The sequence below is a fragment of the Amycolatopsis sp. NPDC114504 genome, from assembly GCF_055633595.1.
Genome location: NZ_JBVKDU010000002.1, coordinates 224,356 through 446,480, shown reverse-complemented (window position 1 = coordinate 446,480; position 222,125 = coordinate 224,356). Strand labels below are relative to the sequence as shown.

Sequence of the window (222,125 nt, the reverse complement as noted above, 5' to 3'; positions counted from 1 at the left end):
TCAAGATCGTCGGTCTCTTCTGGTGGCGCCTGACGACCGGCGTGCTCGGCCTCGCCACCGCGGCCGCCGCCCTGATCGGTGCCTTCGCGCCGCAAGTCGCCGTCACCGCGCTCGACCCCGGTGCCGACGCCGTGGTCCGGGCCGCCGCCGAAAGTCCCGCGCGGTGGTTCCTGCTCGTCGCCGCGCTCGTCGTCGCCGTTGCCGCGCTCGGCGTCCTCGTTCCCGCCACGGCCCGGGCCGCACGTCCCGTGCTCGGGCTCGCCTGGGCGGGGATCGTCCTGGCCGGCACCGCCGTCCTGAACACCGCGCTGACCGCCACCCAGGCCGGCAACCTCGCCGGGTTCGGGGGCGCGGACCTCGGCGGTGCCACCCCCGTCTTCAGCTACGACCTCGGCGCCGGCGCGGCGTGGACGTTCGCCGCGCTCGTGCTCGCCGCCCTGGTCGCGCTCGCCGCCGTCGGGACCGGGGTCGTCGAACGCGAGGACGCCGACAGCCGCGCCGAGGCGGGCACGAACCTGCTGACCCCCGTCGTCGCCGGTGGGGTGCTGGCGATCGCCGCCTTCGGGCTGCCCGTCTTCAGCGTGCCCGGCTACCTCGCGCCCGGGCTCTGGTCGAACTTCGACACGCCCTCGTGGGGACTGCTGACCGCCGTCGTGACGGTCGTCGGCGCGGCCGCGCTGGCGCTGCGATCGCGGCCCAAGCCCGCGGCGGCGCTGCTGACCGGTGCTGCTCTGCTCGTCGCGCTGCACGCCGCGGAGCTGCCGCTCGTCGGCGGCACCCTCGGCGACGCGAGCCCGTCGACCGGCTTCTGGGTCGCCCTCGCCGCCGTGGCCGCGTTGCTCGTCGCGGCCGGCCTGGCGGTCGCGGGCGGCCGACGTGAGCCGTGAGCGGCCGCGGGTGCTCGTCGTCGAGTTCGCCCGCCCCGATCCGGCCGCCGTCGCGCTGGGCCGCGCGCTGCGCGACGACGGCATGGAGGTCGTCCACGCCGGCCGGCTGGACACCGTCGAGCAGATCGTCCGGACCGCCGAACAGGAGGACCCGGACGCCGTCGCCGTGTTCGGTGAGCCGCCCGGCCTCGAACGGGCGCTCGACCCCGTCCGCGTGGTCACGGTCGACGGGAAATCCCCGGAAGAAGCCGTGGAACGGTTGCGCGGTGGGCGGTCTCACACCGCGGGAACACCGTCTGACCGCGCACGGTGACCGACTTCACCAGGTGCGGAGTCTCCTTCGTCTGCGCAGGTCGCTAACCTCGACTGGTCCGACAGCGCGGTCCGGTCGCGGACCACCTGCAGTGGCGTGTCGTCAGGAGACTGGAGTAGTGGACCTCTACGAGTACCAGGCGAGGGATCTCTTCGCCGCCCACGGAGTACCGGTTCTGCCGGGCTCGGTGGCTAGCACCCCCGAAGAAGCCAAGGCCGCCGCGGAGCAGATCGGTAACCAGGTCGTCGTCAAGGCGCAGGTGAAGGTCGGCGGCCGCGGTAAGGCGGGCGGCGTCAAGCTGGCCCAGACCCCGGACGAGGCGAAGGAGAAGGCGGAAGCCATCCTCGGCCTCGACATCAAGGGCCACATCACGCGTCGCGTGCTGGTGGCCGAAGCCTCGGACATCTCGTCCGAGTACTACTTCTCCTTCCTGCTGGACCGGTCCAACCGGACCTTCCTGGCGATGGCGTCCTCCGAGGGCGGCATGGAGATCGAGCAGCTCGCCGTCGAGCGCCCCGAGGCGCTCGCCAAGATCCCGGTCGACTCGATCACCGGGGTCGACAAGGCGAAGGCGCTCGAGATCCTGAAGGCCGGCAACTTCCCGGCCGACATCATCGACGAGGCCGCCGACGTCGTCGTGAAGCTCTGGGAGACCTTCGTCTCCGAGGACGCCACGCTGGTCGAGGTCAACCCGCTGGTCCGTGACCCGCAGGACAAGATCATCGCCCTCGACGGCAAGGTCACCCTCGACGAGAACGCGGACTTCCGCCAGCCGGGCCACGAGGCCCTGGTGGACAAGGACGCGGAGAACCCGCTCGAGGCGAAGGCCAAGGCCAAGAACCTCAACTACGTCAAGCTCGACGGCCAGGTCGGCATCATCGGCAACGGCGCGGGCCTCGTCATGTCCACTTTGGACGTCGTGGCGTACGCGGGCGAGAAGCACGGCGGCGTGAAGCCGGCGAACTTCCTCGACATCGGCGGCGGCGCGTCGGCCGAGGTCATGGCGGCCGGGCTGGACGTCATCCTCAACGACACCGACGTGAAGAGCGTCTTCGTCAACGTCTTCGGCGGCATCACCGCGTGCGACGCGGTGGCCACCGGCATCGTCGAGGCCCTGAAGATCCTGGGTGACGAGGCCACCAAGCCGCTGGTCGTCCGCCTGGACGGCAACAACGTCGTCGAGGGTCGCCAGATCCTGGCCGACGCGAACCACCCGCTGGTCACCGTGGTGGACACAATGGACAACGCGGCCGACAAGGCTGCCGAGCTCGCCGCGGCAGGTGCGTGAAGATGTCGATCTTCCTGAACGAGAACAGCAAGGTCATCGTGCAGGGGCTCACCGGCTCCGAGGGCATGAAGCACGCGACCAAGATGCTGAAGTCCGGCACGAACATCGTGGGTGGCGTCAACGCCCGCAAGGCCGGCCAGACCGTCACCATCGAGGGCAAGGACCTCAAGGTCTTCGGCACCGTCGAAGAGGCGATCAAGGAGACCGGCGCCGACGTGTCGGTCATCTTCGTGCCGCCGAAGTTCGCGAAGGACGCCGTCGTCGAGGCGATCGACGCCGAGATCCCGCTGGCCGTCGTCATCACCGAGGGCATCCCGGTGCACGACTCGGCCTACTTCTGGGCGCACGCGGTCGCCAAGGGCAACACGACCCGGATCATCGGGCCGAACTGCCCCGGCGTCATCAGCCCGGGCAAGTCGAACGCCGGCATCATCCCGGCCGACATCTCCGGCCCGGGCCAGATCGGCCTCGTGTCGAAGTCCGGCACGCTGACCTACCAGATGATGTACGAGCTGCGGGACATCGGCTTCTCCACCGCGGTCGGCATCGGCGGTGACCCCATCATCGGCACCACGCACATCGACGCCCTCGAGGCGTTCGAGGCGGACCCCGAGACCAAGGTCATCGTGATGATCGGCGAGATCGGTGGCGACGCGGAAGAGCGCGCCGCGGCCTACATCAAGGACAACGTGACGAAGCCGGTCGTCGGCTACGTCGCGGGCTTCACCGCGCCCGAGGGCAAGACGATGGGCCACGCGGGCGCCATCGTCTCCGGCTCCTCAGGCACGGCCGCCGCGAAGAAGGAGGCCCTCGAGGCCGCCGGCGTCAAGGTCGGGAAGACCCCGAGCGAGACCGCCGTCCTGGCGCGTGAGCTGTACAACAACCTCGGCTGAATTCGCTGAGTAACCGCTGGTCGAGCCGGGCGCCCCACAGGTGCCCGGCTCTTCCGCGTTTCACGACGAAACCTCCCGAGGTATTCACGCGTCTGATGGGCTGGTGGCCTTGGAGTGCGCTAGCGTTCTGCGCACGCAAGCCGCCTCGTCTTCCCCGGGTGCCCGCGTGCCCCGGAGTGCCGGTCGAACCGACAGGAGTGCTTCCCGATGACCTTCCCCAGCGGTGGGCCTGGCTACCCCCAGCAGGGTGGCGGCCAGCAGCCCCCCGGACCGCCGTCCAGTGGCTTCCCCGCGCAGCAGCCGCCGCACTCGCACCAGGCGCCCTCGGGCGCCGCGGGCCTCACGCAGAACCTGCCGCTGCTGCTCGCGCTGGGCGTCGCGGTGTTCGGCCTCGTCCAGTACTTCCTCGGGTTCTCCGACAACGGCAACGTCGGCCTCGGCACGACGTTGCTGCTGGCCGGCGGCCTGCTCGCCGCGATGCACGCCCTGCCGAAGGGCCCGAAGACGCTGCCGTTCGCCGCGCTGCTCAGCGTGCTCGGCGCGCTCGACGTCCTGGACACGCTGATCGGGATGCAGACTTCGCCCGGCATCGTCACCGTCATCCTGATCCTGGGGATCCTGCAGATGGCCGCCGCGGTCGGCGCGGTGCTGATCGAGTACGACGTCGTCAAGCCGCCGGCGCCGAAGCCCGCCGCGCCGTCCTACGGCGGCCAGTACGGCCAGCCCGGACCGTCAGGACAGGCAGGCCAGGCCGGCCAGCCCGGCCAGCAGCAGTACGGCCAGCCCGGTCAGCAGTACGGCCAGCAGCCGGGGCACGGGCCCGTTTCTCAGGCCGGGGAGCCGTCGCCGCCGTTCACACCGGGCCAGTACGGCTCGCCGAACCCGCCCTCGACCACGCCGCCGCCGGGGCCGCAGGCCACGACGTACGCCCCGCAGCAGGGCTCGTTCTTCCAGCAGCCGCCGGGGGACAACCCGCACACGCCGCCCGGCGGTTTCGGCAAGAGCTGACGTAGTTCCCGGCACCCGCTGTGACGCTCTGTGTCACAGCGGGTGTCTTGCACTCCGGGGGTTACTCGACCGGGTGGGTTAGCTTCCCCACGCTGCCCGGCGGCGGCGTGGCTCACCCGGTCGGACCAGCCCGGATGTCAGGGTGCGGATCATGGACCTGCTCACCGACTCCCGCGAGGAGCCGGTGGGCGACCTCGAACCCGACGTCGAACTCTCCGGGGCGGCGCGGGTGCGGGTGTTGCTCGCCGCCGCCCTCGGCCCGCTGGTCACCGGCTACGCCGCCGTGGCGACCGTGCTGACGCTGGTGGCGCTCACCGCCCCGCGCACCGTCTTCTCCGGCACCGGCGTGCTGCTGGCCGCCGGGCCCGGCTGGCTCGCCGCGCACCAGGTGCGGCTCGACCTCGGCGTGCACCCGCTCGGCGTGCTGCCGCTGCTGCCGACGCTGGGCGCGCTCGCGCTGGCCGCGCGGACGGCGTCCGGTGCCGTCGTGCGGCTGGGCTACCGGACACCCCGTGAGGCCTTGCCGGTGTTCGCGACGATCACCGGCGCGCACGCGCTGTTCGGGCTCGTCATCGCGCTCTGCGCGCAGGGCTCGTCGGTGTCGGCGAACCCGCTGGTCGCCTTCGCCGTCCCCGGGCTGCTCGCCGCGGCGGCTTCGGCGGTGGGCATCGTCCGGTGCTGCGGGCTGCCGGACGTCGTCGCCGAGCGCCTCGACCCCCTCGCCCTGCGCGGGGTCCGGGCCGGTGCGCTGGGGCTCGCGGTGCTGGTGGCCTGCGGGGCCGCCGTGTTCACCGTCGCGACCGCGCTGTCCTGGCGGACGGTGGCGGACATGTACGAGCCCGCGCTCGGCAGCAGCTTCGGGATGTTCCTGCTGTCGGTGCTGTACCTGCCGAACGCCGTGACGGCCGTGCTGTCGTTCGTCACCGGCCCCGGCTTCTCGATCGGCGACCTGAACGTCGGGATGTTCGGCTACCGCGGCGGTGCCGTCCCCGGCGTGCCGCTGCTGGGCGGCCTGCCCGAGCACCACGCGGCGTGGTGGCCGGCGCTGCTGGTCCTGCCCGCGGCGACCGGCGTGCTCGTCGGCTGGTCGCTGCGCAAGGTCGACGCGGACCCGGCGCAGCGCATCCGGACGGTCGCGGTGGCCGGCGCGGTGGTCGCGCTCGGCTGCGTCCTGCTGGGCACGCTGTCCGGCGGTCGGCTCGGCGACGGCGCGTTCGACCCGGTGAGCGTCCCGGTCGGCGTCGCGTCGGTCGTCGCGTTCTGCTGGATCGTCATCCCGGGCGCGTTCACGGCGTTCTTCGCGGGTGAGCACGAGCCGCCCGCGCCGCCCGAAGCGCTCGAAGACAACGAAGCCTTCTCGGACGCCGAAGACGTCGACGTCGACGAAGCCGCCGAGGCCGTCGAGGAACTCGAAGAGTCCGAAGAGGACGAAGAGACCGAAGAAGAAACCGAAGAAGAACCCGACGAGGACGCGGAGTTCGACGCCGAAGCCGACGCCGAGCTCGGTCTCGAAGAACCGGCCGACGAGGTCCCCGAAGCCGACGAGGTTGTGACCGGAGGCACCGAGACCTGCGGCGACGTCGAGGCGGCCGAGACCGACCGTTAGGGTTGACGTGACCTGGTGAAGCGCCGTGCGCCCGGCTGCGCACCGCCCGCGGCAAGGAGCCCGCTCTGTCTCAACGGTTGGACCTGCCCACTCCGGTGAAGCTCGTCGTGCTCGCGTCGGGTTCCGGCACCCTCCTGCAGGCGGTGCTGGACGCCACCGGGCGGTCCGGCTTCCCGGCGAAGGTCATCGCCGTCGGCGCCGACCGCACCGGCATCGAAGCGCTGACCCGCGCCGAGCGCATGAGCATCCCGGCGTTCACCGTCCGCGTCGCGGACCACCCCGACCGCGCGGCCTGGGACAAGGCGCTGACCGAGGCCGTCGGGGCCTACCAGCCCGACCTCGTCGTCTCCGCCGGGTTCATGAAGATCCTCGGCGAGCAGTTCCTCGGCCGGTTCACGGTGGTCAACACGCACCCGGCGCTGCTCCCGTCGTTCCCCGGGATGCACGCGGTGCGCGACGCGCTGGAGGCCGGCGTCAAGGTCACCGGCTCGACCGTGCACTTCGCGGACGCCGGGGTCGACACCGGGCCGATCATCGCCCAGGAAGCCGTCGTCGTGGAAAACGACGACACCGAAGACGTCCTGCACGAACGGATCAAGGCCGTCGAGCGCAGGCTGCTGGTGGAAACGATCGAGCGACTCGGCCGCGGCGGCTGCGCCGTGGACGGACGAAAGGTGACATTTCGTGAGCACTGACCTGGGACGGCGCCCGGTCCGCCGGGCGCTGATCGGCGTCTCGGACAAGGCGGGCCTGCTGGACCTCGCGACCGGCCTGCACGCGGCCGGCGTCGAGATCGTCTCCACCGGCGGCACGGCGAAGGCCATCGCCGACGCGGGTGTCCCGGTCACGCCGGTCGAAGACGTCACCGGTTTCCCCGAATCGCTCGACGGCCGCGTCAAGACGCTGCACCCGAACGTGCACGCCGGGCTGCTCGCCGACCAGGGCAACCCCGACCACGTCGAGCAGCTGCGCAAGCTGGACATCGCGGCGTTCGACCTGCTGGTCGTGAACCTGTACCCGTTCACGCAGACCGTCGCCTCCGGCGCGAGCCCCGAGGACTGCGTCGAGAACATCGACATCGGCGGCCCGGCCATGGTCCGCGGGGCCGCGAAGAACCACGGCAGCGTCGCGGTCGTCGTCGACCCGGCCCGCTACGGCTGGGTCCTGGAGCGTGTCGCCGAGGGCGGCTTCGACCTCGCCGACCGCAAGCGCCTCGCCGCGCAGGCGTACGCGCACACGGCGTCCTACGACATCGCCGTCGCTTCGTGGTTCTCGAACGTCTACGCGCCCGCGGACGACTCCGGCTTCCCCGAGTTCTCGGGCATCAGCTGGGAACGCGGCGAGGTGCTGCGCTACGGCGAGAACCCGCACCAGAAGGCCGCACTGTACAAGGGACACCGGGCCGGGCTGGCGCACGCCGAGCAGCTGCACGGCAAGGCCATGTCCTACAACAACTACGTCGACACCGACGCCGCCCGCCGGGCCGCGTACGACTTCGACGGGCCCGCCGTCGCGATCATCAAGCACGCCAACCCGTGCGGCATCGCGGTCGGCACCGACATCGCCGAGGCGCACCGCAAGGCGCACGCGTGTGACCCGGTTTCGGCCTACGGCGGCGTCATCGCGACGAACCGGCCGGTCAGCCGCGAGGCGGCCGAGCAGATCGCCGAGGTGTTCACCGAGGTCGTGCTGGCGCCGGACTTCGACGCCGAGGCGCTGGAAATCCTGCAGCGCAAGAAGAACATCCGGCTGCTGAAGCTTCCCGAGGTCCCGGCGTCACCGATCGAGTTCCGCCAGATCTCCGGCGGCGTGCTGGTGCAGACCGTCGACGCGATCAACGCACCGGGCGACGACCCGGCTTCGTGGACGCTGGCGACCGGCACCCCGGCCGATGAGCAGACCCTGCGCGACCTCCAGTTCGCGTGGCGCTCGCTGCGCGCGGTGAAGTCGAACGCGATCCTGCTGGCCGCCGACGGCGCGACCGTCGGCGTCGGCATGGGCCAGGTCAACCGCGTCGACTCGTCGCGGCTCGCGGTCTCGCGGGCGGGCGACCGGGCCAAGGGTTCGGTGGGCGCGTCTGACGCGTTCTTCCCGTTCCCGGACGGCCTGGAGGTGCTGGTCGAGGCCGGTGTGCGGGCGGTCGTGCAGCCCGGTGGCTCGGTCCGCGACCCCGAGGTGATCGCGGCCGCGGAGAAGGCGGGCGTCACGATGTACCTGACGGGGACGCGCCACTTCGCGCACTGACCCCGGCTTCGCTTCGAGAGGGAGGGCTCGATGCAGCAACCACCACCGCCGTACGGACAGGGACAGCCGGGGCCGCAGGGGCCGTATCCCCAGCAGCCCGGCTACCCGCCGCCTGGCTATCCGCAGCAGCAGGGATATCCGCCGCCGGGCTACGGCCCGCCGATGCGGCCGCCGAAGAAGAAGCGGACCGGGCTGATCCTCGGGATCGTCGGCGCGGTGGTGGTGCTGCTCGGCGTGGGCATCCCGGGTGCGATCTTCGCGAGCGACTACTTCGCGAGCACCGGCGCGGCACCGTCGTCGTCGCCGGTGCCCGCCGAGTGCCAGGTCCCGGCCCAGACGCTGGAGAAGGCGGGTTTCCCGAGCTTCGCGCTGGGCGGCCCGGGCACCGCGAACGTGCCCGGCCTGAAGCAGGTCAACTGCAGCTGGAAGCCCGGGCCCGACGAGAACGTCCGCGACGCCACGCTGAGCGTCCGCATCACCGGGTACTCCGGGGAGGGCGCCCGCGAATCGGCGAACCAGCTGTACCAGCCGAAGGCGCCGGAGGTCCCGCCGACCGACGTGAAGGGCATCGGCGACAAGGCGGCGCTGGTCCGGCTGGTCACGAAGAGCGCGTTCAGCGGTTCCGAACTGCACGTCCTGAAGGGCACGACGGTGGTCATCGTCGAGGTGTCCGGCTGGGACAAGGGGTTCTTCTCGAACTCGCCGATGCCGCAGCAGGAGACCGACGACGCCGTGAAGGCGGTCGGCGCGGAGATCGTCAAGAAGCTGCGCTAGGGCGGAACAGCGCGTAGATCACTTCGTCGCGCCAACCACCGTCGCGCCAGGTGACCTCGCGCATCACGCCTTCGCGGTGGAAGCCCGCCCGCTCCAGCGTTTTCTGCTCGGCGGCGTTCCCGCCGTCGGTGAACGCCTCGAGCCGGTGGGCGCGCGTGACCGAGAAGATGTGCGCGACGAGCAGCCGGTGCGCGGCCAGGCCGACGCCGTGGCCACGGTGCTCCGGCAGCAGCGTCAGGCCGATCTCGAAGCAGCCTCCCGCGGGCCCGCCGCGGTCGGCGGCTTCCCAGCTCGCCATGCCGGCGACGACGTCGTCCGCGGTCACGGCCAGCGCCGTGTCGCGCGGGCCGATGTAACCGTCGTCGGCCCAGCGACGCCGGCGGATCCGCGGGTCCGCGAACCCGGTCCACTGGTGGGCACCCAGTACCGCGGGGTCGGTCGCGAACCGGTCCAGGATCGGCAGGTCCTCTTCGCGGAAGGGGCGCAGCGCGATGCCGGTCACGCGGGCGCGGGCAGTGCCTTGCAGAGCGCGACCGGGAACTTCGGCTCGGCCGCCCGGATCTCCTGGCAGCCGGCCGACTTGACCTGCGCGAACGACGTCCAGCCGGAGTCGTTCCAGCGGAAGACCGTGCGAGCGGGCGGCTCGGTCTGGCGCGCCGGCAGGTCGAGGACCAGCCAGTTCGGGTCGCAGCCGCGGGTCGTGCCCGCGCTCTGGGCGCCCGTCGCGGACACCGCGGCGCCGATCCAGGCCGGGTCGCAGTGGTCGGCGGGCGGGGCGCAGGTGCCCTGGGGAGCGCAGTGGCCCCAGCCGGCGCCGAGCTTGTGCCAGGCGTTGCCGTTGTCGCCGTTGAGGATCACCGTGCGGTTCGCGACCGGGGTGGTCGTGGCCAGCCGCAGCTCCGCGGGCACCTTGTCCTGACAGCCGCCCGCGGCGGGCCGGGTCGAGTAGACGACGTCGGCGCGGACGTCGGTCTTGGTCTCCACGACCTGCTCGATGCGCGGGTCCTGGACACAGCCGGGGTCCTTGCCGGGCAGGGCGACCTGCACGAACAGGCTGGTGTCGTCCGGTCCGGGGCGGATCCCGGTGACGTCGGCGCGGAACGAGCGCCACTCCACGCCCATCGTCGTCGGCCCGGGGGCCGCGGCCTTGGCGCCGGGCACGCCGCCGCCCGCGGTGAGCACGACGGTCAGCGCCGCACCCGCCGCGACCAGCGCGCCGGCGATCCACAGAGCCGGCCGTACGGTCATCGCCCACCCCCAGAAGTCCACCGGCGAATCTAGCCGACGCCACAGCGTCAGGCGGGCGGACCGGGTTTTTAGCGCTGTGTGACCTCTTTCTCGAGATACACGGCGCCGCTGATGTGGCCGCCGGCGTCGGGCGCGTCGGTGAGCTGATAGCCGGCCCGCTGGTAGAGCGTGATGTTGCGGGCGCTGCGGGCGCCGGTGAACAGGGCGAACCGGCGTGCCTCGGCGGGTGCGTGCGCCTCCGCGTGCTCGAGCAGCCTGCGGCCGAGCCCGCGGCCGGCGAGGTCCGGCGCGACCATCAGCCGGCCCAGCTCCCAGCAGTCGCCTTCGAGGCGGGCCCGCACCGCGCCGACGAGCCGGTGGTCCTGCCGCAGGACCCACGTCGACCAGGTCTTCGTCCAGTCGCGGATGTCCTCGAGGGTTTCGTGCAGCGCGGGGATGTCGAGGGTGTCGTTGAGGACGGCCTCCTGGACCCAGCAGCAGCGTTGCAGGACGAGCAGTTCCGGGCAGTCTTCGAGCCGGGCTTCGGTGAGCTCCACGCGGCACTGTCTAGCGATCGGGGTTCGGCGTGGGCAACTTCATTTCCCTGGCGGGTGAGCCTTTCCCGGCGTTTCCTGTCCCACCAGTGGGTGACTTGACACGTCGGGTGGTTCGCGGTTGACTTGTCCACGTCGAACAAGTGTTCGACGTGGAACCGCCGCCTTCCCCGCGGCGAACCAGTGCCGTCGGTCGAGTTTTGGGAGAGGCCCGACCGCCGGCCTAGTCCGTGGTGGGGAGGTGCGTGCGGTGACCGCTGTGGTGGAGCCGCCGGTGGCCCGGCTGGCGGCCCTGCCCGGGGTCAGCACGGCGAGCCGGGTCGCGGCGCAGGCCGAGCGGGCGCGGGCGACGGGGAAGGTGCTCCCGGTCGTCCCGGCGCTCGCCGGGTTGCTGCCCGCGGGCGGGCTCCGGCGCGGGAGCACGGTGGCGGTACACGGGGGGACGTCGCTGCTCTTGGCGCTGCTCGCCGAGGCCACCGCCGCCGGGTCGTGGGCGGCCGTGGCCGGTCTGCCGTCGCTGGGGCTGGCGGCGGCGGCCGAGTACGGCGTGGACCTCGCCCGGGTGGCGCTGGTCCCGCGTCCGGGCCCGGAGCTCCCGGCGGTGGTCGCGGCGCTGCTCGACGGCGTGGACCTGGTGGTGGTCAACGCGGACAAGGTGCAGGCAGCCGTGGCGCGGCGGCTGTCGGCCCGCGCCCGGCACCGCGGGGCGGTGCTGCTGGCATCCGGCGCGTGGCCGGCGGCGGACGTCGAGCTGTCGTGCCGGTTTTCGGCGTGGTCCGGCCTCGCGGACGGTTACGGCCACTTGCGTTCGCGGCAGGTTTCGGTCCGGGTCCACGGCCGCGGCGCGGCGGCCCGCCCGGCCTCGGCTTCGCTCACGCTCCCCGGCCCCGCGGGCTCGATCGCCCCCGCGGCACGTCCCGTCCCCGTCCAGGACGAGGCCACGGCATGACGCCCAGTCCAAAGTGGACCCCCGCCCCGGCCGGCCCCGAGATGCTCAAGTCCGCGTGTCGTCCACCCAGGCACGCGTGTCGTCCCGCTGAGTACGTGTGTCGTCCGCCTGGGTACGCGTGTCGGCCAGCCAGATGCGCGTGTCGTCCGCTCAATCACGCGTGTCGTCCGTCTGGGTACGCGAGTCGTCCCGCTGGGTACGCGGGTCGGCCCTCTGAGCGCACGTTTCGACCCTTCAATCACGCGTGTCGACCGTCCAATCACGCGTGTCGGCCTCTCGGTCACGCCTGCCCGTCCGGCTTTCGCCACTCGCGCGGGGAGGCCTCATGACCGTCCCCGCGCAACGTCGCTCCTCGGACCTCGCCACCCGGATGCTCGTCCTCTGGTGCCCGGACTGGCCCGTGGTCGCCGCCTCGGCCGTCGATGGGGTTCCCGTCACCGCGCCGGCCGCTGTTTTCAGTGCGAACCGCGTCGTCGCCAGCAATGCCGTTGCCCGGCGCAATGGTGTCCGGCGGGGGATGCGGCGGCGGGAGGCGCAGTCGAACTGTCCGGACCTGGCCGTCTTCGCCGCCGATGACGGCCGGGACGCGCGGCTCTTCGAAGCCGTCGCTCGGGCTGTCGAGACACTCGTCGTCGGGGTCGAGGTTGTGCGGCCGGGGCTCGTCGCGGTTCCCGTCGACGGCGCCGCCGGGTACTTCGGTGGCGAGCACGCCCTCGTCGAACGGCTCGTCGACGACGTCTCCGCCGCGGCGGGCGTCGAGTGCCAGGTCGGTGTCGCCGAAGGGCTCTTCGCCGCGACGCTCGCCGCCCGGTGCGGGGCGTTCGTCGAACCCGGGCGCGTCGCCGAGTTCCTCGCTCCGCTGCCCATCACCGAGCTCGACCAGCCGGGCGCCGAACGCGCGGAGCTCGTCGACCTGTTGCGACGGCTCGGGTTGCGGACGCTCGGCGCGTTCGCGGAGCTTCCGGAGCGTGACGTTGTCAACCGGTTCGGCGCGGGCGGCGTCCTCGCTCATCGGCTGGCGCGGGGCCGCTCCGAACGTCCGCCGCTGCGGCGGAGCCCGCCGCCCGAACTGACGCTCACCGAGGAGTTCGACCCGGTCGTCGAGCGGGTCGACGTCGCGGCGTTCCTCGCCAAGGGCCTCGCGACGCGGTTCTGCGCCGGCTTGGCCGGGCACGGCCTGGCCTGCACCCGGCTCGGCATCTACGCGGTCACCGAAGAGGGCGAACACCTCGGCCGCGCGTGGCGGTGCGCGGAACCGCTGACGCCCACCGGGGTCGCCGACCGCGTGCGCTGGCAGTTCGAAGGCTGGTTGCGCGACGCGCCGGGCCACCGTCCGACGTCGGGTGTGGTGCGGCTGCGGCTGGAACCCGAGGAGGTCGTCGAAGGACGGTCGCTGCAGCTCGACCTGTGGCAGAACGGTCGTTCCGCCGAGGACGACGAACGCGCGGCGCGGGCGTTCGTGCGGGTCCAGGGCCTGCTCGGGCCGGAAGGTGTGGTGACGCCGGTGCTCGACGGCGGCCGCGACCCGGCGGGCCGCGTCCGGCTGGTGCCCTGGGGCGACCCGCGCGAGCGGACGACGCCGGCGGACGCGACCTGGCCGGGACGGCTGCCGGCACCGTCCCCGGCGACGGTCCTCGACCGCCCGGTGCCGGCCCAGGTCTTCGACGCCGAGAGCAGGCCGGTCGGCATCACGCCGCGCGACCAGCTCACGGCGGTCCCGCGCGGTCTGAGCATCACCGGCGGCCCGCACCGGGAGGTCGTGGGGTGGGCAGGGCCGTGGCCCCTGGCGGGCGACCGCCGAAGACCGGGTCCGCCACGGGCACGCCTCCAGCTGCTGCTCGCGGGCGAGCCGGACGACCCGCCCGACGCGGTGCTGCTGCACTGCGCGGGCACGGAAAATCCACTGTGGACGGTCGAGGGAGTGTACGACTGAGCATGGACGAGGACTACGCACGAAAGCTCCGAGCCTGGCTGCGCGCAGAGCCGGGGACAACGCCCCGAAGGGCGGAAGAGGAGCGAGAGTGGCTGCGCGAGGTACCCGCCCCGGCGCCCGCCACCGAGGGCAGCTGGGCGGCCGACGAGCAGTTGCCGGCGCCCGGGGGTTCGACTGGTGAGCGCCCTCTGGCCCCGGCGGCTGACGGCGGTTGGGTGGTTGGCGAGCAGCTTCCCGCGCCGGCGGCCCACGAGGGTTTGGCTGGTGAGCGGCCGCCGCTCGGGTCCGCGAGCGGTGACCCGCGGGTTGCGGCTGACCGGACGCCTGCACCCGAGCCCGACTCGGGCGAAAGGTGGTCGGTTCGCGGGCAGCTGCCTGCCGGCCAACCCGACGCCGAGGAAGAGTGGGTGTGCCCGGTGATCGTGCTGCCGGTGCCGCGCTCGTCGCGGGAGAACGGCTGCCGGATGAGCGACGCCGAAGTCCGCAGCCGCCGGAACCACCCGTCGGGGCGGTTGCGTGGGGAAGCTGCGGAGCCCCGGCCGCTCCGCGAGAGCGAAGCCGAGGCCCGCAGCCGCCGGAATCATCCGTCGGGAAGGTTGCGTGAGGACGCCGCGGAGCCTCGACATGTGAGCGAAGCCGAGGCCCGCAGCCGTCGGAACCACCCGTCGGGACGGTTGCGTGAGGAAGCCGCGGAGCCCAGGCCACACCGCGAGAGCGAAGCCGAAGTCCGCAGCCGCCGGAACCACCCCTCGGGACGGTCGCGCGAGGAACCCGCGGAGCCCCGGCCCCACCTCGAAACCGAAGCCGAAGCACGCAGCCGCTGGAATCACCCCAGCAGCTGGCACCGCCGCCGCCGGGAGGGGCACCTGCCCGAAGAGCACGAGCCCGGGAGTCGCTAGATGGGCTGGAACAACCCACCCGTCCGCTGGAAGGACCTCGCCCGCAGCCTTGCCGGCGAGGTGCCTCCCGGGGACCACGGGGACAGCCCCGCCTGGGGCCGGCGGCGCGAGACCTACCAGCGGCCCGAGGACCTCCCCACCCGGCGCAACGACGATGGCGGCGAGACCGTCCGCGTCCCCTACGCCGAGCTGCACTGCCACTCCAACTTCAGCTTTCTCGACGGTGCCAGCCACCCCGAGGAGCTCGTCGAGGAAGCCGCTCGTCTGCAGCTCGATGCCATCGCCCTCACCGACCACGACGGCATGTACGGCGTCGTGCGCTTTGCCGAAGCCGCGCGGGAACTGGGTGTCAACACCGTCTTCGGCACCGAGCTCAGCTTCGGCCTCCGGAACCCGCAGAACGGCGTTGCCGACCCCGAAGGCGAGCACCTCCTCCTGCTCGCCCGCGGTGACCAGGGCTACCGGGCCCTCTGCCGCGCCATCACCGCCGGCCAGATCCACGAGGACGCCGAAAAGGGCAAACCGCGCTACGACCTCGGTGCGGTCGCCGAGGAGGTCGCCGGGCAGTGCGTTGTCCTCACGGGCTGCCGCAAGGGCGCCGTGCGCTCCGCCCTCGTCACGAACGGCCCCGGAGCCGCCGCGGAAAAACTGCGAGAACTCGTCGAGCGGTTCGGTCAGGACAACGTCTACGTCGAGCTCACCGACCACCGCCAACCCCTCGACAGCACGCACAACGACGTCCTGACGCAGCTCGCCGGCGAGCTGCACCTCCCGACCGTCGCCACCACCGCCGCGCACTACGCCCGGCCGGAACGCGCTCCGCTCGCCGACGCGCTCGCCGCCATCCGCGCCCGCCGGGGCATCGACGAGCTGGAAGGCTGGCTGCCCGCGGCCGGGACCGCCTTCCTCCGCGGCGGCGCCGAAATGGACGTCCTGTTCCGGCGCTACCCCGGTGCCGTCCGACGCTCGGCCCTCCTCGGCATGGAATGCGCTTTCCCGCTCAAGCTGATCGCCCCGGAGCTGCCGCCCTTCGACGTCCCCGAGGGCCACACCGAGACGACCTTCCTCCGCGAGCTCACCCGGAAGGGCGTGGACGAGCGCTTCAAAGGCAAACCGCACGAGGACAAGGCACGCGAACAGATCGAGCACGAACTCGAGATCATCGAGCAGCTCGGTTTCCCCGGGTACTTCCTGATCGTCTGGGACATCGTCCGCTTCTGCAACGAACACAGAATCCTCTGCCAGGGCCGGGGCTCGGCCGCGAACTCGGCCGTCTGCTACGCCCTCGGCATCACGAAGGTCGACTCGGTGGCCAACAAGCTGCTCTTCGAGCGCTTCCTCGCCCCGGACCGCGACGGCTACCCGGACATCGACCTCGACATCGAGTCCGACCGCCGCGAGGAGGCCATCCAGTACGTCTTCAAAAAACACGGCCGCCTGCGGACCGCCCAGGTCGCGAACGTCATCACCTACCGTGCCCGGTCCGCCGTCCGGGACGCCGCACGCGCCCTCGGCTACTCGCCGGGCCAGCAAGACGCCTGGAGCAAGCAGATCGATCGCTGGGGATCGTTGCGCACCACCGAAAAGGACCACGACCACGACATCCCGGACGACGTCGTGCAGCTCGCGTTCGCCCTCGAGGACTTCCCGCGCCACCTCGGCATCCACTCCGGCGGGATGGTCATGTGCCACGAGCCGGTGAGCCAGGTCGTGCCGGTGGAGTGGGCGCGGATGGCCGACCGCAGCGTCATCCAGTGGGAGAAAGAGGACTGCGCCGCCGCCGGGCTCGTCAAGTTCGACCTCCTCGGCCTCGGCATGCTCTCGGCGCTGCACTACATGCTCGACCTCGTCGAGGAGCACAAGGGCGAGAAGATCGACCTCGCCGAGCTGGACCTCACCGACCAGAAGGTCTACGACATGCTGTGCCGCGCCGACGCGATCGGCGTGTTCCAGGTCGAAAGCCGGGCCCAGCTCGCGACCCTGCCCCGCCTCGAGCCGCGGGAGTTCTACGACCTCGCCGTCGAGGTCGCGCTGATCCGCCCCGGCCCGATCCAGGGCGGTTCGGTGCACCCCTACATCCGCCGCAAGCAGGGCCGCGAAAGCTGGGAGTACGACCACCCGCTGCTGGAAAACGCGCTGCACAAGACCAAGGGCGTGCCGCTGTTCCAGGAGCAGATGATGCAGATCGCCCTGGACGTCGCGAACTTCACCGCGGCGGAGGCCGACCAGCTGCGCCACGCGATGGGGTCGAAGCGCTCGGAACGGAAGATGGAGCGGCTGCGGCAGCGCTTCCTCGAAGGCGCCGCCGCGAACGGCGTGGAAACGGAGCTCGCCGGGAAGATCTTCCTGAAGCTCAAGGCGTTCGCGAACTTCGGCTTCCCGGAAAGTCACGCGCTGAGCTTCGCGCACCTCGTGTTTTCGAGCGCCTATTTCAAGCTCTACCACCCGGACGCGTTCCTCGCGGGCCTGCTGCGCGCGCAGCCGATGGGCTTCTACTCGCCGCAGTCGCTGGTCGCCGACGCGCGGCGCCACGGCGTCACCGTGCACGGCCCGGACATCAACCGCAGCCTGCCGCACGCGACGCTGGAACCGTTGCCGGACAAGGGACACGCTGTGCGCACCGGGCTGAGCACCGTGCGGATGATCGGCGAGGACGTCGCGAAGCGGATCGCCGCCGAACGACAGGAAAACGGCGACTACACCGACATGGCCGACGTCGCCCGCCGCGTGCGGCTGAAGACCCCGCAGATCGAGGCGCTCGCCACGGCCGGCGCGTTCGCCGGGTTCGGCGGCGACCGCCGGCAGGCGCTGTGGACCGCGGGTGCCGTCGCCGGGGAACGCCCGGAGAAGCTGCCGGGCCTGGTCGGCGGGCAGGCCCCGGTGCTGCCGGGGATGGACGGCCTCGACCTCGCCGCGGCGGACGTCTGGGCCACCGGCGTCTCACCGGACAGCTACCCGACCGAGTTCATCCGCGACCGCCTCGACGCGCTCGGCGTCGTCCCGGCGAACGGCCTGGCCGGCCTCGAAGACGGCGCGCGCGTGCTGATCGGCGGCGCCGTCACGCACCGGCAGCGCCCGGCGACCGCGGGCGGCGTCACCTTCCTCAACATCGAGGACGAGACGGGGATGGTCAACGTGATCTGCACGCTCGGCCTGTGGCAGCGCTACCACCGCGTCGCGCGCGCGAGCCCGGCGCTGCTGATCCGCGGGGTGGTGGAGAAGGCCGACGGCGTGGTCAGCGTCCTCGCCGACCGCGTCGAGGCGCTGCCGATGCGGATCAAGGCGAAGTCGCGGGACTTCAGGTGAGCGGGCGCCGCACGATCGTGACGATCTCCGGGCTGTCATCGGTCACCGGCGTCCTGTCCCAGTAGCCGTACTGCTCGTCGACGACCAGCCCGGCGTCCTCGATGAACTCGCCCAGGGAAGGAACGTCGAGGAAGCGCAGCGTGCTTTCGCTGTACTGCGGCGCGTCCCAGCTCGGGCTTTCGTACGTCGCTTTGAAGGTGACGTACCCGTTCTCGAACGGGCCCGCGTCGTTCCACGACCGCACTCCACCGGCTTCCGACACATTCCGCGGAGTCCAGCGCTCCCAGGCCCGAGCGGCCGGGTTGCGCGTGTCGAACCCGAACCGGCCACCGGGCCGAAGTGCGCGGCGGACGGCCGAGAACGCCGTCCGGAGCTCGTCGTCGGTCAGCAGCACCTGGAACGCGTGCCCGGTCATCACGGCGAAGTCGAACTCGCCGTCCCAGGCGGCGGTCGACAAATCGCCGTGCACCCACTCGACGTCGTCCCGGCGGCGGGCCTGGATCAGCATGCCTTCAGCGGGATCGAGGCCGACGAGCCGTCCTTCGTGGCCCGACTCGCGCGCCCAGTGCAGCAGGGAACCGGTGCCGCAGCCGACGTCGAGGACCGACTCCGCGGCCATGATCATCGGCAGGTAGAACGCGAAGTCGCCGCTGCTCTCGCGCGGGTTCATCGTGTCGTAGAGCGAGGCGAGGTAGGGATCGACGTAGTCGTGGTCGGGCACGGTGTCACCGTAGTGAGCGGGCCGGGAAAGATCACCCGGTTTTCGGCGCCAGGCCCAGCAGTTCCGGGTGGGCGGCCAGCTCCAGCCAGTACGCGCCGGGGTCGGGGAGCAGCCGCCGCCGATCGAGGTCCAGCAGGCCCGACACCGACGTAACCGAAGCGACGTGCGTGCCGTCCGGCGCGTGGAACTCCTGCACCACCAGGGAAGTCTTCCCCTCGCCCCACTGGAACGCGCAGCTGACGGACACTTCGCCGCCGGGGACGAGTTCGCGGTGGAACCGCACGGTCGTCTCCAGGTTCACCGGGCCGATCCGCCGCGCGGTCAGCTCGGCCGGGTCGATGCCGGCCGCCCGCACGCACACCCAGCGCGCGTGGTCGGCGTAGGCGAGGTAGGCCGGGCCGCGGACGTGGCCGTTGACGTCGAGGTCGTCAGCGCGCACCGCGATGGTGACTCGGAACATGCGCCCGATCTTGGCGTGCGGGCGCGGTGGCCGTCTGGAACTTTTCGGCCACCCGCACGAGTGCCGCGGGGGAGGAACCGGACAGGCGACGGCATTCGCGGCCGAGGTGGGACTGGTCGGCGTACCCGAGTTCGGCGGCGACGCCGGCCAGCGACGTCCGCCCGGCGGCCAGGGGTTCGAGCAGGCGCAGGAACCGCTGGAACCGCCGGACGCGCTGCAGCTGCTTCGGCCCGGCGCCGACGGCGTGGACGAAGTGCCGCCGCAACGCGCGTTCGCTGATCCCCACGGCGACCTCGGACGTCCGCGTGGTCGCGCCGAGGGCCCGCACGGCGGCCAGCACCCGCCGGTCCGGCGTCGCACTCCGGCGGGCGACGAGCGTCTCGAGGATTCCGCGCTGGGCATCGGGATCGGCGGTCGTGGCCAGTGCTTCTTCGGCGCGGCGGGCGTCCGCGCCCCAGAGGTCGCTCAGCCGGGTGGCACCGGCGGGCAGCTCCGGCATCGCCGTGCCCAGCACGGCGGCCGCGGCCCCGCACCGCAGCCGCACGCCGACGCGGGAGGCCGACGCCGGCACCCACAGCCGCAGGGGAGCGCCGACGGTGACGACCACCGCGAGCGCGTCGCCGTCCCACACGAGGTCCGCGCAGCCGTCCGGGAGCACGCGCAGCGGCCGCGCCCAGCCGGTGTGCCCGTGCCAGCCGCAGGCCAGGACTCCGGCGAGCGCGACGGGCGGCGCGACTTCGCGGTACACCGACCGCGCCGCCACCGGCCGCAGCGGGATTCCCATGGGCCCAGTATGCAGCGGTCAGGATCTGTCCTATTTCGATCTTAGGGTCGGGATCACCAACCGAGGAGGAAACATGGTTCCCGACGGCTACACGACGGTCACCCCGTGGATCATCGGCCACGACACCGACGGCCTGCTCGACTTCCTGAAGCGCGCGTTCGACGCCGAGGAGCTCGGCCGCGTCGTCGGCGACGACGGGAAGATCGGCCACGCGGAGGTCCGCATCGGCGACGCGGTCGTGATGGCGTTCGACTCGCCGGACGGGTGGGCCGCGACCCCGGCGTTCCTGCGGCTTTACGTGCCGGACAGCGAAGAAACCCAGCGGCGCGCGATCGAAGCGGGTGCGCTCGAGGTGACCCGCCAGACGGTCTTGTTCTTCGGCGACCGCGTCGGACGCGTGCGCGATCCCTTCGGCAACCTGTGGTGGATCCAGACCCGCCTGGAGAACCTGGACGAAGCCGAAATGGCGCGGCGCGCGCAGCTGCCCGAGTACGTCGAGGCGATGAACTACGTCCAGGGCGTGAAGCTCTGATCGCGGGTGTGGCACCCTGGGGCCCGTGCTGGAGACGGGGGAGGACTACCGCGAAGCGGTGTTGTCCGGGCAGTGGTGGGAAAAGCGCCGGTTCACCGGGTGCGACTTCACCGGAGCGGACCTGAGCGGGCTGCGCACGCGCGGCTGCACCTTCGACGACTGCGTGTTCGGCCGGGCCGACCTGTCCCGCTCGCGGCACGACGCGTCCGCGTTCCGGTCGTGCACCTTCGACCGCACGGTGCTCATCGAAAGCCGCTGGACGTCGTGCTCGCTGCTCGGCTCGTCGTTCGCCGACTGCGGGTTCGCCGGCATCGCCCTCACCGAGTGCGACCTCTCGCTGGCGTCGCTTTCGAAGGCGCGGCTGCGCAAGCTGGGCCTGTCCGGGCTGCGGCTGCGCGAAGCCAACCTGACCGAGGCCGACCTCGCCGGCGCCGACCTGCGCGGGAGCGACCTGACCGGCGCCCGCCTCCAGGCCGCGAAGCTCGACGGCGCGGACCTGCGCGGTGCGCGTCTCGACGCGAACGCCCTGGTCCAGGCCGACCTGCGAGGCGCCGAGGTCGACGTCGAGACGGCCATCTCCTTCGCCGCCGCCCACGGGCTGATCATCCGCTGAAACGGCGAAGGCCCCGGCAGCGCCGGGGCCTTCGACGGGACTCAGTCGATCGGGGGTTCACCCGGGTCGAGCTCGATCAGGTCGCCCTCGGCGACGAGCTCTTCGATCGACGCCGGGAGCAGGTACGCCGACCCGCCGCCCGGCTGGTTGAACCACGGGATCGCGACGCCGGCCAGCGCCTCGAGCGGCCGCTGCACCCGGTAGACGTGGTACGGCCGGTTCACCCACTCGGGCACCAGGGACCGCTCGGCGAACGGTGTGCCCGCCGCGTACGTCAGGTTGCCGGTCGGGCCGCCGAAGCGGTCCAGCTCGCTGCCCGCGGGCAGCTCGCGCAGCTCCTTGCCGCGGAACAGCGTCAGCGGCGGCTCCCCGGCCATCGGCCCGATCGGCCACTGCTGCTGGCCACCGCCCCCACTGCCGCCGTTGACGGCCGGGCGAGCCGGCTCTTCACGACGCGGCGGCGTGGGCGAAGTGCCCGGCGGGATCATCGGGGCACCCTGCGGCGGCACCGGAGCGGCCAGGACGGTCGGCGCCGACGGCGGTTCGCGCCGGGGCGGTGCGGGAGCCACGGGCGGCGGGCCGGCCTGCTGCTGCGCGCCCAGGGGCGGCCCGGCCGGGACCGGCGCGGGCGGAGCGGGGCGACGCGGCGGGGCCGGCGGCTCGTCGTCCTCCAGGTCGCCGAACAGCTCCTCGGCGCTCGTGAACGCCGTCTGCTCCTGTGCGGGCACCGGCTCCGGCTTGCGGACCGGGTACGAGCCGGTCGCGACCTCCGGCGACAGCGTCGCGACGACCCGCTGCGGCGCGGGTTCCGGCTCGGGTTCGGGCTCCGGTTCCGGCTCGGGCTCCGGTTCGGGCACGTGGCCCTCCGGGTTGAGCAGCAGCTTGCCGAGCATGAACGCGGCCGCGTCCTCGGCGTCGCCGAACACCGCGGGGTTGCTGAGCTTGCCGTCGTACCAGCCGACGCGCCAGCCGTCTTCGACCTCCTCGACGCTCCACCCGTGCTCGGCGGGCTCGCCCAGCTTGTAGCCGCTTTCGGGCACGTCGAGCTCGTCCAGCTTGGTCTGCAGGCCGGCGAGCACGGGGTGGTCCGGGGTCTCGCGGCGCAGCGCGCGACGGCCCGGCCGAGGGGCCGGCTCGAGCTCGGGCGCCGTCGGTTCCGGCACCGGCAGGACGCCGGGCACCTCGGACTGGGTGATCATGGTCGGCGGGCCGGGGTCGAACGCGGGCCGCTCCGGCGGCTGGAACGGCTCCTCGTCGTCCCGCCGGGGCTGACCCGGCGGGAACGCCGCGTGGGCCGGCTCGTCATCGACCTGCTGGTCCGGCTGGAAGGCCGCGTGCGCGGGCTCGTCGTCCCGGTGGGAACCGGCGTCGAACGCGGGGTGCGCGTCGTCCTCGCGGTGGGACGCGGGCTCCGGCGTCTGCTTGCCGTCGTACTCGTCTTCGGCCTCGTGCGAAGGCCGGATCACCCCGTCGTGGGGCTCCTCCTCGAGTCCGATCGGCTGGTCGGGGACGTACTCCGCGGTCTCCTCGAGGTCGGGCACGCGGCCCGGCTCCGGTGAGGTGCCGTTCGAGCCGGCGGCGTGCTCGGGGTGCTCGTACTCCTCCTCGCCGTAGGAGTCCTCCTCGGCGAAGCGGTCGTCGAACTCCTGGTCGTCGTAGGCCTCTTCGGCGAACTCGGACTCTTCGGCGTAGGCGTGCTCCTCGGCCGGCGCCTCCGGCTCGGGCGCGTGCGCCGGCGCTTCCACCGGCGGGGGCGGCGCCTGGTGCTGCTGCTGGGGCGGCACGACCGGGACCGCCGGCGCGACCATGGTCGGCGGCGGGCCCGCGGGTGCCTGCTGGGGCGGCGGGCCCTGCGGCACGCCGGGCGGCGGGCCCTGCGGCGGCGGCCCGGCCGGGCGCTGCTGCTGCGGGGGCGGCTGGTTGCCGCGGGTCAGGTACGCGCCGGCGGCCTGCAGCGTCGGCTCGTCGACCGGCGGCAGCTTGAAGCCGACCGCGCGGACGTGCTCGACCAGGTCCGACTCGGGCGAAACGCCGTACTTGCGCAGGTAGAAGTTGACCGCGGCGGGCCAGATCCACTGGCCGTCGCTGTGGAACGCGACCGGCACGGTGGCCTCGGGCGTCGCGGCCAGCCGGTCGATGTCGTAGCCGCGCTCGGTGACGACCAGCGGCGCGTGGTCGAGGTACTCCAGCAGCCGGTCCTGCTCCTCGACCTCGAGGTCGGGACGGTTGATCACCGGACGGCCGGCGGGGCCGATCGTGTCGAAGATCCGCGCGATCCGGAAGTGCGGCCCGGGCTGCTCCGGGCCGAGCCCGGACATCCGCCGGATCAGCCACTCGGGCACGTTCTCCTCGGTGCGCGGGAACATCCGCAGCTCGTCCGAGTAGGCCTGCGGCGGCGGCGCGAGGTTCCACACCGGCTCGTCGCGGTTGTACTCGAGGTTGTAGCTGGACGGGTGGTCGAGCTGGTAGCGCGCGTTGAACCACGTTCCGCGGCCGTCGCGGTACATGCCCCCGCGCAGCCGTCCGAAGAGGGTCGCGATGTCGTGGGTGGCGAGCCACTCGTGCACCGTGCCGTCTTCGGTGACGATCTCGCCGGTCAGCTCGTGGTACCTCCCGACGGCTCGGTACTCCGCGGAGACCTTGCGCCAGTCGCGGGGGGCGGCACGCAGCAAGGCAAGTCCGATCTGCTTGACCAGGGTGTCCTGCTCGGTCGCGTTCAGCTGCGTCGTCGGTTGTGCCACGGGGACATTTTGACTGTTCGCGCGCGCGTGTGCACCCCGCATGTGGGTTTTGCCGCTCGGCGACCCGTCGGCACCCGGTCTGACCTCGGGTGATGCGAGGTGCGGTAGATCACAGCTTGATCGCGGCAGCGTCGCGAGTGGACCGTGTGGGGGTGACGATCACTCTACGGGCTGCGACCACCCGCGCCTGGAAGCGACGCGCGGGGGTCTCTTTGCCAGAATGGGCGTCGTGACGGCGAAGATTCTCGACGGCAAGGCCACCAAGAACGCCATTTTCGCGGAGCTCGAACCGCGCGTCGCGGCGCTGGCCGCGCAGGGGGTGACGCCGGGCCTGGGCACCGTCCTCGTCGGCGACGACCCGGGGTCGCACTCCTACGTGCGGATGAAGCACGCCGACAGCGCGAAGATCGGGATCAACTCGATCCGCCGCGACCTGCCGGCCGACATCACCCAGGAGAAGCTCGAGGCCGTCGTCGACGACCTGAACGCCGACCCGGCCTGCCACGGCTACATCGTCCAGCTGCCGCTGCCGAAGCACCTGGACGCGAACCGCGTGCTCGAGCGGATCGACCCGGAGAAGGACGCTGACGGCCTCGCGCCGGTCAGTCTCGGCCGGCTCGTGCTCGGCCAGCGGGGTGCGTTGCCGTGCACGCCGTACGGGATCATCGAACTGCTCAAGCGCCACGGCGTCGAGCTGAACGGCGCGCAGGTCACCGTGGTCGGCCGCGGCATCACCGTCGGCCGCACGCTCGGCCTGCTGCTGACCCGCCGCAGCGAGAACGCCACCGTGACCCTGTGCCACACCGGCACCCGCGACCTCGCCGCCGAGGTCCGCCGCGCCGACGTCGTGATCGCCGCGGCCGGGGTGCCGGGGATCATCACGCCGGACATGGTCGCCCCGGGCGCCGCGGTCCTCGACGTCGGTGTGTCCCACGTGGACGGAAAACTCACCGGCGATGTTCACCCGGACGTGGCCGAGGTGGCCGGCTGGATCTCACCGAACCCCGGCGGGGTCGGGCCGATGACGCGGGCGATGCTCGTGAGCAACGTGGTCGAAGCGGCGGAGCGCTCGATCCAGGGTCTCCAGGGCCGATGACCATGACCGAGGACCGGCGGGACGTCCACGACCGCCGGCGGCAGTCCCGCTTCACCCAGCTGCCGTTCGCAGCCGTGCTGCTGGTGGCGGCCGTCGCGGCGCTGCGGATCGTCCAGTACCACTGGCGGGAGGGCGCGGCGCTGATCGGCGCCGCGCTCCTCCTCGCCGCGGTGCTGCGGGCGGTGCTGCCGACCGAGCGAGCGGGGCTGCTGGCGATTCGCGGCAAGGTCGTCGACATCGTGACCTACACCGGGCTCGCGGCCGCGGTGCTCTACGTGGCCTTGACGATCATCGGCGGCCCGTTCGCGTCTTCTTAGGACGCCATCGCGAGCTCACGCCGTTCGGCTTTCGCTTCGCGGCGGTCCAAGGTGCCGGAGACAATGGCCAGGGAGAGGCCGAAGACCGCGAGCAGGGCGCCCACCCAGTTCGGGGCGACCAGGCCGAGCCCGCCCGCGATGACCAACCCGCCGAGGTACGCCCCGATCGAGTTGGCGATGTTGAACGCGGACTGGACGGCGGCCGACACCAGGGACGGTGTGCCGCCCGCCTTCTCCATGATCCGCGCCTGCATCATCGGGCCGATCATGAACCCGGCGACGCCGACGAAGAAGATCGTGATCGCCGCGCCGACCTTGCCCTGCGCGGTGATCGTGAAGATCCCGAGCACGCACGCCAGCGACAGCAGCGCGGCGTACAGGCCCGGCATCAGCGCGCGGTCGGCCAGGCGGCCGCCGAGCAGGTTGCCGATCGTCATGCCGACCCCGGCCAGCGAAAGCAGCAGGGTGACGTTCGACGGCGAGTAGCCGGCGACGTCGGTCAGCATCGGCGTGATGTAGGACAGGCAGGCGAAGACGCCGCCGAGTCCGAAGGTGACGATCGCCAGCGCGAGGTGCACCTGCGGCCGCTTGAACGCGCCGAGCTCACCCCGCAGCGACGCGTCGGCGGGCCGGCCCTGGTGGGGCACCAGCTTCGCGATGGCCGCGGCGGCGACCAGGCCGATCACGGCGACGACGCCGAAGGTGGCGCGCCAGCCGACCTGCTGGCCGAGCAGCGTGCCCAGCGGCACGCCGATGACGTTCGCCAGGGTCAGCCCCAGGAACATCATCGACACGGCCTTCGCGCGCTGGCCGGGGCCGACCAAACTGGACGCGACGACGGCGCCGGCGCCGAAGAACGCGCCGTGGGGCAGGCCGGCGAGGAACCGGAACGCGACGCCGAACTCCTGGTTCGGGGAGAGCGCGAAGAGGGCGTTGCCCAGCGTGAACAGGCCCATCATGGCCAGCAGCATGGTTTTGCGCGGCAGCCGGACGGCGACCGCGGTGAGCAGCGGGGCGCCGACGACGACGCCGAGGGCGTAGGCGGAGATCAGGTAGCCGGCGGTCGGGATGTCGACGCCGAAGTCGGCGGCCGCCTGGGGCAGCACGCCCATCATGACGAACTCGGTGGTTCCGATGCCGAAGGCTCCGATGGCGAGCGCGAGCAGCGCGACGGGCACGGCACTCCTTCCAAGGGTGAGAAATCGATTACTTGGCCGTCTCAGTCTCAGGTACTGGATCGGTTCAGTTCGTGGACAAAAAGAAGACAGCCATGCGGCCCCAGCGCCGTGGGCTGTCCTACGCACAGTCCAACAAGCGAAGGGGGTCGTTGTCATCCCGATAGCGGGTGACGATCCACACCGTAACGCCGTGATCAGCGAGGAGCGGCCAGGACGCCGGCCAGCAGGCCCGGGAACAGGGTGTCGAGATCGTTGCGCCGCAACGAGTTGAACCGGGTCGTCCCCTCCTGGCGGCCGGCCACGACGCCGGCCTGTCGCAGGATGCTCAGGTGGTGGGTGATTGTGGACTTGGTCACCGGCACGGTCAGCGCGCCGCACGCGAGCTCGTGGTCCGCCGCGGCGAGCTGGCGCACGATGCCCAGCCGTACGGGGTCGGCCAGGGCGCGGAGCACGCCTTCGACGGTGATCTCGTCCAGCTCCGGGTGAACGATCGGCGGCAGCGCGGCGGTCTTGGCCATGAGCCCATTGTACGACGCCGATCGAAATTGTCGGACCCGCGTAGTACGGTAGTTGTCGAACTACGACGTTCATCGAACCAATCGCCCGCTCGCCTGGGGGGACCCACCCATGTCCACACCCTCGTCCTCGAGGATCTCGGTGCTGGCTTTCGGCGCGTTCGGCGTCGGGACCAGCGGCTACATCGTCGCCGGGCTGCTGCCGGCGCTGACCGGTGAGCTGCACGTCTCGGCCACCGCCGCCGCGCAGCTCGTCACCGCCTTCGCCATCGCGTACGCGGTCGGCTCGCCGCTCTTCGCCGCCGTCACGGGCACCTGGGAGCGCCGGACGCTGCTCGTCGCCGCGCTCGCCGTCACCGCGGCCGGCAACCTGTTCGCCGCGCTCGCGCCCGGCTACGGCTCGCTCCTGCTGGCCCGGGTGGTGACCGCGATCGGCGCCGCGGTGTTCACCCCGGCGGCCAGCGCCGTCGCGGCCGAGCTGACCAGCCCGGAACGCCGGGGCCGCGCGGTCGCGCTGGTGTTCGGCGGCCTGACCGTCGCGCTCATCTTCGGCGTGCCGCTGGGCAGCCTCATTTCGCAGCACCTCGGCTACCGGACGGCGTTCGCGCTGGTCGCCGCGTTCTCGCTGGCGAGCGCGCTGGCCGTGCGAGTGGCGCTGCCGTCGGTCGCCGCGCCACCGCGGGTCAGCCTGGCCGAGCGTTTCGCCGCCGGCCGCGACCCGCGGGTGCTCGTCATGCTGGCCGTGACGGTCCTCGGGTGCCTCGCCGCGTTCATGGTCTACACGTTCGTGTCACCGCTGCTGGCCGCGACCGCGGGTGTCCACGGCACGACGGTCACGGTGCTGCTCTTCTGCTACGGCGTCGGCGGCGCGGTCGGCAACTTCGGCGCGGGCCGGGCGACCGACCGCTGGGGTTCGCGCACGCCGCTGCTGGTCGTGACGGCCGCGATCACCGTCGTGCTGGCGCTGCTGCCGATCGCGACGACGACGCCCATCGCGGCCGGGGTCGCGCTGTTCGTGTGGGGCGTGGCGACGTGGTCGTTCAGCCCGCCGGTGCAGCACCGGCTGATCGAGCTCGCCCCGGGCCACGCGGGTCTGGTGCTCTCGCTCAACGCGTCGGCGATCTACCTCGGCGTCGGGCTGTCCGGGGTGGTCGGGGGCGCGGTGCTCGACTCCGGCGGGCCGCTGGTGCTGCCCGAGGTCGCCGCGGCGCTGACCCTGGTGGCGCTGGTGCTCGTCGGGACGGCGTGGCGCCGGGTCCGCGCGCCGCGGGAAGAGGTCGCGGTGGGCTGAAGAGCCCCTTCGGCTAGTCCGCGCGAGCCTGGACTTCGCAGTCGGGCCCGGGGTAGACGAGCGCTTCGTGCCCGTCGGCGAACCGCACCAGGTAGGGCGGGGCGCCGTCGGGCCCGCGGACTTCGAGGATTTCGCCGCGCTGCTCGGCCGACCCGACGGTACGGCCGTGTACCTGGATTGCGTCTCCCACTCCGGCGTGCATGGCCTTCACCTCCGTGTTCAGAGTAGGAGCGCGGATCGTTCCGCGGTCCCGGCGAACGGGTTAGAATCCGGGCATGACCAACGAAATCGGAGGCGCCGCGCCTCGGCGCCGGTGAGCCCCGCGGTCCGGGTCCGCACGCCCAGCGAACTGCGGAAGTCCCGGCGGACCAAGGCACATCCCTGTTGGGGCCACCTGGTGGCCGCCCCGCTCTGGCCGTTGCACGGCGTGAACCTCGGCACCCTCCTGCGCACCTGTGACGCGGTGGGCGCGTGCCTCGCGGTACCGCGGTTCCCCTGGGTGCCCGAGGCGCTGCGACGCGGGAACACGTTGCGGCGCCCGGCATGCGTGCACTGGGTGCACGACCCACCGGGCTGGCTGGCTCGCGAACGAGCGGCCGGCACGCGGGTGGTCGGCGTCGAACTGGCGGAGGAAGCGGTGCGGCTGGGCGACCTCCCGGCCGCCCGCGGCCGCACGATCGCCGTGCTCGGCCACGAGCAGACCGGCATCCCGCCGGAGGCGCTCGATCTGCTGGACACCGTCGTCGAAATCCCGATGGTCGGCACGGGGGCGAGTCTCAACGTCGCGGTGGCGGGAAGCCTGGTCCTGTACAAACTCGCCGGCCTGCTGTGAAAGGGTCCACTGTGGACGAAGCCGGTGGCGGTGCGGTCGCACTGGCCCACGGCACGAAGCCGCTGGGGCCGTTACGCGTCTGGATGCGCTAGCCCGCTTTCGCGGCGGCCTTGGCGGCCTTCTTGAACGAGCGGACCTCGGCGAGCGTCTCGGCGCTCGTGACGTCGGCGATCGACCGGCGGGAGCCGCGGTCGCCGTACGCCCCGGCCGTCTCGCGCCAGCCCTTCGGCTGGATGCCACGCTGCTTGCCCAGCAGGGCCAGGAAGATCTTCGCCTTCTGCTCACCGAACCCGGGCAACGCGCGCAGCCGCTTCAGGACTTCCGGGCCGTCGGGCTTCGGGCGGCCGTCGAGCCAGAGCCCCTCGGTCCGGCCGTCGTAGTTCTCGATGATGTGCTCCGCGAGCGCGTGCACGCGACGGGCCATCGAGCCGCCGTAGCGGTGGATGGCCGGCGGCACGACGCACATCTCGACGAACGTCTCGACGTCGGTCGCGGCGATCTTCGCGAGGGAGAAGCCGTCCATGCGGTCGGCGATCTTCCGCGGGCCGGCGAACGCGTGCTCCATCGGGTACTGCTGGTCGAGGAGCATGCCGACGAGCAGGGCGAACGGGTCGTCGTTGAGCAGCTTGTCGGCGGCCGGATCGCCGGTCAGGTGCAGTTCGCGCAGCATGCGGCCATCTTGACACAACCCGGGTCAGCGAGTCTTGGAGTACCGCGCCGGGGTCGTGCCCAGGTACCGCTTGAAGTGCCGGGTCAGGTGGGCCTGGTCGGTGAACCCGGTCACGGCGGCCACCTCGGCGGCCGGGGAGCCGTCGAGCAGCAGGCGGCGCGCGCTGTCGACGCGGCGGCCCGTCAGGTAGCGGTGCGGTGGCAGGCCGAACCTCGCCCCGAAGCAGCGGACGAGGTGTGCCGGGTGCGCGCCGAGCGTCTCGGCCGCTTCGGCCAGCGTCAGCGCTTCGGGCAGCTTCGCGTCGAGGAGGTCTCGCAGGTCGTCCGCGAGCCCGCGTTTCGGCGGGTGCGTGTCCGGGTGACCCAGGTGCGTGCGCAGCCGCTCGGCGACGAGCGCGAGCCGGCTTTCGGCCTCCAGCGCGTCGCCCGGCTCGGCCAGCGACGCGTGCAGCTGGTGGATCCGGGTGCGCAGCAGCCCGTCGGCGACGCTCGGCTGGTCGACCGCCGCGCCGACGAGGTGCTCGCCCAGCACCGACGTCTCCAGGTAGAGCACGCGCTTGCGGAAGCCGTGGCTGGTCGCGGCCCGCCCGTCGTGCGCGACGTTCGGCGGCAGCAGCGTCACGGCCGGCCCGAGGGCACCGTGGTGGTGGCGGTCGAGGTCGTAGCGGATGACGCCGTCGTCGACGATCAGCAGCGTCCAGGTGTCGTGCGTGTGCAGCGGGTAGGCGTGCGTGATGAAGTGGGCGTGGAAGACCTCGGCGATCCCCGGGACCGCCGGCCGCCAAGCTTCCACGTGGGCCATGTCAAGAACGTACAAGACGCGCGCGTGCCCGGCGGGCGAGTCTTCGGGGCATGACTTCCTTCGACACGAAGATCGCCGTCCTGCTGCGCGAGGATCTGGCGTCCTGGCAGCGGCTCAACGTCACCGCGTTCCTCGTGAGCGGGATCGCCCACGTGACGCCGGAGCTGATGGGTGAGCCGTACTTCGACGCCGACGACACCGAGTACCTGCCGATGTTCGGCCAGCCGGTGATGGTGTTTTCGGGCACGGGCGACGTCCTGACGGCGGCCCACACCCGCGCGCTGGGCCGCGGCCTGCGGATCTCGATCTTCACCGACGAGCTGTTCCACACGGGCAACGACGTCGACAACCGGGCGGCGGTCCGCGCGGTGCCGGGGGAGAAGCTGGCACTGGCCGGCCTGGCGGTGCACGGCCCGAAGAACGCGGTGGACAAGATCCTCAAGGGCGCCTCATTGCACCGTTGAGACCTATCCCCGGGCCCGGTCGCGCTGCCAGCATGATCGTGATGCCGCACCAGGCGGCCTCGGGATGGGGAGGTTCCGTGAATTCACTTCGTCGTGCCTGCGTGATCTTTGCGGCGGCGTCCGGGCTGGGCTTGACGCTCGTGCCGATCGCGTCGGCGGACCCGGTGCGGACGGTGGACTACACCTCGGACGAGGGCGCCTGGCCGATGCAGGGCAGCGCCCACTACGCGGCACCGGATGCCGAGATCGCGACGTGGAACCACGACGGCAGGCTGACGATCGACGTCGACGCGGGCTTCGAGTACCTGCGCATCGAGCTGAGCGCCCCGGCGGGCGAGTCCCTGCACCCGGGGACGTACACGGGCGCGCGCTACCGAAGCCCGAGCGACCCGGCGTCGACGACCCCGGGCATCTCCGTGGTCACGGGCGGCTTCGGCTGCGGCGACGACTACGCGGACTTCACGATCGACCGCATCGACGCGACCGGCGTGGACCTGACGTTCGTCCAGCGTTGCGGCAGCCCGGACGGCCCGGCCACCCGTGGCGAGGTCCACTTCACGGCCTGAGCCGCTCGACGGGCGGCAGCGTCCCGGCGGTCACCCAGGCGGCCCAGTCGGCGGGCCGGAACACGCAGTTGCCCGACCACACGCGCTCCGCGTGCGCGCCGAGCAGCTGTACGGCCCGCCAGAGGTCTTCGTCGGCGTCGTGGCGATCGAAGGTGACCCAGTCTCCCGCTATCCGGCAGAAGACCCCGGTCAGTGAGCTCGCCAGCCGGTCCCGGCGCTGGAGGAACCAGCCGTCGGGGTCGGCGGGCGTGCCCGCGTCGCCGCCGTACGTGCGCCACACCACGTCCGGTCCGAGCCGGGCCGGGAGGTCGAGCGCCACCGCGGACTCGAAGCCGCAGCGGTTCGCGTCCGGCGAGGGCGGTACCGGTCGCGGCTCGAGCCCCAGCGGCTTCAGCTCGAAGTCGGCCGCCGTCACCCGGATCCGGAGCGGCGCGAAGAACTCGACCGTCACCAGCCCGTCGTGTTCCCAGCTCCACGGTTCTTCCAGCGAGTGGTCCGGCGCCGGCGGCCCGGCCGCCGCCAGCTCACCCGGGTCGGCGGTCAGCTCGAACACCTCGACCACGGAGACCTCGCCCGGCACGAGCCGGTACTCCGTGTACGCCTCCAGCCGCAGCGAAACACGGCTGCCGTCCGCGGTGACCTCCGTCAGGTGGCCGTCCGCGAACCGCTCCAGGTTCACGGGGCCGTCGCGTGCACGAGGAACACGCTCCGCACCCGGTCGCCGCCATCAACGGTGAACGTCCGAGCCGAAACGTCCACGAACCCCGCCGAAGACGCCAAAGCCGCCGCCCCGGCCTCTTCGAGCGGAAACGACAAATCCCCCGGCACGAACGCCGCGAACGGCCCCGAAGGTTTGAACCGCGCCCCCGACACCACCGAGAACGCCAACCGCCCGCCCGGCCGGAGCACCCGCAGCCAGTCGGCGAACGCGACCGCCCCCAGGAAGTGCAGCGAGGACGCGCACAGCACGACGTCGGCCGACCCGTCCGGCGACGGCATCGGCACCGCCGGCCCGACCTGCCAGGTGATCACCCCGGACGGATCCAGCGATGCGGCTTTTGCCGAAGCGCGGGCCACCATCGCCGGCGAGAGATCGACAGCCAGCACGCGAGACGGCTTCAGCTGCAACGCCGCGTACGCCGCGAAGCCCGTCCCGGTGGCGACGTCCAGCACGAGCCCCGGCCCGGCCGGCAGCGGCGCGACCAGCGCGTCGGCCACCTGGGCGTGGAAGGTGTCTTCGTCGTAGCGCTCGGCCGTGCCGTCGAAAAGGGCAGCTCTCGATGCGTGGTCCACGCACCCAACCTAGTCGGGCCGACCAGCGATTTTCAGGGGCCGGCGACCGGCGAAACCCAGGTCGGTGCGGTGGTACCAGCCCAGCTCGCGGTCACCTTCGAGCCAGCACAGCAGCACGTCGACGCCGTCGACCTCGGCCGGGAAGTCGACCAGCAGCGGCGCGAACCCCTTGAGCTCGGCGCCGGTGCGCTGGACGGTCGTCATCAGGTCGTCGAGCCGGGCCTGCGCGGCCTTCCACTCGGGCAGCCCGCCCAGCTCGGTGGCCTTCCCACCGGGCCGCAGCGACGCCGCGAGCTCGGCCGCGTCGGCCCGGACGCGCACCAGTTCGTCGAGGACCGGCCGCAGCTTCGCCAGTTCGTCGCAGGCTTCGGCGACGGTGAACAAACCCATCGCCCGATGATCCCATCGACGCGGTTCAGGCCTCTCGGCGCCGCCGCACCAGCGCGTTGGCCAGCCCGCTGCCGACCAGCAGGAACCCCACGCCCAGCAGGCCGCCGATGAAGAGGAAGTCCATGACGCCGTACGCGATGTCGCTCTTCGGCATCAGGTTCACCAGCCGGAAGCCCCAATCGGGCACGGCCATCGCCGCGACGCCGGGCAGGACGCCATAGATCAGCCCGCCCAGGATCGGGCCCACCGCCGAGAGCGCGCCGAGCGACGCGACGACCAGCAGCAGGATCGCCCCGCCGGCCAGCAGCGCGATGCCCAGCGAGTCGCGGTTGGTGCTCAGCGTCGCCTGGATCAGCTGCTGCTGGCGCAGCCCGCCCCAGCTCAGCAGGCCCAGCGCGACCGGCGTGAGCAGGAGCCCGCCCAGCGCGCTGACCAGGTGGGCGACGCCGCGGCGCGGCCGCTCGTCGAGCGCTTCCGTCGTGTCGTCGTAGTCTTCGTAATCGTCTTCGTACTCGCCGTACCGATGGGTCGACATGGCCGTCACCTCCCGCATGATGAGTTCACGGATCGCATCGTGCCTTGGTTCACCCGTCGGCGCGACGATCGCTCGGCGAGCGGTCGGATCGGGTCACCGGCGGGTTCCGCCCGGTGAGCCGTACCACATTCTCCGGGTGGAGACTTGATACCGGCCACTGCTTGACCCGGTCGGCCCCATCAAGCAGTACGCTTGTACCGCTACCGGCGAGACTCATCTGGAAAAGAACGCGAAGATCCGCGGAAGGAGCACCGCTGCTCATGGCCAAGATCAAGGTCCAGGGCACCGTCGTCGAACTCGACGGCGATGAGATGACCCGCATCATCTGGCAGTTCATCAAGGACAAGCTGATCCACCCGTACCTGGACGTGAACCTGGACTACTACGACCTGGGCATCGAGGAGCGGGACCGCACCGACGACCAGGTCACGGTCGACTCCGCGTACGCGATCAAGAAGCACGGCGTCGGCGTCAAGTGCGCCACGATCACCCCGGACGAGGCGCGCGTCGAAGAGTTCGGCCTCAAGAAGATGTGGCTGTCCCCGAACGGGACGATCCGCAACATCCTCGGCGGCGTCATCTTCCGCGAGCCGATCGTCATCCAGAACATCCCGCGCCTGGTGCCGACGTGGACGAAGCCGATCATCATCGGCCGCCACGCCCACGGTGACCAGTACAAGGCGACCAACTTCAAGGTCCCCGGCCCGGGCACGCTGACCGTCAGCTACACCCCGGACGACGGCTCCGAGCCGATGGAGTTCGAGGTCGCGAAGTTCCCCGAGGGCGGCGGCGTCGCCATGGGGATGTACAACTTCAAGAAGTCCATCGAGGACTTCGCGCGCGCCTCGCTGCAGTACGGCCTCGACCGCGGCCTGCCGGTCTACCTCTCCACCAAGAACACCATCCTCAAGGCCTACGACGGCCAGTTCAAGGACGTGTTCGAGGAGATCTTCCAGGCCGAGTTCAAGGCCGACTTCGACGCCAAGGGCATCTCCTACGAGCACCGCCTGATCGACGACATGGTCGCGGCGGCGATGAAGTGGGAGGGCGGCTACGTCTGGGCGTGCAAGAACTACGACGGTGACGTCCAGTCCGACACGGTCGCGCAGGGCTTCGGCTCGCTCGGCCTGATGACGTCGGTCCTGCGCACCCCGGACGGCCGGACCGTCGAGGCCGAGGCCGCGCACGGCACGGTCACCCGGCACTACCGCCAGCACCAGCAGGGCAAGCCGACCTCGACGAACCCGATCGCGTCGATCTACGCGTGGACCCGGGGCCTCGAGCACCGCGGCAAGCTGGACGGCAACCAGGAGCTGATCGGTTTCGCGAACAAGCTCGAAGAGGTCGTCGTCGAGACCGTCGAGAGCGGTCAGATGACGAAGGACCTGGCGCTGCTGATCAGCAAGGACCAGCCGTTCCAGACGACCGAGGAGTTCCTCGCGACGCTGGACGACAACCTGGCCAAGAAGATCGCCCAGGGCTGAGTTCGTTTGTGAAGAGCCCCCGTCCCGGTTTCGCCGGGGCGGGGGCTTCTTTTCGCGCACGGTGCGTCACCGGTGGTCGTCCCGGTTGGCGCCTCCGGGTGGTTGCTGCGTCCGGCGCTGTCGGTGCGGGTAAAGGATTGCCTACCCTTGGCGGGGGATGGGGCACGCGGTTGGAGGAAGGCATGTCGAAGAAGACTCTGATCATCTTGGGCGCCATCGTCCTGGTCGTCATCGTCTACGTGATGAACACGGACAAGCAGGCCTCGGGAGCGTCGGCCACCGGGTGCAAGGTGACCGTCACCGCGGACGTCCTCAACGCCCGCGAGACGGCCGACGGCAACGCGAAGATCGTCGGCAAGTACCTGCGCGACGCCTCGTTCGACGCACTGCCGGGCGTGCAGAACGGCTTCCGGAAGGTGGCCGACGACAAGTGGGTCGCCGCCGCGTTCACCGCACCGGTCGCCGGGTCCGCCTGCTGATCCTTCACACGCCGAGCAGGTCCGCCGCGAGTGTGACGACGCCGAACGCCGCGGCGGACAGGCCCAGCGTGCGAGCGCGCTTCGGGTCGCGTTTGGCCGCGGCGCGCCAGTAGAGGCCGATGCCGACCGCCAGCATCAGCAGTTCGACGACGGCCGAGACGGCGGGCAGCCGCCAGAGCCCGAAGCCGAACGTGGGCAGGTCGCCGGCGTTGCCGGGCAGGATCGGCAGGTCGGCGCGGTGCACGACGAGGTCGAGCAGCCAGTGTGAGAAGACGACGCCGGCGAGGATGAGCCCGGTTTCTTTTCGGGGGTTCCGGGTGGCGGAGCCCCCGGCCTCGGGCGAAGCCCGAGATGTCACAGCTTCGCGGCCGAGCCAGTGTGCGGCGACCGCCCCGAAGAGCGCGGCGAGGACGAGCGCGCCGACGAGCGAGTGCGTGTAGTCGGCGTGGATGACGCCGCCGCCGTAGCCCGCGCCGTCGACCGTCTCGATGCCGCTGAGGTAGAGCGGCACGAAGACGACGTCGAGCCAGGCGGTGGCGAGCATGAGCGTCCAGATCGGGATCGCCGGCCGCCCCGCCTTGACGGCGGCGGCCAGCCCGAAGTGCCCGGCGATCATCTGCGGGCCTCCGTCCAGGGGAAGCGGGCGTCGAGCACGCCGAGCCCGACGGTGAAGAGGAGCAGGGCGAGGATGAAGCTCATGGTTTCTCCGCGTAGTTCGTGAGGCCTTGGACGAGCATGGATTTGAGGACTTCGAAGCTCTGGTCGACGTCTTCGGGCCGCCCGAAGCCCCCGGACGCTTCGAGCCCGCCGAACCCGTGCACGGCGGCGCGCAGGCACCGGGTGGCGTGCACGGCTTGGACGTGTTCGAAGCCGAACGGCCTGAGCACGGCGAAGACGACCTCGGCGACGGCGTGGGTGGCGCGGCTGAGCTCGGTGTCCGCCTCGTCGGGAGCGGTCGTCAGCGCGTTGGTGCGGTGCGGGTGCCGCCGCAGGTAGGCGCGGTAGGCATCGGCGATCGCTTCGACGGCGTCGGCGCCTTCACGTCCGGTGGCGGCGGTCCTGAGCGCGTCGGCCATCTGCTGGACGACTTTGAGGTCGATCAGCCGCCGCAGGTCGGCGAGGTTTTTGACGTGCTTGTAGAGCGACGGCGCGGCGACGTTCGCACGGTCGGCGACCTTCGCGAGGGTCAGGGCGTCGGCGCCGGAGTCGTCGACGATCTTGAGGGCGAGGTCGACCACCGCGTCGGTGGTCAGTCCCGCTCTAGGTGACATGGGGTTGGCTACTTGGCATAGCTTTAAAGCTAATGATCGTAGCTCCGGGCGTCAAGGACCGGTTTTTGTCGGTGGTGGGTGTTAGAACTTTCGTGAGCCGAATGAGGAGGTGGGGTGACGTCCGGGGAGCGGGCGACAACTGAATGCGGCACGGGCTGAGGTGCGGTGTCCGCGGAGTCTCCAGGGGGAGTTCCGCGGGCTCGAGGGCCGAGGGTGTGCGGCTTGGTGGTGCGGGAGTGGAGCCTGGGGACCGCGCTCGGACGGGGGTCGGAGCGCGGAGGTGAGGTTCCGCCGTGGCGCCGGGTCGTGCGTGCCGGGACGGGCGGAGTCGGGGCGGGCCGCGCTGAGGCGGGTCGGCCCAGGCTGGCGAGCCTGGCCGAGCGGGCAGGGCTGGCGGAGCTTGAGCGGGCCGAGCCAAGGCGAGTAGGCGAGCTGAGGCAGGCCGGCGAGCCGGGCGACGCGGGCTGAGGCAAGCCGGCGGGCTGGGCCTGTGCGGGCTGAGGCAAGCAGGCGAGCGGGGCCAGGCCGGAGAGCTGAGCCTGTGCGGGTCGAGCCGATGCCGGCCGAGGTTGGCTGCGCCAGCCGGGCAGCCGAGCCAGCCAAGTGGGGCAGGGCGGGCGGAGCTCGAGCAGGCTGGGCCGAGGCAAGCAGGCGCGCTGGCCCAAGCCGGCTAGCCGAGCCTGCGCGGGCCGAACCGGCGCCGGCGGAGCCTGGCTGCACAGCCAAGCCGCGCCGGCGCGAGGGTCAGAGCCCGACGGCCAAGCCCTCCTCCGCGACCAGCACCTCCCCGCCGAACTCCGCGCGTGCCTCGGCTGCCGCAGCCCCACGGTCCGTGCCAGGCCAGAAGTGCGTCAGCATCAGCCGGCGCGCTCCTGCCTCGGCCGCCCACTGGCCTGCCTCCGTCGCGGTCATCAAGTAGCGAGGCTCCCCCTCCGCCGGTGGGGTGCGGAGGGTGGCGTCGCAGATGAGCAGGTCCGCGTCGCGGCCGAGGTCGGCCAGGGCCGGCGATGGTCCCGTGTCGCCGGTGTACGCCACCGTGAGCCCGGGTGCCGTCAGGCGCACGCCGAAGTTCGGCAGGTAGTGCGGCAGCGGGTACGCGGTCAGGTGGAACGGTCCGACGTCGGCCGGTGCGCCGAGGTCGTGCACCTCGAACAGCTCCGTCGGGTGCGGTCGCGGCTCCATCGCCTCCAAGCGCCGGAGCGTGCCGGGCGTGCAGTGCAACGGCAACCGGCCACCTGGACCCGTGTAGTACCAGGCCCGCCCGAGCGCGCTCACGTCCGCGCAGTGGTCGGGGTGCTCGTGCGTCACCACCACGGCGTCGGGCAGCCCGTGCGCGAACAGGCGCGACGCCGCGCCGTACCCGAGGTCGAGGACGACGCGGAACCCGTTGTGCGACAACAGGAATCCCGCGCACGCCCGCCCGGCCTCCGGGAACCCGCCGCAGCTGCCGAGCACCGTCAGCTCACCCATGCCCGGCAGTCTGGCAGAGCGGCCCGGCCGGTAGCGTGCAGTTCGTGCTGACCGTCTCCACCGTGAACGTCAACGGCCTCCGCGCCGCCGCCAAAAAGGGCTTCGTCGAGTGGCTCGCCGCCACGAAGGCCGACGTCGTCTGCTGCCAGGAGGTGCGCGCCACGGCGGAGCAGCTGCCCGCCGAGGTCGTCGCGCCCGAAGGCTGGTTCGCGGTGCACGCCCCCTCCGCCGCCAAGGGCCGCAACGGCGTCGCCGTCTACAGCCGCGTCGAGCCCGAAGAGGTCCGGATCGGCTTCGGGGAACCCGAGTTCGAAGACAGCGGCCGCTACCTCGAGGTCCACCTGCCGAACGTCGTGGTCGCGAGCCTCTACCTCCCCAGCGGGGACGTCGGCACCGAGCGCCAGGACGAAAAGAAACGCTTCATGGCCGCGTTCCTGCCCTACCTCGTCGAACTCCGCGCCAAGGCCGCCGCGGCCGGGCGCGAGGTCGTCGTCGTGGGGGACTGGAACATCGCCTACGACACCGTCGACCTCAAGAACTGGCGCGGCAACCGCAAGAACTCCGGCTTCCTCCCCGAGGAACGCGCCTGGCTCGGCCGCGTCTACACCGAGGCCGGCTACACCGACGTCCAGCGCAGCCTCGACCCCGAAGGCCCCGGCCCCTACACCTGGTGGTCCTACCGCGGCCAGGCCTTCGACAACGACTCCGGCTGGCGCATCGACTGCCAGCTCGCGACCCCCGGACTCGCCGGGAAGGTCGTCGACGTCGTCGTCGAGCGCGCCGCCGCCTACGACCAGCGCTGGTCCGACCACGCGCCGGTCACCGCCACCTACGACATCTAGGCCGCGCGGGCCGCGCGCCAGGTCGCGCTATCCACGAAGTGGTTGTCGAACCGGTCCTGCGACGCCAGGATCTCCGCCGGCGACGCCTCGCCGCGCCGGATCCGGTCGATCATCCGGAAGTACTCGAAGCGCTCGACGCCGGGCGTGAACACGATCAGCACGTCCGCGCCCGACCGCATCGTCGCCCCGAACGCGTGATTCGTGTGCGGCGGCACGAACAGCATGTCGCCGGTCCGCACCGTCACGACGTCTTCGCCGTTCAGGACCTCCAGCTCCCCGTCGAGCATGAAGAACATCTCGGCCGACGAGGTGTGGAAGTGCGGCGTCGCGCCGTCGCGCCCGCGGCCCAGCGAGGCGCGGTTCGTGCTCAGGTGCCCGCCGGTCTGCGAGACGTCCGCGAGCAGGGTCATCGTGTCGGGGGTCGAGCCGAGCTGCTCGGCTTCGTCGTGGCGTACCAGCAATGTCGTCATGCCGGTGATGGTTCCACGCCTGATAGTTCGCTGTCAAACTATCAGGCGGCGAATAGTGCTGGCGTCGAATAGAGTGGGCGGGGTGAGTGACGAAGACGCCGTCGACGCCGTCGTGTCGGCCTGGCACCGCGAACGCCCCGACCTCGACCTGACCGCTATCGGCGTGGCCGGCCGGATGGGCAGGCTCGCGCTCGTCCTGGGCCCGGCCCAGGAGCGCGTGTTCGGCAAGTTCGGCCTGCAACGCGGGGAGTTCGACGTCCTGGCGGCGCTGCGCCGGTCCGGGACGCCATACACGCTGATCCCGTCCGAGCTGTCCGCGACGCTGATGATGTCCCGCGCCGGCATGACGAGCCGTCTCGACCGGCTGGAGAAGGCGGGGTTCGTCGAGCGCGCGCTGGACCCGAACGACCGCCGCAGCTTTCGCATCCGCTTGACGGACAAGGGTTTCGACGCCGTCGACGCCGCGATGACCGAGCACACCGCGAACGTCTCGGCACTCCTGTCCGGACTGTCCGAAAAGGACCTCGGCCTGCTCGACGACGTCCTGCGCAAGCTCCTCGGCCACCTCGATCCCCAGACCTGACAACCGAAAAGGGCCTCCCCGGCAGCACGCCGGGAAGGCCCTTCTCGCCGCGCCCGGCTCAGCAGGACAGGTTGCCGCCCGTCGGAACCCCGAGGATCCCGGTGATCTGCGTGTACTTGTCGACCCGGCTCTGCACCTGCGCCGGGTTGCCGCCGTTGCACTCGATGGAACCGTTGATGCTGCGGATGGTCTCGCCGAAGCCGCGCTGGTTGACCATCGCGTCGTGCGGCGTCATCGTGCCCGGCCCGGTCTGGGTGTTCCAGTACCAGAGCCCGGTCTTCCAGGCGACGGCCGCGTTCTGCTCGACCTGGTACGGGTTGCCGAGCAGGTCGATGCCGAGGGCGTCACCGGCGGCCTTGTAGTTGAAGTTCCAGCTCAGCTGGATCGGGCCGCGGCCGTAGTACGCGGCCTGGCCGGCCGGGCAGCCGTAGGGCTGGCTCGCGTCGCAGTAGTGCGGGTAGTTCGCGGTGTTCTGCTCGACGACGTAGACGAGGCCGCCGGTCTCGTGGTTGACGTTCGCCAGGAAGGCGGCCGCTTCCTGCTTCTTCACGGTGTCGTCGCCGGTGTTGGCGAAGCCGGGGTAGGCCGACAGCGCGTCGGTCAGGCCGCTGTAGGTGTAGAAACTGTTGCGGCTGGGGAAGATCTGGTTGAACTGGGCCTCGCTGACGACGAACGAGGCGTCCGCAGCGGCGGACGCGGTGGTGGCCGGGAGCACGACGGCGGCGGCCGCCGCGGCGAGCGCGCTCACCGCCACTCCCGTGCGCTTCAGGAACCGGGTGATCGACATTCGGGTCTCCTCTTGTCTTGGTCACGCCGGTCGTGCGCGGTCCGACCGAGCCGAATGGGTTACACCAAGAGGTATAGACCAATCTCTTTCGTGTTAATCGTTTTCCGATTAAGAGTGCGCGATCGGAGCAGTGGTCACTGCGGCGAATGGCAGAGGGTGAGTCCGGATTGCGATGTGTGAGTGATGGCTGACAAGACAGTCGCCGGTCATTCTCTACTGTGCGTATGAGCGTTTCGTCTTCCGCAACACCCACTCGGGTGGCGGCGTGAACCCTGGGGGTGCTCGGATCGTGTTCTCGGTTGGGCGCTAGTCTCGGCCGCCTAGTCGATCGGTACCTCCGGGTCTTGACACACTCGGTAGTTTTTTGACCAGCAGCATGCAGCGACTCACTCGTATGGGTGAGCGTCTCGCTCATCACTCGCGGGAGGCACTCCGGTGCGCAACCCAGGTCAAAGCCTGATGCGATCCACGCTGCGCGGATTCCGCGCGGTGGCGGTGGTCGCGCTCGTCCCGGCCGCGCTGCTCGTGGCCGGCGGCGGGAGCGCGTTCGCCGACGTCGTGACCGCGCAGACGGACTCAGGTGCGGAGAGCTTCGGCGTCCTCGGCCCGGTCGGGCTGGTGGCGGTCGCGCTCGGCATCGTCGGCATGACGCTGGGTGTGCTGCGCCAGCGCCGGAAGACCCGCATCGCGGAGGCGGCCCCGGCGGTCCCCGAAGCGCCCGGCCCGGTCACGGCGATGGCGGAAGCGGTCCTGGGCGAGCCCGACGCCACGCCGACCCGCCCATTCCTCACCCAGCACCCGCACGCCTGACGCACTCACCGCGCCCGGCCCACCCGCCGCGCGTGACCAACCCCGGCGCGTTTGCTCCACCCGGCGCCCGCCTGGCCAACCCGGCGCGCCTGCCCCAACGAGCCGCCCGCTTGGCCAAACCGGCGCGCCTGCCTCAACCTGGCGCCCACCTCGCCAAACCGGCGCGCACCTGCCCCGACCGGCTGCGGGTCCACGCCGTGTCGTCCGCCCAGGTACGCGTGTCGTCCGTTCAAGTACGCGTGTCGTCCGTTTCGGCACGCGAGTCGACCCCCGGGTACGCGTGTCGACTCCCCAATCACGCGAGTTGACCCTCCAATCACGCGTGTCGCCCCTCCGATCACGCGACTTGCCGCCGATACCTCGCGCCCGTCGCAGGTTGGAAGAATCCCCAGCTTGGGCCCCCTCGGCACCCGCCACGTCGTCCGGCCTGGAAGAATCCTCACGTGTCCGAAGAGCAGACCGTCGCAGCTGACCGCCGCCCGCGGGTCCTGTCCGGGATCCAGCCGACCGCCGACTCGTTCCACCTCGGCAACTACCTCGGCGCGCTGCGCCAGTGGGTGCGGCTGCAGGACACCCATGAGCCGTTCTACTGCGTGGTCGATCTGCACGCCGTCACCGTCGAGCAGGACCCGAAGGTGCTGCGGCAGCGCACCCGCGTCTCGGCCGCTCAGCTGCTCGCCATCGGCATCGACCCGCAGCGGAGCGCTCTGTTCGTGCAGAGCCACGTCCCCGAGCACGCTCAGCTGAGCTGGGTCATGGAGTGCCAGACCGGGTTCGGCGAGGCCGGCCGGATGACGCAGTTCAAGGACAAGTCCGCGAAGCAGGGCTCCGACCGTTCCAGCGTCGGCCTCTTCACCTACCCGATCCTGCAGGCCGCGGACATCCTGCTCTACCAGGCCGACGCGGTCCCGGTCGGCGAGGACCAGCGCCAGCACCTGGAGCTGACGCGCGACCTCGCGCAGCGCTTCAACAACCGGCTGGGCAAGACGTTCGTCGTGCCCGAGCCGTACATCATCAAGGACACGGCGAAGATCTACGACCTGCAGGACCCGACGGCCAAGATGAGCAAGTCGGCCTCGAGCGCCAACGGGATCGTCGAACTGCTCGAAGACCCGAAGCGCTCGGCGAAGAAGATCCGCTCGGCCGTCACCGACACGGGCCGCGAGGTCAAGTTCGACACCGAGAACAAGGCCGGCGTCTCGAACCTGCTGTCCATCTACTCGGCCCTGACCGACCGGACGATCGCGGACCTCGAGGCGGCGTACGAGGGCAAGGGCTACGGCGACCTGAAGAAGGACCTCGGCGAGGTGTTCGTCGAGTGGGTGACGCCGATCCAGGAGCGCGCGAAGTCCTATTTGGACGATGTGACGGAATTGGACAAGGTCCTCGCGGCGGGTGCGGAGCGCGCCCGTGACGTGGCCTCGAAGACGCTGGCCAAGACGTACCAGCGGATCGGGTTCCTGCCGCCCGTCCGTTGACGCGTGAAGCTGATCCTGCTCAACGGCCCGCCGGGCAGCGGCAAGTCGACGCTCGCCCGGCGCTACGCCGACACCCACCCGCCGGCGCTCGCGCTGGACGTGGATCGCGTCCGCGCGATGGTCGGCGGAACGCCGGCGAGGCGGGCCTGCTGGCGCGGGACCTCGCGGTGGCGGCGGCACGGACGCACCTGTCCGCGGGCCACGACGTCGTGGTGCCGAAGCTGACGGTTTGCCTTGTGTTCTGCGGACTCGGAGCCGCCGACCCGAAAGCAGCCCCCGCCCTTCCCTTGGGGGGCGTCCCCAAGTCCAGTCTATCGGCGCCCCCCGACGAATCGGACTTTCGTGGCGCCGGGCGAGTAGCTTGTCCACAACTGGCGAGGACTGTGGACAACCGGTGGGCCGAGCTGCGGGGAGTCGCACGTCCGCTATGGTCACACCGCCTCCGGCCGCGGAGGACGCGAAGGCAGGCCGCCGTCCCTCCCTCACGTGAGCCGCTCGCGTTGCGGGAGTCACCGGGCGTGGTTAGCGTTTCACGGTGGCGACCGATGAAGTACAGAAGGAAAAGCTCCTGCCGCGGCTGCGGCGGAAGTACCCGTGGCTCGATCACCTGATCCGCGCCAACGATGCCTTCACCGAGCGCTACGGCAACCACTACGCCGCCGCCATCACCTACTTCAGCGTGCTGTCGGTCTTTCCGCTCTTCATGGTCGCCTTCGCCGTCGTCGGTTTGGTCGTCAACCATGACCAGACGATCATCACCAAGATCACCGACGGCATCAACAGCTCTGTGCCCGAAGGCCTGAAAGACCTCGTCAACGGCATCGTCAAGGGCGCGCTGGACTCCGGTGGCGGCATCGGGATCTTCGGTCTTCTGATCGCCCTCTACTCCGGCGTCGGCTGGATGTCGAACCTGCGCGACGCGCTCACCGCGCAGTGGGGCCAGGAGAAACAGCCTCAGCCCGTCGTCAAGCAGACGCTCAAGGACCTCGTCGCCCTCGTCGGGCTCGGGGTCGCGCTGATCGTCTCCTTCGCGCTGACCGCGGTCGGCGGTGGCGTCGGGCAGTTCCTGCTCGAACTCGTCGGGCTCGCCGACCAGACCTGGGCGATCTACCTGCTCCGCGCGGCGACGATCGTGCTCGGCCTGGCCGCCAACACCCTCGTCTTCCTCTGGGTGATCGCCCGGCTGCCCCGCGAGCAGGTCGCGCTGCGCAGTGCCGTCAAGGGGGCCGTCGTCGCCGCCATCGGGTTCGTCATCCTGCAGCAGGTCGGCTCGATCTACCTGGCCAGCGTCACGAAGTCGCCGTCGGCCGCGCTGTTCGGGCCGGTCATCGGTTTGCTCGTGTTCGCGAACCTCGTCTCGCGCTTCCTCCTGCTCATCACGGCGTGGACCGCCACCGCGAAGGAGAACCAGCACGAGGTCGTCCAGCCCCCGCCGCCGGTGCGGCTCGAGCAGGCCGTCACCGTGCAGCGCGGGCCGGGGCTCGGTGCCGTCGCCGGCGCGTTCAGCGCCGGGGCGCTGCTCGCGTGGCTGGGTGGCCGTCGCAAGTCTTGACAGCGAGTGGGTCGGTAAAGAAACTGAACCGGTAAGAAATGTGAACCGGAGGTTTCATGCTGGACGCCGCCCGCGAGTGTGCCGCCCTCGCCCAGACGCTCGCGCCCGTCACCGAGCAGCGGCGCGCGTTGCCCGCCGAGCTCGTCGCCAAGCTGACCGACGCCCAGCTCCTGCGCAGCGGCGTCCCCGGCCACCTGGGCGGTCCTGAAGCGCCGCCAGCCCTCAGCCTCGAGACCGCGGAGACGGTCGCGCGCGGCGACGCGTCGGCCGGCTGGTGCGTCTCGATCGCCGTGACGAGCAGCCTGCTCTCCGCCTACGCCCCGCCGAAGTGCGCCGAGGAGGTCTTCGGCGACCCGAAGACTGTCGCCGCGGGCGTCTGGGCGCCGCGCGGGGCCGGTGCGAAAACCGACGGCGGGTACGTCGTCTCCGGCCGGTGGCCGTTCTGCAGCGGCATCCCGCACTGCGACTGGCTGTTCGCGGGGTTCGTGCACGAGAAGGAGCTGTACGTCGCCGCGTTGCCCAAGGCCGAGATCGAAGTGCTCGACACCTGGCACACCAACGGCCTGCGCGGCACCGGCAGCCACGACTGCGTGGCCGACAACCTCTTCGTCCCCGAGCACCGCGTCTTCTCGGTGATGGGCGGGCCGCCCGCGGACGCCGTCGCGCTGCACCGCTTCCCGCTCTTCGGCTACTTCGCGCTTTCGGTCGCGGCGGCCGCGCTGGGCAACGCGCGCGGGGCGATCGACGACCTCGTCGAGCTCGCCTCGACGCGCAAGCCCCTCGGCTCGAGCCGGTCGCTGGCCGAACGGTCGCAGACCCAGGCCGCCGTCGCGGAGGCCGAGGCCGCCCTGCGCGCCGCGCGGCTGCTCTACTACACGAGCATCGACGACGCCTGGCAGGCCGCGCAGGGCACCGAACCGGTGCCGGACCGGCTGAAACTCGGCCTGCGCCTGGCCGCCACGCACGTCACGCGCACCGCCGCGAAGGTCGCCGAAAGCATGTACGACCTGGGCGGCGGCGCGGCGATCTACGAGACTTCGCCGTTGCAGCGCCGCTTCCGCGACGCCCACACCGCGACCGCCCACTTCCAGGTCAACCCGGCCAGTTTCGAGCTGTCCGGCAAGCTGCTGCTGGGCGTCCCCGCCCGCACCGAACAGCTCTGAGGAGTCCCGTGCCCGTCAACGCCCAGTACCGCCTCGCCGCCCGGCCGGCCGCCGGGCTGCCGAAGGACACCGACTGGCAGTACACCGAAGAGGCCGTCCGGTCGCCCGGCGAAGGGGAGTTCCTGGTCGAGGTCCGGTACCTCTCGCTGGACCCCGCGATGCGCACGTGGATGAACGCCGGCCGGTCGTACGTGCCGCCGGTCGGGATCGGCGAAGTCATGCGCGCGGCCGGGATCGCCGAGGTCGTCGAGTCGCGCCACCCGGGCTTCCGCGCCGGGCAGAGCGTGTTCGGCACCTTCGGCGTCCAGAACTTCGCCGTCTCGGACGGCAAGGGCGTCACGATCGTCGACACGTCGCTCGCCCCGGCGCCGACGTTCCTCGGCACGCTCGGGATCAGCGGGATCACCGCCTACTTCGGGCTGTTCGACGTCGGCCGGCCGGAACCGGGCCAGACCGTCGTGGTGTCCGCCGCGGCCGGGTCCGTCGGCATCGTGGTGGGCCAGCTCGCCAAGATCCACGGCTGTCGCGCCGTCGGCATCGCCGGTGGTGCCGAGAAGTGCCGGACGCTGGTCGAGGAGTACGGCTTCGACGCCGCCGTCGACCACCGCGCCGGGAACGTCCGCGCCGACCTCAAGGAGCACGCGCCCGACGGCATCGACGTCTTCTTCGACAACGTCGGCGGGGACGTCCTCGAAGCGGCACTGGCCCGGCTCGCGCGCGGGGCCCGGATCGTGCTCAGCGGCGCGGTTTCGCAGTACAACAGCACCGAAGGCCCGCGCGGTCCGGCCAACTACATGCAGCTGCTGGTTCGGCGCGCGTCGATGACCGGGTTCGTCTTCTCCGACTACGCCGAGCGCTACCCGGAGGCGATCGCGGCGCTGGCCGGCTGGCTGGGCGAGGGCAGGCTGAAGGCGCGCGAAGACGTCGTCGAAGGCGGGATCGCGAAGTTCCCGGAGACGCTGCTCAAGCTGTTCCGCGGCGAGAACACCGGCAAGCTGGTGCTGGCGCTGTGAGCGACCTGACGCACCGGTTCACGGCGGACTCGGTCGGGCGCGCGCTCGACCTGGTCGGGGAGCGGTGGAGCCTGCTCATCCTGCGCGAGACGTTCTTCGGCGTGCGGCGCTACGGCGAGTTCGCGCGCAACCTGTCGATCCCGCGCCCGACGTTGTCCGCCCGCCTCAAGACGCTCGTCGAGGCCGGCGTGCTGGCGCGCGTCGAAGAAGTGCCGGACCGTCCCGAATACCACCTCACGCAGGCCGGACGGGACCTCTTCGGCGCCGTCGTCACGCTGATGCAGTGGGGCGACAAGCACCTCGCCGGCCCGGAGGGGCCGCCGATCCTGTTGCGGCACAACGACTGCGGCGAGATCACCGAAACGTACGTCGCGTGTGGACACTGCGGCGGCGCGATCGCCACCGGCAAGGTGACGCCGGAACCCGGCCCCGGGTACCGCTAGTTCGCGGCGTTCCCGCGCCGGCGCCCGACCACGAACCCGGCGACGATGATCAGGAACACCACCAGCGTGATGATCCAGCCGGTGACGCCGAACGGGTCTTCCTTGGCGGCGGTCGACGCGGCCGAGGACGTCCCGCTGTTGCCGGTGCCGCCGTCGGCGGCCACGGACGGGTCGCTGCCGCCGTCGGGCGTCGCCACCGGGGCCTGGTAGCTGATCTGGCCGACCGGCACCGCGCGGTCGGCTTCCAGCGCGAAGCCGTAGTCGAGCAGCTTCGCCGCCTGGTCGACGACCCTCGTCGGCTTCTGCTCGGCGCGCAGCATGACGACCGCGAGCCGCTTGCCCTTCTGCTGCGCCGCGCCGACGTAGGTGTGGCGGGCGTCGTCGGTGAAGCCGGTCTTGCCGCCGAGGAAGCCGGGGTAGACGCCGAGGAGCTTGTTGTCGTTGTAGACCGGGATGGCCGGTTTGCCGCCGGTCGCCGGGATCTCGAAGTTCTTCGTCGAGACGACCTTCGCGAACTCGGGCTGCTTCATCGCGTAGTGGAAGATCAGGCTCAGGTCGTAGGCCGAGGTCGACATGCCCGGCCCGTCGAGCCCCGACGGCGTCGCCGCGCGCGTGTCGTGCGCGCCGATGCGGGCCGCCAGCGCGTTCATCTTGGTCACCGCGGCGTCGACCCCGCCGAGCGCCGTGGCGAACGCGTGCGCGACGTCGTTGCCCGAGTGCATCAGCAGGCCGTGCAGCAGCTGGTCGACGGTGTACTGGCCGCCGGCGACGAGGCCGACGCAGGTGCACTCCTGCTCGGCGTCCTCCTTCGTCGCGACGAGCACCTGCTGCGGGTTCAGCTGCGTGACGACGGCGAGCGCGAGCAGCGTCTTGATCAGCGACGCGGGCCGCTCCCTGGCGTGCGGGTCCTTCGCCGCGATGACCGCGCCGGTGTCGAGGTCCTGCACCACCCACGACGCCGCGGTGGTGCCGTCCGGCGGGTTGAGCGCGCCGTCCGGGGTGACCAGGCCGCACTCGGCCATCCGCGGGCCGCCGACCGGGACGGCGGGCACGGCCAGCGCCGCCGGGGCCTGCTGGCCGGGGGCGGGCTTCTCCGACGTGTCGACGGGAGCCGGCGGTGCCTGGCGGTTCGCGCACTGACCCGGCTGCGGCGCCGCGGCCGCGAGGACCGGGGTGCTCAGGGCCAGGAGAGCGGCGGCGAGCGTCGTCGTGAAGACCTTGAGCGACCGGGAGACAGCGGAGTGCACCCACGCAATCTAGCGCCGAGGCGCGCGTCGCATACTCAGGGGCATGCGCATTTCCCGACGGACCTCGCTGTTCCTGCTGGCCTTCGGCGTGTGGTCGTGGATCATCTGGATCACGTTCGCCAAGAACCTGTGGGCGAGTGACCAGTCCTGGACCCCCGACGGCTCGCCGACCGCGTACTTCATCGTGCACGCGGTGCTGACGGTCGTGTCGTTCGTGCTCGGGACGATCATCGGCGTGCTGGGATGGCGCGCGTTCCGCGCGTCCCGGGTCGCCTCCTGACTTTGGTCGGTGGCGCGGTCCCCGGGGCCGGTTTAGGTTGACGCCACTGACTCTGGAGGTGGAATGTCCCGTTTACGCCGAATGGCGGCCCCGCTCGTGCTGGCCGTCGGGGGCGGCCTGTTCGCCGCGGCACCGGCCGCCGAGGCCGCACCGGTCGCCTGTGACACGACGAGCCCGTCGTACACGTACGTGGTGACCTACCAGCCGGGCACGCGCGCTTCGGCCGTCGACAAGGAGCTGGCGGCCAAGTGCGGCACGAAGGTGGCGTACTACGGCGAGATCGGCGTCGCGATCGCCAGCTCGCGCAACGCGGACTTCCAGCAGAAGATCGGCGTCTACCGGGCCTATTCAGGCGGCAAGGACGTGGCTTCTGCGGCTGGGGCGGCCCGCTCTTCGCTGGGCGCGGTCCGGACGCTGGAGGACACGCGTTCTGTTGCCGCTGCCGGTGACCTGTCGGCCCAGCAGTGGGACATGAAGGCGATCCACGCGCCGGAGGCGAACAAGAAGTACCAGGGCAGCCGTTCGGTGACGGTCGGCGTGCTGGACTCGGGCATCGACGCGACGCACCCGGCGTTGAAGGCCGCGGTCTCGCCGTCGGAGTCGGCGGGCTGCATCACGGGGGCGGCGGACACTTCGCCGGCCTCGTGGGCCCCGACGACGTCGGACCACGGGACGCACGTGGCGGGCACGATCGCGGGCAAGGACCCGGCGGCGGGCTTCACGGGCATCGCACCGGGGGTCAAGCTGGCCTCGGTGAAGGTGGTCAACGACGACGGCTACATCTTCCCGGAGTCGGCGGTGTGCGGCTTCGTGTGGGCGGCCAAGCACGGCTTCCCGGTGACGAACAACAGCTACTACATCGACCCGGGCATGTTCTTCTGCTCGAAGGAGCCAGGCGACGCGGCGGCGTACGAGGCGGTGCGCCGAGCGATCGAGTTCTCGACGCGCCACGGGGTCTTGAACGTATCGGCGGCGGGCAACTCGGGCTTCGACACGACCGCGCAGACAACGGACCCGAACCGGCCGCACCCGGTGGACAAGTCGTGCGGCATCCTCCCGAAGGCGATCGACGGCGTGGTGACGGTGTCTTCGGTGGGGTATGCGGGGACGAAGTCGTCGTTCAGCAACTACGGGTCGATCGATGTCACGGCGCCGGGCGGGGACTTCTCGCAGCTGCCGCCCACCGGTGAAGGACCGTCGTGCCCGCTGTCGACGACGGTGTTCGGCGGTCCGTACGGCTCGAAGTGCGGAACGTCGATGGCCTCACCGCACGCGGCCGGGGTGGCGGCGCTGATCGCGTCTCGCTTCCGTGGGCTGCCGCCGCAGTTGCTGGCCCGAGTCCTGACGGGCGAGGCAGACCCGGTGAAGTGCGCATCGACGGAGACGGAGTGCACAGGCCCGGCGAAGAACAACTCGTACTACGGCCACGGCCTGGTCAACGCCCTGGACGCGGTCCGCTAGCGACACCCGATAAAGGAGCTGCGTGGTCATCCCGTCGCCTGAGGCCGTGAAATCACTTTGAGCCGGGCCCGCAACCCACAGCGCAACGCGAGACAGCGACGCAAGCTTGCGGGCCCGGCTCAAAGTGATAGGCCTCAATCAGGCGACGGGATGACCACCCAGCGGCCCACCTCTCAGAAGTGAGATGGCAGCGGGACGGGGGTCATCCCGGAGCCTGCCTGTCCGGCGAGGACGCTTCTTATTCTGCCGCGGTAAAAAGCAAAAGCCGGTTCTGCCGCGGCAAAGCGGGTCCGACCTCCCCCGCCCCTCCGTTTGGATTCTCAGCCGCCGCTCGGGTTTGTCAAGGCGGGAAAGCGTGCCTTGACAAACCCGACCGCCGGCTGAAGGGCCGGCTGGGATGAGGGGCGGGGGAGGTCTGGTGACGTCGTGGGCGGCCTGCGCTGCCGGCCGTCGGTTACGACAAAGGCCCCCGCTCAGCCGAGCGGGGGCCCTTCGTCTTGAAAAGTCAGACGCGCTTGAAGAGCAGCGCGCGCTTCACTTCCTGGATCGCCTTCGTCACCTGGATTCCTCGCGGGCACGCGTCCGTGCAGTTGAACGTCGTGCGGCAGCGCCACACACCCTCGCCGTCGTTGAGGATGTCCAAGCGCTCCTCCGCTCCCTCATCGCGGGAGTCGAAGATGAACCTGTGGGCGTTCACGATCGCCGCCGGGCCGAAGTACGAGCCGTCGTTCCAGTACACCGGGCACGATGACGTGCAGCAGGCGCACAGGATGCACTTCGTCGTGTCGTCGAAGCGCTCGCGGTCGGCCTGGGACTGGATTCGCTCGCGGGTCGGCTCGTTGCCGTACGTGATCAAGTACGGCTTGATCGCGCGGAACGCCTCGAAGAACGGGTCCATGTCGACGTAGAGGTCCTTCAACGTCGTCAGGCCCTTGATCGGGGCGATCGTGATCGTGGTCGGCTTGCCCGATGCCGACAGGAGGTCCTTCATCAGGACCTTGCAGGCCAGGCGGTTGATGCCGTTGATCTGCATCGCGTCGGACCCGCACACGCCGTGCGCGCACGAGCGGCGGAACGAGAACGTTCCGTCGATGTAGTCCTTGACGTAGAACAGCAGGTTCAGCAGCCGGTCGGTGCGCTGCGCCGGGACGTCGTAGGACTCCCAGTGCGGCTCCGAATCCACCTCCGGGTTGAACCGGAGGATCTTCAGCGTGACCGTGATCGGGGTGTGCTCGTCCGAAACCGACGACGAAGGAGCTTCAGCAATAGCAGTCATCAGTACTTCCGCTCCATCGGCTCGTAGCGGGTGAAGGTGACCGGCTTGTAGTCGAGCCGGATGTCGGACGCCAGTTCGGTGCCCTGCTTGTACGCCATGGTGTGCCGCATGAAGTTCGTGTCGTCGCGGGTCGGGTAGTCCTCGCGGGCGTGGCCGCCGCGGGACTCCTTGCGCGCGATCGCGCCCACGACCAGGACCTCGGCCAGCTCCAGCAGGAAGCCCAGCTCGACGGCCTCGAGCAGGTCGGTGTTGTACCGCTTGCCCTTGTCCGACACGGTGATCCGCTCGTACCGCGCCTTCAGCGCCTGGATGTCGGTCAGCGCCTGCTTCAGCGTGTCCTCGGTCCGGTACACCGACGCGTGCGAGTCCATCGTCTGCTGCATTTCCTTGCGGATGTCGGCGACGCGCTCGTCGCCGTGCTCCGACAGCAGGCCCGCCAGCTGGCCCTCGACCATCGTGGTCGGGTTCTCCGGCAGCTCGACGTGCTCGTGCGCCAGCGCGTACTCCGCGGCCGCGATGCCGGCGCGGCGGCCGAACACGTTGATGTCCAGCAGCGAGTTCGTGCCCAGGCGGTTCGACCCGTGCACGGACACGCACGCGACCTCGCCCGCCGCGTAGAGACCCGGGATGACGTTCTCGTTGTCCCGCAGCGCTTCGCCGTGGATGTTGGTCGGGATGCCGCCCATGACGTAGTGACACGTCGGGAACACCGGCACCGGCTCCTTCACCGGGTCGACGCCCAGGTAGGTCCGGGAGAACTCCATGATGTCCGGGAGCTTCGCGTTCAGCGTCTCCTCGGGGATGTGCGTGACGTCCAGGACGACGTAGTCCTTGTTCGGCCCGCACCCGCGGCCCTGCAGCACTTCCTGCACCATCGAGCGCGCCACGATGTCGCGCGGCGCGAGGTCCTTGATGGTGGGGGCGTAGCGCTCCATGAACCGCTCGCCGGACGCGTTGCGCAGGATCCCGCCCTCGCCGCGGACGGCTTCGGAAATGAGGATCCCCAGGCCCGCGAGGCCGGTCGGGTGGAACTGGAAGAACTCCATGTCCTCCAGCGGCAGGCCCTTGCGGAAGATGATGCCGAGGCCGTCACCGGTGAGGGTGTGCGCGTTCGACGTCGTCTTGAAGATCTTGCCCGCGCCGCCGGTGGCCATCACGATCGACTTCGCCTGGAAGACGTGCAGCTCGCCGGTGGCCAGCTCGTAGGCGACGACGCCGGAGGCGACCGGGTTGCCGTTCTCGTCCGGGGTGGTGATGAGGTCGAGCACGTAGAACTCGTTGAAGAACTCCGTGCCGTACTTGACGCAGTTTTGGTACAGCGTCTGCAGGATCATGTGGCCGGTGCGGTCGGCGGCGTAGCAGGCGCGGCGGACCGCGGCCTTGCCGTGGTCACGCGTGTGGCCGCCGAAGCGGCGCTGGTCGATCTTGCCCTCGGGCGTGCGGTTGAACGGCAGGCCCATCTTCTCGAGGTCGAGGACCGCGTCGATGGCCTCCTTCGCCATGATCTCGGCGGCGTCCTGGTCGACCAGGTAGTCGCCGCCCTTGATCGTGTCGAAGGTGTGCCACTCCCAGTTGTCCTCTTCGACGTTCGCCAGCGCGGCGCACATGCCGCCCTGGGCCGCGCCGGTGTGGGACCGGGTCGGGTAGAGCTTGGTGAGGACCGCGGTGCGGGCGCGCTGGCCGGACTCGATGGCCGCGCGCATCCCGGCGCCGCCGGCGCCGACGATCACCACGTCGTACTTGTGGAACTGCATGGCAGGAAGTCTCCGGGTCAGTTCGCGGGCATGTTCGGGTCGAAGGTGAAGATCACCATCGTGCCGACGGCCAGGATCAGCGCCATGGACACGTAGAGCACGATCTTCAGCCAGAACCGGGTGCTGTCCTTGCGCGCGTAGTCGTCGATGATGGTGCGCAGCCCGTTGCCGCCGTGGATCTCGGCCAGCCAGAGCATGGCCAGGTCCCAGAACTGCCAGAACGGCGAGGCCCAGCGGCCGGCGACGAAGCCCCAGTTGATCCGGTGCACACCGCCGTCGAGGATGTTCATGATCAGCAGGTGGCCGAGCACCAGGATGATCAGGGCGAGGCCGGAGATCCGCATGAACAGCCAGCTGTAGAGCTCGAAGTTGCTCCGGCGGGCGGCGGGACGCTTCGGCGCGCGGGGGTTCGCGAGGGCGAGGTCGGCCATGTCAGTTACCCCCGAAGAGCGTTTCGACGGTGCGCTTCAGCATGAAGAAGGCACCGGGGACCATCACGACGACCCAGACCACGCCGATCACCCAGAGCATGGCCTTCTGCAGCTTCGGGCCCTTCGACCAGAAGTCGACCAGCATGACGCGGATGCCGTTCAGCGCGTGGAAGAGGACCGCGCCGACCAGGCCCACCTCGAGGAGGTTGACGATCGGGGTCTTGTAGGTCTCGATGACCTGGTCGTAGGTGTTCGGCGACACGCGCACCAGCGCGGTGTCGAGCACGTGCACGAACAGGAAGAAGAATGTGAGCACGCCGGTGATGCGGTGCAGCACCCAGGACCACATGCCGGGGTCGCCCCGGTAGAAGGTCCCCTGCCGGCGTGAGGCACCCGCCCGATCGCTAGCCCCTGCCTGCGTGGCAGTGCTCGCCGTGGTGGACATCGGTGAACGGCCTCCAACGTCTGACTGTGCGCCCGGTGGCCGTGAGGTCCGCAGTCGCCGCGGGAACGGCGGCAATGCCGAGATCTGGGGTCATCGAGCCTGGATGAATCGGATGCTAGACCCGCACCCGGCACGCGGCTCACCTCCGGGTTCCTGTCTGTGATGGACCAGACACCGGTACTTCCGTGCCGCCACCCGGAACTGTGGTGCAGGGCACTCGGTCGTGCGGTGGTGCGGCTGACTGTGAACACAAGTGGTCAGATCTCTATGACGTCTGATATCTGATGCACTAGGCCGAAAGGCTGATGTGACCGGTTTGTTGTTGACCAACCATCGAGCTATTCATACTGTCGCCCCAGATACATCCGATCTCTCACGATGGGGTGACGTTCTGGTGAGACGACTCGGCATGGTGATCACCGTCGCGGTGCTGCTTCCTGTGGCGGTGGTCACGCCCGCACAGGCGCTGCCCGACGGGCTCGCGCTCACGCCGCCGATGGGCTTCAACAACTGGAACACCACCGGCTGCGCGGTCGACGAGCAGATCATCCGCGACACCGCGGACATCTTCGTCGAGAAGGGCCTGAAGGCCGCCGGCTACCAGTACGTCAACGTCGACGACTGCTGGGCCGAGCCGCAGCGCGACGCCGACGGCCGGATGCAGGCGAACAAGGCGCGGTTCCCGCACGGGATCAAGGCGCTCGCCGACTACGTCCACGAAAAGGGCCTCAAGTTCGGCATCTACACCAGCGCGGGCACGCTGACCTGCGCGAAGACCCAGCCCGGCGCGCTCGACCACGAAGACGTCGACGCGCAGACGTTCGCGGACTGGGGTGTCGACTACCTCAAGTACGACAACTGCAACAACGCCGGCAGGCCCGCGCTGGAGCGCTACACGAAGATGCGCGACGCGCTGAAGAAGACCGGTCGCCCGATCGTGTACTCGCTGTGCGAGTGGGGTGAGAACAAGCCGTGGGAGTGGGGCGCCGACGTCGGGCACCTCTGGCGGACCACCGGCGACATCAAGGACAACTGGGCGAAGACGGTCCAGATCCTCAAGGCCAACGCGCCGCTCGCGCCGTACGCCGGTCCGGGGCACTGGAACGATCCCGACATGCTCGAGGTCGGCAACGGCGGCATGACGACCGAGGAGTACCGGTCGCACTTCTCGCTGTGGGCCATGATGGCCGCGCCGCTGCTCATCGGCGCCGACCTGCGGAAGGTGTCGCCGGAGAACTTCGACGTCCTGCGCAACGCCGAGGTCATCGCGCTCGACCAGGACCGGCGCGGGGTCCAGGCGCGCGTGCTGTCCAACCAGGACGGTCACTGGGTCTTCGCGAAGCCGCTGCAGAACGGCGACGTGGCGGTGGCGCTCTTCAACGAGACCTCCGCCAACGCCACGATCGGTACCACCGCGGCCGACGCCGGCCTGCCGAGGGCGGCCGGGTACACCGCGCGCGACCTCTGGGCGCACCGCGACCTCCAGACCGCGGGCCGGCTCTCGGCGGTCGTCCCACCACACGCGACAGTCGTCTACCGGGTGCACGCGGGCGGCTCGTGGCTGTGGAACGCGCCCATGGTGCGCACCGGCGTCGAACTGGCCGCGCCCGTGCCCGGCGTGCCGGGCGAGATCACGCCGGCCGGGAAGCCCTTCGAGGTCACGGTGTCCGCGACCGACGAGGCCCGCGTACCGGTGTTCGACCCCCGCGTCACGCTCACCGCGCCCGAGGGCTGGCGGGTGCAGGAAGTGGGCAGGCCACACGTGTTCGTCCTCGGCACCGGCGAGTCCGCCACCGGTCGCTGGCGCGTGACCCCGCCGGCCGGCACCGAGGGCACGACGGCGGTGCTCCGCGGCGGCGTCACCTACCGCGCGCTCGGGTTCGGCCAGGTGAGCTGGACCGGATCGCAGCAGCTGACGGTGCCCGCGGCGCCTCCCGGCGCTCCGGCGTGGGCGAGCGACTTGCGCTGGGCGGCGGAGAAGAACGGCTACGGCCCGGTCGAGCGCGACATGTCCAACGGCAGCATCCCGGCGGGCGACGGCAAGCCGCTCACGCTCAACGGCGTCGTCTACCCGAAGGGCCTGGGAGCGCACGCGCCCAGCGAAGTCGTCTTCTACCTGGGCGGCCGGTGCGCGACGTTCACCGCGGACGTCGGCGTCGACGACGAACGCGAGGCGACGAACAAGCAGGGCTCGGTGACGTTCGAGATCTACGCGGACGGCGTCCGAGCGGCCGCGACGGGCGTCCGGACCTGGCAGGACCCGGCGCTGCCCGTGGCCGCCGACCTGCGCGGCGCCCAGTACCTGCGGCTGGTGATCACCGACGGCGGCGACGGGAACTCCTACGACCGCAGCGATTGGGCCGCCGCCCGGCTCACCTGCGCCTGAACCCCGTCATCTCACAGAGTGACCAACCTGGCCCACTCCTCGGCCGGACCGGCACACTCAGTGACACAAACCGGTATTTCGGCCGTCCCGCAGCCTCGGACTCCGCCGAAAGCTGCGCACCGTGAGTCATTTGATCACTGTGGGTGCACGTCCGGTCGCACGCGCGACTCGTGAGTAAACGTTTGTGTTACGTAGCGTGCCGTTCCTATGGCGCATTCCTGTCCGTTGGGTACGGTCTGGCGGTCGACTTGGCAGTGGGCCAGGTCGTGCCCTTGACCATCCGCTGGATCAGCGGGGAGGGAGACTCACGTTGCGTCGCATGCGTGGAACCGCGCTGGCCGCCGTGGCCATGGCCGGGGTGCTCACCCTGGCCGGGTGCGCCAAGGACTCGAGCGGTGGTAGCAGCAACAACAGCGCCGCGCCTTCGTCGGGTGGTTCGGACTGCGTCACCGCGCAGAAGCCGCCCGCCGCGCCCGCGGCCGCGTCGAGCAGTGCCGCCGCCGGGGGCAAGGTCGACGGCAGCAAGCTGAAGATCGGCCTGGCCTTCGACGTCGGCGGCCGGGGTGACGCGTCGTTCAACGACGCCGCCGCCGCGGGTACCGACAAGGCGAAGTCCGAGCTGGGCGTGACGACGGTCAACGAGAGCACCGCCTCCGCCAGCGAGGCCGAGTCGGCCAAGCAGCAGCGCCTCGACCAGATGGCCTCGTCGGGTCTGAACCCGATCGTCGCGGTCGGCTTCGCCTACGCGCCGTCGGTCAAGATCATCGCCGCGAAGTACCCGAACACCAAGTTCGCGATCGTCGACGACGACTCGATCACGCTGGCGAACGTCACGCCGCTGGTCTTCGCCGAGGAGCAGGGCTCGTTCCTGGCCGGCGTCGCCGCCGCGTACAAGAGCAAGAGCTGCCACATCGGCTTCGTCGGCGGTGTCAACACCCCGCTGATCCAGAAGTTCGAGGCCGGCTTCCTGCAGGGCGCGAAGACGGTTTCGTCCAAGATCAAGATCGAAGACGAGTACCTCACGCCGGCCGGTGACTTCTCCGGGTTCCAGGACCCGCCGAAGGGCAACGCGAAGGCCGCGGCCGAGATCGCCAAGGGTGCGGACGTGATCTACCACGCCGCCGGCGCTTCCGGTAAGGGTGTCTTCGACGCCGCCAAGGCCGGCAACGCGCTGGCCATCGGGGTCGACTCCGACCAGTACAACCAGAAGACCGTCGAGGCCGACAAGGACGTCATCATCACGTCCATGCTCAAGCGGGTCGACGTCGCGGTGTTCGACTACATCTCGGCCGTCGCCAAGGGCGACCTGACCGGCCTGCCGAAGCGGTTCGACCTCAAGGTCGACGGCGTCGGCTACTCCACCTCCGGTGGCAAGGTCGACGACATCAAGGACGTCCTGGACGGCTACAAGGCCCAGATCATCTCGGGCGCGATCACCGTTTCGGACAAGCCGCAGAAGTAACTCACAACGCGCCGGGGCTCGGAGGAATTCTCCTCCGGGCCCCTCACGCGTTTAAGAGATATGGAATTCTCCCGCCCATGAGCACTGCCGAGGCCCCGGCCGAGGCCGTCCCCGACCGGGGCGCCCCCGCCGTCCAGCTGACCGGGATCACCAAACGGTTCCCGGGTGTGGTGGCCAACTCCGACGTCAACCTCACCGTCGCCGCGGGCGAGGTGCACGCCATCTGTGGCGAGAACGGCGCCGGCAAGTCCACCCTGATGAAGATCCTCTACGGCATGCAGCCGCCGGACGAGGGCACGATCGCGATCAACGGCGACGAGGTGAGACTGCGCAACCCGCAGGACGCCATCCGCGCCGGCATCGGCATGGTGCACCAGCACTTCATGCTGGCCGACAACCTCACGGTCGGCGAGAACGTCTTCCTCGGCGCCGAGGCGCTGCACGGCATCGGCCGCGCCGCCCGCGCCCGGCTGGCCGAGCTCGCCCAGCGGACCGGCCTGCACGCCAAGCCGGACACGCTGCTCGAAGAGCTCGGCGTCGCCGACCGCCAGCGCGTCGAGATCGTCAAGGTGCTCTACCGCGGGGCGAAGATCATCATCCTGGACGAGCCCACCGCGGTGCTCGTGCCGCAGGAGGTCGACGCGCTGTTCGCGACCGTCCGGGAGATGAAGGCCGACGGCTACACGTTCCTCTTCATCTCGCACAAGCTCGACGAGGTCCGCGCGATCGCCGACACCGTCACGGTCATCCGGCGTGGCACCACCGTCGGCACCGCCGACCCGAAGACCATCACCTCCCGCCAGCTCGCGGAGATGATGGTCGGCTCGGAGCTGCCCAGCCCGGAGACCCGCGAGTCCACCGTCACCGACCGCGCGGTGCTGCGGCTGACCGGACTCACGCTGGGCGCCGAGGGCTCGGACCGCAACGCGCTCGACGACGTCACCTTCACCGTGCGCGCGGGTGAGGTGCTCGGCGTCGCCGGCGTCGAGGGCAACGGCCAGACCGAGCTCGTCGAGACCATCATGGGCATGCGGAAGCCGTCCGGCGGGAAGATCGAGCTCGTCGACGCCGAAGACAAGGCCCGCGACCTCACCAAGGCGGGCACGCTGGCGCGGCGCGAAGCCGGCATCGGCTACATCGCCGAGGACCGCACCCGGCACAGCCTGCTGCTCACGCAACCGTTGTGGGTCAACCGGATCCTCGGTTACCAGACCCGCGAGCCGGTCTCCAAGGGCCAGCTGCTCGACATCGCGGGCGCCCGCGCGGACACCGAACGGATCGTGCGCGACTACGACGTCCGGACGCCGGGAATCGACGTCCCGGCCGCGGCGCTCTCGGGCGGCAACCAGCAGAAGCTGATCGTCGGGCGCGAGCTGTCCGGCAACCCGGTGCTGCTCATCGCCTCGCACCCGACTCGCGGTGTCGACGTCGGCGCGCAGGCGCTGATCTGGGAAAACATCCGCCAGGCCCGGTCCGCCGGCCTCGCGGTGCTGCTGATTTCCGCCGACCTCGACGAGCTGATCGGCCTGTCCGACACGATCCGGGTCATGCTGCGCGGGCGCCTCGTCAGCGAGGCCGATCCCGCCACCGTGACGCCGCAGGAACTGGGTTCGGCGATGACCGGCGCCGGAGAGGGTGACGAAGAATGACCTCCTGGCGCACGAAACTGCTGCCGCCGCTGCTGGCGATCGTGTTCGCCGTGCTCCTGTCGGCGATCGCGCTGATCATCTCGGGGGCCGATCCGCTGCAGGCGTACGGCACCATGATCGGCCAGATGTTCAAGGGATCGACCGCCGTCGACACCGTGAACCTCGCGACCGTGTACTACCTGTCCGGCCTCGCGGTCGCCATCGGCTTCCAGATGAACCTCTTCAACATCGGGGTCGAGGGCCAGTACCGGTTCGCCGCCGTCATCGCCGCCATCGCGGGCGGCGCGCTGAAGCTGCCGCCGGTCATCCACGTGCTCGCGATCCTGGTGATCGCGGTCGTGGCCGGCATGGCCTACGCGGCGGTCCCGGCGATCCTCAAGGTGACCCGCGGGGTCAGCGAGGTCATCTCGACGATCATGCTCAACGCGATCGTCGCCGGCATCATCGCCTTCCTCATCAACGCCGACCAGTTCGGCGTGCAGACCGGCAACAACATCGGCACCCGCGTCATCGAGCCCTCGGGCCGGATCCCGGGCATCCCGCTCGGCTCGGGCACGCTCTTCGGGTTCGTCTTCATCGCCGCGATCGTCGGCGGCGCCTACTGGTTCATGCTCAACCGCACGCGGTTCGGCTTCGAGCTCAAGGCGTCCGGCGAATCGACCACGGCGGCCGCGGCCGGCGGGGTCAACGCCAAGAAGATGACGCTGATCGCGATGCTGCTCTCCGGCGGCGTCGCCGGCCTGGTCGCGATGCCGGAGCTGCTCGGCCGCGACTACACCTACGGCATCACCGCGACCCAGATGTACGGCTTCACCGGGATCGCCGTCGCGCTGCTCGGCCGCAACCACCCCGGCGGCATCGCGCTCGGCGCGCTGCTGTGGGCGTTCCTCGACAGCTCCGCGGTGTCGCTGGAGCAGATCAACGTGTCCAAGGAGATCGCGACGATCATGCAGGGCATCATCGTGCTGTCGGTCGTCGTGGCGTACGAGGTCGTGCGCCGGGCCGACCTGGCCGCCGAACAACGCAGAGTCGGGCGCGCGCTCGCCGGCAAGGCTTCCTCGGTCGCCGGGGGAGGTGCCGTCTGATGGCCGTCACCGACGTTTCCCGGCCCGACGCCGGCAGCCCCGGCACGATGCCCGTGCACCGCAAGCGGTCCCGGATCCCCGGCTGGCTCCGCGGGGTCATCTGGGCCGTGATCGCCATCGCCGTCGTCTCGACGGCGTCGTACTCCACCGGCGTGGCCGCACTGACGTCGTCGAACACCGCGTCGACGGCGTTGCGCCTGGCCCTGCCGATCCTGCTCTGCGCGTTGGGTGGCCTCTGGGCCGAACGCGCGGGCGTCGTCAACATCGGTCTCGAGGGCATGATGATCCTCGGGACCTGGGGCGCCGCTTGGGGTTCGTACAACGGCGGCGTGTGGGCCGGCCTGGTCGCCGCGATCGTCTTCGGCGCGCTCGGCGGGCTGCTGCACGCGGTGGCGACGGTGACGTTCAACGTCAACCACATCGTCTCCGGCGTCGCGATCAACCTGCTCGGCCTGGGCGTCACGAAGTACCTGGCGAACCTGATCTTCGCGCCGATCTCCGGCAACCCGCGGCAGTCGCCGGTGGTGCCGAAGTTCGACACCTACTCGGCGAGCGGCCTCTCGGACTGGCTCGGTGACCTGGAGAAGGAGCAGCGCGTCGGCATCTCCGACGTCGCGGGCATCCTGCGTGGCCTGGTCACCGAGGTGGCCCCGCTGACGATGATCGCGATCCTGCTGGTGCCGCTGAGCTTCTGGGTGCTCTGGCGCACGCGGTTCGGCCTGCGGCTGCGGTCGTGCGGCGAGAACCCGGTGGCCGCGGAGTCCCTCGGCGTCAACGTCTACCGGCACAAGTACATCGCGATGCTGATCTCCGGTGCGCTGGCCGGCATGGGTGGCGCGTCGCTGGTGCTGCTGCGCGGTGGCGCGGACTACCTGGAGAACCAGACCAACGGCCGCGGGTACATCGGCCTCGCGGCGATGATCTTCGGCAACTGGCGGCCGGGCGGCCTGCTCGGCGGTGCGGCGCTGTTCGGCTACGCGGACGGCCTGCAGCTCGCCGGCGGTGGCGAAGCGGTGCTCGCGCTGCTGTACGGCGCGGTGATCCTGGTCGCCGTGATCGTCGTGGTGCAGCTGTTCCGCCGCCAGTGGATCGCGGCCGGGCTCGGTGTCCTCGGTGCCGGCGTGCTGTACCTGATCTACTGGTCGAACGACACGCTGCCGTCCGACCTGATCCCGTACACCGCGCACTTCGTGACGTTGATCGTGCTGGCGGTGGCTTCGCAGCGGCTGCGGCCGCCGAAGGCCGACGGGCAGCCGTACCGGCGGGGTGAGGACTGATGTCTGCTGTGTCCTCTGTGGATTGGGATGCTCTGCGCTCCCAGGCGATCGAAGCGGCTTCCCATGCGTACGCGCCTTATTCGGGTCTGCACGTCGGCGTCGCCGGGATCGTCGACGACGGGCGTGTGGTCACCGGGTGCAACGTCGAGAACGCGTCCTACGGACTCGGGCTCTGCGCCGAGTGCACGATGGCCGGGCAGCTGCGGCTGTCCGGCGGCGGGCGTCTCGTGGCCGTCGCGTGCCGCAGCGGCGCCGGTGACCTGCTGATGCCGTGCGGGCGCTGCCGGCAGATCCTGTTCGAGCTGGGCGGTTCCGCGTGCCTGGTGGACACGCCCAGCGGCATCCTGCCGATGTCGGACGTGCTGCCGGACGCCTTCGGCCCGGACGATCTGCCGTGACGGGCTTCGCGGCGGTCGACGTCATCCGCATCAAGCGGGACGGCGGCCGGCTCTCGGACGAACAGATCGACTGGGTTGTCGACGCGTACACGCGCGGGGACGTCGCCGAAGAGCAGATGTCGGCGCTGGCCATGGCGATCTTCTTGCGGGGCATGGATTCCGACGAGATCTCGCGCTGGACCGGCGCGATGATCAACTCGGGGGAGCGGCTCTCGCTGGACGTGTCGCGGCCGACGGTCGACAAGCATTCGACGGGCGGGGTCGGCGACAAGATCACGCTGCCGCTGGCGCCGTTGGTGGCCGCGTGCGGCGCGGCCGTACCACAGCTGTCCGGGCGCGGGCTCGGGCACACCGGCGGGACGCTCGACAAGCTGGAGTCCATCCCGGGCTGGCGCGCGGCACTGTCCACTTCGGAAATCCAGGCGCAGCTGGAGGACGTCGGCGCGGTGGTCTGCGCGGCGACGTCCGGGCTCGCCCCGGCGGACAAGAAGCTGTACGCGCTGCGGGACGTGACGTCCACTGTGGAATCCATCCCGCTGATCGCCAGCTCGATCATGAGCAAGAAGATCGCCGAAGGCGCGTCCGGGCTGGTCCTGGACGTCAAGTTCGGGTCGGGCGCGTTCATGAAGTCCCTTGAGCAGGCCCGAACCCTGGCCGCGACGTTGACGTCGATCGGCGTCGACCACGGCGTCCCGACGACGGCGCTGCTGACCGACATGAACGTCCCGCTGGGACGCGCGGTCGGGAACGCCGTCGAGGTCGCGGAGTCGGTTTCCGTGCTCCAGGGCGGTGGCCCCGCGGACGTCGTGGAGCTGACGCTCGCCTTGGCGCGGGAGATGCTGGCGCTGGCCGGTCTCGACGTCGACCCGGCCGCGGTGCTGGCTTCCGGTGAGGCGTACGAGACGTGGTGCCGGATGATCTCCGCCCAGGGCGGCGACCCTTCTGCGCCGCTGCCGACGCCTTCGCACGTCCACGTGGTCACCGCGCCCGCGTCGGGCGTGCTGGCTTCGCTGGACGCGTACGCGGTGGGCGTCGCGGCATGGCGGCTGGGCGCGGGCCGGGCCCGCAAGGAGGATCCGGTCCAGGCCGCGGCGGGCATCCTGTGTCTGGCCAAGCCCGGCTCCCGTGTCACTGAGGGTGAGCCGCTGCTGGAGTTGCACACGGACACCCCGGAAGCGGTCCCGGCGGCCTTGGCCGCGCTCGAAGGCGGCTTCACGGTCGCGTCGGAAGCGCCCGAGCCGGGCCCGATCGTCCGGGAGACGATCCGCGGCACGGTGTGATGATCATCGCGAAGATGATCACCCGACTGAGTGACGTCTGAAGCATGAAGAGGCCCCCGCCGGATCCCGGCGGGGGCCTCTTCGCGTAGCTGAGTTACTCCGTGGCTTCTTCCGCGCCTTCGCCCGGCTTGGCCTTCGCGTCGGCCGGCTTCGGTGCGCGGCCGTTGCGCGAGCTGCGCCGCGGCTGGCGCGGGGCCGGCGGGGGCGGGGCGATCTGCTGGACCGTCGGGCCGCCGCCGAGCATCAGCTCCGCGAACGTCGCCATCGCCTCGTCGAGCTGGCCGCCGATGCGGCGGACGCTCTCGTCGTTGCTCTTGCGGACCAGCGTGTCGACCGAGTCGGTGTCCGGCTGCTTGGACAGCGTGCCTTCGACCTTCGACAGCCCGGCCTTGAGCGCGCCGTCGAGGTCGCCGATGCCGGAGAGGAAGCCGTCCTCCACCTTGTCGAGGCGGCCGGCCAGCTCGTCGAGCCGGGTGGTGACCTTCTCGAGCCGGCCACCCAGCTTCTCCAGGCGGTCCGAGGCGTCGATCATCTCGCCGGTCTCGGTCAGCGCGACCTTGAGCGCCTCGGTGTTCGCGCCGATCCGCTCGCCGGTGACGCGGTCCAGCTCGCCGATGCGCTCCTGCGTGGTGCGGCTCAGCTCGTCGACCTTGCCCCGCAGCTCGTGGTCGGCGTGGTCGACGCGCTCGCGCAGCGAGGCCTCGGCCTGCTCGATCCGCTCGCGGACCGGGCCGTGCACCGACTGCGGGATCGAGTCGAGCTTCGCGTCCTGCTTGTCGAGGTGGCTGCCGACCTCGTCGATCCGGCGGTGGATGTTCTGGAGCTTGTCCTCGAGTCCGTCCATCCGGCCCGCGACGCCCTCGAAGCGGGCGGCCATGCCGTCGAGCCTGCCGTCGAGCTGCGCGAACGGCTTGGCCAGCTTGTCGACGATGCTCTCGACGGCGCGGGTCAGCGCGGCGATCGCGTTGTCCTGGGCCTCGAGCCGGGACATCGTCTCGTCGAGGCGCTCGGCCAGGACGCTGACCTCAGTGCGGTCGGGCATCTCGGAGAGCCGCTTGCGGACCGCGCCCAGCGAGTCCACCGGCGCGAGGCGGGCGTAGATGTCGTCGAGCGCGTCGAAGATCTGCTGCTGCTCGCTCTCACGCACTTCGGCCGCGCGCACCAGCATGTTGCGCATCCGGTCGAAGGACGGGGCGGCAATGTGGTTGTCAGTGGTCACTGCTGTGTGTCCTTCGTCGGCGGGGAAATGGAGGGACGTGCCACGAAGCTTAACGATTGCGAAATTGCTGTGCGTATGGCCCCCGTGAAGCGTGTATTACGGAGGCTGCCCCCGGATGGCCGATTCGTCGCATGATCGTCAACGCTGAGCGTTGACCAGAGCCTGAGAGTTACGGCCATGTAGGGGAATGACAACGAGGTTACCGTTGGGGGATGCCTGACGAAAGCCCTGTTCTGACCAGCGAGACACTCCGCCGCGCGCCGAAGGTCCTCCTGCACGACCACCTCGACGGCGGGCTCCGGCCGGCGACCGTCGCCGAGCTCGCCGAGGCCACCGGTTATGCCGGTCTGCCCACCAGCGATCCGGCCGAGCTGGGCAGCTGGTTCCGCCGTGCGGCCGATTCCGGCTCACTCGTGTCCTACCTCGAGACCTTCGCGCACACGTGCGGAGTGATGCAAACGGAGGAATCCCTGGTCAGGGTTGCCGCGGAGGCGGTGGAGGACCTGGCCGCCGACGGCGTCGTCTACGCCGAGGTGCGCTACGCACCGGAGTTGTTCGTCGAACGCGGTCTGTCACTCGATGCGGTGGTCGAGGCTGTCCAGGCGGGGTTCACGGAGGGCACACGGCGCGTGGCCGCGAACGGCGGTTCGATCCGCGTCGGGACGTTGCTCTGCGCGATGCGCCAGCACGCTCGGGCCCTCGAGATCGCGAACCTGGCGGTCCGCTACCGCGACGCCGGCGTCGTCGGCTTCGACATCGCCGGACCCGAGGACGGATTCCCGCCGACCCGCAATCTCGACGCTTTCGAGTATTTGCGGCAGAACAATGCGCATTTCACCATTCACGCCGGCGAGGCATTCGGACTTCCGTCCATTTGGGAGGCGATTCAGCACTGCGGGGCCGAGCGGCTCGGGCACGGCGTGCGGATCGTCGAGGACGTCAAGACCGACGCGGACGGGACGGTCCACCTTGGACGGTTGGCCGCGTATGTCCGCGACCGAAGGATCCCCCTGGAGATCTGCCCGACGTCGAACGTCCAAACAGGCACCGTCCGCTCGATCGCCGAGCACCCGCTCGCCCTGCTCAAGCGGCTGCGCTTCCGGGTGACCGTGAACACGGACAACCGGCTGATGAGCGGATGCACGATGACCAGCGAATTCGCCGCGCTGCACGAGACCTTCGGGTATGACCTCGACGACTTCCGGTGGTTCACGATCAACGCGATGAAATCCGCGTTCATCGATTTCGACGCCCGGCTCGCGCTGATCGACGACGTCATCAAGCCCGGGTACGCCGCGCTGAGCTGACGTCCCCGCTGCCGTCCGTCGGGTGCTTGCGGTCCTTAGCCATGCCAACTATCGTTCACCATATAGGAAGTTGTTCTCATATCTTGAGACGGTGACGACGATGGCGCAGGTCGCGGACGGTTCGGTCGAGCAGGTGCAGGCGAGTTCACGACGGTGGCTCATCCTCGCGCTCGGCCTCGCCGCGCAGACCGCGAGCTGTTCGTTCCTCTACGGCATCCCGTTCCTGGTCCCGGTTATGCGGGACCAGGAGGGGCTCTCCTTGGCGCAGGCCGGCACGGTCGTCGCGGCACCGAGCATCGGCCTGTTGTTCACCCTGATCGTGTGGGGCGCGGCTGCGGACCGTTACGGAGAGCGTCTGATCATGGCGCTCGGACTGGGGGCGTCGGGGTTACTCCTGGTGTACGCCGGGGTGGGAACTCACCCGGTCGGGCTTCTCTTTGGTGTGTTCCTGGCGGCCGGAGCGTGTACGGCTTCGGTGAACGCGGCGAGCGGTCGCGTCGTGATGGGCTGGTTCGCGAAGTCCGAGCGCGGGGTCGCCATGGGCATCCGCCAGACGGCCCAGCCGCTCGGCGTCGGCGTCGCGGCGCTCGGGCTGCCGCCGCTGGCCGCGCACTACGGCTTCCGGGCGGCCATCCTGCTGCCGGCCGGGCTGGCGATCGCCGTCGCGCTGCTGGTGGCGTGGCTGGTCAAGGACCCGCCGCGGCCGCCTGCTGCTTCCGGCGGTTCGAAACCGTCCTCGCCGTACCGGCACGCGACGCTGTGGCGGGTCCACGGCGCGAGCGCGCTGCTGGTGGTGCCGCAGTTCGCGGTGTCGGCGTTCGCGCCGGCGTACCTGGTGGGGGTGCACCACTGGAGTCCGCTGGCCGCGGGCTGGTTCCTGGCGGTGGTCCAGGTGCTGGGCGCCGCGGGCCGGCTGGGCTCGGGCTGGTGGTCCGACCGGGTCGGCAGCCGCCTGCGCCCGATGCGTCAGCTGGCTTTCGCCAGCTGTCTCGTCATGCTCCTGGTGGTGCTGGGCGATGCCTCGTGGCTGTGGCTGGTCCTGCTGGCGCTGGCCTTGGCGGGGATCATCACGGTGGCCGACAACGGGCTGGGCTTCACAGCGTCGGCGGAGCTGGCGGGCCTGGCGTGGTCGGGCCGCGCGATGGGGACGCAGAACACGGGCCAGAACATCGCGGCCTCGCTGACCCCGCCCCTGCTGGGCCTGGTGATCGGCGACAGCAGGTACGCACTGGCGTTCTGCGTGGCAGCGGTCTTCCCGGCACTGGCGGTGCTGGTGGTCCCGACCCGAGCGGAACGCGCTTCGGAGGACTGACACCGGCCGGCCCGCGGGGGCGCCCCCCGTCTCCAGCGTATCGGCCGCCTACGACGGAAACCGGCGGCGGAAGCGGCCGCGCGCCCGGTTGTCCACAACCGCCGGAGGCTGTGGATCGGTTGCCGGCCCCGGACACGACGAAGGCCGCCTCCCCAACCTCGGGAGGCGGCCTTCGTCAGACCAAAACTCAAGCCACCGTCAGGCGGTTCTCGAACCCCTCGACTAGCTTCCGCCACGCGCTCTGCTCCGCGTCGAACGGCGCGGACGGCTCGAGGCGCGTCGGGTCGGGACGGAGCACGAACGACACCAGCCAGCCCAGGCTTTCGTTGCCCGCCAGTGCCGTCTCGGCCGAGTCGTCGCCGGCCCAGTCCGCCGCGTCCGTGATCAGCTCGACCGCCAGCTCCAGCTGCGTCGGGTCGATCGCCTCCGGGCCCTCCGCGATGTCCGCGTCCAGGCCCGTCAGCACGTACGTGTTCTCGGTGTCGACCTCGACCTCGAGCTCGCCCGCCGTCGCCTTCGCCAGTACTTCGTCCCACGTGGACACGTCCGCGAGGTCCGTGTCGGCCAGGTCCTTGCCGTCGGCCAGCGCGCGGGCCAGCGCCTTCTCCGACGTGAACACGTCGATCTCGCCCTCGCTGCCGAGGAACACCGGCGAGTCGTCGAGGTAGCAGCGCAGCGTGTAGTACTCCGCGCCCGACGTGATGATCTTGATCGGGTCGATGCCGACCTCGGCCCAGAAGCCGACCGGGCCCTCTTCCTCGTCTTCGTCGTCCTCGTCCTCGTCGTCCGAGTCGGCGGAGTCGATCGCCTCGAGGTCCTCTTCACCCTCGGCGCCGGCTTCGGCCTCCGCGGACTCCTCGTGGAACGCCGCCAGCTCCTCGGCGGTCTGCTCCAGGATCTTCTCGTCGACGTCCGGCGCGGTCACCAGGCCGTCGATCGCGTCGAGGACGGTGTCCCACTTCTGCGACACGGTCTCGGAGAGGTCGTTCCAGACCTGGACGCCGACGCTCCCGGTGAACGGGAGGGTGCCCTGGTCGAGCAGCGAGAAGCCCTCGGTCGAGTCGAGGATCTCGTGCACCTCTTCGAGGTCGCAGACGTCGGCCAGCGAACGCACGATGCCGACGATCTCGGCCAGCTCCGCGATGTGCCAGACGTCCGGCTCTTCGGCGACGAGCTCCGGCACGCCGACGAGGTCGTAGGTGTGGTCCTCGTCCGGGATCAGCTCCGGCACGTTCAGCGACGGCACGGCGTCCCACGCCGGGTGGTCGAGCAGGTCGTGCCGCTCGGACGTGCGGACGAAGGCGGCCAGGTGCGCGGCGTCCGGGAAGGCGTACAGGTCGTCCTCGTCGCCGAGGAACGCTTCCCACTCCTCGCCGTCCTCCCGCCAGCGCGGGGCCCACAGGGTGACGACGTCGCCCTGCGGCAGCCCGAGTTCGATCGGGATGATGTCCTGTGCCATTCCAAAGCCCTCCGGAGTACCGCCCGTGTGCGCGCGAGACCGAATGTATCCCCCGGTCGGTGCGCGGTAACGCGAAGCCTACGGGTTTACCACGCGCGATGCGATCGCCCCTGCCGACTTTGCGACGAGCGGATGGCACGATGGACGTCTGATGACTCTCACAGACCTCCTGCCTGCGGATCCCGACCCCGACGCCCTCTTCGAAGCGTTCACGACCTGGACGGCCGAACGGGGCATCGAGCTGTACCCGGCGCAGGAGGAGGCGGTGATGGAGGTCGTCTCCGGATCGAACGTCATCCTCTCGACGCCGACCGGCTCCGGGAAGAGCCTCGTCGCCGTCGGGGCGCACTTCACCGCGCTCGCCCAGGGCCGCCGCAGCTACTACACCGCGCCCATCAAAGCCCTCGTGTCGGAGAAGTTCTTCCAGCTCATCGAGATCTTCGGCGCGGACAGCGTCGGGATGATGACCGGCGACTCCAGCGTCAACCCGGACGCGCCGATCATCTGCTGCACGGCCGAAATCCTGGCGAACATCGCGTTGCGGTTCGGTGCCGACGCGCCCGTCGGGCAGGTCGTCGCCGACGAGTTCCACTTCTACTCCGAGCCCGACCGCGGCTGGGCGTGGCAGGTGCCGATCCTCGAGCTGCCCAAGGCCCAGTTCGTCCTGATGTCGGCGACCCTGGGCGACGTGTCCTTCTTCGAGAAGGACCTCACGCGCCGCACCGGGAAGCCGACCGCCGTCGTCACGTCGGCGCAGCGCCCGGTGCCGCTGACCTTCCGGTACGCGCTCACGCCGTTGCACGAGACGATGTCCGAGCTGCTCAACGGCGGCCAGGCGCCGGTCTACGTCGTGCACTTCTCGCAGGCCGCGGCCATCGAGCGGGCACAGACGCTGATGAGCATCAACGTCACGTCGAAGGCCGAGAAGGAAGCCATCGCCGACCTGATCGGCGACTTCCGGTTCGCCGCCGGCTTCGGCAAGACGCTCTCGCGGCTGGTCCGCCACGGCATCGGCGTCCACCACGCCGGCATGCTGCCCAAGTACCGGCGACTGGTCGAGACCCTCGCCCAGTCCGGGCTGCTCAAGGTGATCTGCGGGACCGACACCCTCGGCGTCGGCATCAACGTACCAATCAGGACGGTGGTCTTCTCCGCGCTGACCAAGTACGACGGCGTCCGCCAGCGCCACCTCAAGGCGCGCGAGTTCCACCAGATCGCCGGCCGCGCCGGGCGCGCGGGCTACGACACCGACGGCTACGTCGTCGTGCAGGCGCCCGACCACGTCGTCGAGAACGCGAAGGCCCTCGAAAAGGCGGGTGACGACCCGAAGAAGAAAAAGAAGATCGTCCGGAAGAAGGCGCCGGAGGGCTTCGTCAACTGGACCGAGAGCACGTTCGACCGGCTGATCGCGGCCGACCCCGAGCCGCTGACGTCGAGCTTCAAGGTCACGCACTCGATGCTGCTCAACGTGATCTCGCGGCCGGGCAACGCGTTCGACTCCATGCGCCACCTGCTGGAGGACAACCACGAGGACCGCGCGTCGCAGCGCAAGCTCATCCTGCGCGCCATCGCGATCTACCGCGCGCTGCTCGCCGCCGGCGTCGTCGAGCGGCTGTCCGAACCGGACGAGCAGGGCCGGATCATCCGGCTCACCGTCGACCTGCAGTTCGACTTCGCGCTCAACCAGCCGCTTTCGCCGTTCGCGCTGGCCGCGATCGACCTGTTCGACCTGGAGTCGCCGAGCTACCCGCTCGACGTCGTGTCCACTGTGGAATCCACTGTGGACAACCCGCGGCCGGTGCTGTCGCAGCAGCAGTTCAAGGCGCGCGGCGAGGCCGTCAACGCCATGAAGGCCGAAGGCATCGAGTACGACGAGCGGATGGAGCTGCTCGAGAACGTCACGTACCCGAAGCCGCTGGAGGAGCTGCTGCAGGGCGCGTTCCACAGCTACCGGCAGGGCCACCCGTGGGTCGACGACTACGAGCTCTCGCCGAAGTCCGTGGTGCGCGACATGTACGAGCGCGCGATGAACTTCGTCGAGTACATCGGCTTCTACCAGCTCGCCCGCTCGGAAGGGCTGGTGCTGCGCTACCTCGCGGACGTCTACGACGCGCTGCGCCACACGGTGCCCGACGAGGCGAAGACCGAGCCGCTGCAGGACCTCATCGAATGGCTCGGCGAGCTCGTCCGGCAGGTCGACTCGAGTCTCTTGGACGAGTGGGAAGCCCTGCGTCACCCGGGCGAGGAGGGCGAGGTCGTGGTGCGGCAGCCGTCCGTGCCGCCGGGTGTCACCCGCAACGAGCGCGCGTTCCGCGTGCTGGTGCGCAACGAGCTGTTCCGCCGGGTCGAGCTGTTCGCGCGGCGGGCGTGGTTCCCGCTCGGCGAGCTGGACGCGGCGTCCGGCTGGGACGCCGAAGCGTGGGAAGACGCGATCGTGGGCTACTTCGAGGAGTACGACACGCTGGGCACCGGCCCGGACGCGCGTGGGCCGGCGCTGCTGATCATCGAGCAGGAGCCGGACGTCTGGAAGGTCCGCCAGATCTTCGACGACCCGGCGGGCGACCACGACTGGGGCATCAGCGCGGAGGTCGACCTGGCCGCGTCCGACGAAGCGGGGTCGGCGGTGGTCCACGTGACCGAAGTGGGCGCCCACTGACCGTTGCGATTCACTGACCGCTCAGTCATCGTGATCACATGGTGGCGACAGTGCGGGAGCACCGGATCGGCGACGTGCGCTGGACGGTCGTCAGCGGGCCGCGGGAAGCCGCTTTCCGGGAGCTGGGCGCGTACGCCGCCGCGGACATCCGGACCGTCCTCGACGGACTGCCGGACTGGCCGGTCACCGCGCGGTCGCGGCGGTCGCCGGTGCTGTTCCGGGCCGTCGAGTCGGCGTCCCAGGTCGAGCATCCGGACGCCTACGCCGAGTTGACGGCGCTGGCCGAGGGCGCCGGGGTGCCGTTCGACGACCTGCTGCTGGCCAACCTGCGCGGCGACCTCGGCGCGGGCGACGGCACGGGCTGCACGGACCTGGCGTGGGCGCCGTTCCTGCTCGGCCACAACGAGGACGGTGCCCCGACGTTCGACGGGATCGGGCGCCTGCTGACCCTGCTGATCGACGGCGAGCCCGGGGTGTGCGTCTGGTGGTACCCGGGTTTCCTGCCGGCCAACACGTTCACGCTGACCACGCACGGCCTGGTGTGGGGGATCGACAGCGTGAGCGTGGTGGCGCCCTCGCCGTGCGCCGGCCGGCACTTCGTCGCGCGGTCCTTGCAGCGGTCCACCACGGTGGCGGAGGCGGTGTCGTTGCTGCGTTCCCGCACCACGGCGGGCGGGTTCGCGTACACGATGGGTCAGGTCGGCTCGCCGGCCGTGACGGTGGTCGAGAAGGCCGGGGACGAAACCTCGGTGACCACCGTGGACAGTGGGCTTTCCTGGCACACCAACCACTTCCGCCGGCTGTCGCCCACCTTGGACGCGGCTTCTGAGGAGAGCCTGCGACGCGCCGAGGTGTGCGCGCACCTGGCGCCGCCGGTACCGGACGCGCGGTGGCTGGTCTCGGAGCTGACCGGCCGCGTGTACCGGAACGCCACCGGGGACGACGACCTGATGACGTTGAGCACGCTGGTCACGGACCTGGCCGGCGGGACGGTGACGCTGGTGCCGCGGGGTGGCGCGCCGGCCCGCGCCCGGGTGGCGGATCTGGCGTCCGGCAACGTGGCCGCAGTCGGTGCGCTCAACGGCGCAATCGTCGCCGGGTAGGGCGGTTCCGGGGTTAGCGTGGAGGCTCGTCGAATCTGGGAGGGACCATGGTGAAGCGGTTGCTGGCCGGGATCTTCGTCGCCGGCGCGGTGGTCTTGGGCGTCGCACCGGCGGCGTCGGCCGCCTCGATGGTGGAGTACGCGCTGGTACCCACGCCGGTCGAGTACGGGACCGACGCCACGGCCATCGAGTACGGCCTCTGACGGCGGGGCTCGCCGGGCCGTTGTCACCCGGCCGGGGCGATGACGAACGCCGCCGGGTCGTCACCGCACAGCGGGACCGCGAGGCCCGGCGGCGGGGTGCGCCAGACGTCGCCGCTGAAGACCGAGCACGATCAGCATGACCAGCGACAACGCGGGCAGCGGGTAGCCGGCGAGGATCCCGGCGACGACGTCGAACACCGGCGCCGTCACTCCGGCCACGAAGACCCAGGTCGGTGCGGTCGGTGGCTTCGCGGCCGGGGACCACGGCGTCTTCTTCCACGGCTTCGCGATCGAGAGCCAGGCCTGGAACGAAAGTGCGCTCGCCATCAGTGACGCCCCGGCGATCTGCGGCCAGGCGACGGTCTGGGTGTCCGCGGAGTCGCGGAGCGCGGGGGAGAGCAGGAAGATCCCGGCGTAGAGCTGGATCAGCGTCAGAGCGAACTTCGTGAGCACCCACCAATGCCGGGTGTAGCCCCACGCGGTCGCGCCGGCGAGCAGCAGGCCGGTGAAGGCGGAGACGTTCGCCATCGGCGCGAGCAGGACGGAGTCGAGCCGGTCGGCCATCGACGGCGCGCCCGACGTCATCAGCACGACGAGGGCGAGGGCCTGGCTCATCCAGGCGACGGACGAAACGACGTGCAGCCAGACGACAGTTTGGCGCCGGCGTGGGGAAGTCTTCACGCCGTCCAGGCTCGCCGAGCGCGAAGGACGGCACATCGGGCGCGACCCGGGTTTCGCCCCGGAGCCCGCGACTCGCCTTCTGCGCCCACCGGAGTACGCCGCCACGGGGCCGGTACTCCCGCGGGAGTAGGGCCGGAACCCGGAACTCGCGTGATCGGGCGGGCATCACGCGTGATTGGAGAGGCATCTCGCGTGATCAGAGGGGCATCACGCGTGATTGGAGGGGCGACACGGCTCAGCGGGGTGGGTTCTTCGCTGCCAGGGCCAGGAGGGGGACCGCGGCCGCGGCGTCGGTGATCAGGGTCGAGACCATTCCCGACCGCAGGACCGCGTCCACCGCTGCCGCCTTCGGGCGGCTGTAGCCCAGCGCGATCACCTCCGGGACCGCCGTCAGCTCCTCGTGGCTGATCGCCAGCACGTGGTGGGCCAGGCCCGTCGACAACGCGTTGCCGGACGCGTCGAACAGCCGGGCCGCGACCTCCGCCGTCGCGCCGCGGGCCGCGATCGCCGCGCGCTCGGCCTCGTCCAGCGCGTCGTACACCGTCGACTCACCCGGCTGCCACGCGCCGATGCTGACCACGGCCTTCGTCAGGTTCCGGAACTGCCCGAACGTCTCCGCGATGCCCGGCTGGCGCCGCAGCGTCTCGGTGGTCCGGCGGTCCGGCAGCACGAGCGGGCCGAAGATCGGGTACGCGTCGCCGCCGGACACCGCCGTCACGCGGCTGACCGTCTCGACCGAGCGGCCGCGCATGTCCATCCCCGCCTGCACCCCGCACAGCTGGACGATCGGGCACCGCGGCAGCGCCCGGATCGCCTCGGTCATCGCGTTCACCGAGCGCGCCCAGGAGAGCCCGACGACGTCGCTCGGCCGGACGATCTCCTCCAGCAGCCGCGCCGCCAAGGTCCCGATCTTGGCCCGGACGACCTCCCGCGGTTCGCGCTCGGGTGAGCGTTCGAGCACCAGGGCCCGCTCCAGGCCGTACGCCGAACGCACCTCGTCCGACAGCGCCAGATCCACCGGGGCCGGCAGCGAGAACTCGACTCTGACCAGGCCGGACTCCCTGGCCGTGTCGAGCATCCGGGCGACCTTGAAGCGGCTGACGCCGAACTCGTCGGCGATCTCCAGCTTCGAGCGTCCCTGCACGTAGAAGCGCCGGGCGATGGTGGCCAGCAGGATCGCTTCAGTCAGCGACGGCAGCTTCTTCGACGCGCTCATATGAGCACTATAGCCCGAAATCTGCCGGAAAGGTTGACGTAACACCGAGGTCAGTCCTGTAATGCCTTCACATGTTCTCGACGCCATAGGTCACCGCCGCTCATATGAGCGCGAGAAAGGGGCTAGGCATGCGTGCCGCCATCGTCGACCGGCCCGGTGAGATCAGGGTCGGCGAGGTGCCCGATCCAAAACCCGGAGAACGCCAGGTCGTCGTCAAGGTCGGAGCGTGCGGGATCTGCGGGACCGACCTGCACATCGCCGACGGGCACTTCCCGCCCACGCCGTATCCCATCGTCCCCGGGCACGAGTTCGCCGGGGAGATCGTCGAGCTCGGCGCGGACGTGCCGGGCGAGTGGAAGGTCGGCGACCGCGTCGCCGTCGACCCGTCGCTGTTCTGCGGCTACTGCGGCCCGTGCCGCGCCGGCCACGGCAACCTCTGCGCGAACTGGGGCGCCACCGGCGACACCGTCAACGGCGCCTTCGCCGAATACGTCGCCGTCCCGTCGTCCACCTGCTACCGCATGCCCGACTCGATGACGTGGGAGCAGGGCGCGCTGGTCGAGCCCGTCTCCTGCGCGGTGCACGGCGTGCGCCGCGTCGGCGTCGAAGCCGGAGAGCGCTTCCTCGTGGTCGGCGCCGGCACCATGGGCCTGATCATGCAGCAGCTGCTGCAGCGGTCCGGCGCGCAGGTCACGGTGGTCGACCGCAACGAGGCCCGGTTGCCGCGGGCCACCAGCCTCGGCGCCGTCGCCACCGCGAAAGACGTCAGCGAGCTGAACGGCGAGAAGTTCGACGTCGCCGTCGACGCCACCGGTGCCGCCCCCGCCATCGAAGCCGCGTTCGACTCGATCCGCCGCGGCGGCCGGCTGCTCGTCTTCGGCGTCGCACCGGCGGAAGCCCGCGTCGCGCTCTCGCCGTTCCGCATCTACAACGACGAGATCACCATCGTCGGCTCGATGGCCGTGCTGCACAGCTTCGGCACCGCGCTCGACCTCGTCGGCAGCGGCGCGATCGACACCGATTCACTGCTCACGGACACGTTGCCGCTGGAGCAGTACCCCGAGGCGCTCGCCAAGATGCGCAGCGGCTCGGGCCTCAAGGTGCAGGTACTCCCGGGAGGCGGCCGTGCGTAAGCTCCTCACCCTCTTCGCGGCGACGTCGCTGCTGGCGACAGGCTGTGCCGGCGCCGGTTCCCTCGGCACCGGTAACTCGACGCTCGTCATCGCGATCGTGTCCAACCCGCAGATGAAGGACGCGATCTCCCTCGCCCCGGAGTTCGAGAAGGCGACGGGGATCAACCTCAAGTTCGTTTCCCTGCCCGAAAACCAGGCGCGCGCCAAGATCACCGCGTCGACCGCCACCGAGGGCGGCGAGTTCGACGTCGTGATGATCAGCAACTACGAGGCCCCGCAGTGGGCGGCCAACGGCTGGCTCGAGAACCTCGAACCGCACATGGCGGCCACCCCGGGCTACGACGAAGGCGACTTCATCCCCAGCATCAAGCAGTCGCTGTCGTACCAGAACCAGATGTACGCGGTGCCGTTCTACGGCGAGTCGTCGTTCCTGGCCTACCGCAAGGACCTCTTCGAGAAGGCCGGGATCACCATGCCGGCCAAGCCGACGTGGCAGCAGATCTCCGAGTTCGCCGCGAAGCTCGACGACAAGGCCAACGGCGTCGCCGGCATCTGCCTGCGCGGCAAGCCGGGCTGGGGCGAGAGCCTCGCGCCGTTCACCACGGTGGCCAACACCTTCGGCGCCCAGTGGTTCGACAAGGACTGGAACGCCAAGCTGACGTCGCCGGAGTTCAAGGAAGCCGCGAACTTCTACGTCAACCTGATCCGCGACCACGGTGAGGTCGGCGCCTCCAGCGCCGGGTTCTCCGAGTGCGGCACGCGCTACACGCAGGGCAACGCGGCGATGTGGTACGACGCGACGGTCATGGCGGGCACCAACGAGGACCCGTCTAGCAGCAAGATCGTCGGCAAGTCCGGCTACGCGCCGGCGCCGGTCGTCAAGACGCAGGCCAGCGGCTGGCTCTACACCTGGGCGCTGGGCATCCCGAAGGTCGCCAAGGACAAGGACGCGGCCTGGAAGTTCATGGCCTGGATGACCGACAAGGCGTACGTGCAGAAGGTCGGCCAGACCTACGGCTGGAACCGCGTCCCGCCGGGCGTGCGGCAGTCCACGTACGACATCCCGGACTACGCCAAGGCCGCCGCGGCCTACGCGAAGCCCACGCTGGACGGGATCGCGGACGCGAACCAGCAGAAGGCCATGGCGAACCCGGTGCCCTACCCCGGCATCCAGTTCGTCGGCATCCCCGAGTTCCAGGACCTGGGCACCCGGGTGAGCCAGCAGCTGTCGGCGGCCATCGCCGGCCGCGAGTCGGTAGACGACGCCCTGAAGCAGTCCCAGGACTACGCCCAGACGGTGGGCGACTCCTACAAGGCGGTGCAGTGATGTCCACGCTCTCCGTAGATGCCCCCACCTCCCCGTCCCACGCGAAGGCCGCGGAAAGGAAAGGCCTGAGCACCGCGGCCAAGCGGCGGCTGCCGCTGCTGCCCGCGCTGATCTTCGTCATCGCGGTGACGCAGCTGCCGTTCCTGCTCACCGTGTTCTACTCGTTCCAGTCGTGGAACCTGGTCCGGCCGGGCTCGCGGCACTTCGTCGGCCTCGACAACTACATCGACGTCTTCAGTGACACGACGTTCCTGGTGGCGTTGCTCAACACGGTGCTGCTGACCGTGGTGTGCGTGCTGGTCGCGCTGCTGCTCGGCCTCGGCCTGGCGATCCTGCTCGACCGGAAGTTCTTCGGCCGCGGCGTCGTCCGGACGCTGCTGATCACGCCGTTCCTCATCCTGCCGGCGGCCGGTGCGCTGCTGTGGAAGACGACGGTGTTCGACCCGACCTACGGGCTGCTGCACTTCGTCTTCGGCACCGACACCGACTGGCTTTCGGAGTTCCCGCTGGCGTCGGTGATGGCGCAGATCGTGTGGCAGTGGACGCCGTTCATGATGCTGCTCATCCTGGCCGGCCTGCAGAGCCAGTCCAAGGAGGTGCTGGAAGCGGCCTCCGTGGACGGCGCGAGCCGGTGGCGCACGTTCGCGTCGATCACGCTGCCGCACCTGTCCCGGTTCCTGCAGCTGGCGACGCTGCTGGGCGCGATCTACATCGTGAACAGCTTCGACGCGATCTTCCTGATGACGCAGGGCGGGCCGGGCGTGTCCAGCACCAACCTGCCGTACTACATCTACCAGCGTGCGTTCGAAGGCTTCGACGTCGGCCAGTCGTCGGCGATGGGCGTGATCGTCGTGATCCTGACGATGATCGTCGCGACCTTCGCGCTGCGCCTGATGTTCCGGACCTTCTCGGTGGACGGAGGCATCAAATGACCACAGTGGACACTCGACCGGAGACGGCCACCGCCGCCCCGCCGGCACGCAAGCCGAAGCGCAAGACCGGCCCCGGCGTGCTCACCGCCGTCACCTGGATCATCGCGATCCTGTTCGTCTTCCCGCTGCTGTGGATGATCCTCACGGCGTTCAAGCAGGAGGCCGACGCCTACACCGACCCGCCGAAGCTGTTCTTCAGCCCGACGTTCGACCAGATCGCGAACGTGCTGAAGGGCGGGTTCCTGCCCTACCTGTCGAACTCCGCGTTCGTCACGGTGCTCTCGACGGTGCTGGTGCTGCTGCTCGGCATCCCGGCGGCGTACGCGCTGTCGCTGGCGCCGGTGAAGAAGACGTCGAACGCGCTCGGCTTCTTCCTCTCGACGAAGATGCTGCCGATCGTCGCGGCGATCATCCCGCTGTACATCATCTCCCAGAACACCGAGCTGCTCGACACGGTGTGGGCGCTGGTCATCCTCTACACGTCGATGAACCTGCCGCTGGCCATCTGGATGATGCGGTCGTTCTTCCTGGAAGTGCCGCACGAGATGATCGAGGCCGGGCGGATCGACGGCGCGAACCTGCCGACGCTGCTGCGCAAGATCATCATGCCGGTGGTCGCGCCCGGGATCGCCGCGACCGCGCTGATCTGCGTCATCTTCTCCTGGACCGAGTTCTTCTACGCGGTCAACCTGACGGCGGCTCGCGCCGGCACCGTGCCGGTGTTCCTCGTCGGGTTCATCACCAGTGAGGGCCTGTACTGGGCCCAGCTTTCCGCCGCCGCGCTGCTGGCCTCGCTGCCGGTGATGATCGTCGGCTGGATCGCGCAGAACCACCTCGTCCGGGGTCTGTCGATGGGAGCGGTGAAGTAGCCATGGCCGGAGTCAGTTACGAATCGGCGTCGCGGATCTACCCGGGCGCGCACGAGGTACGGGCCGTCGACCAGCTCGACCTCGCGGTGCCGGACGGCGAGTTCCTCGTCCTGGTCGGGCCGTCGGGCTCGGGCAAGTCGACGGCGCTGCGGATGCTCGCCGGGCTCGAGGACATCGACGAGGGCGCCATCCACATCGGCGACCGCGACGTCACGCACCTGCCGCCGAAGGACCGGGACATCGCGATGGTGTTCCAGTCCTACGCGCTGTACCCGCACATGACGGTGGCCGACAACATGGGCTTCGCGCTGAAGCTGCGTGGACTGTCCAAAGCGGACATCGACGCCAAGGTCGGCGAAGCGGCGAAGATGCTGGACCTGACGAAGTTCCTGGACCGCAAGCCGAAGGCGCTGTCCGGCGGGCAGCGGCAGCGCGTCGCGATGGGCCGGGCGATCGTCCGCGAGCCGAGCGTGTTCCTGATGGACGAGCCACTGTCCAACTTGGACGCGAAGCTGCGGGTGGAGACCCGCGCGAACATCGCCCAGCTGCAACAGCGTCTCGGGACGACGACCATCTACGTCACCCACGACCAGGTCGAGGCGATGACGATGGGCGACCGGGTGGCGGTGCTCCGCGACGGCGTGCTGCAGCAGTGCGCGTCGCCGCGGGAGCTGTACGAGAACCCGACGAACTCGTTCGTGGCGGGCTTCATCGGCTCCCCGGCGATGAACCTGGCGACGCTGCCGCTGACCGAAGGCGGCGTCAAGCTGGGCGACGTCACCCTGCCGCTGCCCCGGTCGGTGCTGGCGGCCGCGGGCGACCTGCGCGAGGTCGTCTTCGGCGTGCGCCCGGAGTCGCTGGAGCTGGTGTCCGAGGGCGGCTTCGAGCTGGTGGTGGAGCTGGTCGAGGAGCTGGGCGCGGACGCGTACCTGCACGGCAAGGTGGGCGACGACCGGTTCGTCGTCCGCGTCGACGGCCGCACCCCGCCCCGGATGGGCGACAACGTCCGGGTCGGCTTGCGCGGCGAAGGCGAGACCCACGCCTTCAACCCGGAGACGACACTGCGCCTCTCCTGAAAAGGCTCTCCTGAAGAAACAGGCCACGGCCACCTCGCGGGAAACCCCTTGCCCGCGAGGTGGCCGTTCCCTCGCTACTCCTGCAACGAGAGGGCCTGGCTGGGGCAGACGTGCACCGCTTCGCGGGCCTTCTCGACCAGCTCGCCCTCGGGCTGCTCGTTCAGGACGATGACCGTGCCGTCGTCCTCACTCTGGTCGAACAGCTCGGGCTCGGTCAGCACGCACTGCCCGGCGCCGACGCACTTGCCGGTGTCCGCGATGATCTTCATGGTTCTTCTTTCTGCCTCTGGTGGGAAACGCAGCTCTTCGATCTCTACCAGGTCACCGGCAGCCGGTACAGGCCGTAGATGTTCGCGTCGTCCTTGAACGGCAGGTCGTCCACGTCGGCGCCCAGCGCCAGCGTCGGGATGCGCCGGAAGAGCGTGTCGAAGACGATCTGCAGCTCCATCCGGGCCAGGTTCTGGCCGAGGCACTGGTGTGGGCCGAAACCGAACGCGACGTGGTGGCGCGCGCCGCGTTCGATGTCCAGCTCGTCGGCGTTCTCGAACGCCCGCGGGTCGCGGTTCGCCGCGTAGCCCAGCGCCAGCACGCCTTCTCCGGCGCGGATCAGCTGCCCGCCGACCTCGATGTCCTCGACGCACAGGCGCGCCGTGGCCGCGTCGACGATCGTCCAGTAGCGCAGCATCTCCTCGACGGCGTCGAGCGTCTTGCCCGGGTCGGCCTTGATCGCCGCGAGCTGCTCCGGGTTGCGCAGGAACGCCACCGTGGACAGCGAGATCATGTTCGCCGTCGTCTCGTGCCCGGCCACCAGCAGCAGGAAACCCGTCGCGGCCAGCGAAGCACGCCGGTAGGTGCCGTCCTCGCGGAGCTTGGCGATCTGCCGGCCGAGCAGGTCGTCCGGCGGGTTGTCCTCCTTCTGCGCGATGAGGTCTTCCATGTAGCCGCGGATGGTGTCGAACGCCGCCCGCCGCTCTTCGGGCGGGGTCGCGCGCTTGATCAGCTTCGCCGTGTGGGTCTGGAAGAAGTCGTGCTGGTCGTAGGGCACGCCGAGCATCTCGCAGATCACCAGCGACGGCACCGGCAGCGACAGCGCCTCGACCAGGTCACCGGGCTTCGGCCCGGCCAGCAGCTGGTCGATCTGACCGTCGACGATCTCCTGGATCCGCGGCCGCAGCGCCTCCATCCGGCGCACGGTGAACTCGCCGAGCACGGCCTTGCGGGCCGGCCCGTGCTCGGGCGCGTCCATGGTGATCATCGTGCGCTCGTCGCCCTGGCGCCGGAACCCGCCCTTGACCAGCTGCGGAAAGTCCGGGTGCTGCCGGTCGGCGCTGAACCGGCGGTCGTTCAGGACCGTCCGGACGTCCTCGAGCCGGGTGACCACCCAGGCCTGGCCGCCGTCGGGCAGCCGGACCCGCGAAACGGCGTCCTCTTCGCGGATCTCCTCGTACGCCGGCGGCGGCGAGAACGGGCACGTGCGGGTCATCGGGAACTGGTGGACCGGCTCCTCGACTGTCGTCATGGTTTCCCCCTCTTTCACCAGGTGACGGGCAGGCAGTACAGACCGAAGATCGACGAGTCGTGCTTGAACGGGAGCTGGTCGACGGGTGCGGCCAGCTTGAGCTCCGGGAGACGGCGGAAGAGCGTGTCGAAGACGATCTGCAGCTCCATCCGGGCCAGGTTCTGGCCGAGGCACTGGTGCGGGCCGAAGCCGAACGCGACGTGGTGGCGCGCGCCGCGCTCGAGGTCCAGCTCGTCCGGGTTGTCGAACGCCTCCGGGTCGCGGTTGCCGGAGTAGCTCAGGCCGAGCACGCCCTCGCCCTCGCGGATCAGCTGGCCGCCGATCTCGAGGTCCTCGGTGGCGACGCGCGACGTCGCGAACTCCGCGATCGTGAAGTACCGGAGCAGCTCCTCGACGGCGTCGAGCGTCTTGCCGGGGTCGTTCTTGATGAGCTCGAGCTGGTCCGGGTTCTCCAGCAGCGCGACCGTGCCGAGGGAGATCATGTTCGCCGTCGTCTCGTGCCCGGCGATGAGCAGCAGGAACGCCAGGGAGACGAGCGAGTCGTGGTCGGCTTCGCCGTGCTCCTCGCGCTGCTTGGCGACCTGGCGGCTGAGCAGGTCGTCGGCCGGGTCGGTCTCCTTGGTGGTGACCAGCTGGTCGAGGTAGGCCTGCAGCTCGTCGACGGCCTTGATCCGGTCGTCCTGGTCGACGTCCCGGTTGAGCAGCGTCGAGCTGCGGACCTGGAAGAACTCGTGGTCGGCGTACGGGACGCCGAGCAGCTCGCAGATGACCAGCGACGGTACCGGCAGGGACAGCGCGGTGACCAGGTCGGCGGGCTTCGGGCCGGCCAGAATCGCGTCGATGTGCTCGTCGACGATCTGCTGGATGCGCGGCTGGAGCGCCTTCATCCGTTTGACCGTGAACTCGCCCACGACCTCGCGCCGGGCCGCGCCGTGCTGCGGCGGGTCCATGTTGATCAGCGACGCGGTGAAGTTGGTCCGCCGGATCGGCCGGCCCTGCTTGGTCAGGAACGGGAAGCCGGGGTTGAACCGGTCGGAGCTGAACCGCGGGTCGGTGAGCATCTGCCGGACGTCCTCGAGCCGGGTGATCGCCCACGCCTCCTGGCCGGACTGCAGCTCGACGCGCTGGACCGGCCCCGATTCGCGCAGCTTCTCGTACGCCGGCGGCGGAGCGAACGGGCAGCTTCGCACCATCGGGAAGACTTCGTCCTTCGTGGTGGGATCAGCGACTTCGGTCATATCGGGCCCCCTAAAACGGACTAACAGTATGCGGAGGATTACATTCCGGTTCTGTTCCCCAAGGTACCGAAGCGGAAGGAAGTCGTCCACTAGCTAACGGGTGACTCACTTGAGTCCGAGTGCGTGGCCGCTTGACCATGCGAGAATCACCCCGCGCGATCCAGCGAGAGGCGAACGGCATGACGGCAGACCCCGAGACCACCCTGCGGGCGGACGCGCGCCGCAACCGCGACCAGATCCTGGCCGCCGCGAAAGCCATCTTCGCCGTCTCCGGTCCCGAAGTGCCGATGGAGGAGATCGCCCGCGCGGCCGGCGTCGGCGTCGGCACGCTGTACCGCCGGTTCCCGGACCGGGACGCGCTGGTCCGGGCGGTCGCGATGGACAACTTCGAGCGGGTGCTGATCGACGCGCGTGCGATCGCCGCCGAGGAGACGTCGTCGTGGCGCGCGCTGGAGCGGCTGCTGCGGCAGTCGGTCGAGCTGCAGCTGAGCATCCAGCTGGCGATGGTGTCCCACCGGGCGCTGGTGATCCTGAAGGGCGACCCGGAGGTCCGGCGCCTGCGGGACGAGATCCTGGCGGTGGTGGACGACTTCGTCCGCGGCGCCCAGGCCGAGGGTGTGCTCCGCCCGGACGTCGGCGCGGGCGACATCGCGATCCTGTTCGCGACGCTGCTGCGCCAGATGCGGGCGAAGTCCTCGGACGTGGCGGAGATGGCGGCGCGCCGCTGCGTCGGCATCATGATCGACGGCCTCAGCGCGCACCCGCGCACGGAGCTCCCGGGCCGGCCGATCACGGCGCACGATCTGGACCCCGCCGACGATCACAGCTGATTCTTTGGTTTTCGTGTTAGTGTTCCGCCTCGTTCTGCCGAATTCGGGTTGCGGGCGGGAAAATGCGACGAAGAATGCTGGCCGTGGTGTTGACGATTCCCTTCCTGGTGGTCACCGGCTGCGGTGACGGCCCGGTCGGCGGCGCCGCGGCACCCGCCCCGGCGGCCGCCACGACGACGCCGCCGGGCACGTCTGCCGCTTCGGCGTCGCCGACGCCGTCTTCGTCGTCTTCTCGTTCGGTGGCACCAACTCCGACGCCACCGGCGACGACTCCGGTGCGCGGCTGCCGCAGTCCGGAGTTCACGACGTCGGAGGCCGACGGCGGCTGGTCGGACGGCGGCTACTACGTCCACAACAACATGTGGAACCAGGACGAAGCGGGCCCGGAAACCCTCCGTGCGTGCGCGTACGACAACTGGTACGTCGATTCCACCCAGTCCGACTCGACGTCGGTGAAAACCTATCCGAATGTGCACAAGGACATCAACGAACAAAAAGGGAAACCGTTCAACGACTATTCGGTGATCCGGACGACGTTCGCCGGCCGCGGCCCGGGCGTGGGCATCTACGACGTGGCGTACGACCTGTGGCTGAACGGAGTGGGCGACGGCGCCGGCGTCAGCGAGCTGATGGTGTGGACGGAGAACCGGAAGCAGCAGCCATCGGGCGACAAGCTGGCGACGTACACGGCGGGCGGAGCGACGTACGACGTCTGGGCGGACGACGACGGGTACGTGGCGTTCGTTTCCCGGGCGACGCAGTACTCGGGGAGCCTGGACCTGAAGGCGATGATCGCGTGGGCGATCGGCAAGGGCCTGATCCCACCGAACCCGACGGTGAACCAGATCGGCTACGGGATCGAGTTCTGCTCGACCGGTGGGGGCAAGGCGAGGTTCACGCTGACGGACTTCTCGGTGACGATGAGCTAGCGGGCGTACCGCTGGATGGTGCGCTGGGAAGGACGGAACAGCGGCCACCCGACCACGAGATCGGCCAGCGTCAGGCCGACGGCGAGCACGGGCAGCAGGAGGAACAGCGCGATCGGCGGCGTCACCGGGTGCACGTTGGACGCGTGCGGGCCGCCGGCCCAGGTGATGTTCGCGGTGTAGCTCGTCAAGAAGAACAGCGCGGAGAGGATCGAGCCCACGGCACCGGCGACCAGGACGATCGCTCCGGTCGCCGCCGGGCGGGCGTCGAACAGGAAGCCCGTCCCGCCGGGGTGGCGGCCGAGCGAGACCCAGCCGCGGGCCATGGTCATGGTCACCCCCGAGACCGCCAGGAACAGCCCGAGGAATATGCCGGCGCTGGTGGTGAGCATGGTCATCGGGCCGGTCGCGGTGGGGAGCACCGGACCGATCACGGGCATGCCGACCCCGACCAGGAGCGCGGCGGCCAAGGTGACTGCCCCGAGCGCGGAGCCGAGGCGGCGGATCCGGTGGGCCAGCTTCGGCGGGATCCAGATGCTGAGCGACGGTGCGGGCTCGATCATCCGGCAGTCCGCCAATCGCCCGGGTGCGACATGGCGCCGGTGTCGGTCTGCTGCCAGCCCTCGCCGAGGTCGTCGGCTTTGTCGTGGATCGCGACCAGCTCGTTTTGGATGGTGTCCACCGTCGTGTCGATCACGTTGATGATCGCGAACACCGCGGTGATGCCGGCCACGATCTCCGCGCTGAGGATGCCGAGCGCGGCAGGCAGTCCGACGACGGTCGCCGCACTGACGATGGCGGCCGCGGTCGCCCCGACGAGGCCCCAGATGATCGAGTTGTAGGTCAGCCAGAACGTCTCGACGGCATCGGCGAGATTGGTGAGCGAGTCCCGCATCTGCCGGCCGAGGTCCTTGGCGGCATCGATCTTCTTGAGCTGTTCGGAAAGGGCGATCTTGTAGGTCTCGGCCGCGGGGCCGCTCCAGTGCACGGCGGTTTTCAAGGACGCCGGATCCAGGGTGCCGGCGGCTGTGCCGAGCCGCTGCGTGAACTTGTCACCCCACTCGGCCGCGTAGGCCCGCAGCTTGGCGGGGTCGCCTTTGTCCCGCTCGAACTTCTCGTTGGCCTTCTCGAATTCGGCGATCTTGTCGCCGATGAAGGCGAGACCCTCCCGGATTGGCTTGACCAGGTCGGCCAGCGCGTCCGGGATCCACTCCAGCGTATCCCGGACCCGCCGGAGCAGGTCTTCCACGAGCTGCCTGAACTTGTCGTACCCCGCGAGCGCTTGGTCGATCACGTCGTTGGTCATCGGTCCGGTTCCCCTCGTGTCCTCAGCGTTCGCCGGTCTGACGCAGTTTCCGCTGATGTTCTTCTTCGGAGACCCGGTACATCGCGGCCCCGCGGTGGAGACTGTCCGCTATCCGGTGGAAGTTCAGGGCACCCCGCCGAAGGGAGTCTTCGAGCTTGGCGAGAGTCAGCCCGTACTGGTGGTCGAAACCCCGGCCGGCCGCGTAGCTCATGACATCGGCGGATGTCAGGCCGAGCGGTGCGACCACTGCCCCTGCCTCGCCGAGACCGACGGCCGCTTCGTCCCAGGCGGCCGCGTCCGACTGCAGAGCTTCCAAGGCCACTTCGATGTCACTCATGGTCCTTCAGCTCTCCCTTCGACGCCGGCGAACCGTTGACCCGGACGAGGCGGATCAACCGGCCGGGATCGTGGACCAGGCTCAGGAGCTCAGCCGTGGCCTTTCCCACCTGGCGATCCGTGCCGTCCGGAACCGAATCGCGGCGGAGCGATACGAGGACCTCGGTCAGTTCGGCTTCGACCTCGGCGTTTCTCGCGATGGACGCCCATGTCGCGTCGATGTCCAGACCGACGTAGCGCCCGCCCTGGGCGGTCCCCGAGACGTGCCCGCCGGAGCTCGCCGCGGCGACCGGACGATCGGCGGCGGCCAGGCGAGCCGAGATCTCATCGACCTCGGCCAGGACGGCATCGCCGAGCCGGAGAACGTCCGGCGCGGTGAGCGGAGTCTCCTCCGTACCCGTGTGGGGCGGCGATGGAGGATTCCGCTGGGTGTCCTGGGTCTGCCTCACCAGGGCCTGGATGGTCGCCGCGTTGGCCGCGGCCAACGCGCTCGAGTGCAGGCCGCGCGGGTCGACCTTGCTCTTCCAGCCCGCGGCGAGCTCGACCTTCCGGACCTCGCCCTCGGGACTGACGGTCACCGTCACCACCGCGTCCGGGTCCTGTCCGGTGGGGTCCGTCGGCTCCGGCTCGTCGTCCCGGACCGGTGCCGGGGTCTCGCCGTCGTCCCAGAGATCGGTCTCCGCCTCGAACGCCCATTCGTCGTCCGGCATCTGCACCCTCCCCGATGCGTCACGCTCCGTACCTGGCTGGGACTGTACCGGTGAAGGAGGCGAGCGTCAGCCGAAGCGCGTGAAAGCGACGGAGGCCACCACCCGAACCCGGGCAGTGGCCTCCGCTCGTGACCTCAGACGCCCAGCGGGTGCCAGACCGTCTTGGCCTCCAGGTACCGCCGCAGCCGGGCCAGGTCGGGTGCCGACGTCCAGTCCGGCTCCGCCTCCGGGACCGTCAGTACCCGCTTCACCGTGTTCGCCGCTTCGCGCGCCAACTCGACGCGGTCTTCCGGGGCCGCTCCCGTCGGGTCCAGGGCGTTCACGTCGCCGTGCGACGCCAGCCATGAGCCCAGCTCGGATGCCCGCCCCGTCAGGATGTTCGCCACTCCGCCCGGGACGTCCGATGTCGCCAGGACCTCCGACAGCGTGATCGCCGGCAACGGCCTCTCCGCGCTCGAGACCACCACCGCCGTCGAGCCCGTTGCCAGGACCGGGGCCAGCACGCTGACCAGGCCCAGCAGGGACGACTGCTGCGGCGCCAGCACGCCGACCACTCCGGACGGCTCCGGGACCGTGAACGAGAAGTACGGGCCCGAGACCGGGTTCGCCGATCCCAGGACCGACGCGATCTTGTCCGTCCAGCCCGCGTACCAGACCCAGCGGTCGATCGCCGCGTCCACAATGGACTCGGCCTTCTTCGGTGCCAGGCCTTCCGACGCCGAAACCTCCGCGATGAACTGGTCGCGACGGCCTTCCAGCACCTCGGCCACCCGGTAGAGCACCTGGCCGCGGTTGTACGCCGTCGCCGCGGACCAGCCCGGGAACGCCTTGCGGGCCGCCACCACCGCGTCGCGGACGTCCTTGCGGGATGCGTGCGCCGCGTTCGCCAGGAACTTGCCCTTGCTGTCCGTCACCGGGTACACCCGGCCGGACTCCGAGCGCGGGAACTTGCCGCCCACGTACAGCTTGTACGTCTTCGCGACGGAGATTCGGTCAGACATTCAGGTATGCCTCCAGCCCGGTGCGGCCGCCTTCGCGCCCGAAGCCGGATTCCTGGTAGCCGCCGAACGGGGCGGCGGGGTCGAAGCGGTTGAAGGTGTTGGCCCAGACCACGCCGGCGCGCAGCTGGTTCGCCATCCACAGGATCCGGGAGCCCTTTTCGGTCCAGATGCCGGCCGAAAGCCCGTACGGCGTGTTGTTCGCCTTCGCCACGGCCTCGTCCGGCGTGCGGAACGTCAGCACCGACAGCACCGGGCCGAAGATCTCCTCGCGCGCGATCCGCATCGACTGGTGGACGTTCGCGAACACCGTCGGGGCGAAGAAGAACCCGCGGTCCGGCACCGGGCACGGGCTGGTCCAGCGCTGCGCGCCCTCGGCGTCACCCGCTTCGACGAGGCCCTGGATCTTCGCCAGCTGCTCGGCCGAGTTGATCGCGCCGACGTCGGTGTTCTTGTCCAGCGGGTCGCCGACGCGCAGCGTCGAGACGCGGCGGCGGAGCTTCTCCAGCACCTCTTCGGCGACGGACTCCTGCACCAGCAGCCGTGAGCCCGCGCAGCAGACGTGGCCCTGGTTGAAGAAGATGCCGTTGACGATGCCCTCGATGGCCTGGTCGAGCGGCGCGTCCTCGAAGAGGATGTTCGCCGCCTTGCCGCCCAGCTCCAGCGTCAGCTTCTTCGGCGTGCCCGCGACCTGGCGCTGGATCGCCTTGCCGACCTCGGTGGAGCCGGTGAAGGCGATCTTGTCGATGTCACCGTGCTCCACAATGGACGCACCGATGTCGCCCGCGCCCGGCAGGATGTTCACCACGCCCGGCGGCAGTTCGGCCTGCTGGCAGATCTCGGCGAACACCAGCGCGGTCAACGGCGTCGTCTCGGCCGGCTTCAGCACGACGGTGTTGCCGGTGGCCAGCGCCGGCGCGATCTTCCAGGCCAGCATCAGCAGCGGGAAGTTCCACGGGATGATCTGGCCCGCGACACCCAGCGGCTTCGGGTCGGGGCCGTACCCCGCGTAGTCGAGCTTGTCCGCCCAGCCCGCGTGGTAGAAGAAGTGCGCCGCCGCGGTCGGGATGTCGGAGTCGCGCGACTCCTTGATCGGCTTGCCGTTGTCGAGGCTCTCCAGCACCGCCAGCTCGCGCGAACGCTCCTGGATCAGGCGCGCGATGCGGAAGAGGTACTTCGCGCGCTCGGTGCCCGGCATCTTGGACCAGGTCGAAAAAGCCTTGCGCGCCGCCTTCACCGCAGTGTCCACATCGGACTTCGACGCGGTGCCGACCTCGGCCAGCACCTCTTCGGTCGCCGGGTTGATCGTCTTGAGCGGCTCACCCGAGCCGTCGACGAATTCGCCGTTGATGAAGGGCTTGTAGTGGTCCTTGAGGTTCGCGATGGCGCGCGACTCGGGCGCCGGTGCGTACTCGAAAACGGGCATCAGTCCACCGTCACGTAGTCGGGGCCGCTGTAGTGGCCGTCCACCTGGGTGCGGCGCTGCAGCAGCAGGTCGTTGAGCAGGCTGGACGCGCCGAAGCGGAACAGGTCCGGGGTCAGCCACTGCTCGCCGGCGACCTCGTGCACCGCGACCAGGTACTTGATCGCGTCCTTCGTCGTCCGGATGCCGCCGGCGGGCTTGACGCCGCGCAGCTCGCCGGTCTGCGCGTGCCAGTCGTGGACGGCCTGCAGCATGATGTGGGTGACCGGCAGCGTCGCGGCGGGGGAGACCTTGCCGGTGGAGGTCTTGATGAAGTCGCCGCCGGCCAGCAGCGCCAGCCACGACGCGCGCCGCACGTTGTCGTAGGTCGCCAGCTCGCCGGTCTCGAGGATGACCTTCAGGTGGGCGTCGCCGCACGCGGCCTTGATGGCCTGGATCTCCTCGAAGACGTCCAGGTAGCGGCCCTCGAGGAAGGCGCCGCGGTCGATCACCATGTCGACTTCGTGCGCGCCGGCGTCGACGGCGATCTTGGTGTCGGCCAGCTTGATCTCACGGCTGGTGCGGCCCGCGGGGAAGCCGGTCGCGACGCTCGCGACGTGCACCCCGCTGCCCTTGAGCGCTTCGACGGCGGTGGCGACCATGTCCGGGTACACGCAGACGGCGGCGACGCGCGGGGTGTCCTGGCGCTCGGGATCGGGACGGACGGCCTTCGCGGCGAGCGCCCGGACCTTGCCGTGGGTGTCGGCGCCCTCCAGCGTGGTCAGGTCGACCATGGAGATGGCGGTGTCGATGGCCCACCGCTTGGCGTCCTTCTTGATGCTGCGCGTGCCGAGGCCCGCCGCGCGCTGCTCGACGCCGACCTGGTCGACACCGGGCAGCCCGAGCAGGAAGCGGCGCAGGCTCGCGTCATCGCGAGTCGCGTCCACCAGCGGTGCCGGGGTGGCCGGCGCCGCTGACGTGCTGGTCGTGGCTGTCATGCGCCTGAGTCTAGGCGGCGGGCCCGGCGGCGCGAGCCCCCATTGGGTGTGACGCTGAGTGCGTGACGCGTCACAACGCCGAGGTCAGGCCCCTTCGATCTGCGGCGGTTCCGACCGCTTGGCCGGCTTCCGGTAGATGACGACCCCGCCCCAGAAGCCCAGCCCGTTGATCTTCACCGTCGGGGCCGTCGGTGGGGCGGGCGGCGCCCCTGACTTGTCCTCCAGCACGAACCCGCCCATGAACCCGATCCCCGTCACGTCCACGTTGATGTCGTCCGGGACCGTGATCGTGATGCCGCCCATGATCGCGACCGCCGTGATCGTGCAGTGCCGGTCCGCGAAACGGGCCTGGCGCAGGTCGATCTCCGTGCCGCCCCAGAACGCGAAGCTCGTGTGCTGCGGGGGCAGGACCCAGCTGCCCTTGCGGACCGCGCCGGACATGACTCCGATCGACACCGGGCTGCCCGGGTGGCCGCCGATGCGCTGGTCCGGGAAGCCGAGCGCCCGCGTCGGTGCCGCTTCGAGCGCGGCGGAGGAAGCCGGCAGGTCCGCCGTCACCGGTTTGAGCTCGCCGATCGTCTTCGCCGCGTAGATCGTCGAAAGCCGCTCTTCCAGCTCGTTCACGGTGATCCGCCCTTCCGAGAGGGCGTTGTGCAGCACCTGGGCGACGCGCTCGCGGTCCGCGTCGGAAGCCCTCATCTGATCGGGCGTCAGTTCGCTCACCCGGCGGAGCTTAGCGGCGAAAACCACCCTGCGTGTCCATCTTTCAGAGGACACTGAGCCGATGGTCGAGTTTCCTGACGGCGTCGAGGTCACCGGGCGAGGACTGGGCCGCCCGCGCCCCGACGGACCGGCGCCGGACTTCGGGCTTTACCTGGGGACGAGCCGGCTGCGGCGCAAGCACGGCGGGGGCATCACCTGGCCGCACGAATGGATCACCTGGCCCGACTTCCTGCTGCCGACCCAGCCCGAAGACGCCCGCGCAAAGATCAAGGCGCTCCACGAACGGGCCAAGGTCGAAACCGTCGAAGTCGCCTGTTACGGCGGCGCCGGGCGGACTGGCACGGTGATGTCCTGCCTGGCGATCCTCTCCGGCGTGCCGGCCGAAGACGCCGTCGCCTGGGTCCGGGAGCACTACCACGAACGGGCCGTCGAAACGCCCTGGCAGCGCGGCTGGGTGAAGAGCTTCGCGAAACGGCTAGATTGACCGGCATGGATGTGCACGTCGTCGATCACCCCCTCGCGAAGGCCCGGCTCTCCACGATGCGTGACGCGCGCACCGACAGCGCCGCGTTCCGGGCCGCGCTGCACGAGCTGACCGTCATGCTGGTCTACGAAGCCACCCGCGACGTGCCGGTCAAGACCGAGCGGATCCACACGCCGGTCGCGCGCACCGAGGGCTACAAGCTGGCCAAACCGCCGCTGCTCGTCCCGGTGCTGCGCGCCGGCCTGGGCATGGCCGACCAGGCGCACAAGCTGATCCCGGACGCGCAGATGGGCTTCGTCGGCCTCGCGCGCGACGAGGAGACGCTGAAGCCGACGCCGTACCTCGAATCGCTGCCGGAGTCGCTCGCCGACCGGCCGGTCATGGTGCTCGACCCGATGCTCGCCACCGGCGGCTCGATGGAGTACACGATCCGGCTGCTCACCGACCGCGGCGCCGACGACGTCACGGCCATCTGCGCGCTGGCCGCGCCGGAAGGCCTGGCGCACCTGGAAAAGACCGGCCTGCCGGTCCGCGTCGTCACCGCGAGCATCGACGAGCGCCTCAACGACTCGGGCTTCATCGTCCCGGGCCTCGGCGACGCCGGTGACCGCCAGTACGGCGCCGTCTAAGGCGTTGCCCCTCCTCAAGTGGCGGTGGGTCGCCGTGACCGCCGGCGTGGTCGCGGTCGTCACGGCCGGCCTGCTGTGGCTGCTGCTGGGCTGGTCCGGGTCGCCGGACGCGCCGGTGCGCATCGACGCCGTCAAGACGGCGTTCGGCATCGGCGCGGGCGCGGGTGGCGTCTTCGCGCTGTGGCTGGCGACGCGCCGCCAGCGCACGATGGAGCTGCAGCTCACCGAGACGACCCGCGTGGCGGCCGTGACCGAACGCGACCTCGAGGAGCGACGGGTCACCGAGCTGTACACGAAGGCCGTCGAGCAGCTCGGCAGCGACAAGGCGCCGGTGCGGCTCGGCGGGCTCTACGCGCTGGAGCGGCTCGGGCAGGACAACCCGAAGCAGCGCCAGACGATCGTGAACGTGCTGTGCGCGTACCTGCGGATGCCGTACAAGGCCCCGAAAATGGGCCTGCGCGGCCGGACCGGCGCCGAGCTCAGCCAGCGTTCGGAGCTCGACGACGACGAGCTCCTGGTCCGCCTGGCCGCGCAGGACCTGCTCAAGACGCACCTGAGCCACGACGCGCCGGGCTACTGGCCGGGGATGTCGCTCGACCTGCAGCGGGCCGTCCTGATCGACTTCCGGCTGAGCGGCTGCACCCTGGAGGCCGCGGACTTCAGCCGGGCCACGTTCGTCGGCGCGGTCCACATCCGCGGCACGACCTTCACCCGCCGGGTCGGGTTCTACGGCACGGAGTTCACCGACATCGCGAACTTCGACCGGACGGTCTTCGAGGAGGGCGCGTTCTTCTCGTGGGCGCACTTCGCCCGGGACGTCCGCTTCACCCGGATCCGCTCGGGTGGCCTGTTCCAGTGCTCCCACACGAACTTCGCAGGGGGAGTGGACTTCGAGGGCGGCGAACACCAGGAGCTCGACCTGACGGACGCGCTGTTCCCTCAGGAGGGAACCAAGTAGAGCTCCTGCCGCCCGAGCGTCGGCGCGTCGAGCGTCCAGTGCGCGAGCGCGTCCGACGGCGGGCTCGACAACCGGCGCAACACCAGGTCGGGACGCCGCGGGCGGACGTCGAAGTCGAAGAACGCGTAGTCCACCCGCAGCGCCGCGCGGACCCACCGGTCACCGGCGCCGCGGGCGTCGATGGCCGCGGGCAGCAGGCCGCGGTCGGCGAAGACGTCGACGATCGCGCACTCGCACGTGTAGGCCAGCACGCCGATCTCGCCGGCGCTGCCGATCACCCGGCCACCGGCGAGACCGCGCAGGTCGCGGCCGATTTCGGCGTACTTCGCGGTCGAGGCGTAGTTCGAAGTGAGCGGGGCGAACTCCCGGGGCAGCACCGCGCACGTGACCACACTGGCCGCGATCAGCGCGAGCACACCGCCGACCGCGATCCTTCCGGAAACCCGGGCGCACAGGAAGATCGTCGCCGCCGTGATCCCCGGGCCGTAGTACCAGTGGTACGGCGGAACGTTCAGCAAGAGGTACATCCCGTGGTAGAGCGCACCTCCCAGCGCCAGCAGCGAGAACGGCCGAAGCCGCCGGACGGCGAAGGGCAGCACCGCGAGCGGCAGGAACGACAGCACGGTCGTCCAGGGAGCGGTCCGGAGGTAGAACAACGGCCCGTTGGCGAAGTTCCAGTCGCCCCAGGCCCGTTGCGCGCCTTGCAGCGTCTTGATCACGAAGGTGTCCGGCACGGCCGCGCCGAGCACGACCCAGCTGAAGAGGAACCACGGCAGCGCGATGGCCAGCGCGCCGAGCAGGGCCCGGCCGGACCGCAGCGAGACACCCAGGACGACGGCGAAGATCAGCAGGTCCAGCCGCACGAGCGCGAGCGCGCCCGCCGTGATCCCGAACGCGAGCGGCCGCCGTTCGAAGGCGAAGACCGTGAGCCACCCGAGCACCGCCGAACCCAGCGCGACCTCGAGCCCGATCGACGAGAGCAGCAGCGGGTTCACCGTCAGCGCCGCGAACGTCAGCGCCGGGAACCAGCGCGGCAACGCCGTGCCGAGCCGGCGCAGGGCCAGCACCAGCGCGACCTGGCACAGCACGTACAGCACGCCGGCGGCGAAGACGGCGTCACGCACCACGAACGTCAAGGCGGCCAGGGCGAGGACGTTCGCCGGTGACGTCGCCGAGTTCGACGTCGCGTCGGCCAGCAGTCCCCAGTGCCCGTGGAAGGCGAGGTTGCGCGCGTAGGCGAGCGTGATGAACGTGTCGTCGATGAGGTGCGGCCGGGCCAGCAGGAACACCGCCGCCGACACGCACGCGACGGCCGCGGGCAGCCGCCAAGGCCGGGTCTGGTTGTCCGTGGTCCGGACCTGCTCCATGATCACGACCGGAAGTGGCCGCCCGGTTCGCGAAAGTTGCGCGCAACATCCGGGGCGGTGCCGGCCACTGAGGGGTGTGACCAGCCATGCGACGGGGGCGCCGGTGGACGATCGGGTCCTGTGGGACAAGGCTGCCGGGGGCGACGAAGCGGCCTTCGGCGAGCTGTTCGAACGGCACGCCGAAGCCGTCTGGAACCACGCCTACCGGCTGACGGGTTCGTGGTCCGCGGCCGAGGACCTCACCTCGAACACCTTCCTCACCGCCTGGCGCCGCCGTGCCGACGTGACGCTGGTGCGGGACAGCGCCTTGCCGTGGCTCTACACGGTGGCCGGCAACGCCGCGCGCGACGAGTACCGCGGCGCGAGACGTCGGCTGCGGCTGCTCCGCAAGATCCCGGACCCGCCGGTGGTGTCCGACCACGCCGACGCGGTGGCCGAGCAGCTCGACGGCGAGCAGCGCCTGCGCGAGATCGTCGAAGCCGTGCGGACGCTGCCGAAGTCGCAGCGCGCGGTCGTCGAGCTGTGCCTGCTCGGCGACCTGAGCGTCGCCGACGCGGCCGCGTTGCTGGCCGTCGCGGAGGTCACCGTCCGCGCCCACCTGTCCCGGGCCCGCGCCCGGTTGCGCACGCTGCTGGAGGAGAAATGAGCGACGACCTCCGAGGGCTCCCGCCGCAGCGCGAACTGCCGGACGACGTCCGGGACCGCCTGCGCGCGGAGGTCCGCGCCGGAACCGGGAAACCCCGGCGGCCCCGGCAGGTCTGGTACGCCGCCGCGGCGGCCGTCGTCGTGCTGGCCGCGGGCGCGGTCGTCGCGACGCAGGTGATCCGGCAGCCGGTCGCCACCCCCGGGCCGCCGCCGGACCCGGGAGACCACCTCACCCTCGACGCGAAGGTGGCGACGGCCGCGCTCGACCGCTGCTGGGCGGCCGTGGAGACGGCGGGCAAGACGGACCGCGTGCCCCCGCGCGAGGAGTGGGTCCCGCTGTTCACGGAGGTCTTGGGGGCGGAATCGGTGGTCGCGGCGACCGCCGCGGGCAAGCCGATGTTCTGCGACACCACGGAGACGACCGTGACGCTGTCGGACCCGGCGGCCACGCCCGCGTACGCGCCGGGCACGCGCACCGGATTGCTGCTGCAGAGCCCGACCGGCGTGGTCGCCGGGGTCGTGGACCCTCGTGCGGCGACCGCTTTCCTCGGGTCGCGGACCGAGGGCGGCGACACCGCGGGGGAGTCGATCCGCCCGTCGCCGGTCACCGGTCAGTTCATCGTGCTGACCCGGACCGCCCTGTGGACGACGACGCTCACCGTCGGAAGCCCGCCGGCACCGGGCGCGACCGTGCTGCCCCAGCCGCCACCCTGGCTGGTCATGGCGGTCGACCGGCCGGTCAACGCCGAGCGGACCTCACCCGCGGGCCGGGCGCTGGACGAGTGCCTGAACACCTCCGAAGAGGTGATTCCGGACGCGGCCGCGTACGTGCCGGGACCGCTGCTCGAAACCGGGGACTTCCGCGTAGTCATGGGGCGCCGGGGCGACCGGGTCGTGGTGTGTGAGACCCAGCCCGACTACTCGCGGCCGGCCTCGAGGTCTCGCGCGTTCCCCGACTTCGCCGGGCCGCAGACCCCGGCGGCGCGCACGTTGACCGTGGACACGCTGGGCGCGGTCGAGGCGGGCGCCCCGCGGGGGCACTCGCGGCACCCGTTCGTCGCGGCGCTGCCGCTGACGGCGACGAAGGCGACGATCGACTTCGGCATCGGGACGAGTGTCGAGGCCGACGTCGTCGACGGCATGGTCGCGGCCTGGGTCCCGGAGAACATCGACCTCTCCCCGGACGCGACGGTCCACGTGCGCGCGCGTGACTCGCTCAACCGGACCGTCTACGACGGTTCGTTGCAGCTGAGATGAGGCCGCAGCCAGCCGGAGGCGTTCGCACGCAGGGCCGTCTCGTACGAGCCCGTGACGTCGAACCCCTCCGGCAGGTTGCCGGTCAGCTCGAGGGAGACGAGCCCGTGCACGAAGGCCCAGCAGCCGACCGCGACCGTCTCCGGCGCGACGTCGAGGAAGACGCCGTCGGCGATCGCGCGGCGGATGATCGCCTCCAGCGGCTCGAGGGTCTTGCGGGCCAGCTTCTCGGCGTCTTCGTTGGGCTCGAACCCGGGCACCGACCTGGTGAACATGATCCCGTAGAGGTTCGGGTCGGCCAGCGCGCTGGCGCGGTAGGCGCTGCCGAGCGCGACGAGGTCGCCGACCGGGTCGCCGGTCAGCACGGTGCCGGCCATCCGGGCGCCGAACCGGCGGAAGCCTTCGGTGTAGAGCGCGTTCACCAGATCGGGTTTGCTGCCGAACAGGGAGTACACGGCGGTGGTCGACGTCCCGGCGTCGGCGGCCAGCTTCCGCAGGGAAAGCGCCTTCGGCCCGTCGGCGGCGATGAGCTCCCCGGCGCGGTCGAGGAGCTTCAGCCGGAGCGCTTCGTCGTGTGTCCGTGGTCGAGCCATCTACTCAGCGTATCGGAACGCTGTTATTTTTAGCCAGAACGGGGATTTGACCTGGAGTGCACTCCAGGTCGTAGTGTCGAGCTCATGAGCTACTCGATAGCGGAAGCCGCGCGACGTAGCGGACTGTCGATCGACACTCTCCGGTACTACGAGCGCATCAAACTGCTCGACCCGCCCGCGCGCGACACCGCGGGCCGCCGGGCCTACTCCGACGACGACCTCGGCTGGCTGGGGTTCCTGACCAAGCTGCGCACCACCGGGATGCCCATCAAGAGCATGCGCGAGTACGCGTCGCTGCGCCGCCACGGCGTCGCCAGCGCGGGCCGCCGCAAGGCTCTGCTGGTGGAGCAGCGGCGGTCGGTCGCCGAGCGGATCGCCGAGCTGCAGGGCTGCCTCGACATCCTCGACTACAAGATCGACAACTACGCCCAGGTCGAGCAGAAGGTGCTCGGCATCCAACCCGGTATGGAGGAGATTTCCGCGTGAAGACCAGGAAGCTCGGCGGTCTGGAGGTCGGCGCCCAGGGACTCGGCTGCATGGGGATGAGCCAGGCCTACGGCGTCCGCGACAACGACGAAGAGTCGATCGCGACGATCCACCGGGCCCTCGACCTCGGCGTCACGCTGCTCGACACCGCGAACGTCTACGCGAACGGCGTCAACGAGGAACTGGTCGGCCGCGCGATCGCCGGCCGCCGCGACGAGGTCGTGCTCGCGACGAAGTTCGGCATCGTGTGGACCGACGGCGCCATGGGGGCGCGCGGTGACGCGGAATACGTGAAGCAGTCCTGCGACGAGTCGCTGCGCCGGCTCGGCGTCGACCACATCGACCTGTACTACCAGCACCGCGTCGACCCGGACACGCCGATCGAGGAGACCTGGGGCGCGCTCGGCGAGCTGGTGGAGGCCGGGAAGATCCGGTACGCCGGGATTTCCGAGGCGAGCGCGGCGACGATCCGCGCCGCGCACGCGGTCCACCCGGTGACGGCGCTGCAGAGCGAGTGGTCGCTGTGGACCCGCGGCATCGAGGGCGAAATCCTCGACACGTGCCGGGAGCTCGGCATCGGCGTGGTGCCGTTCTCGCCGCTGGGCCGCGGTTTCCTGACCGGCGCGGTGCAGTCGATGGCGGACCTGCCGGAGGACGACATGCGCCGCGGCCTGCCGCGCTTCGCCGAGGGCAACTTCGAGCGCAACATGGCGATCGTCGACGCGCTGCGGAAGCTGGCGGAGGACAAGGGCGTCACGGCGGGGCAGCTGGCGCTCGCGTGGGTGCAGTCCCACGGCGAGGACGTCGTGCCGATCCCGGGGACCAAGCGCCGCAAGTACCTCGAGGAGAACGTGGCGGCGGCTGCGCTGGAGCTGACCGCGGACGACCTGGCGGCCATCGCGGCGGCGGCTCCCGCCGAGGCCGTCGCGGGGGAGCGCTACCCGGAGCGGCTGGCCCGCGCCGCCGGCAAGTGAGCACCTCCTTCTGAGCCTTTTCTGAGATCTCCGGAGCAGGCTCGGCGCCGATCAAGGTCGGTGCCGAGCCTGCAGGAGGTCGTCGTGGAGGAAGTGCTCGATTATCTGGTCGTCGGGGCCGGGCCCGCCGGGGTGCAGCTGGGGCAGCACCTCGGCCACGCCGGGCACCGGTACCTGGTGCTGGAGGCCGGTTCCGCGCCCGGTCACTTCTTCGAGACCTTCCCCCGGCACCGGACGCTCATCTCCATCAACAAGAAGCACACCGGGTACTCGGACCCCGAGCTGCGCATGCGGATGGACTGGAACTCGATCCTGACCGCGGGCGGCGAGGATCAGCCCCTCTTCACCGACTACAGCGAAAAGCTCTTCCCGGACGCGCCGGACCTCCTGCGCTACCTCGCCGACTACGCGGCGAAGCACGACGTCCAGGTCCGCTACGACACCCGGGTGACGCGCATCCGCCGTGATCCGGAAAGCGCTCTCTTCATCCTCACCGCCGGTGACGAAGAGTTCAAAGCAAGAAAACTGATCATGGCGACCGGCGTCACCAAGCCGTACCTCCCGCAGTTCCCCGGCGTCGAGCTGATCGACCAGTACGTGGACGTCAGCGTCGACCCGCACGAGTTCACCGACCAGCGCGTTCTCGTGCTGGGCAAGGGGAACTCCGCCTTCGAGACCGCGGACAACCTCATCGAGACCGCCGCGGTCGTGCACGTCGGCGGCCCGCGGCCGGTGAAGCTCGCCTGGCGCACCCACTTCGTCGGCCACCTGCGCGCCTACAACGCGGGCATCCTCGACATGTACCAGCTGAAGCTCCAGCACGCGATCCTCGACGGCGACGTCCGCGAGGTCCGCAAGGACGCCGACGGCTACCACGTCAAGTTCGCCTTCGCCCGCGCCGACGAGGTCATCAAGGAGATCCGCTACGACCGCGTCATCGGCTGCACGGGCTTCCGCTTCGACGCGTCGCTGTTCGACGAGGACTGCCGTCCGCAGCTCACGATCAACGACCGCTTCCCGGCGCAGACGCCGGACTGGGAGTCGGTCAACGTTCCCGGCCTGTACTTCGCCGGCACGATCACGCAGGTCCGCGACTTCAAGAAGGCCACCAGCGCGTTCATCCACGGCTTCCGTTACGGCGTCCGCGCGCTGGCCAAGGTCCTGAACGAGCGCCACCACGACGTCCCGTGGCCGAGCGTCGAGCTGTCCGCCAAACCGGACGCGCTGACCGATGCCGTGATCACCCGGATCAACCGGAGTTCCGCGCTGTACCAGCAGTTCGGCTTCCTCGGCGACGCGCTGATCGTCGACGGCGACACCGCCCGCTACCTCGAAGAGGTGCCGGTCGACCGCGTCCTGCAGGACCCGCCGGACGAGGTCTACGTCGTCACCCTCGACTACGGTCCCGACCACGACAAGATCGACCCGTTCGACTTCGTCGCGCGCGCGGCCCAGGACAAGGCCAACGACCACGGCGAGGGCCACTACCTGCACCCGATCGTCCGGCACTACCGCCGCGGCGAGCTGGTCGCCACCCACCACGTCACCGAGAACCTCGAGAACGAGTGGGACAAAGAGGTGCACGTCGAGCCGCTGACCGCGTTCTTCGCCCGGGAGCTGTGATGCGCACGATCGCGGAGTTCGAGGCGGCGGCCCGGCAGCGCCTCGACCCGGTGCACTACGACTACTTCGCGGGCGGCGCGCAGGATGAGATCACCGTGGCGGAGAACGAATCGGCGTTCAAGAAGCTGCGGTTGCTCCCGAGGGTCCTGCGCGGCAGCGACAAACGGGACCTGAGCGTCGAGCTGCTCGGGACGCCGTCGTCGATGCCGATCCTCGTCGCGCCCACGGCGTTCCACCGGCTGGCGCACGGCGACGGTGAGCTGGCCACCGCCCGCGCGGCGGCGCGCGCGGGCACGATCATGATCGTCAGCATGGCCTCGACGACCGCGATCGAGGACATCGCCGCGGCGGCCCGGGAGGTCGCGCCGGACCCGGGCCTGTGGTTCCAGCTCTACCTGCAGCCCGACCTGGAGTTCACCGAGGCGATCGTGCGCCGGGCCGAAAACGCGGGCGTCAAGGCGTTCGTCGTCACCGTCGACTCGCCGGTGCTCGGCCGGCGCGAGCGCGACGACCGCAACGACTTCCACGACCTCCCGCCGGGACTCGCCGTCGAGAACCTGCGCGACATCGGGGAGAACCGCAGCGACGGCAACGCCAGCCATGTTCGCGACATCGTCATGTCGGCCGGGCTGAACTGGGACCACATCGCGTGGCTGCGGGGCAAGACCAAGCTCCCGGTGCTGATCAAGGGCGTGCTGCACCCCGAGGACGCGCGATTGGCGGTGCACCACGGCGTCGCCGGGATCGTCGTCTCCAACCACGGCGGCCGCCAGCTCGACACCGTGCCCGCGACCATCGACGTCCTCCCCGAGATCGCGGCGGCGGTCGGCGGGGCGATCCCCGTGCTGCTCGACGGCGGGATCCGCCGCGGCACCGACGTCGTCAAGGCCCTCGCCCTCGGCGCGGACGCGGTCGGCGTCGGCCGGCCGGTCGTGTGGGGGCTCGCCGCGGGCGGACGCGAAGGCGTCACGCAGGTCCTGGAGCTGCTGCGGGACGACTTCGACCAGGCGCTGGCCATGTGCGGGGGACGGCACCCGGCCGACCTGACTCCGGACCAGGTGCGGCGATGATCGGGAAAGCGCTTGCCACAGCCGCCTTGGTGACGGCGCCGGCCTGGCTGCCCAGCCGGGTCGTCGCCCTGCGGATGCGGATCTTCTCGCTGGTCAACGGCCAGGACACGGTGACGATCCCGGGGGAGCAGGTCGGCGTCCGCGACTTCCGGCGCGTCTACGCCGACCCGGCGGCGAACGGCCGCAGCCGCGGCGCCGCGCTGTCCGACCTGTTCTGGTACTGGCTCGCGCCCGGGCCGCAGGTGCACCAGGAGCACCTCGAAGCCGGGCCGCGCTACGACGAGGTCGCCAAGTGCACCCGGCACATCCTGGTCCGGTCCAAAAAGGACTCCGAGGAGCTGGCCCGGCGGGTGGCCGCCCACGTGCTCGACGGTCTCGGCGGCGGCCTGGTCCGGCTCCGCGACGAGATGATGCCGATCTGGGCCGAGCTGTACTACGAGCTGGTGTTCGACGAGCCGTGCCCGTCCGAGGCGCGCGACCTCATCGTCGGGCACGCCGACGACGTCGCCTCGGCCCTGAAGTGCGTACGGCCGCGGAACATGCGTCGCCGGGCCCGCCTGACGAAGTACCTGCGGCGGCGCCTCGCCGACGTCCCGCACCCGCTGCCGGACTCCCTGACACCGGAGGAGCAGGCCTACTACCTGCAGGGCACGTTCTTCAACACCGCCGTCGTGCAGATGTCCGAGGCGATGGCGCACCTGCTGATGATCGTGGCCCAGCGCCCGGAGGTCCAACGGCGGCTCGTCGAGCACCCGGCCGACGACGCCTACCTGGACCGGGTCATCGACGACGGCCTGCGCGAGTTCCCCCTTTTCGGCATCGCGCACCGGATCTCCACCGCCGACATCGACCTCGCGGACCTGACCATCCCGGCGGGCACGGTGCTGTGCTTCAGCTACCCGGGCTTCGCGGCCCAGACCGCGAAGGACGACTTCATCCCCTTCGGCGTCGCGCAGAACCGCGCCTGCCCGGCCCGCGGCCTGGCCCCGCCGACCATGCGCGTCGTGACGCGTGAGGTCCTGCGCCGGTTCAGCCTCGCCTCGACGGCCGGGCACACCCGCTCCATCCCCAACCGCGGCCCGGCGCTGCTCACGCCCCGCGGTGCGCGCCGCAAGCGCGCACCCCTGGTGTGGCTCGCGGTCCGCGACCGCTGGGAAGACGTCTGGCGCAGCTTCGCCCAGCTCGTCTTCGGTACGTACATGGTGCTCGACGCCCGGAAACAAGCCCTGTGCTCGACCTACTTCGCCGGAGGAAACTCATGACCCCCACCGAAGCGGCACCGGCGTTCTTCCTCGCCGTCGCGGTCATCCTCGTGGTGTGCCGGCTCGTCTGCCTGGTCGCGGTGCGGCTGGGCCAGCCACCGGTGGTGGGCGAGATGATCTCCGGCGTGCTGCTCGGCCCGTCCCTGCTGGGTTTGCTCCTCCCGGGCGTGCAGACGGGGCTGTTCCCGGACGGCATCCGCCCGCTGCTCTACGTCGGCGGCCAGATCGGCCTGGTCATCTACATGTTCGGCGCGGGGTACGAGTTCAGCCTCCGCAGCATCCGCGGCTCGGCGAAGTCGGTCGGCGCGATCTCGGCCGCGGGCACGGTGGTGCCGCTCGCGCTCGGGGTCGGCGTCGCCGTGTTCGGCACGAGCTGGGCGGGCATCGGCAAGGACGGCGTCTCGCTCGCGACGTCGGCGGCGTTCGTCGGGGTCGCGCTGGCCATCACCGCCTTCCCGATGCTCGCCCGGATCATCACCGAACGCGGTCTCGGCGGCACCCGGTTCGGCTCGCTCGCGCTGGCCTGCGGCGCCCTCGACGACGTCCTGGCGTGGGTCCTGCTGGCCGTCGTGCTGGGCATGCACGCGGACTCCGCCGGGCCGGTCGCGCTGGCCGTGGGCGGCGGCCTGCTGTTCGCGTTGCTGCTCGTCCTCGTCGGACGCCGGGTGCTCGCGAAGGCGATGGGCAGTGACCGGATCTCCGCCGACCAGAAGATGCTGATCACGGCGTTGACGTTGTTCGCGGCTGCCTGGTTCACCGACATCATCGGGCTGTACGCGGTGTTCGGTGCCTTTTGCGTCGGCATCGTGTTCCCCCGCGTGCCCGCCGCGGACGCCGTGCTCGCGAAGATCATGCCGATCGGGCGGATCGTGTTCCTCCCGCTGTTCTTCACCTATTCCGGCCTGAACACCCGGTTCGCGTTGCTCGCGGACCCGAAGCTGCTCGCGTTCGCGGTGTTGTGCGTGGCCGTCGCGATCGTCGGCAAGCTCGGTGCCTGCTGGGGCGCGGCGCGACTGGTGGGGGAGTCGCAGCCGGTGGCGTTGCGCGTCGGCGCGCTGATCAACGCGCGCGGGCTGATGCAGCTGATCGCGCTCAACGTCGGGCTGGCCGCGGGGATCGTCTCGCCGGCGTTGTTCACGGTGCTGGTGCTCGTCGCGCTGGTCACCACCGTCATGACCGCGCCCGTGCTCAGCTGGCTCGACCGGCGCGATGCCCGCAAGGGGAGCAGCGAGGTGCTCCTGATGGCCGAGCCGGCACCGGTGACCGGGAAAAGTTGATAGTTCAATTTCGGAAAATCACTGCCAGTATGGGTTCGTGCACGAAGGGGCGACGAAACCGAGAGTGCTGCTCGTCGAGGACGACCGGGAGCTGGCGGGCATGCTCGCCGAGCTGCTCGCGGACGAAGGCTACGAGACCGACGCGGCGCACGACGGGCAGCGGGGCCTGCACCTCGGGCTCACCGGGCAGTACGACGTGATGATCATCGACCGCCGCCTCCCGGTGCTGGACGGCCTCGAGCTGATCGCCGGGCTGCGGGCGCGCGGGGTGACCACGCGCGTCCTGGTCCTCTCGGCGCTGGGCGAGCTGGCCGACCGGGTCGGCGGGCTCGACGCCGGCGCCGACGACTACCTCGTCAAGCCGTTCGAGGCCGAGGAGCTGCTGGCCCGGCTGCGGGCGCTCGGCCGCCGTGACCTGGAGGGCGCGGAGAGCCTCCCGGTCGGCGCGGCGGCCCTCGACCTGCGGCGGCACGAGGTCGTGCTGCCGCGCGGGGAGCGGATCACGCTGTCCGGGCGGGAGTTCGAGCTGCTGCGCACGCTGGCGCAGCGGCCGAAGGCGATCCACCCGCGGGCGTCGCTGCGGGGAGCCGTCTTCGCCGACTCGACGGGGGAGTCCATTGTGGACACCTATGTGTACTACCTGCGGCGCAAGCTCGGCCGCGACGTCGTCCGGACGGTGCACGGCCTCGGCTACCAGATCGGCGCGGTATGAGACCCGACCAGGAAGAGCGGGCCCTGCGGCGGGCGCGGTGGGCGATCACCGCGCAGATCGCCGTCGTGGTGTCGATGCTGGTGGCCGTCGCGGGCGCGATCGCGTACGGGATGCTGCTGACCCGCCAGCACGCCGAAGCCGACCGGACGCTGGCCCGGACGACCGAGCTGGGCCCGGCGGCGACCCCACCCGGCTGCGTCTGGCTGTTCACCCCGGTCCTGCACGCGCCCGCGGGCCCGGCCCCGGCCGGGATGCCGATCGCCGGTCTGGACGCGACGGTGCCCGTCCCCGGCGACGTCCACACGGAACGGCGCCCGATCGGCGGCATGACGTACACGATCCGCGTCGAGAACCGCGGTGGCGTCGTTTCACAGGCGTACTTCGAGGAGCTGTACCAGATCCAGGACCGCTCGTCACTGGTATCGGGGCTCGTGGTCGCCGAGGTGCTGGCGCTGCTCGCGGCCGTGCTGTGCGGCCGGGTGCTGGCGTGCCGGGCGATCCGTCCCCTGGCCGACGCGCTGCGGCGGCAGCGGACGTTCGTCGCGGACGCGTCCCACGAGCTGCGCGCCCCGCTGACCAGGCTGCACACGCGGGCGCAGCTGCTGGCCCGGCGTTCGTCCGGCCGCGACGCGGACGACCTCGAGCAGCTGGTCCGCGGCACGCGAGAGCTCGGCGAAGTCGTCGAGGACCTGCTGTTGTCGGCGCAGGCGTCCGACCGGCCGGAGTTCGAGCTGGTGGAGCTCGGGACGCTCGCGGAGGAAGCGGTCGCGGCGGAGGCGGTGCGCGCGGGGGAGGGCCAGGTCCGCCTGGCGGTGTCGCGGGAGCGCCGGCCGTACGTCGTCCAGGGCGTCCCGACGGCGTTGCGGCGCGTGCTGTCGGCGTTGCTGGACAACGCTTTGGGCCACACCCCACCGGGCGGTTCGATCGAGGTGTGGCTGGGCGTACCGGACGAAAGGCACGTGGAGCTGCGCATCCGCGACACGGGCGTCGGCTTCCCCTCGGCGGACGCGGAAAGGATTTTCGAGCGTTTCGCCCGAGGTTCCGACGGCGACGGCCGCCGCTTCGGCCTGGGCCTGGCTTTGGTCCGCGAGGTGGTGACGGGCCACGGCGGCACGATCGCCGCGGCAGGCCGCCCCGGCGACGGAGCCACGTTCACGCTGAGGCTGCTCCGCGCCGACCCGGTGTGATCGCAGGGGCATCACGCGTGATCAGAGGGGCATCACTCGTGATTGAAGAGGCATCACGTGCGATGCCTCCCCAGTCACGCGTGATGCCTGTCCAGTCACGCGTGATGCCCCTTCAATCACGCGAGTTCCGGGCTTGGGGCAAGGCGAAGCGGAGCTGCCGGGCCACTCGCGGTGGGGCCAGCGGGAGGAGCGCCTCGATTTCCGCTGCCAGTGCGGCGGACGGGGTCGTGTACGTCGCCGCCGTGTGGTGCAGCCAGGCGTGCAGGTCTTGCTCGGCGTCGGCCGCCAGGTCGGGGTCGCGCAGCAGCGTGAGGTCCGTGTGCAGGCGCAACCAGGTGTCGCGGTCGCGCAGCAGCGCCGCGCCCGCACGTCGCGTGTGGAGTCGCTCCGCCGCGAGCAGCTCCCGCAGCGCGGGGACGCCGACGAGCGCGGGCTTGCCGCGCAGGAACGTCACCACCTGACGGGTCACCGCGGGCGACGGGTCCGTCAGCAACGGGCGCACCGCGGCCGACTCCGGCGCCACCCGGCGCAGGCCGCGGACCGCCACGGCCCGGATCCGGGGACGGTCGTCGGTGAGGAGCCGCTCCAAGCCCGGAGCGTCGTCACGCGTGCCGGTCTCGCCGAGCCCGGCGACCGCGCCGAAGGACGCCGGCATCGCGCGGTAGTGCGCGGCCGGGTCGCCGCCCGCCCGGGACACCAGCGCCTGCGCCATCGACCGCACCGCCGACGACCGGTCCGCCAGGTGGGCCACGGCGGCGTCCGGCCCGAGCAGCGTCAACGCCCGCATCCGGACCTTCGGCGTCCCGGCCGCGAGGAGCTCTTCGACGTACTCGCCGCGGTCGAGCAGCGCGGTGCCGCACACCGCGCGGACCACGAAGTCGTGGTCCCGCAGCGCGACGTCCAGCAGGTGCTCTCGCGCAAGGAGCCCGAGCGCCTCGACGTGGACCCAGCGCCGGACCTCCCGGTCGTCGATCGCCAGCGCCACGTCGAGGTGATCCGGCAGGGCCCGCCGGAACAGCGCCGTCATCCAGTCGTCGAGCTGCCGGCGCCGGAGCACGCCGATCAGCGGCAGCATCGACCGCAGGGTCACGGAGTCCACTCTGGACAGTGCCGCTTCCCGGGCGCGCTCGCGGATCGGCCGGACCCAGTCGACGCACCGGACGAGCAGCAGCGGCACCGCCTCCGGATCGGAGCTGACGGCCAGCCGCTCGACGGCCGCTTCGCGCATCCGGCCGTTGCCGTGGCACGCGGCCTCGGCCAGCTTTTCCCGCGACAGCGGCAGGAGCTCGCCGCCGGGGAAGCGGTACCAGCGCTGCTCGGTCCACCACGCCCGCCGCACGGCGACGTCGAACTCCGCCCACCGCCGCACGTCACCCGCGGCGAAGGCGTCCAGGTCGGGCAGGCCGGTTTCGAACACACACCCAGCGTGTCAGGCGTGTCGAGCCGGTTTCAGCCCAGCAGGGCCTGGACCGCGGCAGGAGCGTCGGCGATCGCGACCGGGTTCTGCTCCCGCGTCGACAGGCTGCGGACCGTGACGTTCCCGGCCGCCCAGTCCTCCTGGCCGACGATCACCACCGCGACCGCGCCCGCCTTGTCCGCACGGCCGAGCTCTTTGCCCAGCTTGCGGTGCTCGATCGGGGTCGACGTCCGGAGTCCGGCCGCGCGCAGGGACGACGCCACCGAGCGGGCCGCGTCCGAGAGGTCCTCGGTCACCGGGATCACCATGACGTCGACCTCGCTGCGCGGGGCCGGCGTCAGGCCGTGCGTCTCGAGGAAGTCCATCAGCGTGACGTCGCCCATGCCGAACCCGATGCCCGGGATCTGCTGCGGGGTGAACATCGACGCGAGGTCGCTGTAGCGCCCGCCGCCGAAGAGCGCGCGGCGGTTCTCCGGCGAGGTGTCGAAGACCTCGAACACCGTCGACGTGTAGTACGCCAGCCCGCGCACGATGATCGGCTCGTACTTCACCAGCGAGCCGGCGCTGCTGTTCAGGACGCGGACGAGGTTCGACTGCTCCCGCACCTCGGCCGGCAGCTCGTCCAGCAGCGCCTCGCCCGCGTCGAGCGTCTCGGCCAGCTTCTCGAACTGCTTGTCCGACAGGCCGATCTCGCCGGCGCTTTCGGCCAGCTTCTCGCGCGGGTACTTCTCCCAGCGGTCGACCAGCGCGAACACCTGGGCCAGGTGGTCCTCGGAGACGCCGGCGACGTCGGTGAGCGCCGACGTCAGCAGGTTCCGGTCGTTGACGCGCAGCACGAACATGTCCGGCGTCGCCCCGAGCGCGGCCATCATGTCGTGCACGAGCTCGAAGATCTCGATCTCGCAGTTGGCGCTGTCCGAACCGAAGATGTCGGCGTTGATCTGCCAGTGCTCGCGCACGCGGCCGCGCTGCGGCGCCTCGTACCGGTGGCAGTTCGGGTGGCTGTACCAGCGCACCGGGAACGACAGCGACTTCGCGCTCCCGGCGATCATCCGCGCCACCGACGGCGTCATCTCCGGCCGCAGCGCCAGCCGCCGCCCGCCCTTGTCGGTGAGGGTGTAGAGCTGCTTGTCGGCGAGCTCCTGACCGGACTTCCGCTCGTAGATCTCGGCCGATTCGAGGATCGGGCCGTCGTAGCGGAGGAAGCCGCGGCGCTCGAGGACGTCGTAGAGATGACCGAACACCTGCGTCCGGACGGACATTTCGGCGGGCAGGAAGTCCCGGGTCCCCTTGTAGGGCGCGGTCGGCAGGTATTCAGGCACGTCACCAGCTTAACGACCGGCGCTCAGGCGAAGGCGACCCCGTAGGCGGTGAGCAGCGTGCCGGCGGCGAGGAGCACGGCGCCCACGGACGTGACGCGCCCGCCGAGCTTGCCCTTGTTCGGGATCAGGTGCAGGAAGAAGCCGCCGGACTGGGCGAGGATCCCGAAGAGCAGCAGGAAACAGGTGATCCACAACGTCGTGTCGGACAGCGTCGTCCGGCTGAGGATCTGCAGCGCGACGAGGGCGAGGATCAGCAGGACGCCGGCGTGGGCGTGGCCGGCGCGGAACATCGCGCGCTGGTGTTCGGTGAGCTTCCGGTCGCGCATGACGCCCATCAGCGCGTAGCCGCCGTACATGACGGTGGGGAGCGAGACCAGGGCGATCACGGTGAAGAGCTGGGTGGGCCCGTGCATCGGGGACTCCTTCGAGGTGGGGTGCAGCTACCGTAACACTGTTTTAAAACGCTGTCACCAAACTAGGCATTCCCCGATCGGGAAACTAGGCCGCGCGGCCCTGAGCCAGCACCAGCAGGGGGTTGCGCAACGCGGCGAGCGACGCCAGCGGGTCACCTTCGACGACGAGCACGTCCGCCGCCAGACCCGGCTCGAGCCGGCCGGTCACCGACGTCAGGCCGAGGCCGGCCGCGGAGTCGCAGGTGGCGATCTCCAAGATCCGCCGCCGGGAGAAGCCGAGCCATTCGTACAGCTCCAACGCGCCGACCGGGTCGTCGAACACCGACCCCGGCAGGCCCGCGTCCGTCCCCGCGAGCAGCCGGACCCCGTGCTCCTCCAGCCACGGCAGCCGGCCGTACATCGCCTGCGCGACGTCGTCGCCGAGCTTCTCGACGATCATCCGCCAGTTGCGGCTGCTCGTCGAACACGCCGAGATCCCGTCCGCCGCCATCCGCTTCGCGACGGGCTCGCGCCGGTCGAAGGACCGCGGCCCGGTCAGGAAACTGCAGTGCTCGACCGTCGACACCCCGGCCGAAACCGCGGCCTCGATCGCGTCCGCACCGTGGGCGTGCGCCGCCACCGGCAGTCCGTGCGAAGCCGCGTGCGAAACCACCAAGGACAGCTGACGCGCGTCGAACTGGGACTCCCACATGTCCGCGCCGCCCTCGGTGATCTGGCCGCCGCTGGCCATCACCTTGATCACGTCCGCGCCCGCCGCCGCGTTCTCGTCGATCAGCGCGCGGATTTCGGAGTCGGACGCGACCGCGCCACCGAAGAAGTGGCAATGCCCGTCCGGCACGGTGATCGGTGGGCCCGACACCAGCAGCCGCGGCGCGGCTTCCCCGGAGAACGACCGCCGGACCGCCGCGCCCAGGTGGTCGCGGTCGCCGAGGTCCCGCACCGTCGTGACGCCGCTGCGCAGCATCGACGACAGCCGCGAGCGCGCACCGTCCAGAAGGGAGCCGGCGTGGAAGTGCGCCAGCATCTCGCGGGAAGCGTCGAAAGCCAGGTGCACGTGGACGTTGAACAACCCGGCCAGCGCGGTGCCGGTGGGGAAGTCGTGCCGCGAAGCATCCGGCGCCGCCTGCGCGACGACGTCGGCGCGTGGGCCGGCCGCCACGATCACGCCGTCGCGCACCAGCACGGCGCCGTCCTCGGTCGGCGCCGACGGCCGCGGCAGCACCCGGCCCGCGGTGATCAGGGTGTCCACGTCAGGCCCCGTTCTCCATCGCCGCCGACAGCGCCAGCAGCGGCCGGACGTCCGATTCGATGTCGTCCGCCGGCGCGGGCAGGACCTGCTTGGCGTGGCCGTCGCTCTCCTCGCCGGCCGCGTGCCGCGCCAGCGCCGTCTTCAACGCGGCCGCGGCGGCGCCGGGATCGGTGGCGACGACCTCGCCGAAGTCCGCGGTCAGGTACGGCGACAGCTGCACCAGGCCGTCCCGGATCTCGATCACCCGGCGGTAGTGCACGCGGTGGATGCTGCGCGGGGAAAGGAGCTCGCCGCGCCGTCGCGGCGGGGTCCGCAGCACGATGCTGGGGAACGCCTGGACCAGGACCGTCCACAAGGGACCGAGTGCGTCGTGTTCGTGACGGTGCTGGCGCCGCCGCCGCACCGCGGAAACCCGCGCCCGCACGCCGGGGTAGGTGACGCCGAGCAGGAACAGCATCCCGCCGAGGATCACGAACGGCACCCCGAGCAGCAGCAGCACCTTGACGACCGGGCCGAACGCCCACGCCACCACGATGTACAGCGCACGGAAGATGCTGCCCACCGCCGCGCAGGCCATGCCGGCCGCGCCCATCCGCAGCCCGATCCGCAGGTGCCGGTCGGCCACCCGCAGGTAGCGCACGATCCACGCCGTGCAGGCGATCAGACCGTAGATCAGGTACAGCCCGGCGCCGAGGTAGAAGGACGCGATCCCGGAGTCGTGGATCGTCGACGGCCCGAGCGGGAGCCCGCGCAGCTCCGGTGCCGTCAAGGCCATCGTGACGATCATCAGCGTGATCGCCGCGGCCAGTGGCACGAGCTCCACCACCACCCGGCGGTAGCGCCGCGGGCCCAGCGTCGAGCCGAGGAAGAAGATCACCAGCGCGCACACCGCGCACGCCAGCAACGCGTTGTTGGCCACGCGGGCCGCGCCGCGGCCGAGGACCGCGTCGATCTCGTCGGAAATGACCTCCTGCTGCAACAGGAAAGCGAGGGCGAACCCGGCGATGCACGCGGTGACCGCCCAGTTCGGCACCGTCGGTGCACGTTGCACCTGGTAGATCCGCCACGCCAAAGCCGCGGCGAACAACAGCATCGCGAGAACGTTCACGGGGCTGAAAAGTGTGCTCACAACCACCCTTGGTGATCGCCGAGCGCCCCCTGGATCCGGCGAAGATCTCGGTCCGCAGCGCGCCGCGGGATCGTGTAGTTCAGGACCGACGCCCACTCGAGGATGATGGTCGCGACGGTCTCGGCTTCCCACTCGTGCGCGTCATCGTAGGACGTCCGGCGCAGTGCGCGGTGTACTGCATCCGGGTCAAGATCCGGAGCGGGCCCGCGCAGGAAGTCCGCCGGCTCGGCGTCGCCCTGCGGGTGGTGGTCGGCCAGCATGTGCCCGAGCTCGTGCAGGATGATGTGGTCCTGGTGGGATTTCGTGGTTTCGGCCTGGTAGAAGATGTAGTCCGCGGTCGACGTCGCGATCCAGCAGCCGAACGGCCCGGGTACCTCCAGCGGGTAGGCCATCAGCCGGATCGGCTTCCCCCGTTGGTCACCCAGCCGCGCGCACAGCACCTCGACGTCGAGCGGCGGGCCGATGTCGAGCTGCTTCAGCAGCTTGCGGCACCGGCGGCGCAGCTCCCGTTCCTTCATCGCGCGGCGTCCTCCGGGTTCCGGCCCTCGCGTTCGGCCCGCTCGTAGCGCTCCACGAGCTCCAGCAGGTCCATCACCTGCCGGCGGCCCTGCGGCGAAAGCTCCTGCGCCCGCATCGCCATCAGCTGTGCTTCCCCAGCCGGGGGCGCGGCTGCCTCTTCGTCGAAGAAGTACGTCACGGGCACGCCGAACAGCCTCGCCAGTGCCTCAACATAGTGGATCTTCGGGTTGACGCGCTTGCCCGTGGCCAGTTGCTGCAGGTAGGCGGGCGACATCGCCGGCCCGCCCGCCCGCTCGACGGCGGCCGAGATCTCCCGGTAGCTGTGCGGCGCGCGGCCGTCCAGCCGAGCCGCCTCGATCAGGGCGCTCAGGCGTTCCGCGAAAGTGCGTTCCCGTGCCATACCCGCCCCCTAGGTTTCCACCGTGAAAATTCTAGCCGGGAAACCACTGTACGCACATGTTGACAGCTATCGTATGCAGTGGTTTACAGTTGACGCGCCTCTCGTCTTGCTCTCCGTACCCTGGGGGTGTACGGAACCGCAAGACGAGAGGCTGTCATGTCCGCCGACTCGTCATGATCGGCGGTCTGTAGTACGCTTCAGATGCCAAGGTCGAACGCCCTCGCGGCGATCCCTTGGTCTCGGCCTGTTGCCGGAGGTCGACCCCCAGGGCTTCCGGTGACAGGCCCCTTACGTTTCAGGACATCAAGGTCGCGGCCACGGTCCCGCCCAGCTCGGTGCACGCTTCCAGCGTCTTCTTGTCCGGGTCGCCGGTGGTGATCACCGGCTCCGCCACCTTCTCCCACGCCAGGCCCGTGGTGATCGCGAGCAGCTGGCGTTCCGTCCCCGAAGTGTCGCTGTTGCCGTGGATCCAGTAGCCGAACGGGCGGCCGCGCGTCGCGTCCAGGCACGGGTAGTAAACGGTGTCGAAGAAGTGCTTCAAGGCACCGCTCATGCTGCCGAGGTTCGCCGGCGTGCCCAGCAGGTAGCCGTCCGCCGCGAGGACGTCGGGGACGGTGGCCGCCAGCGCCGCCCGGCGGACCACCTCCACGCCCTCGATGTCCGGGTGCGTCGCGCCGGCCAGCACCGCCTCGAACAACGCCTGTGTCGACGGCGACGGCGTGTGGTGCACGATCAGCAGCCGCGGCATCAGGCGAGCAGTTCCTCGACGGCCGTCCGCAAGGCGGTCAGCTTCGCGGTCGCGGCGTCGCGCGCCTCGGTCAGCGACCCCGTCACCGGCGCCACGACCTGCAGGTACGCCTTCAGCTTCGGCTCGGTGCCGGACGGGCGGACGACCACGCGCACGCCCTCGCCGGTGAGCCGCAGCACGTCCGCGTCCGGCAGCAGGTCTTCGAGGGTCACCTCGACGCCGCCCAGCTCGGCCGGCGGCGTCTCCCGCACCTTGGCCATCAGCTGACCGCGGACCGCGAGGTCGGTGACCCGCAGCGAAACCTGGTCGGTGAGGTGGACGCCGTGCCGCTCCGCGAGCTCGTCCAGCACGTCCAGCGGGGTGCGCCCCTCGGCCTTCAGCGCCGCCGTGTACCCGGCGGCCAAGGTCGCGGCGGCGATGCCGTCCTTGTCCCGCACGAAACCCGGGTTCACGCACAGGCCGAGCGCTTCTTCGTAGGCGAACACGAGCCCTTCGCCGGCGCGGACCAGCCACTTGAACCCGGTCAGCGTCTCGGCGTAGCGGGCGCCTTCGGCCTTCGCGATCTCGCCGAGCATCGACGACGAGACGATCGTCGTCGCGACCAGCGGGTCCGGCAGGACCGTGCGGTCCACTGTGGACAGGATGTACGAGCCGAGCAGCACGCCGGTCTCGTCACCGCGCAGCATCCGCCAGGCGCCGTCGCGCCCCCGCACGCCCAGCGCGCACCGGTCGGCGTCCGGGTCGAGCGCGACGGCCAGGTCGGCGTCCACATCGGACGCGAGCGCCAGCAGGAGGTCGGTCGCGCCCGGCTCTTCCGGGTTCGGGAACGACACGGTCGGGAAGTCGGGGTCCGGCGACGCCTGCGCGGCCACCAGGTGCAGGTCGGTGAACCCGGCCCGCTCGAACGCCGCGCGCAGCGTGTCGGCGCCGACGCCGTGCAGCGCGGTCGCGGCCACCCGCACCGCGCGCCCGGCTCCCATCGGCAGCGTCGCGACCTCGTCGAGGTAGCGGTCCAGCAGGTCGGCGACCTCGGCGCCGGGCGCCCGCGGCACGCTCACCGCGGTGGGTGCGGCCTGGATGGCTCGCTCGATCTCGCCGTCGGACGGCGGCACGATCTGCCCGCCGGTCGCGTCGTAGAGCTTGTAGCCGTTGTCCGCCGGGGGGTTGTGCGACGCGGTGATCTGGATCCCGGCCACCGCGCCGAGCCGCCCGACGGCGAACGCGAGCACCGGCGTCGGCAGCGGCTTCGGGAACACCTTGACGTCGAACCCGGCCGCGACGAGGACCTCGGCGGCCGCGGTCGCGAAGGCTTCCGAGCCGTGCCGCGCGTCGCGGCCGACGACGACCAGCGCGCCCGCGTGGCCGTGCGCCGTCAGCCACTCCGCCACCCCGGCGGTGGTCCGCGTGACGACCGCGACGTTCATCCCGTTCGGCCCGGCGCGCACCGGCCCGCGCAGCCCCGCGGTGCCGAACTCGAGGGGCCCGGCCATGCGGTCGGCCAGCTCGGCGGCCGCTCCGGCGTCGCCGCCCGTCGCGCGGTCGAGGACGTCCTGCAGCTCGGCGCGGGTGCTTTCGTCCGGGTCGTCGGTGATCCAGCGGAGCGCGGCGGCACGCAGGGTGGAAGTCGATGTCACCGCGCCAGCCTACGGGCTAGGGTCGGGGGAGTGCGCTTGCTCTTCACCTCACTGGGGTCCTTCGGTCACACGTTCCCGCTCGTCCCGCTGGCGGTCGCCGCGCGCGACGCGGGCCACGACGTCGTCTTCGCCACCTCGGAAGACTTCCTGCCACAGCTGACGAAAGCCGGGGTCGAGACGGCGGCCGCCGGGCTCGCCCTCAAGGACGCGTTCGGCCAGGCGTTCGCCGAAGCCGGGCCGGCCGGCCCGCGGCGCCCGCCCGGCGAAGTCCCGCCGGAAGTGCTGGGGCCGATCGTCGCGAAGGTCTTCGGCGAGCTCATGCCGAAGCGGTTCATCGACGACCTGCTGCCGCTGTTCTCGCGGTTCCGGCCCGACCTCGTCGTGAGCGAGGCCGGCAACTCGGGCGGCGCGTTCGCCGCGATGAAGGCCGGGATCCCGGTGGTGGCGCACGGGTTCGGCCGCGTGTCGGGCGACGACCCGATGGTGACGCGGATCCGCGACGCGATCCGGGCGCACGGCGCGGAGCTGGGCATCGACGTCGGGGAGGACCTGGCGTTCGCGGGTCCGTTCATCGACATCTGCCCGGAGTCGGTGCAGGACCCGGGGTTCCTGGCGCGCACGACCCGCGTCCCGCTGCGGCCGGTCGGCTGGAGCGAGCCGGGCGAGCTGCCTCCGGGCGTGCTGGAGCGTTCGCGGCCGCTGGTCTACCTGACGCTCGGCACGGCGATGGGCCACGCGGGCGTACTGGGCGCGGCGATCGCGGGACTGTCCGGTTTGGACGTCGACGTCCTGGTCGCGACGGGCCCCACGGTCGACCCGGCGGCGCTCGGCGAGGTCCCGGCCAACGTGCGGCTCGAGTCCTGGGTGCCGCAGTCGAAGCTGCTCCCGCACGTCGACCTGGTGGTCCACCACGGCGGCAGCGGCACGACGCTGGGCGCGTTCGGCGCGGGCCTCCCGCAGCTGCTGCTGCCGCAGGGCGCGGACCAGTTCAGCAACGCGGACGCGGTACTGGCGGCCGGCGTCGGCGCACGGCTGCTCGCCGCCGAGGTCACCGCCGAAGCGGTCGCCGAAACGGCCCGCACGCTGCTCACGGACACCGCGGTCGCCGACGCGACCCGGGCGCTGGCGGCCGAGGTCGCGGCCATGCCGTCCCCGGCCGAGGTGACCGCCCAGCTCCCCAGCTTCGCCTGAAACCAAGCGAGTTCCGGCTTGAACCCCGTGCGAGCGGGGTTCAAGCCGGAACCGGTCAGGCGCGGGTGACGAGGTCGCGCAGCAGGGAGCCCATCCGGGTCGCGGCCGCGCGGCCCGCTTCCAGGACTTCCTGGTGGTTCAGCGGCTCGCCGGTCATGCCGGCGGCCAGGTTCGTCACCAGCGACAGCCCGAACACCTCGACCCCGGCCGCGCGGGCCGCGATCGCCTCCAGGACCGTCGACATGCCGACCAGGTCCGCGCCCAGCGTGCGCAGCATGTGGATTTCGGCCGGCGTCTCGAAGTGCGGCCCGGTCAGGCCCGCGTAGACGCCTTCCTCGAGCGACGGGTCGATCTCCCGCGCGATCTTCCGCAGCCGCGCCGAGTACAGGTCGGTCAGGTCGACGAAGTTCGCGCCGACGATCGGCGAGCGCGCCGTCAGGTTCAGGTGGTCGGAGATCAGCACCGGCTGCCCGACCTGGAAGCCCTCGCGCAGCCCGCCCGCGGCGTTCGTCAGCAGCACCGTCCGGACGCCGGCCGCGGCCGCGGTGCGCACGTTGTGCACCACCGGGTCGATGCCCTTGCCCTCGTAGAAGTGCGTCCGCCCGAGCAGCACGAGGACGTTCTTGTCCCCGATCTTCAGCGAGCGGATGGTGCCGCCGTGCCCCACTGCGCCAGGCGTGGTGAAGCCGGGCAGGTCGGCGAACGGGATCTCCGTCTCGCACTCCCCGATGACGTCCGCCGCCGGGCGCCAGCCCGACCCCAGGACCACCGCGATGTCGTGCGCGGCCACGCCGGTGCGCTGGGCGATGGCGCTCGCGGCCTCTTGTTCAGTCATGCGAGGGAGCGTATCCGGACGGCCCTCACCACGAGGAACACCACCAGCCCGAACGGCGAGAGGAAGATCGTCAGCAGCAGGATCGGGCTCACGACCCACGGCGAGATCCCGCGTTCCCGGCCTTCGAAGTACATCCACCGCGCGATGAACAGGTCGAACGCGATGAGGTGCGCCCAGACGAGCCCGGCGCCCCACGGCGTGGCCAGGATCGTCCGCAGCACGTCCAGGTCGGGCGAGAGCATCGCCCGCCCCCACTCGCCGAAGTGCGGCAGCACGAGCGCGAAGTAGCAGGCGAGCGGCAGCAGCGGCACCCACGGCGACGCCATGACCCGCGGCGTCCACCGCCAGTTCGGCAGCAGGATCATCAGCGCCCAGAACGGGGTGGCCAGCGGGAACGCCAGGCTGAAGAGGGTCATCGGACGCGCACCGCGGCCCACGAGCCCAGCCCGACGCCCGCGACGAGCACGGCGAACGCGCCCAGCGTCAGCGCGTCCGGGTGCACGATCGACTGCGCCCGCAGCGCCTGCCACGTCACCAGCGCGGTCAGCCCCGCGTACCCGGCCGCGCCGATCAGCACGAGCCGCGTGCGGATGACGTCGTCCCGCAGCCGGGCGAAGCGCGGCGCCAGCGCCGAGAGCGCGATGGCCAGCAGCGGCAGCAGCTGCAGCGCGTGCATGCCGACGAAGTGCGGGATCCGCAGGTCGCCCGCGACCGTGCTCCAGCCGAGGATCGGCAGGCCGGGGCCGCCGTCGGCGAGCCCGACGGTGTGCGCGCCGACCATGTCCGGCTTCCCGCCGGTCTGCCACTGCGCGAGCTGCTGCGCGGTCGGGCTCGTCATCAGGATGCCGAGCGTGATCCCGGCCAGCGACAGGACGGCCCCGGCGCGCACCGCCCAGAAGCTCGCCCGGTCCGGGACCTTCGTGAGCATCACCAGCACGGTCAGCGCGAGCGTGGCGACCCAGAGCCCGATGATCATCTTGGCCATGACGCTGTAGATGCCGGCGTCGAGCGGGGTTGCGTTGTTGAAGTGGCTGGCCCGGCCGCGGACGGCCTGGAACACGAGCAGGACGTACTCGGCGCCGAAGATGAGCACCAGGAAGTTCGTCAGCAGGCCCGCCGTGCGCCGGAACCGCGGCAGCAGCGAGACGAGCCAGCTCCACGTGGCGAAGTAGAGCGCGCCCGACACGGCGAACTTGAACGGCTTCGCCCAGATCGGCGCGCCTTCGAGCATCCGCTGGTCGAGGAGCATCGCGGCGACGCAGAGGACCGCGACCACCCCCAAAGTGGCGGCCGCCAGTGCGGACGGCCGGTGCCACCCGCGCGTTCTGCTCCGGACGTCGGTGAGAATGGTCATGGTTCCCTCCCAGAATGGATAGTCAAGCTCTCCGTTATGGGAAGTTAAGCTATCCATACTGAGAAGTCTTCAGGGTTGACCCGGAACCCGACCCTGGGATCGGAGCGGACGCGGATGCGGATGGCCGAGCTGAGCGCGGGGTCGGGAGTGCCGGTCGCGACCATCAAGTACTACCTGCGCGAAGGACTGCTGCCGCCCGGCGAGCGCACGAGCCCCAACCAGGCCCGGTATTCGGCGGACCACGTCCAGCGGCTCCGCCTGGTCAAGGCGCTCACCGAGGTCGGCGGGCTCCCGCTGGCGTCCGTCGGCGCGGTCCTCGCGGCGATCGACGGCGACGCGACCCCGCACGAGACGATGGGCGTCGTCCAGCAGGAGCTGGCCGGCACGCCGCCCAAGGTGTCCGACGAGGCCGCCGAGTGGGCTTCGGAGCTGCTCCGGGACCTGGCGCTGCGCTACGGCTGGAAGTGGCACCCGAAGGAGAACCGGGCGGTCGAGAACCTGATCGCCGCGCTGGCCACGGCGAAGGAGCTCGGGCACGAGAAGCTCGCGGACCGCTTGGACGAGTACTTCGCGCTGGCGCTGCGCGTCGCCGAGCTGGACGTCGAGGTCGTGACGGGCCTGACGTCGTTCGACAAGATCATCGAGGCCGGGCTGGTCGCGACGGTGCTGGGCGACCGGATCTTCACCGGCCTGCGCCACCTCGCGCAGGAGCAGGTGTCGCGCGACGTCCTCGGCCGGGCGCCCTAGTTCGAGACCTGCAGCGTGGGCGCGACGCGCTCGAAGACGTCGGTCCGGCCCGCGGTCTCCTGCTCGACCGGCACGGTCACCGACAGGAGCCACAGGCTGGTGCCCGCCTGGACCAGCTTCATGAACGTGACGCGGGTGCCTCCGGGGCCGTCGTTCTGGGGCAGCGTGCCGCCTTCGCCCAAGCGGTAGCCCAGCGTCGCGCTCTTGCCGTCCGCCGCCGCCGACAACGTCTCGGAGAACTCGAACGCGTCCTCGGGGTAGGACTCCTGCAGCCAGGAGACGTAGTCCTCGTAGCCGTCGGACTGGTCGAAGTACTTCGCCAGCCGCTCGAGGCGCAGTGACCGGCGCCCGTCCGGCGAGACGTACTGGACGACCAGGCTCAGCCCGAACTTGGAGTTGTGGGTGGTGACGAACTTCTGCCAGCCCTCGGGCACGCTGAGGCTGTACTGCCCGCCGTCGCCGGTCACGACGCTGCCGTTGCCGGACTGCTCCACCAGCGTCGGCGGTGGCACCCGGGTGGGCCCGTTCGGCGTTCCCGCCGGTTCGGCCGCCGGGGGCAGCAGCGGCTGCCCGCCGACCGTCCTGGCCAGGGCGAACCCGCCGCCCGCGGCCAGCAGGAAGAGCAGGATCGCCACGGCGACGAGCACGGCGCTCGCCCGGGCGGTGCGCCGGCCGGCCGGGCGCGGCGGCGCGACGAACACGGTCGCCGGCTCGGGCGAAGGGGCCGCCGACGGCGCCGGCGGCCGCAGGAACGGCAGCGGGCCCGGGTCGGTGGCGAGCTCGCTGCTCGACCCCTCGGACTTCTTCGCCGCCTTGTCGGGCAGGACGGTCTTGATCACCTGGGTGTCGGTCGCGTCCGGCTGCGCGGACGTCTTCTTGCCGTCCGGCGTGCGGAACAGGTCCGGCCCGAACAGGTCGAGCGGCGTCTTCGTCTGCAGGGGATAGAGCCGGTACCGGACCTCGCGCAGCGTGATCCGGTCGCCGGGCTCCTTCTTCATCAGCGCGGAGATGACGTCGGCGAGCGGCCCGGCCTTCGGCTTGGGCACCTTGCCGTTGACGACCTTGCCGACGGTCTCCAGCGGGTCGCCGTCGGCGTCGTACGGCGGCGCGCCCTCGACCGCGGCGAACAGCGTCGCGCCGAGGCCCCAGAGGTCGGCGGCGGGGATGACCGCGCCGCCGGAGGCGACCTCCGGCGCGATGTAGGCGGGGGAGCCGAGCATGATCCCGGTGCGGGTCATGGTCGCTTCGGAGACGTTGCGCGCGATGCCGAAGTCGGTCAGCTTGATCCGGCCGTCGCTGGCGACCAGGACGTTGCCCGGCTTGACGTCGCGGTGGGTGATCCCGGCGGCGTGCGCGGCCTCCAGCGCGGACGCGACGGCGATGCCGACCGCGGCGGCCTGCTCGACGGTCAGCGGCCCGTGGTCGCGCAGGATGTGCGCCAGGCTGCGCGAGGGCAGCAGCTCCATCACCACGAACGGCTGGTCGTCCTCGCGGGCGACGTCGTGCAGGATGATCACGTTCGGGTGCGACAGGACGGCGATCGCGCGGGCCTCGCGCAGCGTGCGTTCCCGCAGCTCGTCGGCCTGCGAAGACGGGATGCCCGGCGGCACCTTCATCTCCTTGACGGCCACCTGGCGGTGCAGGAACTCGTCGTAGGCCGACCAGACGGTGCCCATCGACCCCGAGCCCAGCACCGAGCGCAGCCGGTAGCGACCGGCGACCAGTCGGGTCTCTTCGCTGGGGGGCACGGCCCAATTGTGTCGTACCCGATTCCGGCCCCTATCCACCCCCAGGGGCGACCAGACTCACAGAGCGGACGCGGCCGGTGCCTCTACCATCACTGGGTATGACTGAAGTGGCCGGTCCGGAGTCAGTGCCGATCTCCGAACTCGACCTCGCGGCCGAGTTTCCGCAGGCGACGCGCGAGCAGTGGCAGGAGCTCGTCGCCGGCGTTTTGCGCAAGAGCGGCAGGCTCCCCGAGGACTTCACGGGCGCCCCGGAGAGCAAGCTCGTCACGCGGACCTATGACGGCATCGAGATCCAGCCGCTGTACACGGCCGAGGACGTCCCCGCCGAAACCGGGTTCCCGGGGCTGCCGCCGTTCGTGCGCGGTGCCCGCCCGGACGGCCGGATCGGCACGGGCTGGGACGTCCGGGCCCGCTTCACCGGCGACGACGCCCGCGAGGTCAACCGCGCGATCCTCGCCGACCTCGAAGGCGGCGTGACGTCGATCTGGCTGTCCGTCCCGCCCGCGTCGCTGGCCGACGCGCTCAACGAGGTCTACGTCGACCTGGCGCCGGTGGTCCTGGACGCAGGCGCTTCGTACGAAGAAGCCGCTTCGGAGCTGCTGGCGCTGTTCGACGAGCGGTCGATCCCGGCCAGCGAAGCCACCGCGGTGCTGGGCGCCGACCCGATCGGGCTCGCTGCGCGCAGCGGCTCTGCCGTCGAGCTGGAACCGGCCGCCGCGCTCGCCGCGCGTGTCGCCGGGAAGTACCCGAAGGTGCGCACGATCGTCGCCGACGGCCTGCCGTTCCACGAGGCGGGCGGGTCGGACGCGCAGGAGCTGGGCGCGCTGGTCGCCGCCGGCGTCACCTACCTGCGTTCGCTGACGGAAGCGGGCCTCGACGCCGAAGCCGCGGCCGGGCAGCTCGAGTTCCGGATCGCCGCGACCGCCGACCAGTTCTCCACCATCGCGAAGCTGCGCGCGGCGCGGCGCCTCTGGGCCCGGGTCGCCGAGGTGTGCGGGTTCTCCTCGCCGATGCGCCAGCACGCCGTGACGTCGCCGTCGATGCTGACCCGGCGTGATCCCTGGGTGAACATGCTGCGCACGACGGTCGCCTGCTTCGCCGCGGGCGTCGGCGGTGCGGACGCGGTCACCGTGCTGCCGTTCGACGCGGCGATCGGCCGTCCGGACGCGTTCTCCGCGCGGATCGCCCGCAACACCCACGCCGTCCTGCTGGAGGAGTCCAGGCTGGCCGGCGTGGCCGACCCGGCGGGCGGCTCCTGGTACGTCGAGAAGCTGACCGACGACCTCGCGCACGCGGCCTGGGCCGAGTTCACCGCCATCGAGGGCGCGGGCGGCCTGGTGGCCGAGCTCGCGTCCGGCGCGCTGGCCGGACGTCTCGCGGAGACGTGGGAGAAGCGGTCCCAGCGGATCGCCACCCGGCGCGACCCGCTGACCGGCGTCAGCGAGTTCCCGAACCTGGCCGAGAAGCCGGTGGTCCGGACGCCGGTGGAGTCCACTGTGGAAGGTGGGCTGCCGCGGCACCGGTACGCCGAAGGGTTCGAAGCCCTTCGCGACGCGTCGGACGCGTACCTCGCTTCCCACGGTTCGCGGCCGAAGGTCTTCCTGGCCACGCTCGGCCCGGTCGCCGCGCACACCGCGCGTGCCGGCTTCGCCGCCAACCTGTTCCAGGCGGGCGGGATCGAGGTCGTCAACCCGGGCGCGACGGACGACCTGCCGGGCGCGTTCGCGGACTCCGGCGCGAAGATCGCCTGTCTCTGCGGCACCGACGAGGCCTACTCCGCCGAGGCCTCCGACGTCGCCGCCGCCCTCGAAGCCGAATACGTTCTCCTGGCCGGAAAGGGCGAGTTCGACGGCGTCGACGGGAACGTCTTCGCCGGGTGCGACGCCCTGGAAGTCCTGACCGGCCTGCAGGCCAAGCTGGGAGTAGCGCTGTGACCATCCCGAACTTCGCCGGCGTCGACCTCGGCACGCCCTCCCCTGGCGACCGCGACGCCTGGGTCAAGGCCCTGCACGAAGCCACCGGCAAGGGCCCGGACGCCCTGGCCTGGGAGACGCCCGAGGGCATCGGCGTCAAGCCGGTCTACACCGCGGCCGATCTGTCCGATGTGGACTTCCTGGGCACGTACCCCGGCGTCGCGCCCTTCCTGCGCGGGCCGTACCCGACGATGTACGTCAACCAGCCGTGGACCATCCGCCAGTACGCCGGGTTCTCCACCGCCGAGGAGTCCAACGCCTTCTACCGGCGCAACCTCGCGGCCGGCCAGAAAGGGCTTTCGGTCGCCTTCGACCTGGCCACCCACCGCGGCTACGACTCCGACCACCCGCGCGTGTCGGGCGACGTCGGCATGGCGGGTGTCGCGATCGACTCGATCTACGACATGCGGCAGCTCTTCGACGGCATCCCGCTCGACAAGATGTCGGTGTCGATGACGATGAACGGCGCGGTGCTGCCGGTGCTGGCGCTCTACGTCGTCGCGGCCGAGGAGCAGGGGGTGAAGCCGGAGCAGCTCGCGGGGACCATCCAGAACGACATCCTCAAGGAGTTCATGGTCCGCAACACCTACATCTACCCGCCGCAGCCGTCGATGCGGATCATCTCCGACATCTTCTCCTTCACTTCGCAGCACATGCCGAAGTACAACTCGATCTCCATCTCCGGCTACCACATGCAGGAAGCCGGGGCGACGGCCGACCTGGAGCTGGCGTACACCCTCGCCGATGGCGTCGAGTACCTCCGTTCCGGCGTCGACGCCGGGCTGGGCGTCGACAAGTTCGCGCCGCGGCTGTCGTTCTTCTGGGCGATCGGCATGAACTTCTTCATGGAGGTCGCGAAGCTGCGCGCGGCGCGTCTCCTGTGGGCGAAGCTGGTCAAGGGCTTCGACCCGAAGTCGCAGAAGTCCCTCTCGCTGCGGACGCACTCGCAGACGTCGGGCTGGTCGCTGACCGCGCAGGACGTCTACAACAACGTCGTGCGCACGTGCGTCGAGGCGATGGCCGCGACCCAGGGGCACACGCAGTCGCTGCACACCAACGCCCTCGACGAAGCCCTCGCGCTGCCGACGGACTTCTCCGCGCGGATCGCCCGCAACACGCAGCTGTTGCTGCAGCAGGAATCCGGCACGACCCGCGTGATCGACCCGTGGGGCGGCAGTGCCTTCGTGGAGAAGCTGACCTACGACCTCGCGCGCAAGGCGTGGGGCCACATCAGCGAGGTCGAGCAGGCCGGCGGCATGGCCAAGGCGATCGACGCGGGCATCCCCAAGCTGCGCATCGAGGAGGCCGCCGCCCGCACGCAGGCCCGGATCGACTCCGGGCGGCAGCCGGTGATCGGCGTGAACAAGTACCAGGTCACCGGCGACGAAGACATCGAAGTCCTGAAGGTGGACAACGCCGGTGTCCGGACGCAGCAGCTCGAGAAGCTGCGGCGGCTGCGCGACGAGCGTGACCCGCAGGCGACCGAGGACGCGCTGCGGCGCCTCACCGAGGGCGCCGGCAACGGCGGCAACCTGCTGGAGCTGGCCATCGGGGCGGCCCGGGCGAAGGCCACGGTCGGCGAGATCTCCGACGCTCTGGAGAAGCTCTGGGGCCGGCACTCCGGGCAGATCCGGACGATTTCGGGCGTCTACCGCGAAGAGGTGGGTAAGTCGCAGAACGTCGAGAAGGCCCGTTCGCTGGTCGAAGAGTTTGCCGCGGAGGAAGGCCGCCGTCCGCGCATCCTCGTCGCGAAGATGGGCCAGGACGGCCACGACCGCGGCCAGAAGGTGATCGCCACCGGCTTCGCCGACATCGGCTTCGACGTCGACGTCGGCCCGCTGTTCTCCACCCCGGCCGAGGTCGCGCGGCAGGCGATCGAGGCGGACGTGCACGTCGTCGGCGTGTCCTCATTGGCCGCCGGGCACCTTTCGCTGGTGCCCGCGCTGCGCCACGAGCTCGCCGAGCTGGGCCGCGAGGACATCATGGTCGTCGTCGGCGGTGTCATCCCGCCGGGCGACTACGCGGCGCTGCGCGAGGCCGGCGCGGCGGCGATCTTCGGGCCCGGCACGGTGCTCGCGGACGCCGCCATCGACCTGATCGGCCAGCTGACGGCGCAGGAGTCCTGACCCTTGCCGCGCAAGATCGACGTCACCGCCTACGCGAAGGGCGTGCTGGCGGGGGATCGCGGGACGCTGTCGAAGGCGATCACGCTGGTCGAGTCGCAGCGGGAGGACCACCGGGCGCAGGCGCAGGAGCTGCTGGTCGAGCTGCTGCCGTCGTCCGGTGGCGCCCGGCGGATCGGCATCACGGGCGTGCCCGGTGTCGGCAAGTCGACATTCATCGACCAGCTGGGCACCGATCTGACGTCGGCCGGGCACCGCGTCGCCGTGCTGGCCGTCGATCCGTCGTCGACGCGCACCGGCGGGTCGATCCTCGGCGACAAGACCCGGATGGCGCGCTTGGCGGTCGACGAACGGGCGTTCATCCGCCCGTCGCCGACGTCCGGCACGCTGGGCGGCGTCGCGCGGGCGACCCGCGAGACGATCGTGCTGATGGAAGCCGCCGGCTACGACACCGTGCTGGTGGAGACCGTCGGGGTCGGACAGTCCGAAGTGACCGTCGCGAACATGGTGGACTGCTTCCTGTTCCTCACTCTCGCTCGCACCGGTGACCAGCTCCAGGGCATCAAGAAGGGCGTGCTGGAGCTCGCCGACGTCATCGCCGTCAACAAGGCGGACGGCGACCACGAGCGGGACGCCCGTCGCGCCGCGCGAGAGCTGTCGGGCGCGCTTCGCATGATCTACGGGCCCGAAGCGTCGTGGACGCCACCCGTGCTGACCTGCAGCGGCCTCCACAACCTGCGGCTCGACGAGGTCTGGGGCGCGATCGAGCAGCACCGCGACACGCTCACGGCGTCCGGCGAGCTCGACGCGCGCCGTCGCCGGCAGCAGGTCGACTGGACGTGGGCGATGGTGCGCGAACAGCTGCTGAGTCGCCTGGCGGCACATCCGGACGTGCGAACGGTCGTTCCCGACGTCGAACGGGCGGTGCGGGACGGTGAGCTGACGGCTACCCTCGGTGCTCAGCGGATCCTCGACGCGTTCGGTCCACCGCGTGGGGGCTGACGCACCGGGCGTTCCGCGGGAGAATGCCTGGTCGTGGCGAAGGGATGACATGGCGAAACTGCGGGGTCTGGTCCTGGCCGGAGTGCTGGGCGCGGTGCTGTTCGGCACGTCGCCGGCGTCCGCCGAACCGGTGCGTCCGGCTGCCGTCTCGGTGACGGTCGCGCACGCGTCCGCCGCGCTGGTCCCGGTGCAGACCCAGCCGCCCGGCCCGGTCCTCGACCCGGCCCAGACGGACAAGGCGAACACCGAAAAGACCAAGAACAAGCTGATCGCGGGCGTGGTCGCGGTGGCGCTGCTCGGCATCGTGATCTGGGGCAGGCGGATTCGGTCGAAGAAGGCCAAGAGCTCTTGAGGCGTTCGGCTTAGCCGAACTACTGCACACCGTTCAACGCAGATCCGGTACCGGCCATCTAGGACGGCGGTTTTCGAGGCGCGCGTTGCCGCCTGCATGGTGCACGATCGTCTGCAAATGCGTACGACAGATCGATCGGCACGTTGCGTGACCCCAGCCGCTGCCCGGGTTACCCGTGTTGCGGGAGGAGGTGCGGCGTGACGGTGCTCGACTCACGACCGGACGTTCCAGGCGACCCCCACGGGCGCATCATCAACCCCATGGAGGGGTCCGAAGCGCTGATTTCCGAAGTCGGCGTAAGCATGGCTCCCGTGGAGGACCTTGGTGCGGGCCGTGGCCCGTTCTGGCTCGATGACTGGCTGCGCGCCAACGCGACCGACGTGCTCGCCTGGCGCCGGCACATCCACGCGCACCCGGAGCTGTCGCGGCACGAGTTCGCGACCACGGAACTGGTCGTCACCCTGCTGCGCTCCGTCGGCCTCAAGCCGTGGGTGCTGCCCGGCGGCACCGGCGTCGTCTGCGACATCGGCAGCGGCGAGCGGTGCGTGGCGCTGCGCGCGGACATGGACGCCCTGCCGCTCACCGAAGCGACCGGGCTGCCCTACGCGTCGACCGTCGAGGGCGCGGCCCACATGTGCGGCCACGACGCCCACACGGCGATCCTGCTCGGCGCTGCCCGCGCCCTGGCCGGCGCGCCGGAGCTGCCCGGCCGCGTCCGGCTGATCTTCCAGGCCGCCGAGGAGGTCATGCCCGGCGGCGCGCTGGACATGATCGCGGCGGGCGCGCTGGAGGGCGTCGAGCGGATCTACGGCCTGCACGTGGACCCGCGGCTCGAGGTGGGCCTGGTCGGGATGCGCGTCGGCGCGCTGACGTCGGCGGCGGACCTGATCGAGCTGCGGCTGACGTCGCCGGGCGGGCACACGTCCCGCCCGCACCTGACGGCCGACCTGGTCCACGCGCTGGGCACGGTGATCACGGGCCTGCCGGCGCTGCTCTCCCGCCGCGTCGACCCGCGCTCGGGAACGGTCCTGGTCTGGGGCGCGGTCCACGCGGGCCAGGCGGCCAACGCGGTCCCGCAGGACGGCGTCCTGCGCGGCACGCTCCGCACGGCCGACCACGAGGTCTGGACGACACTGGAGCCGCTGGTGGCGTCATCGGTGGAGTCCCTCCTGGCACCTTTGGGCGTCGGGTTCTCCCTGGACTACCGCCGCGGCGTCCCGCCGGTGGTGTCCGACGCGGACTCGACGGCCCTGATGCGCGCCGGCGTCGAAGCGGCCCTGGGCGAAGGCGCGGTGGCGTCGACAGAGCAGTCCTCAGGCGGCGAAGACTTCGGCTGGTACCTGGAGCACGTCCAGGGAGCATTCGCCCGCCTGGGCGTCTGGCCAGGCCCCCCGGAACCCCAGTCCGACATCCACCGCCCCACGTTCATCCTCGACGAGCGAGCCCTGCTCTGCGGAGTCCGAACCCTGGTCCACACAGCCCTAACCACCCTCGCCTAACCGTGTCGTCCATCCACGTACGCGTGTCGTCCGCCTAGGTACGCGTGTCGTCCGTCCGTGGACGAAGTTGTCCCCAGAGTTATCCACAAGCAGGCAGTTATCCACAGCTGTGGAATCAGGCCCTTCCGAAGATCGCGGAAGGGCCTGATTCTTGATCTTGTGACGGAGTGGGGAGGACGGCACGGTGCGGCTTCGCGTCGCTACGCCGTCGAGAAAATGGGGCAGCGCGCTGTGCGCGAGGCGTTGGCGAGTGGGTTGCTCGCGCAACCTTGGCGCGGGGTCGTCGTGCGTGCTCGTGATGCGCTCAACTTGAGGACGAGAGCGGAGGCGGCTCTGCTTGTCGTGGGCGAGCCTGCCGTCCTGTCCGGGCAGACATCCCTTGCTCTGCATGGGATCTCGGCCGCGGAGGAGTCGAGTATCCATCTGATGGTGCCCTACGAACGCCGGATCAAGTCGAAGCCCGGACTCGTTGTCCATCAGGGGTGCTACCGGCCGACCGATGTGATCGAACTCGATGGGCTGGCCACCCTGCCGATCGATCTCGCGATGGCCGAGTTTCTCTGTGACGGCGACCGCAGGACCGCTTTCGCCGCGCTCGACGAGAGCCTTCGAGGGCTGCCGCCGGACCACTGCCGGAAGCTCCGCGAGAACATCCGAGATCGTCTCGACGACCGTCGGGACCGACGAGGTATCCACAGGGCGCTGACGCTGCTCGACCTCGCCACCGGCAAGGCCGAGTCACCTCCGGAGAGCATCCTCAGGCTGGTCGTGGTCGAGGCCGGGTTCCCCGTGCCGGAACCGCAGTACGAGGTCACGAGCTCCGACGGCCGGCTGCTCTACCGGCTCGACATGGCGTGGCCGTCGCGACGCGTCGCGTTGGAGTACGACGGGTACGCGGCACACGAAGACCGGAGCGACTACGACGCCGAGCGAGATCGTCGAATGGCCGCACGTGGGTGGGTCACGATCCGGGCCGTCGCGGAGGACCTCCGTGATCCGAGCCGGCTGGTGAAGGACCTCGGCGAGGCATTCCGCCTTCGTTGCGCGTAGGTCACCGTGCCCGACTGGACGACATGCGTACCTAGACGGACGACACGCGTACTCAGTTGGACGACACGCCTGCCTGGATGGACGACACGGGTTAGCCGGTGATGCCGGAGCAGGGGCGGGTTCGGAGGTCGCCGACGTAGTCGGCCGGAGCACCGGCGGCCTCGGCCGCATCGGCCAGCACCCCCAGGTAACGCGCGGACGGTAACCCGCCTTCGTACGCGTCCAGGACGTAGAGCCAGGCCAGCACCGAGCCGTCCATCGTTTGGACGCGGAGCCGGATCTTCGAGTGGATCCCCAGCTCGCCGCCTTCCCAGCGGTCCAGGCCCGTCTCGTCCAGCGGCGTCACGTCGTACAACACGACGAAGACCCGGGAAGCCGGGTCCTCGACGATCGTGGCCAGGGCACCTTCCCAGCCGAGGTCCTCGCCGCCGAAGGTCAGGCGCCACCCCTCCAGCCAGCCGGAGCCGGCCATCGGAGAGTGCGGCGCGCGCTCCAGCATCTGGGCGGGCTCCATGTTCGATCCGTACGCGGCATACAACGGCACGCCGACAGCGTAGCGACCCCGCGCTGACCCGAGTGGACGCACTCGCCGTGTTCGCCCACTTCAGTGTCCGGTCACCTTCGCCGCGTACGGTGAGTGCACCGCAAGCTCAGCCCAGAGGAGGACCCAGGTGACCAGGATCGTGATCATGGGCGGGGGCCCGGCCGGCTACGAAGCCGCGCTGGTCGCAGCCCAGCACGGGGCCGACGTCACGATCGTCGAGAAGGACGGCCTGGGCGGCGCCTGCGTGCTCTACGACTGCGTCCCGTCGAAGACCTTCATCGCGAGCTCCGGTGCGCTGGCGAAGATGCACGACCTCAGCGAGCTCGGCATCAACACCGACATGGCAGATACGAGCATCGACCTCCCGACCGTCCACGGCCGGGTGAAGGGCCTCGCGCTCGCCCAGTCCGCCGACATCCGCGCCCGCGTCCAGCGCGAAGGCGTCCGCGTCATCGTCGGCGAAGCCCGCTTCTGCGACGAAGAGCCCGGCCTCGCGACCCACAAGGTCGCCGTGACGACGGCCGAGGGCACCGAGAAGCTGCCCGCCGACGTCGTCCTGATCGCCACGGGCGCCACCCCTCGCGTCCTGCCCGGCGCCGTGCCCGACGGCGAGCGCATCCTCGACTGGCGCCAGCTCTACGAGCTCGAGGAGCTGCCCGAGCACCTCGCCGTGATCGGCTCCGGCGTCACCGGCGCCGAGTTCGCGTCCGCCTACACCGAGATGGGCGTCAAGGTCACCGTCGTCTCCAGCCGTGACCGCGTCCTCCCGCACGAGGACGCCGACGCCGCCGCGGTGCTCGAAGAGGTCTTCTCGCAGCGCGGCACGACTGTTGCGAAGCAGGCACGCGCCGACCGCGTCGAACGCACCGAAAAAGGCGTCGAGATCTTCCTCGCCGACGGCCGCGTGATCGAAGCCAGCCACGCGCTGATGACCGTCGGGTCGGTCCCGAACACGAAGGAACTCGGCCTCGACAAGGTCGGCATCTCGCCCGGCCCCGGCGGGTTCATCACCGTCGACCGCGTCTCACGCACCTCCGTTCCCGGGATCTACGCCGCCGGCGACTGCACCGGCGTGCTCATGCTGGCCTCGGTGGCGAGCATGCAGGGCCGCATCGCGATGTGGCACGCGCTGGGCGAGGGCGTCGCGCCGATCAAGCTCAAGACCGTCGCCGCCAACGTCTTCACCCATCCGGAGATCGCGACCGTTGGCATCAGCCAGCACGCGATCGACTCCGGCGAGGTGCCCGCGCGCACCATCATGCTGCCCTTGGCCACCAACGCGCGCGCGAAGATGGAGGGCCTCCGCCGAGGCTTCGTGAAGCTGTTCTGCCGCCCCGCCACCGGCGTGGTCGTCGGTGGAGTCGTCGTGGCGCCGCAGGCGAGCGAGCTCATCCTTCCCATCGCGCTCGCCGTCCAGAACCAGCTCACAGTGGACCACCTGGCACTGACATTTTCGGTGTACCCGTCGCTGTCGGGCTCGATCACCGAGGCCGGGCGCCAGTTGATGCGTCACGACGATCTCGACTGATCCGGTAGGCAACCCGTCGCGCCCCGTCGCGTCTTGTCGGTTGTAAGGCTGAAGGACGCGAAGGGTGCGAAGGTGCGCAAGACGGTGGTTTTTGTTGTGGCAGCGTTGATCGGGGCGACGACGCTGGCGGGTCCGGCGCAGGCGCAGCAGAGTCCCAGCCCGAGTCCGACGCCGAGCGCCGCGCCGGCGAAGGGCAGCGTCCAGCTCAACGTCAACACGGCGATCAACCAGACGCTCGTGGACAAGTACGTCCGCGACGCGCCGAACGTCGCGCTGGCGAAGTGCGAAGGCGCTTCGCCGACGTTCGCCTCGCCGGTGCTGACCTTCTCCAACTACACCCCGGGCCCGTTCATGGGCGCCGACGCGAACATCAGCGCCGACGTCGCACTCAAGCCGGGCACCCAGGCGGGGACCTACCCGCTGACCGTGACGTGCGCCGGCCAGACCTACAGCACGCAGTTCTCGGTGCCCGCGCCACAGGTTTCCAAGGTGCCTTCCGGCGCCGCGAAAGCGGGCGATGGCAGCATGGCCGGCTGAATTCCCGAATACACCGAACCGCCCCGGAGTCACGCTCCGGGGCGGTTTTTTCATGACCACGGGCGCAACCTCTCGCAGGTGGAGACGTCTTGAGTACATAAGCAAGCGGACAAAGCCGAGGCAGGGGGAACTGCGACCGGCGTCCGTGAAATCGCTTTTGCTGATTCATTCCACAGGGGAGCAAAGAATGAAGAACACCGCTGTCGTCGCGGGCATCGCCGTGGCTTTCCTCGTCCTCGCACCGAGTGTGGCGCTCGCGAGCACGACGCCGGCGCCGGCCACTGACGCCCCGTCCGAGCACGCGGGTGTGCCGAAGGCCTACGTCCGCGTGACGCCGAAGCTCGCCCGGCCGGGCGCGAAGGTGGAGATCCGCGTCGGTTGTGACGCCGAGAGTACGCAGGACCTGACCTCGCCGGTGCTCACCATCGGCTCGCTGCGGCGCACCGGCCCGCAGCACGACCCGGCGACGGCGCCGGTTGGGGTCGCGTCCGCGGTCGTGAAGCAGGTGAAGCCGGGCGTGTACCCGGTGTCGTTCTCCTGCGGCGGTGCGGAGATCAGCACGAAGTTCACCGTTCTGGGTGAAACGAAGCAGGTCGCCAAGGTGCCGGCGGGCGCGCCGCAGACGGGCGGCACGGACGGCCCGGCCGACGACTCCGGCACCCCGCTCGCGGCCGCGGCCGCCATGGGCGTGCTCGCGGTCGGCGGCAGCGGTCTCGTGCTGGCCAAGCGGGTTCGGCGCCGCTGATCCCGCTAGGGGGAGCGGGGTAGCGTCGGGGCGACCCGGACGGGTGAACCTGTGGGAAGGGGGAGCACGTGACCACGAGGCCCACCGGCCGGCGGCGTTACCTGATCGCGCTGATCGTGGCGTTGCTGGCCGCCTTGGTGGTGCTGGCGCTGACCCTCGGCGGCGATCCCGAGCCGTCGACCGCGCAACCGCCGCCCGCGCGTCCGGTCGCGGTGAAGCCGGTGCCCGCGGCCGGTGAGCAGGCCGACGCCGTCGCCGCGCTGCCGAAGTCCGAGCCGGTCTCGATCGACATCCCGAAGATCGGCGCGCACTCGTCGCTGGTCCCGCTGGGCGTCAACGCGGACGACACGATCCAGGTGCCGCCGGTGACCACGCCGCTGCAGGCGGGCTGGTACACCTACGCGCCGACGCCGGGCGAGGTCGGCCCGGCCATCGTCCTCGGGCACGTCGACGGCAACCACCAGAAGGGCATCTTCTACCGCCTCAAGGAGCTGGCCGCCGGTGACCGCGTCTCGATCGCGCGCAAGGACGGCACGACGGCGCTCTTCGAGGTGACGAAGGTGCACCAGGTGCCGAAGCAGGACTTCGAAAAAGAAGGCGTGTACGACGACACGGCCGGCCCCGAGCTGCGGCTGATCACCTGCGGCGGAGTCTTCGACCGGAGCGCGCACAACTACGTCGACAACATCGTCGTGTACGCCCGCCTGGTCCAGGCCTGATTTCCGGTTTTTGTCGGACCCCCCTGCTTCACTGTGCCGGTCGTCACCCGAGACGACGCCGACGAGGGGGTGGGGAGCCGAAATGCTGTTCCGCGACGAGCCGTGGCCCGACGGGACACCGAGCTGGGTGGACCTGATGGCGCCAGACCAGGCGAAAGCGATCGCCTTCTACAGCCGTCTGTTCGGCTGGCGCGTGCGGCCGGGCGCGGAGGAGACCGGCTCCTACGGCGTGGCGACGCTGCGGGACCGGCCGGTCGCCGGGATCGGCCAAGCTCCACCGGGGCAGGAGATGCCCGCGGTGTGGACGACCTATCTGTCGGTGTCCGATGCGGACAAGACGGCGGTGGCAATCACCGAAGCCGGTGGGCGGATCGTCGTGCCGGCGACGGATGTGCCGGGGGAGGGCCGGATGGCCGTCGCGGCCGACCCGGGCGGCGCGGCGTTCGGGCTTCGGGAGCCCCGTGGCCACCTGGGCACGCAGGTCATGGCCGGACCGGGCGCACTGGCCTGGAACGAGTGCGTGACCCGGGACTACCCGGCCGTTGAGGCGTTCTACGAGCGGGTCTTCGGCTACGGCTTCGAAGACGAGACCACCGGCGGCTCGACGTACAAGGCGCTGCTGGCGGATGGGCGGCCCGTCGGCGGGATCGGCGTGCTGCCCGACGGCGTCGCGGCCGAGGTGCCGGCGAGCTGGCGGGTGTACTTCTGGGTGGCGGACGCCGACGCGAGCGCGGCCCAGGCGGTCGAGCTCGGCGGCCGGGTTCTTGGCGAGCCGATCGACTCGCCGGAGGGAAGGCACGTGCAGCTCGCCGACGACCAGGGCGTGCCGTTCTTCGTCATCGCGCCGACAGCGCGGTCCGGCCAGCCGCGGGGCTGGGACGACTGACACGTTCACCGACCGTCCCCGATCGGGCCGGTTCCGTGGTGGGGAGTCCTTCGGCACTGGTTTTGTCGGTGCCCGGTGCAAGACTGTGTCGGCCGTCACCCGAGACGGTGCGGACGAGGGTTGGGAGTCGACATGTTGTTCCGGGACGAGCCATGGCCTGACGGCACGCCCAGCTGGGTGGACCTGATGGTGCCGGACCAGGCGAAAGCGGTGGCCTTCTACAGCGGCCTGTTCGGCTGGGACGTGCGGGCGGGCGGTGAGGAGACCGGCTTCTACGGCATGGCGGAGCTGCGCGGCCGCCCGGTCGCCGGGATCGGCCAGACGCCGCCGGGGCAGGACATGCCTCCGGTCTGGACGACGTACCTGTCGGTGTCCGACGTGGACAAGACGGCCACGACGATCACCGAGGCCGGCGGGCAGATCGTCGTGCCGGTGATGGAAGTGCTGAAGGAAGGCCGGATGGCGGTGGTGGCCGACCCGGCGGGCGCGGTGTTCGGGCTGTGGGAGCCGGGAAACCACCTGGGCACGCAGGCCACAGCGGCGCCGGGCACGTTGGCGTGGAACGAGTGCATGAGCCGCGACTACCCGGCGGCGAAGGCGTTCTACGAGCAGGTGTTCGGGTACGGGTTCCAGGACCTGTCGGGTGACGACTTCACGTACGCGGTCCTGCTGATCGACGGCCGCCCGGTCGGCGGGCTCGGTGCCCTGCCCGATTCGGTGCCGGCGGAGGTGCCGTCGAACTGGTCGGCGTACTTCTCGGTGGCGGACGCGGACGAGAGCGCGGCCAAGGTGACGGAGCTGGGCGGCCAGGTGCTGAGCCAGCCGTTCGACTCACCGTACGGGCGGCAGGTGCGGGTGACGGACGACCAGGGGGTGCCGTTCTTGGTCGTCGCGCCCAACGAGCAGTCCGGGAAACCGGAGGGCTGGGAGGACTGAGGGCCCTGCGGGCCGAGGGCGGCCGCGGGCCGGAGGCGGCTCGGCGCCCCCGGCCCGGACCGGTCAGTCCTCGTCGGCGACCCAGTCGAAGGTCTTCGTCACGGCCTTCTTCCAGTTGCGGAACTCGCGGTCGCGGCGGGCGTCGTCCATCGCCGGCTCCCACTGCTTGTCCTGGGCCCAGTTCGTGCGGATGTCGTCCTCGGACTTCCAGAACCCGACCGCCAGGCCGGCGGCGTACGCGGCGCCGAGCGCCGTCGTCTCGTTGACCACCGGGCGGATCACCGGCACGCCGAGGATGTCGGCCTGGAACTGCATCAGCAGCTCGTTGACGACCATCCCGCCGTCCACCTTGAGGGAGGTGAGCGAAACACCCGAGTCGGCGTTCATCGCCTCGAGCACCTCACGCGTCTGGAAGGCGGTCGCCTCCAGCACCGCGCGAGCGAGGTGTCCCTTGTTGACGAACCGGGTGAGCCCGACGATCGCCCCGCGGGCGTCGGATCGCCAGTAAGGAGCGAACAGGCCCGAGAACGCCGGGACGAAGTACGCGCCGCCGTTGTCCTCGACGCTGCGCGCGTGCTCCTCGATCTCGGCCGCGGTCCCGATCATGCCGAGGTTGTCGCGCAGCCACTGCACCAGCGAACCGGTCACCGCGATGGAGCCTTCCAGCGCGTAGACCGTGTCGTTCGAGCCGATCTTGTAGCAGACCGTGGTGAGCAGCCCGTTCTGCGACATCACCTTCTCGGTACCGGTGTTGAGCAGCATGAAGTTGCCGGTGCCGTAGGTGTTCTTGGCCTCGCCGGGCGAAAGGCAGGCCTGGCCGAACGTCGCGGCCTGCTGGTCGCCCAGGATGCCCGAGATCGGCACGCCGGCCAGCGCGCCCTTCTCGCGGACCTTGCCGTACTCCTCGGACGAGGAGCGGATCTCCGGCAGCATGGACAGCGGGATCGTCATCTCGGCGGCGATCCCGGCGTCCCACTGCAGGGTGTCGAGGTCCATCAGCATGGTGCGCGACGCGTTGGTCGGGTCGGTGACGTGCACGCCGCCGTCGGCCCCGCCGGTCATGTTCCACAGCACCCAGGTGTCCATGTTGCCGAAGATCAGGTCACCGGCTTCGGCCTTCTCACGCGCGCCTTCGACGTTGTCGAGGATCCACTTGATCTTCGGCCCCGAGAAGTACGTCGCGAGCGGCAGGCCGACCTTCTCGCGGTAGCGCTCCTGGCCGCCGCCGAGGTTGCCGAGCTCGGTGACGATCTTGTCGGTGCGGGTGTCCTGCCAGACGATCGCGTTGTACACCGGCTTGCCGGTCGTCTTGTCCCAGACCAGCGCGGTCTCCCGCTGGTTGGTGATGCCGACGGCGACGATGTCTTTCGCGGTCAGGTCGGCCTTGGCGAGCGCGCCCGCGGCGACCCGGCGGGTGTTCTCCCAGATCTCCTCGGCGTTGTGTTCGACCCAGCCGGCCTTCGGGAAGATCTGCTCGTGCTCGCGCTGGTCGACCGAGACCACGCGGCCTTCGTGGTTGAAGATCATGCACCGGGTCGACGTGGTGCCCTGGTCGATCGCGGCTACGTACGAAGTCATCTGTGCTCCAGGAATCCGGTAGGTGGGCGATCAGGTCAGGTTGTGCACGACGAGGTACAGCAGGGCGGCGAGGGCGCCACCGGCGAGCGGGCCGACGACCGGGATCCACGAGTAGCCCCAGTTGGCGTTGGCCTTGTTCTTGATCGGCAGCAGGAACGCGTACGCGATGCGGGGGCCGAGGTCGCGGGCCGGGTTGATGGCGTAGCCCGTCGGCCCGCCGAGCGAAGTACCGATCACGAGGACCACGAACGAGACGCCCGCGTAGCCGAGTGCGGAGTTGCCGAAGTTCGGGGTGCCGCCGTCGCCGACGGAGACCACCGGGCTGAGCAGGATCCAGGCCACCAGGACGAAGGTGCCGATGACCTCGGTGACGAGGTTCCACGCGGTGTTCGGGATCTGCGGCGCGGTGGAGAAGATCCCGAGCGTGTTCTCGGGCTCGGGGTGGTCGTCGAACTGGAGCTTGTAGGTCGCCCAGCAGAGCACGGCGCCGATGATCGCGCCGGCCATCTGGCCGATGAAGTAGAACGGGACGTCGGCCCAGGGGGTCTTGTCCGCGATGGCGAGGCCCAGCGTCACCGCCGGGTTGAGGTGGGCGCCGCTGGGTGCGGCGATGCTGGCGCCGGTGAAGACGGCGAACGCCCAGCCGAAGTTGATGAACAGAAATCCGGCGTTGTGACCGTTGTTCTTGCGGAGCACGTGGTTCGCGACCACACCGTTGCCGAGCAGAATCAGCGCGGCCGTTCCCAGAAGTTCCCAGACGATTATTGCCCCAGCACTCACCGCTGCACCTCCACACTGGACACTCTGCGCAGGGTCGATCACGGCGTGCCACGGCACCGTTGCCGACCCACGTCCGCGCGACGTTACCGGGGCGTAGAAGCGGATTCCAAGCTCCGGCCAGCCGAATCTTTTCAAGATCCGGCCGAACGCAGGTGGAAGCACAGCAAGATCGCGGAGGGTTACGCCACAAGTGTCATCCGTGGACGGGCGGAGGATCACCAGGTCGTGCGATGCTGGAACCCTCGCCGGCACCGAGGAGGAATGTCACGTGGCGCAGCACGCAGCGGAGACGAACCCGGCTCGACTGGGCCCGGTCAAGCGCGAAGAGACCTGGCAGCGGCTCGGCAACGAGACGTTCGACCTCGTCGTCATCGGCGGCGGCGTGGTCGGCGCGGGAACGGCGCTGGACGCCGCGACGCGCGGGCTGCGGGTCGCGCTCGTCGAAGCCCGCGACCTCGCTTCGGGGACGTCGAGCCGGTCGAGCAAGCTCTTCCACGGCGGCCTGCGCTACCTGGAACAGCTCGAGTTCGGCCTGGTCCGGGAAGCGCTTCGCGAACGTGAGCTGATGCTGACGACCATCGCGCCGCACCTGGTCAAGCCGGTCAGCTTCCTCTACCCACTGACGCGCCGCGTGTGGGAACGGCCGTACACCGCCGCCGGCCTGCTGATGTACGACACGATGGGCGGCGCCAAGAGCGTCCCCGGCCAGAAGCACCTGACCCGCGCGGGCGCGCTGCGGATGGTGCCGGCGCTCAAGCGGTCCGCGCTGATCGGCGGGATCCGCTACTACGACGCGCAGTCCGACGACGCCCGCCACACGATGACGGTGGCCAGGACGGCGGCGCACTACGGCGCGGTCGTGCGGACGTCGACCCAGGTCGTCGGGTTCCTGCGCGAGGCCGACCGGGTGTCCGGCGTGCGCGTGCGCGACGTCGAGGACGGCCGCGAGACGGAGATCTCGGCGGCCGCGGTGATCAACTGCACCGGCGTCTGGACCGACGAGCTGCAACGCTTGTCGGGTGGTCGCGGGCGGTTCCGCGTGCGGGCGAGCAAGGGCGTGCACATCGTCGTGCCGCGCGACCGGATCGTGTCGGAGTCGGGGATGATCCTGCGCACCGAGAAGTCGGTGCTGTTCGTGATCCCTTGGCGCAACCACTGGATCGTCGGGACGACGGACACGGACTGGAACCTGGACCTGGCCCACCCGGCGGCGACGAAGCACGACATCGACTACCTCCTCGAGCACGTCAACAGCGTCCTTGCGACGCCGCTGACGCACGAAGACATCGAAGGTGTGTACGCGGGCCTTCGGCCGTTGTTGGCGGGGGAGAGCGAAGAGACGTCGAAGCTTTCGCGCGAGCATGCGGTGGCGCGGGTGGCGCCGGGCCTGGTCGCGATCGCGGGCGGCAAGTACACGACGTACCGCGTGATGGCGGCGGACGCGGTCGACGCGGCGGCGGTGGACCTGCCGGGCCGGTCCCAGCCGTCGATCACGGACAAGGTGCCTCTGATCGGCGCGGACGGGTACCACGCGCTGGTCAACCAGGCCGACCACCTGGCCGCCGAGCACGGCCTGCACCCGTACCGCGTCCGTCACCTGCTGGATCGCTACGGTTCGCTGGTCAACGAGGTCCTGGCCTCGGCGAGCGGCCGCCCGGAGCTGCTGAAGCCGATCGAGCACGCACCGGACTACCTGGGCGTCGAGGTGGTGTACGCGGCTTCGCACGAAGGGGCGCTGCACCTGGAGGACGTCCTGGCCCGCCGAACGCGCATCTCGATCGAGTACGCCCACCGAGGGGTCGACTGCGCGGAGCAGGTGGCGACGCTGGTCGGCAAGGTCCTCGGCTGGTCACCCGAAACGGTGAAGCGCGAGATCGAGGTCTACAACGCCCGTGTGGAGGCAGAGCGCGAGTCCCAGTCCCAGCCGAGCGACGAAGCGGCGGACGCCCTGAGGTCGGCGGCCCCGGAGGCCCGCGCGGGCATCGTGGAGCCGGTGAGCTGAGGCGGTTGTCCCCAGCCCTCGCGGGTTGTGGACAACTGGCTCCGCCGAGCGCCTTCGGACCGGGTTTGTCCGGAGGCGCCGATAGACTGGCCAAGGGGACGCCCCCCAGGGAAGGGCGGGGCTGCCGTCAGGCTGTGCGGTGCCAGCGGATCAGGCGCTCGCCCGTGGGCGCCCGGTCCGGCTCCGGGCCCACCAGCGTGAAGCCGCAGCGCTCCGCCACGATCGCCGAGGCCGTGTTGCTCTCCTCGTACCGGTAACTCACCTCGGTCAGCCCCAACCCTCCGAAACCGAAACGCAAGGCCGCGTTCAACGCCGTTGTCGCGATTCCCTTGCCTCGCTCGGTCGGGTGGACCCAGATCGTCGCCTCCGCGTACTCCGCGGGCAGGTCCAGCTCGCGCAGGCCCACCTCGCCCAGCAGGCGGCCCGACGTCGGCTCCGCGATCGCCCACGAACAGCGCTCGTCGCCCGCCCACTGGGCCGCTCGCAGCGCCACGTACTCCGTTGCCTCGTCGAGGGTGCGCAAGCGGTAGTTCAGCACGTACTTGCGGTGCGTCGGGTCGGCGAACGCCTCCATGAGCAGCGGCCGGTCGTCGATGTGCCGGTCGGCGCGCAGCTGGCGCAGGTAGTAGGTGCCCGCGTTGATCTCCACCGGTTCCACTCCGCCCAGCCTAGCCAGGCCGGGAGCACGCCGCCCCCGGCCCGGCGATCAAGGCCGGGTCACCCCCGGTCCACCCCCTCGGTCACGGCGCCAGGCGCCAGATCACGGGCACCCCGCCCTCGTCCAGCGGGCCGTTCGACGCCCACCCGGCGAACGTCCCGTCGTCGCTGACGTGGCCGGGCTGGTACCCCGTGTACGTGCCCGGCTGCTTCAGCTCACCCGCCGGTGTGGTGCCCCGCCACGCGATCGGCTTGCCGCGGAACGACCCCGGAACCGGCGCCAGCCCGGCGGTCAACCCGCGCGCGTTCACGTCGATGGCGTAGTCGCCGCCGGAGAGCGGCGTGGCCTGCTCCGGGGTCCTCCACCGCACCGCCTGTGACGCGTTGGCGTTGGACGCGAACCCGACGACGACCCCGTTGCGGATCGACGAGCCGTGCGGGTTCGAGAAGCCCTCGATGTCGGCCAGCGGCCGGCTCACGCCGTTCTTCCAGACGACGTCGCGCTCGACCCCGAAGAACAGGATCGCGCCGTCGTCGTCGATGTCGGTCACGTTGTCGGTGCCGGGCGGGAACGACAGGAGCGTCGGCGCCGTGGCGCCGGCGGGCCAGACGGCCGGCGTGTCCTTGGCCGGGTCGTCGCTGATCAGCAACGCCACCGCGTCACCCCGGCGGTTGACCGCGCGCACCTGGAAGTCCCGGAAGCCCACCGGGTTTTCGCGCAGGTGGAAACCCGTGGCGTCGAGCACGAACGAGCGGTCGCTGCTCGTGTCGTAGTCGATCGCGTCGCCGTACACGCGACCCGAGCTGTCCTCCCCTGCGACCATCGCCCACTCGTAGCCCTCCGGCACCCCGCGCAGCACCGGTTCGCCGTCCCGCCAGCTCACGACCTGGAGCTTGTCGTCGACGATGAACGAGCCCGTGTACTCGCCGTGGCCGTCCGAGGCGGTCAGATACCCGTGCCCCTGCGGGTTCGCCCCCGCCGGCAACGGCAGGAGCGTCGGCTTCCACGACAGCCGGATTGCCGCGGCGTCCGCCGGTGCCCCCAGCGCGGTGACGGCGATCGCCACGGTGGCGAGCACCCCCGCCCGCATCCACTTCTTGCCCATCATTTTCCCCTTTCCCCCGACCTGCGTGATCACCACGTCCGAGGTGGGCGACCGGTTGCCCGGCGAAAGGAGGAATCTCAGAGCGCCGGAACCTGGGCGCTCACGGCCGTGCCGCCGCCCGGCGCGCTCTCGATCGACAGCGTGCCCGCGACCCGCCGGACGCGCTGCCGCATCGCCTCCAGGCCGAACCCGGTGCCGTCGCCGCGGTCGCCGGGGCTGAAGCCGGCGCCGTCGTCGACGACGTCGAGCAGCACCAGATCGTCCGAATAGGACAGTGTCACGCCGATCCGGGACGCCTTCGCGTGCTTCTCCGCGTTCGCCAGCGCCTCCTGCGCGACGCGGTAGAGCGTCTCCTCCAGATCGGGCAGCAGGGGCCGGGTTTCCCCGGTCGTCTCCAGGCGGACGGCGACCCCGGATGTCTCGGAGACCCGCCGGGCCAGCCGGGAAAGCGCTTCCGGCAGCTGGGCCGCGGCCAGCGGTTCCGGCCGCAGCGCCTGCACGGCGCGACGCGCTTCGCCGAGACTCTCCCGGGCGAGCGCGCGAGCCTGCTCGACCCGCCGGTCGCGGTCCGGGCCGTCCGCCGCCTGCAGCTGCGTGACGATCCCGGTCAGGCCCTGGGCGAGGGTGTCGTGGATTTCGCGGGCCATCCGCTGCCGTTCGTCGAGCACACCGGCTTCCCGCGCCTGGGTGACGAGCCGCGCGTGGAGGTCCGCGTTCTCTTCTAGGGCCGCTTCCAGCCGGACGTTCGCCTTCCGCCGCTGCTCGCTCTCCGCGCCGACGAACCACGCGGCGTACAGCAGCGGCCCGGCCATCGACAGGACCAGCACCCAGGTCGGGCTGCGCGAATCCGAGTTGGCGGCCAGCAGCGGCAGCGTCGCCGTCGCGGCCACCGCGAAGAACCCCCAGCGCGCCGGGAAGAGCACGAAGGCGAGCGGGTAGCCGAAGGACGCGAAACCCATGAACGTGTCGTCGTGCGCCACCAGCACGGTCGCGGCCGCGAGCACGCCCGCGTAGTAGCCGGCGGCGAGCCACGGGTGGGTCCGCCGGTGCGGGAACAGCGGGATCAGCAACGGCACCCACACCGCCACCGCGACGACGACGGCCAGCGTGACGCCCCGGATCCCGGGCCCCCAGAACACGCACGCGGCGAGCCCGGCCAGTCCGACGCCGGTGAAGATCGGCCCCGCCACTCGTTCGCCTCGGGCGTCCAGCGCGCCCGGCACCACGCCCATCACGCCGGTGATCCTCCCAGGCTCAGCGCCGTCGGCGGGCCCCGGCGATCATCGCGACCACCAGCGGCAGCGCCACCGAGATGATCAGCAGCCTGCCGCGGGACAGGATGAGCACCGCGACCGCGAGGACGATCGCGATCGGGACCGCGCCGCGGATCAGGAACTGCTGCAGCGCGCTGTCGCCGGACATCACCGGTACCGGCGGCGCGGAAGCCCCGTTGAGCAGCGCGCTCGGACGCGGCGACGGCAGGTCGTCGAACAGCGGTACGAGCTCGCTGACCCGCTTGGCCGCGGTGACCTTCGCCGAGCGCGTGCCGTATTCGTCGATGTCGAGCCGCCCGGATCGGACGTGCTCCTCGAGGACGTCCAGGGCGTCCTGGCGTTCGTCGTCGCTCAACCGCATGTCGCCCACGGTGGATCAGCGGTCCAGGCCACGCCGGTGGTCGCGGTAGGAGTCGCGCAGCTCACGGCGGCGGTCCCGGTCGCGCAGGTGCCGCTCACGGCGGTCGTGGTGCTGGTCGTGGTGGCCGGCGTGGCCCCACATCGACCGGCCGAAGATGCTCAGCCCGATCGGGACGAGGATCAGCGCCCCGTGCACGACCCCGGTGGCGATCAGCGCGATCACGGCGATCCAGACCAGCGGGACGAACGCGGCGACGAACCGCTGCGGGCCGCTCCAGCCGTCCGGCGTACCCGGGTGCCGCGGTGCCGGTGCGGCCTCCTGGGCCGGCTCGGGCGCCACGACAGCCTGCGGGGTGTCGTCGTACTTCGGGTGCGGCGCGGGGAGGTCCGCGAAGATCTCGACGAGCTCGCCGCGCGTCTTCGCCGCGGTGATCCGCGCCGAGCGCTCGCCGTATTCGTCGATGTCGATCCGCCCCGCGCTCATGTGCTCACCGAGCGCGGACAGCGCGGACTCGCGGTTCTGGTCGCTGATCCGCAGCTGCGGAGACGGGACTTCGGTCACGTAGTCGATGGTAGGCCGCCTCGGGGGCGGCCCACCACGACATCCGTAACGAACTGCGCTACTTGATCTCCAGGAGCTGTGTGCCTTGGGTCACGGCGGCGCCGACCTCGACCGAAAGGCCGGTGATCGTGCCCGCTTTGTGTGCGGTTACCGGGTTCTCCATCTTCATCGCCTCGAGGACGACGATCAGCTCACCGGCTTCGACCGTCTGGCCCTCTTCGACGGCGACCTTCACGATGGTGCCCTGCATCGGCGCGGTGACGGCGTCACCGCTGACCGCAGCCTTGCCACCGCCGGCGCGCTTGCGCGGCTTGGCCTTGACGGCGGTGCCGCCCCCGCCGCCTTCGAGCGCGAACCCGCCCGGCAGCGACACTTCCAGGCGTCGCCCGCCGACCTCGACGACGACGTTCTGGCGCGGCTCTTCTTCGGCGGCCTCGACGTCCGGCGCCACGAACGGCTCGATCTTGTTGTCGAACTCCGTCTCGATCCAGCGCGTGTGCACGCTGAAACCGTTTTCGTCGCCGATGAACGCGGGGTCGTCGACGATCACGCGGTCGAACGGCAGCACCGTCGCCATGCCCTCGACGACCATCTCGGCCAGCGCGCGGCGGCTGCGTTCGAGGGCGTTGTTCCGGTCGGACCCGGTGACGATCAGCTTCGCCAGCATCGAGTCGAACTGGCCGCCGATCACGCTGCCGGACTCGACACCGGAGTCGACGCGGACGCCGGGGCCGCTCGGCGCGACGAACTTCGTCACCGTGCCCGGCGCGGGCAGGAAGCCGCGGCCGGCGTCCTCGCCGTTGATGCGGAACTCGATCGAGTGGCCGCGCGGCTCGGGGTCCTCGGTGATCCGCAGCTTCTCGCCGCGCGCGATGCGGAACATCTCGCGAACCAGGTCGAGGCCGGTGGTCTCCTCCGAGACCGGGTGCTCGACCTGCAGGCGCGTGTTGACCTCGAGGAAGGAGATCGTGCCGTCGGTGGCGACGAGGTACTCGACCGTGCCGGCGCCGTAGTACCCGGCTTCCTTGCAGATCGCCTTCGCCGACTCGTGGATGCGCTTGCGCTGCTCGTCGGACAGGAACGGCGCGGGCGCCTCCTCGACGAGCTTCTGGTGCCGGCGCTGCAGCGAGCAGTCGCGGGTGCCGACGACGATCGCGTTGCCGTGCTGGTCGGCCAGGACCTGCGCCTCGACGTGCCGCGGCTTGTCCAGGTAGCGCTCGACGAAGCACTCGCCGCGGCCGAACGCGGCGACGGCCTCGCGGGTCGCCGACTCGAACAGCTCGGGGATCTCTTCGCGGGTGCGCGCGACCTTGAGGCCGCGGCCACCGCCGCCGAACGCGGCCTTGATGGCCACCGGCAGGCCGTACTCGTCGGCGAACGCGACGATCTCGTCGGCGTCCTTGGCCGGCTCCTTCGTGCCCGGCACGAGCGGCGCGCCCGCGCGCAGGGCGATGTGGCGCGCGGTGACCTTGTCGCCGAGGTCGCGGATGGCCTGCGGGCTCGGCCCGATCCAGGTCAGCCCGGCGTCGATGACGGCCTGGGCGAAGTCCGCGTTCTCGGACAGGAAGCCGTAGCCGGGGTGCACCGAGTCGGCGCCCGAGCGCTTGGCGGCGTCGAGCAGCTTGTCGAAGTTCAGGTAGCTTTCGGCGGCTGTGGTGCCGCCGAGCGCGAAGGCCTCGTCGGCCAGGCGCACGTGCGGTGCGTCGCGATCCGGGTCCGCGTACACCGCGACGCTGGTCAGTCCAGCGTCCTTGGCGGCTCTGATCACGCGTACCGCGATCTCGCCCCGGTTGGCGACCAGGACCCTGGTCACCGGACCACCGGTGGATTCGCCGACCTGCTCGGCCACCCCGCACCTCCTGCGTCCCGACAGCTGCATTGCTGACCGCTCACGCGGTACGGGGGAGTCTACGGATATGCCGTCGGGAGTCCCTTGAGTGAGAGCTGAACCACGCTCAGACGTGGTGGCGCAGCTCCTGGGGCAGCGGCGAGTCCAGCACGATGACGTCGTAGGGGTTCGCCGCGTGGACCTTCGGCAGGTGCTCGGTGTTGACCAGCACCCACGGCTGGTGCTCGCCGCAGCAGTCGATCAGCCGGTCCAAAGCGGTGAACGCAACGAGCGCGGTGCGGCCGTCCGGCGTGCGGCGCAGCTCGATCGACGCGCCTTCGGTCTCGGCGCTGGCCGGGCCGGTGGGCAGGTAGAGGGCGGGGGGAAGGTTCGGGTTCGTCACTCGGACAACATAGACGGACACGCTCCGCGAACCCGGGGTGCCTCCGTCGGGTGCACGGCCGGGGGATTTCGGCCACACCCCGCCGGGCCGCTGCCCACACACAGTCGCGATGCGGCTTACGCTCTGTCTCATGCGGACTTCGGCGGCGAGCACGCCTCGGTCGGCGCTGCTCACCGCGGTGCTGGCCGCGGTGGTGACGCTCGGCGCGATCGCCGCGGTCTTCCTGCTGCGGCCGCGGCCGGAGGAGCCCGCCGGCGCGGCCGAGCCCGCGACCGCCCCGGTGGCCGCGGTGGTGACCTGCGGCGGCGGCCCGTGCCGCCAGCTCGCGGCGGTGACGGTCGGCGGGACGCCGGTGGTGCTGCTGACCGACGCGTCGGGCGGCGCGGGCCGGGTGCGCGTCGGGGCCGAGCCGGGCACGGTGTTCGAGCTGTCGATCGCCCAGCTGGGCGTGCGGCTGGACCAGAACTCGCTGCGCTGCATCGACGGCGCGGCGCCGACGTGCCTGGTCCGCGGCGACGTCGGCGACCAGGGCAAGGCGGCGTACGGCGAACTGCTGGTCGAGAGCGGCGGGGTGTGGCGCGCGCCGGGCAAGCCGTACTTCGCGGACGCGGGCACGTTGTCGCTCTACGACGTCACGGCCGACGGCCGCCCGGACGTGATCGTGGTCCGCCACGACTGCCCCGGCACGGAGTCCGGAACCGCGAAGTGCGACGCGGCCCCGGTGCTGGGCCAGGTGTACGACCTGACGGGCAAGTCGGTCGGCTGCACGCGCCGCTACACGGCACCGTCGGACCTGCGCGGCTGGCCGGACATCCGCCTGACCCGCACCGACCTGCGGACTTGCCCGTCCTCCTGACCCAGCTTGGGGTCAGGCGGGGGCGGGTTCGGTGTGGCGGGCCGCCGAGCCGTCGTCGGTGTGCTCCGGGGCGTCGGTCGGGGCGTTCAGGACCTCGTCGTCGAGCAGGCCTTCGGCGCGCGCCACGATCACCGGGACCGCGATCTGGCCGGCCACGTTCGTCGCCGTGCGCATCATGTCCATGATCGGGTTGACCGAGTAGATCAGCGCCAGGCCGATCGCCACCTGCTTGGCGTCGAGGCCGATGAACGACGTCGTCAGCGTGAACGCCGTCAGCCAGCCCGTGGTGCCGGCCGTCGCCAGTGCGCCGACCACCGCGACCACCACGATGCCCACGTACTGCCAGAAGTTCAGCGACACCCCGGCCAGGTTGGCGACGAAGATCGCCGCGATCGCCGGGAAGACCGCCGCGCAGCCGTCCATCTTCGTCGCGCTGCCGAGCGGGGTCGCGAAGGCCGCGTACGCCGGCTGGACGCCGAGGTTCACCGCGGACTGGCGGGTCAGCGGCAGCGTCGCGGCCGAGGACTGCGAAGCGAACGCGAACTGGATCGCCGTGCCGGCCTTCGCGAAGAACTTCAGCGGGCTGACCTTCGCCACGAACCGCAGCAGGATCGGGTAGACGACGAACAGCACGAGCAGGCAGCCGACGTACACCGCGAGCGTGGTCGAGAACAGCGGACGGAACAGGGCATCGCCGTAGTTGGAGACGGCCGCGCCGATCAGGCCGATGATGCCGATCGGGGCCAGCCGGACGATCCAGCCGAGGTAGCGCTGGATGATCTCGAAGACGCTCGTCGTGAAGTCCACGAACGGCTTCGCCTTGTCACCCAGGCTGTACGCGGCCGCACCGATCACCAGCGCGAGGAACAGCACCTGCAGCGTCTCGCCGTCGGCAAACGCTTTCACGAAGTTCTCCGGCAGGAGCCCCTTGACGAAGGCGCTCCACGAGCCCCAGTGGTCGACGCTGGCGGCGGCCTTGTCCGCGTTCTTGGCGGTCGCCGCGACGCCGCCGAGCCCGCCCGAGCCCGGGTCGAAGATACGGCCGACGGCGATGCCGATCAGCGACGCGATGAACGACGTGATGGCGAACCAGAGCACGGTCTTGCCGCCGAGGCGGGCGGCGGTGCGGCCGCCGCCGAGCTTCCGGAGGCTGTTGATGCCGACCACGATCGCCGTGAAGACCAGCGGGATCACCGCGATCTGCAGCAACGTCGTGAAGATGGTGCCGATCTGGTCGAGGAGATCGGTCAGCCAGCCGGTTCCGGTCTGCCGTGCGACGACGCCCAGCAGGGCGCCGACGACGAGCGAGCCGAGAACCGCGGCCGCGAACACCCGCGGTTTGGTGTATGTCCGTACGAAAGACACGGGGCGACTCCGGTGCTCGAAAGTTGCAGTCTGACTTGCCGGGTAAACAGAACGTTAGGTAAGGCAGGACTCTTCCGGATCACCCGTTCGTGTGGCGCCCTTCTCAGGATGCGGGAGACCGCCAGAGATCTACGACACTGACGCCGACCTCGGCGAGCAGGCGGCGCGTCAGCGGCAGGCTGATGCCGATGACGCTCGTGTGGCCGCCGTCGAGCCCGTCGACGAACCAGCTGCCCAGGCCGTCGATCGTGAACCCGCCGGCGACGTGCAGCGGCTCGCCGGTCGCGATGTAGGCGTCGATCTCGTGCGCGCTCGGCGTGCCGAACCGGACGGTCGTCGACTCCCAGCCACTGGTCTCCTTCGCGCGCGTGCCGCCGTCGAGCCGGATGACCGCGTGGCCGGTGAGGAGTTCACCGGATGACCCCGCCATCGCGGCCCAGCGCTGCCGCGCGATGTCCGGGGTGGGCGGTTTGCCGACCATCTGCCCGCCGATGTTCAGCATCGAGTCGCAGGCGACGACGACGGCGTCCGGGTGGGCCGCGGCGACCTGGTCGAGGACGGCTTCGGCCTTGGCCGCGGCGAGGGCCGCGACGAGCTCGGACGGCGACGGGTCGGTCAGCGAAGCGGCGACGGCGTCTTCGTCGACGCCGGAGACGAACACGGCCGGATCGAGGCCCGCGGAACGAAGGAGGGCGAGCCGGGCGGGGGACTGGGAAGCGAGGACGAACTGCACCCGGCGAAGGTACCCGGACGCTTGCCGTAACCGAATTGTGACCGGCGTCACGAGGCAAACGGAGTTATTTTGTTGTTGCTCGCAACATATGGCGCTGGGGGACAGACGCGGAGGTGACCGATGACCGTACGAGTCACAGAATCGACGCCGGCCACCCGGTCGCAGTCGCTGTGGACCAGGATCCGCGGGACGAAGGGCCGGGCGACCATCCGGGCGGATTCGGCTTCGGCGCCGAAGACCGTGCGCTAGACCACCGCTCCCGCGGTTCGTGCGAGCCTCCGGTCCCGACACCCGGAGGCTCGCACGGTTTTCAGGCCGCGGCCGCTTCGGGCGCCGGCGCCGGGGTTTCCCAGCGCGGCTTCACCTTCCGCAGCATGGCCGCCGAGATGACGCCGAGCAGCAGCACGACCATCGGCAGGAGCATCGTCACGCGGGCGGCGTCCGTCAGTCCACTGTGGACCGCGTCGGACGCGAGGCGACCGGCCTGCGCGGCGACCTCCGCCGGCAGCCCCGGCATCGGCGACGGCCCGCCGGCCGACCCGAACTCGCCGGTGCTCGCCGCCGCCTTCGCGATGCCTTCCGCGAACGGCGCCCGGTACTGCTCCGGCAGCTGCGCCGCCGCCTTCGTCGCTTCGTCCGCGATGGACGAGCTCACCTGGGCCTGCAGCAGCACGCCGATCGCCGCGGAACCGAGCACGCCGCCGACCTGGCGGGACGTGTTGAAGATGCCCGACGCCGTCCCGGCCAGCCGAGGCTCGACCGAACCCATCGTCATGTTGCTCATCGGCGAGAAGACGCAGCCGATGCCGAGGCCGCACAGCAGCAGCGCCGGGATGAAGCTCCACGGGCTGCTGTCCGGCGACGCCTGCAGCGCGATGACCCCGAGCCCGGCGGCCAGCGACGCCAGGCCGAACATCACCAGGTACTTGCCGTTGACCTTGTCGGACAGGTTCCCGACGAACGGCGCCACGATCCCCGACAGCAGCGACATCGGCGCGGTCAGCAGGCCCGCCATCGTCGGGCTCAGCCCGAGCACCGACTGGATGTAGATCACCAGCGGCAGGAACATGCCGGTCATCGCGAAGCCGACCGTGGTCGCGGTGAGCGTCCCCGCCGAGAAGTTGCGGTTCGAAAAGACCTGCAGCGGTAGCAGCGGCTCGCGCTTGTTGACCCGCTGCCACACCACGAACGCGATCAGCAGCAGCACGCCGGCGCCGATGATCTCGAACACCGTGATCCCGCCCCAGACGGTGCCCCAGTCGTACTGCTGGCCGTTCTGCACGCCGAACACGATGAACAGCAGGGCCAGGCTGGAGAGCAGGATGCCGATCACGTCGAACGAGTGCGAGTGCTTCGGCTGCCAGTCCGGCACCATCAGCAGCGTCATGACGATGGCGACCACGCCGATCGGCACGTTGACGTAGAAGATCCACTCCCAGCCGAGGTGGTCGACGAGCACGCCGCCGAGCAGCGGGCCGGTGATCGTCGCCAGCCCGGCGACGCCACCCCACATGCCCATCGCCGGGCCGCGCTTGGCCGGGGGGAACAGGTGCGTGATGAACGCCAGCGTCTGCGGCGTCATCAGCGCGGCGCCGATGCCCTGCACGGCGCGCGCGGCGATCAGCATCTCGACGTTGCCGGACAGGCCGCACCACAGCGACGCGCCGGTGAACACGACCAGCCCGGCGAGGAACACCCGCTTCGGGCCGAAGCGGTCGCCGAGCCGGCTGGTGAACAGCATCGGCACGGCGTAGGTCAGCAGGTAGACGCTGATCACCCAGACGACGGAGTTCAGCCCGGCGTTCAGCTCGCGCAGCATGGTCGGGATCGCGATCGACACGATCGTCGTGTCGAGCAGGATCATGAAGAAGCCGAGGCACAGCGCGCCGAGCGCCGCCCACGGGTTAGCTTGTCTTGCGTTCATCGTCGTCTTCCTCGGTGATGAGCGTGAGCTTCGGTTGTTCGCAGTCCTGGAACGGGATCCGCCCGGACTTCAGTTCTTCGTGCAGGCGCACGGTCCAGTCGAGCTCGAACTTCCGCTGGTCGCACTTGTACTGCCAGTCGAGCCAGTAGATGGGCGGCGTCCGGTCCTCGGCGAGGCGCTCCAGCACGGCCTGGTCGGCCGCGACGGCGGCGCGCAGCCGCGTGATCCGGTGTTCGAGCTCGATCAGGGACGTCTCCTTGCCGAGCTCGTCGATCACGGCGAGCCCGGACAGGTACGCGGGGAACTCGTCGGCGAGGTCGCCCAGCAGCTCACGGCCGCGCTGGTTGAACTCGTCCAGGCCGGCCTGGGTCATGCCGTAGACGGTCCGTTCGGGCCGCCTGCCGTCGCGCTGCGTGTCGACGACCTCGATGAAACCGTTGCGCTGGAGGCGTTCCACGGTGTGGTAGAGCGACCCGGCCTTCACGTTGACGCGGGTGCTGACGTACCGCTCGCGCATCAGCGAAGCCATCTCGTAGGGGTGCATGGGCTTCTCGTGGAGCAGCTCCAGCACGGCGAGGCCGAGTGGGGTCAGCTTGGCCGAGGCCATGATCGTTAGTCCCTTCGGATGACTCCAGGTCGTTTATTCCACGTGGACTATACGGCGCAGACCAGTGGCCGGTCCACGGCCAATCCTGTGACGGTCCGTACACAGCGCGAAGACCCCCATGATCCCGTCATGGGGGCCTCCGCGGCTTCTCTCAGAACGGCCAATCGGCGTTCCGGCCCGCCTCGAGCAGGGGAATCATCCGAAATCCCTGATCGGTCAGGCCGCCGAACGTGTGCCGGTGCGCGCTGCCCGACGGCGCGTGGCCGTACTGGTAGCCGGCCAGGTTCCACGTGTACAGCGGCACGTGCGCGGGCAGCGCGTGGCCGACGTCGCCGTGGCCGGCCTGCTCGTCGGTGAGGATGACGACGCGGTCGTGCCGCGCGAAGTGCCGCTTCAGCGCGCCCGCCGTGTTCGTGCCACCGCCGAGGAAGTACCCGCGGGACTTCCAGCGCTCGACGTCGCTCAGCAGCGACCCGCCGGGACGCAGCTTGAACACCTTCGTGTGCGGGCCGCCCAGGAGGAAGCCGTCCGAGAACGACACGACGTCGGCGTCCGCGCACCGGCGTGCCAGCGCGAGGCCGAAGACCGCGGCGGCGTCCCAGCGCATCAGGGTGCCGTCACGGCTGAAGCCCAGCTTCATCGACGTGGAGGTGTCGACGAGGACGAGCGTCCGGCCCGGCAGCTCCGGCACGTTCGCCAGCGAATGCGCGATGGCCTGCTCCAGCGCCCACGCCCACCGCAGCGACGGCGCCGCCCGGTAGGCCGACAGGAACCGCATCGGCAGCTGCCGCGACTTCGCGACCCGCGCGGGATCGCCCAGCCGCGCGGCGACCCGCTGCGCGACGTCGTCCGAGACACCGGCCTCGTCGAAGTTGCGCAGGTTCCGCAGCAGCGCCATGTATCCCATCGACGGGATCAGCGCTTCCCAGACGCGCGCGTCGAGCGGACCCTGCAGCCAGCCGGCGACGGACTCCCAGGTCATGCCCGCCGCACGAAGGACGTCGGCGGCGTCCGGCTGTCCGAACAGCTCGCGACGGCGGGGAACGTCCCACGCCGTCAGCTCGGCACGGGCGCGCAGCACCCCGAGCGCGTCCGGCAGCGGGTTGCCGCGGTCGTGCCGCTCATCGAGGACGTGCTTGAACAGCGCGCCCTGGGCGGCGTCACGGTTGGCCGGGTGCGTCAGCTCGAGGACGTCGGCGAAGCGGAACGCCCGCGCGGACGAGTCCCACTTGACGTACGCGCGCTCGTCGTAGAGCTTCCGGGCCGCGTCGGCGACGCCGCGCTTGACCGGCTTCGGGATGTTCTTGCCGTGCACGGAAGTCCAGTAGGCGAGCAGCTCACCGGGCTCGTCGGCGCGCTGCAGGACGTCGGCGACGACCTGGCGGCTCAGCCCGTCGAGCCCGGCGTCGCGGCGCGCCTTGGCGAACTCGGCCGCGCCGACGAGCGACGCGGTGCGCAGGTTCGCCTCGGTGCGCAGCCAGCGCAGGAACCGGGCCGTCCACTGTGGATCCTCGAGGGTCGCGGCGTGGACGAGCGCGGCGTAGCGGGTGTCGCGCTCGCCGGCGGACTCGTAGAAGGTGTGCTCCCCGACCATGTTGGTGACGGCGAGCAGGAAGAGCTCGGACCGGGCATCGCGCGCGTAGCCGGCCCCACCCTGGTGGGTGGTAGCGGAAGGCGTGGCCTCACCGCGGACCGGCGAAGTCGCGGCGGGCGCGCGGGCGGTGTTGAACTTGCTCATTTCTCCCCCTCGTGATGGGGGAGCCGCGGCCACAGCGATGCCCGAGATCGAAGTCGGCGAAGGTACGTTGCCGCTCTGCCAGGCTGAGCTACCGGACCAAAATGGTCCGGGAGGGATTCGAACCCCCGACCCGCCCACTACAAGGAAGTAACCTTCGCCTGCGCACCGGGCATCGGTGTGACCGCGGCTCCCGAGATCTTGCTCGCACCGGGAGTGCGTGTGCCCGAGATCGAAGTGGTGAAGGCTTTCGGGAGTCGAACCCAAGGGATACCAGAGAAGTAACCCTCACCGTCGCACCGGGCGAGACCTACGTTAGCCGTCGCGCGGCGTGGCGCAAACCGAATATCGGACCGCGTCCTGGTGAGGTCAGGTAGTTCGTGCTAAGAACTATGTATAGTCAGTTCGTAGCACGAACTAACACCGGGAGGAACCATGACGCACTTCGGCATCGGCGTGTCCACCGCGGTCGCCGCCGTACCGGACACCCTCGAGCTCGCCGTCCGAGCCGACCGCGCCGGGCTGGACCTGCTCACCGTTTCCGATCACCCGTACTACGCCGACCGGCTCGACGCGTACGCCGAGCTCGGCGTCCTCCTGGGACGCACCGAACGGATCTCCGGTCTGGTCAGCGTCACCAACCTGCCGACGCGCCCCGCGTCGATGCTCGCTCGCACCGTCACGTCGCTGAGCGCCCTGACCGGTGGCCGGATCGTGCTCGGGATGGGCGTCGGTGGCCTCTGGGACGACATCGCGCGGCTCGGGTTCACCAAACTGACCCCCGGCCAGGCCGTCCGTGCCTTCGAGGAAGGCATCCGGCTCGTCAAGATGCTCGGCGGAGGCGGCGGGCCCGTCACCTTCGACGGCGAGTTCTACCAGGTCACAGACCTCGAACCGGCCCGGGAAGCGATGCCGCCGGTGTGGACCGGGTCCGTCGGGCCGAAGTCGCTCGCCGTCACCGGGCGCCTCGCCGATGGCTGGATGCCCGGCCGCGCCGCCGACTGGCTCAGCGAGCGCTACCGCACCTCGCGCCCGCTCATCGACAAGGCCGCGGTCGACGCCGGCCGCGATCCCGCGGACGTCGTCACCGTCTACAACTTCCCCGGCCGGATCAGCGAAAAGCCGCTACCGAAGACCCGCGCCGAAGACGGGCGCTGGATCGGTGGCTCGCCGGACCAGTGGGTCGAGGAGCTGACCGGCGCGGTGCTGGAGCACGGCGCCGCCGGGTTCGTGCTGTTCGGGCCCGGTGGCAGCACGCCGGACGAGACGTCGGCCGCGCGCTGGGCCGGGGAGATCGTGCCCGCCGTGCGGGAAGCCGTCGCGAAGTAGGCTGGCGCGATGGGGAAGAACGGGGAGGACCTCGGCGTCGTGGCCGGGCTCGTGCGGGCGTCGTTCCTGGTGAACGCCGTCTACGCCGAGTCGGCGCGCGAGTACGGGCTCACCGTGCAGCAGGGTCAGCTGCTGTGCGTGCTGATGGGCCGTCCGTACGGCATGGGCGACCTCGGCGCGACGCTCGGCCTCGAGAAGTCCAGCCTGACGGGCCTGGTCGACCGCGCGGTCCGGCGCGAGCTGGTCCGTCGCGAGCCCGACCCGGGCGACCGTCGTGCGGTCCAGGTCGTGCTGACCGAGGAAGGGCGCGACCTGGCGGAGGACTTCTACGCGGCGACGTGCCGCCGGGTGGACGACCTGGCCGCGGGCCTGAGCGCCCCGGACCGCGACCGGCTCGCGGCCCTGCTCGGCACGGTCGTGCGCGAGAACGAGGTCCCGACCGTGTTCCTCGACGCCGTCCAGCGCTGACTCAGCTGGGGAAACCCGAAGCGCGCCAAGCACCTTCGCCGGGGTGAAGCGGCTTGCGCAGCGAAGCGGCGTGATCGCCCCACCACGACGTACGCGGCTTCGGCTTCTCCGCGGGCGACGCCGCCGACACCGCGGCGACCACCGCCGTCAGCGCCGCCAGTTCGGCGTCGCTCGGGTTGCCTCGGACCACCCTCAGCAGGGGCTTCTCGTCGTCGCTCACAGCGGGATGTTCCCGTGCTTCTTGGGCGGCAGCGACTCGCGCTTGTTCCGCAGCAGCGACAGCGCCCGCGCGACGTGGCCGCGGGTGTGCGCCGGCACGATCACCGAGTCGACGTATCCGCGCTCGGCCGCCGCGTACGGGTTCAGCAGCGTGTCCTCGTACTCCTGGATCAGTTCCGCGCGCAGAGCGTCCACGTCGCGACCCTCGTTGGCCGCGTTCGCCAGGGTCTTGCGGTGGACGATGTTCGCCGCGCCCTGGGCGCCCATCACCGCGACCTGGGCCGTCGGCCACGCGAGGTTGATGTCGGCGCCGAGGTGCTTCGACCCCATGACGTCGTACGCGCCGCCGTACGCCTTGCGCGTGATGATCGTGACCAGGGGAACCGTGGCCTCCGCGTACGCGAAGATCAGCTTCGCGCCGCGGCGGATGATGCCGTTCCACTCCTGGTCGGTGCCCGGCAGGAAGCCCGGCACGTCGACGAAGGTGAGCACCGGGATGTTGAACGCGTCGCAGGTGCGGACGAACCGCGCCGCCTTCTCGGACGCGTCGATGTCGAGGCAGCCGGCGAACTGCGTCGGCTGGTTGGCGACGACGCCGACGCTCTGCCCGTCGACGCGGCCGAAGCCGACCAGGATGTTCGGCGCGAACAGCTCGTGGACCTCGAGGAACTCGCCGTCGTCGACCACGCGGTTGATGACCTCGTGCATGTCGTACGGGGTGTTCGGCGAGTCCGGGATGATCGTGTCGAGCTCGCGGTCGGCGTCGGTGACGTCGTCGAAGAACCCGGCCGGCGCGTCGGCCGAGTCGAACACCGGCGCGTCCGACAGGTTGTTCTGCGGCAGGTAGGAGAGCAGTTCCTTGACGTACGCGATCGCGTCTTCGTCGTCGTTGCCGAGGTAGTGCGCGACGCCGGACTTCGTGTTGTGGGTGCGGCCGCCGCCGAGCTCCTCGAAGGTGACGTCCTCGCCGGTGACCGTCTTGACGACGTCCGGGCCGGTGATGAACATCTGCGACGTCTCGTCGACCATCACGACGAAGTCGGTGAGCGCGGGGGAGTAGACGTGGCCGCCCGCGTTCGCGCCCATGATCAGCGAAATCTGCGGGATGACGCCGGACGCCTGCACGTTGCGGCGGAAGATCTCGCCGTAGAGGCCGAGCGAGACGACGCCTTCCTGGATGCGCGCGCCGCCGCCCTCGTTGATGCCGACGATCGGGCGGCCGGTCTTGATCGCCAGGTCCATGACCTTGACGATCTTCTCGCCGTAGACCTCGCCGAGGCTGCCGCCGAAGATCGTGACGTCCTGGCTGAACACGCAGATCGGGCGGCCGTCGACGGTGCCGTAACCGGTGACGACGCCGTCGCCGTAGGGCCGGTTCTTCTCCTGGCCGAAGTTGGTCGAGCGGTGCCGGGCCAGTTCGTCGAGCTCGACGAACGAGTTCTCGTCGAGCAGCAGTTCGATGCGCTCGCGTGCGGTTTTCTTGCCCTTGGCGTGCTGCTTCTCCACCGCGCGGGCCGAGCCCGCGTGCACCGCCTCGTCGTACCGGCGGTACAGGTCGGCCAGCTTGCCGGCCGTGGTGTGGATGTCCGGTTCATCCTCGGGCGGCGTCCCGAGCGGCTCCGTCGCACTGCTCATGGCACCGGAGCTTAGCTACTTGCCGGTCACTTCGCGTGTGGCGTAGGCAACGTTCGACCGACCAGGCCGGATTCGTACGCCGCGATCACCAGCTGCGCCCGATCGCGGGCCGCGAGCTTGTGCAGCAGCCGGCCGATGTGGGTCTTCACCGTCGCGATGCCCAGGTGCAGCCGCGCCGCGATCTCGTCGTTCGACAGGCCCCGGGCGATCAGCGTCAGCACCTCTTGCTCGCGCGCCGTGATCCCGTCCAGGCGCGTGGTCACCGGGCCCGTCGGCAACCGCGCGAACTCGGCCACCAGCCGTCGGGTCACCGACGGGGCGAGCAGCGCGTCGCCGGACGCCACGACTTCGATCGCCGTCAGGAGGTCCGCCGGGCGGGTGTCCTTGAGGAGGAAGCCGCTGGCGCCCGCGCGCAACGCCGCGTAGACGTACTCGTCGAGGTCGAACGTCGTGAGCATCAGCACCCGGACGTCCGTTTCCGCGCAGATCCGGCGGGTCGCCTCGATGCCGTCCATCTCCGGCATGCGGACGTCCATCAGCACGACGTCCGGGGTGAAGCGCCGGGTCAACGCCACCGCCTCGACGCCGTCGGAAGCTTCGCCGACCACCTCCAGGCCCGGGGCGCTGTCCACCAGCACCCGGAAGCTGCCGCGCAGCAACGCCTGGTCGTCGGCGATCAGGACGCGGGTCATCGGGCCACCGCCGTCTCGTAGGGCAAGCGTGCGAACACGCGGAAGCCGGGAGCGCACGGGCTCGCCGAGAAGTCGCCGCCGTAGACCGCCACGCGCTCGCGCATGCCGATCAAGCCGTGGCCGGGGGTCGCGGAGCCGCCGCGGCCGTCGTCGCGAACCTCGATGCTCACCTCGCCGTCGCCGCCCGTGACGCGGATGCGGCACGTCGTCGCGTCCGCGTGCTTGACCACATTGGTCAGTGCCTCCTGCACGATCCGGTACACCGACTGGCCGACGCCGCCCGGCAGCTCGTCGAGACCTTCGATGGCGAGATCGACGGACGGTCCCGCCAGCTCGGTGCGTTCGGCGAGCGCGCGCAGGTCGTCGAGCGTCGGGGCGGGGGCCAGTGCCGGCACGCCGGTGCCGTCACGCAGCACGCCCAGCATCCGCCGCAGCTCGGCCAGGGTCTCGCGGCTCGTGTCTTCGATGACGCGCAACGCTTCCCGCGCCTCGGCGGGCTGCTCCAAGGCGACGTGGTTGCCGACCGCCGCCTTCACCGCGATCAGGCTCATGCTGTGCGCGACGACGTCGTGCATCTCGCGCGCGATCCGCAGCCGTTCCGCCGAAACCGCTTCCCGCGCGTGGTTTTCCCGCTCGGCCGCGGCGTACTCGCGACGCCCGTGGACGGCGATGCCGAGCGCGAACCCGACGATCAGTGCCGACGCCCCGAAGTTCACGGTGGTGGCGGTGCTCGGGTTCGGCACCACGACCCCGACCAGGCCGACGCCGAGCAGCCCGGCCACGAACCCGACCCGCGAAGCGCGGCTGCCCCGGCGCACGACGAACGTGTAGAGCGCGCACCCGGCCGACACGACGGCGACCGCGAGCACCGGCCCGCCGATCGGCACGGCCGCCGCGGTCAGCACGAGGGCCAGGACGTAGGCGGGGCGCGGCCACCAGCGCCGCAGCAAGATCGGGGCGGCGCTCGTCAGCATGATCGTCCAGCCGAGCCACGCGGGGAGCCACAGCGGCAGCGACCACGCCCCGGCCGCGAGGTTGCCGCCGGCCCCCAGCGTGAGCACCAGGACCGCCAGCGCGTCCAGCACCACGCGAATTCGCATGCACCGAACGTAATGCGGACACCGGCGCCGCGCGTCAACCCTGAGTCGGACGCTCCGCGTACTGCTTCTTCACGGTCTCGACGTGCTCGGGCGCCCAGTCGGGCAGCTCGACACCGTGCGTCGCGGCGAACAGCTTGTCGAGCTGCTCGTGGCGCCTGGCCAGCTCCGCGACGACGTCGTCGGGCGCGGGTTCGGTGAACTCGACGCGGGTGCCTTCGAGGGGGTCCTGGGTCACGTGCCAGCCGGGTTCGTCCTGCAGCAGCGCCCGGACCTCGTCCACCGGCTTCCACACGAGGTCGCGGCGGAAGCGGATCGTGCCGTCTTCGAGCACTTCCCCGTGGCCGAGGCCGAATTCGTCCACATAGGACGCCATGCGGGCGTGCCAGTCCTTCGGCTGCTCGAAATCGCGGCCGGACAAACGCGCGTCGAGGGCTTCGAGACAGACGTCCCAGCCTGCGGCGGTGCGGCCCGCGGCCAGCTTCGCGATCGCCGGGTCGCCGCGGCCGAACGTGTGCGTGAACTCCAGGAGGCTGCCGTCGCCGTCCGGCGAAATCAGCCAGCGCAGCGTGTCGTCGTTCCAGACGAAGGTGAACTCGCGCGGTGGGTCGACCGTGACGACCCGGCCGGTCGTCGAGTCGTCCTCGCCGGGGAAGGTGAACCGGATGTCGCCGCCATCGCGCAGTTCGACGTCGACCTTCGCCGGGAACCAGTGCGCGAGCTCGGCCGGGTCCGTGATGGCGTGCCACACCCGCTCGGGTGCGTGCTTCAGGCGGCGCTCGAGCCGCAGGACGGGACGGTCATCGACGGTCAGCAGCTTCGCGGGCATGCCCGTATATAACCACTGCGGAATATACGGGTCAAGCGCCTCGGACGGCGGCCGCGGCGGCGGCGAGCTCCGGGTCGCCCGCGGCCTTGTCCAGTGAGGTCCGCAGCACCGAGCAGTACGTCGGCTCGGTCTCGGCGTAGCGCTTGCGGCCGGCGTCGGTGATCACCGAGTAGACGCCGCGACGGTCGTCTTCGCACAGGTCGCGGATGGTCAGGCCGGCGTCTTCGAGGCGCGCGCACATCCGGCTGACCGAGCTCTGGTTGAGCCCGATCGCCTCGGCGAGCTCCTGCATCCGCAGGCCGCCGCGCGGGCCCGCGACCAGCTTGCCGAGCGCGCGGTACTCGGACAGGCCGAGCCCGTGCCGCCGTTGCAGTGCCTTCCCCAGGTCCTGCTCGACGCGGGCGTGCAGCACGAGCATGCGCCCCCAGGACTGTTCGTCGACGGTCATCTCTCTCCGCCTTCCTCTTGACATCAGCATAGTCCAGGGACAGTCTTTATATGTACATGCAAGTAACTGAGGGGACTGGACATGACGCGGAACTTCCTCTTCCTGGTCGGCGCGGCGCGGGCCGGTGGGAACACGGAGATGCTGGCCCGGCGGGCGGCGAGGGAGCTGCCTCGCGACGTCGAGCAGCGCTGGCTCCGGCTGCCCGAGCTGCCGCTGCCGCCGTTCGAAGACCGCCGCCACGGTGCCGGCGAGCACCCGGCGCCGGGCGAGAACGAGCAGCTGCTGATGGACGCGACGTTCGCCGCGACCGACATCGTCATCGTGTCGCCGGTGTACTGGTACTCGGTCGCGGCGAGCGTGAAGCTGTACCTGGACTACTGGTCGGGCTGGATGCGGCTGCCGGTCGACTTCAAGCCGAAGATGCGCGGCAAGTCGCTGTGGGGCGTGAGCGTCCTGAGCGAGACCGCGCGCGAGGCCCAGCCGCTGATCGGCACGCTCGAGCTGTGCGCGGAGTACCTGAGCATGAACTGGGGTGGCGTGCTGCTGGGGAACGGCAGCCGTCCCGGCGACGTGCTCCTCGACGCGGACGCGATGTCGGCGGCGTCGACCTTCTTCACCGGCGCGGATCTGGTAAACGCCTAGATCTTCGGTGGCAGAGTCCGGGGCATGCGAACGACGAAGATCGCCGCTCTGACCTTCTCCCTGGCGGCGGTGTGCGCGCCGGTCGCGCACGCCGCCGGCGCGCCGGTGCTGACGGTGGCGGCCGTGTCCGCGAGCGGGGACGACGGCCACGTCCCGGCCGCCAGCCTGGACGGTGACCTCGGCACCCGCTGGTCGGCCGAGGGCGACGGCGCGTGGATCGAGTACGACCTGGGCTCGGCGCAGACCGTCGGGTCGGTGGCGCTCGCGTGGTACCAGGGCGATGCCCGGGTGTTCACCTTCGACGTCCAGGTCTCCGGCGACGGCTCGGCGTGGACCACGGTGCTGGCCCGGCACGCGTCCAGCGGCCGCACGGCGGACTTCGAGACCGCGGACTTCGCCGACACCGCCGGCCGCTACGTGCGGATCGTCGGGCACGGCAACACCAAGAACGACTGGACCAGCATCGCCGAAACCCACGTCCTCGGCGCCGACGGCGGCAGCGGCGGGTCGTGCGCGTATCCGGCGGACGTGCTCGACCTCCGCAACTGGTACGAGGGCTTGCCGACCGGCCAGGCCGAAAATCCCACGGTGGTCAAGCAGCCGCAGCTCGCGACCTACAAGGCCGACCCCTGGTTCGTCCCGACCGCGGACTGCACCGGGGTGCAGTTCCGGGCCGCGGTCGACGGCGTCACCACCAGCGGCTCCGGTTACCCGCGTTCGGAACTGCGCGAGACGAAGGGTGCGGATCTGGCGAGCTGGTCGTCGACCTCGGGGACGTCGACGATGACGATCCGGGAGGCGATCACCCACCTGCCCGCGGGCAAGCCGCAGGTCGTGGCCGGGCAGATCCACGGCTCCAGCGACGACATCACGGTGTTCCGGCTGGAGGGCTCGAACCTCTACGTCACCAAGGGCGACGACGCCCACTACAAGCTGATCACCAGCGGCTACCAGCTCGGCACGGTCTTCGAGGCGAAGTTCGTCGTCTCCGGTGGAGCGGTCAAGGCGTACTACAACGGCACGCTGGTGACCACGATCAGCCAGAAGTTCTCCGGCGCGTATTTCAAGGCCGGCGCCTACACGCAAGCCAACTGCGGCAACTCCTCGCCCTGTTCCGCGGGCAACTACGGCGAAGTCGTGATCCACGACCTCGCCGTGACCCACACCTAAGCCAGGACGTCGGTCGCGATCAGGCGCAGGCCGCGCACGAGGTCGGCGCCCGACGGCGCGCGGTCCGGGTCGATCAGCCACTGCAGCATCGCGCCCGAGAGCAGGGCCTGGTGCACGGTGCCGACGGCCCGGGCCTCGGCGCTGCCGTCGTCGAGGCCCTGGAAGAGGTTGGCCAGCCCGAAGCGGGCCAGCTCCAGGGCGTTCGCCAGCTGCGCGCGCACGTCGGGGTCCAGATCCGGCTGCGAGTAGGCCTCCATGCTCACCGCCCACATCCGGCGGTGCTCTTCGAACGACTCGATGACCCGGCGCCAGATCAGCTCGAACCGGTCGGCCGGCGACGCGCCCGCGGGCGTCTCGACCTGCAGCACCTTGGCCAGCGTCTCGCCCCACTCTTCGTTCGCCTCGATCAGCGCGGTGTTGAGCAGCGCCTCCCGCGAGCCGAAGTGGTAGCCGATCGCGGCCATGCTCACGTTCGCCGCCGAGGCCAGGTCTCGCACGGTCGTCCGGGCGTAGCCCTTCTCGTTCAAGCAGCGCTTCGCGCCGGCCAGCAGTGCTTCCTTGTTGCCCATGGCCGGAGCCTAGCACGAACGTCTTAGGCGAACGCCTTGCGCGATCGCCCAAATCGCGGTTATGGTTCTCGGCATGACGAACCGACGAGTCCTCATCTCCGGCGCCAGCGTCGCCGGTCCCGCCCTCGCCTTCTGGCTCCACCGCCACGGCTTCACGCCGACGATCGTCGAGCGCGCTCCCGAGCTGCGTGACGGCGGCTACGCGGTCGACTTCCGCGGCGCGTCGCTGCGGGTCCTCGAGCGGATGGGCCTGCTGGAGCAGGTCGAAGCCGCCGCGACCCGGATGGGCGATGTGACCTATGTGGACGGTGCCGACCGGCCGCTGGTCGTCACGCCGGCCTCCTTCCAGAGCGGCGAGCTGGAAATCCTGCGCGGCGACCTGTCGCGGATCCTCTACGACGCCACGAAGGACGACGTCGAGTACGTCTTCGGCGACTCGGTCACCGGCGTCCTCGAGCGCGACGACGGTGTCACAGTGACCTTCGAAAACGGCGAGCCGCGTGAGTTCGACCTGGTCATCGGCGCGGACGGGCTGCACTCGAACGTGCGCTCGCTGGTCTTCGGCGAGGAGTCCCGGTACCGCCGCGACCTCGGGTACTACGTCTCGATCTGCACGGTGCCGAACCACCTCGGCCTCGACCACGTCGGCCGGTTCTACAACGAGCCGAACCGCACCATCGGCGTCTACAGCGCGCGGGACAACACGGAGGCGAAGGCGCTGTTCTGGTTCGGTGCCGACTCGCTCGACTACGACCACCGCGACGTCGAGCAGCAGCGGCGGATCGTCGAGGAGAAGTTCGGGGAGGTCGGCTGGGAGACGTCGAAGCTGCTCGACGCGATGCGGGAGGCGCCGGACTTCTACTTCGACTCGGCCAGCCAGATCGTGCTCGACTCGTACTCACGCGGGCGCGTCGCGCTGGTCGGCGACGCCGCGTACTGCGCCGCGCCGCTCTCGGGCATGGGGACGAGCCTCGCGATCGTCGGCGCGTACGTGCTGGCGGGCGAGCTCGCGGCCGCTTCCTTCGACCACGTCACGGCTTTCAAGGCGTATCAGACCGAGATGCGCGGCTTCGTCGACGCCTGCCAGAAACTGGCTCAGGGCAACGGGAAGTGGTTCGTGCCGCCGACCCGCGCGTGGATCCGGCTGCGCAACCTCAACTACAAGCTGCTGCCGTACCTGCCGTGGCGCAAGCTGATCGAGGAGCTGCCGCTCAAGGCGGGCAACGCGATCACGCTCAAGGAGTATGCGGCGGCGCGGGCGTGACGCCGCGGCGCTTCGCGATGCCGGCCATGTTCTCCTCGCCCCAGTCGCCCAGGGGCAGCAACGCGGTGTTCAGCCGCTGACCCAGTCCGGTCAGCGAATACTCGACCTTCGGCGGGATCTCGTGGAACACCTCGCGGTGCACGACCTCGTCGGCCTCCAGCTCCCGCAGCGCCTGGATCAGCATCTTCTCGCTGATCCCGCTCACCTTCCGTTTCAGCTCCCCGAACCGCAGCGGTTCGGCGTGCAGCGCCCAGAGGATCAGGGCTTTCCAGCGGCCACCGACGACGTCGATCGCCGCGTCCAGTCCGCAGCGGTAGGTTCTCGCCAGCATCCAGGATCCTTACCTTTTGGTGGGTACCCGACTATTTAGTCGGTACTTGTCCAGTGTAAAGCGCTGGTTGCAGCATGATCGGCATGGGAGAAAGCAAGAAACAGGTGGGCGTGCTCGGCCTGGGGCGGATGGGCGCCGCCCTCGCCGGGGCATTGCTGGGGGCGGGCCACGACGTCGTGGTGTGGAACCGGTCGCCGCTCAAGGCGGGGCCGTTGCTCGACCGTGGTGCGCGGCTCGCAGCCACGCCGGCGGAAGCCGCCTCGGCGGACGTGGTGCTCAGTTGTCTGTCCACATACGACAGTCAGTGGCCGGTGCTCTCGGCGTGTTCGCCGAAGGTGCTGGTCAACCTCACTTCGGGGACGCCCGCGCAGGCTCGTGAGACGGCGTCGTGGGCGTCGTCGGCGGGCATCGACTACGTGGACGGCGTGATCATGGCGGTGCCGCAGGGCATCGGGACCGCGCAGTCGCGGATCCTCTACAGCGGTTCGCCGTCGGTGTTTTCCGCGCAGCGCGAGGTGTTGTCGGTGCTGGGGGAGCCGGTGTTCCTCGGCGAGGACGCCGGCCTGGCGGCGCTGTACGACCTGGCGCTGCTGGGCATCATGTGGTCGACGATGGCCGGGTACCTGCACGCGCTGGCGCTGGTCGGGACCGAGGGCGTCGCGCCTTCGACGTTCACGCCGATGGCGACGTCGTGGCTCTCGGCGGTCGGCGGGTTCCTGCCGGGGATCGGCGCGCAGGTGGCCAGCGGCGACTACGCGACGGACGTGTCCGCGTTGGACATCAACGCGGCCGGGCTGGGTCTGCTGGTGGAGACGAGCCGAGCCCAGGGGATCGGGTCTTCGGTGCCGGCGGCCGTACGGGAGTTGTTCGAACGCGCGGTGGCGGCGGGCCACGGCTCGCACGCGATCGCGAGCGTCATCGAGGAGATCCGGTGAAGTATTCGGGGAAGAAGGCCGTCGTCACGGGCGGCACGCACGGCATGGGGCTGGCGGTGGTCCGGGCGCTGCTGGACGGCGGCGCGGAGGTGCTGGCGACCGGCCGCGACGTGTCGGGGCTGGACCTGCCGGCGCACCTGCTGTCGTCGGACGCTGCGTCACTGGCCGACATCGACTCGCTTGCTTCGGTCGCCGAGGACACTCTCGGCGCGCTGGACTTGGTGTTCATCAACGTCGGTTTCGCCACCTTGACGCCGTACGCGGAGGCGACACCGGAGATCTACGACCGGACGTTCGACGTCAACGCGAAGGGCGCGTACTTCACGGCGCAGCGGCTGGCCGGGCTGGTGCGGCCGGGCGGGTCGTTCGTGTTCACGACGTCGGTCGCGGCCGGTGCGGGGATCGCCGGAATGGGGCCGTATTCGGCGGCGAAGGCGGCGGTCCGGTCGTTCGCGCTGACGTACGCGGCCGAGCTGGCGCCGCGCGGGATCCGGGTGAACGTGGTCAGCCCGGGCTACACGGACACGCCGACGATGGGCGTCACCGGGGTACCGGCGTCGGTGCTGGCGTCGTTCAAGGAGACGGGCGACGAGATCACGCCGCTGAAGCGGCACGCGAGGCCGGAGGAAGTGGCGGCGGCGGTGCTGTTCCTGGCGTTCGAGGCGACGTTCACGACGGGAGCGGACCTCCCGGTCGACGGCGGCTTGGGGGCGCGGCTGACCCTGCCGGCGTGACGATCGGCCCGGCGGGTTCGGCGAGGTGGACGGCCAGGCCTGTCGCGCCGGGTGCGCGGTCGGGGCGGAGGACCAGGTCGTCGTCGTAGTCGCCGCCGTTCTGCGTTCGGAACGGGATCGGCTCCGCCGTCTCCAGCGTGGCCAGGCGCGTGCGCAACTGCTCGCGGGCTTGGGTGAACTGCTCGTCCGGCAGCCGGTCGGCGCCGTAGACCGGGACCGGCTCCAGGACCGACATCCCCGCGTAGAACAGCGTCCCGTGGTGCAGCGGGAACAGGATGTCGTTCAACGGGCCGTTCACCCCGCGCGGGCCCATGGCCGGCTCGCGGGCACCCGCGGTGAGCACCACCATCGCGCGCTTGCCCGCGAGCCTGCCCTCGCCGTAGCGCAGCGTCCGGCCGTCGTCCGCCCGGACGCCGTAGCCGAAGCCCTTCACGAACACGCGGTCGAACCAGCCCTTGAGGATCGCGGGCAGGCCGTACCACCACAACGGGAACTGCACGACGACCGCGTCCGCCCAGTCGAGCTTCTCCTGCTCGGCCACGATGTCCGGGCTCAGCTCGCCCCGCGCGTGCGCCCGGGCCGACGTCGCCCCGACGACCAGCCGCTCGTCGCCGGCCTCGGCGCCGAAGTCGGCGGCGTCGACCACCGGGTTCCACTTCATCGCGTAGAGGTCCGACTCCCGGACGACGTGACCGAGCTCGCGCAGCGTCCGGAGCCCGTCGTCGCGGAGGGCCCCGCTCAGCGAGCGCGGCTCGGGATGCGCGAAAACCCACAAAACGTTCATGACCTCGATGGTCACGCGGGCCGCCCGTTCGATCGAGTGGCCTGATGGACAACATGTGCAAGAATCGAGCCATGGCCGCATTCGTCCACTCGGACCGTCACCACGTCGCCGTGCTGGTCAGGCACGGCATGCTCGTGATGGAGCTGGGCATCGTCCACCGGCTCTTCGGGCAGGCGCGTTCGGCGTCGGGCGAGCCGCTGTACGAGGTCGTGACCTGCACCCTCGAACCCGGGCCGGTCCGCACCGACTCCGACTTCACCATCCCGATCGACCGCGGTCCCGAGGTGCTGGCCGAAGCCGACACCGTGATCGTCCCGGCGTCGCTGGTCGAGTACGAGCCGACGGCGCGCGTGCTGACCCCACCGCTCGCCGCGGCGCTGAACCGGATCCCGGGGGACGCCCGGATCGCCTCGATCTGCACGGGCGCGTTCGTGCTCGCCGCGGCCGGCCTCCTCGACGGCCGCCGCGCGACGACCCACTGGCGCTCCGCCGACGACCTCCAGCACCGGTTCCCGGAGGTCGAAGTCGACCCGTGCGTGCTCTACACCGACGACGGCAACGTCCTGACGTCCGCGGGTGTCGCGTCCGGGATCGACCTGGTGCTGCACATGATCCGCCGCGACCACGGCACGGCCGTCGCCAACGAGGTCGCCCGCGGCACGGTGGTCTCACCGCACCGCGAAGGCGGCCAGGCTCAGTTCGTCCGGCGGCCGGTGCCCGAGCCGCGCACGTCGTCGACGAAGGCGGCGCGCGCGTGGGCCCTGGAGAACCTGCACCGCCCGCTGACGCTGCGCGAACTCGCCGCCCGCGAGGCGATGAGCACCCGGACGTTCACCCGCCGCTTCCGCGACGAGGTCGGCATCTCGGCCCTGCAATGGCTGACGCAGCAACGGATCGAGCGCGCCCGCCAGCTCCTGGAGGAGTCGGACCTGCCGGTCGACCGGGTCGCGACGGAGGCCGGTTTCGGCACGGCGGCGTCGCTGCGCCAGCACTTCCAGGCCGCACTCGGGGTGTCACCGAGCGCCTACCGCACGACGTTCCGCGGCGAGCTAGCGGTGCAGGCGGGCTGAATTTTCGCAGTCTGGCGCGACGGACTGGTACGTCGGCCAGAGCCGCTTCACCGACCCGGGCACGCAGTCGTCGTGGCTCGACGGCGTTCCGCGCGACCTCCCGGCGCGCGCGCCAGGGTCGGCTTCGCGGGCTACCTGGTGCCGGGCTGCTACCTCGACCACGTCGTCGCGGAGGTGTGGACCGCTGACGGCTGGCGCCTGGTCGAACCCCAGCTACCGGACGACTTCGCCGACGTCGACCCGGCCCGGCTCGTGGTCTCGCCGGACCTGGACGTGCCGTTCTTGCGCGGCCTGCCGTACGCGCGGCACAACCTGGTGCTCGACTTGGCCGCCCTGAACAAGCACGAAATGATCCTGGGGCGACCTCGACGACGCCGCGACGCTCGCCCCGGACGCCCTCGACCGCGCGGACGGCTCGGCCGAAGTCATGGCCGACGCGGACCTCGCGATCCGCAGGTCCCGCGCGCCCGCCGGCCCGAGCGCGACCGCCTCCGGCAGTTGGGCGTTGTCGTGCACCACCGGCCCCGGCGTGACGGGGCCGCCGGTCACGTCCCGGCCAGGGAAGTCCGCGAAGGTCAGCGAGCAGCAGCGGCCGGTGGCGCGCCGCCACCCGGGATGCGTGCAGACCGACGCCCGGGGGGCCGTGCCCCGGCGGCGGCGTCAGGGCGCGATGCCATCGAGGGCCGCCCGGACCACCGAGTCCAGCGTGGGCGGGTCCAGGGGGCCCGTGTGCGGGAAGACCGCCGCCAGTACCGAGGCGTGGCAGTAGCCGACCAGCATGGCCGCTGTCGCGTCCACTTCGGACTCCGGGCGCAGCCTGCCGAGGGTGCGCTCCTCCCTCAGGTAGACCAGCAGGCGGTCGCGCCAGTAGCCGGATCGCTCGCTGATCTCCGCGAACCGCTCCAGTACCCTCGGCTGCCCGAGCAGGCCGCTGAACGCCGGCACGATCACCTTGTGCAGGGCGAGGCCGAACTCCAGGTGGCGGCGGAGGTTCCCCGCCACCGTGCCTTCGCCGGCCACCGGCAGGTCGCCCAGCTCCGCTTCCGTCGTGCGCACGTGCTCCAGGAGGGCCCTGGCCACCAGCTCCTCCTTGTCGGAGAAGTGGTTGTAGAGCACGCCGTCGGCGACGCCGGCCATGCGCGCGATCTCGCGCACGGTCATCCCGGTCGTCCCGTGCGTGGCGATCATCTTCTGAGCGGTTTCGACCAGCAGGTCGTGCAGGGACTGGCCGTCCCGCTGAGCCGCGGCTTTCCTCGGTGACATCACCGCCATCGTAGAACCAGCGCCCTAGGACCTCCTTCCCGTGACCAGCCACGCCGCCCCGCGCAGGCGGACCGCGTCCGGGCCCGCGAACGGCTCGAGCGCCGCCGTGAGGGCTTCGGTCGCCTCGGCCGCGGTCGAGGCGTCGACCAGGCCCAGGTGGTGGCGGACCGGGCCCCAGCCGGCGATGAACCTCGTCGCGTCCGGGACGTCGTGACCCCAGACCTGGTCGGCCTCGACGCGGGTGCACACCACGTCCTCGAAGCCGGCTTCGGTCAGGACCGCCGTCGTCCGGTCCGGGTCCGCGAACGATGTCGGGCCGCTGCCGTCCGGGCCCGTGGGCTGGGGCAGGTACTCCGCCATCGCTCCGAACACCTGGCCGAGGTCGGTGCCGGAGAGCGCCGCCATGCACAGGAACGCGAGCCGTCCGCCGGGACTCAGTGCTCGCCGGACGTTGGCGAACGCCGCCACCGGATCGGCGAAGAACATCACCCCGAACCGGCTGATCGCCAGGTCGAACGCGCCTTCGGTGAACGGGTGCACCTGGACGTCACCCTGCTCGAAGCGCACGTCCGGCAGTTCCGCCGCCCGCGCCCGCGCGGTCGCGAGCATCGGCTCGGACAGATCGACCCCGGTCGCGGACCGGGCTCGCGCCGCCGCGAGCCGCGTCAGCCGGCCGTTGCCACAGCCGATGTCGAGCACGCGGTCGGCCGCGCCGACCTGGTCGAGCACGTAGTCGTTGAACCCGTTGTTCACCGCGTCGTAGCGGTCGGCGTTCGACGCCCAATGCTCGCCTTCGTAGCCGTTCCACGCCTCGGCCTGCGCGGTGTTGACGATCCCGGTCATCTGCATCCCCTCCGTTGTGAACAAGCGTTCATGAACACCTGTTCATGGTTGCGGAGACCTCGGCGCCTGTCAAGGCATCGGCCACCCCGTCGCCCGATGTCGGCCAGGTGGCAGATCTTCCGGGCGGACGTTCGCGGAAGACTTCCCATCAGCGAGGCAAACCGCCTCCGACCAGCACAAAGGGAGTCAAAATGGCCGACGTCATCGCCAACATGTCCATGTCCCTCGACGGCTTCGTCGCCGACCCGGAAGACCGCATCGATCACCTGTTCGAGTGGTTCGGCAGTGGTGACGTCGAGGTGCGCACCGCCGTCGAGTGGGCGACCTTCAAGACCTCCGAGGCCAGCGCGAAGATGCTGCGGGACGCCCTCGACACCATCGGCGCGCTGATCACCGGCCGCCACCTCTTCGACATCACCAAGGGCTGGGGCGGACAGCACCCGATGGGCGTTCCCGTCTTCGTCGTCACCCACGAGGCGCCGGCGGACTGGCCGCACCCGGACGCGCCGTTCACCTTCGTCACCGACGGCGTCGAAAGCGCCGTCGAGCAGGCCAAGAAGATCGCCGGCGACAAGAACGTCGCGGTCGCCAGCACCAAGATCGCGCAGCAGTGCCTCAACCTCGGCCTGCTCGACGGCATCCAGGTCGACCTCGTCCCGGTGCTCCTCGGCGAAGGCGTCCGGTTCTTCGAAGGCCTCGACGCCACCACCGCGCTGACCGGCCCCGAGGTCGTCGAGGGGACCGGCGTCACGCACCTCTCCTACCGGATCAAGCGCTGAGGAGCGCGACGTGCAGCGCGGCGAGCCGGGCGGGGTCGGCGATCACCTCGTACGCCGCCACCCGCTCGCCCTCGACCGTCACCGCGAGGGCGAGCAACAGCCGGCCGCGCGGGGCCACGACGACGCCGACCGCGCCGCCCACCAGGGCCGCTTCGGCGAAGTGAGCCCGTTTCCCGAACACCTGCGTCTCCTCGGCCACGGCACGGGCCCCGCGTGCCACGAGGGCCGCGCCGACCGGCAGCGCGGCCGCGTCGGCGTGGCGGATGACGTCGGGGGCCAGGACGTCCAGGAGCTCGTCGAGGTCGCCGCCGCGGGCCGCGGCGAGGAACGCGTCGACCACCCGGCGGTGCCGCGTGAGGTCGGCCGGGGGCAGCGGAGACGTGCCGCGGACGCGGTGCCGCGCGCGGCTCGCGAGCTTCTTCGCCGCCACCGGCGTGCGGTCGAGCACCGGGGCGATCCGGTCGAACGGCACCCCGAACAGGTCGTGCAGCACGAACGCGATCCGCTCGGCCGGGCCGAGGGCGTCCAGCACCACGAGCAGCGCCCGGCCCACCGAGTCGGCCAGCTCGACCTCGCCGGCCGGATCCGCGTCGGCCGCGAGCTCCGGCACCCCGTCGAACGGCTCTTCGCGGTGGGCTTTCCGCGAGCGCAGGACGTCGAGGCAGACGCGGGAGACGACCGTCGTCAGCCACGCCGCCAGGTTGTCGACGGCGTCCACGCGGTTCAGCCGCAGCCAGGCCTCCTGGACGGCGTCGTCCGCCTCGGCCGCCGAGCCGAGCATCCGAAAGGCCAGCCCGCGCAGCCTGCCGCGTTCGGCCTCGAACTTCCCGGCCAGCTCGTCCATCGGTCACCTTTCGCCCGCACCCACCGTCGCACTCCCGACGAACCACGGCGACCAGAGGTGACCGATGAGCTTGCTGACCCCGGCCGACCTGGGCGGATGGCGCCTGCCTAACCGCGTAGTGCTCGCGCCGACGACCCGCGCGCGTGTTCCCGGCGGCGTGCCCGGCGAACCGCAGGCCGCCTACTACGCGGAGCGGGCCGGCGCCGGTTTGATCGTCACCGAAGGCACCTGGGTGAGTGAACGGGCCGTCGGATTCCTCGACGTCCCGGGGATCCACGCCGACGAGCAGGTCGCCGGGTGGCGGCCGGTCACGGACGTCGTGCACGCGCTCGGCGGCCGGATCGTGGCGCAGCTGTGGCACACCGGCGCGGTGTCGCACCCGGACTTCCTCGGCGGCGCGCGGCCGGCCGGGCCGTCGGCGGTGAACCCGGAAGAGTCCGTGCACACCGCTTCGGGACGGCGTCCGACCGTGACCCCGCGCGAGATGAGCGTGGCCGAGATCCGGGCCGTCGTCACGGATTACGGCGCGGCGGCGGAGAACGCGCGCCGAGCCGGCTTCGACGGCGTCGAGATCGCGGCCAACGGCGTGTACCTGCTCGCGCAGTTCCTGCACCCGCGGTCGAACCGCCGCACCGACGCGTACGGACGGTGCCGGCGCAAGCTGCTGCTGGAGGTCGTCGATGCCGTGAGTGCCTCCGGAATCGCTGTCGGGGTGCGGCTTTCGCCGTGGTGGACCGGCGGACTGTTCACTGTGGACGAACCTCTGCGTGCCGAGTACGACGAGCTGGTCGCCGGGCTCGACGTGGCGTACCTCCATCTCCGCGGGCCCGACGCCGGACCGGACTTCGCCGGTTTCGCGCGCTACCGAAGGTTGTTCGGCGGCTCGCTCATCGTCAACAACGGCTTCGACCGCGACTCCGGGAACGCCGTGGTCGAGGCCGGGATCGCCGACGCGGTGTCCTACGCCCGCCACTTCGTCGCGAACCCGGATCTGGTGACGCGGTTCGCGCTCGACTTGCCGTTGGAAACCGCCGATCCCGCGACGTACTACGGCGTCGCGCTGTCCGGTTAGCTATTCCGGGCACCACACCGCCAGCTCGCTGCCGCCGGGCTCGCGGAAGTGGAAGCGCCGGCCGCCGGGGAAGCCGAACGGTTCCTTCGTCACCTCCCCGCCGGCCGCTTCGACCGCGGCGCGGGCCGCCGCCAGGTCGTCCGTGCGGATCGTGACCAGGGGCGCGCGGGCTTGCTCGGCCGCGTCGGCCTGGAAGCCGAAGGTGAGACCGGGCGTGCGGACATCGGAGTAGGTGGGCCCGTACGGCGTGACCTCCCAGCCGAAGGCGCGCGCGAAGAACTCGCCGGACGCGGTGGCCGACGTGGACGGGAACTCGGCGAAGTCGACTTCGTACATGTCGGAGAAGCTAGCGGGGACCACCGACAAAAACGCTAGCCTGGGCGCCATGGATCTCGACGACGCGGTCGTGCGCCTGTGCGCGGAGGGCATGCAAGCCGAAGCGGCGGGCCGGAACGAGGACGCGCACGCGCTGTTCCGGCAGGCGTGGGACGCGGCGACCGACGACTACGGCGCCTGCGTCGCGGCGCACTACCTCGCCCGGCACCAGACGACCCCCGAGGACGTGCTGCGCTGGAACCAGGAGTGCCTGGAGCGAGCTGACCGCGTGGGCGACGAGCGGGTGCGCGGGTTCTACCCGTCGCTGCACCTGAACCTGGCCCGCGCGCACCAAGAGCTCGGCGACGCCGACCGCGCGCGGGAGCACTACCGGCAGGCGGCCACACGCCTGGAGGACGCACCGGCCGGGCCGTACCGGGACGGGATGCGGTTCACGATCGCGGCCGCGCTGCGTCCGGCGCCACAGGAGGACGACGCGCTGACCGAGCTGCTCGGCAAGCTGTGCGAGCGCAAGGACTTCCGGGCGCTCGGCGTCCTGCTGCCGCCGTACCTCGGCGACCTCGGGACGGCGGAGGACCGGACGGCGCTGCTGACCGCGGTGCAGATGGTGCGGCTGGGCCAGTCGCTGCCGGAGGAAGAGGTCGCGCTGCTGGCCCGCGCGACGGGTCAGCTGACCGGCGCCTGAGCAAGATCGGCCGGATGGCGGGCCGCTCCGGCCGGAAGACCGATCCGGCGGGAGCGGCCCGGCGGTTGACTCGTCCCCATGAACACGAGCGTGAAGATCGCCGGGCTGGGGATCGCCGGGATGCTGCTGCTGTCCGCCTGCGGCCTCCAGGAAGCGGTCAACGAGAAGACGAACGGCCACGTGAAGGACGTCGGCTACGACACCGGCACCGAGGGCAAGAACGACGGCGACGCCAAGCTCCCGAGCTGGGTCCCGGACCAGGCGTCGGACGTCACGGAGGCCATCCGCACGACCGGCACGGAACGCATCCTGCGGTTCACCGCCACGGCCCTCCCGGCGACGTGCACGCCGAGCCCGGCGTCGAAGACCGCGGCGACGCTGACCGCCGACTGGTGGCCGAAAGGCACCGAGACCCGCACGACCCAGGTCTGCGACGGCTGGCACGTGCTCAAGGAAGGCGACACGGTCTACGCGTTCAAGCCGGAGACGGTCGCTCAGAGCACCACGAGCTGACTCAGGCCGGGCGGCCCGCGCCCGCGTAGTCGTCGCCCTTCGAGTGGTACGTGTGGATCTGGATCGCCTGGCCCTCGGTCGGGGCGTTGATCATCAGGCCGTTGCCCAGGTACAGCCCCACGTGGTGGATGCGGGTCGCCGGGCTGCCGTAGAACACCAGGTCGCCGAGGCGGGGCTCCTGCGCGGCCGGCACCGGCGGGAGCGCCCGGAACTGGCTGTCCGCCGTGCGCGGCAGGGACACGCCCGCGCTGTCGTACGACGCCTTCGTCAGGCCCGAGCAGTCGAAGCCCGCCGCGCCCGCGTCGGGTCCGTTGCCGCCCCAGACGTACGGGAGGCCGAGCTGGCCCAGTGCGAACCGGGTCGCCTGAACTCGCGGCGACGAGGCCGACGCCGGGTCCAGGGAGAGCGTCGCGTACAGCTGGGCGTTGCCGAGGACGCGCTGGCGGAACAGCTCGGTGTCGCCGCCCGGGTGGTACGCCGCGATGGCCTTCCACCAGCCCTGACCGGCGCCGAGGTCCGTGCCGCCCGCACACAGGGCGCGCCCGGCCGCGACCGGGGCGTCGGCGCCGTACTTCTTGCTCTGCGCCGCCGTCAGCCCCAGGAGGTTCTCGCCGCCGCGGCCGTGGTTCGACGCCGCCGAGCCGACGCCCGCCAGCGTGACCCACGAGAGGTGGCACGACGGGTCTTCGTTCCGGAGCGTCAGCTCGCCGTTCGCGTAGCCGATCAGCGCGTCGGCGGGGATGTCGAGGGGACCGGCCAGCTGATCGGCCCACTGCTGCAGCGGGCTCTTGCCGCCCTGGCCGGACGCGCCCTGGCCCGGCTCCTGCGCCTTCACGGGTGCGCTGACTTCGAGGACAGACGGGCCCGACGCCGCGTCGCGCGCCACCGGCAGCGGAGCCGGCGCCGCTGCGGGCTCCGGCGACCGGTCGGCCAGCAGCCAGCCCGCGGTGACCAGACCCGCGACGAGCGGCAGCGCGACGAGGCCGCGCAGGGCCGCGCCACGAGCCCAGGAGGCCGGCTTGGTCGTCACGGGGTCCAACTTAGAAGAGCGCACCTCTTAGTGAACGACTGAGTAGCTTGCACGTTAGGGGGACTCCCATATGGTGGACACATGCCCGAGATCGACGCTGCCCGCCTGAGCGCGGCGCTCAAGGATCGGTACGCGAAGATCGACGTCGTCGAGCGCACCGGCTCCACCAACGCCGACCTGCGGAAAGCCCTCGACGAAGGCGCCGAGGACCGGACCGTTCTGCTGGCCGAAGAGCAGACCGCGGGGGTCGGCCGCCGGGCCCGGACGTGGAGTTCGCCGAAGGGCGCCGGGCTGTACCTCAGCGTGGCGCTGCGGCCGGGCGTCCCGTTCACGGCGCTCGGCTCGCTCTCCGTCGTCGCCGGGCTCGCCGTCCGGGCGGCCGCGGCCGGCGTCGGGGTCGACGCCGTGCTCAAGTGGCCCAACGACGTCCTCGCCGGCGGCGCGAAGTGCGCCGGGATCCTCGCCGAGGCCGTCGCCGGCGACCCGCCGTCGCTCGTGCTCGGCATCGGCCTCAACGTCCTGCCCCTCGGCGACGTCCAGCCGGGCCCCGGCGGCCTGCCCGCGACGTCGCTCGCGGAGCTGGGCGCCACGAACACCGACCGCACCGACGTCGCGATCGCGCTGCTCACCGAGTTCGACGACCTGGAGAAACGCTGGCGGCTCGCGGGTGGCGACCTCACCGAGGCCGGCCTGCTGGGCGACTACCGCGCCCACTGCTCGACCCTCGGCCAGGACGTCGAGGTGCAGCTGCCGGACGGCACGTCGCTCGTCGGCCGCGCGGCCGACATCGACGCCGCCGGGCAGCTCCAGGTCGACATGACCGGCGGCCAGCGGCACACCGTGTTCGCGGGTGACGTGGTCCACGTCCGCCCGGCCTGATTCTTCGGGGCGTTGCACTCACCGGCCGGGCGTCTCGCCGGTACGGTGAAGCGACATCGCCGCACCGACCTTGGGAGCGTCCGCCGTGGCTTATCCGGACGAGTTGCTCAGCGAGCAAGAGCACGTCGTGGTGCACAGTCACCCGCATTTCAAGATGCTGATCTTCCCGTTGCTGGCGTTCCTGGTCACCCTGGGCGCCGGCATCTGGCTGGCGATCCTCGCCAAGGACGCCGGCTCGCCGTGGAACACGGTCGGGCTGATCGCCATCGGGGTGGTCGCCCTCGTGCTGATCGTGTGGCTGTTCCTGGCGCCGCTCGTGCGCTGGCGGACCACCCACTTCATCGTGACCACCGACCGCCTCATCGCCCGCGAAGGCGTCCTGAAGCGCACCGGCATCGACATCCCGATGGGCCGGATCAACAGCGTCCAGTTCGAGCACGACCTGCTCGACCGGGTCTTCGGCTGCGGCACCCTGATCATCGAGTCGGCGTCGGCCGAGCCGCTGCGGTTCGAGGACATCCCGCACGTCGAGAAGGTGCACACGGTGATCTACCGCGAGGTGAACGACAACCCGTACGACGACTACCGGGCGGGCGGCCAGCAGCCCCAGCAGACCGAGCCGCTGCCGCCGCAGGGCGGGCACCCGCCGCGCGGCGATCGACGCCGCTGATGGGCACGCGCGAACTGGGTCTGCCCGAACGGGTCCCCTCGACGGGTGAACTCCCGGAGCGGATCACGATCTGGGAGGTCGGCCCGCGGGACGGCCTGCAGAACGAGAAGGCGATCGTCCCGGTCGAGGTCAAGCTGGAGTTCCTCGACCGGCTCGCGGGCGCCGGCCTGACGACACTGGAGGCGACCAGCTTCGTGCACCCCAAGTGGGTGCCGCAGCTGGCCGACGCCGAGCAGCTGCTGGCCGGCCTGGATCGTCGTGACGGCGTCCGCTACCCGGTGCTGGTGCCGAACGAGAAGGGCCTGAACCGCGCCCTCGACGCGGGGGTCGAGCACATCGCGATCTTCGCCAGCGCGACGGAGACCTTCGCGCGGAAGAACCTCAACTCGTCGCTGGACGAGCAGTTCGCGATGTTCGAGCCGGTCGTGACGCGGGCCCGGGAAGCCGGCCTGGACGTGCGGGGCTACCTCTCGATGTGCTTCGGCGACCCGTGGGAAGGTGCCGTGCCGGCGAAGCAGGTCGCCGACGCCGGCCGCCGCCTGCTGGACATGGGGTGCTCGCAGCTTTCGCTGGGCGACACCATCGGCGTCGCGACCGCGGGCCAGGTCGAGAACCTGGTCGGGCTGTTCGGCGATGTCGGTACTTTGGCCGTGCACTTCCACGACACGTACGGTCAGGCTCTGGCCAACACCCTGGCGGCGCTCCGATGTGGAGTGTCGACAGTGGACTCTTCGGCCGGCGGGCTCGGTGGCTGCCCGTACGCCGAGTCGGCCACGGGGAACCTGGCCACCGAAGACCTGGTGTGGATGCTGGACGGCCTCGGGGTGGCCACCGGCGTCGACCTGGACACGCTGGTGGCGGCCAGCACGTGGATGGCGGGACAGCTCGGGCGCCCGAGCCCGTCCCGCGTGGTGGCCGCGCTGAGCTGACCTCGCCCGCACCCGCTCGTGCGGCATGCGGTATCAAGGGGGACCGGCAGCGACGCGGCCGCGTCGAAAAGAGTGCCCGCGGGCACCGACCGAGCCGGAGGATGGGTGTGACCGAGCCTTCCGAGGCGGGCTCCGAACCGGTCGAGGCCGACCTCGACACCGGGCCGATCCGGCTGCCTGAGTACGGCCTGACGGATTCCGGCGCCTTCGAAGAGGCGCCGACGCCGCCCTCGGGTAACCCCGCGGCCTGGCCGCACGCGGTGTCGCCGCTGCTGCCGCCGTTCCCGCTGCCTCCCGCACCCCCGGCGCCGGTGCCGCCGGCGCCCGCCGGGCCGCCTCCGCCGGTGGCCGGGCCGCCGCTGAGCCCGGGCTCGCCCGCGCCACTGCCGCCGCTCGGCTCGCCGCGCAAGGAGCGGGAAAGCGTTGTCGCGCTGTTCCTGGTGCACATGTTCCCGATCGGGCACCTGCCGGTGGCGATGGACCGGCCGGCGCGGCAGCTGCCGCTGCCCGAGGACGATCCCGAAGGCTTCGGCCCGAACGACCACCCGGACGCCCGGCTGATCTTCGACGACCAGGCGCTCACCAACGTCACCGCCGGGTTCCGCCGGTCACCGACCGCGCCGCCGCGGCCGGTGCCCCGGCACCTGACCGACGGCTACGTCCCGTACGCGCGGGCGACGCAGGCCGTGTGGATCCGCCGGTTCGTCGTCGGGCACAGCGAGCTCGGGCCCGAGTACGCGTGGCCGCCGGGCGACCACTACCCGGAGGGCAGCCTCGAGCCGGCCGAGCCGGTGATGGTGCCGATGAACATCGTGCTCGACCGCTTCGGTCCGGCGCACGGGCGCGTGTTCTTCGCCGACGGCACGCCCTTCGCGGAACGCTCGCTGCCGCCCGGGATGCTGGACGCCGAGTACCGCCGGTACGTCGTCGTGCGCGCCGTGCCGATGTGGCGGTCGGAGACCGCGAACTGGTTCGGCCAGGTCGGCGGGGGTACCCGGTACCGCGCGCTGCTGGCGGCGGACGAGCTCGTGACCCTCGGCTACCTCGCCGAGGCCAAGGGGGAAGAGGACTGATGAACACCCAGTCGATCCAGCGCTGGCTCGGCGTGCTGGGCGTGCCGCCGGAGGTCGTCTCGCTCGGCGCCGAGGTCGACAACGCCTGGTGCCTGATGCAGGGCGAGGACGAGGCGTGGGAGGTCTTCTGGCGGGAGCAGGGCAACCGCTACGACTGGGCGCGGTTCACCAGCGAGCAGGTCGCGTGCCACTACCTCTTCGGCCGGCTGGCCTGGGCGCAGGTCGCCCGCGGCGCCGTCGGCCTGCTGCCCGGGTCGTGAGTGAGAAACAGTGTTCTAACACTGTTTCTCACTCACGACCTGCTCAGGACACGGCGTAGGTGAACACGTGCGCCGCGCTGGCACCCGTCGACGTCGGCAGGGTGATGCTGCGAACCCGCTTGGCCGGGTCCAGGGCGATCGGGGCCGTCGCGAACAGGTACGACGTGTACGGCCGCGACAGCCGGAACATGTACCGCGGGAACGCCGAGTTCACGTAAGGCACCTTCGCGACGACCGTGTTCCCGAACTGCGGCGTTTCCTCACCGCCCTTCAGCAGCCACTCCGACAGGCCCAGCGCACCTTGCTGCGTCGAGCCGTCGGTGTAGGTGACGGTGACGCTGCCCTGTGCGTCACCGCCGGTCGCCGAGCCGAGGAACGACAGCTTCGTCGCGCCCGCCGGAGCGTCGACCACAAGCGTTTGCCCTGAGGCGATCACGTTGTCCGGCGATCCCGCCGGGCTCGACGGCCAGGTGAACTCGCCCACCTTCGCGCCCGGCTTGACGCCGCTCGCGGCCAAGCCCTGCGCGGAGTAGGCGAACTGGCCGGGGTAGAGGTCCGTCTCGCCGAAGTCGCCGTACTGGACGAACCGGTCGTCCGTGACGCCGACGTTCGTGTTCGCCGCGTGCAGCGTCCCCGGCTTCCCGACCGTCACCGGCAGGGACGCCGGCAGTTGCCCGGCGAACTCCACCGGCACGCTCGTGTAGGCGTCCGGCGACCCAGCGGCGGCGGTGACCTTCACCTGCTGCGACGCGGTCCCGTTCGGACCCACCGTGAGCGTCCCGCTCGACGGCGTCACGGTGATCCCGGCCGGCGGCTTCGCGTGCCAGGTCACCTTGCCCTGGCCGGTGATGCCTTCGGCCGTCACCGTCGCGGTCGTCGAGCCGCCGGGAGCGACGACGACGCGCCCCGGGCCGACGCGGCCGCGTACCGGCACCTCGCCGTCGCGGAAGGACGGCGGCGCGTCGGTCTTGGCCGAACCCCACGACGTCGGCGAGGTCCCGAGGGTGAAGTCGAGCCGCCCGCCGTTCACCGCGAAGGACTCCGGCAGCCACGGCTTCGTGCTCGCCTGGCCGTTCACCTTCAGGCTCTTCACGTACTTCACCGAGCTGGACGCGCCGGGCGCGGTGATCGTGGTCCGCTGCCCGGTCGCCCGGGTGAGCGTGATCTTCGGGAACATCGGGCTGGCCAGCACCATTTCGGCGCGGCCGGGCGCCTCCGGGTACATGCCGAGCGCGGCGAAGACGTACCACGCCGACGTCGCGCCGAGGTCGTCGTTGCCGGGCAGGCCGTCTTCGGTGGGCTTGAAGAGCAGCTCCGCCGAGCGGCGCACGATGTCCTGCGTCTTCGACGGCGCGCCCGCGTACGCGTACTCCCACGGCACCTCGAACGACGGCTCGTTCGACATGAACGCGTACGGCGAACTCGCGTCGCTGTTCAGCTTCGTGAAGAAGAAGTCGAGACGCTTCTTCACGGCGTCGTCGCCGCCCATCGCGTCGAAGAGGCCGCGGACGTTGTACGGCACCATCCACGTGTACTGCGCCGCGTTCCCTTCCTGGTAGCGCATTTCCTCGTACTTCGCGGGGTCGAACGGCGAGAGGAACTGACCGTCGCGCAGCCGCGTCTGCAGGTAGCCCGTCGCCGGGTTGTAGACGTTCTCCCAGTACTGGGCGCGCGTCATGAACTGCTGGTAGGTGCTCTTCTGGCCGAGCCGCTGGGCCAGCTGCGCGATGCCGAAGTCGGCGGTGGTGTCCTCGAGCATGTCCGAGACGTTGTTGGGGTGGTAGCCGAGCGTCTGGTAGTCGGACAGGCCCGGGCGTTCGAGCGCGCGTTCACCGGCTTGCTGGACGCGCGTGGCGCCGTTGACCATCGATTTCAGGGCGCCCCGGGCGTCGAAGTCCGTCGCGCCGAAGGCGTAGGTGCTGGCGATGATCGAGTGGTACGGGTCGCCGCCCATCACGCCCATGAAGTCGTTGTTCTGCGACCAGCGGTCCCAGATCCCGCCGGCCTGGTTCGCCTGGTTGTACATCGACTGCGCCATGTCGGCGGCCTCGTGCGGGGCGAGCATCGAGAGCAGCTGGACCTCGTCGCGGTAGGTGTCCCAGCCGGAGAAGTTGGCGTACTGCGCGTGGCCCGGCTTCGTGCGGTGGATCGCCTTGTCGAAGCCCGCGTAACGACCGTCCACATCGGAAAAGACGTTCGGCTGCAGGAGCGTGTGGTAGAGCGCGGTGTAGAACGTCCGGGTCGCCGCGTCCGTGCCGCCTTCGACGGTGATCTGCCGCAGCCGGTCGTTCCAGGTCCGGCGGGCGTTGTCCTTGACCGTGTCGAAGGAGTCCTGACGCTGCTCGGTTCGCACGTTCGAACGAGCGCCGTCCGCGTCCACATAGGACAGACCGACGCGCACCTGGACCGGCTTGGCGGGGTCGAAGGTCAGGTAGGCGCCGGAGCCGCCGTCGGCGGTCACGACCTGCTTGTCCCACGTGTCCTTGCTGAGGTCGCCGCCGCGGGCGCTGGTGCCGCCGGGGGTCACGGTGGCGTTCTGCCAGGTCCCGGACGTCGCGAACGGCTGGTCGAAGGACGCCGAGAAGTAGACCTTGTACGTGTTGGGGCCGCGGCAGAAGTGGCCGCTGGACACCCAGCCTTCGACGGTCCGCTTGGCCGGGTCGACGGTCACGGACGCGTCGTCGCTGCCCATCGCGGACTGCGCGACGTCGATCAGCAGCGTCGCGGGGGAGTTCTTGGGGAAGGTGAAACGGCCGAAGCCGGAGCGCTGGGTCGCGGTCAGCTCGGTGGTGATGCCGGAGTCCGTCGTCACCTTGTAGTAGCCGGGAGACGCCGATTCGTTGGCGTGGCTGAAGGTGGGGAAGTACTTGGTGGCGTCCACCGAGGGGGACGTCGTCAGGTTCCCGGCGAACGGGAGGAACGGGACGTCCCCGGCCGCGCCGCCGCACCCGGCGCCGTTGAAGTGGGTGAGGCTGAAGCCGCGGAGCTTGTTCTCTTCCCAGGCGTAGCCGCCGTCGCGGTCACGGGCGTAGTAGCGGCCCTGGCCGGCGGGCGGTTTGGGCTGCAGCGGGGTGTCGGGGCTCCACTGCACCATGCCGAAGGGGACGTCGGCGCCGGGGAAGGTGTCGCCGGCGTAGGTGTTGGTCTCGGGGGTGTCGCCGGCCTTAGCGCCGACGAACGGGTTGACGTAGGCGGCGAGGTCGCGGTTCTCGGGTGCGGCGGTCGCCGGTGTGGCCGCGATGGCCGTGAACAGGGGAATGACCAAAGCCGCGGTGACGACTCTGCGCATGCTCTTCCTCCCGGGGTGAGCGGGGCACCCAGGGCTGACAACGTTGTCAGAAAGCGGGGGTGACCCGGCGAGCACTGGGAGTGAACCACCGGTGGTTCAGACCGGTCAAGAAGTACCCGCCGAGCGGCCTATCCCGTCAGCGCTTGAGGATCCCCAGCACGTCGTCGTGCAGCAGGCCGTTGGTCGACAGCGCGCTCCCGTTGTCGTACCGCCCGGCACCGTCCAGGTCGCTGAACCGCCCGCCGGCCTCGGTCACGATCACCTGCGCCGCCGCGACGTCCCACGGGTTCACGATGCACTCGGCCGCCACGTCCATGGCGCCCTCGGCCACCAGCACGTGGGACCAGAAGTCGCCGAACGCGCGAGTTTCCCAGGACGCGTCCACGAGGTCCAGGTACTTCTCGCGCGAGTGGTACGTCGTCCACGAGTTCAAGTCCGTCGTGGACAGATAAGCGTCCGAAAGGGACGAGACGCCGGAAACCGACAGCGGCCGGGTCCCGGCGGAGTCGGACGAGAACGCGCCCGAACCCGTGGCCGCCCACCAGCGACGGCCCAGCAGCGGCGCGGTGATCATGCCGACCACCGGGTCGCCGTCCGACACGAGGGCGATCAGGGTCGCCCAGACGGGTACACCCCGGAGGAAGTTCTTGGTGCCGTCGATCGGGTCGAGCACCCACGCGCGGCCGGTCGCGGCGGACCCGCCGCGCTCCTCGCCGAGCACCGCGTCGTCCGGGCGTTCGGCGGCCAGCAGGGCGCGGATCGCGTCCTCCACGGCGGTGTCCGCGTCGGTCACGGGGGTGCGGTCGGGTTTGCGGTCCACCCTCAGGTCCAGGGCGCGGAACCGCGCCGTCGTGATCGCGTCGGCGGCGTCAGCCAGCCGGGTGGCGAGGGCCAGATCATCTCCGTAGCCAGGCACGATCACGATGGTTTCACGCCTCCGAGCCGTAGAGTTGGCCAGGTGAGCATGGTCCTACTTGCCGAAGACGATCCGGCCATCGCCGAACCGCTCTCCCGCGCCCTCGAACGTGAGGGATACGAGATCCACGTCGTCACCGACGGCCCTTCGGTGCTCGACGCCACCGCCGCCCAGAGAGTCGACCTGCTCGTGCTCGACCTCGGGCTGCCCGGCATGGACGGCCTCGAGGTCTGCCGGCGCCTGCGCGCCAACGGCACCGAGCTGCCCGTCCTGATGCTCACCGCACGCACCGACGAGGTCGACTTCGTCGTGGGCCTGGACGCGGGGGCCGACGACTACGTCGCCAAGCCGTTCCGGCTCGCCGAGCTGCTCGCCCGGATCCGCGCGCTGCTGCGCCGCCGGGTGCCGGAGGTGCTCGAAGCCGGCGGCGTGCGGATGGACCTCGGCGCGCGGCTGGTCACCGTCGACCTGCACGAGGTGCAGCTGGCGAACAAGGAGTTCGAGCTGCTGCGCGTGCTGATGAGCCGCGCGGGGCAGGTCGTCAGCCGCGACGAGATCCTCGCCGAGGTCTGGAACGACCTCGAGTCGAAGACGTCCAAGACGCTCGACATGCACATGTCGTGGCTGCGGCGGAAGCTCGCCATCGCCGCCGACGAGGCCGCCGGGCGCACCAGCAAGACCCACGACGGCGAGCGGCGGATCGCGACCGTCCGCGGCGTCGGCTTCCGGTTCAACGCCGAATAAGCCGTGCGCCGTCGCATCCTGCTGGCCATCCTGCTGGCCGTCGCGGTCACGGCGGCGGTTCTCGGCATCCCGCTGGGCATCGTCGCGAGCTGGCAGATCGAGTCGAGCTACCGCGAGACGCTCGCCGAGAACGCCCGCGCGGCCGCGGCGATCCTCGACACCGAGATCGCCAACGGCCAGGAGATCGACCTCGACCAGGTGCGCGCCGCCGTGCCCGCGAACGGGATCCTCACCGTCCAGGTCCCCAACCAGCAGGAAAAGCGCTACGGCAACGACCCCGGCCCGGACACCGTCACCGAGACGGCCGACCTCGCGCGCGACGGCAAGGTCGCGATCGCCGTCCCGGCCGGCCCGATGCACGAGCGGCAGACGACGGTGACGCTGGTCGTCGTGCTGCTGGTCCTGCTGTCGATCGGCACGGGCGCGGTCGTGGCGATCGCGACGGCGAGACGGCTGGCGAAGCCCCTGCGGCACGTAGCCGAACGCGCGTCCCGTCTCGGTGGCGGCGACTTCCGGCCCGACCCGAGCCGCTACGGCGTCGGCGAGCTCGACATGGTCGCCGAGGCGCTCGACGCGTCCGGCACCGCGCTCGCCCAGCTCGTCCAGCGCGAACGCCAGCTCGTCGGCGACGTCTCGCACCAGCTGCGCAGCCGGCTGACGGCGTTGCAGCTGCGGCTGGAACCGCTCACGGTGCACCCGGACGAAGAGGTGGCCGACGAGTCGAAGGCCGCCCAGGAGCAGGCCGACCGCCTGGCCGAGGCCCTCGACGAGCTGCTGGCGGCGGCCCGCGCGGCCCGCGAGGTCGGCGCGGAACCGGTGGACCTGCCGAAGCAGCTGCCGGAGATGGCACAGGAGTGGCGAGAGCTGCTCCGCTCGGAGGGCCGCAACCTGCGGATGCGCGTGGCCGACGGCCTGATGGCCCGCGCGACGCCGGGACGGCTGCGCGAGGTGGTCGGGGTACTGCTGGACAACGCACTGAGGCACGGCTCGGGCACGGTGACGGTGGTCGCCCGCCGCGGCGACGCCGAGGGCACGGTGGTGGTCGAGGTCAGCGACACGGGCCCGGGCGTGCCGGACGAACTGGCCCCGCACATCTTCGAGCGCGGGTTCTCCGGCGGCGGGTCGACGGGCGTCGGGCTGGCGTTGGCCCGGGCACTGGTGGAAGCGGACGGCGGACGCTTGGAGCTGTCGAACCGACGGCCGGCGGTGTTCAGCCTCTTCTTGAAGGTGCCGCGGCCGAGCGACGTCCCCGAAGTGCGGTGGCCCGCCGAGCGCGTCCCGCGTTAGACGTCGGCCGTCACCCGCAGAACGAGTAGTGCGCGGCGGCGATTGTTTTTGTGTTCGCGTCCGTAACAGCACCTTCGGTGCTGCCGACTTGGTGACTGTCTCGAAACGCCGCCGGTGAGATCCGGGCCGGAAAGGCGACCGACCGCGGTCGGCTTGATCAGGCAGGAAATCCGAGCCGTCGAAGAACTACGACGGCGGGAAGGCTGATCAGGCCGAGCGGCTCCCGCGTTAGACGTCGGCCGTCACCCGCAGGACGAAACCGGCTCGGGCCGGCATGCCCAGGCTCGTCCAAAGTCCCGTCGGATCCGTTGCGGCCAAAGCCATCCGCACCGGGGAAGCGCTTTCCGCGGGCAGCCGCTCCGCCTCGAGGACCGCGTGGAGCGCCGCGTCGAGCAGGTCGTGTTCCTCCCGCACCTGCGCGGCCCGGGCCGTGACGAGGTAGGAAAGCGCGCAGCGGCGGGCCGCGCGCTCTCCCTCCCCGGCCGCGTCGTGCAGTGCGAAGAGGAACAGCTCCACGCTCCGCACCTGCGACTCCGTCTGCCAGGCCGGCTTCGGCGGGTCGAGGCGGATCTGCGTCCCCGCCGGCAGGCAGGGCCGCAGCAGCTCGCACAAAGCCTCGTCGACCTGGGCGATCATGGGTCAGATCAACCCTTCACGCAGCGCGTACGCCACCGCGTGCGAACGGTTGCGCAACTGGAACCGGTTGGTCACGTCGTGCAGGATGCTCTTCACCGTGCGCTGTGAATAACACAATTCGTCGGCGATCTCCTGCGTCGAATACCCCGCCGCGACGAGCCGGAGCACCTCCGTCTCCCGGTTGCTCATCCCGCCCATGTGCAGCCCGTGGGGCTGGAGCACCTGGCGCTGCAGGCGGGAAACCCGGTTGAGCAGCCGGCCGAGCAGATCGGGCGGCAGCGCGCCTTCCCCGGCCGCGGCCGCCTTGATCAGCCGGACGAGCACCTCCGGCCCGGCGTCGGCGCGGCGGGCGACCGCGCAGACCCCGTGCTCGACGGCGTTGAGGATCTCGTTGTCGTCGACCTCGCCCGCGACCAGCACGATGCGGGTGAAGCCCTGGTGGTGCAACGCGGACAGCAGCTTGGTCATCGTCTCGTCGAGCCGGTCGGCGACCAGCAGCGCGACCGCCCCCGCCTCCTCGTCCACCACCCGGACTTCGTCCCGCGAACGCAGCGCCATGCAGACGCCGTTGTGCAGGATCGGATCGGTGGCGCGGACCACCACCGGCGTCCTGTCGGATTCGAACATCGTCACCCATTCCCCTCGAACGGTGCGAGAGCTCCACCCCTCACCCTGACCAGAATGCCCGTTGTGGTGTCCCGGGCGCATGGGACCGGCGTCCCGATGTTGCCCGGACGGGCGCCCGTCAGGACCGGCCGAGGCCCGCGTCCCGCGCCCGGACGATCGCTTCGGCGCGGTCGGCGACGTGAAGTTTGGCGAAGACGTTCGAAATGTGGTTACGCACCGTTTTGGGGCTCAGGCACAGGGTGTTCGCGATGACGCCGTTGCTGTGCCCGGCCGCGATCAGGGACAGGACCTCGCGCTCGCGCACGGTCAGCTCCGGGAACACCGGCTCGCTCGCGGGCGGTGGCTGGTTGAAGAAGCCGAGCACGCGGTTCGCGATGTCCGGGCCAAAGATCGCCTCGCGCCGCGCGACCGCCTGCACCGCGCGGATGATCTCGTCCGGCTCGGCGTCCTTGAGCAGGTAGCCGCGGGCACCGGCGCGCATCGCCGCGAAGACCGACTCGCTCTCGTCGGCCATCGTCAGCATCAGCACGCCGGTGTCCGGGCTCACGGCCGCGATGTGCCGGGTCGCCTGGATCCCGGACAGGTCGGGCAGGTGCAGGTCCATGACCACGACGTCCGGGTGGAGCGCGGCCGCGGCGTCGACCGCGGCGGCACCGCTGGCGGCCTCGCCGACGATCTCGATCGTGGGTTCGGCGTCCAGCAGCGTGCACACGCCGAACCGGAACAGCGGGTGGTCGTCCACGACGAGGACGCGCAGGCCTTTGCCCATCCGGTCACCTCCCCCGTCACCCCCGGTAATGGTAGGGGAAGGCGGCCGCATTCTCACGCGCCCAATCGGCGAACGTCAGCGGCGCCCGTCCGAGCAGGCGTTCGACGGTGTCGAAGACGACGTGTTCGCGCTCGGCGGACTCCCGCTTCAGCGCGAAGAAACCGTCGACGGCTTCGGCGGGCCAGCCGTACTTCCGCATCATGCGTTCGCGCGCGGCGCTTTCGGGTTCTTCGACGTACTTCACCGGCCGGCCGAGGGCGTCGGCGAGGGTCGCGACCTGCCGCTCGGTCGTGAGGGCTTCGCCGCCGGTGAGCTCGTGGGTCGCGCCGTCGTGATCGGACGTCGTGAGGGCGAGCGTCGCGACGGCGGCGATGTCCCGGACGTGGACCAGCGCGGACGCCGGATCGCCTTCGGGGACGTACACGGCGTTCTCGTCGCGGATGGTGTCGCGCCAGGCGAACCGGTTGTCCATGAACGCGCCGGGCCGCAGGATCGTCCACGCGGGCCCGGCTTCGCGGACCGCCTGCTCGGCTTCGGCGTGGGCGCGGGTGATCGGGTCCGTCTGTCCGAAGTGGACACCGGTGGTGGACAGCTTGACGAGGTGGGTGGCGCCGGCTCGGGCGGCGGCCTGCGCGACCGCGGCTTCACGGCCGGCGCTGTGGCCTTGGGTCAGCACGAAAACGCGGTCCGCGCCGTCGAGGAGCGCGGGCAGGTCGGCGGTGTCGAGGTCGGCCTGGACGACTTCGGCGCGCGGGTCGATGCGGGCCTTGGCCGGGTCGCGGGTCAGGGCGCGGACGGCGGCGCCGGCGTCGAGGAGGGCGGGAACGAGGGCGCGGCCGACCTTGCCGGTGGCGCCGAGGACGAAGATCATCGGGATGCTCCTTCGAGCGGGACGTGCGGGAGTGCGAACGCCGTCACGAGGGCGAGCGCGAGGACGGGCAGCAGGGCGAGGAAGACGCCGTGCGTGCCGGCTTGGTAGGCGAAGCCGAGCGCGACCGGGCCGAGGCTCGAGCCGAGCGCGCGGGCGAGGTTGACGCCGGCGGCGACGGCGCCGCGGTCCGCCGGTGGTGCGGTGTTCTGCGTCGCCATGGCGAGGACCTGCAGGTTGAGCCCGGCCGCGAGGCCGAAGACGACCAGGCAGCCCAGGATCAGGGGCAGCTCGTGCAGCGTGGCCAGGCCGGCGACGGCGATCAGGCCGAGCGCCATGCTCAGCCGCGGCGCCCAGCGATAGGCGCCGGTGCGGGCGATGATCCTGCTCGCGATCACCGACGACAGCGAGACGGCGAGCGTCATCGGCACCAGCCGCAGCCCGCCTTCCGCCGGGCCGGCGTCGGCCTGCAGGAGGACCGCGACGTAGTTGATCGAGCCGAGGAACGCGAAGCCGGCGAGCACGCTGAGCACGACGGACACGGTGAACGTGCGGTCCTTGAAGAGACGTAGGGGCAGCACGGGCGCTTCGGCTTTTCGCTCGGTGAAGACGAACGCGACGGCCGCCACCGCGCCGAGGCCGATCGACCACGGCGTGAGCAGGGTGAACCCGGTGATCGCCCCGCCGAGCAGGATGACGCCGGCGAAGTCGAAAGGCGCTTCACGTCGTCGTCTCGGCAGGTCGAGGGTCTTGAGGAGCGCGACGGCGACTAGGCCGAGCGGCAGGTTGACCAGGAAGATCGACCGCCACCCGGCGACCCCGGTCAACACCCCGCCGACGACCGGCCCGGCGAGCGACGCGACGGCGAAGCAGATCGAGAACCACCCGAAGTACTTCGCGCCTTCGCGAGGCGTGAACATCTCGCCGAGAGAAGCGCCGACAGAGACGAAGAGGCCTCCGGAGCCGGCGCCCTGCAGCACCCGCCCGGCGACGAGCAAACCGGCCGACGGCGCCAGGCCGCAGGCGAGCGAACCGAGCAGGAACAGGGCGAGCGCGGCCAGGAGCACACGTTTGCGGCCGAAGACGTCGCCGAGCTTGCCGTACAGGGGAGCGGTGACGCTCCCGGCGAGCAGGTAGGCGGTGGTGACCCAGGCGTAGGACCCGGTCCCGCCGAACTCGGCGGCGACCCGGGGGAGCGCGGTGGCGACGACCTGGGCGTCGAGCATCGCGAGGAAAACGGACAGGAAGAGTCCGGCGAGGGCAGGTTTTCGAGCGCGCGAAGGCGCGGTTGTGATCAAGGGATGTCCTCGTGAAGAAGGGACGAGAGATGTCCGGACGCGCAGGAAAACGCGTCCCGTCGAGTCGGGAAAAGGCTCCATCGTCACCCGCGGACGGGTGCGACCTCTTCGCGCTCGGAAACCACCTCGAATCGTCCCGCTCGCCCGGCCGAACCCGGACGGCGTCCTCACGAAGGAACACTGACGAGATGACTGTAGACAACTACATGTCAGAAGACAAGTAGTTTACCGAATGTGCTCAGTGCAGACGGGTCACGTCGCCGTTGTCGCGACGGCGCTCGCCCAGCTCGTCCGGGAAGACCCACTTCTTGAAGCCCCAGAAGCGGAAGAACATCGCCAGCAGCATGCCGATGATCGACCCGCTCGCGAAGTCCGCGACCTCCTGCACCAGCCGCGTCACGTGGGGGACCTCCAGGTCCAGCACGTACCGCGAGACGTACAGCGGGATCAGGTTCACCACGACCGCGATGCCGCTGATCACGAAGAACAGCGCCGCCTCGTGGTGGCGCTCCCGGCCGCCGCGGGTGCGGAACGACCACTCGCGGTTCAGGATGTACGACACGATCGTCGCGACGATGATCGCGATCGCCTTCGCCGTGGTCGGTTTCGACTCCAGCACCGACAGCTTCAGGAAGTACCAGACGCCGTTGTCGACGAGGAACGTCGTGCCGCCCACGATCCCGAACTTCAGCAGCTCCCGGTGCTTGATCAGCACCGAACGCAGCGGCTCCGGCGTGCGCTTGAGCACGGTTTCCACAACGGTCACACGATGCAGTCTAGGAGCACACCGCGTAAACCCGTGGTTCAGGCGGCTTTGCGGTCCTGAATGTCCGGATCATCCGTGACCTGGACCTCGCCGCGCGCGGCCTCCTCCGGGAAGACCCACTTCTTGAACGCCCACCAGCGGAACACCGTGCCGAGCAGGGTCCCGATGATGATGCCGCTGACGAAGTCGGCCACCTCGACGCCGAACGGCGACAGCCGCGGCGCCTGCAGGTCCAGCACGTACCGCGAGAACCACTGCGGCAGCGCGTTCAGGCCCAGCGCGATGCCGCTGATCAGGAAGAACAGCGCCGCCTCGTGCGCCCGCTCGCGGCCGCCGCGGGTGCGGAACGACCACTCGCGGTTGGCGACGTAGGAGAAGATCGTCGCGACCAGGACGCCGACGATCAGAGCCGTCACCGGGTGGGTCCGCAGCACGGTGAACTTCAGGCCGTAGTTGACGGACATCGTGATCACGAAGCTGATCCCGCCGACGACGGCGAAGCGGAGGAGCTCGCGATGCTTTTTCAGCAGCTCGCGCACCGCGCGGACGCTACCCGGTCAGCCAGCCGAATCCCCTCTCGGGGGTGACGGTCGGCGGCTGGTTGCCCGGCTTCGTGGTCGGCCGCGGCGGCGCGCTCGTCGTGGTCTTCGATGTCGGGGGTGCGGTCGTCGGCGTGGTCTTCGTGGTCGTCGCCGGCGGGGTGGACGTCGGTTTCGTGGGCGACGTCGGAGTCGGCTTGGACGGCGTGGTCGACGGTGTCGTCGTCGGCGGCCGCGGGTCCTTGCCGCACCAGTGGTGGTAGCAGCCGAAGTCCACGGTCACCGGCTCCGCCGACGCCTTGCCGAGCTTCGCGGTGATCGTGACGCGCCCGTCGTCGGGACGTCCCTTCAGCCGCACCCACAGGTTGACGTGCTGGCCGGGCGCCAGCGCGCTGTTCGTCGTGCAGGTCGCGCCCTCGCCGGACGGCGCGCACGGGAAGCCGCGCAGGCTCCACCACTGCCACAGCGGGTGGTCGAAGGTGACCGTGACCGGCTTCGTCGAGTCGCCGGTGTTGCGGACGCGCACGTAGACCAGCGGGTTGCGGGTCCACGGGAAAGCCGAAAGCCCGTCGCCCTGTGCTTCCAGGACCACTGCGTCCGGCGGCAGCTTCACGGTGACCTTGACGCTCACGGCGACGTTGATCTGCACGCCCGCGGTGACCGACCCGGTGACCGTGCCGCCCATGGCGTCGTCGTCGGCCCGGAGGTGGAAGTTCAGCGTCGCGCTCTGGCCGGGTTGCAGGCCGGCGCCGGTCTTGCACGTCACCGTGCCGTCGCCGCCCGGGCAGTTCACCGAGATCGGGCTGCCGTCCTGGGCGAACGCCATCGGGGCGCCGCCACCGCCGGCGTCGACCGCGTGCACGCCCGGCGGCAGCTTCAGCGCGACCGCGACGGGCTCGGACGGGCTCCCGCCGTCGTTGCGCACGGTGATGGGCAGGTTCGTCGCGGAGCCGGGGCTGAGCTCGACGCCTTCGGGCGGGGTCGTCGCGGACATCGACGCGGGCGCCGGTGCCGGCGGTGCCGGGGCGGGCGGCGCGGGTGCGGGCGGCGCGACCGGCGGGGCGGCGGGCTCGACGGGCGGGGCCGGGGGCGGCGCGGGCGGCTGCGGCGGTGCGGGCGGGGCCGGTGGCTGCGGCTTCGGGGCCGGCGGGTTGACCGGCTGGACCGCCGGCGGCGGCACCTGGGCCGCGACGGGGATCTCCTGCGCGCCGCCGCCGGCGGTGAGCGCGATGACGACGGCCGCGACGATCGCCGTGCCCGAGGCGGCGACTCCGGCGAACTGACGGGGTCCGGCCGCGGCGGCACCCGCGGCCGCACCGGCCTTGCCCCCGGCCGCGGCGGCACCGGCGGCGGCCGCTCCGGCAGCCGCCGCGGTGGCCGCGCTCGCCTTCGCGGCACCGATGGTCGCGAGGTAGCCGAGCGCCGCACCGCCCAGGACGATCGGGGCGATGATCGCGCGCAGCCCGCCGTTGACGTCGGCCAGCTCCGCGGCCAGCGCCCGGCAGTTCTCGCACTCGTCGAGGTGGTTCTCGACCTGGGAGCGTTCGCGCTTGGACAGCCCGTCGCGGGTCCACGCGCCGAGCCGCTCGGCGCAGGCGCGGCAGCGTTCCTCGGCGTTCTCCTGCAGGTGGACCTGCAGGTAGGCCTGGCGCAGCCCCTCACGGGCGCGGTAGGCGAGCGCCGAGACGCCGTTCGCGGTCAGCCCCAGCAGCGGCGCGACCTCGGCCGGGCTCTGCTGCTCGATTTCGGTGTGCCAGAGCACCGCCTGCCAGCGCTCGGGCAGCCGCGCGAACGCCTTCGCGGCCATCGTCCGCTCGAGCCCGGCGACGGCGGTGTCGGAGAACGGCACGGTCAGCGCCTCGGCCGCGGCGCCCTTGACGTCCGCCATGTCCTCGTTGAGGTCGACCTTGCGTTCCTTGCGCGTGCGGTCGTACGCGGTGTGACGCAGCGCAGTCAGCAAGTACGCCCGGAAGGCTGTGTCGGGGCCCTTGCCGCCACGCAGCGTGTCCAGCACCTTCGCGAACGCCTCGGACACCAGGTCGTCGGCTTCCGAGCTCGAACGGGCCAGCTGACGAGCGAGGTTGTGCGCCGCACCGGTGTGACGTTCGTAAAGCGGCCCGTACGACTCGATCTTCCCGGCGCGGACCTCGGCGATCAGCTCGGCGTCACTCTTTCCGCTGAGATCGGCGGGAACGGTGGACACGGCACTCCTCGGTCGGTTAGGGCCAGGACCTGCCATTACAGGCGGGTCCGCGACGCGAGACAAGTGTGACTGACCCACCCCGGGCCGTCACGTCGTGGTCGGGGTGTTGACTCCGACGGCGGATCGAAATCACCCGCTCCCGGGTCGCGCCGTGGAAAAGCTTCTTAACAAAACTCGCGAGTACGCGTCACGGGGTCCGGTGGGGCACGTCCTCACCGTGAAGCACCGAGCAAGATCGACACGGACCGGACGAAAGGGGCAGGCCGCCAGTGGACGTTCCGGCTACGCGCTCCGGTCCCGGTGACGCCCCGCTCGCCGACCGCGCCCTGCGCACCCTGCGTGCCCGCTGGCGCACCGCCAGCCTGGCCGCCGGGTGGCGGTTCCCCAGCGACTGGGCCCTGCCCGAGGTGGACGCCGTCTGCGCCGCCGTGATGGCCAAGGGACGCGTCGAAGCCGCCGAAACCGCGTTGGCCGGGCTGGCCCGCGCCCGGGCGGCGGCCGGCGCCGGGCTCGCGGAAACCCTCGCCGACCTGGCCGCGCTGCACGCGGTGCTCGACCACGGCGACGACGGGTTCGTCTCCCCGGACGTCGACGCCACGCCGGCGCGGCTGCTGCGGACCACCGCGCTGGCCTGGGCCGACGTCGCCACCGACCAGCTCGTGCACACCGAGGTCACCGACCCGCTGACCGGGCTGCCCTCGGCCGCCTACCTGCGCACCCGGCTCTACGAGGTCTACCGGGCCGCCGCCGCGCGCGAGCGGCCGGCCGCCGAGGACCACGTGCTGCTGGTCGTCTCGGTCGACCTCAGCACGGTCACCGGGTTCCCGCGGCTGACCGGGATGATCCTGGTCGCGGACGCGCTGCGGGCGGTGTTCGACAGCGGGCAGAGCGTCGCCTCGCTGGGGCCGTCCGTCGTGGCCGCGCTGGTCCCGAAGGACGAGCGAGTCGCTTCGCACGGCGTCGCGCTGCGAAGGGCCTTGCACGAGCGGCTTTCCGTGGATTCGCAGCTGGCCGACGCCGGCCGGCCCCGGGTGTCCGCGGTCCGGCTGCCCGCGACCCACGAAATGGCCTGCGACCTGCTGGCACACCTTGCCCGCGTGTAGTAAGCGTGAAATGTCCGGTTCTGCCCGGGGCCGTCTGACCCGGATCGGACGGCTCATGATTTCCTGGTGAGGTGACCCGGACCGTATCCACCGACGTCGACGGCGCAGTCGCGGCCAGATCGCCGCACCGCCTGGCCCTGCGGAAGTCACTCGCCCGGCTGTCCGTCCGTCCACGGTCGATGCTGATCCTCGCGGTGATCCCGCTGGTGGCGATCGGGTACGGCATCTGGGGCTGGCAGCACGACTGGGTGCTCGGCGTCGACAGCGCGGTCTACCGGGCCGGCGCGCTCACGCTGCTGCACGGTGACTCCCTCTACGACGCGAACACGCTGGCCCCCGAGCCGTGGTGGGCGCTGCTGCCGTTCACCTACCCGCCGACGGCCGCGCTGATCTTCGTGCCGCTCGCCGCGTTCCCGACGCAGATCTCCTGGGGCCTGATCACCGCGATCTCGCTGGCGGCGATGGCGCTGTCGATCCGGATCGCGATCGGCGCGCTGCCCCGTCCGGCCGCCGACGGCCCGCGCTGGTGGGCCTCGCCCGCCCGCTCGACCATCGTGTTCTTCCTGGTCTTCCTCGGCCTCGAACCGGTGTGGCGGACGATCTTCCTCGGCCAGATCAACCTGGTCCTGATGGCCATGATCCTGCTGGACATGCTGGTCATCGGCGCGCGGGGGAGCCGCTGGGGCGGTGTGCTGGTCGGCGTCGCGGCGGCGATCAAGCTGACCCCGCTGGTCTTCCTCGGGCACCTGTTCATCACCGGCCGGCGGATGGACGCGATCCGCGGCTTCGCCACGTTCGTCGTGCTGCAGGGGCTGATGTTCCTGATCAACTCGCACGACGCCGCCAAGTACTGGACCGTGACGCTGCCGGACACCGGCCGGATCGGGCCGGTGCACTGGGCCGGCAACCAGTCGCTGAACGCGCTGATGAACCGGGCCACCGACCTCGCGCCGTGGGCGTCGAAGGCGGCGATGGGCATCGGCGCGCTGCTCGCGATCCCGGCGCTGTGGCTGCTGATCCGCTTCCACCGCAAGGGCCAGGCGCTGGCCGCACTGCTCGTCACCGCGTTCTGGACGCTGCTGATCTCGCCGATTTCGTGGACGCACCACTGGGTGTGGGTGATCCCGCTGATCGTGCTGCTGGTGTCGCGGCTGCCGAAGACCACCCCGAAGACGGCGTGGAAGCGCTGGGTCGGGACGTTCCTCGCGGCGTTCGTGTTCGTCAGCTGCGTGCTGCTGATCCTGCCGAACGGCCGCAACGTCGAGCTGCACTGGACGGTCTGGCAGAACATCCTGGGGGACGCCTACATCCTGATGCCGGTCGTGCTGGCCGTGGCGCTCGTGCTGCGCTGGGGCCTGCAGCGGCGGGCGCGGAAGAGGGCCGCCGCGGACGAGCATGTCGACGTCACGACCGGCGTCTGAGGTGCGGGGCCGGCTCCTGGCCGGCGGGATCGCGGTGCTGGTGCTGGCGCTCGGCGTCGTCGTCTGGCTGGCCGGGTGGCACCTGGGCGCGGACAGCGCCGTGTACCGCGCCGGGGCGTTGACGCTGCTGCACGGCGACCCGCTCTACACGCGGGACGTGCTGACGGCGTTGCCCGACTGGGTGCGGCTGCCGTTCACCTACACCCCGGCCGCCGCGCCGCTGTTCCTGCCGCTCGCGCTGGTGCCGTCCGGCCTGGTGTGGGGCGTGATCGCGTTTTTGTCGGTGGTCGCCCTTATGGTCGTGATCACGGTGGTGCTGTCGTCGCCGGGGCACTCGTCGCTTCTGGGAAGAAGCTGGTGGGCGCTGCCGGCGGGAACGGCCATCGCGCTGGCGCTGGAACCGGTCTGGAAGACGCTGTTCTTGGGCCAGATCAACTTGATACTGATGGCGTTCGTGGTGCTGGACGTCCTGGTGCTCTCGCAGCGTGGGTCGCGCTGGGCGGGCGTGCTGATCGGCGTGGCGGCGGCGATCAAGCTGACCCCGTTGATCTTCGTACCGCACCTGTTCTTCACCGGGAGGTGGAAGGACGGGCTACGCGCGCTCGGTACGTTCGTGGGGCTCGAAGCGGTGATGTTCGCGGTCATCCCGGTCGACGCGGTGCGGTTCTGGCGGGATTCGGCGACCGACCCGACCCGGGTCGGGTCGGTGCACTGGATCTTCAACCAGTCGCTCAACGGGCTGGTCAACCGGGCCACGCATCTCGCGTCCTGGTCGCTGGCGGTGGCGGTCGGGGTGGCGGCGGTGCTCGCCGTGCCCGCGGTGTGGCTGGTCGTGCGGCTGCACCGGCGAGAGGAGAACACGGCGGCGTTGCTCGTGACGGCGTTCTACGGGCTGCTGCTGTCGCCGGTGTCGTGGTCACACCACTGGGTCTGGTGCGTGCCCTTGCTCACGCTGCTGGTGGTCAAGGCGCGGTGGTGGGCCGCGGCGGCGGTCGCGGTGCTGTTCGCCTCGCAGATCGTGATGCTGGTGCCCAACGGCGGCGATCGCGAGTTCGGCTGGGGCCTGGGCTGGTCGATCATCGGCAACGTCTACGTCCTCGCGGCGGCGGCCGGGATCCTTGGGCTCGCGGCGCGTGAGCTTCGTCTGGTCCGGCGGTCGACCGGCTTGGTGACCGTTTAGGCTGGCTGGCGCTATGGACAAACACACCGGTCTGCCCGTCGTGGGCATGGTGGGCGGCGGACAGCTGGCCCGGATGACCCACCAGGCGGCGATCTCCCTCGGCCAGTCCCTGCGCGTGCTCGCGGCGGGGGAGAACGAAGCCGCGGGGCTCGTCGCGGGTGACGTCGTGCTGGGGCACCACACCGACCTCGACGCGCTGCGGAAGTTCGCGGCGTCGGTCGACGTGGTCACGTTCGACCACGAGCACGTGCCGGGCGAGCACCTGCTGACGCTGGCGATGGAGGGTTACCTCATCCGGCCGGCCCCGTCGGCGCTGGGTTTCGCGCAGAACAAGCTGGTGATGCGCGAGATGATGGCGGGCCTCGGCGTGCCGGGCCCGGCCTTCGCCGAGGTGTCCACTGTGGACGACGTGGTGAAGTTCGGCGGCGAGCACGGCTGGCCCGTCGTGCTCAAGGCGTCGACCGGCGGGTACGACGGCCGCGGCGTCTGGATGCTGGACACCGCGCGGCACGCCCGCGAGACCGTGCCGGAGCTCCTGGAAGCGGGCACGGCACTGCTGGTCGAGGAGAAGGTGGCGATGCGGCGGGAGCTGGCCGCGCTCGTCGCCCGCTCGCCCTTCGGCCAGGGCGCGGCGTACCCCGTGGTGGAGACGGTGCAGACCGGCGGCATCAACACCGAGGTGCTGGCCCCGGCGCCGGGGCTCGCGCCGGAGCGCGTGCACGAGGCGCAGGACCTGGCGCTGCGGGTCGCGTCGACGCTGGACGTCACCGGGCTGCTCGCGGTCGAGCTGTTCGAGACGGACACCGGGCTGCTGGTCAACGAGCTGGCGATGCGCCCGCACAACTCCGGGCACTGGACCATGGACGGCGCGCGCACGTCGCAGTTCGAGCAGCACCTGCGGGCGGTGCTCGACTACCCGCTGGGCCGCACGGACCTGATCGCGCCGGCGTGCGTGATGGCCAACGTGCTGGGTGCGCCGGAGCTGCCCGAAATGGGCCCGGACGAGCGGCTGCACCACCTGTTCGCGCGGTACCCGGAGGTGCGGGTGCACCTCTACGGCAAGCAGGAGCGGCCGGGCCGCAAGCTCGGGCACGTCAACTTCACCGGCGAGCGCATGGACGACCTGCGCAACCGCGCGCTGCTGTCGGCGCACTGGCTGTCCCACGCCGTCTGGCTCGACGGCTACGAAATCCACTAGGAGAACAGCTATGGCGCCGCAGGTGGGCGTGATCATGGGCAGCGACTCGGACTGGCCGACCCTCGAGGCGGCCGGTGCGGCGCTGGACGAGTTCGGCGTCGAGTACGAGGTCGGCGTCTACTCGGCGCACCGCACGCCGCAGCGCATGCTGGACTACGCGACGTCGGCGGTGGCCCGCGGCATCCGCGTGATCATCGCGGGCGCGGGCGGCGCGGCGCACCTGCCGGGCATGGTGGCGTCGGCGACGGTGCTGCCGGTGATCGGCGTCCCGGTCCCGCTGAAGTACCTGGACGGGCTGGACTCGCTGCTGTCGATCGTCCAGATGCCGGCGGGCGTCCCGGTGGCGACGGTCTCGGTGGGCGGCGCGCGCAACGCGGGCCTGCTGGCGGTCCGCATCCTGGCGGCGTCGGACGAGGGCCTGCGCTCGAAGATGGCGACGTTCCAGCAGGACCTGGAGAAGCTGGTCCTGGACAAGGACGCGGCCCTGCGCGCGAAGACCGGCCACTAGCGGGTCACCACGGCACGGTCTCGCCCGTGCGGTCGAGGAACTCGAGTCCGGGTTTGCCGAGCTTGGCCAGCAGGACGTCGACGATCAGCGGCACGGTCTCCTCGAGGCTGAACGGCGCCTGGTCGCCGCCGAGGGCGGTGCGGATCCAGCCGGGAGCCATGAGCAGCAGGGCCCGGTCGGCCTGCCGGGCGGCGAAGCTGCGCATGAGCATGTTCAGCGCCGCCTTGCTGGCGCGGTAGACCTCGCGGGAGCCGGCCGTGTTGTTCGTGATGCTGCCCTGGCCCGACGACATCGCGCCGATGAGGCCGTCGGCGGGCACGAGGTCCTGGAGCGCCTCGATAACGCGCAGGGGGCTGAGCGCGTTGGTGACCATGACGTCGACGAAGTCGGCCGTCGAGACCTCGCCGATCGGCGTCGCCGGGTTGTTCGTGGTGCCCGCGTTGACGAAGAGCAGGTCGAGCCGTCGGCCGGCGAGCCGGTCGCGCAGGGGCGGCAGCTGATCGGGCTCGGTGATGTCGAGGTGCTCGACCTCGACGCGCCCGCCGGACGCGTCCACGAGGTCGTGCAGGGGTGTCCGGGCGGCCGGGTCGCGGACCGTGCCGAGGACGTGCCACCCGCGGGTGGCGAGTTCGGCGGCGATCGCGTGACCGAGTCCGCGCGAGGCCCCGATGATGAGGGCGGTCTTCATGGCTGTTCCCTTCGGCCGGGTGCGCTCCGAGTCTGTCCGGCCCACCGCCGATCGCGCCCGTCCGGAAGGCGGATTTGTAGGATTGCCTCGACGAGAGGAGCGTCGATGGCCGAATCCGTCACTGTGCAGCCCGACGATGTGCGTCTCATCCGGGCGCTGCAGGTCGCTCCGCGGGCCTCGTTCGCCTCGATCGCGGCCGTGCTCGGCGTCACCGAGAACGCGGTCGGCCGGCGTTATCGGCGGCTTCGCGGGGAGGGCGTCATCCGCGTCGCGGGCATCGTCGACCCGGGGGCGCTGGGTCAGAGCAAGTGGCTGGTGCGGCTGCGGTGCCGTCCCGGCAGCGCCGCGGCCATCGCCGACGCGCTCGCGAAGCGCGACGACGTCAGCTGGGTCGGGCTCAGCGCGGGCGGCTCCGAAGTCGGGTTCGCGGTGCGGTCGCGTACCCGGGAACAGCGCGACGACCTGCTCGGCCAGCAGCTGCCGCGGACCGCGGCCGTCCTCGACATCCACGCGTCGGCGATGCTCCGCCAGTTCGTCGGCGGCCGCGGGCACTACTGGGCCGCGCTCCGGGGCACGCTGACTCCCGAGCAGGAGTCGATGCTCGGGAGCGACGAGTCGCCGTTCACCGAAGCCCCGGTCGTGGCCAGGGATCCCGTGCGGCTCACCGCCGCGGACGAGAAGCTGCTCGACGTCCTCGCCGCGGACGGCCGCGCCGCCCTGGTCGACCTCGCCGCGGCGGCGGACCTGACGCCCGGCCGCGCCGCCCGCCGGCTGGAGACGCTGGTCCGGCTGCGCGTCGTCCACATCGACGTCGAGATCGCGGCCGTGGCGCTCGGCTACCACGCCCGGGCGAGCCTCTGGCTGCGCGTGCACCCGTCGGCGGTCAAGGACGTCGGGCGCACGCTCGCGCAGATGCCGGAAATCGCCTTCGCCGCGGCGGTTTCCGGGCCACACAACGTCCACGCCGTCACGCACTGCCGTGACCTCGACGAGCTGTACGAGTTCACCTCGGACCGGATCGGCTCACTGCCCGGGCTGCTGAGCATGGAGGTCTCCCCGCTGCTCAAGCACGTCAAGCAGGCGGGCACGCTCCTGTCCGGCGACCGGCTAGCCGGGCAGCTCGCCGATCAGCTGCTGCCGTAGCTCCCGCTTGAGCACCTTCCCGGCGGCGGACACCGGGATCTGATCGACGACGTGGATCTCCCGCAACCGCTTGTAGGGCGTCACCTTCTCGTTGACCGCGGCCATCAGCTCGTCGGCGTCCAGCGAGCCGCGCGGCACCACGAACGCGACCGGCAGCTCGCCGACCTCGGTGTCGGGCCGGCCCACCACGGCCGCCGCCGCGACGCCGGGCATCGTGATCAGCAGCTCCTCCAGCTCGCGCGGGAAGACGTTGTAGCCCTTGTACAGCAGCATGTCCTTCTTGCGGTCCACGATGGACAGGTAGCCGTCGGCGTCGAGGATGCCGACGTCGCCGGTGTGGAGCCAGCCGTCGACGAGGGCGGCCGCCGTCTCCTCCGGGCGGTTGCGGTAGCCGAGCATGATCTGCGGCCCGCGCAGGCAGACCTCGCCCTTCTCGCCCGCCGGCAGCGGGTCTTCGCCGCCTTCGGCCGGGACGACCTTGACCTCGGTGTCGAAGATCGGCACGCCGACCGAGCCGACCTTGCGGGTGCCCGAGGCGTACGTCGGCGAGATGATCGCGCCCATCGTCGCCTCGGTGAGGCCGTACCCCTCGCTGACCACCACGCCCGGGAACCGCTCGCGCAGCGCGTTGATCATCGCGTGGTTCATCGGCGCCGCACCCGAGCCGATCGCGCGCACCGACGAGAGGTCCGCGGTGTGGAACGACGGCGTCGCGAGCAGGGCGGCGAACAGCGCGGGCGCGCCGCCGATGCCGGTGATGCGCAGCCGTTCGGCGTCGGCGACGTAGGCCGGCGGGTCGAAGCGCGAGTGCAGGACGATCGTCGTGCCGGCGATCACCGCCGCGTTCATGCCGCCGATGATGCCCATCGCGTGGAACCACGGCGTCAGGTTGATCGCGACGCCGGTGCCGAGGCGCGTCGGCCACTCGTCCGCGCTGCCGACCTGGTCGAGGGTGACGTCGCCGTGGGCGTCGAGCGCCGGGACGGAGCCGCTGCCCCAGCACGAGTGCTGCAGGGTGTTGACCACGACGTTGCGGTGCGACAGCCGCACGCCCTTCGAACGGCCGGTGGTGCCGCCGGTGTAGGCGAGGTGCGCGAGGTCGTCGTGCAGGGACAGCTCGACCTCGGGGCGCGTGTCCGGGTGGCCGTCCTGGAAGGCCTCGAACTCGACGGCGCCGTCGGGCAGGTCGGCGGTGGGGCCCACGACGACCGTCAGCCGGGCCGGGATCCGGTCGGCGACGCTCGCCAGCACCCCGGCGACCGGCCCGAACGTCACGACGGCGGCGGCTTCGCAGTCGGCGAGCTGGAAGGCGAGGTCGTCCGGCGGGAGCAGCGGGTTGGCCGGGCTGAAGGTCGCCCCGGCCAGCAGCGTGCCGTAGTAGGCGACCGGGAAGGCCAGGCAGTTCGGCAGGTGCAGCGCCACGACGTCACCGCGGCCGATGCCCCGCGCCCGCAGCGCGTGGGCGAAGCGGCAGGCCGCGCGGTAGGTCTCGGCGAAGGTGAGGCTGCGGCCGTCGTGGGCGAAGGCGGTCCGATCACCCCACCGGGTGGCGCCGGCGGCGATGAGCGAACCGACCGGAACTTCGGGGTAGTCGAGGGAGGCGGGCAAACCGGGCGGCGTCGTCGGCGCGGTGAGCGGCATCACTCGACTGTACGAATTCTGCGGTCAAGGACACAAGGACGAGGCGGCCGCAGTGTGTGAACGAGCGCTAACATCGACGGAACCCTCCCGACGTCGTAGAGAAGGTGACCGGAAGTGACCGAAGGCCTGTACCAGCTTGCCGAGGAGCACGAGGAGCTGCGGGCCGCGGTCCGGGCCCTGGCCGAGAAGGAGATCGCGCCGTACGCGGCCGAGGTCGACGAGAACGAGCGCTACCCGATCGAGGCGTACAACGCGCTGGTCAAGTCCGGGTTCAACGCCGTCCACATCGGCGAGGAGTACGACGGCCAGGGCGCGGACGCCGTGGGCGCCTGCATCGTGATCGAAGAGGTCGCGCGGGTCGACGCGTCGGCGTCGCTGATCCCGGCGGTGAACAAGCTCGGCACGCAGCCGATCATCCTGTCCGGCTCGGAGAGCGTGAAGAAGCTGGTGCTGCCCTCGATCGCGTCGGGCGAGGCTTCGGCGTCGTACGCGCTTTCGGAGCGCGAAGCGGGCTCGGACACGGCGTCGATGCGCGCGCGTGCCCGGCTCGACGGCGACCACTGGGTGCTCAACGGCACCAAGTGCTGGATCACCAACGCGGGCGAGTCGACCTGGTACACGGTGATGGTGGTGACCGACCCGGACGCGGAGAAGAAGGCCAACGGCATCTCGGCGTTCGTCGTGCACAAGGACGACCCGGGCTTCTCGGTGGGCCCGAAGGAGAAGAAGCTCGGCATCAAGGGCTCCCCGACGCGCGAGATCTACTTCGAGAACTGCACGATCCCCGAGGACCGCATCATCGGCGAGCCGGGCACGGGCCTGAAGACGGCCCTGCGCACGCTGGACCACACCCGCCCGACGATCGGCGCGCAGGCACTGGGCATCGCCCAGGGCGCGCTGGACGCGGCGATCGCGTACGTGAAGGACCGCAAGCAGTTCGGCAAGTCGATCGCCGAGTTCCAGGGCGTCCAGTTCATGCTGGCCGACATGGGCACGAAGATCGAGGCGGCCCGCCACCTGGTGTACGCCTCGGCAGCGGCATCGGAGCGCGGCGACAAGCGCGCGGGCTTCATGGCCTCGGCGGCGAAGACGTACGCGTCGGACATCGCGATGGAGGTGACGACGGACGCAGTCCAGCTCTTCGGCGGCGCCGGCTACACCCGCGACTTCCCCGTGGAGCGCATGATGCGCGACGCGAAGATCACGCAGATCTACGAAGGCACCAACCAGATCCAGAAGGTCGTCATGGCGCGAGCCCTGCTCAAGGGCTGATCGCTTCCGACCCACCAAAGCCCCCGGCGCCCACGCGGTGCCGGGGGCTTTGTCATGTCCGTGAGTGTCACTCGACCCGCTTTGTGTCACTCGTAGCAGGTCAAAGGCCGAAAGAAAATCACTCACCAGGGGGAGTGTCCGGACATGTTACCCGCGCGTTAACCATTCGGTGACGTGGATCACCATCCTTCACAGAGAGGTGAATCGGATGGGCATGACGCGCAGGTGGCTTACGGCGGTCGTCGCTGCGGTGGCGGCGCTCGTACTGGGGGCCGGGACCGTCCAAGCAGCCGAACGAGAACCCACTGGGCCCGTGCAGCCCAACATCCTCACCGCCGCCCTCTACTCGCTCGGCGCCCCGACCATCGCGCCGCCCGGGGCGAACGACTGGAACTGCAAACCCAGCGACAAGCACCCCAATCCCGTGCTGCTCTCCAACGGGACCACCGCCAACGCCTACGAGAACTGGGCCAACCTCTCGCAGAAGCTCGCCAACGCCGGCTACTGCGTCTTCGCCGGCAACTTCGGCGGCGCGCCCGGGAGCTTCCTGCAGACCGTCGGGCCCGTCGCCGACACCGCGAAAGCGCTTGCCGCCTACGGGGACAAGATCCTGGCGGCGACCGGGGCGAGCAAGCTCGACGTCGTCGGGCACTCGCAGGGCGGGATGAACATCCGGTACTGGATCAAGTACCTCGGTGGCGCGACCAAGATCAGCCGGCTCGTCGGGCTGTCGCCGTCCAATCACGGGACCGATCTCTTCGGCCTGCTCAGCACCCTCGAAATGATCCCCGGCGTGCCGGCCGCGCTCGGTACCGTTTGCCAGTCCTGCAACGAGCAGGCCGTCGGGTCGGACTTCCTCACCGACCTCAACGCCGGTGGTGAGACCGTCGACGGCATCCAGTACACCGTCATCCAGACCCGCTACGACGACGTCGTCACGCCCTACACGAGCGCTTTCCTCAAAGCCGCGCCGAACGTCAAGAACATCCTGCTGCAGAACGTCTGCGGGCTCGACTTCACCGACCACCTCGGCATCACCTACGACCCCGTCGCGCAGGGGCTGGTGCTCAACGCCCTCGACCCGGCCCACGCCAAGACGCCGCCGTGCGTGCCGGTGCCGCCCGTGATCAGCGGGGAGATCGGCTGAATTTCGCCACATGAGACATAACCCACCGCCGGGGCGGATTTCCGCTCCGGCGGTGTCACCCTCGAAGGATGTACTGGCCGGTTCCGGCGTCCTGGACGCCCCACGACGAAGCCGAGCTGGTCGCCGGCTGGCGGCTGTGGCTCGAACTGTCCGACCGCACCTGGCCGACGGCCGCCTGGGACGGCACGCCCGCCGGGGCCGTCGCCCGGTTGCGGGAGCTGCTGACCGCCTGTGACGACATCGAGACGGCCTACCGCGAGACGGCGGGCGCGCCCTCGCCCGGGCTTCAACGCCTGGTGCAGGGCCTCGTCCTCGCGGCGGGCACGGCGATCGGGCTCTGGTGGGACGACTTCGACCAGCTCGACGGCGAACGCGCGGCGCTGCTCCACGACGACCTCGCGCAGTTCGCCGAGCAGGCCGAACAAGTGCTGACGGTGCTCGCGGTCAACGGTGGCTGGACCGGGCTCGACGCCATCCGCCGCCGGCCCGCCTAGCCGAGCGTCGGGTCCGTGCCGCCGCCGGTGACGGGGAGGAACTCCGTGCCGCCGAGCATCTCGTCGAGCGGGCGGTCCAGGGTCAGCTTCCGGTCCGGCGCGAGCGTCCAGGCCAGTTCGAGCCGGGTGTCGAGCTGCTCCCGGCCTTCGACGCGGTGGGCTCCGCCGGGCGCCCACCGGCCGTCGACCTCCGCCTGCAGGTGCAGCACGAGCCGGCCGGGTTCCGGTGCGTGCCAGGTGAAGCGGTGGACGACGAACGCCGTGCTCCAGCTCGCCCAGTACTGCCAGCCCGAGCCGTCGGCCCGGAAGCCCAGGTCGGTGTACTCGGTCGAGCCGGGATACACCTCCGACTCCGACCAGTAGCCGACCAGTCGCGCGCTCACGCTGCGATCGTCCCAGGTACAGCAAGTGATTAGGCCGCTTGGCCCAGCCGATCCCGCGTCGGAGTGGGTACTCGAACCGCATGAACCAGACAGCCGCCACGACCCAGCGGGGCGAGAAGAGCGACACAGCGCAGCTGCTCGGCCGGATCGGCATGGCCTGCTACGGCGTCGTGCACCTCGTCATCGCCTACCTGGCCGTTCAGGTCGCCTTCGGTGACAGCGAGCAGGCCGACCAGAAGGGCGCGCTGCAGCAGGTCGGCTCGACGGCGTTCGGCCAGGTCCTGCTCTGGGTCCTCGCCATCGGCCTGGTCCTGTTCGGCCTCTGGCAATTCATGATGGCCGCCACCGGCTACGAATGGGTCAGCGGCGGCAAGCGGACGCGCAAGCGGATCGGCGCGGCCGCCCGTGGCGTCGTCGTGATCGCGCTGGGCTTCACGGCCTTCAAGATCGCCACCGGCAGCGGTGGTGGCGGGTCGAGCAACCAGACGCAGCAGGAGTTCACCGGGAAGCTGCTCCAGCTGCCCGCGGGCCCGGCGCTGGTGGTCATCGCCGCCGCGTGCATCCTCGGGGTCGCGATCGCCGCCGGGGTGAAGGGCGTCAAGAAGAAGTTCCTCGAAGACCTCGACACGCAGGAGCTGCCCGGCAAGACCAAGCGCTGGATCGGCGGGATCGGCCGGACGGGCTACCTCGCCAAGGGCGTCGTCCTGGCGATCGTCGCGGTCCTCGTCGCGATCGCCGGGTTCACCGCCGACCCGAACAAGGCCGGCGGGCTGGACGCCGCGCTCAAGACGCTCGCCGCCCAGCCCTTCGGCACCGTGCTGCTGATCGTGGTGGCGCTCGGCCTCGCCTCGTTCGGCGCGTACTGCTTCGGCGCCGCCTGGGCGCACAAGCGCTAACGCCGGGCCACCTGCGAGAGGTACTCCTTGCGGTTCAACGGGTTCTCGCCGGTCTGCGGCCGGACCGGCGGCGGACCGGGGTAGGGCCGGTAGTCGTCGAACTCGCTGAGGAAGACGCCCTCGCCCTGGCTGAGCGCGGGCAGCGCCTGCTCGAACTCGTGGACGTGCTCCGCGGGGATCGTCCCGTGGAGGGTGCACGACGCCGGCCCGGCGACGGGCTCGCCGGGCACCGCGCGCAGGTCCGCGAGCTTGAGCAGCACCGCGCTGACGGCGTTCGCGGGGATCTCCAGCTCGAAGCGGTGCACCGGTTCGTGCACCCGCGTGCCGGCCTCCTTCAACGCCGCCATCAGCACCAGCGGCGTCATCTTCCGGAAGTCGCTCGCCGCGCTGAGCGGGCTGAAGAACGCCGTGTGCGTCAGCGTGACGGCGACGTCGAGCACCTCCCAGCCGTACAGCCCCTGCTCGAGCGTGGTGTGGACGGTCTCGTCGATGGCCTTGTGGAAAGCGAGCGGCAGCGAGCCCAGCTCGACCGAAAGCCCGAACGTGACGCCGGGGCCGGGCTCCACCCGCAGCCCGACCGTCGCGAAGAAGTACAGCCGCTGCTCGGGATCCAGCTCCTCGACGGCTTCTCCGAGGCCGACCGGCTTCTCGACGTACAGGGTGCGCGTCTGCTCGAACGTGACGTCGATGCCCGCGCCGTCGGCCAGCATCGAGCGCAGCACTTCCTTCTGCACTTCGCCGTAGAGCCGCACCGAAACGTCATGGCCGTGCCGGCGGACGTCGATCAACGGGTCCTCTTCGGACAGTCGACTCAACGCGGTGAACAGCGCCGCGGCCTGCTCCGGCCGGACCGGGCGCACCACGGTCTCCAGGCTCGGCGGCGCGAACACGCCGTCGCCCGCGGTGCCGGGGGAGCCGAGCCGGTCGCCGATCCGGACCTCCCGCAGCCCGCGCACCCGGGCGACGTCCCCGGCGAGCGCGATGTCGTCGCCGGCGACTTCGATCGACGAGACGCGGCCAGTGAACTCGGTTTCGCCGCGGTAGAAAGCGATTCGCTGTCGCACGGCCAGTGAACCGGAGTGCAGCCGGGCGTAGGCGATCTTCTCGCCGGCGCGGCCGCGGTCGATCTTGAACACCGTCGCGTGCAGGGGTCCGTCACCGGTGCGCTCGGTCGACGGAAGCAGCTCGGCCATCGCCGTGACGAGGTCCGCGACGCCGGTGCCGGTGATCGCCGAACCGGACAGGACCGGGTGCAGCTCGGCGCGGGCCACCTGCCGGGCCAGCTCGGTACGGCAGGCCGCGTCGTCGACCTTGCCGTCCACATAGGACTCCAGAAAGGCGTCGTCGCCGTCGGCCAGGAATTCCGGTGAAGCGGCCGCGGTCAGCGGGATCGCCCGGGGTGACAGCTTCGCGCGGATGTCGCCGAGCTGGTCGCGCGCGCCCATCCGGTCGATCTTGTTGACGAAGATCAGCGTCGGGATGGCGAGCCGGCGCAGCGTGCGCATCAGGACGCGGGTCTGGGCCTGGACGCCCTCGACGGCGGACACCACCAGGACCGCGCCGTCGAGCACGCGCAGCGCACGCTCGACCTCGGCGATGAAGTCCGAGTGGCCCGGGGTGTCGATCAGCGTGATCCGGGTGCCGCCGGTCGTGAACGAGACCACCGCGGACCGGATGGTGATGCCGCGACGGCGTTCGAGCTCGAGGGAGTCGGTCTGGGTGTCGCCGCGGTCGACGCTGCCGAGGCGCTCGATCGCGCCCGCTTCGAAGAGCAGGCGCTCGGTCAGGCTGGTCTTACCGGCGTCGACGTGCGCGAGGATGCCGATGTTCAGGGTTTTCACGGTCGTGGGAAGTCCTTTGTGATGCGGGTGACAGGCCGGGTCGGACGGTCTGTCGGCGCATCGGGGTCTCCTCGCGGTCGTGGACGCAGGTCAGGGCGAAGATAGCCCCGCGGCGGGCCGCGCGAAACCGGTTTTTCGTCCCTGTCGGTTCCCTGTCGATCACCCTCCGGAGCTTCGATCCGGGGTTCCGGCGCCCTAACTTGGGGCGGGTCAGTTGAAAATTCACCCACCGGGGAGCTGAAGCCGGATGTTCGGACGATTCAAGGACGTGGCCCTGCTGCTGGGGAGGATCGGCGTCGCGGTCGTTTTCCTCGCGCACGGCCTCCAGAAGTGGAACAACGGCATCGACGGCACGGCGAAGTTCTTCTCGATGACGGGCATCCCGATGCCCACGGTCGCCGCGATCTTCGCGATGACCGTCGAAATCCTCGGCTCGATCGCGTTCATCGTCGGCTTCTTGATGCCGCTGGTCGGCATCGGGTACGTCGTGATCTCGGTCGGCGCGCTGCTCTCGGTGCACATCGACAACGGCCTGACCGGCCAGGGCGGCTACGAGCTGGTGCTGGTGCTCGCGCTCGCCGGGCTGGCGCTGGGCTTCAACGGCGGGCGGCTTTCCCTGGACCACCTGCTGTGGGGACGCAAGCGCGCCCGCCGCGAAGCCGAAGCCGGCGAACTGCAGAACGCCTAGTGTCTAGGCCGGGAGGTCCGCCGTGGTGCGTTCGGCGTCGCGGCGGGCCGCCAGCTTGGCCTCGTCCGCATTGCTCACGTGGACGAGGTGGGCGCCCGCGGCCAGGGGGACGAGCAGGCCGTCGAGGATTCCCTCCGGCCCGCTCCAGTCGCGAGTGGACAGCACGCGGTCGTCCGCGGTGAGACCGAGTTTCGCCGCGCGGGCGCGGGCTTCGGCCAGCACTTCGTCCACAGTGGACGCGAACAGGGCGGCCGTGTCGCCGGGGATCGTGAAGAGCGGGCTGTACTGGTCGCCCGCCATCCGGGACTCCGTCAGGTAGTCGAACGCGCCGCCGCCCGGCGGCTCGGCCAGCCCGCGTCCCATCGGGTCGAGCGTCACGACGGCGGTCGCGGCCGCGCCGGTCGGCTCCGGGTCGTCCGGCCCGACGAACGCGACCCGGGCGCCCGCGCCTTCGGCCACGACGCGCGCCCCGCACCACCACGCCCCGAGCAGCACACCGACGGTCTGCCAGTGCGCCGGCAGCTGCACGGCCACCGCGTCGCCCGGCTCGACGTCGAACTCCTCGGTCAGCCAGTTGGCCGTCTTCGCCGCCCAGTTGGCGGTCGTCGCCACGGACAGCTCGACGCGGCTGCCGAGCTGGTCGTCGTAATGGGTGATCAACGGTTTGGCGGGCGAGGCCAGCAGCGGGCGCAGCAGCTCGTCGGTCAGGCTCATGCGGACAAGGCTAAAGCGCGGACCACGGGCTTCGCCGGTTGACACCGCGTCTCCGTGCTGAGTAGCTTTGCTTTGCAAGCAAATGTATCTCGGAAGCTGGGGGACAGCTATGTCCATTCTCGTCACCGGGGCGCGGGGCAACGTCGGTCGAGCCGTGCTCGACGCGCTCGTCGCCGCAGGTCAGGACGTCCGCGCGGCGAGCCGTGACGCCGCCACGCTCGACGTCCCGACCGCCAAGGTCAGCGCCGATCTGGAGGATCCGTCCACACTGGACGCCGCGCTGGCCGGTGTCGACGCGGTGTTCCTGTACACGCGGCCGTCGGGGATCGAAGGGTTCGTGAAGGCGGCCGAGGCGGCCGGCGTGCGCCACGTCGTGCTGCTGTCGTCGGGGGCGACGCTCGAACCCCGGTCCTCGCAGAGCCGGATCGCACGGTTCCACCGCGCGGTGGAGGAGGCGCTGATCGCGGCACCGTTCGCCGAGACGCTGCTCAACCCGGGCTCGTTCGCGACGAACGCGCTGGGCTGGCGCGCGGACATCGCCGCCGGAGTCGTCCGGACGCCGTACCCGGACTCCCGCGTCGGCGCGATCCACGAGCGCGACATCGGCGACGTCGCGGCGAAGATCCTGCTGGACGGCTCGCACGCGGGGGAAGCGCTGCGGCTGAGCGGTCCGGAGCCGATCAGCTTCCGCGAGCAGGCCGCGGTCCTCGCGGAGGTGCTGAGTAGGCCGCTGCGCGTGGAGGAGCTGACGCCGGAGCAGGCGGCCGACCGGATGACGGCGCTGGGCTGGCCGCCCGAGGTGCCCCCGGAGGTCCTGCGCGCGACGGAGCGGACGACGCGGGAGCCGTCGGTGGTGACGGACGTCGTGCGCGAGGTGACCGGGAAGGCGCCGCGGACCTTCCGGCAGTGGGTGGAGGACCACCGCGCCGACTTCAGTTGACGCTGGGGCTGCCGGGGTCTGGCACGCGGGGGCGGCGGTCGACGACCGCGCCCTTGCGCTCAGGGGGCTGCCGGGGTCCGGCTTGTCGAGGATCGCGGGCCGCCGGCCGGGCCCCCCGCGGTCAGTTGACGCAGGGAACTCCGCTGGAGGCCTCGAGCAGCGGTGCCGCGGCGGGGGCGGCGCCGCTGCCCGAGCCGCCTCCCGAACCGCCGCCCGTCGGGGCTCCGCCCGGGGCCTTGGCCGCCGCCGGGGCCGGGCGGCCCGCCAGGCCTGCCACGAACTCGCGGACCGCCTTCGGATCCACCTCCACGATGCTCTGGCCGTCCTCGCTGCGTCCGTTGGCCGTGATCACCGGGATCGTCGCGAACGTCAGGTCGCCCGATGCCAAACCCTTCGCCTGCTGTGCGAACTCCAGCAGGTCGAGCCCCGGGTCCAGGGTCAGCGACTTGTGCACCGCGTCCATCAGGCTGCCGAGCGTGCCCGGGCTGGTCAGCGTGCCCGCCGACAGCACCTGGTGCAGTGCCGACGACAGGAACGCCTGCTGCCGGACGATCCGGTCTAGGTCGCCGCGCGGCAGGTTCTTGCGCTGGCGGACGAACGACAGCGCTTCCCCGCCCGATACCGTCTGCTCGCCGCGGCGGAAGTTCGCGCCCGAGTCCTTGTCCTCGGTCGAGTGGTTCAGGCACACCCTCACGCCGCCGAGGGCCTCCGTGAGCAGGTAGAAGCCCAGCAGGTTGATCTCGGCGTAGTGGTCGACGCGCACCTGCGTGAGGTCCTGCACCGCCTGCACCAGCACCCGGCGGCCCTCGGTGTCGGAGTCGCGCTCGATCTTCGCCTGGTCGCGCTCGCCCTGCGCGCGCAGCTGCTGCGCGAAGTGCGCCTTCGCGATGCCGTACGCCGAGTTGATCTTCGCCTTGCCGCGGCCCGGGACGTCGGTCCACGTGTCGCGCGGCACCGACACCGCCGACGGCTTCGAGCCGTTCTTCGGCACCCGCAGCAGGATCACCGTGTCGGTGTTCACCGCGCCGCTGTTGGCCTCGGTCCGCAGCTCCTTCAGCACCCGCAGCGGGAGCTGGTTGCCCTGCGCGTCCGTCCGCGCGTCGCTGCCGACGAGCAGGATGTCGTCGGCGCCGTCGTCCGCGGGCGGCGGCGCGGGCTCGCCGGCGCGCGGGGTGAGCGCGTCGGTCGTCGGGACGTTGCTCTGCAGCTGGTCCTTCGTGACGTAGGCGTAGCCGCTGACGCCGAGCGCGAGCACCGAGACGAGCCCGACCGCGAGCCGGCGGGTGACGCGCCCGGCCCGTCGCATCCGCGACGGCCTCGCGGCCACCGGAGCAGGGGCCGGTTCACGCGGGAACGGCGACGGCTTCCACTCCGAATCGTCGCGCTCCGTCACCGGATCCGGCTCTACCTGCTCGTCTTCCATCCCGGTTTACCCTCCCCCGACCACCCTGCGTACTCAGTCTAGTTGATGCAGGGAACGTCGCCCGCGGTGATCGGCGGCGCGGCGGGGGTGGAAGACACCGGGGTCGACGGCGCCTTCGGGGTGGTGGTCGGCGCGCCGCCCGGACCGGCGGCCGAGCTGCGGAAGTCCTTGCCCAGCAGCACGCGCACGTGCCCGGCGGCGACGTCCCGGTCCGGCTCGGCCTGGACGGTGGTGCCCAGCGCCTGCTTGACGAGGTCCAGCGCGGCGGTGTCGGCCGGGTTGTACCGGACGACGGTGGTGTTGCGGGTGCTCAGCTTCTGGTCGGCGGCGACCGTGAAGCCCTTGGTCTGGAGCGCCGAGTGCGTCTGGCCGGCCAGTGCCGCCGAGCCCGTGCCGTCGAACAGCTCGACCGTGACGGCGTTGGCGCCCGGCAGCTGGGCCGGTGCCGTCGTCGCCGGGGCGTCGCCGTCGAAGGTCAGCCGCGTCACCTCGGCCTGGACGGCGGCCTGGTCGACGCGCAGCACGTCGGCGCCGCCGATCACCGCGTTGCCCTGGGTGGGGATGGTGTGGAACTCGATGTTGCCGCCGGTCAGGCCGCGCATCTGCTCGCCGAACTCGGTCAGGTCCCAGCCCTGCGACAGCACCACGGACTTCTTCACCGCGGCCACCAGGTCGGCGATCTTGCCCGGGCTGGTCAGCACGTCGGTCGAGATCACCTTGCGGGCCAGGCCGGAGAGGAAGGCCTGCTGGCGGGCGATCCGGTCGAGGTCGTAGTTGGGCAGGTCGTAGCGCTGCCGGACGAACGCGAGCGCCTGCACGCCCTCGATCGTCTGCCGGCCGCCCGGCAGGTCCACGCCGGACTTCACTTCCTTGACCGGCCCCTTGAGACAGACCTCGACGCCGCCGATCGACTTGGTGATCTCGTAGAAGCTCGCCAGGTTGACCTCGGCGTAGCGGTCGATCATGCCCGGCTTGCCGATGAACTTCTCGATCGTGGCGATCAGGTTCTTCCGCCCGGCGACCTTCGCCTGCGCGTCGGCCTCCTTGAGGTCGGTCATGCCCTGGCGCTGCAACGTTTTGTAAGTGTCCGTGTACGCGTAGACAAAGGCGCTGTTGAGCTTGTGCTTGCCGTAGCCGCCGGCCAGCTCCACCCAGGAGTCGCGGGGGAACGAGATCGCGATCGCGTGCTTCCCGTTCTGGGGGATGTGCACGAGGATCATCGTGTCGGTGTTCAGCTCACCGTCGGAGACGCCGGCGTGCAGCATGTCGAGCACTTCGCGCGGGAGCGGGTTGCCCTGCGCGTCGGTGCGGCTGTCCTGGCCGACCAGGAGGATGTCGATCGCGCCGTCGAGCGGCTTCGCGTGCGCCTCGGTGTCGGCGAAGACGTTCGTCGTGGTCAAGCCGGTGTTCGGGTCGCCGATGAAGTGCCAGCCGTACCAGGTCAAGGCCAGGATCGCGACGGACAGCAACGACACGACCACTTTGCCGCCGCGGCGGGCGAAGACCGCGACGCCGTAGCTCCGGCGCGCCGGGATGGGCGGCGCAGGCCATTCGGTCACGCGCTTCCTCCCCTGTGAAACCCCGTGCTTCCCCCAGGACACCCCTGTGCCTCGATGATGACTCTACTGAGGGTGTTGTTGGACCTCCGTAGGCTGGGGGCCGATTGCCCCGGTCGGGGGCCGAGGGAAAGGCGGGAAGATGCGGGTCCTGGTCACCGGTGGTGCCGGCTTCATCGGGTCGCACTACGTCCGGCAGGTGCTGAGCGGCGCCTACCCGACGTTGCGCGACGCCGAGGTGGTGGTGCTGGACAAGCTCACCTACGCCGGCAACGAGGCCAACCTGGCGCCGGTCGCCGCCGACCCGCGGTTGCGGTTCGTCCGCGGCGACATCTGTGACGCCGCGCGGGTCGTGGAGGTCATGCGCGGGGTCGACCTGGTCGTGCACTTCGCCGCGGAGTCGCATGTGGACCGCTCGATCCTCGGTGCCGCGGACTTCGTCCTGACGAACGTGCTCGGTACGCAGAACCTGCTGCAGGCCGCGCTGGAAGCGGGCGTCTCGAAGTTCGTCCACGTGTCCACGGACGAGGTGTACGGCTCGATCGAGACCGGATCCTGGACCGAAGATCACATCCTGGAGCCGAACTCGCCCTATTCGGCGTCGAAGGCGTCCTCCGATCTGGTGGCGCGCTCCTTCTTCCGTACCCACGGGTTGCCGGTGTGCGTCACCCGGTGCTCCAACAACTACGGTCCGTACCAATTCCCGGAGAAGGTCATCCCGCTGTTCGTCACGAACCTGCTCGACGGGCGGAAGGTGCCGCTCTACGGCGACGGCCTCAACGTCCGTGACTGGCTGCACGTGGACGACCACTGCCACGGCATCCAGCTCGTCGCCGACGGCGGCCGCCCCGGCGAGATCTACAACATCGGCGGCGGTACCGAGCTGACGAACCGGTCGCTGACCGAGAAGCTGCTCGCCTCGGTCGGCGCGGGCTGGGACAGCGTCGAGCCGGTCGAGGACCGCAAGGGTCACGACCGCCGGTACTCGGTGGACATCACGAAGATCGGTTCGGAGCTGGGGTACGCTCCGCGCGTGTCCTTCGAGGACGGTCTGGCCGCGACGGTGGCCTGGTACACGGACAATCGCGCGTGGTGGGAGCCCCTGGCGGAGCGGGCCGCGCTCAAGACGCTCAAGAAGTGAGGATGTGCTCGTGCGGCTGACGGTGCTCGTGCCCGGCGGTTCCGGACAGCTCGGCCGCGACCTGGCCGCTGCTTCGGGTGACGACGTGGACGTCGTCGCGCCGGGATCGGCGGAGCTCGACCTGACGGCGACGGGCCAGGTGCTGGCGGCGGTCGGCGCACTGGCCGACCGGGCCCGCGAAACGGGCTCCGCGCCGGTCGTGATCAACGCGGCGGCGTACACGGCGGTCGACGCGGCGGAGAAGGACGAGGACCGCGCGTTCGCGGTCAACGCCGACGGGCCGCGGGTGCTGGCCGCGGCGTGCGCTTCCCGGCGGGTGCCGCTGATCCACGTGTCGACGGACTACGTCTTCGCCGGCGACGCCACCGCGCCGTACGAGCCTTCCGACGAGCTGGGGCCGCGGTCGGCGTACGGCCGCACCAAGGCGGCCGGTGAGGACGCGGTGCTCGGGTCGGGGGCGTCGTCCTGGGTGGTGCGGACCGGGTGGCTGTACGGGCACGCCGGGGCGAACTTCGTGAAGACCATGGTGCGCCTGGAGTCTTCGCGGCCGGAGCTGTCCGTTGTGGACGATCAGGTGGGCGGTCCTACTTGGACGTCCGATTTGGCCTCGGGGCTCATGGAGCTGGCTGCCCGGGTGGCGGCCGGGGACGGGCCGGAGCGCCGGATCCTGCACTGCACGAACGCGGGCGCGGTGAGCTGGTACGGCTTCGCCCAGGCGATCTTCACGCGGCTGGGGGCCGACCCGGCACGGGTGAAGCCGTGCACGACGGCGGAGTACCCCCAGGCGGCGACGCGGCCGGCGTACTCGGTGCTGTCGCCGGCTTCGTGGCAGGAAGCCTGGCTGACCCCGATGCGGCCGTGGGAAGAGGCGCTGGACGCCTACTTCGCGACGGCGTAACAGTTCTCGAAGTCCGGCGGCGCGTTCTCCAGGAGACTGGCCAGCATGGCGAGGATCGCGGTGGGCACGACGTGGCCACCGCCGGACAGGACCGGCCGGGCGGCCACGCGGGACCAGGTCAGCTCGCCTTCGACGACGGCGTTGAACATGAGCGCGACGTCCAGCCAGGTGAACCCGGCCTTCAGCCGGAGCCCGTAGGCGGCGGTGATCCGCACGTACAGGTCGGCCCAGCGCGGCATCAGGTGGTCGAGGTGCGCCTGGCAGAACTCGCGGACGCGCGGGTGGTTGGGCATCGCGTTCTGGACGGTGCTCTGCAAGCCGACCAGCGGGTCCTCCAGCACCGTCCGCACCTCGGCGTCGGCGAGCGTGCGCACCAGCTCGGCGAAGCTGGCCCGCCGGATCAGCCGGTCGGTGACGGCGGTCATCTCGGCGAAGTGGTGGCGCTGGGGCGCCGGCCGGAACAGGTACGAGATGAGGTCCTCGGTGTAGCGGTCCTTCCGCTCCCAGCGGTACCGGAACATGTTGACGGTGAGCACGTTCGGGTTCCGCCGAGCGCGGTCGGCCTCGTCGGCGCGCTGCAGGATGCGTTCGCGCGAGACCGATTCGAAGAGCTTCGACCGGATCCCGGTCTCGAAGTCGGGCCCGGTGTGCCCGATCAGGTCGTCGCGCAGGAGCTGCAGCCCGAGCTCCAGGAATTCGCGGGTTTCCGGGCTGTTGGCCAGCTTCGCCCGCGTCTGGGCCAATCTGCCGTAGGCGAGGTTCCGGAGGACGGGCCCGAGGTCGTCGGGTGCGGCGGCGGTGTCCGGCACGTGTCCTCCTCAGTGGCCACCCGATCGGCGCAACCAGAGCTGGTGCACCAGGTCCGGGGACTACGTCTCGGGGCGCCCGGCCTTCGTTACCGGATCGGGCGGCCCGATACCGGTCCGTTGCGCCGGGTCGGCTTGGACCGAGCGCGGGCGAGGAGCGGACCGTGGTTCTCGCAGGTCCCGGAGAACGGAGTCGCGATGCTGGTGACGATGCGGTTGAGCACCTTGGCGAAGATCGTGGCCGGAGCCGTGCTGGCGACGTTCGTCGCCACGCTGCTGCTGATGAGCGGCGATGCCTCCGCGCCGACGCCGGATCCGAGGGCGGCCCGGTCAGTGGCGACCTGAGGCCAGCCGGTACGCGCCGACCGTCAGCTCGGCGCATGTCCGCCACGTGAAGTTCGCCGCGTGGGCTCGGCGGGCGGCCGATGTCGCCACCGCGTGCGGGTCCGTCACCGCCGTCCGCAGGGCCTCCGCCAAGCCGTCGACGTCGCCGAACGGGACGAGGCTCGCGCAGTCGCCCGCTACTTCGCGCAGCGCCGGGATGTCCGTGCACACCACCGGGACGTCCGACGCCATCGCCTCCAGCACCGGCAGGCCGAAACCCTCGTCGCGCGACGGCAGCACCAGCGCCGACGCGCCCGCCACCACCGTCCGCAGGTCCACATCGGACAGGTAGCCGGTCTGCGACAGCCGGGGGCCGCGGGGGAACGGGCCCGGGCCGGCGAACACCAGGTCCGGCAGGTCCGGGGCCGCCTCGTGTGTGCGGGTCAGCCAGTCGAGGCCCTTGCGCGGGCCCGCCGCACCGGCGAAGAGCAGGTAGCGCGCGGGCAGTCCGAGCCGGGCGCGCCGCTCGTCGTCCGGGGGACGTGCGGTGAACCACGCCGGGTTCACGCCCAGCGGCGTCACCACGATCTTGTCCCGGTCGACGTCCAGGCGCTCCGCCACCGAGTCGGCCACCGCCGAGGTCGGCGTGCAGATCACGTTCGCCCGCCGCGCGCCGCGGCGGACCAGCTCCGGCAGGCCGCGGTCGCTCGGCGCCAGCTCCGCCGGGTTGTCGAAGAAGGCCAGGTCGTGGATCGTCACCACGCCCGCCGCGCGGAACCGGCCCGGCAGCACGAAGTTCGTGCCGTGCACGACGTCCGTCGGCCCGGCGAACAGCTCCACCGCCGGGAAGTCCGACCGCGTCCACGCCGCCCGCAGCAGCCGCGCCGCCACCGGGATCCCGCGGGCCCGCGCGCCGTACGGGAGCACGTGCCGCAGCCGCCGCCACCCGCGCAGCGTGAACGCCACCGCGCGCGTGTCCACCTCGGGGATCGACACCAGCTCTTCGATCAGCGCGGACGTGTACCGGCCGATCCCGGTGCGCGAGCCGAGCAGCGGGGTGCCGTCGAGGAGGACGCTGAGGGACCTAGCCACGACGGAGCCGTTGCTTCACGATCTTCAAAGCCCGTCCGCCCGCGCGCCGCGCCAGCTCCGAAGCGCCACCGGCGGCGAGGTACTCCCGCACCAGGTCGACGTCGCGGCGCACCATCGCGCGGCCGCGCACCGCCGGCGTCGTCACCAGGTCCGCGGACCCGGGCAGCCGGTCGGCCGCCGGGCGCGGGTCGCGGCAGAACTCCACCAGCGGCTTCAGCGCCTCCGGCCACGTGTACCGCTGCGCGACGAGGGCGATCCGCTCGACGCAGCCCGCGGCGAACTCCTCGTCGTACAAACACTTTTCGAGCGCCGCGGCCAGCGCGTCGGCGTCCTCGGCCGGCACGACGACGCCCAGCCGCTCCGCGCGCACCAGGTCGGCGAACGAGTCGCCGTCGGTCGTCACGATCGGCAGGCCGGCCCACAGGTAGTCGAGCACCCGGGTCCGGAACGCGAACGTCGTCTCGACGTGTTCGTAGTGCGTCGTGACGCCGCAGTTCGCGTCGAGCAGCCAGTTCTGGCGCTCGTGGTAAGGCACCCACTGCTCGTTGAAGTAGACGTGCTTGTCCGTCAGCCCCAGCGAGTCCGCCAGCCGGATCGTCCGCGTGCCGATGTCCATCTCGGCGACCTCGGGGTTCGGGTGCTTCATGCCGAGGAACACCAGCCGGACGTCCGCGCGGCGACGGCGGAGCGTGTCGATCGCGCGGACCAGTGTCAGCGGGTCGAACCAGCTGTAGACCCCGCCCGCCCAGAGCACGACGTGGTCGGTGCCGCCGAGGCCGAGCGTCGAGCGGAGCCCCGGCCCGGTGCGGACCGGCGCCTGCGCCGACAGTCCGAAGGGGACGACCGCGAGCAGCGACTGCGTCGTCGGGTCGGCGTCGTAGAGCCGCGGGGAAAGCCGGCCCAGCGCGGCCAGGTGGCCGAGCCACAGGTGCCGCTGCCGCTCGGACGCGCAGAGGAAGAAGTCGCCGCGCTCGATCTGGGCGTCCAGGACCCGCGTGACGCCGGCGAGGTCGGCCGCGCGCTTGTCGTCGGCGACGCCCTTGCCCTGCTCCAGCAGTTCGAGGTGCATCGGGTCGTAGAGGTCGGCGACGACGATCTTGCCGCTGTGCTCCTTCTTCAGCGACGGCGCCAGCTCGAGCACGTGGCCCTGCAGGACGACGACGTCGGCCCAGGCGATCGGCGCGTCGAGCTCGCGGTGCTTGCCGGCGCTGACGCGGAACGGCGCGGGCGGCGGCGTCGCGAGCGGGTTGGTGGTCACCAGGTGGACGTCGTGCTCGGCGGCCAGCGCCAGCGCGATGTTCCAGGCGCGGATCGCCGGCCCGGCCATCCGCTCGGTGAGCGCGTCACCGGTGAGCACCAGGATCTTGCGACGCTGCCCGAAGGCCTTCTCGATGCCGAACGCCTCGACGAGGATGTCGTGCGCGGCGAGGTAGCGCGGCAGCGGGTACGCGGGCTCCAACGCCTTGCGCAGCAAGGGAAGCAGGTCGGCGTCGGTGCGGACGCGGGCGGCCTGCTCGACCGCGCGCGACTCCGCCAGCGACGGCAGCTGCTCGACGAACTGGTCGATCGCCAGGATTCCGGCGAGCGTGGTCCGGGGGATCGCGACGTCGCCGGACTCGATCGGGCCGACGCCCTGTTCGAGGTCCAGCTGCGTGGCGTCCAGCTCGCCGCGGGCGGTGGCCCGGCGCACGGCGAGCGCGAGGGCCGCCGGCAGCGCCCTGACCAGCGTCTCGTCGGAGAGGTTCTTGTAGAGCGCGGCGAGGGCGTTGCGCTCCAGGAGGAAGGTCTCGCGGCCGGTTTCCGGCGCGTCGACCGCGGCCATCGTGCCGTGGTGACGGTGGTACGTCAGCGATTCGGGGACGTACCGGACGCGCCAGCCGCGGAGGTTGAGCCGCCAGCCGAGGTCGACGTCCTCGTAGAACATGAAGAACCGCTCGTCGAAGCCGTCCACCTCGGCGAACACCGCGGCGCGGACGAACATCGCGGAACCGGTGCCGAACAGGACGTCCTTCGCGACCTCGTGCTCGGCGGCCGGGACGTCGGCCAGCGGCGAACCGGCGTGCCGCTTGTAGCCCATGCCGAACCAGGTCAGGCCGCCGTCGACGAAGTCGGTGCCGGTGCCGTCCCAGTCGAGGACCTTGCTGGCCACGGCGGCGACGCGGGGTTGCGCGCGCAGCTCGGCGACCGCGGCGGAGACCCAGCCGGGCGCCGGGCGGGCGTCGTTGTTGAGGAAGCCGAGGACGGTGCCCTTCGCGTGCTTCGCGCCGAGGTTGCAGCCGCCGGCGAACCCGGTGTTGCGGCCGGCCTCGATCACGCGGGCCTGGGGGACGGCTTCGCGGATGCGCGCGGCTTCGTCCGAATTGTCGACGCAGATCAGCTCGAGCTCGGGGTAGTCGTGCTCGGCGAGCGCGCGCAGGCAGGTGATCGTGTCGTCGGCGCCGCGGTAGTTGACCACGATCACCGAGACGAGCGGTTGCGGTGCCCCCTGCGCCAAAGCCTGCTCCTTCGTCGGGATTGAGCGCCAGCTTAAAGGCCAGCCCAAGCGTCCCAGACCGCGCCTCGGCCGAGTGCCGCGCGACGGCCGATCTTGCGGCGGGCCGCGAGCGTCGCGGGCAGTCTGACCACCACCTCGGCCAGTACCCGGCAGCGCAGCCCGAAGCGGAAGTTCGGGGCGGCCGGACGGCCCGGCCGCAACGGCAGTACCGCTGTCAACACGGCGAACCTGACCAGCTGGTTCACCGCCACCCCGCGGGGCGCGCAGCGCAGCAGCATGAGCAGCCGGTTGCGCTCGTTCCAGCGGTGGAACAGCGCCGAACCCAGCTCGGTGCTGACGCCGTGGGCGTGCCGGACGTGGGCATCCGGCGCCGCGACGACGTCCCACCCGGCCAGCCGCAGCCGCCACGCCGTGTCGGTGTCCTCGTAGTAGCAGAAGAACCCGGCCGGGACGCCGTGCACGCTCTTCAGCACGTCCGTCCGCAGGAGCGCCGCGCCGCCGCAGAAGCCGAACACCTCGGCGGCGGGCTCGGTGAGGTCGGCGCCGTGGCCGTCGGCGGTCAGCCGGACGCCGGCGGACTGCGTGGTGCCGTCGGGGCGCACGAGCCGGGACGTCGCCGCGCCGGCCAAAGGCGCTTTTTCCAGGGTGTCTTCGAGTGTCGCCAGCCAGTCCGGCTCCGGTTCAGCGTCGTCGTTCAGCCACGCCATCAACGGCGTGTCGAGGCGCTTCGCGGCGACGGCGAGCGCTCCCGCGTAACCCGCGTTGCGGGGGAGACGAACTACTTGCGGACGCGAAGGATGGGCCGCGAGCAGGGCCGCGGTGCCGTCGTCGGAGGCGTTGTCCACCACGAGCGTCCGATGTGGACGCGTCTGCGCGGCGAGCGCGTCGAGGCAGGCGGTGACGTGCCCGGCACCCCGCCAGGTCACGACGACCACCGTGGTGGCGGGATTCGCGGTCACGTCCCGCACAATAGCCGCGTGCCCGAACTGGTCGTGCTCGCCGAGCAGCTCCTCGCGCCCGTGCCCGGAGGCACCGGGCGCTACACGGCCGAGCTGCTGCCCGCGCTCGCGAAGACCGCGCCGCCGGGGTGGACGGTGTCCAGCGTGGTCGCGCGGCACGCCGACGTCGATGCCGCCCGGCTCGAAGGCGTCGACGGCCCGCGCGTGCTGCGGATCCCGCCGCGGGGGCTGATCGGCGCCTGGCAGCTGGGGATTCCCTGGTGGCCGGGCGGCGACGCGGTGCACGCGCCGACGCCGTTCGCGCCGCCGCGCGCGCCGGCCGGGAAGACGTTGAGCGTGACCGTGCACGACACCGTGCCGTGGACCCACCCCGAGACGCTCACCGCGCGCGGGGTCAGCTGGCACCGGTCGATGATCGCGCGGGCGGCGCGGCGGGCGTCCGGGCTGGTCGTGCCGACGCGGGCGGTCGCCGACGAGCTGGCGGTGCTGATCGACGTCGACGTCCCGGTGCACGTGGTCCCGCACGGCGTGCGGGTGCCGGCCGGTTCCGTCGAGCTGGAGCTGCCCGAGCGGTACGTGCTGGCCGTCGGCACGATCGAGCCGCGCAAGGGGATCGACGTGCTGATCGACGCGGTGGCGGCCCTCGACGGCACGGTGCTGGTGCTCGCCGGGCAACTGGGCTGGGGTGGCGTCGACCCGGTCGCGCTGGCCGCCGAACGAGGCCTGCCGGCGGACCGGCTGCGGATGCTGGGGAAGGTGTCGGACGCCGAGCTGGCGACCGCGCTGCGGCGGGCGAGCGTGCTGGCCGTGCCGAGCCTCGCCGAGGGCTTCGGGCTGGGCCTGCTCGAGGCGATGGCGGCGGGGATCCCGGTGGTGCACACCGATGCCCCGGCATTGGCGGAGGTGGCGGGCGGCGCGGGGATCATGGTGCCGCGCGGCGACTCGGCGGCGCTGGCGTCGGCGTTGCGGGAGGTGCTGAAGTCACCGTCCGTGGCGGCCGAGCTCACTCGTTCGGGGAGAGAGCGCGCGAAGGCGTTCACCTGGCGTCGCGCGGCTGAAGCCGTCTGGGCCATTCACACGCGGGCTCATGGCTGAGCGGTTTGCCAGTTCCCCACCATGACACCGGGTCACCGCCGTACCCTGCAGGGGTGAGCGAAGATCCCCGGGTCCTGATCGACGCGACCGCGGTTCCCGCGGACCGCGGCGGGGTCGGCCGGTACGTGGACTCGCTCGTCGCCGCCCTCGACGCGGACGGGGCGCGGGTCACCGTCGTCTGCCAGCCCCGGGACCTGCAGCTTTACGATCGGCTGGCGCCGCGCTCGCGCGTCGTGCCCGCTTCGCCGTCGACGACCACCCGTACCGCGCGGCTGACCTGGGAACAGGCGACCCTGCCGCGGCTGGTGCGCCGGCTTGGCGCGGACGTCGTCCACTCGCCGCACTACACGATGCCGCTGGCCACGTCGGCGGCATCGGTCGTCACGCTGCACGACGCGACGTTCTTCACCGACGCCGTCCTGCACTCGTCGGTGAAGGCCCGGTTCTTCCGCGCGTGGACGGCGACGGCGCTGCGTCGCGCGACGCTGTGCGTGGTGCCGTCGGCGGCGACGGCCGCGGAGCTGGCCCGCGTCGGCCCGGTGCGGCACGCTTCGCTGGAAGTCATTCACCACGGCGTCGACACCGAGCGGTTTCACCCGCCGTCACCCTCGGAAGTCGCCGCCGCCCGTTCGGCGGTCGGTCTGGGGCGCACGCCGTACGTGGCGTTCTTGGGTGCTTTGGAGCCGCGCAAGAACGTGCCGGCGCTGATCCGCGGGTTCGCCAGGGCGGTGGCCGGGCAGCGCGACGCGCCGGCGTTGGTGCTGGCCGGGCAGCCGGGCTGGGACACGCAGGTGGAGCGGGCGCTGGACGCCGTCCCGCACCGGCTCCGGGTGATCCGGGCAGGATATCTGCCCTTCGGGACACTGGCCGGGTTCCTCGGCGGGGCTTCGATGGTGGCTTATCCGTCGCTGGGCGAGGGTTTCGGGCTGCCGGTCCTGGAAGCGATGGCGTGCGGAGCGTGCGTGCTGACCACGCGACGCCTGTCGCTCCCGGAGGTCGGCGGCGACGCGGTGGCGTACTGCGGCGTCGGCGCGGGCGACGTGGCCGCGGCGATCGAGGAGCTGCTGGCGGACCCGGGCCGCCGCGCGGAGCTGGCAACGGCGGCTCAGCAGCGCGCGAAGGAGTTTTCCTGGGCGACGACCGCGGAGCGGCACCGCGAGGCGTACGCGAAGGCCTGGTCCCGCCACCTCCGCACCCGCTGAGCGCGGTCGGTCCGGCAACAACAAGTGGTAAGAGTGGTAAGATCGCTGTGCGAGGTCCCGGTGGGACCGAGTATGAAAGCCCGTGACGCGTCCGGACGGTCGTCTCACGGGCTTTTCGCCGTCCTAGGCCTCGATCCGCTCGGCGACCAGAGGGCTCGCGCGGCGTCGCCAGTCGCCACCCGCTCCGACGCACCAAGCCACCGCATCGGATATCCACA

Annotated in this window: 225 protein-coding genes and 1 pseudogene (2 of these 226 only partly in view); 118 read left to right on the top strand and 108 right to left on the bottom strand. The window is 71.0% G+C overall.

All coding sequences use genetic code 11. The features are described from left to right. The 9 genes from ACZ7PG_RS13735 to ACZ7PG_RS13695 form a co-directional block, all read left to right on the top strand. Window positions 1-887: the 3' portion of a hypothetical protein gene (locus tag ACZ7PG_RS13735; RefSeq protein WP_470239436.1), read on the top strand. 583 nt of this gene lie to the left of the window's left edge; 887 of the gene's 1,470 nt are visible here — the last part of the coding sequence; its start codon lies beyond the left edge, outside the window; it ends in the stop codon at window positions 885-887. Beyond that, entirely contained in the window at window positions 877-1,200 is a 324-nt protein-coding gene (locus ACZ7PG_RS13730; RefSeq protein WP_470239435.1) for a hypothetical protein, read from the top strand. The genes ACZ7PG_RS13735 and ACZ7PG_RS13730 overlap by 11 nt, the downstream gene beginning before the upstream one ends. Window positions 1,201-1,318: 118 nt before the next feature. Then, the gene (gene sucC / locus ACZ7PG_RS13725; protein WP_470239434.1) at window positions 1,319-2,488 is read left to right on the top strand and encodes an ADP-forming succinate--CoA ligase subunit beta; all 1,170 of its coding nucleotides are present in this window, start codon (window positions 1,319-1,321) and stop codon (window positions 2,486-2,488) included. Between the two features lie 2 nt (window positions 2,489-2,490). After that, window positions 2,491-3,381, top strand: a complete 891-nt coding sequence (sucD, locus tag ACZ7PG_RS13720) for a succinate--CoA ligase subunit alpha (RefSeq protein ID WP_360480574.1) — start codon at window positions 2,491-2,493, stop codon at window positions 3,379-3,381. 207 nt (window positions 3,382-3,588) lie between these two features. Then, the gene (locus ACZ7PG_RS13715) at window positions 3,589-4,389 is read left to right on the top strand and encodes a DUF5336 domain-containing protein (RefSeq protein ID WP_470239433.1); all 801 of its coding nucleotides are present in this window, start codon (window positions 3,589-3,591) and stop codon (window positions 4,387-4,389) included. Between the two features lie 151 nt (window positions 4,390-4,540). Beyond that, window positions 4,541-5,995: a cell division protein PerM gene (locus ACZ7PG_RS13710; protein ID WP_470239432.1), complete on the top strand. Its 1,455-nt coding sequence runs from the start codon at window positions 4,541-4,543 to the stop codon at window positions 5,993-5,995. 77 nt (window positions 5,996-6,072) lie between these two features. Next, window positions 6,073-6,690 carry a phosphoribosylglycinamide formyltransferase gene (gene purN, locus ACZ7PG_RS13705; RefSeq protein ID WP_470239431.1) on the top strand — a complete coding sequence of 206 codons (618 nt, stop codon included), beginning with the start codon at window positions 6,073-6,075 and terminating at the stop codon, window positions 6,688-6,690. Beyond that, window positions 6,680-8,239 (top strand): bifunctional phosphoribosylaminoimidazolecarboxamide formyltransferase/IMP cyclohydrolase, encoded by a 1,560-nt coding sequence (gene purH / locus ACZ7PG_RS13700; RefSeq protein ID WP_470239430.1) that lies wholly within the window; start codon window positions 6,680-6,682, stop codon window positions 8,237-8,239. The genes purN and purH overlap by 11 nt, the downstream gene beginning before the upstream one ends. A gap of 30 nt (window positions 8,240-8,269) precedes the next feature. Further along, on the top strand, window positions 8,270-9,013 hold the full coding sequence (locus tag ACZ7PG_RS13695; protein ID WP_470239429.1) for a hypothetical protein: 744 nt from the start codon (window positions 8,270-8,272) through the stop codon (window positions 9,011-9,013). Here the strand turns inward: ACZ7PG_RS13695 and ACZ7PG_RS13690 are convergent. The 3 genes from ACZ7PG_RS13690 to ACZ7PG_RS13680 all read right to left on the bottom strand — a co-directional run bounded on the left by ACZ7PG_RS13690 (window position 8,997) and on the right by ACZ7PG_RS13680 (window position 10,797). Next, entirely contained in the window at window positions 8,997-9,515 is a 519-nt protein-coding gene (locus ACZ7PG_RS13690) for a GNAT family N-acetyltransferase (protein ID WP_470239428.1), read from the bottom strand. The two genes, ACZ7PG_RS13695 and ACZ7PG_RS13690, sit on opposite strands and share 17 nt — an antisense overlap. Then, on the bottom strand, window positions 9,512-10,261 hold the full coding sequence (locus ACZ7PG_RS13685; protein WP_470239427.1) for a hypothetical protein: 750 nt from the start codon (window positions 10,259-10,261) through the stop codon (window positions 9,512-9,514). Before ACZ7PG_RS13685 ends, ACZ7PG_RS13690 begins: the two co-directional genes overlap by 4 nt. A 68-nt stretch (window positions 10,262-10,329) precedes the next feature. After that, window positions 10,330-10,797 carry a GNAT family N-acetyltransferase gene (locus ACZ7PG_RS13680; protein ID WP_470239426.1) on the bottom strand — a complete coding sequence of 156 codons (468 nt, stop codon included), beginning with the start codon at window positions 10,795-10,797 and terminating at the stop codon, window positions 10,330-10,332. 247 nt (window positions 10,798-11,044) lie between these two features. On the opposite strand from ACZ7PG_RS13680, the gene ACZ7PG_RS13675 reads away from it, so the two are divergent. The 3 genes from ACZ7PG_RS13675 to ACZ7PG_RS13665 all read left to right on the top strand — a co-directional run bounded on the left by ACZ7PG_RS13675 (window position 11,045) and on the right by ACZ7PG_RS13665 (window position 17,881). Further along, window positions 11,045-11,743 (top strand): hypothetical protein, encoded by a 699-nt coding sequence (locus ACZ7PG_RS13675; RefSeq protein ID WP_470239425.1) that lies wholly within the window; start codon window positions 11,045-11,047, stop codon window positions 11,741-11,743. Window positions 11,744-12,068: 325 nt separating this feature from the next. After that, on the top strand, window positions 12,069-13,676 hold the full coding sequence (locus tag ACZ7PG_RS13670; RefSeq protein WP_470239424.1) for a DNA polymerase Y family protein: 1,608 nt from the start codon (window positions 12,069-12,071) through the stop codon (window positions 13,674-13,676). A gap of 899 nt (window positions 13,677-14,575) precedes the next feature. Beyond that, window positions 14,576-17,881 carry an error-prone DNA polymerase gene (locus ACZ7PG_RS13665; RefSeq protein ID WP_470239423.1) on the top strand — a complete coding sequence of 1,102 codons (3,306 nt, stop codon included), beginning with the start codon at window positions 14,576-14,578 and terminating at the stop codon, window positions 17,879-17,881. Here ACZ7PG_RS13665 and ACZ7PG_RS13660 read toward each other — a convergent pair. From ACZ7PG_RS13660 to ACZ7PG_RS13650, 3 genes are read right to left on the bottom strand one after another with little or no spacing between them, the layout of a single operon-like run. Beyond that, window positions 17,874-18,602 (bottom strand): class I SAM-dependent methyltransferase, encoded by a 729-nt coding sequence (locus ACZ7PG_RS13660; RefSeq protein ID WP_470239422.1) that lies wholly within the window; start codon window positions 18,600-18,602, stop codon window positions 17,874-17,876. The genes ACZ7PG_RS13665 and ACZ7PG_RS13660 overlap by 8 nt on opposite strands. A 31-nt stretch (window positions 18,603-18,633) precedes the next feature. Continuing rightward, entirely contained in the window at window positions 18,634-19,062 is a 429-nt protein-coding gene (locus ACZ7PG_RS13655) for an acyl-CoA thioesterase (protein WP_470239421.1), read from the bottom strand. Beyond that, window positions 19,031-19,846: a helix-turn-helix domain-containing protein gene (locus ACZ7PG_RS13650; protein WP_470239420.1), complete on the bottom strand. Its 816-nt coding sequence runs from the start codon at window positions 19,844-19,846 to the stop codon at window positions 19,031-19,033. Before ACZ7PG_RS13650 ends, ACZ7PG_RS13655 begins: the two co-directional genes overlap by 32 nt. Window positions 19,847-19,919: 73 nt before the next feature. On the opposite strand from ACZ7PG_RS13650, the gene ACZ7PG_RS13645 reads away from it, so the two are divergent. Together ACZ7PG_RS13645 and ACZ7PG_RS13640 are read left to right on the top strand one after the other, a co-directional pair. Next, window positions 19,920-20,378, top strand: a complete 459-nt coding sequence (locus ACZ7PG_RS13645) for a VOC family protein (RefSeq protein ID WP_470239419.1) — start codon at window positions 19,920-19,922, stop codon at window positions 20,376-20,378. A gap of 25 nt (window positions 20,379-20,403) precedes the next feature. Further along, on the top strand, window positions 20,404-20,991 hold the full coding sequence (locus tag ACZ7PG_RS13640) for a pentapeptide repeat-containing protein (RefSeq protein ID WP_470239418.1): 588 nt from the start codon (window positions 20,404-20,406) through the stop codon (window positions 20,989-20,991). Between the two features lie 41 nt (window positions 20,992-21,032). On the opposite strand, the gene ACZ7PG_RS13635 is transcribed toward ACZ7PG_RS13640, so the two are convergent. Beyond that, window positions 21,033-23,774: a TNT domain-containing protein gene (locus ACZ7PG_RS13635; RefSeq protein ID WP_470239417.1), complete on the bottom strand. Its 2,742-nt coding sequence runs from the start codon at window positions 23,772-23,774 to the stop codon at window positions 21,033-21,035. 187 nt (window positions 23,775-23,961) lie between these two features. Here ACZ7PG_RS13635 and ACZ7PG_RS13630 point away from each other — a divergent pair, with 187 nt between their 5' ends. Both ACZ7PG_RS13630 and ACZ7PG_RS13625 read left to right on the top strand, forming a co-directional pair. Beyond that, a complete protein-coding gene (locus ACZ7PG_RS13630; protein ID WP_470239416.1) occupies window positions 23,962-24,828 on the top strand; it encodes a bifunctional methylenetetrahydrofolate dehydrogenase/methenyltetrahydrofolate cyclohydrolase in 867 nt (288 codons plus the stop codon). Further along, window positions 24,825-25,145 (top strand): DUF3017 domain-containing protein, encoded by a 321-nt coding sequence (locus tag ACZ7PG_RS13625; protein WP_470239415.1) that lies wholly within the window; start codon window positions 24,825-24,827, stop codon window positions 25,143-25,145. The genes ACZ7PG_RS13630 and ACZ7PG_RS13625 overlap by 4 nt, the downstream gene beginning before the upstream one ends. On the opposite strand, the gene ACZ7PG_RS13620 is transcribed toward ACZ7PG_RS13625, so the two are convergent. Together ACZ7PG_RS13620 and ACZ7PG_RS13615 are read right to left on the bottom strand one after the other, a co-directional pair. Beyond that, a complete protein-coding gene (locus ACZ7PG_RS13620; protein ID WP_470239414.1) occupies window positions 25,142-26,323 on the bottom strand; it encodes an MFS transporter in 1,182 nt (393 codons plus the stop codon). The genes ACZ7PG_RS13625 and ACZ7PG_RS13620 overlap by 4 nt on opposite strands. 194 nt (window positions 26,324-26,517) lie before the next feature. Next, entirely contained in the window at window positions 26,518-26,841 is a 324-nt protein-coding gene (locus tag ACZ7PG_RS13615; protein ID WP_470239413.1) for an ArsR/SmtB family transcription factor, read from the bottom strand. Between the two features lie 109 nt (window positions 26,842-26,950). Between ACZ7PG_RS13615 and ACZ7PG_RS13610 the strand changes: the two genes are divergently transcribed. After that, entirely contained in the window at window positions 26,951-28,129 is a 1,179-nt protein-coding gene (locus tag ACZ7PG_RS13610; RefSeq protein WP_470239412.1) for an MFS transporter, read from the top strand. 13 nt (window positions 28,130-28,142) lie between these two features. Here the strand turns inward: ACZ7PG_RS13610 and ACZ7PG_RS13605 are convergent, their stop codons facing one another. After that, window positions 28,143-28,331, bottom strand: coding sequence for a DUF1918 domain-containing protein (locus tag ACZ7PG_RS13605; RefSeq protein WP_470239411.1), 189 nt, complete (start codon window positions 28,329-28,331; stop codon window positions 28,143-28,145). A gap of 195 nt (window positions 28,332-28,526) precedes the next feature. Between ACZ7PG_RS13605 and ACZ7PG_RS13600 the strand changes: the two genes are divergently transcribed. Continuing rightward, on the top strand, window positions 28,527-28,961 hold the full coding sequence (locus ACZ7PG_RS13600; RefSeq protein ID WP_372672391.1) for a TrmH family RNA methyltransferase: 435 nt from the start codon (window positions 28,527-28,529) through the stop codon (window positions 28,959-28,961). A gap of 88 nt (window positions 28,962-29,049) precedes the next feature. Here ACZ7PG_RS13600 and ACZ7PG_RS13595 read toward each other — a convergent pair whose 3' ends face one another. Together ACZ7PG_RS13595 and ACZ7PG_RS13590 are read right to left on the bottom strand one after the other, a co-directional pair. Beyond that, entirely contained in the window at window positions 29,050-29,631 is a 582-nt protein-coding gene (locus tag ACZ7PG_RS13595) for an HhH-GPD-type base excision DNA repair protein (RefSeq protein ID WP_470239410.1), read from the bottom strand. 24 nt (window positions 29,632-29,655) lie between these two features. After that, the gene (locus ACZ7PG_RS13590; RefSeq protein WP_470239409.1) at window positions 29,656-30,432 is read right to left on the bottom strand and encodes a helix-turn-helix transcriptional regulator; all 777 of its coding nucleotides are present in this window, start codon (window positions 30,430-30,432) and stop codon (window positions 29,656-29,658) included. Window positions 30,433-30,482: 50 nt separating this feature from the next. Here ACZ7PG_RS13590 and ACZ7PG_RS13585 point away from each other — a divergent pair, with 50 nt between their 5' ends. Together ACZ7PG_RS13585 and ACZ7PG_RS13580 are read left to right on the top strand one after the other, a co-directional pair. After that, entirely contained in the window at window positions 30,483-30,896 is a 414-nt protein-coding gene (locus tag ACZ7PG_RS13585) for a DUF2000 family protein (protein ID WP_470239408.1), read from the top strand. A gap of 101 nt (window positions 30,897-30,997) precedes the next feature. Further along, on the top strand, window positions 30,998-31,462 hold the full coding sequence (locus ACZ7PG_RS13580) for a hypothetical protein (protein WP_470239407.1): 465 nt from the start codon (window positions 30,998-31,000) through the stop codon (window positions 31,460-31,462). Here ACZ7PG_RS13580 and ACZ7PG_RS13575 read toward each other — a convergent pair. The 4 genes from ACZ7PG_RS13575 to ACZ7PG_RS13560 are packed head-to-tail and all read right to left on the bottom strand — an operon-like array spanning window position 31,452 to window position 33,680. Continuing rightward, window positions 31,452-32,141 (bottom strand): hypothetical protein, encoded by a 690-nt coding sequence (locus ACZ7PG_RS13575; RefSeq protein ID WP_470239406.1) that lies wholly within the window; start codon window positions 32,139-32,141, stop codon window positions 31,452-31,454. The two genes, ACZ7PG_RS13580 and ACZ7PG_RS13575, sit on opposite strands and share 11 nt — an antisense overlap. After that, window positions 32,138-32,755, bottom strand: a complete 618-nt coding sequence (locus ACZ7PG_RS13570; protein ID WP_470239405.1) for a class I SAM-dependent methyltransferase — start codon at window positions 32,753-32,755, stop codon at window positions 32,138-32,140. The genes ACZ7PG_RS13575 and ACZ7PG_RS13570 overlap by 4 nt, the downstream gene beginning before the upstream one ends. 9 nt (window positions 32,756-32,764) lie before the next feature. Further along, complete coding sequence (locus tag ACZ7PG_RS13565) at window positions 32,765-33,145, bottom strand: DUF2203 domain-containing protein (protein WP_470239404.1); 381 nt, start codon at window positions 33,143-33,145, stop codon at window positions 32,765-32,767. Between the two features lie 25 nt (window positions 33,146-33,170). Continuing rightward, complete coding sequence (locus ACZ7PG_RS13560; RefSeq protein ID WP_470239403.1) at window positions 33,171-33,680, bottom strand: hypothetical protein; 510 nt, start codon at window positions 33,678-33,680, stop codon at window positions 33,171-33,173. Window positions 33,681-33,940: 260 nt separating this feature from the next. Between ACZ7PG_RS13560 and ACZ7PG_RS13555 the strand changes: the two genes are divergently transcribed. Continuing rightward, a complete protein-coding gene (locus ACZ7PG_RS13555) occupies window positions 33,941-35,164 on the top strand; it encodes an NADP-dependent isocitrate dehydrogenase (protein WP_470239402.1) in 1,224 nt (407 codons plus the stop codon). A gap of 182 nt (window positions 35,165-35,346) precedes the next feature. After that, a complete protein-coding gene (locus ACZ7PG_RS13550) occupies window positions 35,347-35,643 on the top strand; it encodes an SH3 domain-containing protein (protein WP_470239401.1) in 297 nt (98 codons plus the stop codon). Window positions 35,644-35,647: 4 nt separating this feature from the next. Here the strand turns inward: ACZ7PG_RS13550 and ACZ7PG_RS13545 are convergent, their stop codons facing one another. From ACZ7PG_RS13545 to ACZ7PG_RS13535, 3 genes are all read right to left on the bottom strand, one after another. After that, window positions 35,648-36,259 carry a permease gene (locus ACZ7PG_RS13545; protein ID WP_470239400.1) on the bottom strand — a complete coding sequence of 204 codons (612 nt, stop codon included), beginning with the start codon at window positions 36,257-36,259 and terminating at the stop codon, window positions 35,648-35,650. 79 nt (window positions 36,260-36,338) lie between these two features. After that, entirely contained in the window at window positions 36,339-36,914 is a 576-nt protein-coding gene (locus ACZ7PG_RS13540; RefSeq protein WP_470239399.1) for a TetR/AcrR family transcriptional regulator, read from the bottom strand. A gap of 744 nt (window positions 36,915-37,658) precedes the next feature. Beyond that, entirely contained in the window at window positions 37,659-38,384 is a 726-nt protein-coding gene (locus tag ACZ7PG_RS13535; protein WP_470239398.1) for an MBL fold metallo-hydrolase, read from the bottom strand. 35 nt (window positions 38,385-38,419) lie between these two features. Between ACZ7PG_RS13535 and ACZ7PG_RS13530 the strand changes: the two genes are divergently transcribed. Continuing rightward, a complete protein-coding gene (locus tag ACZ7PG_RS13530; RefSeq protein ID WP_470239397.1) occupies window positions 38,420-39,226 on the top strand; it encodes an exodeoxyribonuclease III in 807 nt (268 codons plus the stop codon). Here ACZ7PG_RS13530 and ACZ7PG_RS13525 read toward each other — a convergent pair. Continuing rightward, on the bottom strand, window positions 39,223-39,696 hold the full coding sequence (locus ACZ7PG_RS13525; RefSeq protein WP_470239396.1) for a cupin domain-containing protein: 474 nt from the start codon (window positions 39,694-39,696) through the stop codon (window positions 39,223-39,225). The genes ACZ7PG_RS13530 and ACZ7PG_RS13525 overlap by 4 nt on opposite strands. A gap of 82 nt (window positions 39,697-39,778) precedes the next feature. On the opposite strand from ACZ7PG_RS13525, the gene ACZ7PG_RS13520 reads away from it, so the two are divergent. Beyond that, on the top strand, window positions 39,779-40,279 hold the full coding sequence (locus ACZ7PG_RS13520) for a MarR family winged helix-turn-helix transcriptional regulator (protein WP_470239395.1): 501 nt from the start codon (window positions 39,779-39,781) through the stop codon (window positions 40,277-40,279). A 58-nt stretch (window positions 40,280-40,337) separates the two neighbouring features. Here the strand turns inward: ACZ7PG_RS13520 and ACZ7PG_RS13515 are convergent, their stop codons facing one another. Further along, window positions 40,338-41,066: a chitinase gene (locus ACZ7PG_RS13515; protein WP_470239394.1), complete on the bottom strand. Its 729-nt coding sequence runs from the start codon at window positions 41,064-41,066 to the stop codon at window positions 40,338-40,340. A 459-nt stretch (window positions 41,067-41,525) separates the two neighbouring features. On the opposite strand from ACZ7PG_RS13515, the gene ACZ7PG_RS13510 reads away from it, so the two are divergent. From ACZ7PG_RS13510 to ACZ7PG_RS13480, 7 genes and pseudogenes are all read left to right on the top strand, one after another. Beyond that, a complete protein-coding gene (locus ACZ7PG_RS13510) occupies window positions 41,526-41,876 on the top strand; it encodes a hypothetical protein (protein WP_470239393.1) in 351 nt (116 codons plus the stop codon). Between the two features lie 443 nt (window positions 41,877-42,319). Continuing rightward, window positions 42,320-43,354, top strand: a complete 1,035-nt coding sequence (trpS, locus tag ACZ7PG_RS13505) for a tryptophan--tRNA ligase (RefSeq protein ID WP_470239392.1) — start codon at window positions 42,320-42,322, stop codon at window positions 43,352-43,354. 3 nt (window positions 43,355-43,357) lie between these two features. Beyond that, window positions 43,358-43,578: pseudogene (locus ACZ7PG_RS13500) on the top strand (AAA family ATPase); the annotation flags it as partial. 311 nt (window positions 43,579-43,889) lie between these two features. Beyond that, the gene (gene yhjD / locus ACZ7PG_RS13495; protein ID WP_470239391.1) at window positions 43,890-44,906 is read left to right on the top strand and encodes an inner membrane protein YhjD; all 1,017 of its coding nucleotides are present in this window, start codon (window positions 43,890-43,892) and stop codon (window positions 44,904-44,906) included. Window positions 44,907-44,962: 56 nt separating this feature from the next. After that, a complete protein-coding gene (locus tag ACZ7PG_RS13490) occupies window positions 44,963-46,069 on the top strand; it encodes an acyl-CoA dehydrogenase family protein (protein WP_470239390.1) in 1,107 nt (368 codons plus the stop codon). Window positions 46,070-46,077: 8 nt separating this feature from the next. Next, entirely contained in the window at window positions 46,078-47,082 is a 1,005-nt protein-coding gene (locus ACZ7PG_RS13485) for an NADP-dependent oxidoreductase (protein WP_470239389.1), read from the top strand. Next, complete coding sequence (locus tag ACZ7PG_RS13480) at window positions 47,079-47,525, top strand: winged helix-turn-helix transcriptional regulator (protein WP_470239388.1); 447 nt, start codon at window positions 47,079-47,081, stop codon at window positions 47,523-47,525. The genes ACZ7PG_RS13485 and ACZ7PG_RS13480 overlap by 4 nt, the downstream gene beginning before the upstream one ends. On the opposite strand, the gene ACZ7PG_RS13475 is transcribed toward ACZ7PG_RS13480, so the two are convergent. Next, entirely contained in the window at window positions 47,522-48,772 is a 1,251-nt protein-coding gene (locus tag ACZ7PG_RS13475; RefSeq protein ID WP_470239387.1) for a D-alanyl-D-alanine carboxypeptidase family protein, read from the bottom strand. The genes ACZ7PG_RS13480 and ACZ7PG_RS13475 overlap by 4 nt on opposite strands. Before the next feature lie 43 nt (window positions 48,773-48,815). Here ACZ7PG_RS13475 and ACZ7PG_RS13470 point away from each other — a divergent pair, with 43 nt between their 5' ends. Together ACZ7PG_RS13470 and ACZ7PG_RS13465 are read left to right on the top strand one after the other, a co-directional pair. After that, window positions 48,816-49,052, top strand: coding sequence for an SCO4848 family membrane protein (locus ACZ7PG_RS13470; RefSeq protein WP_470239386.1), 237 nt, complete (start codon window positions 48,816-48,818; stop codon window positions 49,050-49,052). Window positions 49,053-49,115: 63 nt separating this feature from the next. Then, window positions 49,116-50,513 (top strand): S8 family peptidase, encoded by a 1,398-nt coding sequence (locus tag ACZ7PG_RS13465; RefSeq protein WP_470239385.1) that lies wholly within the window; start codon window positions 49,116-49,118, stop codon window positions 50,511-50,513. A gap of 505 nt (window positions 50,514-51,018) precedes the next feature. Here ACZ7PG_RS13465 and ACZ7PG_RS13460 read toward each other — a convergent pair. Genes ACZ7PG_RS13460 through sdhC form a run of 4 tightly spaced genes read right to left on the bottom strand, consistent with a single transcriptional unit; the run spans window position 51,019 to window position 54,419 of the window. Further along, complete coding sequence (locus ACZ7PG_RS13460) at window positions 51,019-51,789, bottom strand: succinate dehydrogenase iron-sulfur subunit (RefSeq protein ID WP_470239384.1); 771 nt, start codon at window positions 51,787-51,789, stop codon at window positions 51,019-51,021. Continuing rightward, window positions 51,789-53,543: a succinate dehydrogenase flavoprotein subunit gene (gene sdhA / locus ACZ7PG_RS13455; RefSeq protein ID WP_470239383.1), complete on the bottom strand. Its 1,755-nt coding sequence runs from the start codon at window positions 53,541-53,543 to the stop codon at window positions 51,789-51,791. The genes ACZ7PG_RS13460 and sdhA overlap by 1 nt, the downstream gene beginning before the upstream one ends. Window positions 53,544-53,560: 17 nt before the next feature. Continuing rightward, complete coding sequence (locus ACZ7PG_RS13450) at window positions 53,561-53,974, bottom strand: succinate dehydrogenase hydrophobic membrane anchor subunit (protein ID WP_020643365.1); 414 nt, start codon at window positions 53,972-53,974, stop codon at window positions 53,561-53,563. 1 nt (window position 53,975) lies between these two features. Beyond that, the gene (sdhC, locus tag ACZ7PG_RS13445) at window positions 53,976-54,419 is read right to left on the bottom strand and encodes a succinate dehydrogenase, cytochrome b556 subunit (protein ID WP_284747961.1); all 444 of its coding nucleotides are present in this window, start codon (window positions 54,417-54,419) and stop codon (window positions 53,976-53,978) included. Window positions 54,420-54,828: 409 nt separating this feature from the next. Between sdhC and ACZ7PG_RS13440 the strand changes: the two genes are divergently transcribed. The 7 genes from ACZ7PG_RS13440 to ACZ7PG_RS13410 all read left to right on the top strand — a co-directional run bounded on the left by ACZ7PG_RS13440 (window position 54,829) and on the right by ACZ7PG_RS13410 (window position 63,956). Continuing rightward, window positions 54,829-56,805, top strand: a complete 1,977-nt coding sequence (locus tag ACZ7PG_RS13440) for an NPCBM/NEW2 domain-containing protein (protein ID WP_470240751.1) — start codon at window positions 54,829-54,831, stop codon at window positions 56,803-56,805. A gap of 319 nt (window positions 56,806-57,124) precedes the next feature. Further along, window positions 57,125-58,267, top strand: a complete 1,143-nt coding sequence (locus ACZ7PG_RS13435) for a BMP family lipoprotein (protein ID WP_470239382.1) — start codon at window positions 57,125-57,127, stop codon at window positions 58,265-58,267. Between the two features lie 77 nt (window positions 58,268-58,344). Beyond that, on the top strand, window positions 58,345-59,916 hold the full coding sequence (locus ACZ7PG_RS13430) for an ABC transporter ATP-binding protein (RefSeq protein WP_470239381.1): 1,572 nt from the start codon (window positions 58,345-58,347) through the stop codon (window positions 59,914-59,916). Further along, on the top strand, window positions 59,913-61,001 hold the full coding sequence (locus ACZ7PG_RS13425) for an ABC transporter permease (protein WP_470239380.1): 1,089 nt from the start codon (window positions 59,913-59,915) through the stop codon (window positions 60,999-61,001). The genes ACZ7PG_RS13430 and ACZ7PG_RS13425 overlap by 4 nt, the downstream gene beginning before the upstream one ends. A gap of 47 nt (window positions 61,002-61,048) precedes the next feature. Beyond that, window positions 61,049-62,278, top strand: coding sequence for an ABC transporter permease (locus tag ACZ7PG_RS13420; RefSeq protein ID WP_470240750.1), 1,230 nt, complete (start codon window positions 61,049-61,051; stop codon window positions 62,276-62,278). Beyond that, window positions 62,278-62,676, top strand: coding sequence for a cytidine deaminase (locus ACZ7PG_RS13415; RefSeq protein WP_470239379.1), 399 nt, complete (start codon window positions 62,278-62,280; stop codon window positions 62,674-62,676). Before ACZ7PG_RS13420 ends, ACZ7PG_RS13415 begins: the two co-directional genes overlap by 1 nt. Then, window positions 62,673-63,956: a thymidine phosphorylase gene (locus tag ACZ7PG_RS13410; RefSeq protein WP_470239378.1), complete on the top strand. Its 1,284-nt coding sequence runs from the start codon at window positions 62,673-62,675 to the stop codon at window positions 63,954-63,956. Before ACZ7PG_RS13415 ends, ACZ7PG_RS13410 begins: the two co-directional genes overlap by 4 nt. 94 nt (window positions 63,957-64,050) lie before the next feature. On the opposite strand, the gene ACZ7PG_RS13405 is transcribed toward ACZ7PG_RS13410, so the two are convergent. Continuing rightward, a complete protein-coding gene (locus tag ACZ7PG_RS13405; protein WP_470239377.1) occupies window positions 64,051-65,175 on the bottom strand; it encodes a PA containing protein in 1,125 nt (374 codons plus the stop codon). 212 nt (window positions 65,176-65,387) lie between these two features. On the opposite strand from ACZ7PG_RS13405, the gene ACZ7PG_RS13400 reads away from it, so the two are divergent. Further along, entirely contained in the window at window positions 65,388-66,482 is a 1,095-nt protein-coding gene (locus ACZ7PG_RS13400; protein ID WP_470239376.1) for an adenosine deaminase, read from the top strand. Window positions 66,483-66,582: 100 nt separating this feature from the next. Continuing rightward, entirely contained in the window at window positions 66,583-67,794 is a 1,212-nt protein-coding gene (locus tag ACZ7PG_RS13395) for an MFS transporter (protein ID WP_470240749.1), read from the top strand. 187 nt (window positions 67,795-67,981) lie between these two features. Here the strand turns inward: ACZ7PG_RS13395 and ACZ7PG_RS13390 are convergent, their stop codons facing one another. Then, entirely contained in the window at window positions 67,982-69,253 is a 1,272-nt protein-coding gene (locus ACZ7PG_RS13390) for a primosomal protein (protein WP_470239375.1), read from the bottom strand. A gap of 151 nt (window positions 69,254-69,404) precedes the next feature. Between ACZ7PG_RS13390 and ACZ7PG_RS13385 the strand changes: the two genes are divergently transcribed. The 3 genes from ACZ7PG_RS13385 to ACZ7PG_RS13375 are packed head-to-tail and all read left to right on the top strand — an operon-like array spanning window position 69,405 to window position 73,215. Further along, complete coding sequence (locus tag ACZ7PG_RS13385; protein ID WP_470239374.1) at window positions 69,405-71,909, top strand: DEAD/DEAH box helicase; 2,505 nt, start codon at window positions 69,405-69,407, stop codon at window positions 71,907-71,909. 38 nt (window positions 71,910-71,947) lie between these two features. Beyond that, window positions 71,948-73,012 carry a C45 family autoproteolytic acyltransferase/hydolase gene (locus ACZ7PG_RS13380; RefSeq protein ID WP_470239373.1) on the top strand — a complete coding sequence of 355 codons (1,065 nt, stop codon included), beginning with the start codon at window positions 71,948-71,950 and terminating at the stop codon, window positions 73,010-73,012. Between the two features lie 47 nt (window positions 73,013-73,059). After that, window positions 73,060-73,215, top strand: coding sequence for a hypothetical protein (locus tag ACZ7PG_RS13375; protein WP_470239372.1), 156 nt, complete (start codon window positions 73,060-73,062; stop codon window positions 73,213-73,215). A gap of 60 nt (window positions 73,216-73,275) precedes the next feature. Here the strand turns inward: ACZ7PG_RS13375 and ACZ7PG_RS13370 are convergent, their stop codons facing one another. Further along, window positions 73,276-73,896 carry a hypothetical protein gene (locus ACZ7PG_RS13370; RefSeq protein WP_470239371.1) on the bottom strand — a complete coding sequence of 207 codons (621 nt, stop codon included), beginning with the start codon at window positions 73,894-73,896 and terminating at the stop codon, window positions 73,276-73,278. A gap of 235 nt (window positions 73,897-74,131) precedes the next feature. Continuing rightward, window positions 74,132-75,112: a sugar-binding transcriptional regulator gene (locus ACZ7PG_RS13365; RefSeq protein ID WP_470239370.1), complete on the bottom strand. Its 981-nt coding sequence runs from the start codon at window positions 75,110-75,112 to the stop codon at window positions 74,132-74,134. A gap of 128 nt (window positions 75,113-75,240) precedes the next feature. Between ACZ7PG_RS13365 and ACZ7PG_RS13360 the strand changes: the two genes are divergently transcribed. From ACZ7PG_RS13360 to ACZ7PG_RS13340, 5 genes are read left to right on the top strand one after another with little or no spacing between them, the layout of a single operon-like run. Continuing rightward, window positions 75,241-76,245, top strand: coding sequence for a zinc-dependent alcohol dehydrogenase family protein (locus ACZ7PG_RS13360; RefSeq protein WP_470239369.1), 1,005 nt, complete (start codon window positions 75,241-75,243; stop codon window positions 76,243-76,245). Further along, window positions 76,238-77,572 (top strand): ABC transporter substrate-binding protein, encoded by a 1,335-nt coding sequence (locus tag ACZ7PG_RS13355; protein WP_470239368.1) that lies wholly within the window; start codon window positions 76,238-76,240, stop codon window positions 77,570-77,572. The genes ACZ7PG_RS13360 and ACZ7PG_RS13355 overlap by 8 nt, the downstream gene beginning before the upstream one ends. Then, window positions 77,572-78,504 (top strand): carbohydrate ABC transporter permease, encoded by a 933-nt coding sequence (locus ACZ7PG_RS13350; RefSeq protein WP_470239367.1) that lies wholly within the window; start codon window positions 77,572-77,574, stop codon window positions 78,502-78,504. The genes ACZ7PG_RS13355 and ACZ7PG_RS13350 overlap by 1 nt, the downstream gene beginning before the upstream one ends. Next, complete coding sequence (locus ACZ7PG_RS13345) at window positions 78,501-79,373, top strand: carbohydrate ABC transporter permease (RefSeq protein ID WP_470239366.1); 873 nt, start codon at window positions 78,501-78,503, stop codon at window positions 79,371-79,373. The genes ACZ7PG_RS13350 and ACZ7PG_RS13345 overlap by 4 nt, the downstream gene beginning before the upstream one ends. A 2-nt stretch (window positions 79,374-79,375) precedes the next feature. Continuing rightward, the gene (locus ACZ7PG_RS13340; RefSeq protein ID WP_470239365.1) at window positions 79,376-80,449 is read left to right on the top strand and encodes an ABC transporter ATP-binding protein; all 1,074 of its coding nucleotides are present in this window, start codon (window positions 79,376-79,378) and stop codon (window positions 80,447-80,449) included. Window positions 80,450-80,523: 74 nt separating this feature from the next. Here the strand turns inward: ACZ7PG_RS13340 and ACZ7PG_RS13335 are convergent, their stop codons facing one another. From ACZ7PG_RS13335 to ACZ7PG_RS13325, 3 genes are read right to left on the bottom strand one after another with little or no spacing between them, the layout of a single operon-like run. Continuing rightward, a complete protein-coding gene (locus ACZ7PG_RS13335; RefSeq protein ID WP_155549027.1) occupies window positions 80,524-80,718 on the bottom strand; it encodes a ferredoxin in 195 nt (64 codons plus the stop codon). 44 nt (window positions 80,719-80,762) lie between these two features. Continuing rightward, window positions 80,763-81,968, bottom strand: coding sequence for a cytochrome P450 (locus tag ACZ7PG_RS13330; RefSeq protein ID WP_470239364.1), 1,206 nt, complete (start codon window positions 81,966-81,968; stop codon window positions 80,763-80,765). A 14-nt stretch (window positions 81,969-81,982) separates the two neighbouring features. Continuing rightward, the gene (locus tag ACZ7PG_RS13325) at window positions 81,983-83,206 is read right to left on the bottom strand and encodes a cytochrome P450 (protein WP_470239363.1); all 1,224 of its coding nucleotides are present in this window, start codon (window positions 83,204-83,206) and stop codon (window positions 81,983-81,985) included. Window positions 83,207-83,385: 179 nt separating this feature from the next. On the opposite strand from ACZ7PG_RS13325, the gene ACZ7PG_RS13320 reads away from it, so the two are divergent. Next, the gene (locus tag ACZ7PG_RS13320) at window positions 83,386-84,036 is read left to right on the top strand and encodes a TetR/AcrR family transcriptional regulator (RefSeq protein WP_470239362.1); all 651 of its coding nucleotides are present in this window, start codon (window positions 83,386-83,388) and stop codon (window positions 84,034-84,036) included. 86 nt (window positions 84,037-84,122) lie between these two features. Further along, window positions 84,123-84,965, top strand: a complete 843-nt coding sequence (locus ACZ7PG_RS13315; protein WP_470239361.1) for a GH12 family glycosyl hydrolase domain-containing protein — start codon at window positions 84,123-84,125, stop codon at window positions 84,963-84,965. On the opposite strand, the gene ACZ7PG_RS13310 is transcribed toward ACZ7PG_RS13315, so the two are convergent. The 8 genes from ACZ7PG_RS13310 to ACZ7PG_RS13275 all read right to left on the bottom strand — a co-directional run bounded on the left by ACZ7PG_RS13310 (window position 84,962) and on the right by ACZ7PG_RS13275 (window position 91,411). Continuing rightward, complete coding sequence (locus tag ACZ7PG_RS13310; protein WP_470239360.1) at window positions 84,962-85,525, bottom strand: hypothetical protein; 564 nt, start codon at window positions 85,523-85,525, stop codon at window positions 84,962-84,964. The two genes, ACZ7PG_RS13315 and ACZ7PG_RS13310, sit on opposite strands and share 4 nt — an antisense overlap. After that, window positions 85,522-86,268, bottom strand: coding sequence for a hypothetical protein (locus ACZ7PG_RS13305; protein WP_470239359.1), 747 nt, complete (start codon window positions 86,266-86,268; stop codon window positions 85,522-85,524). Before ACZ7PG_RS13305 ends, ACZ7PG_RS13310 begins: the two co-directional genes overlap by 4 nt. A gap of 22 nt (window positions 86,269-86,290) precedes the next feature. After that, complete coding sequence (locus ACZ7PG_RS13300) at window positions 86,291-86,605, bottom strand: hypothetical protein (protein ID WP_470239358.1); 315 nt, start codon at window positions 86,603-86,605, stop codon at window positions 86,291-86,293. After that, window positions 86,598-87,314, bottom strand: coding sequence for a hypothetical protein (locus ACZ7PG_RS13295; protein ID WP_470239357.1), 717 nt, complete (start codon window positions 87,312-87,314; stop codon window positions 86,598-86,600). Before ACZ7PG_RS13295 ends, ACZ7PG_RS13300 begins: the two co-directional genes overlap by 8 nt. A 134-nt stretch (window positions 87,315-87,448) precedes the next feature. Next, complete coding sequence (locus ACZ7PG_RS13290; RefSeq protein WP_470239356.1) at window positions 87,449-88,315, bottom strand: aldehyde dehydrogenase family protein; 867 nt, start codon at window positions 88,313-88,315, stop codon at window positions 87,449-87,451. Beyond that, window positions 88,308-89,738 carry an aldehyde dehydrogenase family protein gene (locus ACZ7PG_RS13285; RefSeq protein WP_470239355.1) on the bottom strand — a complete coding sequence of 477 codons (1,431 nt, stop codon included), beginning with the start codon at window positions 89,736-89,738 and terminating at the stop codon, window positions 88,308-88,310. The genes ACZ7PG_RS13290 and ACZ7PG_RS13285 overlap by 8 nt, the downstream gene beginning before the upstream one ends. Further along, entirely contained in the window at window positions 89,738-90,712 is a 975-nt protein-coding gene (gene deoC / locus ACZ7PG_RS13280; RefSeq protein ID WP_470239354.1) for a deoxyribose-phosphate aldolase, read from the bottom strand. The genes ACZ7PG_RS13285 and deoC overlap by 1 nt, the downstream gene beginning before the upstream one ends. A gap of 84 nt (window positions 90,713-90,796) precedes the next feature. After that, entirely contained in the window at window positions 90,797-91,411 is a 615-nt protein-coding gene (locus ACZ7PG_RS13275) for a DUF1707 SHOCT-like domain-containing protein (protein WP_470240748.1), read from the bottom strand. Window positions 91,412-91,496: 85 nt separating this feature from the next. On the opposite strand from ACZ7PG_RS13275, the gene ACZ7PG_RS13270 reads away from it, so the two are divergent. The 3 genes from ACZ7PG_RS13270 to ACZ7PG_RS13260 are packed head-to-tail and all read left to right on the top strand — an operon-like array spanning window position 91,497 to window position 93,506. Then, entirely contained in the window at window positions 91,497-91,919 is a 423-nt protein-coding gene (locus ACZ7PG_RS13270) for a protein-tyrosine phosphatase family protein (RefSeq protein WP_470239353.1), read from the top strand. Between the two features lie 5 nt (window positions 91,920-91,924). Continuing rightward, entirely contained in the window at window positions 91,925-92,548 is a 624-nt protein-coding gene (gene upp / locus ACZ7PG_RS13265; RefSeq protein WP_155549038.1) for a uracil phosphoribosyltransferase, read from the top strand. Window positions 92,549-92,582: 34 nt separating this feature from the next. Continuing rightward, window positions 92,583-93,506: a pentapeptide repeat-containing protein gene (locus tag ACZ7PG_RS13260; RefSeq protein WP_470239352.1), complete on the top strand. Its 924-nt coding sequence runs from the start codon at window positions 92,583-92,585 to the stop codon at window positions 93,504-93,506. On the opposite strand, the gene ACZ7PG_RS13255 is transcribed toward ACZ7PG_RS13260, so the two are convergent. Then, a complete protein-coding gene (locus tag ACZ7PG_RS13255) occupies window positions 93,488-94,873 on the bottom strand; it encodes a hypothetical protein (RefSeq protein ID WP_470239351.1) in 1,386 nt (461 codons plus the stop codon). The genes ACZ7PG_RS13260 and ACZ7PG_RS13255 overlap by 19 nt on opposite strands. 76 nt (window positions 94,874-94,949) lie before the next feature. Between ACZ7PG_RS13255 and ACZ7PG_RS13250 the strand changes: the two genes are divergently transcribed. Beyond that, window positions 94,950-95,519, top strand: coding sequence for an RNA polymerase sigma factor (locus ACZ7PG_RS13250; RefSeq protein WP_470239350.1), 570 nt, complete (start codon window positions 94,950-94,952; stop codon window positions 95,517-95,519). After that, window positions 95,516-96,775, top strand: a complete 1,260-nt coding sequence (locus tag ACZ7PG_RS13245; RefSeq protein WP_470239349.1) for a hypothetical protein — start codon at window positions 95,516-95,518, stop codon at window positions 96,773-96,775. The genes ACZ7PG_RS13250 and ACZ7PG_RS13245 overlap by 4 nt, the downstream gene beginning before the upstream one ends. On the opposite strand, the gene ACZ7PG_RS13240 is transcribed toward ACZ7PG_RS13245, so the two are convergent. Further along, entirely contained in the window at window positions 96,748-97,365 is a 618-nt protein-coding gene (locus ACZ7PG_RS13240) for a TetR/AcrR family transcriptional regulator (protein ID WP_470239348.1), read from the bottom strand. The two genes, ACZ7PG_RS13245 and ACZ7PG_RS13240, sit on opposite strands and share 28 nt — an antisense overlap. 84 nt (window positions 97,366-97,449) lie before the next feature. Between ACZ7PG_RS13240 and ACZ7PG_RS13235 the strand changes: the two genes are divergently transcribed. The 8 genes from ACZ7PG_RS13235 (at window position 97,450) to ACZ7PG_RS13200 (ending at window position 105,956) form a co-directional block, all read left to right on the top strand. After that, the gene (locus ACZ7PG_RS13235) at window positions 97,450-97,851 is read left to right on the top strand and encodes a MerR family transcriptional regulator (protein ID WP_470239347.1); all 402 of its coding nucleotides are present in this window, start codon (window positions 97,450-97,452) and stop codon (window positions 97,849-97,851) included. Window positions 97,852-97,901: 50 nt separating this feature from the next. After that, window positions 97,902-98,825 carry an aldo/keto reductase gene (locus ACZ7PG_RS13230; protein ID WP_470240747.1) on the top strand — a complete coding sequence of 308 codons (924 nt, stop codon included), beginning with the start codon at window positions 97,902-97,904 and terminating at the stop codon, window positions 98,823-98,825. Between the two features lie 84 nt (window positions 98,826-98,909). Then, window positions 98,910-100,448, top strand: coding sequence for an NAD(P)-binding domain-containing protein (locus tag ACZ7PG_RS13225; protein ID WP_470239346.1), 1,539 nt, complete (start codon window positions 98,910-98,912; stop codon window positions 100,446-100,448). Continuing rightward, complete coding sequence (locus ACZ7PG_RS13220; RefSeq protein ID WP_470239345.1) at window positions 100,448-101,518, top strand: alpha-hydroxy acid oxidase; 1,071 nt, start codon at window positions 100,448-100,450, stop codon at window positions 101,516-101,518. Before ACZ7PG_RS13225 ends, ACZ7PG_RS13220 begins: the two co-directional genes overlap by 1 nt. Then, entirely contained in the window at window positions 101,515-102,780 is a 1,266-nt protein-coding gene (locus ACZ7PG_RS13215) for a cytochrome P450 (RefSeq protein ID WP_470239344.1), read from the top strand. Before ACZ7PG_RS13220 ends, ACZ7PG_RS13215 begins: the two co-directional genes overlap by 4 nt. Beyond that, complete coding sequence (locus ACZ7PG_RS13210) at window positions 102,777-104,057, top strand: cation:proton antiporter (RefSeq protein ID WP_470239343.1); 1,281 nt, start codon at window positions 102,777-102,779, stop codon at window positions 104,055-104,057. The genes ACZ7PG_RS13215 and ACZ7PG_RS13210 overlap by 4 nt, the downstream gene beginning before the upstream one ends. Window positions 104,058-104,121: 64 nt before the next feature. Next, window positions 104,122-104,769: a response regulator transcription factor gene (locus ACZ7PG_RS13205; protein WP_470240746.1), complete on the top strand. Its 648-nt coding sequence runs from the start codon at window positions 104,122-104,124 to the stop codon at window positions 104,767-104,769. Then, window positions 104,766-105,956, top strand: a complete 1,191-nt coding sequence (locus tag ACZ7PG_RS13200) for a sensor histidine kinase (protein ID WP_470239342.1) — start codon at window positions 104,766-104,768, stop codon at window positions 105,954-105,956. The genes ACZ7PG_RS13205 and ACZ7PG_RS13200 overlap by 4 nt, the downstream gene beginning before the upstream one ends. A gap of 112 nt (window positions 105,957-106,068) precedes the next feature. Here the strand turns inward: ACZ7PG_RS13200 and ACZ7PG_RS13195 are convergent, their stop codons facing one another. The 9 genes from ACZ7PG_RS13195 to ACZ7PG_RS13155 form a co-directional block, all read right to left on the bottom strand. Beyond that, window positions 106,069-107,373: a HEAT repeat domain-containing protein gene (locus ACZ7PG_RS13195; protein ID WP_470239341.1), complete on the bottom strand. Its 1,305-nt coding sequence runs from the start codon at window positions 107,371-107,373 to the stop codon at window positions 106,069-106,071. A 32-nt stretch (window positions 107,374-107,405) separates the two neighbouring features. After that, complete coding sequence (hisS, locus tag ACZ7PG_RS13190) at window positions 107,406-108,695, bottom strand: histidine--tRNA ligase (RefSeq protein WP_470239340.1); 1,290 nt, start codon at window positions 108,693-108,695, stop codon at window positions 107,406-107,408. A gap of 23 nt (window positions 108,696-108,718) precedes the next feature. Further along, window positions 108,719-109,108, bottom strand: coding sequence for a hypothetical protein (locus ACZ7PG_RS13185; RefSeq protein ID WP_470239339.1), 390 nt, complete (start codon window positions 109,106-109,108; stop codon window positions 108,719-108,721). Window positions 109,109-109,193: 85 nt separating this feature from the next. Beyond that, the gene (locus ACZ7PG_RS13180) at window positions 109,194-110,357 is read right to left on the bottom strand and encodes an amidohydrolase family protein (RefSeq protein WP_470239338.1); all 1,164 of its coding nucleotides are present in this window, start codon (window positions 110,355-110,357) and stop codon (window positions 109,194-109,196) included. Window position 110,358: 1 nt separating this feature from the next. Next, on the bottom strand, window positions 110,359-111,486 hold the full coding sequence (locus ACZ7PG_RS13175; RefSeq protein ID WP_470239337.1) for an MAB_1171c family putative transporter: 1,128 nt from the start codon (window positions 111,484-111,486) through the stop codon (window positions 110,359-110,361). Next, the gene (locus ACZ7PG_RS13170) at window positions 111,483-112,004 is read right to left on the bottom strand and encodes a hypothetical protein (protein ID WP_470239336.1); all 522 of its coding nucleotides are present in this window, start codon (window positions 112,002-112,004) and stop codon (window positions 111,483-111,485) included. The genes ACZ7PG_RS13175 and ACZ7PG_RS13170 overlap by 4 nt, the downstream gene beginning before the upstream one ends. Continuing rightward, complete coding sequence (locus ACZ7PG_RS13165) at window positions 112,001-112,405, bottom strand: XRE family transcriptional regulator (RefSeq protein ID WP_470239335.1); 405 nt, start codon at window positions 112,403-112,405, stop codon at window positions 112,001-112,003. Before ACZ7PG_RS13165 ends, ACZ7PG_RS13170 begins: the two co-directional genes overlap by 4 nt. Before the next feature lie 295 nt (window positions 112,406-112,700). Continuing rightward, the gene (locus ACZ7PG_RS13160) at window positions 112,701-113,153 is read right to left on the bottom strand and encodes a flavodoxin family protein (protein WP_470239334.1); all 453 of its coding nucleotides are present in this window, start codon (window positions 113,151-113,153) and stop codon (window positions 112,701-112,703) included. Next, window positions 113,153-114,787: a phospho-sugar mutase gene (locus ACZ7PG_RS13155; protein WP_470239333.1), complete on the bottom strand. Its 1,635-nt coding sequence runs from the start codon at window positions 114,785-114,787 to the stop codon at window positions 113,153-113,155. Before ACZ7PG_RS13155 ends, ACZ7PG_RS13160 begins: the two co-directional genes overlap by 1 nt. Window positions 114,788-114,817: 30 nt before the next feature. Here ACZ7PG_RS13155 and ACZ7PG_RS13150 point away from each other — a divergent pair, with 30 nt between their 5' ends. Further along, window positions 114,818-115,978, top strand: coding sequence for a glycosyltransferase (locus ACZ7PG_RS13150; RefSeq protein ID WP_470239332.1), 1,161 nt, complete (start codon window positions 114,818-114,820; stop codon window positions 115,976-115,978). Window positions 115,979-116,033: 55 nt separating this feature from the next. Here ACZ7PG_RS13150 and ACZ7PG_RS13145 read toward each other — a convergent pair whose 3' ends face one another. Genes ACZ7PG_RS13145 through ACZ7PG_RS13135 form a run of 3 tightly spaced genes read right to left on the bottom strand, consistent with a single transcriptional unit; the run spans window position 116,034 to window position 118,167 of the window. Continuing rightward, the gene (locus ACZ7PG_RS13145) at window positions 116,034-116,813 is read right to left on the bottom strand and encodes a purine-nucleoside phosphorylase (protein ID WP_470239331.1); all 780 of its coding nucleotides are present in this window, start codon (window positions 116,811-116,813) and stop codon (window positions 116,034-116,036) included. Beyond that, window positions 116,810-117,229, bottom strand: coding sequence for an ABA4-like family protein (locus ACZ7PG_RS13140; protein ID WP_470239330.1), 420 nt, complete (start codon window positions 117,227-117,229; stop codon window positions 116,810-116,812). Before ACZ7PG_RS13140 ends, ACZ7PG_RS13145 begins: the two co-directional genes overlap by 4 nt. After that, window positions 117,226-118,167 (bottom strand): hypothetical protein, encoded by a 942-nt coding sequence (locus ACZ7PG_RS13135; protein ID WP_470239329.1) that lies wholly within the window; start codon window positions 118,165-118,167, stop codon window positions 117,226-117,228. Before ACZ7PG_RS13135 ends, ACZ7PG_RS13140 begins: the two co-directional genes overlap by 4 nt. Before the next feature lie 114 nt (window positions 118,168-118,281). Between ACZ7PG_RS13135 and ACZ7PG_RS13130 the strand changes: the two genes are divergently transcribed. Beyond that, window positions 118,282-118,914, top strand: a complete 633-nt coding sequence (locus ACZ7PG_RS13130; protein WP_470240745.1) for a MerR family transcriptional regulator — start codon at window positions 118,282-118,284, stop codon at window positions 118,912-118,914. Here ACZ7PG_RS13130 and ACZ7PG_RS13125 read toward each other — a convergent pair. Further along, complete coding sequence (locus tag ACZ7PG_RS13125; protein ID WP_470240744.1) at window positions 118,911-120,638, bottom strand: serine/threonine-protein kinase; 1,728 nt, start codon at window positions 120,636-120,638, stop codon at window positions 118,911-118,913. The two genes, ACZ7PG_RS13130 and ACZ7PG_RS13125, sit on opposite strands and share 4 nt — an antisense overlap. Window positions 120,639-120,760: 122 nt before the next feature. On the opposite strand from ACZ7PG_RS13125, the gene ACZ7PG_RS13120 reads away from it, so the two are divergent. The 6 genes from ACZ7PG_RS13120 (at window position 120,761) to ACZ7PG_RS13095 (ending at window position 128,661) form a co-directional block, all read left to right on the top strand. Continuing rightward, complete coding sequence (locus ACZ7PG_RS13120) at window positions 120,761-122,596, top strand: methylmalonyl-CoA mutase family protein (protein WP_470239328.1); 1,836 nt, start codon at window positions 120,761-120,763, stop codon at window positions 122,594-122,596. Beyond that, window positions 122,593-124,761: a methylmalonyl-CoA mutase gene (scpA, locus tag ACZ7PG_RS13115; protein ID WP_470239327.1), complete on the top strand. Its 2,169-nt coding sequence runs from the start codon at window positions 122,593-122,595 to the stop codon at window positions 124,759-124,761. The genes ACZ7PG_RS13120 and scpA overlap by 4 nt, the downstream gene beginning before the upstream one ends. 3 nt (window positions 124,762-124,764) lie before the next feature. Continuing rightward, window positions 124,765-125,760, top strand: coding sequence for a methylmalonyl Co-A mutase-associated GTPase MeaB (gene meaB / locus ACZ7PG_RS13110; protein WP_470239326.1), 996 nt, complete (start codon window positions 124,765-124,767; stop codon window positions 125,758-125,760). Window positions 125,761-125,809: 49 nt separating this feature from the next. Continuing rightward, window positions 125,810-126,112, top strand: a complete 303-nt coding sequence (locus tag ACZ7PG_RS13105; RefSeq protein ID WP_470239325.1) for a hypothetical protein — start codon at window positions 125,810-125,812, stop codon at window positions 126,110-126,112. A 197-nt stretch (window positions 126,113-126,309) separates the two neighbouring features. Beyond that, window positions 126,310-127,611: an amidohydrolase gene (locus tag ACZ7PG_RS13100; RefSeq protein ID WP_470239324.1), complete on the top strand. Its 1,302-nt coding sequence runs from the start codon at window positions 126,310-126,312 to the stop codon at window positions 127,609-127,611. A gap of 216 nt (window positions 127,612-127,827) precedes the next feature. Then, entirely contained in the window at window positions 127,828-128,661 is an 834-nt protein-coding gene (locus ACZ7PG_RS13095; RefSeq protein ID WP_470240743.1) for an endonuclease domain-containing protein, read from the top strand. 91 nt (window positions 128,662-128,752) lie between these two features. Here the strand turns inward: ACZ7PG_RS13095 and ACZ7PG_RS13090 are convergent, their stop codons facing one another. Then, the gene (locus ACZ7PG_RS13090) at window positions 128,753-129,205 is read right to left on the bottom strand and encodes a gamma-glutamylcyclotransferase (protein ID WP_470239323.1); all 453 of its coding nucleotides are present in this window, start codon (window positions 129,203-129,205) and stop codon (window positions 128,753-128,755) included. 127 nt (window positions 129,206-129,332) lie between these two features. Here ACZ7PG_RS13090 and ACZ7PG_RS13085 point away from each other — a divergent pair, with 127 nt between their 5' ends. The 6 genes from ACZ7PG_RS13085 to ACZ7PG_RS13060 all read left to right on the top strand — a co-directional run bounded on the left by ACZ7PG_RS13085 (window position 129,333) and on the right by ACZ7PG_RS13060 (window position 134,556). Further along, window positions 129,333-130,733, top strand: coding sequence for an NAD(P)H-quinone dehydrogenase (locus tag ACZ7PG_RS13085; protein ID WP_470239322.1), 1,401 nt, complete (start codon window positions 129,333-129,335; stop codon window positions 130,731-130,733). Window positions 130,734-130,805: 72 nt separating this feature from the next. Continuing rightward, window positions 130,806-131,270 carry a hypothetical protein gene (locus tag ACZ7PG_RS13080; protein ID WP_470239321.1) on the top strand — a complete coding sequence of 155 codons (465 nt, stop codon included), beginning with the start codon at window positions 130,806-130,808 and terminating at the stop codon, window positions 131,268-131,270. Between the two features lie 187 nt (window positions 131,271-131,457). Further along, entirely contained in the window at window positions 131,458-132,015 is a 558-nt protein-coding gene (locus ACZ7PG_RS13075; protein ID WP_470239320.1) for a hypothetical protein, read from the top strand. A gap of 68 nt (window positions 132,016-132,083) precedes the next feature. Beyond that, on the top strand, window positions 132,084-132,734 hold the full coding sequence (locus tag ACZ7PG_RS13070) for a class F sortase (protein WP_470239319.1): 651 nt from the start codon (window positions 132,084-132,086) through the stop codon (window positions 132,732-132,734). 82 nt (window positions 132,735-132,816) lie between these two features. After that, complete coding sequence (locus ACZ7PG_RS13065) at window positions 132,817-133,620, top strand: VOC family protein (protein ID WP_470239318.1); 804 nt, start codon at window positions 132,817-132,819, stop codon at window positions 133,618-133,620. Window positions 133,621-133,752: 132 nt separating this feature from the next. Next, complete coding sequence (locus tag ACZ7PG_RS13060; protein ID WP_470239317.1) at window positions 133,753-134,556, top strand: VOC family protein; 804 nt, start codon at window positions 133,753-133,755, stop codon at window positions 134,554-134,556. Between the two features lie 63 nt (window positions 134,557-134,619). Here ACZ7PG_RS13060 and glpK read toward each other — a convergent pair whose 3' ends face one another. Both glpK and ACZ7PG_RS13050 read right to left on the bottom strand, forming a co-directional pair. Continuing rightward, window positions 134,620-136,134, bottom strand: coding sequence for a glycerol kinase GlpK (gene glpK, locus ACZ7PG_RS13055; RefSeq protein ID WP_470239316.1), 1,515 nt, complete (start codon window positions 136,132-136,134; stop codon window positions 134,620-134,622). Between the two features lie 30 nt (window positions 136,135-136,164). Then, complete coding sequence (locus tag ACZ7PG_RS13050) at window positions 136,165-136,914, bottom strand: MIP/aquaporin family protein (RefSeq protein ID WP_470239315.1); 750 nt, start codon at window positions 136,912-136,914, stop codon at window positions 136,165-136,167. Between the two features lie 268 nt (window positions 136,915-137,182). Between ACZ7PG_RS13050 and ACZ7PG_RS13045 the strand changes: the two genes are divergently transcribed. Next, window positions 137,183-138,916: a glycerol-3-phosphate dehydrogenase/oxidase gene (locus tag ACZ7PG_RS13045; protein WP_470239314.1), complete on the top strand. Its 1,734-nt coding sequence runs from the start codon at window positions 137,183-137,185 to the stop codon at window positions 138,914-138,916. 127 nt (window positions 138,917-139,043) lie between these two features. Here the strand turns inward: ACZ7PG_RS13045 and ACZ7PG_RS13040 are convergent, their stop codons facing one another. The 7 genes from ACZ7PG_RS13040 to ACZ7PG_RS13010 all read right to left on the bottom strand — a co-directional run bounded on the left by ACZ7PG_RS13040 (window position 139,044) and on the right by ACZ7PG_RS13010 (window position 145,106). Next, window positions 139,044-139,574 carry a GNAT family N-acetyltransferase gene (locus ACZ7PG_RS13040; RefSeq protein ID WP_470239313.1) on the bottom strand — a complete coding sequence of 177 codons (531 nt, stop codon included), beginning with the start codon at window positions 139,572-139,574 and terminating at the stop codon, window positions 139,044-139,046. An 82-nt stretch (window positions 139,575-139,656) separates the two neighbouring features. Continuing rightward, entirely contained in the window at window positions 139,657-140,679 is a 1,023-nt protein-coding gene (locus tag ACZ7PG_RS13035) for a hypothetical protein (protein WP_470239312.1), read from the bottom strand. Between the two features lie 77 nt (window positions 140,680-140,756). Then, window positions 140,757-141,911: a sensor histidine kinase gene (locus ACZ7PG_RS13030; RefSeq protein ID WP_470240742.1), complete on the bottom strand. Its 1,155-nt coding sequence runs from the start codon at window positions 141,909-141,911 to the stop codon at window positions 140,757-140,759. Between the two features lie 22 nt (window positions 141,912-141,933). Then, the gene (locus ACZ7PG_RS13025; protein ID WP_360469333.1) at window positions 141,934-142,323 is read right to left on the bottom strand and encodes a DUF1707 SHOCT-like domain-containing protein; all 390 of its coding nucleotides are present in this window, start codon (window positions 142,321-142,323) and stop codon (window positions 141,934-141,936) included. Between the two features lie 6 nt (window positions 142,324-142,329). Further along, on the bottom strand, window positions 142,330-142,875 hold the full coding sequence (locus ACZ7PG_RS13020) for a DUF1707 SHOCT-like domain-containing protein (RefSeq protein ID WP_470239311.1): 546 nt from the start codon (window positions 142,873-142,875) through the stop codon (window positions 142,330-142,332). A gap of 58 nt (window positions 142,876-142,933) precedes the next feature. Further along, window positions 142,934-144,724 (bottom strand): acetyl/propionyl/methylcrotonyl-CoA carboxylase subunit alpha, encoded by a 1,791-nt coding sequence (locus tag ACZ7PG_RS13015; RefSeq protein ID WP_470239310.1) that lies wholly within the window; start codon window positions 144,722-144,724, stop codon window positions 142,934-142,936. A 106-nt stretch (window positions 144,725-144,830) separates the two neighbouring features. Beyond that, window positions 144,831-145,106 carry an SAV_915 family protein gene (locus tag ACZ7PG_RS13010; protein ID WP_086673790.1) on the bottom strand — a complete coding sequence of 92 codons (276 nt, stop codon included), beginning with the start codon at window positions 145,104-145,106 and terminating at the stop codon, window positions 144,831-144,833. 130 nt (window positions 145,107-145,236) lie between these two features. On the opposite strand from ACZ7PG_RS13010, the gene ACZ7PG_RS13005 reads away from it, so the two are divergent. Then, window positions 145,237-145,962, top strand: coding sequence for a hypothetical protein (locus tag ACZ7PG_RS13005; protein WP_470239309.1), 726 nt, complete (start codon window positions 145,237-145,239; stop codon window positions 145,960-145,962). Between the two features lie 12 nt (window positions 145,963-145,974). Here ACZ7PG_RS13005 and ACZ7PG_RS13000 read toward each other — a convergent pair whose 3' ends face one another. Next, complete coding sequence (locus ACZ7PG_RS13000) at window positions 145,975-147,327, bottom strand: dicarboxylate/amino acid:cation symporter (RefSeq protein WP_470239308.1); 1,353 nt, start codon at window positions 147,325-147,327, stop codon at window positions 145,975-145,977. Window positions 147,328-147,430: 103 nt separating this feature from the next. After that, window positions 147,431-148,060 carry a Maf family protein gene (locus ACZ7PG_RS12995; RefSeq protein WP_470239307.1) on the bottom strand — a complete coding sequence of 210 codons (630 nt, stop codon included), beginning with the start codon at window positions 148,058-148,060 and terminating at the stop codon, window positions 147,431-147,433. A 120-nt stretch (window positions 148,061-148,180) separates the two neighbouring features. Here ACZ7PG_RS12995 and ACZ7PG_RS12990 point away from each other — a divergent pair, with 120 nt between their 5' ends. Then, complete coding sequence (locus ACZ7PG_RS12990) at window positions 148,181-148,309, top strand: hypothetical protein (protein WP_470239306.1); 129 nt, start codon at window positions 148,181-148,183, stop codon at window positions 148,307-148,309. A 61-nt stretch (window positions 148,310-148,370) separates the two neighbouring features. On the opposite strand, the gene ACZ7PG_RS12985 is transcribed toward ACZ7PG_RS12990, so the two are convergent. The 3 genes from ACZ7PG_RS12985 to ACZ7PG_RS12975 all read right to left on the bottom strand — a co-directional run bounded on the left by ACZ7PG_RS12985 (window position 148,371) and on the right by ACZ7PG_RS12975 (window position 152,329). Then, entirely contained in the window at window positions 148,371-149,984 is a 1,614-nt protein-coding gene (locus ACZ7PG_RS12985) for a DHA2 family efflux MFS transporter permease subunit (protein ID WP_470239305.1), read from the bottom strand. Further along, window positions 149,965-150,591 carry a PadR family transcriptional regulator gene (locus ACZ7PG_RS12980; protein ID WP_470239304.1) on the bottom strand — a complete coding sequence of 209 codons (627 nt, stop codon included), beginning with the start codon at window positions 150,589-150,591 and terminating at the stop codon, window positions 149,965-149,967. Before ACZ7PG_RS12980 ends, ACZ7PG_RS12985 begins: the two co-directional genes overlap by 20 nt. Before the next feature lie 151 nt (window positions 150,592-150,742). Continuing rightward, a complete protein-coding gene (locus ACZ7PG_RS12975; RefSeq protein ID WP_470239303.1) occupies window positions 150,743-152,329 on the bottom strand; it encodes a TROVE domain-containing protein in 1,587 nt (528 codons plus the stop codon). Between the two features lie 432 nt (window positions 152,330-152,761). Here ACZ7PG_RS12975 and ACZ7PG_RS12970 point away from each other — a divergent pair, with 432 nt between their 5' ends. Both ACZ7PG_RS12970 and ACZ7PG_RS12965 read left to right on the top strand, forming a co-directional pair. Continuing rightward, window positions 152,762-153,655, top strand: coding sequence for an LLM class flavin-dependent oxidoreductase (locus ACZ7PG_RS12970; RefSeq protein WP_470239302.1), 894 nt, complete (start codon window positions 152,762-152,764; stop codon window positions 153,653-153,655). 9 nt (window positions 153,656-153,664) lie between these two features. Beyond that, window positions 153,665-154,123, top strand: a complete 459-nt coding sequence (locus tag ACZ7PG_RS12965) for a MarR family winged helix-turn-helix transcriptional regulator (RefSeq protein WP_470239301.1) — start codon at window positions 153,665-153,667, stop codon at window positions 154,121-154,123. A 1-nt stretch (window position 154,124) separates the two neighbouring features. Here ACZ7PG_RS12965 and ACZ7PG_RS12960 read toward each other — a convergent pair whose 3' ends face one another. From ACZ7PG_RS12960 to ACZ7PG_RS12935, 6 genes are read right to left on the bottom strand one after another with little or no spacing between them, the layout of a single operon-like run. Beyond that, a complete protein-coding gene (locus ACZ7PG_RS12960) occupies window positions 154,125-154,343 on the bottom strand; it encodes an acyl-CoA carboxylase subunit epsilon (RefSeq protein ID WP_470239300.1) in 219 nt (72 codons plus the stop codon). Further along, window positions 154,340-155,977 (bottom strand): acyl-CoA carboxylase subunit beta, encoded by a 1,638-nt coding sequence (locus tag ACZ7PG_RS12955; protein WP_470239299.1) that lies wholly within the window; start codon window positions 155,975-155,977, stop codon window positions 154,340-154,342. The genes ACZ7PG_RS12960 and ACZ7PG_RS12955 overlap by 4 nt, the downstream gene beginning before the upstream one ends. Before the next feature lie 26 nt (window positions 155,978-156,003). Continuing rightward, window positions 156,004-156,669, bottom strand: coding sequence for a response regulator (locus ACZ7PG_RS12950; protein WP_470239298.1), 666 nt, complete (start codon window positions 156,667-156,669; stop codon window positions 156,004-156,006). Next, window positions 156,666-157,769, bottom strand: coding sequence for a sensor histidine kinase (locus tag ACZ7PG_RS12945; protein ID WP_470239297.1), 1,104 nt, complete (start codon window positions 157,767-157,769; stop codon window positions 156,666-156,668). The genes ACZ7PG_RS12950 and ACZ7PG_RS12945 overlap by 4 nt, the downstream gene beginning before the upstream one ends. A gap of 34 nt (window positions 157,770-157,803) precedes the next feature. After that, window positions 157,804-158,595: an SRPBCC family protein gene (locus tag ACZ7PG_RS12940; protein ID WP_470239296.1), complete on the bottom strand. Its 792-nt coding sequence runs from the start codon at window positions 158,593-158,595 to the stop codon at window positions 157,804-157,806. Window positions 158,596-158,626: 31 nt separating this feature from the next. Further along, entirely contained in the window at window positions 158,627-159,043 is a 417-nt protein-coding gene (locus ACZ7PG_RS12935) for a MarR family winged helix-turn-helix transcriptional regulator (RefSeq protein ID WP_470239295.1), read from the bottom strand. An 81-nt stretch (window positions 159,044-159,124) separates the two neighbouring features. Between ACZ7PG_RS12935 and ACZ7PG_RS12930 the strand changes: the two genes are divergently transcribed. Next, the gene (locus ACZ7PG_RS12930) at window positions 159,125-159,685 is read left to right on the top strand and encodes a flavodoxin family protein (protein ID WP_470239294.1); all 561 of its coding nucleotides are present in this window, start codon (window positions 159,125-159,127) and stop codon (window positions 159,683-159,685) included. 24 nt (window positions 159,686-159,709) lie between these two features. Beyond that, window positions 159,710-160,855, top strand: a complete 1,146-nt coding sequence (locus ACZ7PG_RS12925; protein ID WP_470239293.1) for a polysaccharide lyase family 7 protein — start codon at window positions 159,710-159,712, stop codon at window positions 160,853-160,855. Here ACZ7PG_RS12925 and ACZ7PG_RS12920 read toward each other — a convergent pair. Further along, window positions 160,852-161,424 carry a TetR/AcrR family transcriptional regulator gene (locus tag ACZ7PG_RS12920; RefSeq protein WP_470239292.1) on the bottom strand — a complete coding sequence of 191 codons (573 nt, stop codon included), beginning with the start codon at window positions 161,422-161,424 and terminating at the stop codon, window positions 160,852-160,854. The genes ACZ7PG_RS12925 and ACZ7PG_RS12920 overlap by 4 nt on opposite strands. A 73-nt stretch (window positions 161,425-161,497) precedes the next feature. Between ACZ7PG_RS12920 and ACZ7PG_RS12915 the strand changes: the two genes are divergently transcribed. Continuing rightward, window positions 161,498-162,688, top strand: a complete 1,191-nt coding sequence (locus ACZ7PG_RS12915; protein ID WP_470239291.1) for an FAD-dependent monooxygenase — start codon at window positions 161,498-161,500, stop codon at window positions 162,686-162,688. Here the strand turns inward: ACZ7PG_RS12915 and ACZ7PG_RS12910 are convergent. Further along, entirely contained in the window at window positions 162,660-163,019 is a 360-nt protein-coding gene (locus tag ACZ7PG_RS12910) for a winged helix-turn-helix transcriptional regulator (RefSeq protein ID WP_470239290.1), read from the bottom strand. The genes ACZ7PG_RS12915 and ACZ7PG_RS12910 overlap by 29 nt on opposite strands. Window positions 163,020-163,102: 83 nt before the next feature. Here ACZ7PG_RS12910 and ACZ7PG_RS12905 point away from each other — a divergent pair, with 83 nt between their 5' ends. Together ACZ7PG_RS12905 and ACZ7PG_RS12900 are read left to right on the top strand one after the other, a co-directional pair. Further along, entirely contained in the window at window positions 163,103-163,954 is an 852-nt protein-coding gene (locus tag ACZ7PG_RS12905; protein ID WP_470239289.1) for an NAD(P)-dependent oxidoreductase, read from the top strand. Continuing rightward, complete coding sequence (locus ACZ7PG_RS12900) at window positions 163,951-164,688, top strand: SDR family NAD(P)-dependent oxidoreductase (protein ID WP_470239288.1); 738 nt, start codon at window positions 163,951-163,953, stop codon at window positions 164,686-164,688. The genes ACZ7PG_RS12905 and ACZ7PG_RS12900 overlap by 4 nt, the downstream gene beginning before the upstream one ends. On the opposite strand, the gene ACZ7PG_RS12895 is transcribed toward ACZ7PG_RS12900, so the two are convergent. Then, window positions 164,624-165,472: an NAD(P)H-dependent oxidoreductase gene (locus ACZ7PG_RS12895; protein ID WP_470239287.1), complete on the bottom strand. Its 849-nt coding sequence runs from the start codon at window positions 165,470-165,472 to the stop codon at window positions 164,624-164,626. The genes ACZ7PG_RS12900 and ACZ7PG_RS12895 overlap by 65 nt on opposite strands. 71 nt (window positions 165,473-165,543) lie before the next feature. On the opposite strand from ACZ7PG_RS12895, the gene ACZ7PG_RS12890 reads away from it, so the two are divergent. Beyond that, on the top strand, window positions 165,544-166,542 hold the full coding sequence (locus ACZ7PG_RS12890; RefSeq protein ID WP_470239286.1) for a GlxA family transcriptional regulator: 999 nt from the start codon (window positions 165,544-165,546) through the stop codon (window positions 166,540-166,542). A 213-nt stretch (window positions 166,543-166,755) separates the two neighbouring features. Here ACZ7PG_RS12890 and ACZ7PG_RS12885 read toward each other — a convergent pair whose 3' ends face one another. From ACZ7PG_RS12885 to ACZ7PG_RS12875, 3 genes are all read right to left on the bottom strand, one after another. After that, on the bottom strand, window positions 166,756-167,091 hold the full coding sequence (locus ACZ7PG_RS12885) for a hypothetical protein (RefSeq protein ID WP_470239285.1): 336 nt from the start codon (window positions 167,089-167,091) through the stop codon (window positions 166,756-166,758). A gap of 111 nt (window positions 167,092-167,202) precedes the next feature. Then, window positions 167,203-167,814 carry a TetR/AcrR family transcriptional regulator gene (locus ACZ7PG_RS12880; RefSeq protein WP_470239284.1) on the bottom strand — a complete coding sequence of 204 codons (612 nt, stop codon included), beginning with the start codon at window positions 167,812-167,814 and terminating at the stop codon, window positions 167,203-167,205. 15 nt (window positions 167,815-167,829) lie between these two features. After that, window positions 167,830-168,648 (bottom strand): class I SAM-dependent methyltransferase, encoded by an 819-nt coding sequence (locus tag ACZ7PG_RS12875; protein ID WP_470239283.1) that lies wholly within the window; start codon window positions 168,646-168,648, stop codon window positions 167,830-167,832. A 191-nt stretch (window positions 168,649-168,839) separates the two neighbouring features. On the opposite strand from ACZ7PG_RS12875, the gene ACZ7PG_RS12870 reads away from it, so the two are divergent. Beyond that, window positions 168,840-169,427, top strand: a complete 588-nt coding sequence (locus tag ACZ7PG_RS12870) for a dihydrofolate reductase family protein (RefSeq protein ID WP_470239282.1) — start codon at window positions 168,840-168,842, stop codon at window positions 169,425-169,427. Here the strand turns inward: ACZ7PG_RS12870 and ACZ7PG_RS12865 are convergent. Then, window positions 169,417-170,271, bottom strand: a complete 855-nt coding sequence (locus ACZ7PG_RS12865; protein WP_470239281.1) for a sigma-70 family RNA polymerase sigma factor — start codon at window positions 170,269-170,271, stop codon at window positions 169,417-169,419. The genes ACZ7PG_RS12870 and ACZ7PG_RS12865 overlap by 11 nt on opposite strands. Window positions 170,272-170,335: 64 nt before the next feature. On the opposite strand from ACZ7PG_RS12865, the gene ACZ7PG_RS12860 reads away from it, so the two are divergent. Then, on the top strand, window positions 170,336-171,343 hold the full coding sequence (locus ACZ7PG_RS12860) for an alkene reductase (RefSeq protein WP_470239280.1): 1,008 nt from the start codon (window positions 170,336-170,338) through the stop codon (window positions 171,341-171,343). Here ACZ7PG_RS12860 and ACZ7PG_RS12855 read toward each other — a convergent pair whose 3' ends face one another. Continuing rightward, complete coding sequence (locus tag ACZ7PG_RS12855; RefSeq protein WP_470239279.1) at window positions 171,344-171,679, bottom strand: VOC family protein; 336 nt, start codon at window positions 171,677-171,679, stop codon at window positions 171,344-171,346. 49 nt (window positions 171,680-171,728) lie between these two features. Between ACZ7PG_RS12855 and ACZ7PG_RS12850 the strand changes: the two genes are divergently transcribed. Together ACZ7PG_RS12850 and ACZ7PG_RS12845 are read left to right on the top strand one after the other, a co-directional pair. After that, window positions 171,729-172,364 carry a hypothetical protein gene (locus ACZ7PG_RS12850; protein WP_470239278.1) on the top strand — a complete coding sequence of 212 codons (636 nt, stop codon included), beginning with the start codon at window positions 171,729-171,731 and terminating at the stop codon, window positions 172,362-172,364. 78 nt (window positions 172,365-172,442) lie between these two features. Further along, window positions 172,443-172,877 (top strand): hypothetical protein, encoded by a 435-nt coding sequence (locus ACZ7PG_RS12845; RefSeq protein ID WP_470239277.1) that lies wholly within the window; start codon window positions 172,443-172,445, stop codon window positions 172,875-172,877. A 1-nt stretch (window position 172,878) separates the two neighbouring features. Here the strand turns inward: ACZ7PG_RS12845 and ACZ7PG_RS12840 are convergent, their stop codons facing one another. Beyond that, window positions 172,879-173,907: a C40 family peptidase gene (locus tag ACZ7PG_RS12840; RefSeq protein ID WP_470239276.1), complete on the bottom strand. Its 1,029-nt coding sequence runs from the start codon at window positions 173,905-173,907 to the stop codon at window positions 172,879-172,881. 81 nt (window positions 173,908-173,988) lie between these two features. Here ACZ7PG_RS12840 and ACZ7PG_RS12835 point away from each other — a divergent pair, with 81 nt between their 5' ends. The 5 genes from ACZ7PG_RS12835 to ACZ7PG_RS12815 all read left to right on the top strand — a co-directional run bounded on the left by ACZ7PG_RS12835 (window position 173,989) and on the right by ACZ7PG_RS12815 (window position 177,718). Next, window positions 173,989-174,786: a biotin--[acetyl-CoA-carboxylase] ligase gene (locus tag ACZ7PG_RS12835; protein ID WP_470239275.1), complete on the top strand. Its 798-nt coding sequence runs from the start codon at window positions 173,989-173,991 to the stop codon at window positions 174,784-174,786. A gap of 85 nt (window positions 174,787-174,871) precedes the next feature. Continuing rightward, complete coding sequence (locus tag ACZ7PG_RS12830) at window positions 174,872-175,456, top strand: PH domain-containing protein (RefSeq protein WP_470239274.1); 585 nt, start codon at window positions 174,872-174,874, stop codon at window positions 175,454-175,456. Continuing rightward, entirely contained in the window at window positions 175,456-176,385 is a 930-nt protein-coding gene (locus tag ACZ7PG_RS12825) for a hydroxymethylglutaryl-CoA lyase (RefSeq protein WP_470239273.1), read from the top strand. Before ACZ7PG_RS12830 ends, ACZ7PG_RS12825 begins: the two co-directional genes overlap by 1 nt. Before the next feature lie 107 nt (window positions 176,386-176,492). Beyond that, complete coding sequence (locus tag ACZ7PG_RS12820; protein WP_470239272.1) at window positions 176,493-177,458, top strand: TNT domain-containing protein; 966 nt, start codon at window positions 176,493-176,495, stop codon at window positions 177,456-177,458. Continuing rightward, window positions 177,458-177,718: a hypothetical protein gene (locus tag ACZ7PG_RS12815; protein ID WP_003105220.1), complete on the top strand. Its 261-nt coding sequence runs from the start codon at window positions 177,458-177,460 to the stop codon at window positions 177,716-177,718. The genes ACZ7PG_RS12820 and ACZ7PG_RS12815 overlap by 1 nt, the downstream gene beginning before the upstream one ends. 43 nt (window positions 177,719-177,761) lie before the next feature. Here ACZ7PG_RS12815 and ACZ7PG_RS12810 read toward each other — a convergent pair whose 3' ends face one another. Further along, window positions 177,762-181,007, bottom strand: coding sequence for a GH92 family glycosyl hydrolase (locus tag ACZ7PG_RS12810; RefSeq protein WP_470239271.1), 3,246 nt, complete (start codon window positions 181,005-181,007; stop codon window positions 177,762-177,764). A 136-nt stretch (window positions 181,008-181,143) separates the two neighbouring features. Further along, a complete protein-coding gene (hisN, locus tag ACZ7PG_RS12805; RefSeq protein ID WP_470239270.1) occupies window positions 181,144-181,929 on the bottom strand; it encodes a histidinol-phosphatase in 786 nt (261 codons plus the stop codon). A 42-nt stretch (window positions 181,930-181,971) separates the two neighbouring features. On the opposite strand from hisN, the gene ACZ7PG_RS12800 reads away from it, so the two are divergent. Next, on the top strand, window positions 181,972-182,667 hold the full coding sequence (locus tag ACZ7PG_RS12800; protein ID WP_155549497.1) for a response regulator transcription factor: 696 nt from the start codon (window positions 181,972-181,974) through the stop codon (window positions 182,665-182,667). A gap of 3 nt (window positions 182,668-182,670) precedes the next feature. Next, window positions 182,671-183,954: an ATP-binding protein gene (locus tag ACZ7PG_RS12795; protein ID WP_470239269.1), complete on the top strand. Its 1,284-nt coding sequence runs from the start codon at window positions 182,671-182,673 to the stop codon at window positions 183,952-183,954. 228 nt (window positions 183,955-184,182) lie between these two features. Here the strand turns inward: ACZ7PG_RS12795 and ACZ7PG_RS12790 are convergent, their stop codons facing one another. From ACZ7PG_RS12790 to ACZ7PG_RS12755, 8 genes are all read right to left on the bottom strand, one after another. Further along, window positions 184,183-184,590, bottom strand: a complete 408-nt coding sequence (locus ACZ7PG_RS12790) for a Pvc16 family protein (RefSeq protein WP_470239268.1) — start codon at window positions 184,588-184,590, stop codon at window positions 184,183-184,185. Between the two features lie 3 nt (window positions 184,591-184,593). Next, window positions 184,594-185,217, bottom strand: a complete 624-nt coding sequence (locus ACZ7PG_RS12785) for a response regulator transcription factor (RefSeq protein ID WP_470240741.1) — start codon at window positions 185,215-185,217, stop codon at window positions 184,594-184,596. Between the two features lie 118 nt (window positions 185,218-185,335). After that, the gene (locus tag ACZ7PG_RS12780; RefSeq protein WP_470239267.1) at window positions 185,336-185,986 is read right to left on the bottom strand and encodes a response regulator; all 651 of its coding nucleotides are present in this window, start codon (window positions 185,984-185,986) and stop codon (window positions 185,336-185,338) included. A gap of 16 nt (window positions 185,987-186,002) precedes the next feature. Beyond that, a complete protein-coding gene (locus tag ACZ7PG_RS12775) occupies window positions 186,003-186,857 on the bottom strand; it encodes an NAD(P)H-binding protein (RefSeq protein WP_470239266.1) in 855 nt (284 codons plus the stop codon). Continuing rightward, window positions 186,854-188,152 (bottom strand): MFS transporter, encoded by a 1,299-nt coding sequence (locus ACZ7PG_RS12770; protein WP_470239265.1) that lies wholly within the window; start codon window positions 188,150-188,152, stop codon window positions 186,854-186,856. The genes ACZ7PG_RS12775 and ACZ7PG_RS12770 overlap by 4 nt, the downstream gene beginning before the upstream one ends. A gap of 238 nt (window positions 188,153-188,390) precedes the next feature. Further along, entirely contained in the window at window positions 188,391-188,918 is a 528-nt protein-coding gene (locus tag ACZ7PG_RS12765) for a GtrA family protein (RefSeq protein WP_470239264.1), read from the bottom strand. Window positions 188,919-188,956: 38 nt separating this feature from the next. After that, the gene (locus ACZ7PG_RS12760) at window positions 188,957-189,457 is read right to left on the bottom strand and encodes a GtrA family protein (RefSeq protein ID WP_470239263.1); all 501 of its coding nucleotides are present in this window, start codon (window positions 189,455-189,457) and stop codon (window positions 188,957-188,959) included. A gap of 10 nt (window positions 189,458-189,467) precedes the next feature. Beyond that, window positions 189,468-191,660, bottom strand: a complete 2,193-nt coding sequence (locus ACZ7PG_RS12755) for a sigma-70 family RNA polymerase sigma factor (protein ID WP_470239262.1) — start codon at window positions 191,658-191,660, stop codon at window positions 189,468-189,470. A gap of 269 nt (window positions 191,661-191,929) precedes the next feature. On the opposite strand from ACZ7PG_RS12755, the gene ACZ7PG_RS12750 reads away from it, so the two are divergent. The 5 genes from ACZ7PG_RS12750 to purE all read left to right on the top strand — a co-directional run bounded on the left by ACZ7PG_RS12750 (window position 191,930) and on the right by purE (window position 197,070). Next, window positions 191,930-192,763 (top strand): GGDEF domain-containing protein, encoded by an 834-nt coding sequence (locus ACZ7PG_RS12750; protein WP_470239261.1) that lies wholly within the window; start codon window positions 191,930-191,932, stop codon window positions 192,761-192,763. 71 nt (window positions 192,764-192,834) lie between these two features. Beyond that, entirely contained in the window at window positions 192,835-194,184 is a 1,350-nt protein-coding gene (locus tag ACZ7PG_RS12745; protein ID WP_470239260.1) for a glycosyltransferase 87 family protein, read from the top strand. Continuing rightward, the gene (locus ACZ7PG_RS12740; protein WP_470239259.1) at window positions 194,159-195,364 is read left to right on the top strand and encodes a glycosyltransferase 87 family protein; all 1,206 of its coding nucleotides are present in this window, start codon (window positions 194,159-194,161) and stop codon (window positions 195,362-195,364) included. The genes ACZ7PG_RS12745 and ACZ7PG_RS12740 overlap by 26 nt, the downstream gene beginning before the upstream one ends. A 13-nt stretch (window positions 195,365-195,377) precedes the next feature. Beyond that, window positions 195,378-196,562, top strand: coding sequence for a 5-(carboxyamino)imidazole ribonucleotide synthase (locus tag ACZ7PG_RS12735; protein ID WP_470239258.1), 1,185 nt, complete (start codon window positions 195,378-195,380; stop codon window positions 196,560-196,562). A gap of 10 nt (window positions 196,563-196,572) precedes the next feature. Continuing rightward, window positions 196,573-197,070 (top strand): 5-(carboxyamino)imidazole ribonucleotide mutase, encoded by a 498-nt coding sequence (gene purE, locus ACZ7PG_RS12730; RefSeq protein WP_285999861.1) that lies wholly within the window; start codon window positions 196,573-196,575, stop codon window positions 197,068-197,070. 4 nt (window positions 197,071-197,074) lie between these two features. Here purE and ACZ7PG_RS12725 read toward each other — a convergent pair whose 3' ends face one another. Further along, window positions 197,075-197,758 (bottom strand): SDR family NAD(P)-dependent oxidoreductase, encoded by a 684-nt coding sequence (locus tag ACZ7PG_RS12725; RefSeq protein WP_470239257.1) that lies wholly within the window; start codon window positions 197,756-197,758, stop codon window positions 197,075-197,077. A 105-nt stretch (window positions 197,759-197,863) separates the two neighbouring features. Here ACZ7PG_RS12725 and ACZ7PG_RS12720 point away from each other — a divergent pair, with 105 nt between their 5' ends. Then, a complete protein-coding gene (locus tag ACZ7PG_RS12720) occupies window positions 197,864-198,901 on the top strand; it encodes an Lrp/AsnC family transcriptional regulator (RefSeq protein ID WP_470239256.1) in 1,038 nt (345 codons plus the stop codon). Here ACZ7PG_RS12720 and ACZ7PG_RS12715 read toward each other — a convergent pair. Continuing rightward, window positions 198,866-200,542 (bottom strand): class I adenylate-forming enzyme family protein, encoded by a 1,677-nt coding sequence (locus ACZ7PG_RS12715; protein ID WP_470239255.1) that lies wholly within the window; start codon window positions 200,540-200,542, stop codon window positions 198,866-198,868. The genes ACZ7PG_RS12720 and ACZ7PG_RS12715 overlap by 36 nt on opposite strands. Window positions 200,543-200,656: 114 nt before the next feature. On the opposite strand from ACZ7PG_RS12715, the gene ACZ7PG_RS12710 reads away from it, so the two are divergent. From ACZ7PG_RS12710 to ACZ7PG_RS12700, 3 genes are all read left to right on the top strand, one after another. After that, entirely contained in the window at window positions 200,657-201,814 is a 1,158-nt protein-coding gene (locus tag ACZ7PG_RS12710; RefSeq protein WP_470239254.1) for an acyl-CoA dehydrogenase family protein, read from the top strand. A 313-nt stretch (window positions 201,815-202,127) separates the two neighbouring features. After that, entirely contained in the window at window positions 202,128-202,961 is an 834-nt protein-coding gene (locus ACZ7PG_RS12705; RefSeq protein WP_470239253.1) for an esterase/lipase family protein, read from the top strand. Between the two features lie 68 nt (window positions 202,962-203,029). Then, window positions 203,030-203,455 carry a hypothetical protein gene (locus ACZ7PG_RS12700; protein WP_470239252.1) on the top strand — a complete coding sequence of 142 codons (426 nt, stop codon included), beginning with the start codon at window positions 203,030-203,032 and terminating at the stop codon, window positions 203,453-203,455. Here ACZ7PG_RS12700 and ACZ7PG_RS12695 read toward each other — a convergent pair. Next, window positions 203,452-203,838 carry a hypothetical protein gene (locus ACZ7PG_RS12695; protein WP_470239251.1) on the bottom strand — a complete coding sequence of 129 codons (387 nt, stop codon included), beginning with the start codon at window positions 203,836-203,838 and terminating at the stop codon, window positions 203,452-203,454. The genes ACZ7PG_RS12700 and ACZ7PG_RS12695 overlap by 4 nt on opposite strands. A gap of 80 nt (window positions 203,839-203,918) precedes the next feature. Here ACZ7PG_RS12695 and ACZ7PG_RS12690 point away from each other — a divergent pair, with 80 nt between their 5' ends. Next, window positions 203,919-204,734, top strand: a complete 816-nt coding sequence (locus ACZ7PG_RS12690) for a DUF1206 domain-containing protein (RefSeq protein WP_470239250.1) — start codon at window positions 203,919-203,921, stop codon at window positions 204,732-204,734. On the opposite strand, the gene ACZ7PG_RS12685 is transcribed toward ACZ7PG_RS12690, so the two are convergent. Further along, window positions 204,731-206,575, bottom strand: a complete 1,845-nt coding sequence (locus tag ACZ7PG_RS12685; protein ID WP_470239249.1) for a GTP-binding protein — start codon at window positions 206,573-206,575, stop codon at window positions 204,731-204,733. The genes ACZ7PG_RS12690 and ACZ7PG_RS12685 overlap by 4 nt on opposite strands. 247 nt (window positions 206,576-206,822) lie before the next feature. Between ACZ7PG_RS12685 and ACZ7PG_RS12680 the strand changes: the two genes are divergently transcribed. Next, entirely contained in the window at window positions 206,823-207,263 is a 441-nt protein-coding gene (locus ACZ7PG_RS12680; RefSeq protein WP_470239248.1) for a DoxX family protein, read from the top strand. Window positions 207,264-207,266: 3 nt separating this feature from the next. On the opposite strand, the gene ACZ7PG_RS12675 is transcribed toward ACZ7PG_RS12680, so the two are convergent. Next, on the bottom strand, window positions 207,267-207,977 hold the full coding sequence (locus ACZ7PG_RS12675; RefSeq protein ID WP_470239247.1) for a TIGR03089 family protein: 711 nt from the start codon (window positions 207,975-207,977) through the stop codon (window positions 207,267-207,269). A gap of 109 nt (window positions 207,978-208,086) precedes the next feature. On the opposite strand from ACZ7PG_RS12675, the gene ACZ7PG_RS12670 reads away from it, so the two are divergent. Then, window positions 208,087-208,917 (top strand): NAD(P)H-binding protein, encoded by an 831-nt coding sequence (locus ACZ7PG_RS12670; protein ID WP_470239246.1) that lies wholly within the window; start codon window positions 208,087-208,089, stop codon window positions 208,915-208,917. Between the two features lie 121 nt (window positions 208,918-209,038). On the opposite strand, the gene ACZ7PG_RS12665 is transcribed toward ACZ7PG_RS12670, so the two are convergent. Then, on the bottom strand, window positions 209,039-210,340 hold the full coding sequence (locus ACZ7PG_RS12665; protein ID WP_470239245.1) for an LCP family protein: 1,302 nt from the start codon (window positions 210,338-210,340) through the stop codon (window positions 209,039-209,041). Window positions 210,341-210,378: 38 nt separating this feature from the next. Next, window positions 210,379-211,899, bottom strand: coding sequence for an LCP family protein (locus tag ACZ7PG_RS12660; protein ID WP_470239244.1), 1,521 nt, complete (start codon window positions 211,897-211,899; stop codon window positions 210,379-210,381). A gap of 139 nt (window positions 211,900-212,038) precedes the next feature. Here ACZ7PG_RS12660 and rfbB point away from each other — a divergent pair, with 139 nt between their 5' ends. Both rfbB and rfbD read left to right on the top strand, forming a co-directional pair. Beyond that, window positions 212,039-213,037, top strand: a complete 999-nt coding sequence (gene rfbB, locus ACZ7PG_RS12655) for a dTDP-glucose 4,6-dehydratase (protein WP_470239243.1) — start codon at window positions 212,039-212,041, stop codon at window positions 213,035-213,037. Between the two features lie 4 nt (window positions 213,038-213,041). After that, window positions 213,042-213,935, top strand: coding sequence for a dTDP-4-dehydrorhamnose reductase (gene rfbD / locus ACZ7PG_RS12650; RefSeq protein ID WP_470239242.1), 894 nt, complete (start codon window positions 213,042-213,044; stop codon window positions 213,933-213,935). Here rfbD and ACZ7PG_RS12645 read toward each other — a convergent pair. After that, window positions 213,917-214,744 (bottom strand): hypothetical protein, encoded by an 828-nt coding sequence (locus ACZ7PG_RS12645; RefSeq protein WP_470239241.1) that lies wholly within the window; start codon window positions 214,742-214,744, stop codon window positions 213,917-213,919. The two genes, rfbD and ACZ7PG_RS12645, sit on opposite strands and share 19 nt — an antisense overlap. 195 nt (window positions 214,745-214,939) lie before the next feature. On the opposite strand from ACZ7PG_RS12645, the gene ACZ7PG_RS12640 reads away from it, so the two are divergent. Next, window positions 214,940-215,086, top strand: coding sequence for a hypothetical protein (locus ACZ7PG_RS12640; protein ID WP_470239240.1), 147 nt, complete (start codon window positions 214,940-214,942; stop codon window positions 215,084-215,086). Here ACZ7PG_RS12640 and ACZ7PG_RS12635 read toward each other — a convergent pair. From ACZ7PG_RS12635 to ACZ7PG_RS12625, 3 genes are read right to left on the bottom strand one after another with little or no spacing between them, the layout of a single operon-like run. Then, window positions 215,072-216,157 (bottom strand): glycosyltransferase family 4 protein, encoded by a 1,086-nt coding sequence (locus ACZ7PG_RS12635; RefSeq protein WP_470239239.1) that lies wholly within the window; start codon window positions 216,155-216,157, stop codon window positions 215,072-215,074. The two genes, ACZ7PG_RS12640 and ACZ7PG_RS12635, sit on opposite strands and share 15 nt — an antisense overlap. Beyond that, window positions 216,150-218,651 carry a glycosyltransferase gene (locus tag ACZ7PG_RS12630; RefSeq protein WP_470239238.1) on the bottom strand — a complete coding sequence of 834 codons (2,502 nt, stop codon included), beginning with the start codon at window positions 218,649-218,651 and terminating at the stop codon, window positions 216,150-216,152. The genes ACZ7PG_RS12635 and ACZ7PG_RS12630 overlap by 8 nt, the downstream gene beginning before the upstream one ends. Window positions 218,652-218,683: 32 nt before the next feature. Next, a complete protein-coding gene (locus ACZ7PG_RS12625) occupies window positions 218,684-219,619 on the bottom strand; it encodes a glycosyltransferase family 2 protein (protein WP_470239237.1) in 936 nt (311 codons plus the stop codon). Between the two features lie 9 nt (window positions 219,620-219,628). Here ACZ7PG_RS12625 and ACZ7PG_RS12620 point away from each other — a divergent pair, with 9 nt between their 5' ends. Further along, complete coding sequence (locus ACZ7PG_RS12620; protein ID WP_470239236.1) at window positions 219,629-220,705, top strand: glycosyltransferase family 4 protein; 1,077 nt, start codon at window positions 219,629-219,631, stop codon at window positions 220,703-220,705. A gap of 53 nt (window positions 220,706-220,758) precedes the next feature. Continuing rightward, window positions 220,759-221,907 carry a glycosyltransferase family 4 protein gene (locus tag ACZ7PG_RS12615; protein ID WP_470239235.1) on the top strand — a complete coding sequence of 383 codons (1,149 nt, stop codon included), beginning with the start codon at window positions 220,759-220,761 and terminating at the stop codon, window positions 221,905-221,907. A gap of 123 nt (window positions 221,908-222,030) precedes the next feature. Here ACZ7PG_RS12615 and ACZ7PG_RS12610 read toward each other — a convergent pair whose 3' ends face one another. Then, window positions 222,031-222,125, bottom strand: partial view of a hypothetical protein gene (locus ACZ7PG_RS12610; RefSeq protein WP_470239234.1) — the 3' portion only. It continues 433 nt past the right edge of the window; 95 of the gene's 528 nt are visible here — the last part of the coding sequence; the start codon falls outside the window, past its right edge; it ends in the stop codon at window positions 222,031-222,033.

Coding starts and splice junctions, on each gene's coding strand:
- sucD (WP_360480574.1), top strand. CDS start 2,491: ATGTCGATCTTCCTGAACGAGAACAGCAAGGTCATCGTGCAGGGGCTC.
- ACZ7PG_RS13715 (WP_470239433.1), top strand. CDS start 3,589: ATGACCTTCCCCAGCGGTGGGCCTGGCTACCCCCAGCAGGGTGGCGGC.
- ACZ7PG_RS13710 (WP_470239432.1), top strand. CDS start 4,541: ATGGACCTGCTCACCGACTCCCGCGAGGAGCCGGTGGGCGACCTCGAA.
- ACZ7PG_RS13695 (WP_470239429.1), top strand. CDS start 8,270: ATGCAGCAACCACCACCGCCGTACGGACAGGGACAGCCGGGGCCGCAG.
- ACZ7PG_RS13685 (WP_470239427.1), bottom strand. CDS start 10,261: ATGACCGTACGGCCGGCTCTGTGGATCGCCGGCGCGCTGGTCGCGGCG.
- ACZ7PG_RS13670 (WP_470239424.1), top strand. CDS start 12,069: ATGACCGTCCCCGCGCAACGTCGCTCCTCGGACCTCGCCACCCGGATG.
- ACZ7PG_RS13665 (WP_470239423.1), top strand. CDS start 14,576: ATGGGCTGGAACAACCCACCCGTCCGCTGGAAGGACCTCGCCCGCAGC.
- ACZ7PG_RS13655 (WP_470239421.1), bottom strand. CDS start 19,062: ATGTTCCGAGTCACCATCGCGGTGCGCGCTGACGACCTCGACGTCAAC.
- ACZ7PG_RS13650 (WP_470239420.1), bottom strand. CDS start 19,846: ATGGGAATCCCGCTGCGGCCGGTGGCGGCGCGGTCGGTGTACCGCGAA.
- ACZ7PG_RS13645 (WP_470239419.1), top strand. CDS start 19,920: ATGGTTCCCGACGGCTACACGACGGTCACCCCGTGGATCATCGGCCAC.
- ACZ7PG_RS13635 (WP_470239417.1), bottom strand. CDS start 23,774: ATGCGGGGTGCACACGCGCGCGCGAACAGTCAAAATGTCCCCGTGGCA.
- ACZ7PG_RS13625 (WP_470239415.1), top strand. CDS start 24,825: ATGACCATGACCGAGGACCGGCGGGACGTCCACGACCGCCGGCGGCAG.
- ACZ7PG_RS13615 (WP_470239413.1), bottom strand. CDS start 26,841: ATGGCCAAGACCGCCGCGCTGCCGCCGATCGTTCACCCGGAGCTGGAC.
- ACZ7PG_RS13610 (WP_470239412.1), top strand. CDS start 26,951: ATGTCCACACCCTCGTCCTCGAGGATCTCGGTGCTGGCTTTCGGCGCG.
- ACZ7PG_RS13605 (WP_470239411.1), bottom strand. CDS start 28,331: ATGCACGCCGGAGTGGGAGACGCAATCCAGGTACACGGCCGTACCGTC.
- ACZ7PG_RS13595 (WP_470239410.1), bottom strand. CDS start 29,631: ATGCTGCGCGAACTGCACCTGACCGGCGATCCGGCCGCCGACAAGCTG.
- ACZ7PG_RS13590 (WP_470239409.1), bottom strand. CDS start 30,432: ATGGCCCACGTGGAAGCTTGGCGGCCGGCGGTCCCGGGGATCGCCGAG.
- ACZ7PG_RS13585 (WP_470239408.1), top strand. CDS start 30,483: ATGACTTCCTTCGACACGAAGATCGCCGTCCTGCTGCGCGAGGATCTG.
- ACZ7PG_RS13565 (WP_470239404.1), bottom strand. CDS start 33,145: ATGGGTTTGTTCACCGTCGCCGAAGCCTGCGACGAACTGGCGAAGCTG.
- ACZ7PG_RS13560 (WP_470239403.1), bottom strand. CDS start 33,680: ATGTCGACCCATCGGTACGGCGAGTACGAAGACGATTACGAAGACTAC.
- ACZ7PG_RS13555 (WP_470239402.1), top strand. CDS start 33,941: ATGGCCAAGATCAAGGTCCAGGGCACCGTCGTCGAACTCGACGGCGAT.
- ACZ7PG_RS13550 (WP_470239401.1), top strand. CDS start 35,347: ATGTCGAAGAAGACTCTGATCATCTTGGGCGCCATCGTCCTGGTCGTC.
- ACZ7PG_RS13545 (WP_470239400.1), bottom strand. CDS start 36,259: ATGATCGCCGGGCACTTCGGGCTGGCCGCCGCCGTCAAGGCGGGGCGG.
- ACZ7PG_RS13540 (WP_470239399.1), bottom strand. CDS start 36,914: ATGTCACCTAGAGCGGGACTGACCACCGACGCGGTGGTCGACCTCGCC.
- ACZ7PG_RS13535 (WP_470239398.1), bottom strand. CDS start 38,384: ATGGGTGAGCTGACGGTGCTCGGCAGCTGCGGCGGGTTCCCGGAGGCC.
- ACZ7PG_RS13525 (WP_470239396.1), bottom strand. CDS start 39,696: ATGACGACATTGCTGGTACGCCACGACGAAGCCGAGCAGCTCGGCTCG.
- ACZ7PG_RS13515 (WP_470239394.1), bottom strand. CDS start 41,066: ATGTCGATCACCCGGTTCCTGAAGCGCACGGGAGTGGCGGTGAGCGCG.
- ACZ7PG_RS13510 (WP_470239393.1), top strand. CDS start 41,526: ATGCGATCCACGCTGCGCGGATTCCGCGCGGTGGCGGTGGTCGCGCTC.
- ACZ7PG_RS13490 (WP_470239390.1), top strand. CDS start 44,963: ATGCTGGACGCCGCCCGCGAGTGTGCCGCCCTCGCCCAGACGCTCGCG.
- ACZ7PG_RS13470 (WP_470239386.1), top strand. CDS start 48,816: ATGCGCATTTCCCGACGGACCTCGCTGTTCCTGCTGGCCTTCGGCGTG.
- ACZ7PG_RS13465 (WP_470239385.1), top strand. CDS start 49,116: ATGTCCCGTTTACGCCGAATGGCGGCCCCGCTCGTGCTGGCCGTCGGG.
- ACZ7PG_RS13460 (WP_470239384.1), bottom strand. CDS start 51,789: ATGACTGCTATTGCTGAAGCTCCTTCGTCGTCGGTTTCGGACGAGCAC.
- sdhA (WP_470239383.1), bottom strand. CDS start 53,543: ATGCAGTTCCACAAGTACGACGTGGTGATCGTCGGCGCCGGCGGCGCC.
- ACZ7PG_RS13450 (WP_020643365.1), bottom strand. CDS start 53,974: ATGGCCGACCTCGCCCTCGCGAACCCCCGCGCGCCGAAGCGTCCCGCC.
- sdhC (WP_284747961.1), bottom strand. CDS start 54,419: ATGTCCACCACGGCGAGCACTGCCACGCAGGCAGGGGCTAGCGATCGG.
- ACZ7PG_RS13440 (WP_470240751.1), top strand. CDS start 54,829: ATGGTGATCACCGTCGCGGTGCTGCTTCCTGTGGCGGTGGTCACGCCC.
- ACZ7PG_RS13435 (WP_470239382.1), top strand. CDS start 57,125: ATGCGTGGAACCGCGCTGGCCGCCGTGGCCATGGCCGGGGTGCTCACC.
- ACZ7PG_RS13430 (WP_470239381.1), top strand. CDS start 58,345: ATGAGCACTGCCGAGGCCCCGGCCGAGGCCGTCCCCGACCGGGGCGCC.
- ACZ7PG_RS13425 (WP_470239380.1), top strand. CDS start 59,913: ATGACCTCCTGGCGCACGAAACTGCTGCCGCCGCTGCTGGCGATCGTG.
- ACZ7PG_RS13420 (WP_470240750.1), top strand. CDS start 61,049: ATGCCCGTGCACCGCAAGCGGTCCCGGATCCCCGGCTGGCTCCGCGGG.
- ACZ7PG_RS13415 (WP_470239379.1), top strand. CDS start 62,278: ATGTCTGCTGTGTCCTCTGTGGATTGGGATGCTCTGCGCTCCCAGGCG.
- ACZ7PG_RS13400 (WP_470239376.1), top strand. CDS start 65,388: ATGCCTGACGAAAGCCCTGTTCTGACCAGCGAGACACTCCGCCGCGCG.
- ACZ7PG_RS13395 (WP_470240749.1), top strand. CDS start 66,583: ATGGCGCAGGTCGCGGACGGTTCGGTCGAGCAGGTGCAGGCGAGTTCA.
- ACZ7PG_RS13390 (WP_470239375.1), bottom strand. CDS start 69,253: ATGGCACAGGACATCATCCCGATCGAACTCGGGCTGCCGCAGGGCGAC.
- ACZ7PG_RS13385 (WP_470239374.1), top strand. CDS start 69,405: ATGACTCTCACAGACCTCCTGCCTGCGGATCCCGACCCCGACGCCCTC.
- ACZ7PG_RS13380 (WP_470239373.1), top strand. CDS start 71,948: ATGGTGGCGACAGTGCGGGAGCACCGGATCGGCGACGTGCGCTGGACG.
- ACZ7PG_RS13375 (WP_470239372.1), top strand. CDS start 73,060: ATGGTGAAGCGGTTGCTGGCCGGGATCTTCGTCGCCGGCGCGGTGGTC.
- ACZ7PG_RS13365 (WP_470239370.1), bottom strand. CDS start 75,112: ATGAGCGCGTCGAAGAAGCTGCCGTCGCTGACTGAAGCGATCCTGCTG.
- ACZ7PG_RS13360 (WP_470239369.1), top strand. CDS start 75,241: ATGCGTGCCGCCATCGTCGACCGGCCCGGTGAGATCAGGGTCGGCGAG.
- ACZ7PG_RS13350 (WP_470239367.1), top strand. CDS start 77,572: ATGTCCACGCTCTCCGTAGATGCCCCCACCTCCCCGTCCCACGCGAAG.
- ACZ7PG_RS13345 (WP_470239366.1), top strand. CDS start 78,501: ATGACCACAGTGGACACTCGACCGGAGACGGCCACCGCCGCCCCGCCG.
- ACZ7PG_RS13340 (WP_470239365.1), top strand. CDS start 79,376: ATGGCCGGAGTCAGTTACGAATCGGCGTCGCGGATCTACCCGGGCGCG.
- ACZ7PG_RS13335 (WP_155549027.1), bottom strand. CDS start 80,718: ATGAAGATCATCGCGGACACCGGCAAGTGCGTCGGCGCCGGGCAGTGC.
- ACZ7PG_RS13330 (WP_470239364.1), bottom strand. CDS start 81,968: ATGACGACAGTCGAGGAGCCGGTCCACCAGTTCCCGATGACCCGCACG.
- ACZ7PG_RS13325 (WP_470239363.1), bottom strand. CDS start 83,206: ATGACCGAAGTCGCTGATCCCACCACGAAGGACGAAGTCTTCCCGATG.
- ACZ7PG_RS13320 (WP_470239362.1), top strand. CDS start 83,386: ATGACGGCAGACCCCGAGACCACCCTGCGGGCGGACGCGCGCCGCAAC.
- ACZ7PG_RS13310 (WP_470239360.1), bottom strand. CDS start 85,525: ATGATCGAGCCCGCACCGTCGCTCAGCATCTGGATCCCGCCGAAGCTG.
- ACZ7PG_RS13305 (WP_470239359.1), bottom strand. CDS start 86,268: ATGACCAACGACGTGATCGACCAAGCGCTCGCGGGGTACGACAAGTTC.
- ACZ7PG_RS13300 (WP_470239358.1), bottom strand. CDS start 86,605: ATGAGTGACATCGAAGTGGCCTTGGAAGCTCTGCAGTCGGACGCGGCC.
- ACZ7PG_RS13295 (WP_470239357.1), bottom strand. CDS start 87,314: ATGCCGGACGACGAATGGGCGTTCGAGGCGGAGACCGATCTCTGGGAC.
- ACZ7PG_RS13290 (WP_470239356.1), bottom strand. CDS start 88,315: ATGTCTGACCGAATCTCCGTCGCGAAGACGTACAAGCTGTACGTGGGC.
- ACZ7PG_RS13285 (WP_470239355.1), bottom strand. CDS start 89,738: ATGCCCGTTTTCGAGTACGCACCGGCGCCCGAGTCGCGCGCCATCGCG.
- deoC (WP_470239354.1), bottom strand. CDS start 90,712: ATGACAGCCACGACCAGCACGTCAGCGGCGCCGGCCACCCCGGCACCG.
- ACZ7PG_RS13275 (WP_470240748.1), bottom strand. CDS start 91,411: ATGAGGGCTTCCGACGCGGACCGCGAGCGCGTCGCCCAGGTGCTGCAC.
- ACZ7PG_RS13270 (WP_470239353.1), top strand. CDS start 91,497: ATGGTCGAGTTTCCTGACGGCGTCGAGGTCACCGGGCGAGGACTGGGC.
- upp (WP_155549038.1), top strand. CDS start 91,925: ATGGATGTGCACGTCGTCGATCACCCCCTCGCGAAGGCCCGGCTCTCC.
- ACZ7PG_RS13255 (WP_470239351.1), bottom strand. CDS start 94,873: ATGGAGCAGGTCCGGACCACGGACAACCAGACCCGGCCTTGGCGGCTG.
- ACZ7PG_RS13245 (WP_470239349.1), top strand. CDS start 95,516: ATGAGCGACGACCTCCGAGGGCTCCCGCCGCAGCGCGAACTGCCGGAC.
- ACZ7PG_RS13240 (WP_470239348.1), bottom strand. CDS start 97,365: ATGGCTCGACCACGGACACACGACGAAGCGCTCCGGCTGAAGCTCCTC.
- ACZ7PG_RS13235 (WP_470239347.1), top strand. CDS start 97,450: ATGAGCTACTCGATAGCGGAAGCCGCGCGACGTAGCGGACTGTCGATC.
- ACZ7PG_RS13230 (WP_470240747.1), top strand. CDS start 97,902: ATGGGGATGAGCCAGGCCTACGGCGTCCGCGACAACGACGAAGAGTCG.
- ACZ7PG_RS13220 (WP_470239345.1), top strand. CDS start 100,448: ATGCGCACGATCGCGGAGTTCGAGGCGGCGGCCCGGCAGCGCCTCGAC.
- ACZ7PG_RS13215 (WP_470239344.1), top strand. CDS start 101,515: ATGATCGGGAAAGCGCTTGCCACAGCCGCCTTGGTGACGGCGCCGGCC.
- ACZ7PG_RS13210 (WP_470239343.1), top strand. CDS start 102,777: ATGACCCCCACCGAAGCGGCACCGGCGTTCTTCCTCGCCGTCGCGGTC.
- ACZ7PG_RS13200 (WP_470239342.1), top strand. CDS start 104,766: ATGAGACCCGACCAGGAAGAGCGGGCCCTGCGGCGGGCGCGGTGGGCG.
- ACZ7PG_RS13185 (WP_470239339.1), bottom strand. CDS start 109,108: ATGCACGGGCCCACCCAGCTCTTCACCGTGATCGCCCTGGTCTCGCTC.
- ACZ7PG_RS13170 (WP_470239336.1), bottom strand. CDS start 112,004: ATGAAGGAACGGGAGCTGCGCCGCCGGTGCCGCAAGCTGCTGAAGCAG.
- ACZ7PG_RS13165 (WP_470239335.1), bottom strand. CDS start 112,405: ATGGCACGGGAACGCACTTTCGCGGAACGCCTGAGCGCCCTGATCGAG.
- ACZ7PG_RS13160 (WP_470239334.1), bottom strand. CDS start 113,153: ATGCCGCGGCTGCTGATCGTGCACCACACGCCGTCGCCGTCGACACAG.
- ACZ7PG_RS13145 (WP_470239331.1), bottom strand. CDS start 116,813: ATGACTGAACAAGAGGCCGCGAGCGCCATCGCCCAGCGCACCGGCGTG.
- ACZ7PG_RS13140 (WP_470239330.1), bottom strand. CDS start 117,229: ATGACCCTCTTCAGCCTGGCGTTCCCGCTGGCCACCCCGTTCTGGGCG.
- ACZ7PG_RS13135 (WP_470239329.1), bottom strand. CDS start 118,167: ATGACCATTCTCACCGACGTCCGGAGCAGAACGCGCGGGTGGCACCGG.
- ACZ7PG_RS13130 (WP_470240745.1), top strand. CDS start 118,282: ATGCGGATGGCCGAGCTGAGCGCGGGGTCGGGAGTGCCGGTCGCGACC.
- ACZ7PG_RS13120 (WP_470239328.1), top strand. CDS start 120,761: ATGACTGAAGTGGCCGGTCCGGAGTCAGTGCCGATCTCCGAACTCGAC.
- ACZ7PG_RS13105 (WP_470239325.1), top strand. CDS start 125,810: ATGGCGAAACTGCGGGGTCTGGTCCTGGCCGGAGTGCTGGGCGCGGTG.
- ACZ7PG_RS13095 (WP_470240743.1), top strand. CDS start 127,828: ATGGGGCAGCGCGCTGTGCGCGAGGCGTTGGCGAGTGGGTTGCTCGCG.
- ACZ7PG_RS13075 (WP_470239320.1), top strand. CDS start 131,458: ATGAAGAACACCGCTGTCGTCGCGGGCATCGCCGTGGCTTTCCTCGTC.
- ACZ7PG_RS13065 (WP_470239318.1), top strand. CDS start 132,817: ATGCTGTTCCGCGACGAGCCGTGGCCCGACGGGACACCGAGCTGGGTG.
- ACZ7PG_RS13060 (WP_470239317.1), top strand. CDS start 133,753: ATGTTGTTCCGGGACGAGCCATGGCCTGACGGCACGCCCAGCTGGGTG.
- glpK (WP_470239316.1), bottom strand. CDS start 136,134: ATGACTTCGTACGTAGCCGCGATCGACCAGGGCACCACGTCGACCCGG.
- ACZ7PG_RS13035 (WP_470239312.1), bottom strand. CDS start 140,679: ATGGGCAAGAAGTGGATGCGGGCGGGGGTGCTCGCCACCGTGGCGATC.
- ACZ7PG_RS13030 (WP_470240742.1), bottom strand. CDS start 141,911: ATGGGCGTGGTGCCGGGCGCGCTGGACGCCCGAGGCGAACGAGTGGCG.
- ACZ7PG_RS13005 (WP_470239309.1), top strand. CDS start 145,237: ATGCGGACTTCGGCGGCGAGCACGCCTCGGTCGGCGCTGCTCACCGCG.
- ACZ7PG_RS12990 (WP_470239306.1), top strand. CDS start 148,181: ATGACCGTACGAGTCACAGAATCGACGCCGGCCACCCGGTCGCAGTCG.
- ACZ7PG_RS12985 (WP_470239305.1), bottom strand. CDS start 149,984: ATGAACGCAAGACAAGCTAACCCGTGGGCGGCGCTCGGCGCGCTGTGC.
- ACZ7PG_RS12980 (WP_470239304.1), bottom strand. CDS start 150,591: ATGGCCTCGGCCAAGCTGACCCCACTCGGCCTCGCCGTGCTGGAGCTG.
- ACZ7PG_RS12975 (WP_470239303.1), bottom strand. CDS start 152,329: ATGAGCAAGTTCAACACCGCCCGCGCGCCCGCCGCGACTTCGCCGGTC.
- ACZ7PG_RS12970 (WP_470239302.1), top strand. CDS start 152,762: ATGACGCACTTCGGCATCGGCGTGTCCACCGCGGTCGCCGCCGTACCG.
- ACZ7PG_RS12965 (WP_470239301.1), top strand. CDS start 153,665: ATGGGGAAGAACGGGGAGGACCTCGGCGTCGTGGCCGGGCTCGTGCGG.
- ACZ7PG_RS12955 (WP_470239299.1), bottom strand. CDS start 155,977: ATGAGCAGTGCGACGGAGCCGCTCGGGACGCCGCCCGAGGATGAACCG.
- ACZ7PG_RS12950 (WP_470239298.1), bottom strand. CDS start 156,669: ATGACCCGCGTCCTGATCGCCGACGACCAGGCGTTGCTGCGCGGCAGC.
- ACZ7PG_RS12945 (WP_470239297.1), bottom strand. CDS start 157,769: ATGCGAATTCGCGTGGTGCTGGACGCGCTGGCGGTCCTGGTGCTCACG.
- ACZ7PG_RS12940 (WP_470239296.1), bottom strand. CDS start 158,595: ATGCCCGCGAAGCTGCTGACCGTCGATGACCGTCCCGTCCTGCGGCTC.
- ACZ7PG_RS12935 (WP_470239295.1), bottom strand. CDS start 159,043: ATGACCGTCGACGAACAGTCCTGGGGGCGCATGCTCGTGCTGCACGCC.
- ACZ7PG_RS12930 (WP_470239294.1), top strand. CDS start 159,125: ATGACGCGGAACTTCCTCTTCCTGGTCGGCGCGGCGCGGGCCGGTGGG.
- ACZ7PG_RS12925 (WP_470239293.1), top strand. CDS start 159,710: ATGCGAACGACGAAGATCGCCGCTCTGACCTTCTCCCTGGCGGCGGTG.
- ACZ7PG_RS12920 (WP_470239292.1), bottom strand. CDS start 161,424: ATGGGCAACAAGGAAGCACTGCTGGCCGGCGCGAAGCGCTGCTTGAAC.
- ACZ7PG_RS12915 (WP_470239291.1), top strand. CDS start 161,498: ATGACGAACCGACGAGTCCTCATCTCCGGCGCCAGCGTCGCCGGTCCC.
- ACZ7PG_RS12910 (WP_470239290.1), bottom strand. CDS start 163,019: ATGCTGGCGAGAACCTACCGCTGCGGACTGGACGCGGCGATCGACGTC.
- ACZ7PG_RS12905 (WP_470239289.1), top strand. CDS start 163,103: ATGGGAGAAAGCAAGAAACAGGTGGGCGTGCTCGGCCTGGGGCGGATG.
- ACZ7PG_RS12895 (WP_470239287.1), bottom strand. CDS start 165,472: ATGAACGTTTTGTGGGTTTTCGCGCATCCCGAGCCGCGCTCGCTGAGC.
- ACZ7PG_RS12890 (WP_470239286.1), top strand. CDS start 165,544: ATGGCCGCATTCGTCCACTCGGACCGTCACCACGTCGCCGTGCTGGTC.
- ACZ7PG_RS12880 (WP_470239284.1), bottom strand. CDS start 167,814: ATGGCGGTGATGTCACCGAGGAAAGCCGCGGCTCAGCGGGACGGCCAG.
- ACZ7PG_RS12875 (WP_470239283.1), bottom strand. CDS start 168,648: ATGACCGGGATCGTCAACACCGCGCAGGCCGAGGCGTGGAACGGCTAC.
- ACZ7PG_RS12870 (WP_470239282.1), top strand. CDS start 168,840: ATGGCCGACGTCATCGCCAACATGTCCATGTCCCTCGACGGCTTCGTC.
- ACZ7PG_RS12865 (WP_470239281.1), bottom strand. CDS start 170,271: ATGGACGAGCTGGCCGGGAAGTTCGAGGCCGAACGCGGCAGGCTGCGC.
- ACZ7PG_RS12860 (WP_470239280.1), top strand. CDS start 170,336: ATGAGCTTGCTGACCCCGGCCGACCTGGGCGGATGGCGCCTGCCTAAC.
- ACZ7PG_RS12855 (WP_470239279.1), bottom strand. CDS start 171,679: ATGTACGAAGTCGACTTCGCCGAGTTCCCGTCCACGTCGGCCACCGCG.
- ACZ7PG_RS12850 (WP_470239278.1), top strand. CDS start 171,729: ATGGATCTCGACGACGCGGTCGTGCGCCTGTGCGCGGAGGGCATGCAA.
- ACZ7PG_RS12845 (WP_470239277.1), top strand. CDS start 172,443: ATGAACACGAGCGTGAAGATCGCCGGGCTGGGGATCGCCGGGATGCTG.
- ACZ7PG_RS12835 (WP_470239275.1), top strand. CDS start 173,989: ATGCCCGAGATCGACGCTGCCCGCCTGAGCGCGGCGCTCAAGGATCGG.
- ACZ7PG_RS12825 (WP_470239273.1), top strand. CDS start 175,456: ATGGGCACGCGCGAACTGGGTCTGCCCGAACGGGTCCCCTCGACGGGT.
- ACZ7PG_RS12815 (WP_003105220.1), top strand. CDS start 177,458: ATGAACACCCAGTCGATCCAGCGCTGGCTCGGCGTGCTGGGCGTGCCG.
- ACZ7PG_RS12810 (WP_470239271.1), bottom strand. CDS start 181,007: ATGCGCAGAGTCGTCACCGCGGCTTTGGTCATTCCCCTGTTCACGGCC.
- ACZ7PG_RS12800 (WP_155549497.1), top strand. CDS start 181,972: ATGGTCCTACTTGCCGAAGACGATCCGGCCATCGCCGAACCGCTCTCC.
- ACZ7PG_RS12790 (WP_470239268.1), bottom strand. CDS start 184,590: ATGATCGCCCAGGTCGACGAGGCTTTGTGCGAGCTGCTGCGGCCCTGC.
- ACZ7PG_RS12785 (WP_470240741.1), bottom strand. CDS start 185,217: ATGTTCGAATCCGACAGGACGCCGGTGGTGGTCCGCGCCACCGATCCG.
- ACZ7PG_RS12780 (WP_470239267.1), bottom strand. CDS start 185,986: ATGGGCAAAGGCCTGCGCGTCCTCGTCGTGGACGACCACCCGCTGTTC.
- ACZ7PG_RS12775 (WP_470239266.1), bottom strand. CDS start 186,857: ATGATCTTCGTCCTCGGCGCCACCGGCAAGGTCGGCCGCGCCCTCGTT.
- ACZ7PG_RS12740 (WP_470239259.1), top strand. CDS start 194,159: ATGTCGACGTCACGACCGGCGTCTGAGGTGCGGGGCCGGCTCCTGGCC.
- ACZ7PG_RS12735 (WP_470239258.1), top strand. CDS start 195,378: ATGGACAAACACACCGGTCTGCCCGTCGTGGGCATGGTGGGCGGCGGA.
- purE (WP_285999861.1), top strand. CDS start 196,573: ATGGCGCCGCAGGTGGGCGTGATCATGGGCAGCGACTCGGACTGGCCG.
- ACZ7PG_RS12725 (WP_470239257.1), bottom strand. CDS start 197,758: ATGAAGACCGCCCTCATCATCGGGGCCTCGCGCGGACTCGGTCACGCG.
- ACZ7PG_RS12720 (WP_470239256.1), top strand. CDS start 197,864: ATGGCCGAATCCGTCACTGTGCAGCCCGACGATGTGCGTCTCATCCGG.
- ACZ7PG_RS12715 (WP_470239255.1), bottom strand. CDS start 200,542: ATGCCGCTCACCGCGCCGACGACGCCGCCCGGTTTGCCCGCCTCCCTC.
- ACZ7PG_RS12700 (WP_470239252.1), top strand. CDS start 203,030: ATGTACTGGCCGGTTCCGGCGTCCTGGACGCCCCACGACGAAGCCGAG.
- ACZ7PG_RS12690 (WP_470239250.1), top strand. CDS start 203,919: ATGAACCAGACAGCCGCCACGACCCAGCGGGGCGAGAAGAGCGACACA.
- ACZ7PG_RS12680 (WP_470239248.1), top strand. CDS start 206,823: ATGTTCGGACGATTCAAGGACGTGGCCCTGCTGCTGGGGAGGATCGGC.
- ACZ7PG_RS12675 (WP_470239247.1), bottom strand. CDS start 207,977: ATGAGCCTGACCGACGAGCTGCTGCGCCCGCTGCTGGCCTCGCCCGCC.
- ACZ7PG_RS12670 (WP_470239246.1), top strand. CDS start 208,087: ATGTCCATTCTCGTCACCGGGGCGCGGGGCAACGTCGGTCGAGCCGTG.
- ACZ7PG_RS12665 (WP_470239245.1), bottom strand. CDS start 210,340: ATGGAAGACGAGCAGGTAGAGCCGGATCCGGTGACGGAGCGCGACGAT.
- rfbB (WP_470239243.1), top strand. CDS start 212,039: ATGCGGGTCCTGGTCACCGGTGGTGCCGGCTTCATCGGGTCGCACTAC.
- ACZ7PG_RS12640 (WP_470239240.1), top strand. CDS start 214,940: ATGCTGGTGACGATGCGGTTGAGCACCTTGGCGAAGATCGTGGCCGGA.